This window comes from Azorhizobium sp. AG788 (genome assembly GCF_004364705.1).
GTDB classification, from domain to species: domain Bacteria; phylum Pseudomonadota; class Alphaproteobacteria; order Rhizobiales; family Xanthobacteraceae; genus Azorhizobium; species Azorhizobium caulinodans.
This window is the reverse complement of the sequence record NZ_SOBM01000005.1, coordinates 227,374-458,059: the sequence shown is the minus strand read 5'-3', so window position 1 is coordinate 458,059 and position 230,686 is coordinate 227,374. Positions and strand designations below refer to the sequence as shown.

Sequence of the window (230,686 nt, the reverse complement as noted above, 5' to 3'; positions counted from 1 at the left end):
CGAGCAGGAGCGCGCCAATATCGAGTTTCACGTGCAGCCGCTATCGCTCGACAAGTTCGGCGAGCCGCTGCACCGCTATCCGGCCTTCACCATGAGCGTGTGCAACCTGCGTCCCACCTCGCGCGGCACGATCCGCCTCAAGGGGCCGAACCCGTTGGCGCCGCCGGAAATCCGGCCGAACTATCTGGATACGGAAGAGGATCGCAAGGTGGCCGCGGATTCCATCCGTGTGGCGCGCCGGATCGTCGGGCAGCCGGCGCTCAGGCCCTATCACCCGGAGGAGATGCTGCCGGGGCCTCAGGTCTCCGATACCGATGAGGCGGCGCTCGCCAAGGCGGCGGGCGACGTGGGCACCACCATCTTCCATCCTGTCGGCACGGCGAAGATGGGCCTGCCCTCGGACCCGCTTGCGGTGGTGGACGAGCGCCTGCGGGTGTTCGGCATCGCGGGCCTGCGCGTGGTGGATGCGTCCATCATGCCTGCCATTGTCTCAGGAAACACCAATTCCCCCACGATCATGATCGCCGAAAAGGGCGCGCGCATGATCGTGGAGGATGCCAAAGCATGATGAGCCAACGCTTCAAGCGCACGTCGGGTACTGCTGCCGCCGGACTTGCTCTGGCGTTTCTTGCCGCCGCCCCGGCTGAAGCCTCGAGCCCCGATGCCTGGGCCGAGCTGCATGCCAAGGCCCGCGCCGCCTGCATCAAGGCGAGCGGGCTGAAGGAGGCTCGTACGCTGGGCCAGCCGGTGGACTTCGAGGCCTCCGTGCTGATCCTTGTCGGCGGACGCTGGCCGCAGGCGCACATGAACAATGCCAAGGGCACGTTCGCCTGCCTCTATGCGAAGGCGGGCGGGACGGCCGAGGCGCAGGAAATCACGCTGCCCCGGCCGTGATCGCTACGCGTCCTGCTCGGTGCAGGCGGCGGCGCGCGCATGGCCGCCGAAGGCATCGAGCATGCGCTCGCGCCAGCCGTAAACCGGATCGTCCTTCTCCAGCAGGCGCAGCGGGCTGACGCAGCGGGCCCACATGAGGGCGCCAAAGGCGCAATAGTCCGCATAAGCGGGCGCGGCGCCGGAGAGGAACGGCTGTTCGGCCACGACCGTCCGGACGGGCGTCAGGGCTGCACGGAAGGCCGGGATGTGAACGGCGGGATCGCCGGCATGGGTTTCCAGAGGCTGGCCGAAGCGCTTCTCCCGCGAGGCGCGGAAATAGTCGCGGTCCTTCTCATGCACACGGGCCAGGATGTCGAGCGTCAGCAGATGGCGCAGCGGCGCGACGAGAACGGTGTCCGCATAGCTGTTGACGAAGCGGGCATAGGAACGCCCCGTCTCTGACCCGAAGAGGGACGGGCGATCCGCATGATGCTCTTCCAGATGGAGCGCGATGCGCCAGGAATCCGTGACCGTCTTGTCGCCATCGACGAGCACCGGCACGGTGGCGCCGCCTGAGAAGGCGATCGCGTCCTTCTCCGTGAAACGCCAGGGACGGCGATCCGCCTCGAGGCCCTTGTGCAGGAGCGCCATGCGGATCTTCCAGCAGTGGGGGCTGAAGCGCAGATCGTCGTCCGCGCCGGTCAGTTCATAGAGCGTGAGGGAAGGGGGCATCACAACGTCCACTTGAAAGGCGCGTCGTCCGCGCAAGGTCTGCTTTCCTATCAGACCTTCAGGATCGGAGTGAAACAGCGGTTCGCCATGGAAAACAAAAAAGCCGGCGCCCGAAGGCGCCGGCTGGTCTTCAAACAGGCGTCGCGATCAGCGGCCGCGACGACGGGGCGCAGGCGCCGCCGCGCGGCGACGGTCCAGCGCGGGCGCTTCCGTCGGAGCCTTCTCGGTGGCCTTCGCCTTGGCGCCTACCTTGGTGATCGGCTTCGCGGCCTTGGTGGCAGCGGCCTTCGCCGGAGCAGCCTTGGCAGAAGCACTCTTGGCGGAGGCAGCCTTGGCCGCAGCCGGCTTGGCCGGTTCAGCCTGCACCTCGGGCGCCTTGGGAGCAGCCACGGGCTTGGGAGCCGCCGCAGCCTTGGCGCGACCACGCGAAGCGGGGGCGGCCGAAGCGGCAGCGGGCTGGGCCGCACGGGCCTTGCCCTTGGCCGCAGGAGCGGCTGGCTTGGGGGCCTCGGCAGCCGGCGCTTCCGCAGGCTTGGCAACCTTGGCGGCCTTCTCCGCGGCCTTTTCGGCTTCCAGCGCGGCGGCGGTGCCGGCAGCGGCACCCGCGAGCACCGTGCGGACGACGAGGGCGACAAGCGCGCCCCGATCCTCAGCGACCGGCTGAGCATTCACATGCTTGCGCACCAGGGCGTAGAGGATGGTCGAATGCAGCATCCAACTGAGTTCCTGGTCCAGCGCGTCCGGGCCTGTGCGATCCGGCAGGCCACGATGGGCATGGATTTCCTTCTGGATGATCTTGAGCAGGCGGTTGCCGTGGTTCTCAAGATAGCGCGCGAACGCCTCTGAGCCAGCAAGGCCAGCATAGAGCGAAATGCGGATCCAGTGGCTGGCATCCACCGCTTCGAGATAAGCGCCGTAGAAGTCCTGCAGGCGCTTCTCCAGCGGGATGTCGCGATCCTTCAGCCGGGCTTCCCAATCCTTCGACCAGCGCTGGACGAAGACCTCCTCATAGACCGCATTCACCAGCGCCTGCTTGGTGCTGAAGTAGCGGAAGATGAGGCCCTGAGAGATGCCGAGACGCGAAGCGAGGTCGCGGGTCTGGGCCTCGAAGCCCTTCTCCGCGAAGAAGGCGACGGCCGCATCCAGGATCATCTGGCGGCGGACCTTCGGGTCGAGGCGGCTGCGGAGAGCTTCCTGAACGGCCTTGGCGGTAGCCGCCACCTTCGCGCGGGCCGGTGCGCTCGCGGTGGGGGCTTTCACCGGGACGGCGGTCTTTGTGGCCACCTTCTTCGTGGCCACCTTTGCGGGAGCCGGCTTCGTGGAGGCCGGCTTGGCAGCGGCGGTCTTCGCCTCGGTCTTGGCGGGCACGGGAGCCGGCGCCTTGGCCTTCACGCTCGCCGCGGGCTTCGCGGCAGCGGCCTTTGGAGCCGCCTTCGCCGTAGTCTTGGCGGCCGGCTTCGAGGTGGGCTCGGCGGCCTTGGCAGCAGGCTTGGCCGCGGCGACCTTCGCGGAAGGTGCCTTGGCGGCCGGCGCAGCGGCCTTGGCTGCCTTGCTGGTCGCGGGCTTCGCGGCTGGTTGGGCCGACGCCGTCTTCGCCGCAGCGGGCTTCGCGGCGGCTTTGGCGGCCGGTGCCTTTGCGGGTGCCGCAGGCTTGGCGGGGGCGGCGGGCTTGCCTGCGGCAGCCTTGGCGCCGCGGGTTCCGGCGGCCTTCGGCGCCGGGGCGGGCACAGCGGCCTCGACCGGCGTTGAGCGCTTGGTTTCGCGGGCAGCGCGCGCCGGGGTGGCGCGGGACGAGGTTACTTTACGCGGTGCCAAGGTGAATTCCTCTTCAGGGAAGTGGTGCCGCCCAGCGCCTTCACGAGGCAGCCCAAAACGACAGTTGATCCTATTTTACCGCCATTCAATCGTAATGACAACACGTTCAGCTCGTATTGAGTTCGGAATTACTGTTCAACCTCGGGTCGAGGGGCTGAAATATGGCTCAAACGCGATCAGGACTGGCCGGTGGGCGGTCGTGATAAACGAGATGCTGTGTGATCATATGCTTTGCAGACATTCAAGTTCGACAATTCGTATGCCACAATCTCGCCTCGCTTTCGCTTGGCTGCGGTCTTCTTTGGAGTCCGGGAGGGGCCGCCCCGGCGGCAAACGGTGACGGGGTGATCATTACGACCCAGCCGATACCGGTCTTCGGGCTGGGTGGTGACGTTGCGTGAATTTGCCGGCCGGGTGATTGTCCGGCCGGGGGCGTGCGGTCGGCGTGCGGCGCTGCAGCCTCTGGGGATGACTCCCGCTTCGGAAGGCGGCCCAAACCTCCTCTTAACGCACCCGCGCTAAGCCTTGGGGAACCAGCCGTTCCAGCGAACGGCCTGCTGGACCCTGGATGAACATGCCTTCTTCGAATCCTCCTCCGAAGTCGAACTTTCCCCGCTTCTCGGCAGGCCCGGCGACTGGCGATTCCCGCGGCCTGGCCTATCCGGATTCCACGGCCATGCGCATGCAGTCCACGACGGCGCATGTGTCGGTCACCCCTTGGATCGCCAACGAACTGGTGCCGAGCTGGCTGAAGCCCTTCACGCTCGATGCCAACACGCGCTTCACGCGCACACCGGAATATCTCTTGCGCCCGCGCGCGAAGGCGGCCGAGAAGCCCGCAGCGCCCCGCGGCGAGATGCCGGCCGTGCCGCCGCCCGCCGCCCCATCCGCGCCGCAGGCCCGGCGGGCGGAGCCCAAACGCATGGACGAGGCCGCATCGGGCTTTGCCTTCGCCGAGCGCAACTGGTCGTTCATCGCCGTCGAAGATGACGTGGACGAAGTGCCCGCTCCTCAGCAGGCACTCGTTAACCATGAATCGGCGCCGGTTGCAGCTTCGGAGCCCGTGGCCGATCCGGTCCCGGTCGCCGACGGGGCGGCTGAGCGCGCGGTCGAAGACGGGATGACGGCGCCGGAGGGGCTGGTCGAGGAGGGGGAAGCGCAGGCGCTTTCCGTCGTAGAGGTTGAGGACGAAGACGCGCTGATGGACCACGAGGACGCGATCCTGGAAGACGATCTGTTGGATGCCGACGAACTGGAAACGCTTGCGGAAGACGAGGACGAGGCATTCGAGGAGATGGACGACGCCGAGGCTGATGCCTCCTGCGCGCTTCACGATGTGCCTCAGACCTTGCTGGCGCTGAGCAGTCTCATTGTCGTTGGTGACCTCGCCCTGCCGGAACGGGCGCAGGATCAGGACATTTCGCCCCTCGGCCATGAGGACATGCTTGAGGACGACGAAGACTTCGCCGAGGACGATCTCCTTGAGGATGAGGAGGGCGAACTCGAGGCCGATACGGACGCCGACGAGACCGTCGACGAATATGATGAGGACGACACCGAGGCTGAAGCCGAAGTCCTTGAGGATGATGAGGTAGACGAGGGGGCCGAGGCGGATTTCGACGACGAAGACGCCGAGGAGGTGGACGACGAGGATGAGGATGAAGATCTGAGCGAGGAAGAGGACGAGGACTTCGAGGAGGAAGCCGAGTCCGATTTCGACGCCGAGGACGACGACGCCGGCGATGATGAGGACCTCGATGACGAGGGCCTCGCCGACGAAGGTTATGAGGACGAGGAACTGGAAGCGGACGAAGCCGACCTCGAAGACGAGGCCTTCGACGAAGTCGCCGAGGACGATGCGGCGGGTGAACTGCCGCACGCGCCGCTGCCCCTCGCCGCCACTCCGGCGCCGGTGGTCGGGTTTGCGGGCCTCGGCTGGTCCTTCTATCAGCAGAGCGTCCAGGCCGGTTTCGGTGCGGTGACCGCGCCGGCGCCCTCTGCGCCGGTGGCGGCCCCGAAGGCTGTTCCGCAGCCCGTGCCTGTTCCGGCCGCGCGGCGCCCCGAGGCCGCTCCCATGCCGGCGGTCGCCGAGACGCTGGCGGATTCCGATCCGTCGGACGTGGATGGCTACCAACTGCCCTCCCTCGACCTTTTGGCCGAGCCGCCGCAGGTGGAGCCGCCCTATGACCTTTCCGAGGAATATCTGGAGCAGAGCTCGCAGCACCTGCAGCAGATCCTTCGTGACTTCGGCGTGCGCGGCGAGATCATCGACGCCAATCCCGGTCCTGTGGTCACGCTCTATGAACTGGAGCCGGCCCCCGGCACGAAGTCATCCCGCGTCATCGGTCTTTCCGCCGATATCGCCCGCTCCATGAGCGCCATCTCCGCCCGCGTGGCTGTGGTGGAGGGGCGCAACGTTATCGGTATCGAGTTGCCCAACCGGGTGCGCGAAACCGTGTGGCTGCGCGAGATGCTGGCCGGCCCGGCGTTCGCCGAAGCGCGCGCCAAGCTCGGCCTGTGCCTCGGCAAGACCATCGGTGGCGAGGCGGTGATCGCCGACCTTGCCAAGATGCCGCACCTTCTGGTGGCGGGCACGACCGGCTCGGGCAAGTCGGTCGCCATCAACACCATGATCCTGTCACTGCTCTACCGGCACGCGCCGGAAGCCTGCCGCCTGATCATGATCGATCCGAAGATGCTGGAGCTCTCCGTTTACGAGGGCATCCCGCACCTCCTCACGCCCGTCGTGACCGACCCCAAGAAGGCGATCATCGCCCTCAAGTGGGCCGTGCGTGAGATGGAGGAGCGCTATCGCAAGATGAGCCGCCTCGGTGTGCGCAACATCGATGGCTTCAACGCCCGCGTGGCCGAGGCGCGCGAGAACGGTGAGGTCATCACCCGCATCGTGGAGCGCGGTTTCGACAAGGAAACCGGCGAGATGGTGAGCGAGGAGGAGGTGATGGACCTCACCTCCCTGCCGTACATCGTTATCATCGTGGACGAGATGGCCGACCTCATGATGATGGCCGGCAAGGAGATCGAGGGGGCCATCCAGCGTCTCGCCCAGATGGCCCGCGCCGCCGGCATCCATCTGGTGATGGCGACCCAACGCCCCTCCGTGGATGTCATCACCGGCACCATCAAGGCCAACTTCCCCACCCGCATCTCCTTCCAGGTGACCTCGAAGATCGACAGCCGGACCATTCTGGGCGAGATGGGCGCCGAGCAACTGCTGGGACAGGGCGACATGCTCTACATGGCCGGCGGCGGACGCATCATGCGCGTGCACGGCCCCTTCGTCTCCGACCATGAGGTGGAGAAGGTGGTGGCCCATCTGAAGACGCAGGGGCGGCCGGAATATCTCGATGCCGTCACCTCGGAGGAGGATGAGGAGGTTCCGGCGGAGGACGATGTCGCCGTGTTCGACAAGTCGTCCATGGGCGACGAGGGCGACCATTACGAGCAGGCGGTTGCGGTGGTGCTGCGCGATCGCAAGGCGTCCACCTCCTACATCCAGCGCCGGCTCCAGATCGGCTACAACAAGGCCGCGAGCCTCATGGAGCGGATGGAGCAGGAGGGCATTGTCGGCCCCGCCAACCATGCCGGAAAACGCGAGATCCTCGCGTCTCGCGCTCCGGCCCCCCGCTGAAGGCGGCTCACCCTGCCCCCGGCGCGGGGCAGGGCGTTGCCCCGGCAAACGGCCGGGGCTGTGGAAAGCGTTAGGCGGCGCGCCAGCCGGTTGCCGCCCGGCCCGACTTGCCGTATGAACGGCCTGCATCGCCCGTGCGGCGGTGCCCGCGGCACCCGTAGCTCAGCTGGATATCGCGTTGCCCTCCGAAGGCACGTGTCAAGCCGGCTGGAGCGAAAAGTGTGAAGAAAAGCGTTTTTGAATTCAACGACTTGCGAGGGTTGGGCCGAGGGCTTCACTTTCGCAGGAAATCCGAGTAAGCACTGCGTAAGCAGTAGGCACCCGTAGCTCAGCTGGATAGAGCGCCGCCCTCCGAAGGCGGAGGCCACACGTTCGAATCGTGTCGGGTGCGCCACTGCAACTTTTGATTGTGCCGGCTCTGCAGGAGCAATGGCCGTCAAAACGAGCGGTATTCAGCCTGTCAAATAGCGCCCAAACGCCACGATAGGCGGCGCATTCGAAAATCCCCATATCGAGCATCTCTCGCGTGGTCACGACCGCGATGCCGCCAGCTATGCGACTCTCGACCCTTACTGCAACTTCCGGTACGAATATCGAGGTTTTATTCAACACGCCGGAGCCAGAATGGCTGCGCCGTTTTCAACATCGATCGAATTGCGCCACCTACGTTATTTCGTCTCTGCCGCCGAGCACGGAAGCTTCCGCAAGGCCGGGGTGGCCCTTGAGGTCAAGGAAACGTCCATCAGCCGGAGCGTCCGCGATCTTGAAGACGAGATCGGTGTCTCGCTGTTCATCCGGCACTCAAGCGGGGTGAACCTCACTCTGGCGGGGCAGCGCTTTTTGAACCGCACGCGTCCGGCCCTTGATCAAATCCGAGAGGCAACCGTGTAAGCGGCTGCGCTCGCGGTGCGAGGTCAGGCCATATTGGAGATTGATGCCGGCCAGCGCGGCGGGAAGCTGACGCAGATACGCGGCCGGCGCGACGATCTGCGCCGCGAGCTGGCCGAAGCACCAATGGTTCGGCTCGACGGGTGCATCCGCACCGGGCAGCACCAGCGCCAGCCGCTCGGCATTGGAGCGGCTCGCCTCCACATGGATGCGGGACGTCTCCACAAGGCGCGACCGGCTATGATCGGCACGGCCCCGCACCATCGCGGCCAGTTCGCCGAGCGAGAGAAACCGTCCGTCATCCGGCCGGGAGAACCATTCCGACGACACGCGGCCGACCCGTTCGCCGCGCGTGACATCCGCCTTGTAGCCGCCACTGACGTCGCGACCGGCATCCAGAACCTGCATGTTCATGGGGATCACCCTCCATGACGGGCGCCAGAAGCCTCTCTCCCAGTCCTCAACCCGTCACGGGAATCCCAGCCGACCCCTCACTCTTTGGTCTGCAATCGCTGACCCATGTCGCCTTCATATCAGGTGCATGCTGGGATAGTTTCAGCGTCGCGCTTCGCGGCAGGTCTGCTGATGCGTTGCGCTGCTAAAAAAGGAAAGGCCATTGGCCGGTCAAAGCCCGAATTCTACGAAATTTTCCAGAACTGAGCGATTTCTCGTGTGGAGGATACTCCTACGGCAAGCATATAAGGGCCAGCCGATCCCAGATCATCCCCCACAGGCGCGCCGTGGCCCATGTCCTGCAAAGTGTTCACTTCTACAAGTGTATTGCCCTTCTCGTCGCACCAGCTCTGACGTACGCGGATGCCGAGGGTTTCCGACCGGTCCGGCACCGCGCCGAGGTCGTGAATGCCGCGCCATTGGGCGGAGATGTGATCGGCATTGGAGGGTGCGACGGTGTGGTCGGCGGCACCCTGCCATATCGTGATGCTGGGCCAAGGGCCGCCATGGCTGGAGGCCGACTGCACAAGGCCGAGAAGGTCGGCGTCAGAGCTCGCCCGCGACCCGCGCATGCAGTCGAGGGCTTCAAACATCGTGTTGGCTCCACCATAGGCCAGGCCTGCAATGACGGCGCCGCTCGCAAACAGCTCGGGATAGGTTGCGAGCATGACCGCAGCCATGGCGCCACCTGCGGACAGGCCTGTGATGAAGATGCGATCACTGTCGAGATCGTGTCTCACGATCAGCGCCTCGATCATCTGGCGGATGGAATGCGCCTCACCGCCATCGCGGCGGATGTCGCCGGGCTGGAACCAATTGAAGCAGAGATTGGGGTTGTTGGCCTGTTGCTGCTCCGGATAGAGCACAGCAAAGCCGGCCTCATCCGCCAGCTGCGACCAGCCCGCATGGTGATCGTACGCGGCGGCGGACTGAGTACAGCCATGCAGAACCACCACGAGCGGAGCACGGGGCGGACACGAGGCAGGGATATGGTAATGCGCGCCTAATTCGCCGGGATTGGATCCGAAATCTTCCAGCGCGGCAAGGCGCCCGACAGGGGCGGCGGCGCTTTCTTCCGGGGACATCCAGTAGCGCAGCCCGGACAGATACACGAAATTTTCGGCGAGGCTTTTCATCGGGGCATCCTTGTCATGGCGACCTCTGACGGGTGGAGCGGGACCGCTTGACCGATGTCTTTGCGTCACGTGCGCAAATGGTGGTCCGGTTCGCCAGGAGGCATGACTACAGGGACAACGTCCCGCGACTTAAATGGTTGTTGCACTGCACAATGAAGCTGGTGCAGATGTGACCGGCCCTTGAAGGGGGCCGGCCAGTGCTGGCTTCAGCGATCAACGCTGGGGAAGATGCCCATTGTCGTCCCGCTGGCGCCCGCCGATCACGGCGGCGACACAGGCAATGAAGCCGCCCATCACCAGAGAGAGCGTGCCCAGAAGAGCGAAGGTGGCGCCGGCTTTGCGTGCCTTCTCCGCCGTCTCCTGAGCCTTCATCCGGGCGTCGTTGACGCGGGCGAGAACCCCGTCCACCCGAACGGTGGCGTCGGCGGGGGAGAGCCCCGTCCTGCTGGCGACCAATTGGGAGAGATAGGCCTTGTCGTCCGCGGTGACCGAGCCTGAGAGGGCGCCCTCGGCGAGGATGCGCGAAGCCTGGGCTGCGGCGCCGCCATCGGTGTCTGCGGCGGGGTTCGCCTGCGCCGCCGTGCCCTCGCGGAACAGGAGGTCCACGAAGTAAGATGCGGGATTGGCGCCTGTGCTTGAGGGAGCATTGGCGGCCCCTGCCGAAGCCCCCATGGCGGCTCCGGACGCGACGTTCGATGCCGCCCGCATGCCGGTGCCGAGAACGCCGGACATGGCGCCGCCGATCAGCATGACGATCAGCAGGGTCGAAAGGGCCCACGTGACTAGGCCATGGGCGCTGTCGCGGAAGAAGGTCTCATCGTGGGCATCTCCGCCGCGCCGGGGCCGTAGGCGCCCCGCCAGATAGCCGCCGGTGCCCGAGGAGAGCCATTGCACAAGCACCAGCCAGATGGCCGTGGAGACGGCGAAGGTGGAAAGGCTGGCGCTCTCACTGGCCCAGGGCGAGACGATGGTGAGGCCGAGGCCGGAGCCCAGAAGCATCAGAACGAACGTGAGCGCGGCCGCCGCGACAGCGCCCGCCACGACAGCCCCCCAATTCATCGAGGGGGACCGTGTGGCAAGAGGAGCAGTAGCGACGCTGGCCGCTGGGTAGGTGGATGTCATGTGGGAGCTCCTAGCGAAGAAACAGAACGAGGATAATGATGATCGGGATCGGAATGCCGATCAGCCAAAGAAGAATTCCACGACCCATGATGAGCTCCTTTTGTAGATTGCGCGTTTCGTGATTGATGCTGGCGCCAGCAGGTCAGATAATCCCGGCGCACGTGCGGGCTGAACACTCCGCCACGTGCATCGGCGCCGTTGGGTGCTGCCGGCAGATCGGCCCGGAACCGAGGGAACCCGCTACGGGTGAAGGGCGTGGCTTTTCCGGCGTCCTGGCCAACCGGTCTTCCAAGCGGTTGCTTTGCCATGGAAACAGTTCTGCAAGGCCTGCGCCGGGAGCGCAGAGTTTCACGACGTAAGGGTTTGCAGAAAGATCAATCCTCAAAGCGGATACGCAGTTCCATTTTATTTGAGATGGGTCGAAATATATTCCGATTTTGATTTTTGAAGGCCGATGGGAAATTAATAAAAATGAACAGATCTAATAAATTTATTGACTTTTTCGCGCTTTTATTTATGGTGTGCGATAGGGGTGCTTATGGCATGTGCCTGCCTCAGCGCGTCAGGTTGAGCCGGGAGTGTCCCCAGCGCCATAGCGAGGGCGCCGTCCCCAGAGGTCGCGAGCCGAGTGTCCACCGCTCTGGCGTGCGCGGACGTCCGGGATCTCATTGCCCTCGGGCAAGGCAAAGGGCGCGCCACCAAGTGGTACCGGTCCCTCGCAGCGAACACGGATCAGTCGGGGTGTCCTTCTACGCACCCTGGCTGCCCACGCTTCACGCGCCGCGGATTCTCAGTTCGCCTCGGCTCTCCAAGGAGGAGACACATCGTGACAACATTTTTCCCCGCCCGTGCTGGCGTCTCCACTTTTTCCGAACCCATGCGCCGCTTTTCCATCGGCCAGTCGGTTCGGCTCCTTAGCGGGTATGGCAACCCCACACGGAAACTTGACGAGGTCTACCGGATTACATCTTTGATTCCGGCGATGGACGCCTCTTTTCAATACGGCCCGCGCCAGGATGGCGAGGCGTTCGAGCGGGTGGCGACGGAAGAGAGCCTGGATCTGGTGCAGATCGAAGAGCCGGGCGAGGGCATGTCCCAGGCGCAGTCCGGGGGGCGGACCCGATTATCGGGTTGTGACGCATCATGCGGATCGTGATCACGTTTTTTCGCATCCGGCCCGAAGACGGGGCGCATGCCCAGGTAGGCCGCGAAGTCGGCGTGGTACGCAACCTTGATGAGGCGCTCACCTTGGCCAGTTCCCTCGCCCAGTCGCTCGCCATGCCGCAGCGACCCGATGCGGTGACCATTTTCGACGAAGCCGGGCGCGAACTCCATTCCTGCGCCTTCGCCCTTCTCCTGCCGCCCCATGAAAGGCGCACGCCATGACGCTGGCATTTCCCAACCACAGCCGCAGTTTCGACAAGGCCCGCAACGCGGTCCGCTTTGCCGGCCATGACGGCATGTTCGAAATCCCCTTCCTCGTCGAGATGAGCGCGCTCGGGGCCTCCTCCGCAGCGGCGCACCTGACGGACGTTGAGGAAGATGCCTGTCTCTGCGCCTTCGACCGGCGGCGCAGCGCCGTCCACGCCGCAGCCTCCAAGGCCTATGCGGGCGGCCGGCGCCGTCCCTATTACGTTCTCACGGCGGCGGATATCCGATGACCCCTCCTCGCGCCAGGATGTACCCGTGCTGATCCGCTATGGTTATGAAATCACGCTGACCTGCCCGCAGCCGACCGCGCTTGTCTGCCTGCTGTCCATCCACGATGAACGCGGGCCGGATATTCGATCGCCGGAAACCTTCTTCACCACCCCGCCCGTGCCAAGCACGGTCTATCGGGACCTATTCGGCAATCGGTGCCGCAGGCTGGTGGCGACGCCCGGCGACTTCATGATGTGGGGAGATGCCACGCTTGAGGATAGCGGCCTTCCCACTCCGGCGATGACTGCCGCTCGCGAGGTGCCCGTTCCCGAACTGCCGGATGACTGCCTCATCTATCTGCTGGGCAGCCGCTATTGCGAGACCGATCGCCTCAGCCAGATTGCGTGGGACAGGTTCGGCGCGATTCCGCCGGGATGGGGCCGTGTGCAGGCGATCTGTGACTTCGTGCACACCCATATCCGCTTCGACTACACGCAGGCGCGATCCACCCGGTCCGCCTTCGAGGCGTACCAGGAAGGCGTCGGCGTCTGCCGGGACTTCGCCCATCTCGCACTGACCTTCTGCCGCTGCCTCAACATTCCCGCGCGCTATGTGAACGGGCATCTGGGCGACATCGGCGTGCCGGTGGTGGATCCCATGGATTTCAGCGCCTGGATCGAGGTCTATCTCGATGGCCGCTGGCATGCCTTCGATCCCCGCAACAACGTGCCGCGCATCGGCCGGATCGTCGTCGCCCGGGGCCGCGATGCGGCGGACATCCCGCTGATCAATTCCTTTGGCCCCCATGTGCTGAAATCCTTCCGCGTCTGGACCTATGAGGTGCCCGACGTGGCGGTCGTTCCGACGCCATGGGCTGCCCTGCCGGACGAACGATACTCATGAGCGAGGCGATGGGGCGCCTGCCCTCTGAACCGGCCGACTGGATCACCCAGGCCTTCAAGCGATTTATGAGCATCGAGGCCATGGCCGGTGCCATCCTGCTTGGCTGCACGGTGGTCGCCCTTGTTCTCGCCAATACGGGCCTGTCCAAAGCCGTGACTGGCTTCTGGGAGATGAAGATCGGCCTGCACGCCGGCGACTTCGAAATGTCCCGCTCGCTCAAGCATTGGATCAACGACGGGTTGATGACCCTCTTCTTCTTCCTGATCGCCCTTGAGCTGAAGCGTGAACTGGTGCTTGGCGAACTGCGCCAGTTGCGGGCCGCGGCACTGCCGCTCGCCGCCGCGGTGGGCGGGATGGTGGTGCCCGTGGCCGTTTTCCTGCTGGTGATGCAGGGCGGGGCGGGGACCGTCGGCTGGGGCACCGTGATGTCCACCGACACGGCCTTCGTCATCGGATGCCTGGCGCTGCTCGGCTCCCGTGTGCCGGAAAGCCTGCGCCTCTTCATCCTGTCGCTGGCCATCTTTGATGACGTGGGCGCCATTCTCGTCGTGACCATCGGCTATAGCCATGGCCTCAATGTCATCGCCCTTGGTGCTGCGGGCCTCGGCCTTGCCGCGGTCTGGGGCATCGCGCGGCTCGGGGTACGCAGCCTGCTTGTCTATTTCGCGCTCGGCGGCTGCATTTGGCTGGCGTTCGACCTGTCGGGCGTCCATGCGACTCTCACCGGCGTGCTCCTTGGCCTCATGACGCCAGCGCGGAGCTGGGTCAGTGATCGCCGGCTGCACGCCATTCTGGACCGGGTGACGGCCTATCCCCCTGGCGAGCGCTGGGAGGCGGGGACCAAGGCGCGGGGCGATCTCCGGCGTGTGGGCGTTGCCGCACGGGAGGCGCTGTCGCCGATCGAACGCCTTGAAATCACGATGCACCCTTGGGTCGCTTTCATCATCATGCCCTTGTTTGCGCTCGCCAATGCCGGCACGTCCTTCGACACGGCCGGCTTTGACCCCACGCTGACCCTTGCCATCGTGGCCGCCTTCGTCATTGGGAAGCCAGCGGGGGTCCTTCTGTTCAGCTTCCTTGCGGTGCGCCTGCGGCTGGCCGTCTGCCCGTCGCAGCTCAGCTGGGGTCTGATCGCGTCCGGCAGCCTGCTCACGGGCATCGGCTTCGCCATGGCCCTCTTCATCGCCGAACTGGCCTTCGCGCCGGCCCTGCAGGACACGGTCAAGCTCGGCATCCTCATCGCATCCGGCGTCTCCGCAGCGATGGGCCTTCTTGCGCTGCTTGCGGTCACGATGCGCCGACGGGTACCGAAAGCGCTGGCGATCGGTCCAGAACCTCGACCTCGACGGACATGAAATCGAATGCGTCGCTCGTGCCGGCGAAATTGCCCGTCACTGGCATCACCTGGCGGTTCGTGCGCCCCACCGCGACGGGGATCAGGTTGGCGCCCCCCACGCTGCGGTTGGTGGGATCAAACGTGATCCAGCCGGCTCCGGGAATATAGACTTCCGCCCAGGCATGGGTGGAGCCTGCACCGGCGCTGCCTGTCCCCTTCAGGGTGGGGTTGTGCATGTATCCGGAGACGATGCGCGCGCCAAATCCGAGGATCCTGACGGCCTCGACGAACAGAACCGCCATGTCCCGGCAGGACCCCCAACTGCGGTTCAGTGTTTCGATGGGCGTCTGCGTGCCCTCGTCGTCGCGCTCCTGTTAGGAAATCCAGGCCGTCACGCCGGCATTCAGGTCCTTCAAAAGGGCCAAGGTATCTGTGGAAGCGCCGCGCACGAAGGCCTTGCTCCAGGCCCGCAGACGCCCGATGGGATCATCATGCTGGGGAATGGCCAGGGCGCCGAGGTCCGTCCACTCCTCAACACTATAGGCAAACGGGTAGGCGGTGGCCGAAGCCGCCACGTCGAAAACCGGCCATTCAGCCGCGTCGAGCTCGATCTCGGCGTGGCTGTCGATGCACAGGCGGTCCGTCATGCTCTGGAAAGTGGCGGTGGCCACCATGTTGCCGGCAACGTCGTGAGCCCATGTGACAGTGGCGCCGGGGTCGATGGCCAGGGTCATCGCCTTCAGCCGCAGTTCGCGAGTTTCCCTAGGGCGCAGCATCAAGCGATGCGGACCCAGGAGCACCGGGCGATGATAATGGTAGATCGTGCGGTGATGGATGCTCAGCTGCGTCACAGGCCTCTCCGTGGTCGGACAGATCGGCATCGCCCGCACCCCGGCGGAGCGTCCCGCCGAAAGCGCATAACGCCCTGAACCGGCACGGGCACTGCCCTCTTCCGGCTAAGTTGCCGCTTAAACTTTGCTTTTCGGGGAGAGTGATCGCGCATTTCCGGGGCGACATCATTTCCCTTGTAATAATATAATCCAGCCCTCATAATAACTCATGAAAATAAATATGGGATTTTGCTTGTTTTTTGATACGACTTCGAATTAATTGAGCTGTCGCACCCACTCTTACGGGATGCGTGATCTTGGCCGCTTGAAGATATTTCGCGCGCCATTTCTCAGGCAATGTTGATGTCTCCGGCATGGGCGGCTGGAGAAGTCGATTTTTGCTGTTTAGTGGTCGGTCCATCCCCGGCCGCCAACCCGATGCCTCGCCTTCGCGGCGCCGCGCATCGGTCGGCCTGCACAGTCGCTTTCCCGGTCTCGCAATCCGGTTCGTGAGTTCTCCAGCACCCCTAATGTTGAGGCAATGACCATGGCTAAAGGCCAACTGCGCGGCAACCGCGAAACCAAGAAACCGAAGAAAATCAAACCGCCGGTGGAGGTGTCCACGGCTCTGAAAGGCTCCGTGACGCCCATCACGCTGCCGAAGAAGAAAGGATGAAGGGCCGTCATGGCCACCCGGACCAAAGAAATGACGGTCTCATTCCCTTACCCCTTTTCCCTCAGTGCCCTCGATCAGGAGCAGCCTGCGGGCCGCTACCGTGTGGTGATCGACGAGGAGGACATTCCGAACATCAGCTTTCTCGCCTACCGCCGCGTGGCGACCATGCTGCACACGCCTGCTGTGGATGTGCAGGGAAAAAGCCAAGTGTTCATGGTGAATTACGACGAGCTGATGCAGGCCCTCGCAGCGGACGAAGGCAAGTAGTTTTCACGGTGAATGAGGTGGTGGAATGAGCATTGAACGCATTCGGGCCACGGTCACCCTTCTTCGGCCTGCGGGGGCGGCCCTGTCGCTCCAGGCTGGCCTTCGGGAATGACCGCGCGCGCCGAACGCTTTTCAAATCCGCTTCATTTCCTGTCCGCAGCCATCGGCCTGAACCCGAAACATCCGCTCTGGGCGGATCAGCGGCCGATCCGCGAGGAGTTGTTCGGCGCCGAGCGCCTGGAGCAGCATGCGCGCAGTCTGGCGGCCGCTCAGCCTGTCACATCCCGCCCGCCCAAGGTGCCGCACCTGAACGGGCGCCTGAAAGAAAATGTCGCCGTTCTCCTCTCCGCGTATCGCAAAACGGCGGGGGATGCGGAAGGCGGGCGCCCGATCGTGCCTGCTGCGGAATGGCTGCTGGACAATTATCATCTGGTGGAGGAGCAGGTCCGGGAAATCCGCGACGACCTGCCGATCGGCTACTACCGGCAATTGCCCAAGCTCGCGGGCGGCCCTCTGGCGGGCTATCCCCGTGTGATCGGCCTCGCCTGGGCCTATGTGGCGCATACGGACAGTTATTTCGACCCGGAGATGCTGCGACGCTTTCTTGTGGCCTATCAACAAGTTGAGCCCCTGACCATTGGCGAATTGTGGGCCGTGGCCATCAGCCTTCGCATCGTGCTGGTGGAGAACCTGCGGCGGCTTGCGGACCAGATCACCGCCGGCCGCCAATGGCGGCGCGAGGCTGATCTTCTGGCCAATCAGCTGCTTGCTGCCGGCGACGCCACCGTGGCGCTTGACGCGGATTTCCTCACGCGCTCATCGGAGCCGTTGGACGAGGTGTTCGCCGCGCAGCTCTCCAAGCGGCTGCGCGACCAGGATCCGCGCACCACCCCCGGCCTCGCCTGGCTGGAGTCCCGGCTGGCCGCACAAGGCGCCTCGATGGAGAGCGTCGTTCAGCACGCTCAGCAGCGGCTCGGCGCTTCCAATGTGAGCGTGCGCAACGTCATCACCAGCATGCGCCTGATCTCCGACATCGATTGGGCCGACCTGTTTGAGAGCGTGAGCCTCGTCGACAGCCGACTCAGCGCCCGCAGTCCCTATGCGGCGATGGATTTTCCCACGCGCGATCTCTACCGGGGGGCAATCGAGCAACTCGCCCGCAATTCACCCGTGTCAGAACTGGAAGTCGCCGGGCTGGCGCTGGACGCTGCCGCCGCCTCCCGTGGCGCAGAGGAGGGCGGGGGCGAGCCGGCCGGCGACCCCGGCTACTATCTGATCGGGCATGGCCGCACCGCATTTGAGCACACCATCGGCTTTCGACCGCCGGCCAAGGTTCGGCTCACGCGCCTGAGCATCCGCCTGGGCATCATCGGCTATGTGGAGACCATCCTGGCCGTGACGCTGGGTCTTCTGGCCCTGGTGCTCTGGGCGGTTTCCGCGGCTGGCCTCTCCGGTATCTGGCTCGCCGTCTTCGGGATTGTGGGCCTGCTTCCGGCCAGCGAGGTGGCGACGGCGTTGGTGAACCGGGGCGTGGCGTTGCTGTTCGGCTGCGCCAGCCTGCCGGGGCTTGAGCTGGCGGACGGTGTTCCAGCCTCCCAGCGCACGCTGGTGGCGGTGCCGACCCTGCTGACCCATGCGGCGGACCTGGAAGAGCAGATCGAGCAGCTTGAAGTCCACTATCTTTCAGGCGCCGCTGGCGACCTCACCTTTACCCTGCTGGCGGATTTCCCGGATGCCGACAAGGAGATCCTGCCATCCGATGCCCCGCTGCTGGACCAGGCGGCGCAGGCGATCGCGCGTCTGAACGAGCGCCATGGCCCCGGCCCGGCCGGCGACCGCTTTCTCCTGCTGCACAGGCATCGCCGCTTCAATCCGGGCGAAAGCAAATGGATGGGATGGGAGCGCAAGCGCGGCAAGCTGCATGAATTGAACCGCCTGCTGCGCGGCGCGCAGGATACCTCGTTCATGGCCATCGCCGGTCGTGCTCCCTGGGTGCCGGCGGATGTGCGCTACGTGATCACGCTCGACGCCGATACACGGCTGCCGCGGGATGCGGCGCTGCGGCTCATCGGCAAGATGGCGCATCCCCTCAACCGGCCGATCTTCGACCCGGCCGCGCAGCGGGTGACGGGGGGCTACGGCATTCTCCAGCCGCGCGTGACCCCCTCCTTGCCCATTGGCCGCGAGGGGTCTTTCTACCAGCGGGTCATCTCCGGTGGCGGTGGCATGGACCCTTATGCGGCGGCCGTCTCCGACGTCTATCAGGACCTCTTCGGCGAAGGCTCCTATACCGGCAAGGGCATCTATGAGGTGGACGCCTTCGAGGCGTCGCTGGCTGGGCGCATTCCGGACAACACGCTGCTCAGCCACGACCTGTTCGAGGGCATGTTCGCCCGAGCAGGATTGGCCTCGGACGTGGAGGTCGTGGAGGAATTCCCGTCCCGCTACGATGTGGTTGCCCGTCGGCAGCACCGTTGGATGCGCGGCGACTGGCAGCTTCTGCCCTGGCTGATCGGCGGGCGCACGGTGCCGAGCGTCGTGATGCCGGTCGGCCGCTGGAAGATGCTCGACAATCTGCGCCGCGCGCTGCTCGCTCCGTTCACGTTCCTTGCGCTTTGGCTGTGCTGGCTGTTTCCCCTGCCGGCCGCGCTCACCGGCACCGCGCTCCTGGTTTTCGCCCTTGCGGTGCCCGCCCTCCTGCCGGTTCTCTTCAACTTCATGCCGCGCCGCCCCGGCTTGCGCGTGCGCAGCCACTTTCTCCAGGTGCTGGACGACCTCAGGCTCGCCGCCTCCCAGACTCTTTTGTCCCTCGCCTTCCTGGCGGACCAGGCGTGGTCCGCAGGAGATGCAGCGGTTCGCACACTCGTGCGGCTGTTTGTGACGCGTCGTCATCTGCTGGAATGGACCACGGCGGCGACATCCTCGGCGGGGCCGCGCCTGACCCTTTCTGGCTTCGGGCGGCAAATGGCCGGGGGCATGGGGCTCGTGGCGTTCGCGGCGGCGGGCGCGCTGCTGCTGGCGCCGGGCACGTGGCCGCTGATCCTGCCTCTCGCGCTGCTCTGGCTCGCTGCGCCCGCCGTGGCCCTCGCGGTCAGTCGCTCGCCCAGCGTGCCCGTCCGCGTCGCCATCGACCCGTCCGATGCCATGGCCTTGCGGCTGATCGCCCGTCGCACCTGGCGCTATTTCGAGACGTTCGTCACGCCCGACGACAACATGCTGCCCCCTGACAATTTCCAGGAAGTGCCACGGCCCGTCCTCGCGCATCGGACCTCGCCCACCAATATCGGCCTCTATCTGCTTTCGGCGGTCGCTGCGCGGGATTTCGGATGGGCCGGGACAGTCGAGACCCTCGAACGGCTGGAAGCCACTTTCGCCACCTTGAAGAAGCTGCCCCGCTTCCGGGGACACTTCTTCAACTGGTACGGCACCCGGGATCTGGCGCCCCTGCCACCCGACTATGTGTCGTCGGTGGACAGCGGCAATCTTGCCGGACACCTCATCACGCTGGCCAATGCCTGCGAGGAATGGACCCAGACACCGCTGGCCCCCGATGCCTTGCAGGGCATTGCCGATGCCCACGCGCTTGCTTGCGCGGCATGCGCCGCGTTGCCGAGCGCGGGCAGCCCATCCGCCCGGGCCGTGGAGGAGGCGCTGTCCGAGATCCATGGGCAACTGACCGGCTTGCAGGCGGCCGAGGTGATGACACCGGTGCTGAAGCGCTTGGTGGACAAGGCGGCCCGGCTGGCGCTTCAGCTCGCGCCGGCGACGGGGGAGGACCCGGCGGCGGACGTGGCTTTCTGGATCGAGGCCATCGGCCGGGCCGTCAGCAGCCATGACCAGGACCGTCTTCGCCTGCGCACCCCGGACGGGAGCAGTGGCACATCTGCGCGGCTCACCGCGCTCGCTGCCGCCGCACGCGCCATGGCGCTGGAGATGGACTTCGCCTTCCTGCTGGATCCCGAGCGCAAGCTGCTGTCCATCGGCTATGCGCTGACCGAGAATGGCCTCGATCCGAGTTGCTATGACCTGCTGGCCTCCGAGGCCCGGCTCGCTAGCTTGTTCGCCATCGCCAAGGGGGATGCGCCGACACGCCATTGGTTCCGGCTCGGGCGCCTCGCCACGCCGCTGGGCAATGCGTCCGCCTTGATCTCCTGGTCGGGGTCGATGTTTGAATATCTCATGCCCTCGCTGGTGATGCGGGCCCCGAGCGGCAGCCTGCTCGAACAGACCAACCGCCTGGTGGTGGAGCGGCAGCAGGCCTATGGCCGGTTCCTTGGCGTTCCGTGGGGAATGTCCGAATCCGCCTACAATGCGCGGGACATTGAATTCACTTACCAATATGGCAATTTCGGCGTCCCTGGGCTCGGCCTCAAGCGCGGCCTGTCCGAGAACATTGTCGTGGCGCCCTATGCCACGGGCCTGGCCGCCATGGTGTCGCCCGGGCTTGCCGTGCGAAACTTTGACCACCTCGCCCGGATGGGGGCGTGCGGGCGCCATGGCTTCTATGAAGCCCTCGATTTCACGCGCGCACGGGTGCCGGATGGCGAGGAAGTGGCGATCGTCCGCAGCTTCATGGCCCACCACCAGGGCATGACCATTGTCGCCGCCGCCAACACGCTGCGGGATGGCGAGATGCGCAACCGTTTTCACCGCGAGCCCATGATCCGCGCCAGCGAACTGCTCCTCCAGGAACGTTCACCGCGCGACGTCTTCATAGCCCGCCCGCGCGCAGAGGAGGTCCGTGCCGCCGCGGTGGTGGCCCGGGACGACTCAACCACCGTGCGCCACCTGACATTGCCCTTGTCAGGTCCGCCGGTAACGCATCTGCTGTCGAACGGAAGCTATACCGTCATGCTGACAGCAGCCGGCGGCGGCTACAGTCACTGGCGCGACATTGCGGTGACACGCTGGCAAGAGGACACCACCCGCGATGACAGGGGATCCTTCATCTTCCTGCGGGACCTGAGGCGCGGCACCTTATGGTCCCCCACCAGCCAACCGCAGGGTGGCGATGACGCGCATGGAGATGTCCTGTTCGGCGAGGACCATGCCGAGTTTATCCGCCAGGATGCCGGCCTCACCACCACCATGGATGTGATCGTCTCCGGTGAGCACAATGGCGAGGTGCGGCGGGTTTGCCTAACCAATACCGGTCGGCGCGCGCGGGAGATCGAGCTGACCTCCTATGCCGAGCTGGTCCTCACGACGCCCGCCATCGACACGGCCCACCCCGCCTTCGCCAAGATGTTCGTTCAGACCGAGCACCTGCCGGAATTCAGCGCCCTCGTCGCGACACGGCGTCCTCGCGCTCCGGGAGAACCGCGCATCTGGGCGGCGCACTTCATGGTGGTGGAAGGCGAGAGCGCTGGCGCCCCGCAGTACGAGACCGACCGCGCCCGCTTCATTGGCCGTGGTCGCACCGTTGCGACGGCCCGCGCCATCACGGATGGTACGCCGCTCTCCGAGACGGTCGGCACGGTGCTCGATCCCATCTTCTCGCTGCGCCAGAGCGTGCGCATCGCACCGGGCCGGAGCGCACGCATCGCCTTCTGGACTGTAGTGGCATCTACGCGCGATGAACTGATGGATCTCATCGACACCCATCACGACCGCAATGCCTTCGACCGCGCCCGCACGCTGGCCTGGACGCAGGCACAGGTACAGCTACGCCACATCGACGTGGAACTGGCGGAGGCTGCCGATTTCCAGCGCCTCGCCGCGCCGCTGCTTTGTATGGATCGCCGGTTCAGGCCCGCCTCCGATATCATCGTGCGCGGTGCCGGGCCACAATCCGGCCTCTGGCAGCACGCCATCTCCGGCGACCTGCCGATCGTGCTCATGCGCATTGATGAAATTGAGGATATCGCCCAGGTCCGGCAATTGCTGCGCGCCCGCGAATACTGGCGGATGAAGCGCCTGGCCGTCGACGTCGTGATCATCAACGAGCGCGCGGCCTCCTATGTGCAGGATCTGCAGATTGCCATCGAGACGGCGGTACGGACCCAGGAGTCGCGCTCGCAGTTGGGCGAAGCGCAGGTCGTCGGGGGCGTCTATGTGCTGCGCGCCGATCTCATGAGCACGGAGTCACGTCACCTTCTTCAATCAGCCGCACGCGTGGTGATGCTGGCCCGGGGCGGTCCGCTGGCCGGCCAGTTGGCCCGGATGGGCCACGCATCCGGAGCGCCGCTGCCGCACTGGCCGGCCCGCCCCGCGCCGGCGCAGTCGAAAGCGAAACGCCCGCCGCCGGCGCTTGAGTATTTCAACGGGCTGGGCGGCTTCGACAAGGACGGGCGGGAATATGTAACCGTCCTTTCCAAAGGCGACACAACCCCGGCACCCTGGATCAACGTGATCGCCAATGCGGGCTTCGGCTTCCAGGTTTCAGCCGAGGGCTGCGGCTTCTGCTGGGCGGGCAACAGCCGCGAGAACCAGTTGACCCAGTGGTCGAACGATGCGGTCATGGATCCGCCCGGCGAGGCCTTCTATGTCCGCGACGAGGCCACGGGCGAGCTATGGAGCCCCACGGCGCAGCCGCTGCGTGACGCGGGGACCTATGTGGCCCGGCACGGCTTCGGCTATAGCCGCTTTTCCCATGAGGTGAGCGGCATCGACCTCGACCTGCTCCAGTTCGTACCGCTGGACGATCCCATCAAGATTTCCCGCCTGACGCTCACAAACCTTTCCGGCCGGCCGCGGCGGCTCTCGGTCACCGCCTATGTGGATTGGGTCCTCGGCACGTCGCGCGGGGCGTCCGCCCCGTTCATCCTCACCGAGATCGATCCGCACAGCGGGGCGATGTTTGCGCGCAACCGATGGAGCACCGCCTTCGGCTCCCGTGTCGCCTTCGTCGATCTGTGCGGGCGGCAGACCGCCTGGACGGCCGATCGCACGGAGTTTCTGGGCCGTGGGGGCGATCTCGCCTCACCACTCGCTTTGGCGGGCAGCCGGCCCCTGTCCGGCATCACCGGCGCGGGCCTCGACCCGTGCGCGGCGCTTCAGACGGTCGTGGAACTCGGCATCGGGGAAAGCGTCGAGGTGGTGGTGTTGCTGGGGCAAGGCGCGTCCCTTGAGCAGACCCGCGCATTGATCGCAGCCTATCGTCAGGCCGACCTCGACGCGCCGCTCGCCGCTGTGACGGCGCATTGGACGCAGGTGCTCGGGGCCGTCAAGGTGAAGACGCCGGACCGGGCCATGGACATCATGCTGAATGGCTGGCTGCTGTATCAGACCCTCGCCTGCCGCATCACCGCGCGCTCCGGCTTCTATCAGGCCAGCGGCGCCTATGGCTTCCGCGACCAGTTGCAGGACGGCATGGCCCTGACGTTCGCCCAACCCAAGGAGACCCGCGCCCACATCGTGCGCGCTGCCGGGCGGCAGTTCGTGGAAGGCGACGTCCAGCATTGGTGGTTGCCCCAATCGGGGCAGGGCGTCCGCACCTCCATCTCCGACGACGTCGTGTGGCTGGCGTTCGCCACCGCGACCTATATCGAGTCCACAGCGGACGCCTCGATTCTGGACGAGGTTATTCCTTTTCTCGAGGGGCCGGCATTGCAACCGGGCCAGCACGACGCCTTCTTCCTGCCCATGCCCTCCGAGGAGCGGGGAACCCTGTTCGAGCACTGCGCGCGGGCCCTCGATCGCGCGGTGGCGCGCACAGGCGCGCTGGGGATGCCGCTCATGGGGACCGGCGACTGGAATGACGGCATGAACCGTGTCGGCGAGGGTGGAAATGGCGAGAGCGTATGGCTCGGCTGGCTGCTCATCCGAACCATCGAGTTGTTCGCGCCTTTGGCTGAGGCGCGCGATCCCGAGCGCGCAAGCCGCTGGCGGGCCCATGCGCAGTCGGTTTGCAGGTCCATCGAGAGCTCGGCCTGGGATGGCGAATGGTATCGCCGCGCCACCTTCGACGACGGCACATGGCTGGGCTCGAAACTCAACGCGGAATGCCGCATCGATTCCATCGCGCAATCCTGGGCCGTTCTCTCCGGCGCAGCGGATGGGTCGCGGGCCGAGGTCGCCATGGCCTCCCTCCAGCGCCACCTGGTCCGTGTGGAGGACGGGATCGCCCCCCTGTTCACGCCGCCCTTCGACCGGACGCCGCTCGATCCCGGCTATATCAAGGGCTACCCGCCGGGCCTGCGCGAGAATGGCGGGCAATATACCCACGCCGCCATGTGGGCGGTTCTGGCCTTCGCAAAGCTGGGGGCGGGCGACCGGGCGCACGGGCTGTTCTCGCTGCTCAATCCGATCACTCACGCCCGCACCCCTGAGGAGGCGCGGCGCTACAAGGTCGAGCCCTATGTGGTCGCTGCCGACGTCTATTCGGTGGCGCCCCATGTGGGCCGAGGCGGCTGGTCCTGGTACACCGGTTCGGCCGGCTGGATGCAGCGGGCCGGGATCGAGGGCCTGCTCGGCTTGAGGCGGCAGGGTGAGTGGCTTTTGGTGGAGCCGTGTATTCCCGCCACTTGGCCGGGCTTTTCCGCCACGGTGCGCCTGGACGGGACTGTGTGCCGCATCGAGGTGCGATCGGGACCGGCGGAGCGGGACGGGGCACCGGCCCAGGTGCTGGACGGACAGCACGGGGCCTTGCCGGAAGGGCCGGTGCGCATTGCCCTCGATGGCCGGTTGCACGAGCTTCTCATATGGCAGGGGACGCGATGACCAGATCCGATGCTCACGCCCGGCAGCCTGTGCACCAACCCAAGCAATGCGCGTACGTTGCGCTGTCTCCAAATAACCGGAGGCATATCTGCCGATGTGCTAAGGTTCAGACCAGCGTCACCCCGAGCTGTGAACGGGGCCGGCGCCGCCGAGCGATGACACGCCCCGCGCGTTTTCGGCGCATGAAAGCATAGGCTGTGACACAGGAACCGACCGCCCATTTCGAGGCCGCGAGCACCATTGCGGTTGTGGTCTCGTCAAACGAGCCGCTCTTGTTCCTGAACGCAGACCAGACGCTCATTGCCGCCAGCACGTCCTTCTGCCGCACCTTCCAGATCGAGCCGGGGACGGTCCCGGGTCGCCGGCTGAGCCAGCTGGGGCAAGGGGAGTGGGGCCTGCCCACGCTGGCTTCGCTTCTCAAGGTTGTGGCGGCAGGAGGCTCCGGCATTGATGCCTATGAAATGGACCTTGTGCGGCCGGGACAGAGCTCACGGCGCCTCGTGATCAATGCACGCCGGCTGGAAGATGGGGACATGGAACGAACCCGTCTGCTCATGGCTGTGAGCGACGTGACCGACGCACGCGCCGAGACGCGGCAGCGCGAAGACCTCGTGCGGGAGAAAGCGATCCTGCTGCAGGAAATCCAGCATCGGGTGGCAAACAGCCTCCAGATCATTGCGAGCGTACTCATGCAGAGCGCCCGGCAGGTTCAGTCGGAGGAAGCGCGCGGGCACCTCCAGAACGCCCATTCCCGCGTCATGTCCATCGCGGCGGTTCAGAGGCACCTCGCCGCCTCGGACACAGGGCAAGTTGAGCTTCGGCACTATTTTACCCAGCTGTGCGAGAGCCTCGGCGCCTCAATGATTGCCGATCCGGATCGGTTGTCGATCGTCGTGTCGGCGGATGACAGTGTCGTCGAGGCGGCCAGTTCCGTCAGCTTGGGGCTGATCGTCACGGAGCTCGTCATCAATGCGCTGAAGCATGCCTTTCCCGATCAGGCAAAGGGCCGGATCGGGATCGACTACCGTTCGTCGGGCAAGAATTGGACCCTGTCGGTGTCCGATGACGGCATCGGCCTGCCGATCGGGACGGATGCACCCAAGGCGGGTCTTGGCTCCCGGATCGTGGAGGCGCTGACCCGAAATCTGAACGCGACTCTCACCGTGAGTGATGCTCATCCTGGTGCCGTGATCACGATCCGCCACGCAGACGACGCCTGAATGATTTAGCGGATGTCGAACTGCACGATGGCCTTGCAGCGTAGGTTCTTCGTCTTGAGCGTGGCTCGGGTTGTGCCGGCCACGATGTCTTTGAGGGCTTTGTTCATGTCCGCGTTAGTCAGGTCCTTCACACGCCGCGTGGTGTCGACGCGCGGATTGTAGGTTCCCATCGACCTGTCGAGCGCGCTCGTCGCCTTCCAGCGCGTATCGCCGGGGCCGTTGCCGGCGATACGCTGCACCGCCTCGACCAACTCGTGATTATAGATCCGGCCATACTTCCGAAGCATCGCCACACGATACGACCGCAACGCCGTCAACTTCCTCGTGGCCGTCCGTGTCGCCGCGACCGTCAGCTGTTGGTTATGTGTCTGGACCCTATCGAATCGTGCCGGGTGCGCCAAATTCCGCCAATTCCCCTCCACAGTACGCCATGGCCACGAACTTGCGACTTTATGTCTAAGGTTCGGACTCGTTTAGAGCCAGAAGGTCACAACGGCGGCGAGACTTACGGCCGCCAGGAAGTTGCGGGCGAGCTTGTGGTATCGGGTGGCGATGCGGGCGGAAATCCTTGATGCGGCAAAACTGGCTTCGACCGGCCAGCGGTCCTTGTAGCGGCGCTCGTCATATTGGATCAGGCGCTTGCGGTGGCGGCGGCCAGGGTGACAGGGATAGTGCCCTGCTCGCGCAGGTTAGCCCTAATGCGGTTTGCGTGGTGTCCAAGATCAGCGATGACCCCCTTCATGCCGATGGTTTCGCCGATCATCAGGTCCACACCCTTGACGTCGGACGTGTTGTCGGGCGTCAGGACGAGGCGGGGGGCCGCGCGAGGTTGTCGACCAGGGCGTTGATCTTGGTCGTCCGGCCGCCACGCGAGGATGCCAATGGCATTGGCTTGCGCCCCTTTTGCCCCCCTCTCATGGTCATATCTCGGGTCGGGCCGCCCCGGCCCCCGTTGAGATAAGACGCCACGTGGTACATGCCGAACCATTGTCAGAATTCATGCTGTAGAGATGGGGAAGTGGACCGGCTCCGTCCACACTTCTGCGGACAATAGCGCAACGTCCACCACCGGTGGGCTCCTGGAGCCAGATCTGCCACTTGCTCGCGTCTAACTCAGCACCATCGAACCGTACCCCTAGACCCCTCTCCACCGGGAACGTCACTTCGACCCGGTTCATGCCGCCTGCCAGTCCTGATCCGTGAGCTTTCAGAAGAGCTTCCTTTATTGTCCAATAATCCAGGAAGCGCGAAGGACGAGAACACCGGCGATCCCGTTGCAGATTCGCTCGTTCCCGCTGGGTGAATGCGTCCTCGCAGTCGCCTTCGGCCCCTTCTGGCGCCGCCGTTTCAACGTCGATCCCCAGTTCACCGCCCCAAGCCAGCGCGCAAACGGCTAGGTCTGCGCTGTGCGAAAGACTGAACCTCAAGAGATGTCTCTCCGCGGGCAGGTTCAGGGCCAAGGGCCGTCCGGCAGGCTCGGCTCCGAAAAGCCAATGAACGGGCTGCCCCCCTGCATAGGCGGAGAGTGCGCGGCGCAGCAGCATTCGCGAGCCGACATATTGTGCCTGCACATGGGGCAGCAAGAAACGTTCGGCACGCATGCGTTCATGCTCGGGCAGAAAAGCACGCGCAGCAAGGCTTGCGTGCGGCGACAGGTCTGTCGTCCAGACGTGCACTTCACCCTGCTGAAGGCCGTTCAGCAATTCCGGCACCCTCATGGCGCGTCGGGACCGAAGGCGAAACGGATGGCCCGGTTGACCGCCACCGGCAGGACGGACATATGCGTCTCACCTTCGAACAGGACGAACTCGGGCTCGATTTGCGGCCGCTGTCCGAGGCGGTCGGCCATCTCGCGGGCATTGTCCACCACGCGGTTGGCGGCATAGCGCGCCCGCCGCTGCTCCCTGTCGTCAAGGCGCTCGTGGAACGGAGCCAGCGCCTGCTCATACTCCGCCGCGGCCAGCAGCACGCGCGTGCCCGTGCCGCCACTGAAGTGCGTCTCCGATCTCAGCACAACGGCATCCTCCCACCAGATGGCTGGGCTGATGGCGATCCAGCAGGCAAAGGCGTCGGGTCTCGTGAACAGAGCGTGCAGCACGAACAGGCCGCCGAAGGAATGGCCGAACAGGGCCTGCCGTGCGCGATCGAGGGGAGTGCGCCGGGAGATCTCGGGCTTCAGCTCTTCCTCGATGAAAGTAAGGAAATCATCGGCGCCGCCTGTGCGCACGTCCGGGCCGCCAGGTGTATGCGGTGGATAGGTCTTGCCCGGTGGCGGGCCCATGTCCCAGGAGCGGCGCACGCTGTCATAGGCGGCGTCTGTCGGGTAGCCGATGGCGACGATGGCTGCCTGCCGGATGCCGGTGCCGGTGGGGTAGTCGGCCTGCACGCGGATAGCCTCGACGGCGGTGCCGATCACCGCATTGCCGTCCAGCAGATAGAGCGCGGGCCAGCCCGCCTCCGGCGCCGCGCCGGGCGGAACGCGCAGGAAAATGCGATAGGGCGGTCCTCCGGCCTTGGGCGCGAGGTCGAAGACGATGGTTTCAGGAATGGAAGGGGCGTTTTCGGTCATGGTCATTTGCGTGCGAGCAGCCAAATCAGGGCCGGACCGCCGATCAGCGTGGCGATGAGCCCGGCCGGCATCTGCCAGGGGAAGGCGATCATGCGGCCGAGCCAGTCGGCCACGAGCATGAGGAGGGCACCCACGAGCGCTGCACCCCCAAGCTGGGGCAGGGCGCGGCGCAGTCCGATGCGGGTGGCGAGATGGGGTGCCATGAGGCCCACGAAGGTGAGCGGCCCCACCACCAGCGTGGCGATGGCGGTGAGCCCGGCCGCCAATGCCAGCAGTGTCAGGCGCACGCGTCCGAGATCGAGGCCGAGCGCCTGACCCGGAGCGTCGCCGAGCGGCATCATGTCGAGCCAACGCCCGCACAAGGGCGCCATTGCCAGCAGGATCACGGCCCCGGCCACGCACCAGGCGGCCTGGAGCTCATCCACCTGATAGGTAGAGCCGGTCATCCAGTTCAGCAGCAGCAGCCCGCGCGGATCCCCGCTGGCGGTGAGCGCCCCCACCAGCGCGTCGAATAGCGCGCCGATGGCGATGCCCGCCAGCAGGACGCGCTCCGGCGTGAAGCCGGAGCGACGGCCCACCACAAGAATGAGGAACAGCACCGAGAAAGCGCCCGTGCAGGCGGCCGCGACCTGCACACCGCGTCCGGCCGAGGTGAGGGTGAAGAGCACGACGATGAGGCCGAGGGCGGCGCCCGCACCCACGCCCAGCACTTCGGGGCTGGCCATGGGATTGCGCGTCATACGCTGGAGAATGGCCCCGGCGACCGCGAGCATGGCCCCTGCTATGAGGGCCGCCACCGCGCGCGGCGCACGCCATGGCATCAGGGCGGAAAGCTCGTCGCCGCGCGCCAGTGCCCATTCGCCGTCCGGTGTACGTCCGAGCAGCAGCGACAACACGAGGGCGCCCGCAAGCGCGAGGCCGAGTGCCAGCAGGCGTAGCATCTGGGACCGGCTGCGTGCCACCGCGTGGATGGGCTCGTGACGTGTCGGCGGCGTCGGGTTGCGCAGGCGCGGCAGCAGCCAGAGCAGCAGAGGCGAACCGAACAGGGCCGTGACGGCGCCGGTGGGGATGAGGCCGCCGGTTAGGCCGCCTGTACGCAGCACCAGTTGATCGGTGGTCCACAGCAGGCCGGCCCCGATGGCCGGCGCCCAGGCAAACTGGTCGCGCAGCCGCCGCGCGCCCGACAGGCGGGCGAGCGCGGGGGAGATGAGGCCGATGAAGCCGATGACGCCGATGCCGCTGACCACGAAGCCGGTCAGCGCGACGGCGAGACCCAGAGCCATCAGCCGCGTGCCTTGAAGCGAGACGCCGAGGCTTGCTGCACCAGCCTCCTCCAGCGACAGCAGCGTAAGCGGCCGGATCATCAGGGCGATGAGCGCGGCCGTGACCGCACATTGGAGGGCGAGGGCGGAAACGACGTCCCAGCCCTGCTGGCTCAGCGAGCCGCTGCCCCAGATGAACAGGCCGGTGAGGTAATGTTCCCTGAACAGGATCAGGGCGGCGGAAACCGAGCCGCAATAGAGCCCGAGCACCAGACCGGCGAGGACCACCGCGAGCGGCGACAGACCCTTGTGCCAGCTCAGGGCAAACACCAGGGAAACGGCGAAGGCGCCGCCGGCCAGGGCCACCCATTCCCGCCCGAAGGTGAAAAGACCGGGCGCCCATAATGTGGCGAGCGCCAGAGCGAGTTTCGCCCCGGCGGAGACGCCCAGCGTGGTGGGGGAGGCCAGCGGGTTGCGCAGGACCTGCTGGAAGACCGCCCCGGCCAATGCAAGCGCGGCCCCTGCCAGAATGGCGGCCAAAATGCGCGGCAGCAGACTGTAATGAATGACCAGTTGCTGCCCGTCGCTCGCGTCAGGGGCGAAAAAGGCCCGCGCCCAAAGTCCTGGCGGTAGCGCAGCGCTGATCTTTTGCAGCGAAAGTACGGTGGCAACAAGCAGGAGGCCGCCAGCCACCATCCAGGGGCGCACCTCGATGCCATGTGCGGGCCGGACCGTGGCGTTAGCCATGGGAGGGGGCCCCCGTCAGGGCGTCGGCGAGGAGGCGGGCGAACCGCGTTGCTGAGGGCAGTGCGCCGAACATCAGCACCGGCGGCAGCCGGCTCACGCGCCCGGCCTGCACATAGGGCAGGCGGGTCCAGAGCGGGTTCGCGGCGAGCGCCGCCAGCGTGCCGGGTGGAACCGGATCGAAAAAGATGAGGCGCGCATCCGCAAGCGGTGGCAGGCTCTCGATGCCGAGCGTGGTGAAGCCCCAGAAATTGGTTGGGCCGGCGTAGGCGTTGGCGACGTCGAGCCGCGTCAGCACCGCGCCGAACAGGCTGTTGGCGCCATAGATGCGCACATGGCGGCTGTCCATGAGGCTCACCATAAGCAGCGGGCGCCGGTCGGTGCCCGAAAGGCGGCTGCGGGCGGAGGCGAAATCCTGTTCCACCGCCGCGAGTGCCGCCATACCCTGGCTGACGCGGCCGGTCAGAGCGGCGAGCCGCGAAAGCGCCTCCGTCGCCAGCGCCAGCGGTTGGCCGTCCGGAACGTACATGGGAAAGGACAGTACCGGGGCAATGCGCTCCAGTCGGTGTGTGATCCCCGCGAGGTAGGGCGTGGACAGGATCGCGTCAGGAGCGAGCTGCTGAAGCAGTTCCAGATTGGGCTCGCGGCTGCTGCCCAGATTGACCACGCCGGCCGGCAGCGCTGGCTCGCCGACCCATCGGCGCCAGTCCTGAGCACCCACCAGCCCGACGGGCGGGAGACCGAGCAACAGCAGCGTCTCCGCCAGCCCATAGTCCAGCGCGACCAGCCGGCGCAGAGCCGGCGTGGCATCGGCAGGGGCCGGGACGGCTGAAACGCCGAACGGGGCGGCCAGAAGGCCACCCCGCATAAGCGTGAGAATGGTGCGGCGGCCGATGTTCCGTCGCGTTCCTGCGGAAGGCTGCTCAGGCATCGGCTGTGCGCGGAAGACCCGATGCCCGCTGCCGCGGCGCGCCGGTGCTGGTCCACGAAACCACCGGTTCCGGCAGGTCAAGGTCGAAATGCGGCCGCCCGGACAGCGCGTTCGCCACCACGGAACTGCGCCACGCCATGAGGCTGAGCTGGGGTTCGGCGATGCCGTGGCTGTGGCGACTGGCGTTCAGGGCGAAGATGCGATTCTGGCGCGGCCCATCCCAGGTGAGGGAGAAGTCCGGATTGACCTGGAACAACCCCTTGCGGTCGAAGGCGATCCGGTCGCGCAGCGGCGCAAGGAATTCGGGCACGCGGAAGCCATAGCCAGTCGCGAGCACCACTGCGTCCGCATGCACGATTTCGATGCCGCCATCGAAACCGTTGCGCATGACCAGGCGATATTCGCCACGCTGGCGCTCCATCTGGATCACTTCGCGGCCGGGCATCAGCGTGGGGTTGAGAGCACCCTCGCCCAGATGCCGCAGGGCATAGAGCCGCTGGTAGATGGCCTTCAGCGTCGAGGCCGATGCTCCGTCGCTCGCGAGCTTCTGCCGGGCCAGGCTGGCATTGCGCGCGTCCTCCCCGATGCCATGGAAGTCCGTCACATAGCCCGGCGTGAACAGCTCGTTGGTGAAGGGCGTGGCGTCCAGCGGCTCGAAATTGGGCCGCCGGCTGATCCACGACACCTCGCTCGCGGTTCCGACCTGCGAAAGCAGCGAAAGAAACACCTCCGCACCACTCTGGCCGCCGCCCACCACGGCGACACGGCCCGCGTTGAGCAGTGTGAGGCGCGCCGTCGCGGCAGAGGCGTGGAAGCAGGTGTCGCCGGCGAGCGGCATGGCGAACGCCGGTAGGTCCGGCACGAGTCCGATGCCCAGGCAGACGTTGCGCGCTGCCACCTCGCCATCATCGAAACCGAGCACGAACTGGCCCTGGCTGAAGTCCAGGGCCCGCACAGGCTTGCCGAAGCGCAGGCTCTCGATGCCGTTGGCGGCCCAGGCGAGATAGTTGGCGAATTCCTGCCGGGGCAGGGCGTCGAACTCGGCGTTCATGAAGTCATAGAAGCGCTTGTGCGCCACCAGATAGGCCATGAAAGACCAGGGGCTGGTCGGATTGGTGGCGGTGACGAGATCCTTCAGACAGGACGTCTGGAGTTCGGCACCGGGCAGCATCATGCCGGGATGCCAGGAGAAGGCTGGCCGCTGCTCGAAGAAGCGCGCGTTCATGTCCGGCAGGCCGTCCAGCTGCGCGGCAAGGCTGAGGTTGAACGGGCCGATGCCGATTCCGGCGAGGTCGAGAATAGGGTCTGTCATCGCTTCCAGGCTCCATGATGCCGCTGGCCCTCGGGTTCGCACGAGCTGCGGCGGGCTTCCTCAAGTCCGCGCCTCGGGATGCGCGGCGTCTGCGACGGTGATCGGCCGTTCATTCGGCCGCCTGTTCGAAGCCTGTCATGGCTTCGTCGAGCTTGCGGGCGAACCGGGCATGGAAGGCCGGCGCGCCGATGATGTGGAGGTGGGTCGTGCCCTCGATGATCTCCGCCGGGGCGGCGCGGCGTGAGAGCTGGCGCCAGTCGATGAGGTTGAGGCCGCGATTGAGCGAATCCGCCGCCGCCCAGGGCTGGATGGGGCAGTCATGGGGCAGCATCTTGTGGCGACGGAAGATCAGCGCGTTGTCGATCAGCACCCAGAACGTGTGCTCGCGGCTGCCGATGTCCGGCCCGTCCTCCGGCAGTCCTTCCGGACTGTTGCCGACGAAACGCAGGAACTGGTCGTAGGCGAGCGCATCCATGGCGCCGATCAGGTCGCGCCAGCGCGCAGCCATCGCTGTGCGCGCGAGCCAGGCCTCGACCCGTGCCGCGAGCGCCTCGCGTTCGCCGGGCGCGAAGCGGGGAATGGCGCCAATGGCAAAGTCCGTGTCCATGTCGCAGACGTCGATCATGCCGATCAGCTTCAGGTCGATGTCGCTGCCGAGCATCCGCGCCGCCTCGTAGGCGAGCAGGCCACCCCAGGACCAGCCAAGGAAAAAGCAGGGCTCGCCCTTCGAGTGGGTCCGCACCAGTTCCGCATAGCGGGCGGTGATCTCCGTGACGGAGGCTTCGCGGCCCTTGTCCTCGGCCAGCGAGTAACAGATGAAACCGGTGGCGGGCTGGTCCGGCCCGAGGTGGTCCACCAGCTTCACATATTCGCGGGTGCTCACCAGCAGTCCGGGGAAGCAATAGAGCATCGGCCGCCGGCCGGTGCTGCGCAGGTGGATGAGCTGTCCGCCACCCGGGCGCGGGCCGCGCTCGATGGCGGTTGCCAGGTCGCGGATGGTCTGGTGGTTGAAGAGGTCCGCGATGGCGACGTCCGCCTCCGGCTTGAGCTTCCGGATACGGCCGAGGATGCGCAGTGCGGCCATGGAGTTGCCGCCCATCTCGAAGAAATTCTGCGTGACCCCGACCTCAGGCAGCCCCAGCGTGTCGCACCACATGGCGCAGATGTCCGCCTCCAGTGGCGTGGAGGGCGGAACCACTTCCAGCAGCGCGAAGCCCGGCGCCGGCAGGGCGGCGCGATCGAGCTTGCTGTTGGCGTTGAGCGGCATCTTCTCCAGCACCACGACGGCGGAGGGCACCATATGCTCGGGCAGGAGCCCGGCGAGGGCGCGGCGCACCTCCGCTCCGTCGAGGCGGGCACCGCGGGCCGGGACCGCATAGGCCACGAGCGCCGGCTGGCCGGCGTCGTGGCGCAACACGACCGCGCATTCACTGACACCCGGCAGGGTGCGCAGGGCGGCCTCGATCTCGCCGGGTTCGATGCGGTATCCGCGCAGCTTGACCTGATGGTCCACGCGGCCGACGAATTCGACCGTTCCGTCCTCGCGCCAGCGGGCCAGATCGCCCGAGGCGTAAAGCCGCCCACCGTCCGCGCCGAAGGGATCGGGAATGAAGCGCTCTGCGGTGGCGCCGGGCCGGTTCACATAGCCGCGGGCAACGCCGTCGCCGCCGATATAGAGTTCCCCCGTAACCCCGATCGGCACCGGGTTGAGATCGGGATCGAGCACGTAGATGCGCCGGAGCCCGACCGCCCGACCGATGGGGGCGTACATGCCTTCGAAGGAGGTGCCGGACCGGACTTTCCACACCATCGGCGTCATGATGGTCTCTGTCGGACCATAGCCGTTGATCAGCGTCTGCGCCTTCAGGGCGCGGGAGAAGAGGTCGAAGGTGGCCTGCGCCATGCCTTCGCCGCCGAAGGAATAGAGCCGCACCGGCGGGGCCTCTCCGGTCGCTTCGGCCCATTCGGCCAACTGCTGGACATAGGTGGTGGGAAAGCTGGCATTGTTGACGCCATGGCGGCGCATGGCGGCGAAGGTTTCCTCGGGCGTCCAGAGCGGCTTGTCGGGCAGGACGATGCTGCCGCCGAGCATGAGCGGCACCATCCAGCGCTCGTGCCCGCCGTCGGACGAGAAGGGCAGGAAGGGCAGCTCCCGTGACGTCTCGTCCATCTCATAGACCCGCGCGGTCGCCTGCAGGTGCCGGGTCAGCGGTCCGTGTTCCACCGCCACGCCCTTGGGCTTGCCCGTGGAGCCGGAGGTGTAGATCACATAGGCCAGCTGCCGGTCGGAGATGGTCGCCAGCGGGTCGCTGTCGGGCACCTCGGCAAGATTCATGGCGTCGAGTTCTATGACCGTCGTGCCCTGCGCGGGGCGCAGCTTGGCGCGCAGCGCGCGCGTGGTCAGGATCACGGCCACACCGGCATCGGCGAGAATATGGTCGTTGCGCTGGGCGGGGTGGTCCGGCTCGACGGGAATGAAGGCTGCGCCCGCCTTGAGAACGCCGAGGATGGCGCCGATGGCTTCAGGCGACCGCCGCAGGGCGACCGCCACGCAGCTCTCGCGCCGGGCTCCGGCGGCGAGCAGCATATTGGCGATCCGGTTGGCGTAGTGATCAAGTGCCGCGCGGGTCCACACCGCGTCGCCGAAAAAGACGGCCGGTGTGTCCGGCGCCCGCGGGACGTGCCCGGCAATCAGCGCATGGACCGGCCGGGGATCATCCCGGGCACCATCGGGATAGGGCCGGGACAGCGCCTCAAGCTCGGCCGGCGAGACGAGTTGGATGTCCCTGAGGCTTTTTTCAGGGCCGGCAGATGCCGCACCGATGATCCGCGCCAGATGGGTCAGCGCGCGGCCGACGAGGCGCGGGTCGAACTGCCCCCGCGGATGATCCAGCACGAGTTCGATGCCGCCGTCCGGAAGATCGCGGGAGATGAAGAGGAAATCGGCATCCAGCGGCAAAGGAGGCTGGGCGATGGCGGTGATCCTCAGTCCGCCGGGCGTGGTGACGACGGCCGGCGGCAAGGGCCGGTGCATGTGCACGCTGGGCAGGAAGCCGCGCCCGTTATCCTCGTTGTTGACCCAGAAGGTCTGGGCCAGCGTCTCGAACGGCACGTAATGGCTGCGCGCCGCCTCCAACGCCTCCGCCACGCGACCGAGGGCGTCCTTGAACGAGAGGCCGGAGGAGAGGTCGAGCAGCAGCGGCAGCACGTCGGCCACGCGGCCGATCTCCCGCCGTTCGCCGCCGAGGGGGGCGTCTAGCGCGACGCCGTACTTCAGCCGGGCCTGTCCGCTGTAGCGGGTCAACAGGACGCCGAATGCGGCAGACAGAAACAGCGCAAGCGATGTGCCGCAGGCCGCGGCTGCCGCGCGGGCGGCGTCCGCCTCGGCCGTGCCCAGCGTCAGGAGCTGCGCGCTGCGCGCGCCATCCACCCGTGTCTCGCGTCGCCAAGCGAGGGGGAGCGTCGCGTCGGCGTGGTCGTCCGCAAGGCGGGTTTCCCACCGCGACAGAGCCTCCGCGCTGGCCTCGGGCCTCTCCAGCCAGGCCAGCGGCGCCCCGGCCAGCGACAAGCCGGCTGAACCTGCCTCCGCATCCGCGTAGAGCAGGGCGAAACTGTCGGCGAGAATGTCGAGCGAGGCGCTATCACAGATGATCGGGTGCAGCACGATCAACAGACGGGCCTCGTGCGCCGAAAGGCGAACCAGCGCCGCCCCCGCGGGCACCCCGCTCTCGATGTCTGGAACGGCAAGCTCGTTCCGTATCCGCTGATACGCGTGCGCCGTATCGCCGCCGGTCTGAGCGGAGAGGTCGCAGACGGACAGCGGCAGCGCTGCCGCATTGTCGGGCAACTGGAGTACGCGCCCTCCGGGATGTACGCGGAACCGCAGACGCAGGGCGGGATGGCGGAGTGCAAGCCGGTCGAGCGCGGTTCGAAGCGTCGTGACATCCAGCGGCCCGGAGAGGCCGAGCTCCAGCAGCGGACGCCCAGCGACGGCGCTGTTGCCGATCTGCTCCAGCGACCAGACGCGACGCTGGGACGGGGTCAGATCATAGCCGTTGAGTTCGTGATCCTGTGTCTCCACGGCGGCATCGGCGTGCGTCATCGCGCGGCCTCCCGGTCGGAGCTGGGGCGCAGATCCGCCCATGTGGCCTCCACGTAGGCGAGGCAATGTGCGGCGCTTCCGGTGACGGCGACGGCCTGCCATCCGGTGGGAACGGGCCGCCAGACCGGCCAGAGGGCATGGCGTCCCTCCCGGTCCCGCACGACCGCGTGCGTCTCGTCCTTGCCTGGCTTGTCGTGCCTCATCGTGCTCTCCCCGCTGCGGCCCTGTTGGCTAAGACGAACGGGGCCCCGCCGCATTTAGGCGCGGGATCCAAAAAAACGCCGGCTCGATCCGCGGGGGCTAAATCGTCGCGGGGCTCGTACGTCCTGTCCTAGAGGTCGCATCAGGCGCGGCCGTCGGGGACAGGTGATTGCATGACCATAGCGGAACTCGTCACATTGACCGGCCAGCGTCGGCCTTTCGTCGCCCTTGCGGCCTCGGGCCGTCCGGTGGAGGTGCATGTCGGAGCGCAGTCCGTGCGGATTGCGGCGGGCGATGCCTCGGTCTCCCTTGGATGGCAGCGGCAGGGTGGCGGCGCATTGCTCACGGGCGCGCTCCTGGATCCACGCGCCGACATGCTGCTGCTGGCCGCGTGTGAAGCCCTTTTCGGCAGCTTCCCCGAACTCACCCATGTGGCTCTGGCGCCGGACCTCGCGCCGGCGGCCGTGGCGGGCCTGATCACCCACGGTCCGGCGCAACTCGTGGATGGCCTGCCACGCATCGAGCCGGACCTGCTCTGGCAGATGTCTGCACTATGGCTGCCCGGATCGGGCGGCGTATTCCCCCAGCGTCTGGTGACGGAGAACGGCATCCGCCATCCGCGGCGCCCTCCCATGCGGGACGGGCTACTCTACGCCCGCTTCATCCCCTGGCTCGGTCAGTCGATCACCTTCGAAACCGCCGATCCGGAGCGGCATCTTCCAGCCTTCCATCGCTGGATGAATGATCCGCGGGTTGCGGAGATCTGGGAGGAAACCGGCGATCTCGCGCAGCACCGGGCTTATCTGGAGGAGCGCCGCGCCGATCCCCACGTCGTTCCGGTGATCGGCAGTTTCGGCGGCGTGCCGTTCGGCTATTTCGAGCTCTACTGGGCCAGGGAGAACCGCCTCGGGCCGCATTACGAGGCTCAGGACTACGACCGGGGCTGGCACGTTCTCGTGGGCGAGGAGGCGTTTCGCGGCAAGGCCTACATCAGCGCCTGGCTGCCCTCGCTGATGCATTTCATGTTCCTCGACGATCCGCGCACCCAGCGCATCGTCGGCGAGCCGCGGGCGACCCATGCGCAGCAGATCCGCAATCTCGACCGCTCCGGCTTCGCCAAGGTCAAGCACGTGGATTTTTCCCACAAGCGGGCCCTGCTCGTGATGCTGCTACGGGAGCGCTTCTTCGGCGACCGCCTCTGGCAGCCGGATTTCGATGCCACCGCCCAGCCGGTGCTGCCGGCGGCGGCCCAGGCCGTACCGGCATGAGCGGAACGGGCGAGGATGGCGTGCGCTTCGCCGCGCCCCTCGATCTTGCCGATCCGCGCCTTGAGCGTCTCATCGTCCGCCTCGCCGTTCCTTCGGTGGCGGGGCTGTCGATCACGGCCCTGCATCACGTCGCCAATGCGGCGTTCGTCGGCCTGCTGAGCGGGCAGGCGCTGGCGGCGGTCAGCATCGCTGTGCCGATCTTCGCCCTCGTGGCCGCCATCGGCCATGGGCTCGGCATCGGCGGTGCTGCCAGCATCGGGCGCCTGCTGGGAGCGGGGGACGCGCTCGACGCCGGCCGCGCCGCGAGCGCGACGCTCGCCCTGTGCGTGCTGTTGGGGGGCGCGGCCGGCATCGGACTGTTCTGGGGCGCCGGCGGCGTGCTGGCGCTCTTCAGTCCGGGGCCGGACCTCGCGCCCATCGCAGCAACCTATCTCCGGCTGCTGGCCGTCTCGTGCCCTCTGCTTCTGGCGCAGATCGCATGCGACTTCATCGCCATCGCGGAAGGCAACAGCCGGTTCAGCATGTGGACGCTGCTCGGCGCGTTCGCACTCAATATCGTGCTCGATCCGCTGCTCATCTTCGGCTTCGGCCTCGGCGTCGAAGGTGCGGCACTCGCCACCATTCTGTCCCAGCTGGCCGCTCTCGCGGCCTACGGTCTCTATTTCGGCCGCCGCTGGGGCCGGGTGCGCCTCGGCGTCGGCAGGTTGGGCTTCAGGACGCGGCTGCTGCGCCCGATCCTCGCGGTGGGCGTGCCTGCCGGGCTGAGCAGCGCGCTGTCCGCTCTGGCCTTCGCTGTGGTGTACGCCATGGCCGGGATCCATGGCGGCGATGAGGCGGTGGCGGGGGTCAGCATCGCCTTCCGTCTGCTCACGCTCGGCCTCTTGCCGGTGATCGGCTTCTGCCTCGGGGCACAGCCGGTGCTCAGCTTCGCTGCCGGAGCGGGCGATCGGATCCGCCTGCGGGCGGCCACGCTCTTCATGGCGCGGGTCGCGCTCGGCTTCACGCTTGTCTATGCCGTGTCCATGATGCTGTGGTCGGCCCCGCTCGTGAGCCTCTTCACCGCCGATGCGCGCGTGGCCGACGTCGCGAGACGCGGGCTCATTCTCTTCCACGTCGGGTTCGCGCTGACCGGTCTGCATCAGGTTCTGGTGATCCTCCTCCAGGCCATGGAGCGGGCGCGTCTTGCGGCCGTCATCTCGCTGGCCCCGCAGGGGTATCTGCTGCTGCCGCTGCTTTATGGCGGCGCGGCTTTGTGGGGCATGGACGGCGTGCTCGCGGCGCCGCCGCTGGCCATGGGCCTCACCGCCCTGGTGTCCGCCGCCCTTCTCCTGCGCGAAGTGCGGCGCCTCCCGCCCGCCCGGTCGCGAAAGTCATCCCCGTCACTGGCCGCTGAAGGCGCTGGAGGTTCCGCATGAACAAGCCGCTCGATCACGAGGCCCTGCCGGCTCAGGGGGGCTGGAGCCGCGAGGTCAATCTGCTGGCGGCGGCGGTGCCGCCGATCTTCCAGACCTCGCTGTTCACCTTCGACACCTATGCCGACATGGCTGCGGTCTATGCCGGGCGCTCGCATCAGCTGATCTATTCGCGGGGCGACAATCCGACGGTGATGGCGTTCGAGCGGGCGGTGGCCGAGCTTGAGGGCGCGGAAGCGGGACGGGCCTTCTCCAGCGGCATGGGGGCCATCAGCGCCACCGTGCTCGCGCTTGTTTCGGCCGGCGACCGCATCGTCACCGTGCGCAACGTCTACAGCGATGCCTATCGTCTGTTCGAGCTGATGCTCTCGCGCTTCGGCGTCGTGGTGGACTATGTGGACGGCACGGATGCGGAGGCGGTCGAGGCCGTGCTGCCCGGTGCCAAGCTGCTCTATCTCGAGAGCCCCACCTCGCTGGCGTTCGAGCTTCAGGACATCGCCCGCCTCGCGCGGGTGGCCCGAACGCACGGCGTCGTGAGCGTGATCGACAACAGCTGGGCGACACCGCTCTTCCAGCGCCCCATCGCCCATGGTGTCGATCTGGTGGTCCATGCGGCCTCCAAATATCTCGGAGGTCATAGCGACACGGTGGCCGGTGTGGTCGTGGGCTCGGCCGAACTGGTCGGCCGGATCAACGCATCGAGCTATGCCTATCTGGGAGCCAAGCTTTCGCCCTTCGAGGCATGGTTGCTGCTGCGCGGCCTGCACACCCTGCCCATGCGCATGGCGCGTCACATGTCGAGTGGCCTTGCCCTTGCCGAGCGTCTGCGGGCGCATCCCGACGTGGAACTGGTCCGGCATCCGGCGTTCAGCGATCACCCCGGCCGCGCGAGTCTCAGCGGTTTCGCAGGCGTGTTCTCGTTCGAGGTTGGCGAGGCCATCGATGTCCCGGCTTTTGTCGATGCCTTGCGGCTGGTGCGCATCGGCGTCAGCTGGGGCGGGCCGGAAAGCCTCGTCGTGCCGGCCCTCGCCCCGCTGCAATTGGCCAAGGCCAATTGCTTCGCGCGGTTCGGCATCAGCCCGCGCCTGATCCGGCTGAGTGCCGGCGTAGAGGACGAGACGCTGATCTGGGCCGATATCGAGCAGGCGCTCCATGGCGCGCGTCGCTGATCGCCCCACGGCTGGCGGCGCTCCTGCCCTCAGGCGGCCGTCCGCCGGTCGATCTTGAGAGAGAGACGGACCGGGGCTGGCTTTGCGGCGGGCCGCCCGTCCCGGATGCCGGCGGGGGCTGGCAGCCGGAAGGGCAGGGGCTCCACGGCGCCCGAAGCCAGGTAGGCCCGGCAATGGGCGGTGGCATCGCGGATCATGAAGTTCACGAGCGTCGTGGAAACGCCCAGCGCAGCCGCAATCTCTTTCTGCGGGACGTCGTGAAGCCGGTGCTGGAGAAAGGCATATCGAGTTCGCCGCGGCAGTTCGTCCAGCGCGCCCAGGACATGAGCGACGATCTGGCGGCACGCGACGGAACCGAATGGGTCATCCAGGGGAGACGTCACGCTCTCGGCTTCGGCCTCGGGCGCCAGGTGGCGGCGTTCGAGCTGGCCCCGCCGCAGCCGGTCTATGGCAAGGTTGCGAACCATGCAGCAGGACAGGCGCAACGGCGAACCCATCTCCGGGCTGGCCATGGCGCAGGCCCGCACGGCCGCGTCCTGCACGACGTCCTCGGCAAGCTCGCGGGAGGACAAGACCCGTGTCGCAATACCGAGCAGCAGGGCACGGTTGCAGATCATGGTGCGCACCAGTTCGTTCGCAGCCAAGTCCTTTGGCTTCGTCGACATCGAAGGCTCCACGGTTGAGTATGAAACGGTGTCCTGATGGTCTCCTGGCCGTCAGCGGGGAGCGGCTCTGGGGCCTGCACGAAGGGCTGCCGGCGGTGTTGATAAACGCCGTTCGGTTAAGGCCAGCGCCGCGGCCATCAGGGCTTCAAATGGTCCGCTCCTGAAACGGCCCAGCCAGAGGCGGGCGAGGAGCGCGAGAAGAACAAACAGGAGGAATGCGAGTCCAAGAACGGCCTGAAGGCTGAGGCTGGCGTAAAGACCGGCGCCGTAGCCGAAGAAAATGAAGCCACCCAGGATACCTTGAAGCATGTAGATGCTGAGCGACATGCGCCCGCTTGCGGCGAAGAAGTCCGTCAGGCGCGGCGTGCGCTCCAGCAGGCGGAACAGCAGGGCGAAGATGACAAAACTGAGCATGGGAGCAAAAACCGGCCTCAGCACGAGCGTGGCGAGGAAAACATGCCCGCCGGCCCAATCCGCGGGCGCGAGGCACAGGGCGCCGTAGGCGAGGTTGCCCAGCAGCGCGGGCAGAAGCAGCACGCGTGCGATCCGCTCCAGCGAACTGAACCCGTCTCCTGCGGAAGCTATCCGCAAGCGGAATGCCGCCATGCCGAGACAGAAGGCGCTCATGGTCATCGGCCAGATGGCGGGGATGCTCATCTGCGAAAAGACGAGCCAGTCGAGCGCCCGCTGATGCGCCATGGCAACGAAGCCGCCGGACGAAAACAGCTGGATGCGGGCCTCTTCCGAAAGACCGGGACCCGTCTCGGCCGTCGCCACATAGATGGCAAAGAGCGCGTGCCCCAGGATGGCGACGATCCAGAACAGGAGGGCGGCCGAAAGCAGGGTCCGGGTCCGCAGGCGATGCAGCGGCAGCATCAGCAAGCCCAGCACGGCGTAGGGAAGCAGGATGTCCGCCTCGAAGACCAGCACGGCATTCAGGACGCCAAGCAGCCCGAGCAGCAGCATTCGAAACACGAAGCGCCGCGCGCCGTTCGCGCTCACCTGGGCGGCGGCCCCCATGCCGAACAGAAAGGCGAATATGAGAATGAACTTGTTCTCGAACAGTGCCTGAATGAACCAGGCGCTGAACGATCCGAGGTAGAAGGTGTCCGCGTGATGCCAACTGGCGCCGGCAAAACCGTAAGGCATGGCGAGGAAGGGCAGGTTGACCACGAGGATGCCCATCAGGGCGATGCCCCGCACCGCGTCGATCCGGGGATCGCGGGTGCGGGAAGCTGGCCGTGCCGTCTGGTTCGCTGTCATGCGGAGCCTCCGCTGGAGCCTGTCACCACTTGTATTTGAGCGTGCCGACCACCGTGCGGCCCTGCCCCAGATAGCAGGTGCCGGAGTTGCAGATTTCGGGCATCACGTTGGCGATGTTCGTGGCGCTCACGGACAGGCTGTAGCCCGTCAGCTTCTGGTTCAGCTTGCCGAGGTCGTAGCGCAGTGAGGCATCGAACATGGTGTAGCTGTTGTTGATCACGGTATTGGTGTTGTTGCCGTAAGTCTGGCCGATGTACCGCAGGCCGGCGCCACCGCTGAGTCCGAACAAGGGGCCGTCCTGCACCGTGTAGTTCAGCCAGGCCGTTGCAACATTGCGTGGCGTAACCGCCGGTACGCGCCCGACCTCTGCCGCGGTTGCGGACTGGAGAATCTCGGAGTCGGCATATGTGTAGGAGGCAATCGCCTCGACGCCGTTCGCCAGGCGCAGCCGTCCCTCGAACTCGAAGCCACGCACCTGGATCTCGCCGATGGACTGGTAATAGAGGAGGCCGCTGGTCGGGTTGATGCCGGCGTATTTCGGAGCGTTCTGCTCTTTGAGGTTGTAGCCGGCCAGCGTCATCGAGATGCGGTCGTCTGGCGAGATGTACTTTAAGCCGGCCTCATACTGTTCGGCGGTCGCCGGGGCGAGAATCTGGCCCTCATAGCCGAGGTTGCTGGTGGGCTGGAACGAGGTCGCATAGCTCACATAGGGCGCCCAGCCATTGTCGAAGAGATAGAGGAGGCCGGTGCTCCAGGTAAAGGCGTTGTCCTCCCGATCGCCGGTCACGAGGCCGGTATAGCCGTTGACCTGCGTGCGGCTGGTCCAGTCCTGACGTCCGCTGATGTTGAAGCGCCAGTTGCCCCAGGCGATCTGGTCCTGGGCATAGATGCCGACCTGATCGAAGTCCGTGATCGTGCGGGTGTTGATCGCGGGAGTGGGCCCCGTGATGCCGTAATAGGGCGCGAGGATATTGATGGCATAGGCGGCGTTGGCTGCAGCGGTGCCGCTGCCGAAATTGCTATGCATCTCGCCATAATCGAGGCCGATCAGCAGCGTGTGTCCAAGCGGCCCGGTCGCGGCATTGATCTGAAGCTGGTTGTCCACCTGGAAGGAAGACAGATCCTCCTCCACCGCCGCCGAGCCGCGCCGGTAGATGGGGGAAGCGGCGCTGGCGAACCCGCCGCCCGTGACGCCGCCGGTCAGATAGCGTCCGGTCAGGTCCGCCTGGCCGTAGCGCAGGTTCTGCCGGAACTCGAACATGTCGTTGAACTGGTGCTCGAACTTGTAGCCGACCTGATACTGTGTCTGCTTCTGATAGTCGTAATCCGGATCGCTGGCACGGACCTTGGTGACGTGGCTGTTCTTGTTGATCATGGCCACGTTTGCATCGGTCTCGTCCTTCTGCGCGAGGGCGAGGACTGTGAGCGAGGTCGTGTCATTGCGCCATGTGAAGGAGGGCGCAAGATAGAGCTCGTCGTCGGCGATGTCGTAATTGGTGTCCCCGGTCCGGCCGACGCCGACGATGCGATAGAGGAAGTTCTTGTTATCGGGCGCGGTGCCCCCGAGGTCGAACGCCGCCTGCAGGTGTCCGAACGTCCCGACCTCGCCGAGGATCTCGTGGATGGGCTGCCCGGTCGGCGTCTTGGAGATGCGGTCGATCAGGCCGCCGGGCGTGCCCTGGCCATAGAGCACGGAAGCCGGTCCCTTGATCACGTCGACACGCTCAAGGCCGTAGGTCTCCGTGGAGAACGTTGCGTAGCTGCCGGCATACTGGCGCAGGCCGTCGCGATAATCGCCGAGCGTGGTCACGGCGAAGCCGCGGATGTAGATCTGGTCGAAGCGCGGATCATAGCCGAATGCGCCGGTGGTCACGCCAGCGGTGTAGCGCACCGCCTCGGGCAGGTTCTGGACGCCGCGGTCATCCATCTCCTGGCGGGTCACCACGGAGACCGAGCGCGGCGTCTCGATGAGCGGCGTGTTGGTCTTCGTGCCGGCATCGCTCCGGGTGGCGATATAGCCGAAGGTGCCGTCGCCCTGCACGTCGATGGTGTCGAGAACGATGGTGCCCTCGCTGGAGATATTGGTCGCGGGCAGGACGTCCACGTTGCGCCGGATGGCAACGGTCGTCGGCCCGGTGAAACTGTAGCCGAGGCCTGTTCCCGTCAGCAGCCGCCCGAGGGCAACGTCTGCGGTCATTGTGCCGTTGACACCCGAAGTCTTCAGGTCACGCGTGATCTCGCTGGAGAACAGCACGCGCATGCCGGACGTGGTCGCCCACTGCGTCAGCGCCGCTGACAGCGGACCTGCGGGAATGGAGAAGGCAATGGCTCCCGCTTGGGTGACGGCGGGCGCGCTCTGGGCAAGGGCGGTGGTCGGCGCGATCGCCACCAGCGCGGTCGACGCCAGCAGCAGGGTACCCACCCAGGAATGGCAGGCGGTCTGCGGCTTAATGAAACTCCGCTCTGTATGGGCCGTCCGCGTTTGCACTTAAAACCCCCAGACTGATCTGCCGCACATCGTGGCCGCAAAGGCCGTTCGTTTGGGAAGACGCCGGAGGCGCGGGATGCGACACCCGCTCAGCAAACAATGGAGTGTTTCTTATCTGCGCCGTGTGAAGGGCTCGAGCGGGCGGGACGCATCACGCCGTATCAGGGTAAGCCATGGCAGTTGGTCGATGGTGACGGGCAGGGCGGCGGATAGAGCATCCAGCAGGGCCGCGGTGTCCGCGCTTTCGAATAATCCCGATACGGGCAGGCGCGCCAGTTCCCCATCCACGATCACGATGCGGCCGTGACGATAGCGGGAGATCTGCGCCACCACTTCGGCCAGCGGCCGATCTTGGAAGGCGAGAAGGCCGTTGCGCCAGGACATGCGGCTGACGACGTCGGCGGCATGCGGCCTGGCGAGGCCTCCGGCCCTGCTGAATTCGACCTCGCTGCCGGCATCGACGTCCACGTGGGGGCCATCGGTCTCGCGCGGATAGCACACCCGCACGGTATGTTCGCTGACGACGACATTCACCATATCGCCGCTACGGCTGATTTCGAACGCCGTTCCAAGGGCCCGCGCTGCCCCACCCCCGGCGTCGACGATGAAGGGGCGGTTCGGATCGGCCGCGACGCTGACGAAGATCCGCCCCTCCAGAAGCTCGATCCGCCGGGTCTTCGCCGAATAATGCAGGTTCAGGCTGGTCGCGGCATCGAGTTCGATGCGTGTTCCGTCCGCGAGGGTGTGCGTGCGGCGCTCGCCGACCGCGGTGCGCACATCCGCGAATAGGTCCCGGCGCATGCCTAAGAAGGCCGCGAGCCCGGCCCCTCCGACGAGCGCGATGCCGGCGCCGGCGAGTACGGAGCGGCGCGCGAGACCCGCACGCGGCCGGCGCAGAGCTGGGCCGATGCCGGCCCATACCCTTTCCGCCTGTTCCGCCGCCTTGCGTTCCGCCACCCCGCTGGCCCGCCAATCCTCATAGGCCGCCCAGTCGGCGTCGGTTTCCTGGCCCGAATGCAGGAAGACAAGCCATTCCAGGGCTTTCTCGGCAAGCGGCGCCATGGGCGCATCAAGTTCGGCCCGTGTGGCCGAGGGACAGTCTGGGCGTGTCATGGTCGCGTGCGGATTAACTGTGTCCTTGCACGAGAAGACGATCGAGATCCGCACGTCCCTACCGTAGAGGTGCAAAAACAAGAGAATGTGATCACAGCGCAGCATCTGGCGCCGCAAGGGCGTTCATGCAACGGCGCAGCGCGGACATGATGTATTTCGAAACCATGCTCGGGGATACACCCAGCCGACCGGCGATCTGCGCGTGGGTCAGGCCTTCCACACGGTTCAGCAGCAACGCCTGTCGGCAATTGGGCGAGAGTGTTTCCAGCGCCTCTTTCACCAGCCGAAACTCCTCACGGGTCTCCAGCAGTCGGTCGGGGAGCGGAGCCGGGTCGACCACGTCCTCCGTGATCTCGTCCCATGTCGCATGTATGCCCTGCCGGCGCTTGCGCCGGATGGTGTCGATCATCAAGTTACCGACGATGCGCCACAGGAAGAAGCGAGGGCTGTCCAGACGTGACGCGTCCGCGCGCTGAGCGTCCGCCGACAGGTAGCGGACAAAGGCGTCCTGCACGACGTCGGCCGCGGCTTCTCGGTCGCCCAGCTTACGATAGGCGAAGCGGTTCAGCTCCCGGTGATAGAGCCGGAATATCGCATCAAGATCAGAGACCGCCGTCGACGGTTGGTCGGAGATCGTCATGCCGGCCTGCAAGGCTACAGCGAGCTTCATCGCCCACCGATTGACGCTCGCAACGAATGGACTGCGCATAAAGCGCAAAGGCGCATGAATTGGATAGCTCAATAGAGCGTTACATTCAAATGTAATGATTTATATTCATTCCAATCTTAGATGTCCTTTCCGTGCTGTGCCGAGGCCCGATTGCCCCCATGCAGAAAATAATGCGCCGGGGTGTTGGAATCTGCGCGCGCGACGTCTTGCTTCCGAGAGATCGTGAGCCTGAGGTATGACGTTGAAATTCTCTTCCGAGTTCGTCTCCGAGTGCATCTTGCCACCGGATGGCGATGACCCGCTGTTCCAACTGGAGAATGTCGGCTTTGCTGTAGCCGGGCGCGATCTCGTTCGCGGGGTTTCGATCAGGCTGGCGGCCCGGCGGGTGGTGGCTCTGATCGGCCATAACGGCTCCGGCAAGTCAACGCTGATCAAGATGCTTGCCGGCCAGTTGGTCCCAACGTCTGGCCGCGTGTGCCTGGCCGGTCGGCCGGTGCCTGAGTGGAGCGCCCGGGCCTTCGCGCGCAAGGTCGCCTATCTTCCGCAGCAGATTCCCGTGGCGGATGGCATGCTGGTGCGTGAGCTGGTGTCACTGGGCCGCTACCCCTGGCATGGCGCGCTGGGCCGGTTCGGGACAGAGGACCGGAGGAAGGTTGATGAGGCGCTCGTCCTCACGGGCATGGACGGGTTGTGTGAGCGGCAGATCGAGACGCTTTCTGGGGGAGAGCGGCAGAGGGCTTGGATCGCTATGTTGATCGCTCAGGATGCCGAATGCCTGCTCCTCGACGAACCCACATCCGCGCTCGATATCGCTCATCAGATTGAGGTGCTCGGCCTCGTGCGGACTCTGGCGCGCCAGCGCCAGCTCGGCGTGGTTGTTGTTCTACATGACGTGAACATGGCAAGCCGATTTTGTGATGAGATCGTCGCCATGAAGAGTGGTGAGATGATCGTTCGAGGCCGACCTGAAGACATCATGCAGCCGGACCTGTTGAAGATAATCTATGGCGTGGACATGACTGTGGTGCAGCATCCCGGGGCCGGGGCAAGCGTCTGCATCGTGGATTAGAAATACTTCGGTAAAATTCTGACGGCGGCATCGTTTTTAGGGTTCCCGCTGGGCGATTCTGCGAGCGGGCGCATCAGAAATTAAAAGAGGAACTCGGTCTCGATCATTTCGAGGGGCGATCGTGGACGGGGCCGCACCGTCACGCGCTCATGACCATGACCGCCTATGCCTTCCTTCCAATCTCGGCGCCTCAAGCAGGCACGGAACAGGATGCTGCCACCCGTCGAGTTCGAGCGGCAGCACAAGGCGAAAGCTGACGGCGTCTGGAAAACGAGGAGCGGTTCAAGGTGACATGGCGACCGACACCCAGAAACGCCACGGCGGCCGCACAGATCAAGCGCTTGTTTGGCCAGATATAAACGCCTTTGGATCTCGCGAAATGGCGAGGAGTTTAGGTGCCTGACCGCGTGCGGGTGGCGAGGGATGCGTGGTCCGCAACAGATCGTACGCCGATCGAACTCGCCGCTTCCCGCTGCCCCTGTCGCGAGGCCGAAAGGAAGGTCAGGAAAATGACAGTATAGAAGCGCATCAGAACCGGCATCAAAGCCGGCCCGGCCCGGTATCCGCCCCGGCCCGGTTCGCCGCATACGAGATTTTGCGCCTCCGCGAGTTGCAGGACATTGGCGATGTGCGCGCGGGATACCGAGAACTGGCGCGCGAGCTGGGAGATGGACATAGGCCCGCCACTGGCGACGAAGGACACCAGCGCGACGAGGCCGACATCCCGTTCCGCAATGGTTCGTAATTCCGGGGTCGCCTCGAAGACCCGCACGCCCTGCCTGAAGCACTCAGCCATGACGTGTGTGCACGGACCGAAGAGGACTTCGTCCGGCAGGACGCTGGCGGCAGCAGCGGCCGGCGCGTCAACATGAGCGATGGCGGAGAACATTCCGTTCCAGCGCTCTCGATGCGTCTGCAGCAGCGTCGCGCTTGGCATCAGGCGTCGTTCTTTGGCGGGAGAGTGAGGGGCAGCCATCAGCAGGTGCTTGAACCGCAGCGCGGCGAGGAAGGCTGTGGCGCGCCCCGGACTGCACACATCAAGGTCCACGACTTCGCGGCGCAGCCGCGCTCCCGTCACGCCCCTGCCGCCACTCTCATTGAAATGCAGATCGAGGATGAGCAGCACCGCCAGAAGGCGCCCGCGATCATTCAGCAGGCGGTTGCGAAGCCAGTTACCGTCATAAAGACGAACGGCGTTACCGGCTGCCGCGCGGACGGCCGCCGGCAAGCCCGGCGCCAGCATGAGATCGTCAATTGCCCTGGCGCCAAACACTCTGACGATCGCCTCGGGAAAGGACGCGGCAGGCGCCAATGCCGCGCTGTTGGTCGAACTCTCGTCCTGCATGTGCGATCTGACGATTCCAATCTGTGGCGTTGCGTATCACACGCGGGGGCACCAGACCTAACCCTGAGATATTTCATCACGTTGAGGAATGCGGAAGGATCCGGTGTTCCTTGGCTCTGACCGAGGCGCAGGGATGGTTCGTCCGACATTGTTCTCGCGGAAGACACGGAAGGTCCCCGGCCCTCTGGCGTTGTCGCTGCAGGTCCTCCTGTCGTCGGTCGCGCTCTGTGCCTTGACGGTCCCGGCGGCCGCCCAGACCAGCAATGCCACGATCGGTCCATCCTATGTCTATAACCCGAGCGTATCAGGCACCCCGGGCCAAGGCGGGTATGGCTGTCCGATCAACAATCTGGTGTCAAACGTCAGCGGAGGGGGCCAAGGCGGCACCGGAACCCCTGTCTCTGAGAGCTATGTTGATGACCTGGCTGCTCCTGCTAATGGCGGGGTGACGTACGTCATCGCGGGCAGCACCGGCGGTGCCGGCGGGGTTGGCGGTGGCAGCGCCAATTCTGTCATCTGCACCGGCGCAAACTCCAATGGCGCCTCGGGCGGCCAAGGTGGCAATGGGGGCATGGTCACCATTACGACCACGGGCGGGTCCGGCAGCAACACCTTCTCCAGCACCGGAATCTACGTCTATAGCGCCGGTGGCATCGGCGGCGCCGGGGGCAGTACGGACACCGACAACGGCCAAGGTGGCGGCGGTGGCATCGGGGGAGCCGGCGGCCAGGCACAATTGACCAATTGGACTCCCTTCTCCACGCAGGGATCTGGTTCCGTCGGCATCGCCGTCATCAGTCTGGGCGGCAATGGTGGTGTGGGTGGCGGCGGTGGTCCCGGCGGCAGGGGCGGCAATGGCGGCGCCGGTGGGGATGGTGGCAGCGTCATTCTCACGAATTATGCAGCCGTCGAGGCCCAGAAGGCCATCGTGATCTATGCCCAGAGCGTTGGCGGCTACGGCGCCGATGGCGGAGGTGGCGGAAACGGCTACTGGATCTTCACCGGTAGCGGCTCCGGCGGCGCCGGGGGATACGGTGCGGGAGCGGGAACGGTCAGCGTCACCAATTCCGGCGCCCTGACGTCCGGGGGGCTGGGATCGCGGGGCATTGAAGCCCAGTCCGTGGGCGGCGCCGGCGGCGATGCCGGCGTTTCGCAGGGGCTCAACGCGATCGGCGCCAATGGCGGTCCGGCGGGAAACGGCAGCACCGTCACGATCATCAATTCCGGCACCATCACGCTGACCAACGCGTCGGCCGTCGGCATTGCCGCCCAGTCCATCGGCGGCGGTGGTGGCTCTGGCGGATTGGCCTTCAGCAGCGGCGTGGCCGGGGTTCTGATCGGCGGCAGCGAAGCGGGGGGCAATGGCGGCGGCGGCGGCTATGCGAGCACCGTGTCGGTCGCCAACAGCGGCAACATCTGCACCGGAAATTCTTGCAACAGCGGCGTGGCGCCCACCAGTAGCGCCGGCGGCGCCTTCGGCATCCAGGCGCAATCCATCGGCGGCGGCGGCGGGAATGGCGGTTTCGGCGTCGCGACTTCCATTTCAGGCACCGACTTCGCCGTGGGTGGCGCGGGAGGCACCGGCGGTGCGGGCGGGAACGTGTTCGTCACCAATACCGGCAGCATCAGCACGCAGGAAATCAACTCCGCAGCCATTCTGGCCCAGTCCATCGGCGGCGGCGGCGGTTCGGCCGGCGGCGCAGTGTCGATGGACCTGACGACTGCCGCCTCGATTTCTCACGGCGGCTCGGGCGGCTCGGGCGGCAGCGCCAATGCGGTGACCGTGAACTGCACGAGCGGGGATTCGGGCGCGAACTACGGCGCTGCCTGCACCACCAACGGCGCCCTGATGCTGTCGTCGTTCAACCGCGGCACCATCACCACCAACGGCACCGGCTCGGCAGGCATTGTCGCCCAGTCCCTCGGCGGCGGCGGCGGGCATGGCGGCTATTCGGTCTCGCTGTCCACTGACGCATATGCAGGCGCGGCCTTCTCTCTGGCGGTGGGCGGCTCTGGCGGTACGGGCGGCGATGGCGGAAACGTCTTCGCGGGGACCGGCGGGGTGGGCATCACCACCTATGGCACGGATTCGCCCGGCGTCGTGGCGCAGTCGATCGGCGGCGGCGGCGGCAATGCCGGGGCCAGCATCGCCAGCAGTATCTCGGCGGCGGCCTCCGTCGCCCTGGCTCTTGGGACCACGGGCGGCTCCGGTGGCTTTGGCAGCACGGCCGCAGCGGTCAACCAGGGCAGCATCATCACCACATCGGGGGATCGCTCGCCGGGCCTGCTCGCCCAATCCATCGGTGGCGGGGGCGGCAATGGCGGCGCGGCCATTTCGGCAAGCGCCAGCACGGGGGTGGGCGTGAGCCTCGCGCTCGGTGGGACGGGCGGCGATGGAGGCACCGGCGGCTGGGCCTATGCCTATAACGGTACGAATTCCGGTCCCGCAGGCCCCACCGACATCACCACCTACGGCTACCAGTCCAGCGCCATTGCCGTCCAGTCCATTGGCGGCGGCGGCGGCAATGGCGGCTACACCACGTCGCTTACCCTCTCGCTGGGGCCGGGGCTTGGCGCCAGCATCGGCGGGCTGGGCGGAAGCGGCAACTATTCCAACACCGTCTTCATCGAAAATGCGGCAGGCACGCTCACCGCGTCGGGCGGTGGCGCGGCGATCATCCTCGGCCAGTCCATTGGGGGCGGCGGCGGCAATGGCGGCTTTGCCGCCAGCGGCAATGCCAGCCTCGGGGGCGCGGCCACACTGGCCGTGGGCGGCAGTGGCGGCGCGGGTTCATCCGCGAACACGGTCTCGATCACCAATTACGGTGCCATCGTTTCGCAGGCAACGGCGGTGGAAACCACGTTCCAGACAGTCCCGACCACCACCTATGTCAGCCAGACAACGACGACGTACGAACCAGGGTGGGTGTGTAACGAAGTCTGCGGTCCGGGACTGGTGCCGGTCACTACTACCACGCAGGTTCCGGTGACCACCTATTCCACCGTTCCCACGACGCAGACCGTGGTCAGTGGCGCGTCCATCTATGGCAATGCGCCCGGCATCCTCGGCCAGTCCATCGGCGGTGGCGGCGGTTCAGGCGGATTTGCGGTGGGTGGCTCGGTCTCCGGAGCGGGCACCGCCAGCCTGGAAGTCGGTGGCTCCGGCGGCAACGGCGGGACGGGCGCCGCGGTCACCATCGCCAACTACAACAACATCACGCTGATCGGCTCCCTGTCGGCCGGCATCGTTGCCCAGTCCCTCGGTGGCGCAGGCGGCACCGGCGGCTTCGTGGTGGCTGCCGGCCTGTCGTCCGGCGCCAGTGCCACGACCGCCATCGGTGGCGGCGGGGGCAGTGGCGGCACGAGCGGTGCGGTGACCATCAACCATGAGAACGGTGCCATCACCACCAATGGCGATCAGTCTGCCGCCATCATCGCCCAGTCCATTGGCGGTGCGGGTGGCAGCGGCGGCTGGGATATCGCCGGGTCGCTGGCCAGTGTCGGAGCGGCGAGCGTGGGCCTCGGCGGCAGCGGCGGCGGTGGCGGTACGAGCGGTGCGGTGACGGTCACCGCAGACGGGGCCTTGGCCACCAATGGCCTGATTTCGCCGGGTGTTCTGGCGCAGTCCATCGGCGGCTCCGGTGGCAATGGGGGATTCAGCGCCGGCGCGGCGGGGGCCATCGTCTTTGCATCCGATGTCATTCTTGGGGGCGGCGGCGGCACGAGCGGCAGCGCGGGCAACGTCACCGTGACCGCCACCGACGCCATCACCACGCTGTTCTCCCAGTCACCCGGCATTCTCGCGCAGTCCGTTGGCGGCTCGGGCGGCACTGGCGGCTTTGCCATTGCCGGGGCCGGTGCGACCGGCGGCGGCGATGCCAACGTGTCAGTGGGCGGTGCCGGTGCGACCGGTGGGGGCGGCGGCAGCGGCCAGAGGGCCGGCGGCGTCACCGTCGTCGCAGCCGACATCACCACCAATGGCTATCTCTCCGCCGGTATTCTCGCCCAGTCCATCGGCGGCGCCGGCGGCAATGGCGGGTCGAGCCGTGCCTTCAGCCTTTCAGGCGCCAGCGAAAGCACGGACGGCGCGGCGGCCAGCGTCGCCATCGGCGGTGGCGGATCCTCGGGCGGTGATGCCACCTTTGTGCAGGTGACGCAGAATGGCTTGATCCTCACAGGCTCATCCGGCGTCTTCAGCGACCAGTCGCCCGGTATCCTCGCGCAATCCATCGGCGGCTCGGGCGGCAATGGCGGTTCGGCGGATGCGAATGCCGCCTCGACCACCGCCTCGGTCGCCCTTGCCATTGGCGCGAGCGGCGCCAATGGCGGGAGCGGCGGCAATGTGAGCGTCAGCAGCAACCAGAATGGCGGGGGCGGCATCACCACGACAGGGCTGCATTCCTCGGCCATTTTCGCCCAGTCCGTCGGCGGGGGCGGCGGCAATGGCGGCTGGACGCAGGCGACCGCCTCCAGCAACAATTATGCAGCCGGTATTGCCATTGGCGGGTCCGGTCAGGGCGGGGGTGGTGGAGGCACGGTCAACGTAACCAGCGGCGGTGCGCTGGCGACCTCCGGCGCGCTGTCCTACGGCATCTTCGCCCAGTCCATCGGCGGAGGCGGCGGCAATGGCGGGGCGGCGTCCAGCACCACCGATGCAGGCCAGGGACAGGAACTGCAGGGCGGCGTCACCTCCGTCGCGGGGGCCGGCGCGGGCCAGACCGCGAGCAATGTCAGCTCCGCGTTGTCCGGCACCTCCGGCACCGGGCCGGATAACGGCAATGGCAATGCCGCCAACGGGATCGCGGTGGCCGTGACCCTTGCCGGCTTCGCCGGGGCGGGCGGCGCCGGGTCGACGGTGACCGTCACGAGCAGTTCCAACATTTCGACGGGCGGAGACCAGTCCACGGCGATCTTCGCGCAGTCGGTGGGCGGTGGCGGCGGCAGCGGCGGATCGAGCAGCGCCAATTCCAGCGGCAGCTCCTATGCGGCCTCCTTCACCCTCGGCGGAGGCGCCGGACCGGGGGGCGCCGGCGGCGATGTCACGGTGGGGTCCACCGGCTTCATTCTGACCACAGGCCTCCAGGCCGCAGGCATCTTCGCGCAGTCCGTGGGTGGCGGCGGCGGCCTGGGCGGGTCCTCCTCCAGCACCGCCTCCAGCGGCGGGCAGGCCGCGGTCAGCATGAGCCTCGGCGGCAGCGGCGGCAATGGCGGAGACGGCGGCATCATCACCGTCAATTCGGGGGGTACGTCAACTTACATCAACACGCTGGGGCCGAACGCGGCGGGGATCTTCGCGCAATCGGTGGGCGGCGGCGGCGGGTCCGGTGGATCCAGCAGCGCGGCCGCCAGCGCACCGGGCTCATCCGGTTCCGGCGGCAGCGCATCCAGCGCCACAGGCAGCCTGTCCGGTTCGGCAACCGGTTCAAGCACCGCTTCGGCGGCAGGAGAAAACGGCGGCAAGCCCGGCGCGCAATCCGGAAGCGACGGCGGGTATTCGCTGGCCATGAGCCTCGGCGGCAGCGGCGGGCAATCCGGCAATGGGAACACCGTTACCGTCACCAACACCTATGGGATTCTCACGGGATTCAGTCTCGCGAGCGGGACCAGGAGCCTCGTTCCCGCCGATAACTCGCCGGCCATCTTCGCCCAATCGGTGGGCGGCGGCGGGGGCAATGGCGGATCCTCCACCACCAACAGCTCGGCGGGCGAATACAGCGCCTCCCTGTCGCTCGGTGGCAATGGTATGGCCGGTGGCACGGGCGGCACTGTCACGGTCACCACCATCGGCACCCTCCAGACGACGGGTGCCAACTCCGCTGGTGTTTTTGCCCAGTCGGTGGGTAATGGTGGCGGCAATGGCGGATCCTCCACCACGACCTCGTCTTCAGGCGGTGCCCTTTCCCTGGCGCTGGGCCTCGGCGGCAGCTCGTCGGGCGGCGGGGGCGGCGGAGAGGTGACTGTCACCGTGAATGCGTCCGGCGCGTTCCAGAACGATCCGGGCATCAGCACGCAGGGCTTTAATTCCCATGGCATCTTCGCCCAGTCGGTGGGCGGCGGCGGCGGCTCGGGCGGCGTTCTTGTTTCGGCGGCGACAGGGCCGAGCAGCACTGGCGGGACCGGCAGCAGCAGCGCGGCTTCGAGCACCTCGACGTCCGCCTCCACCACTGACGGTGTCGCTCTGGCAGTGGGTCTGGGCGGATCGGGAAGCGCCGGGGGCAGCGGTGACACGGTGCAGGTCACGTCGAACGTGCAAATCAGCACACAAGGCGCCAATGCAGCCGGCATTTTTGCCCAGTCCGTCGGCGGAGGCGGCGGCGCGGGCGGCGCCAGCACGGTAAATGCCAGCAACAGCAGCTATGCGCTGGCCTTCGGTCTCGGCGGATCGGGCGGCGGAGGCGGCGCGGGCGGTGAGGTCACGGTGAACGCCAATGCGGCAATCACCACCGGAGGCATTCAGGCCTATGGCCTGCTGGCGCAGTCCGTGGGCGGCGGCGGTGGAACGGCGGGGGCCGCGACCAGCGGCGCCTCGGGCGGATCTGACGCCTCCTTCAGCATGGCGCTCGGCGGCAGTGCCGGCAGTGGCCAGACCGGCGCCGCCGTGACGGTGACAGCGGCAGAGACGATCACCACCACGGGCGCCGCAGCGGTGGCGATCATCGCCCAGTCCATCGGTGGCGGCGGGGGCCTCGGCGCCGCCAGTTCGTCCACCTTCAGCAGTGCCGGCGTCAGCGGAACGCTCACTTTGGCGGGGATAGGCGGCAGCGGCAATGATGGCGGGAGCGTCACGGTTACGGCAGCCGGCCTTTCGACCTCCGGTACCGCCGCCTTTGGCATTCTCGCCCAGTCGATCGGTGGCGGCGGCGGTGCCGCCAGCGTCAGCACAAGCTCGGTCGTGACGAGTGGGCTCTCCACGACGCTGGGCGGTTCGAGCGGCGGCGCGGGCGGCACGGTGAGCGTGTCCACCACCGGAGCCATCTCCACCACCGGCAATGCGGCGATCGGCATTCTCGCGCAAAGCATCGGCGGCGGCGGTGGCGTCGCGAATGGCGGCGGCAGCATCACCTTCGCCGGCTCCTCGACTGCCTCCAATGGCGGCAGCGTGACGGTGAACGTGAACGCTTCACTCACCACGTCGGGCACCAATGCGGTGGGGGTTCTGGCGCAGTCGATCGGCGGGGGCGGTGGTGTGGCGGTCTCGGACGGACAGTCGACCAACTGGAGCGGGCCCACGGCCGGGTCTGGGACGGGCGGGTCTGTGACGGTGAATGTGAGCGCGCCGATCAGCACGACGGGGGCTGGCGCCTATGGCGTGATCGCCCAGTCGGTGAGCGGGGGCGGCGGGCTTGTGATGAACGGCACCACCATGGAGCTGGTGAACGGCGCCAATGTGCTGGTGAACGGCAGCGCCCTCATCTCCGGCAAGGCGGCGGTCTATGTGCTGACCGGCGGCTCGGTCACCGCCAGCGGGGTAGGCGGCACGGGCATCTCGGCCCAGGGCAATGGCGACCCCATCATCACCCTCGCGCCCGGCACCCGCGTCACCGGCGGCCCCTCGGGCACCGCCATCGCCAGCGACGGCACCGAGACCTACATCACCTCCTACGGCACCCTCTCCACCCTGGACGGGGCCAACGGGCTCGCCATCCGCACCAGCACGGGCTTCGCGCAGATCGTCAATGGCGGCAGCCTGACCGGCAATCTGGCGCTCACGCCCGGCGCCGCCAACAGCGTGACCAACCTTGGCAGCGGAACGCTCTGGGCGGGCTCCTCGCTGGATCTCGGCGGGCCGGCGGGCGTGCTGACCAATGCCGGAATGGTGCGCAGCGCCTTCTCCGCGCTCGGCACCACCACGATCAACGGCGCGCTGGTGCAGACATCGAGCGGCGTGCTGGCGATCCGGGCGGACCAGCTCTCGGGCCAGTCCGACCGTTTCCTGGTGTCGGGTGATGCGCGCCTCTCGGGCAGCGTCCGCGCGATCTTGGACAATCCGGCCCGCGCCATGCCCGGCCATTTCGACACGCCCTTCCTGTCGGTGGCGGGCACGCTCAGCACCGACAGCCTGACGGTGTCGGGCGACACCGCGATCCTCGACTTCTCTGTGGCGAACATCGCAAGCGGTTTGAGCCTCGGCACGACCATCAACTTCACACCGTCCGGCCTGTCGGCGCGTGGGCTGACGACCGGCGCGTTGATCGGCGAGATCCAGACGAGGGGCTCCTCGCTCCTGTTCGAGAGCATTGTCCCCACCCTCCTGCAGGTGACCACGGTGCCGGGATTGGAGCAGTCCTATGAGTCGGTGGGCGGCGGTGCCGTGTCCCTGGTGCCCACCGCCACGATCAATGCCGCTTCCGCCGCCATGGCCGGCATCACCACCCAGATGGACCGCTGGCGGCAGGGCCTGCGGCCCGCCTCCACCGCCCTTGGCTATGCCGCCCCCGAGCGCGGCGATGACGTCGGGGGGACCGCCACGTCCGGAACGGGAGGGCACTATTTTTGGGGCTCGACAATCGCGAGCCTCACCACCGGCAGCGGCCTGTCCGGCTCCACCATCGGCGGCATTGCGGGCCTGGACGGCGAACTCTCCGGTCTGCCCGCGCTCGCGGGGGCCGCTGTGAGCTTTTCTTCCACCAACATTTCGGCGAACGCCTATGGCGCCGTGGTCTCCAACAGCTATGGCAGCTTCAGCCTGTACGGCCTTTACCAGGCCGGGCCGGCCTATATGTCGGCGGTTGCGAGTGTCGGCTACGCCAGCTCCAATTTCGATCGCAACCTCTACAATCTCGGCCTGAACCTCGCCACCGACAGCGGGCTGGACGGCTGGATCCTCGCGGGGCGTTTTGAAGCGGGCTACAGCTTCGGTCTCGGCGCCACAGGCGCGAGCCTCACCCCGTTCATCGCATTCCAGCCCGCGCAGCTCTGGCTGGGTTCGGGATCCGAGATGTTCTCCCTCGGGGCGGGCATCTCCTATCAAAATACCGCAATTGCCGCTTTGCCTCTCTATGTGGGCTTTCAGTTGGACGGCGTCTGGACGGCGCCCAATGGCCAGCAGATCGCGCCTTATCTGCGGGCCGCGTGGATGCACGACTTCAGCCCGGACCGGGACGTGCCACGGAGCTTCGCGGAACTGCCGACATTCTCCTTCTCCGGCACCTCAATCCCCACCGTGAGCAATGCGGCGGATCTGCATGCGGGCCTGCAATTCCTCGCCAGCCCGACCACCACATTGTCCGCGAGCTTCGACGCCCAGATTGCCGAGGGCTATTCCACGTTCGGCGCCACGGGCAGCTTCCGGGTGAGGTGGTGAGCTACACAGCGACCCATGCCCATGGGAGTTTCACAGGAGGGTCGGGAGCTCTCGCCGGTGATCGATCCGCGCTTCGGCTTTCGGGCCGAGCCCATGGTCCCGACGCCGGGGAAGGTCTGCGCGAAGGTGGGCTATCCAAGGACGATCGGGCCAGTGCAGTGAGTGCCTGAACACGTCCTGACGCTTGCCCACGCGGCGGGACAGATGGAGGCTTGGGTCACATAAGACGAGAGAATCGGCCGCACGGAGCCATCGGTCATCAGTCCACGATCTCGTGGCAGAAGACCGGCGGCGGAGCCAGCCTGGCGCCGTGAGGCAGACCGGAACCTCCAGCTTCCGGCGGTCCAGAAAATGGACCCGAATCACCGCTTATGACCAAAAATTGCCGTTGCAAGAATGGGGAGGGTTCGCGCAATCCCATAGGATACGAGGCCGTCGTTTTTAAGCCGGTCCAAGTCAGGGGCAACGGGCCGCATGCGCGAGCGTGCGGGGAGTTATATTTTGTTGATTGTGCATGCATTTTTTCGGTTGCAACCGATGCTGTTTCTGGTGTCTTGGTGCCGATGCCATGAGGCGTTAACGTTTTGCGTCGGTACGGTGTCGGGGGGGAGCACAGTGGCCAGAGCGGAGCAGCGCACCCGCCATGCGGGCGGGTGGAGAGTGCACTGCGATTCGTGCCGGAGCGTCCCGCTCGCTGACCGGCAGGTTCTGGCTTCAGTGTCCGCATGAGCGTGCCGTCCGCCCCCATTGCCGCCGCGCTTCGCGCCGCTCTCCCGCCTGACCGGCGCCACAGCCGGATGGCGCAGGTCCTCCTGAGCAGTTGCGCCACCGTGGCGCTGATGCTGGCGCCCGTGGTGGTGAGCCTGGGTGTGGCGCTGCCGCGTCCGGCGCAGGCGCAGACCCATACGCTGAACCCCACGAACACCGGTGTCGTCCTCGGCAATTATTCCGGCTCCACCGACTTTCTGATCACCGCCGCCACCACGGTCAGCGCGTCGACCGCGAGCGCGGTCTATGGCGGCAATACAAACGTCTGGACGCTGACCAACCAGGGCACCGTGAGCGCCCCGAGCTACACCGGCGTCACCTTCACCGCCGGCGGGCTGGTGACCAACAGCGGCACCGGCTCCCTGATTTCCGGTGGTTCCGGCGTGAGAATCACCGGCGGCGTGGGCACGGTGATCAACGAAGGCGCGATCACAGCTTCAAATCTCGGCGTCTATCTGAATTCCGGAGGCTCTGTCACCAATTCGGGCACCGCGTCGTCGATCACCGCAGATGTGTTCGGGGTCTACATCCGGGATGTCGCCGGCACCTTGACCAATGCGGGCACAATCCGCAGTACGTCCAGCAGCGCAGTCGCTATCTCTTATACGGCCGCCAGTGTGAACAATGCCGCAACCGGCGTGATTACTGGCGCAAGTCGGGGCGTGTATTTCTTCGCACTCGGCGCGAACGCCACCCTCACCAATGCCGGCCAGATCACCGGGCAAACCTCGTTCGGGGTGACGTTCGATCAGGGCTCTGTCAGCAACACTGCCGGCGGCACCATTACCGGTGCCGGTGGTCTGCAGATCACGGGCATTGCCACGGTGGTGAATGACGGCCTCATCACCGCTACCGGAACGTTCTCAGGCACGACGTCGACCGACAGCAACAGTGCGGGCGTCCGTAACAGTGCCTCCAGTACACTCATAACGAACAGTGCCGGCGGCACGATCTCCGGCGCCGCCATGGGCATCTATTTGGCAAGTGGCGGCCGGGTGACCAATGCCGGCACCATCATCACCACCGGCGGCTTCGCCATCTATTCGAGGGCCGGCTCGCCCACGATCACCAACTCCGGGCTAATCCAGGGCGGCACGACCACTCCTGCGGTTTATCTCGGCTTTGGCGGCACGGTAACCAACAGCGCGGGCGGGACGATCTCGGGCGGTAGCCGTGGCATCGCCGTGAAGGGCGCGGCAGGCGTTGTGACCAACAGCGGCACCGTGACGGCAACGGCCGGATCGGGAGTGGGTGTTGCTCTCACCAATGGCGGCCGGGTGACGAACACCAACGGCGGGATCATATCCGGCTCCGTCGGCGTGACCGGCGCCGGCGCCGCGACGACGGTGATCAATTACGGCACCATCATCGGCAATAGCGGCACCGCCATAAGCATGACCGGGTCGTTCAACGACACCGTGCAGTTGCGCCCCGGTGCCGTCGTGACCGGCATCATGAATGCCGGTGCGGGCACTGACGCGCTGCAGTTCGCCGGCACATCGGCCGGCACCATCTCCGGCGTGCGAGCCCTCAGCTTCGAGAACGTGTCGGTGCTGGCCAATGCCGATTGGACCCTCACCGGCACGAATAGCTTCGGCGCCGCCACCTTCGCCAACAACGGCAAGTTGACGGTCGCCGCCGCCGCCACAGCGTCATCGTCCGGCCCGATCCAGAATGCCACAACGGCGTCGGTGCTGACCGTGGCCGGGTCCCTGAACAGCTCCGGGGGGCTGACCAATGCCGCCGGTGCCTCCCTCGTCGTCCTGAGCACGGGGACCTTCTCGAACAGCGGAACCCTGAACAATTCCGGCACGTCTGCGTCCATTTCCATCGCCGGCTCGATGGCGAACGGCGGCGTGGTGAACAACTCCGGGGTCGGCGCGGGGATTACCATCGCCGCGGGTGGCGTACTGAATAATTCGGCGACATTGTCGAACTCGCGCACCCTCACCAACCGTGGCACGCTGCTTAATACCTACGGCACATTTATCAATACTGGGCTTCTGACCAATAGCGGAAGCATTGCCGGAACGGTAACACTGACCTCCACGGGAACGCTGGACAACCAGCTCGGCGGCATCATTTCCGCCACGTCTGTCGCCGCGGTGACCAATGCGTCCGGTGTCACCCCGACCCTGACCAATGCCGGCACCATTGCCGGCACGAATGGACCCGGCGTCTCGCTGACCGCCGGCGGCAAGGTGACCAACAGCGGCACCGCCTCCCTCATCTCGGGCTCGTTCGGCGTCAACATTACCGGAGCCGCCGGCACCGTCATCAATGACGGCACCATCAGCGCACCGAGCTCCTATCCACGGACCGGCATCAATCTCAGCGGCGGCGGCAGCATCAATAATACGGGCACCGCCAGTGTGATCGCCGGGGGCAATTACGGCGTCGTGGTCAGCGGCGGCACGGCCACGCTGGTCAACAGCGGCACGATCACAGGCGGCGCCGGAAATGCGGTGTTCTTCACCGCCGGCGGCGCGGTCGCCACCATCACCAACTATGGCACCATCGCCAGCACGAGCCGGCAGGCGCTCTATCTTCAGAGCGGCGGCGTGGTGACCAATGCCGCCGGCGCGACAATTTCCGGCACAGCCGCAGGGGCCTACCTGCTGAACGCCTATGGGGCAGGCTCCACCGTTACAAATGCCGGCACCATCATCGGCACGAATACGACCTCCGGTGTCGGCGTTCTGGTGAACGTGACCGGCTTCGTTAATACGGTGGTCAACAGCGGCACGATCATTGGCAATGGCGGCACCGCGGTGCGCTTCGCCGGCACCAGCAACGATGTGGTGCGCCTGCTGCCGGGGGGCGTGTTCACCGGAGTTGTGGACGCGGGCGCAGGCACCGATACGCTGGAATTCGGTGGCACGACCTCCGCCACCTTCACCGGGCTGGGCGGTTCGGGCTTCATCAATTTCGAGCAGTTCGATGTTCTGAGCGGGGCCAACTGGACCTTCACGGGCACGAATACCGTCGCCTCGGCCCTGGCGATGACCAATAGCGGCACCATGACGGTGGCCTCCGGCGGCACCTTCACCAATGCCGGCACCTTTACCAATGCGGGTGCGCTGACACTGGACGGCACACTGCTCAACAGCGGCTCCATGACCAATTCCGGCAGCATCGCCGGCGCCGTCACGCTGACCGGCACCGGCGTGCTGACGAATGCAGCCACGGGCACCATCACCGGCGCCACGACCAGCGTTGGCGTGTTTGCCTATGCGGGTGCTTCGGGCGGCGTGCAGAATGCTGGCACGATCACCGGCCTCGAGGCCGTCTGGATGAATGGCAGCGGCTTCGTCAACAATGTGGGCACCGGGTCGCAGATCATTGGCACGTACATCGGTGTGGTCGGCTTTGGCGTGCCGATCAATGTGACCAATGAAGGTACCATTCGGGCGACCACGCTCACCAACGGCCATGCCTACGGCCTTTATCTGCAAAATGGCGGCACGATCACCAATTCCGGCAGCGCCTCACTGATTTCCTCGGTGGACCGCGCCATCCAGTTTATATCCGACGCTGGTGTGGTGACCAATGCCGGCACCATCACGGGCGCGACCTATGGCGTGCTGTTCGCCAGCGGCACTTTCAATAATGCGCTCACCAACAGCGGCACCATCTCCGGTGGCACCAAGGCGGTGGCCTTCGGCGCCGGCAACGACCTGCTGACCCTTCAGGCGGGAGCCACCTTCATCGGCGTGGTGGACGGCGGAGCCGGCACCAATACCTTGGCCTTCGACGGAACCGGCGGCAGCTTCACCGGGCTGGGCGGCGCCAGCTTCGTCAATTTCGGGCTCGTGCAGGTCAGCAGCGGCGCCAGTTGGACCTTCACCGGCTCCAACACCATTTCGTCCGGCGTCACGCTCACCAATTCCGGCACCCTGGCCAATTCCGGCACCCTCATCAATGCCGGCGTGCTGACCGCCACCACCGGTGTGCTGACCAGCAGCGGCCTCCTGAGCAATAGCGGCACCATCACCGGCACCGTGACGCTGACCTCCGGCGGTGTGCTGGATAACCAGCTCGGCGCGCTGGTCACCACCACCGGCACCGGCGTTGTCGGCATCAGCGGCACGCCCACCGTGACCAATGCCGGCACCATCAGTGCCGGCGGCACCAGTATTTTCCTGAATACGGGTGGCGTCGTCGCCAATAACGGCACCGCCTCGCTGATCTCGGGCGGCTCCGGGATCAATGTAACAAGCGGCAATCTCACCCTCACCAATGCCGGCACCATCATCGCCAGCAGCGGCCAGGGCGTGGTGGTGCAGGCCGGCGCCGGCAGCGTCACCAATGCCGCCACCGGAACCATTTCCGGCGCCATGAGCGGCGTCAGCTTCGCCAACACCTCCAGCGTCGTCGCCTCAATCGTCAATGACGGGCTGATCAGCAGCAGCGGCGGCTTCGGCGCGAACATGGACTGGGGCGTGGTGACCAACCACGCTGGCGGCACCATTTCCGGCGCCATGGGCGCCCAGCTCGGCACGGGCACGCTGATCAACAGCGGCACGATCACGGGCGCGACGGGCCCGGGGGTGGTCTCCAACGGTGGCGGCAACATCATCGGCAACGACGCCAACGGGCGGATCACCGGCGCCACCTACGGCGTCAAGATGTTCGGCGGCACGCTGACCAATTCCGGCACCATCCTGGCCACCGGCACCAGCGGGGTCGGCGTCTACAGCTTCAACACCGATACCGTGACCAACGTGGGCACGGCCGCGCGCATCGCAGGCACGCTGACCGGCGTGCAATTGCGCAACGCCGGCTCGCTCCTGCGCAACGAAGGCACCATCCTCGGCACCACCGGCTACGGCGCCGACCAGACCACCAACGGCATCATCGTCAATTTTGGCACCAGCGCGCTCATCAGCGGCGGCCTCGGCGGCATCCTGATTTCCAACGGCACCACCGGCAATGTCATGTCGGTCTCGATAGCCAATGCCGGCACCATCGCTGGCACCGGCACGGCCGGCTTCGGCATCAAGACCATGGACGGCCTGGGTACGATCGCCAACACCGGCAGCATCACCGGCGGCACAGCGGGCGTCGGCGTGTTCCTGGATGCGGGCGGCACGGTCCACAATGCGGCAACGGGCCTGATCTCCGGCGGTAATGACGGCATCTATGCCCGCGGGGCCGCCGGCACCATCACCAATGATGGCACCATCCTCGGCACCGCGGGCGATGGCATCGAGTTGCAGGCCGGCGGCGCGGTGGCGAATGTGGGCTCCGCTTCGCTCATCAGTGGCGACCGCAGCGGCGTATATGCGCAGAATGTGGGCGCCACCGTCACCAATGACGGCACGATCACCAGCGCCGGGGGCACTGGCGTACTGCTGCTGTTCGGCGGCACTGTCACCAACAACCTCACCGGGACCATATCGGGCGATTGCACGGGCGTGCAGGGGTTCAATGCGCGGGTGGCGGTGACCAATGCCGGGGCCATCCGCGGCGGGTGCGCCAGCGGCGTCGGCGTCTATCTGCTGGCGGGCGGGTCGCTCACCAACAGCGGCACGCTGTCCAGCATTTCCGCCGGCGTGGCCGGCGTGGTGATTTCCGGCGCCGCCGGAACGGTGACCAACGAGGGCACCATCTCCGGCACGGGCACCGTCGGCATCGGCGTGGCGTTCGATACGGGGACCTTCAGCAACACCTTGACCAATGCCGGCACCATCATCGGCAATGGCGGCACCGCTGTGCAGTTCGGCTCCGGGAATGATCTTCTGGTGCTGCGCCCCACCTCGGTGATCATCGGGGCGATATCCACCGGCGGCGGCACCGATACTTTGGAGCTGACCGGCGATACGCTGGGCAATGTAGGCACCCTCTCCGACACACCGGCCGGCTTCTCGGTGGTGAATGTGGATGCCGGCGCGCAGTGGATCCTCACGAGCGCCAACACCATCAGCTCCGGTGTGGTGCTGACCAATGCGGGCACCTTGACCAACCAAGGCTCCATCGCCAGCGCGGTCACGCTGGCGGGGGCCGGCATGCTCACCAATGCGAGCGGCGCGCAGATCAGCAGCGCCAACACAGGCGTGCTTTTGGCCTCCGGCAGCACGGGCGCGCTCGACAATTCCGGCGTCATCATCGCCACGGCCATCGGTGTGCAGGCGCTGGGCTCCGGGATGGTGTCCAACACCGCGACCGGTCGCATCTCCGGCGGCACTATCGGCCTGCAATTGGTGAATGGAACCATCACCAATGCCGGCACCATCGCCGGCACGGGCACGGCTGGCGTGGGCATCGCCTTCAGCGGTACCCTCGCCAATATGCTGATCAACAGCGGCGCCATCATCGGCAACGGCGGCACTGCGGTGCAGTTCGGCGCGGGCGACGACCTGCTCCAAGTGCTCTCGGGCGCTGCCTTCACCGGCATCGTGGATGGCGGCGCCGGCAGCAACACGCTGGAATTCGTCTCCGGCACCGGCAGCATCTCGGGCATCACCAATTTCGCCACCGTTCTGGTGGACGCCGGCGCCTCCTGGACCTTGACCTCGATTGCTTCCGCCACCACGCTGAGCAATGCGGGCAGCCTCTCGAATACCGGCACGCTCACCGTCACCGGCCTTTTCAGCAACAGCGGCACGCTGGTGAACAGCGGCACGGTGCTGGTCGGTTCGGGTACGCTGTCCAATGCCGGTCAACTGACCAATAGCGGCAGCATCGTCGGCACCGTGAGCGTGACGGCCACGGGCATCGTCACCAACCAGGCCGGCGGCAGCATCACGGGCGTGCAGGCAGGCGTCGCCGGGGCCGGCGCGACGCTGGCCAATGCCGGCACCATCGGTGCCACCTCCACGGCGGGCACGGCGTTGGTGCTGAGCGGCGCAGCGCAGGTGAGCAACAGCGGCTCGGCGGCGGTGATCTCGGGCGGCCTCACCGGCGTTTCGCTGAGCGGGCTGGGCACGCTCACCAACAGCGGCAGCATCACGGGCGGCACTGGCATGGGCGCGTCCCTCGCCGCCGGCGGCAGCATCGCCAACAGCGATACGGCCGCGGTGATCTCGGGCGGGCTCACCGGCATCGCGCTGGGCGGGCTGGGCACGGTCAGCAATGCCGGCACCATCATCGGCGCATTGGGCTATGGCGTCGGTCTGGCGCTCGGCGGCAGCATCTCCAACACCGGCCTTATCAGCGGCGGCATCGCCGGCGTGCAGGTGGCGAGCGGCACGGGGACGCTGACCAATACCGGCACCCTCGGCAGCGCCACCGGCATTGGCGTCTCCTTCGCCGCCCGCGGCACCATCTTCAATAGCGGCTCGGCTGCCGTGATCTCGGGCGGCATGACCGGCATTGCGCTGGGCGGTCTGGGCGCGGTCGTCAACGCCGGCACCATCGCCGGCACGCTGGGCTATGGCGTGGCGCTGGCGCTCGGTGGCACCGTCACCAACAGCGGCACCATCAGCGGTGGCACGGCAGGCGTGCAGATCAGCGGCGGGACGGCGCTGATCACCAATACCGGCACCATCGCCGGCACCGGCACGGCGGGCGTCGGTGTGCTGTTCAGCGGTAGCGCCGGCGGCACCATCGACAATTATGGCGTGATCTCCGGTGCGGGCGGCACGGCGGTAAAGTTCGCGGGCGGCACCAACCGGCTGATCCTGGAAGGCGGCAGCACGCTCATCGGCACCGCCGATGGCAGCCTCGGCTCGAACACGCTCGTGGTGCGCGACAACGCCACGCTGTCCGGCGTGAACGCCATCGGCTTCCAATATGTCGGCTTCATCAACGCCACCAATGCCATCGGCGCCGGCTCCACCGTCACCAATGCCACGGTGATCTCCGGCACCCTGACCAACCAGGGCATGCTCAACGGCCGGGTGACCGTGGATGTGGGCGCGGTGCTGAACACCAGCGGCGTGGTCTTGGTGAGTGCCTCCTCCACCAACAGTGGCGTCATCGCCAATAGCGGCACGTTCACGCTGTCGAGCACGCTGGTGAATAACGGAACGTTGGCCAATACCGGCACGTTCATTACCACTGCCGGCCTGTTCCAGAATTCCGGACTGTTGACCAATAGCGGCAGCATCTTCGGCACGCTCGGGGTGGGTGGCACAGGCGTTGTGAGGAATGAAGTCGGGGGCAGCATTGTCGGCGACCTTCACGCGATGTTCATCAGCGGCGGCACCATGGCCAATGCTGGCACCCTCATCGCCACCGGCACGGCAGGCAGGGGCGTCGAGATTTCGACCGGCACGATCTCAAACATCGGCACCGCATCGTTGATCCGGGGCGGCCAGATCGGCGTGGCCAGCACCTCCAATGGAACCGTGCGCAATGAAGGCACCATCATTGGATCGTCCGAATTTGGCGTCTGGATGGTCAATATCGGCGCGGTGACAAATACAGGCAGCGCTTCACTGATCCAGGGCGCAATATCCGGCATCAAGATGGTCGGCGGCGGCCCGGTGATGAACCAAGGCACGATCATCGGCCTCGCCAACTCCGGCATCGACATGACCGTCGGCGGCGACATCACCAATGCCGGGGTCAGGTCGCGCATCCAGGGGGCTGTCAACGGCATCGCCATCGGCATCGGGGCGGTGAGGAATGAGGGCAGCATTGTCGGCACGACCGGCACCGGCGTCTCGTTCGGCGGCAGCAGCCTGACCAATGCAGGCACGGCCTCCTTCATTCAGGGCGGCCAAACCGGCGTGGACTTCGGTTCCGCCGGGAGGATCACCAATGAAGGTACCATCATCGGTGCATCGGGCTCCGGCATCGCTTTGAGATTGGGCGGCAATGTCACCAACAGCGGCCTCGTGTCCGGCGCCACGGCGGGGGTCAGCGTCGCATTCGGCACCACAATGCTTACCAACACCGGCACCATCGCCGGTACGGGCACCGCGGGCGTCGGCGTGCTGTTTATGGGGTTCGCCAGCGGCACCATCGATAATTTCGGCGTGATCTCGGGGGCGGGCGGCACGGCGGTGAAGTTCGCCGGCGGCACCAACCGGCTGATCCTGGAAGGCGGCAGCACGCTCATCGGGGCCGCCGACGGCAGCCTGGGCGTGAACACATTGGTGGTGCGCGACAGCGCCACGCTCTCCGGTGTGAGCGCCATCGGCTTCCAATATGTCGGCTTCATGGATGCCACCAACGCCATCGACGCCGGCTCCACCATCACGAATCCGGTGGTGATCGCCGGCACGCTGACCAACCAGGGCACGCTCAACGGCAAGGTGAGTGTGGATGCGGGCGCGGTGCTGAACACCAGCGGCTTCGTCGCCGCCGGCGCCAGCTCGGCCAATGCCGGCACCATCGCCAACAGCGGGTCGTTCGCGGTTCTGGCCAGCCTGCTGAATACCGGAACGCTGATCAATACCGCCACGCTGGATGTCGCGGGCACCCTCGCCACCTCCGGCAGCCTGAGCAATGTCGGCATGCTGGCGCTGGCAGGTACCCTCGCCAACAGCGGCGTGTTCAGCAATTCCGGCACGCTGCTTAATTCCGGCGTGCTGAGCAACGCCACCACAATGAGCAACAGCGGCGTCATCAGCGGCGCGGGCCTGTTCACCAATGCCGGCAGCTTCAGCAACAGCGGCGGCGTGCTGGCCGCCATCGCTTTGGTCGGCGCCGGCAGCGTGAACAACCAGGCGGGTGGCCGCATCAGCGGTACGCAGGCCGCCGTCGTTGGCGGCAGCGGCGGCAATGTGGTGGCCAATGCGGGCACCATCACCACCAGCAGCGCCGGCAGCACCGCCGTCGCGCTCGCTGGCGGCACCATCGCCAATTCCGGCAGCACGGCGCTGATCCAGGGCGCGGCGACGGGCGTGTCGGCCTCGGGCATCGCGACGGTGGCGAATTCCGGCACCATCGCCGGCATCAGCGGCACCGGCGTTGCTCTCGCCGCCGGCGGGCTTGTGACCAATAGCGGCCTCATTACCGGCGCCAGCGCCGGCGTGACCATTTCCAGCGGCACGGCGACGATCACCAATACCGGCACCATCTCCGGCACCGGCAACGCCGGCATCGGCGTGCTGTTCACCGGCGGCGCCAGCGGCACCATCGACAATTTCGGCACCATTTCCGGGGCTGGCGGCACGGCGGTGCAGTTCGCCGGCGGCACCAACCGGCTGATCCTGGAAAGCGGCAGCGCGCTCATCGGCCTCGCCGACGGCTCGCTGGGCGTGAACACGCTGGTGGTGGAAGGCAGCGCCGTCCTGGACACCGTCCAGGTCCTGGGCTTCCGCTACGTGGCCTTCCTCAATGCCACCCAGGCGGTCGATGCCGGCAGCACCATCAGCAATGCCGTGGTGCTCTCCGGCACGCTCACCAACCGGGGCACGCTGGGTGGCAATCTCCAGGTCTCAGCCGGTGCCACGCTGGACAATAGCGGCGTGGTGGCCGCGACCGGCACCGCCACCATCAACGGCCAAGTGGTCTCCGGCGGAACCTTCGCCAACAGCGGCACGCTCACCAGCACCGGCACCATCGCCAGCAGTGGCACGCTGAGCAATTCCGGTTCGCTGGTCAATGACGGCACGCTGGCCAATTCCGGCAGCATGGCCAACAGCGGCACCATCAGCGGATCCGGCACCTTCGCCAACACCGGCAGCTTCGCCAATACCGGTGCCGTGCTCGGCACCGTAAATGGCGTCACCGGCACCGGCACCATCACCAACAGCGGCACCATCATCGGCACCGCCGACACCGGCGTGAACCTCGGGTCCGGCGGCGTGCTGACCAACACCGCCGGCGGCTTCATTCAGGGCGGCGTGTTCGGCGTGCAGGTGGCCACCGGCGGCACTGTGGTCAATGCCGGCACCATCCTCGACGACGCCATCGCGGGCCTTGCGCTGGGCAGCAATGCCTCGCTCACCAACAGCGGCACCATCGGCGGCGTCATCGGCCTCCAGTTCACCGGCACCGGCGCCAGCGCCACCAACAGCGGCACCATCACCGGCACCGGCGGGACCGCCATCCAGTTCGATGCCGGCGTCAACAGCCTGACCCTGACCACCGGCTCGGTGCTGGAGGGCGGCATCGACGGTGGCGGCGGCGCGGGGCGGATCACTTTGGCCGGCAGCGGCACTCTTTCCAGCACCATCGCCAATTTCGGCAGCGGCAGCGCGCTCACCATCGCCGGCGGGGCGAACTGGATCGCCAGCGGCAGCTGGACCATCGGCGCGGTGACGAACAGCGGCACACTGCAGCCCGGCGCGGTCGGCAGCAGCCTCAAGCTAACCGGCAATTTCGTCCAGACCTCCGGCGGCACCTTGCAGGTGGCTGTGAACCCGCAGGGCCAGAGCTCGCAATTGCTGGTGTCCGGCACCGCCACCCTCAGCGGCACCCTGGCGGTGCTGGCCGGCAGCGGCAGCTATGGCGCCTTGACCACCTACTCGATCCTCACCAGCACGGCGCTGAGCGGGCAGTTCGACACCGTGACCACGGATCTGGCATTCCTCACGCCGTCGCTGAGCTATGGGGCCAATACGGTGTCGCTGACGCTGTCCACCGGCAGCACGCCGGTGCGCTTCTCCAGCGTGGCCCTGACGCCCAACCAGTATGCCACCGCCAATGCGGTGCAGGCCGGCGGCGCCGGCTCGGCGCTTTATCAGGCGGTGGTGGGCCAGAACGCGGCCGGCGCCCGCACGGCCTTCACCATGCTGTCCGGCGAGGCCTATGCCAGCGTCACAACGGCGCTGCTGGATGACAGCCGCGTGGTGCCGCAGACCCTGATGAACCGGCTGCGGCAGCAGGCCTATGGCGAAGCCGGCGGCGCGGTGGTCGCGCTGGGCACCGGCGGGCCGGTGACGCTGTCGTCCTCGGCGCTGGCTTCGGCCGGGCAGGGGAGCACTGGCACGGTGCAGCCCAGCGGCGTGGCCATCGCCCGGCCCAATGGCGGCATGGCCGATGGTGGCACCTCCCGCCTGGTGGCGTGGGGCGAGGCGTTCGGCGGCTGGGGCCAGATCAGCGGTACCAGCAATGCCGCTGCGGTGAGCCATGATCGCTCCGGCTTCATGACCGGCCTCGATGCCTTGATCGGCGAGAATTGGCGGGTGGGCCTCGCCGGCGGCTACACCTCCACGGATCTCACCATCTCCGGTCGCGCCAGCTCGGCTGATATCGGCACCTACAGCCTCGGCCTGTATGCCGGCCGTGCCTTCGGGCCGGTGAATGTGCGCCTGGGCGCCGCTTACAGCTGGAGCGACGTGGACATGGCGCGCACGGTCGCCTTCCCCGGCTTCCAGCAAGGGGTGAGCAGCAGCTACGGCGTCGACACCGCGCAGGTGTTCGGCGAAGTGGGCTATGGCTTCTCCTGGAATGGCCTGGCGCTGGAGCCGTTCGCGGGCCTCGCCTATGTGCACATGAACACCGGCGCGGGGCAGGAAGTCGGTGGGTCGGCGGCGCTGACCCTGCACAGTTCGGCGACGGACCTCACTTATTCCACCCTCGGCCTGCGGCTGGGCACCAGCTGGACGCTGGGCAACGGCACCACTCTGATGCCGCGCCTGATGGTGGGCTGGCAGCACGCCTTCGGCGATCTGGATCCGGCGGCCTATCTGGCCTTCGGCACCGGTGTGAACTTCAGCGTCACCGGGGCTCCGCTGGCGCGGGATGCGGCCTTGCTGGACCTGGGCGCCGACTGGAAACTCAACGACAGCATGAAGCTCGGTGTCTCGTATCGCGGCACCCTGTCCAATGCGGTGCAGGATCATGCGGTGACCGGGTCCTTCACCTGGTCCTTCTGACCGGGTCGGGGCCTACGAGTTGACACGCCATAAAGGCATGAGAGCCTGATCCCCCGTGATCGCGGCCCGGTGGATCAGGCTCTTCCAGGTTTCAGGACAGTAACCCCATGAATGCTTTGCATCCCTCCCTGTGCGCCTGCGGCAGCGGTCTGCGCGCGCTGCGCTGCTGCCAGCTGGAGGCCGCCGCTCTCGGCCCGGCCGCCGCCAGCCGCCACCTGCTGCCGCTGGTGGACGAGGCCATCGCCTGCCACGCCAAGGGCGCCTATGGGGAGGCCGAGCGGCTGTGCCTGGAGGTGCTGGAGCTGGCGCCGGGGCAGGGCGGCGCGCTGGCGGTGCTCTATCAGATCCGCAAGATGCAGGGCGCCGGCGCCGCCGCCGAGGCGCTGTTGCGCCGGCTGGTGATGCTGGACCCCAACAATGTGTGGGCGACCCAGGAGTTGGCGCTGCTGCTGTTCGGCAAGGGCGATCTGGCGGAAGGCGAAATCCATGCCCGCAATGCGGTGCGCATCGCCCCGACCGACCCGCAGTCGCACAATCTGATGGGCATGATCATGACCGAGATGAACCGGCCGCAGGTCGGTGAGTTTCACTATCGTCGTGCCCTGGAGCTGCTGGGGCAGCGCCAGCCCATCCTTCTGGCGAACCTGGCCTGGAACCTGAAGAACCAGGGCAAGATGGCCGAATCCCGCGCGCTCTACGAGGAGAGCTTCGCGCTGGCGCCTACCATTCTCCAGACTGTGCTGGGCTGGGCGCGGATGGAGGAGACGGACCGCAACTTCGCGCGCGCCGACGAACTGCTGGACCAAGCACAGGCGCTGGCGCCTGGCCATCCCAGCATCCTGCTGCACCGCGCCGTGGTGCGCGGGCGCACCAAGCAATATGACGCCGCTCTGGCGATCCTGGACCGCATGGCGCAGCAGAATCCCGGCGGGGGCCTCGGCACCAACGACCTGTTGGAGAAGGGCCGCCTGCTGGACAAGATGGGTCGCCATGACGAGGCCTTCGCCGCCTTCGCTGCCGGCAAGCGGCTGAATGTGGAGCAGAGCGGCGTCACCTATATGGCCGAGCACGCGGCCAATCTGGCGGCGCGGTTGAAGGCCTATTTCACCAGCAACCGGCTGCGCATCGTGCCCCGCGCCAAACCCGTGGAAAGCGGGCCACGGCCGCTGTTCATCCTCGGCTTTCCGCGCTCCGGCACCACCATGGTGGAGCAGACGCTCTCCGCCCACCCTAAGGTCTCCGCCGGCGACGAACTCTCCTTCGTGCACGACATCGCCAATCTGATGCCGCGCATGCTCAACAGTCCTCTGGCCTATCCCGAGGCGCTGGCGGATCTATGGATGGGCGACCAGTGCGAGGGGCTGGACAATCTGCGCGACTATTATCTGCAGCGCGTCAAGCAATTGGGCATCATGGAGCCGGGCGCCACGCGCTTCACCGACAAGATGCCGCTCAACGAGACCCATATGGGGCTCATCGCCCTGATGTTCCCCGATGCGCCGCTGATCCATGTGCTGCGCCATCCGCTGGACATCGTGCTCTCGGTCTATTCCAACCACCTCACTCATGGCTTCTATTGCGCCAATGCGCTGGAGACCATTGCCCAGCACTATGTCCTGGTGATGGATCTGGTGGAGCATTATCGCCGCGAGATGACGCTGAAGTATCTGGCGGTGCGCTATGAGGACATCGTGGACGATCAGGAAACCCATGTGCGCCGCATGCTGGCCTTCGCCGATCTGCCGTTCGACAAGCGCTGCCTGAAGTTCCACGAGAACAAGCGCTATGCCCGCACCGCCAGCTATGCCCAGGTGACGGAGAAGCTCTATGACGATTCCCGCTTCCGTTATCGCCATTATCTCAAGCATCTGGCGCCGGTGATCCCGGTGCTGGAGCCGGTGATCGCGCGTCTGGGATATTCGATCGATGGCTAGCGCGGGGCAGGGCATGTCCGCGCCGCAGCCGGCGGAATCGCAGGGCGCTGGTGCCGCCATATCGCGCACCGTCGACGAATGGCTCGCGGAGGCGAGCGCCCATGAGCAGGAAGGCCGTCTGGACGCGGCCGAGCAGATCGTGGCGCAGGTGCTTGAGGCCAAGCCGGATTATGTTCCGGCGCTGCACCAGAGCGCGATCCTGGCGCACAAGGCCAAGCGGCCCCGCGAGGCGCTCGCCCGGCTGGAGCGTGCCATCGCCTTGCTGCCGACCGAACCGATCTTCCATCGCAACATCTGCGAGTTGTATCGCAGCCAGGGCCGGCTGGACGAGGCACTCGTGCATGGCCGCCGCGCGGTGGAACTGGCGCCGGACGATGCGGGCGCCCATTACAATCTGGGCGTGATCCATTACGACCGCATGGAGATTGACGCCGCCATCACCTCTGCCCGGCGCGCTCTGGCGCTGGACCGGACCATGGCGGCGGCGCATTTCGAGCTCTCCGAGGCGCTGCTGCTGAGCGGCCAGTTCACCGAGGGCTGGGCGGAATATGAGTGGCGGTTCGATCTGCCCAATTCGCCACGCCTGCTGCCGCACGCCGACAAGCCGCAATGGGACGGCACGCCCATGCCTGAGGGCACGCTGGTGCTGATCGGCGACCAGGGCTTCGGCGATACCATCCAGTTCTGCCGCTACATTCCCGAAGTGGCCAAGCTGTGCCCCAATCTGGTGATGGCGTGCAGTTCCGAGATGCAGCCCATCGTCATGCAGCAGGCGGGCATCAACCGCTACGCCGATCGCTGGGAGCATATACCGCACTTCGATGCCTACTGCCCGCTCTCCGGCCTGCCGCGGCTGTTCGGCACCGACCTGGAGACCATCCCCGCGCCTGTGCCCTATGTGCGGGCCGATCCGGCCAAGGTGGCGCGGTGGCGGGCACGGCTGGCGCAATTGATCCCCGCTGGCTTCCAGGCCATCGGCATCGTCTGGGCCGGGCGGCCCACCCATGGCAATGACTACAACCGCTCCATGACGCTGAAGGCCCTGGCCCCGCTCGCGGCGCTGGAGCGCACGGCGCTGGTGTCGTTGCAGATCGGCCCGGCGGCGGGGCAGGTGGCGGACTATTACGGCGCCGCGCCGCTGATCCATCTGGGTGCCGAGATCGCCGACTTCGCCGACACCATGGCCATATTGGAGGTGCTCGACCGGGTGGTGGCGGTGGACACGTCCATCGTGCATCTGGCCGGCGCCATGGGACGTCCCGTCTCGGTGCTGCTGCCGTTCGCGCCCGATTGGCGCTGGCTGCGCGAGCGCAGCGACAGCCCCTGGTATCCCACCGTGGAGCTGTTCCGCCAGCCCGCACCCAATGCCTGGGCCGAGCCGGTGGCGGCGGTGGCGGCGCGGTTGCGCCGCGTTGAATCTTGAGCCCCGGTTGGTGCCGGTCCGCAAAACGTCCGTGACACTGGCCGACGGTATCTCCGTCTGACCTGAGACTCTTTTCCACCTGCGCCAAAGCGGATTGGCGGTCTTGGCAGGAGTGCCACCCCGGCTCAGATCTGCGTCCGCTAGCTCCGTTTCACGCCTTGCCTGTGAGCCTCTATTCCGAGGGGCGAAGCGAGGCGATCCAACGCCCCTCGCCCGGGGAGGCAGCAGCCAGGGCAGGTTCGAAGCGGGCGCGCTTCCTGGCCTCGCTGGGTTTCATGTCGAACTCGCTGCGGAACGCGCGGCTGAAATGGGCCTCGCTGCTGAAACCGCACCGGAAGGCGATCTCGCCGATGCGCATGCCGGCATGCGCCGGATGTGTCAGCAAGTACAAGGCGGTGGTCAGCCGGCGCGTCCGGATATATTTCGCGATCCCGCCTTCAGCCTCGAACAGACGGTACAGACTTGAGCGCGACATGCGCAGTTCCCGCGCGACGCGGACGGGCACCAGCTCGGCCTTCGACAGATTGGCATCGATGTAGCGTCTCGCCCGTTCAGAGGCTGCAAGAAGCAGCCCCTCCTGTGCTGCGGCGACGCCTGTCTCCGACTGGAAGCACGTTGTGATCAGGTCGGCGGCCGCACGGGTGAGGAGACCGGCGTCGCGTGGGGTGGCGGCGTCCAGTCTCCGTGCCAAGGAAAGCAGGAAGTCCCCCAGAATGCCGCCCATCAGACTGTCGCCGCTCAGCACGGCACCGTGCGGCGTCTTGCGCCGTTGCGCCAGATCCGGGAGCTGGGAACGCGGCAGGATGACGTCGATCGTCTGCGAGGTCTTGGCATGCCCATCCATGGGGCGGCCGAGATCGATCAGGGAGATGTCACCCGCGCGCACACGCACGACATTGCCCTCGGCGTCGGCGTCAAGCCCACCGGTCTTGTGCAGTTGCACCAGCAGGTGATCCATGTCCGTCCGGGCGATCTTGCGCTTGCTTCGTCCGATCGCGTGATCGGAAAAGCCTGAAGCGCCGACCAGCATGCCGCCCAGATGATATGCGGTCATATCGGCGGCAAAGCCGGCCTTGCCATTTTCCTCCGCCGCTACGTCGTAGATGGGCGCCATATGGTCGTGGTAGCGGCCGAACTGTTCCGCCTTATCGGACCCCAGCGTCCGGAACCTTCTGGACGGAATGCCTCCCGACATGCGCTTTCTCCCACCCGCGTGGTTCCGGTCATCGCGTGCAATGCATTATCTCAGGCTCTCTTCCCAAAGGGAATGTTCTTTCCTCTTTCGGGTTCCGGAAACCTGTTGACCCTCCGACCACCGACGACGGGCGGCCCTGCCCTTGGCGGTATGGATTGGGACGGTGGCACAAGTCATCCGGGACAGGCAGGCAAATGCACAGGCCCCATCCACTGTAGAATCCTGCCATCGGCGCGGACTTCAGCGCCTATGCGAATGGGGGCAGCATGACCAACGAGAAAGACGCTTCTGCCACGCCCACGCCCACGCCCACGCCCGAACCCGGCATCGAGCCGGACGGCGGCACCGCTCCGCTCGGAGAGCAGGAACTGGATCAGGTCGTGGGCGGTGTGCTGCCTCCGCTGCCGCCGCGCCCCAACAGGACGGGCTTTACACGGATCATCCGGGATTGAAGTTCCGAAGGACGCCCGAAACTGGAAGAGAGCTGCAGCATGGCAATAAATCCTCCGTCTCTTGAGGCCTTCATGATCAGCACGGGCGGGTGTCTGTCCGATGTTGGAGGCATGCGGGAGGTCTTCTCCAGCGCCGAAGCGCTGACCGCTTACGCTGCTTCCAAGGGGCAAGACCTTCCGAAGGAAGCGGCCGAGGCGCTGGTCCTTCAGGCGCGTGAGCAGATGCGCCCCGGCGGACTGCAGGCCCTCTCCGATGACAGCCTCGACCATGTCAGTGGTGCGGGGTGGAAGCAGATCCACTGGTCCTGAGGGCCGTCTTTGGACGAAGGTGCCGGCGAAACCGGGTTTGACCCGGCACGCGGGGGCGCGGCTGTGCCCGTTGGGCGGGAACCGCCTGTCGGCGGACCGGGCTAGCATTGGCCAACGGTGCGGCCCGGACTCGTCAGGCGCCCGATCGCGAGATGCTTCGGGCCGGTGGCGAATGCGACGCTCGGTCAAGATTTTCGAGACGCAACGGCAAGCAGGCCGGTTTTCGCTGGGGTAGGTGTCTGCGGGCTTTCGTTGTGGGGAATTTTTTCATGCCGTCTCACCGACCGTCGCCGGCACGCCGCGGGTTCCTGCTCGCCTCCACGGCCGTCTGCCTGGCCGCACCGGCGCAGGCCCAGACCGCCAACCCCTGGGCCACGTCGGAATATTATGCCTCGCAAGCCCTGCGCCAGATCAATGCCGCAGCCGCATATGCGCAGGGCTACACCGGTGCGGGTGTCACCGTCGGCGTGATGGACGCAGCCGTTGACGGGCGGCATCCGGAATTCAGCGGCCGGATGGTGCCGGGCTGGGACTTTTTGAACAACCGGCCCACCGGCCAGTTCGACAATATGCCGGACGATTCCCATGGCACGCATGTCGCCGGCATCATCGCGGCCGCGCGCAACGGCGAGGTGATGCAGGGCGTGGCATTCAACGCCAGGATCATGTCGGTCGCCTACAACTGGCGCGTCACCTCGGAGGATGAGATCTTCGCCTCCAGCTGGAATTATCTCGCAGCGAGCGGTGTGCCGATCGTGAACAACAGCGTCGGCATGAACGATTGCGATCGTGCGCCCGCCGGCCCCTGCAACGTGACATCCTATACCCGCGCCAAGGTTGAGGCGGAACTGCCGCAGACGCTGGCGGCGATGCGTGCCACCGCCAGGGCCGGCGTCCTCATGGTCTTCGCAACCGGGAACGAGACCCAGCCGCATCCGGATGTGCTGGCGGGCATGCCCTATCTTGTTCCGGAACTCAAAGACACATGGCTGGCCGTCAATCTCGTCAGTTCCGTGGATCTGGCGGTGAGCTGGGGCAATCGCTGCGGCGTTGCGAAGGACTGGTGCCTCGTAGCGCCGGGATACAACATCCTCTCCACCGTTCCGCTGGGCGAGGGGTTCGGCCTTTATCGTGGCTATGACACCATGTCCGGCACGTCCATGGCGGCACCGAGCGTGTCCGGCGCTGCGGCGCTGGTGAAGGAGGCCTTCCCCTGGTTTACGGCCCACGACATCCAGCAGGCCATTCTCACGACCGCCACTGATCTTGGCGAGCCCGGCGTCGACAATGTCTATGGATGGGGGATGCTCAATGTCGGCAAGGCCGTTCTCGGCTACGCCATGTTCACAGGCACGACCACGCTCGACACTCAGGGGATGACATCCACCTTCTCGCAGGACATCTCCGGCGCGGGGACGCTCATCAAGACCGGAGCCGGGGAACTGATCCTGACCGGTGCCAACACCTATTCCGGTGGAAGCTGGGTGGACGGCGGCACGTTGTTCATCAATGGCTCCGTGGCGTCAAACGTCTATGTGGGGCAGGAGGGGCTGTTGCGTGGCACGGGGCAGATCTTCGCCCAGCTCGCTGTGGCCGGCCGCCTTGCGCCAGGCAACTCGCCGGGCACGCTGACCGTGGCGGGTCCGGTTCTGATGAGCCCCACAGCCACCTTCCAGGTCGACATCGACGGCACGGGCACGGGAACGGGCGCCGGCAATTACAGCCGCCTCGTCACCACCGGGCCCATGGGGACGGTGGTGGTGGCCGGCACGCTTGCTCCGCAACTGCGCGGCATCACGGGGAGCGCCACCAACAGCTACACCCCGACCCTTGGCACCACCCTCCGGGTCATCGAGGCCAGCGCCGGCGTGTCCGGCTCGTTTTCAGGGCTCGCGCAGCCCGTCGGCCTTGCCGCGGGCACGCGGTTCGATGCCCTCTATGGCGCGAACGACCTCAGCCTCATCGTAACCCCGTCGGCCTATGGCACTCTGTCCGTGCTCGGACTGGCCACAAGCCGCAACGGCACCGCGGTTGGCGGGGCGCTGGACAGCGTACGTCCAGCGGCGGGCGTGGCGCTCACGGGCTCCCTCGGCGCCTTCTATCAATCCCTCTACACCCTGAACGCGGCAGCCCTGTCGGCGACATTGGCGCAGCTTTCGGGTGAGGCCCATGCGTCGGCTGAAGCCATGGCCTTCGATGATGCGAGACACATCCGCAGCGCCGTTCTGGAGCGGCTCGATGGCAGCGGCGTCGCGGCGGCGCCGCTCGCGCCCGGCCTCACGGCCAGTGTGTGGCTTTCCGGTTATGGTGGATGGACCCATGCCTCCGGTGGAGATGCAGCCGCGCTGTCCTGGGACGCCAGCGGCTTTGTCGCTGGCATCGATGCTCCCGTGACCGAGATGGTGCGCTTCGGGCTCGCAGCGGGCTTCGGCCAGTCCTCGGGCACGGTCGGCGACCTGACGTCGGACGTCGATAACACGCACATCGATCTCGCTGCATATGCGGTTGCCGAAGGGGCCGGATGGCGCGCAAAGGCCGGCGTTGCTTACGGCTGGAACGACCTCTCCATGACCCGTGCCATCGGCTTCGGAAACGTGGCCGAGGGGCTTGCGACCAAGCAGGACGGCCGGACCGTTCAGGCGTTCGGTGAAATCTCGCGCGATCTTGTCCTGGGGCATGCCCAGGTGTCGCCTTACGCGAGCCTCGCCTACGTGAATCAACGTCTCGATGCGTTCGCCGAGACCGGAGGTGTTGCAGCCCTGTCCGGCAGTGCCCAAACGCTCTCGACCACGCTTGCCACGCTGGGCGCACGCCTCGCAATCGGCCTCCCCATGGGCAATGCCACGGTCACGCCCAACGTGAACCTGGGCTGGCAGCACGCGTTTGGGGACGTGGCCACGGAAGCGGTCATGACCCTGGCCGGTTCGAGCCCGTTCCGCGTGTATGGCGTGCCGCTCGCCCGCGATGCCCTGGTCCTCGGCGGGGGACTGACTTACGGCTTCGGGAATTCCGTCGCCGCCAGCGTCGCCTATGACGGGCTGATCGGATCCGATGTGACCGAGAGCAGCATAAAGGCCGACCTGCGCTTCAAATTCTGAGCGGGTCCCACAGCCGTCAACCGCGTTCCGGCGCAGCTTATTCGTCTCGCGCCAGCCTGCGCTGGCTCACGGCAATGTACCGCCATCTGGAACGCCCGTCCTGCCGGCATGGGACGTGGTCCAAGAAATGGTCCTGGACCACCGTTCTGGCTGGCAGGAATCTTCGCGCGCGTCAGCGACTGGGGCTGAGAAGCAGGGCCTCGAATTCCTGCGCCGGCATGGGCCTTCCGAACAGATATCCCTGTCCTTCCGGGCAGGCGCGATCGGCGAGGTAGGAGCGTTCTTCCTCGGTCTCAATGCCCTCGGCTATGACGTCTATTTCCAGCGCCCGCCCCATCTGAAGGATCGAAGAGACGACAGCCGCTTCGCGAGGTGAGCGAAGCATGGCTTGGACGAAGCTGCGATCGATCTTGATGCAGTTCACCGGATAACGCGTCAGCAGGCTGAGAGAGGCGAAGCCGGTGCCGAAATCGTCAAACGCAATGCCAACGCCCATCGCCCGGAGCTCCGTCAGGGCGTCCAGCGCGATGGCATCGTTCGATAGTACGATGTTCTCGGTGATTTCCAGTTCCAGCGCTTCCGGTGGGAGGCTGTGGCGGTCCAGGGCGTCTTCGACCTGCTTCGGCAGGTCACCGCTGCGAACCTGCGAAGCGAAAAGGTTGACGGCCATGCGGAAGCCCCCCGCACCAGACCGCCGCCACCGCGCGGCCTGGGCACAACCTTCCTCGATCACCCAGCGCCCCACCACGGATGCCAGGGGGCCAGCGTCCAGCGAGGGCAGAAACACCGCAGGCGGGAGGAGACCTCGGCTGGGGTGAAGCCAGCGGATCAGCGCCTCCGCGCCGACCAGGGCCCCGTCGTCAAGACGCACCTGAGGTTGGTAGAACAGCCGAAGCTCTCCGTTGGACACGGCTCGATGCAGGTCCAGGCTGGACAACCGCCGATCCAGGGCTTCATTCCGCAGCGCGGGCGAGTAGAGCGCGATGCTTGCGTTGCGACTGATCTTGGCAGCATGGAGCGCGAGGTCCGCATCACCGATCAACTCCGCCGCTGCCTTCGTGTCGTGGGGTGAGAAGGCAATTCCGCAGCTGGCACTGATCGTGACATCCTCACCGACAAGAGGATGAAGGCTCGTGATCTTGGAGAGGAGCACGCGAGCGAACGACTCCGCCATGGCTTCGGAAAGACCTTCAAGGACCACGGCAAATTCGTCGCCACCAACGCGTGCAACGGTAGCGCCAGCCGTGGTCTCTGCGGACAGCAGTCCGGCGATCGCTTTCAGGACGTCGTCCGCCGCCTCCGGCCCCAGGATATTGTTGATGTCCTTGAAACCGTCGATGTCGAGCATCAGGACAGCACAGGGATGCCCGCAGAGCAGGGTCGCCTCTACCGCCCGATAGAATTGGCGGCGATTTGCCAGACCTGTGAGCGCATCGGTGCTGGCGAGGAGGGAAAGCTGCTCAGGATCAACGGCACGGACGTGGATCTCATTTCCGCGCCTTGAAGCAAGGTCGCCAATGCGGCGGATCTCCAGCCTGTCCATGACGACATGCGCCAGTTGGCTCAGACGTTCACGCTCTTCGGAAGCAAATCCAACGCGCGGAAACGTGTCCAGAATGCAAAGAGCGCCAATGGCATGACCATCCCCCGACAAAAGGGGCGCCCCCGCATAAAAGCGAATTCCGGCTGCGCCGGTAACAAGCGGGTTGTCGTGGAAACGCTCGTCCTGCTCTGCATCCGGCACAACCATCACCTTGCCCTGAAGGATGGTGTGGGCACAAAAGGAAACCTCCCTGCGCTTATCCACTGCACCGAAACCCGCACTGGCAGCGAAGAAGACGTGATCGGAACCGATCATGTTCACCGCTGCCATGGGGACCTTGAAGACGTGCAGAGCCATCTCGACGAGCGGGGAGAGGTCCGCAACAGGCATTTCACCAGAGAGGCGGTAGCTGTCCAGAGCGGCGAGCCGCTCCTTCTCGTGGGGAGGCACCGGAGGGCACTTCATGACTTAAATCCCCCCCATAACAATCGAAAATGACAACTGAAATTGGGCTTATTCCCTTCAAAGTAGCATAAACGTCAATTGAACGCGAAGGCGTGATGGATTCTCGCATAAGGTGTATTTTTACCGTCAAACGGCTGCGGTGCCGCCCATAACGTTCAACCGCGCTGTTCTCGCTGGAGCCGTTTCATCTGGATCATGCCGCCATTTGTGCTGGTCAAGCATGCTGCTGTGTCCTCGCGTGACGATACCCTCTCTCAGCCTCCGCGAGGCGCGTGAGCGCTATGGCTACGGAGCCTGCAGATGCTGTTGTGACGGGACGGCTGGTTGGTCGATCAGAAAAGACCCTGCAGGATCTCCCACGAGCTAGGCTTCCACCGCGCAATGAGCCCCAAAGCGTCGCGGGAAGGCTCGGAATGCGTCTTCCGCGGCCGTCTTTGGGCCCATGGGAAGAGTAATGCTCGCTTCTCCGCGGCGAGCCGGCCGACAGGGCCTCGATTGAGGCGTTTAACGGCCGCGTCGGAGTGAATGCCTGACCATCCACTGGTGCTGGCCGATGTGGTCGAAGACGTGGGGAGCGTGGGCTCGATCCAGCCACCCGCAGCCACCGGCAATAAGCGTCCAATCTTCTTGCTGAGCAGGCAACGGCTTAGCCAGTGCGCCGCCGTAAGAGAGGCCGCTCGGATGGCTCAGAGTTGAGCTCTGCTCAGGCGGCGCCGCCAACACCCGCGCCCGGTGGGAAGCCGTAGAGGCGCTGCGCGTTGGCGGTAAACACCCGATCGCGGGCAACAGGATCGGGCACCCAATCGGCCATCAGGTCGAGCAGTTCGCCGATGTTCATCATCGGCCCCCAGTTGGCGACATTGGGCCAGTCGGAGCCCCAGACGCAGCGGTCGGGGGCGGCCTCGTGAATGCGCCGGGCGAAGGGGATGGTGTCCGCATAAGGCGGGCCGGAGACACTGTTGCGATAGGCACCGGACAGCTTCACCCAGCCGCCGTCGCGCAGCAGCGCCAGCATGGTCTGGAAGCCGGGATCCTCGAGCCCGCGCGACACCGGGAAATGCCCCCAGTGGTCGATCACATAGGGCACCGGCAACTGGCCGAGTTGCGGAGCGATCGGCGTCAGGTCAGCGGCATCGACCAGAAACTGGAGGTGCCAGCCCATTTCCCTGGCAAGGGCGGCATAGGAGCCCAGCGCGTCAAAGCCGATGCCGCCGCCATACAGCACGTTGAGCCGCAGGCCGCACACGCCGGCCTCCTTCATTGCCGCCAATTCGCGATCCGCCAGGCCAAGCGGAATGACGGCAATGCCGCGGAGGCGCTGCCGGTTCGCGCGCAGCGTGTTCAGCATCAGGCGATTGTCCACCCCATGGACGCTCACCTGCACCAGAACGCCATAGGTCATGCCGGTGCCATCGAGCATGGCCAGATACTGCTCGGCGGTGGCTTCAGGCGGCGTGTAGCTGCGCTGGGGCACGAATGGATAGGCCGGCGGCAGGCCGATGACATGGGCGTGGCAATCAACGGCCCCCGGCGGCACCGCGTATCGGGTGGGGCCGTGGGGATCGGGCGCCGGCCCCGGACAGACCGGGGCGGCGCTGGTTTCCGGCGTCATGTCATGCATCGGCGTGCAACACCTTGCCGCGCGTCTCGGGCAGGCCATAGGCGGCCAGGAAGAACACCACATAGGCCACCATCGCGAAGATGCAAATGGCGTTGGCCAGCGAGGTGGTCTGCGAGAGATAGCCGACGAGGAACGGGAACAGCGCTCCGATGCCGCGGCCGAAGTTGTAGCAGAAGCCCTGGCCCGAGCCGCGCAGCCGGGTGGGATAGAGCTCCGTCAGGAATGCGCCCATGCCGGAAAAATAGCCGGAGGCGAAGAAGCCCAGCGGGAAGCCCAGCACCCAGAGGATTTCGTTCGACAGCGGCAGCTGGGTATAGGCGAGCACCACGGCCATGGCGCCGAGCGAGAACACGAGGAACAGGCTGCGGCGGCCGAAGCGGTCCGAGAACCAGGCGCCGACCAGATAGCCCGCGAACGAGCCGACGATCAGGGCCGCCAGATAACCGGTGGAGCTGACGATGGACAGATGCCGTTCGGTGGTGAGGAAGCGAGGCACCCAGAAGGTGATGGCGTAATAGCCGCCCTGGCAGCCGGTGGCCACCAGCGAGGCGAGGACGGTCACCTTCAGGATCGGACCCCGGAAGATCTCGAGGATGGAGGGCCGGTCGCCGGAGGTTTGCCCGCGCTTGATGGTCTGGGCCGAGACCTCGGGCTCCTTCACGTAGCTGCGCAGGTAGAGGACCAGCAGCGCCGGCAGCGCACCGATGCCGAACATCCAGCGCCACGCTTCCTCTGCCGGCAGCAGCGAGAACAGGGCCGCCTGCGCCAGCACGGCGGCGCCCCAGCCGATGGCCCAGCCGGACTGCACCGATCCCACGGCACGGCCGCGATACTGCGCCCGGATGGTCTCGCCCATCAGCACCGCTCCAGCCGCCCATTCGCCGCCAAAGCCGATGCCGAGCAGGGCGCGACAGATCAGGAGCTGCTCAAAATTCTGCGCGAAGGCGCAAAGCAGGGAGAAGAAAGAGAACCAGAGGATGGTGAACTGAAGCGTGCGCACACGGCCGATGCGGTCCGCCAGATAGCCGGCGCCCCAGCCACCGAGCGCAGAGGCCAGCAGGGTCACGGTGCCGGCGAGGCCGGCGGCGCCCGCATCCACGTTCCACAGCTTGATGATTGTGCCAATCACCAGCGGATAGATCATGAAGTCCATGCCATCGAGCGCCCAGCCGGTGGCGCAGGCCCAGAAGGTGCGGCGTTCCGGCAGGGTCATGTCCCGGTAGAAGCCGGTCAGGCTGGTATCCGCGGCCGTTGCCGCCGCATTGGTGGTCGATGACATCTGTGCCTCCCTTGATCGCCGTTCAGCGCGGCGTTTGGCGGGAGAGTGGGATGATCTCGGCGGCGGCGTCTTCCGGAAAACAGGCCGCATGGGCCCTGCTTGGGGCCGCCTTTGTCAGAAAAGTGACCGCTGCCGCAGCTGCCGCCAGCGGCCCGGGCTCTCTCCCGCAAGCGTGCGGAAGGTGGCCCCGAGATGGGACTGAGACGAGAAGCCAGCGGCCAGCGCGACCTCTGCAATGGGAAGCGCGGTATCCGCGAGCAGTTCCTGTGCGATGCGGACCCGTTCCTCCAGGATGAAGCGGTGCGGCGTGAGGCCGGTGGCGCGGCGGAAGGCGCGGATGAAGCCCGACGGCGTCAGGCCCGCCTCCTGCGCCAGCATGGCGAGCGTGATGTCGGCACCGGGATCGCTGCGCACGCGGTCAATCACCCGCTGGCCGAAGCGGGAATCAAGCTCCGGCACCTCGGGCGCGCGTCTGGCCGCGAGCGGCACGGCATACCGGTCCGAAACATGGAGGGCGAGCGTATAAGCCAGCTGTTCCGCCAGTAGGGATCGACCGGAGGCGGCCTCGGCGCATGCCTCAACGATGCGCTGCGAGGCCAGCATCAGCAGGGGATCGTCCACGTCCCAGGCACGGTCCATCAGCTCGACCCGGCGGCCACAGCGTGCGGCACCGATCTCGTCCAGCAGGGTATCGCCCAGATAGAGGATCAGCAGCTTGCCGCTGTTGACCGCGGGCACGGCATCAACAAGGACATCGCGTCCCGGTACGCCGATGCGGAAGCGGCCCGCCTGCACGCTGCCATCGCGGCGCACGCTGCCGTTCTCCATCAGCACATGCCGGCGCACGTCGTAGAGCGTGATGGCGACGGTCGGGCAGGGCAGGTCGCCATAGGCATAGACGTGGGGGCCGTTCACCTCGCTCAGGGCCGCTGCAAAGCCGCCGCTGGACCAGAGGTCGATCAAGGCGGACTGGCGGCGGCCGGTGACGCGCTCGGCATGCTTGATGGGATCGAGCCGGATGTCCATGGCGGTGACAGGGGCACGGAACGTCGCGAGGCGACACAAGCATTCATCAGAGCCGATCGGCCGCGACAATTCAAGGCGGTTGACGCCGTCCCGACGCGCCCAGGCATGCCCCTTTGGGTGGTCCGTGCGGACTCTCGCCCATATTCGGCCTGTGGGATGTATGCGCCAAGATCTGCTCTCGCCTTGGCTATCAAAGCGTGGGCTGGGAGCGTAATGATACCTTTCTGACGAACCTCAGCCTCGAGTCCAGCTCAATCGCAGGCGTGGCCGGTCACGGACACCACCTACACCCAATAATGTCGTCCCATCGAAATCATCGGGTGACTCAGTAAGACACCACCGCTCCGGCGAACAGGCCTTCGCCACGGTCGTCGCCGGCGAGTTTGAAACGGTATTGGAACGTCAGATCGAAGTAGGACATGGGGGCGTGATACACGTCCTCCCGGAACCAGTACCTGATGTTGAGGCCGGGGCCGGCGCCGAGGGTGAATGGCGTGGCATAGGCCGTGTCATAGCCCCCGCCTATGGCGAGGAAGGGCGTGACCATGAGGTTGCGGCTGATGGCGTCCGCGCGATAGGCGCGGCCCCAGCGTGCCTCGAAGAGGCCGATGCGCTCGGGCTGGGAAACGTAATAGTCGCCCTCCACATAGGCCTGCCAGTAGTTCCATTCGGAGACGTCCACCCGCAGGTCGGTGCCCTCGCCCAGCGAATAGGCCGCGCGAAGCAGCCAATCCTCGCGGGCGAGCGCCCCGATGGGAAAGAGATAGGCGGATTCCAGGACGAGGTTCTGCGTTGCGAAGGGCTTCCAGCGCACGCCCACGCTGCCTTGCGTCGTGTCCCAGCCGGTGCTGGAGCCGTTTTCCGCGTACCAGGTCTGGAAGCCACGGGCAAAGACCTCGAAGATGGCGCCGTTCTGATAGCCGATGCCCGGTGGGCGCCAGTAGATTTCCGCGCCGCCCTGGATCGTGTGTCCTCCGTTCGGGGGGGGAGCCAGGGGGGAGGAGGGGGCAACACCAACCGCACCGTAGCTGGCGGAGACATAGGCGCCCCAGGTTCGGTCGAGTTCGGACACTTCCCGGCGCAGGCCGTAGACGGTCTGGGAGGAGGTCTTGAACTCGCCGCTGTTCGCCGAGTCGATGGCTCGCATGAACAGACGCTTGGCGTCTTCATTCTGGAAGCTGGCCTTTGCCGCATAGGCCGCGTCCATGAGGCCGGGACCGCGGCGCAATCCGCCCTGTTCCTCGGCCTCGTGAAAATACCGCCACGCGAGTTGACGGTCCCCGGCCTGGCTCGCCAGATAGGCCATGTCGAGGGTCGACAGGCCCTTCAACTCGCCGCTGGCGTAGGCGGCCTCGAAGCGCGCCTTGGCTTCGGCACTTCGCCCAAGATCGACCAGTTCTGCGATTCCGCCGCGGAGCATGGCCAGCCGGTCGGCGGGCGAACGGGCGCGGAGATAGGTCGCATCGAAGGCGGCGAGTGCTTCCTCGTGGCGCCCCAGCGCCTGCAGGGCGAAGGCGCGGCGTGCGGCGACGTCGTAGCTGGCATCGCTCCCGAAGGCCGCGAGCTGCTCGAGCGCCCGCTCCGGCTGCTTGGCACCGAGGAGCGCATCCACATAGGCGAGGCGGGCGTTGCGGACCTCCGTGCCTTTGAGGCGGCCGGAGGCGAGGGCGGCGGCGAAGTCCGCCATCGCGCCCGGATAGTTCTGCATCCGCGACCGGAGATAGCCGCGCTGGAGCAGTACGGCCCCGTCGCGCGGATCACGGGCGAGAATGGCGGTGGCGGTTGCCTCCGCCTCGGCGAGCTTGCCCTGGCCTGCGAGCGCGCTCAGCAGCAGCATGCGGTAGTTGGCGTTGCCGGGATCGGACGCCAGCGCCCGCCGCGCGGCCGCGGCGGCTGCAGCATAGTCCTTGACGCCCATGGCCCGGAAGCCGGCGGTTGCGTCCTCGTAACCCGGCATTCCGGGGCCGCCGAGGCCGCCTCCCGTGCCGCCGTAATAGACCGAGCAGATGATCCCGTAATTGGTGGACTGGCACAGGGTCGAAGGCGTGATCAGTGCGGGTCTGGCACGGCGCGGATTGGCCTGCATCTGCTCAGCCAGCTTGCGCTGGTCGGCAACGTCGGCGTTCTTCTCGCCTTCGATCGGCTTGAGCAACGCCAGCGCCTGATCGGGCTGGCCCGCCGCCAGCGCGGCGTTGCCGGCGATGAGGCGATAGTTCAGGATTTCGGTGTCGGTCAGAACGTTGGACTGGAGCGCCCGCTCGAAGTCTGCGGCGGCTTCCGTCCGGTTGCCATTCTGTTGCAGCAGGAAACCGCGCAGCATGCGGGCCAGCGCGTCGGTCTCGTCCTGCTTCACCGCATCATTGGCCGCCGCGAGCGCCGCTTTGCTCTGGCCCGAAGCCATGAGGGCGGAGATCAGCAGCAGGCGGTAGTTCATCGTGTTGGGCGCGCGCGAGACCGCCTTCTGCGCGAGATCCGCAGCCGCCTTCGCGTTGCGACGCGACAGTTCCTTGATCGCCTGGTCGGCAAGCGGCTCGCCGAGCTCCGTCTGCGCCGAGGCGCGACGGCCGAGCAGCGAGGAATCCGTATCGCCGGCAGCCACGGCCTGCGCAATGGCCGCATCCAGCGCCTCATACTGCTTCGAGCGTTCCAGCACGTCGATCAGCAGGCGCCGCCAGGCGGTGTTGTTGGGAAACGCCTGTAGCGCCTCCCGGATCTTGGCCTCTGCGAGCTTGTCGTCGCCTTTGCCATAGGCCTCGTAGGCGTCCTCCGCGGCCTTGTAGGCAGGGCTCGTCACGCCGCTCAGCCCGGGCGGCGTGGTTGCCGGCACCAGCTGACAGACGGGTCCGTAAGGCGTGTCGCGGCAGCTCTGGTAGGGCACCGGCATCGTCCGGTTGGCATCACGCGGCACGACGCTGGGATTGGCGATCTGGGCGTTGGCGACATCGCGGCGCGCCGTGACGGCGCCATCCTGCGTGTTGCCGAGCGGCTCGAGCACGGAAAGCGCACGCCGGGGCCGTCCTGCGGCGATGGCTGCATCGGCGATGACGATGCGGGCGTCGCGGGCGGCCGTACCCGTCAACACCTCGTCCTTCAATGCACGATCGAAATCCTGCTCGGCCTCCGAGATGCGCCCCAGGCGCTCGCGGATATAGCCCCGCAGGATCTGCGGCAGGAAGGCCTGCGGATCCACCTTGATGGCGGCGGTCGCCGCCTGTTCGGCGGCATCGAGCTGATCGTCGGCGAGGAGCGCATAGACCAGCAGCACGCGATAGGATAGGTCGTCCGGCACCAGCTCAATGGCCTTGCGGATCTCCGCCTGCGCCCGTTTGGGGTCGCGTGCTTCGAGCGCCTTGTTGGCGGCGAGCGAGGGCGCCTGCGCGAGCACGCGGCTCATGCTTCGCGCGCGCGCGGTGAGGCTTTCATCCTTGATGCCCGCGGCCGATGCCGCCCTAGCGGCGGCCATGGCGTCGGCCACCTTGTCCTGAGCCTCCAGCGCATCCATCAGCAACAGCCAGAGCCGGGCCACGTCGGGCCGGAATTTCAGCGCCTCGCGGGCCTGATCCGCGGCAGTCGTGTAGTCCTTCGCCCGGTATGCGGCATAAGCCTTGTCCGCAGCTTCCCATGCGGGGCCCGTCAACGGGGCTTCCTGCGCCAATGCGGGTGTGTGAATGCTCAACGCGGTCACGCTGACCGTTGCGATCAGCATAGCCGCGAGGGACAGGCGCCGCATCGTTCTCATCGTCCCGGCAGCGGGAACATGCGGCTTGGGAAACTCGGTAGCGCTCGTCATGGCGCTACCGTCGCCCAGTCAGGTTAAACGGCAGTTAAGGTTAACTCGGGCCTTGGCTTTTTACTTTTCCATCACCTGCGCAGGACAGATGACACGCCCGGATATTTACGGATCCGAAAGACTTTGGGCGCCCTCACTTGCCGATGGCGGCCGCCATGCGGTCACGCCAGACCTGAGGCTGCATCAGGGATGTGGCATCCCACTGTGCGCCGGCGGCCGGGCCGCTATGGAACGCCCCCTCGTTGAACTGCCAGACGACGACCTGCGGCGGCTGCTTGGCGAAATCCGGCGAAGTCACATATTGCAGGAAGGTGAACCAGGGCCCCACGTTGCCGGGATTCCAGGTGAGCGACACGGGCCTGTCGAGATCGTTCGAGAGGCGCTGCGGGAAGCCGAGGTAGGGCTGCACGAAACTGTTGCCCACCACATGGACGGGGGCGGGCGCGGCGTCCAGCAGGGTCTTCTTGGCCTCCGGAGGCGTCCGTACCGTGTAGAGGTCGGGACCGACCTGCTTCTGCTGCTCCGGCGAAAGGAAGCGCTGGGCGAGATCTCCCATGTTGCGCTGGGTGACCCACTCGCCGAGCTTGTCTCCCGTGCCGGCGCTGCCGGACAGTCTGACGCCGGCCTTGATGACCTTGGCGACCTCGTCCGCCGCCGCCTCGGCAGACCAGGCGGTCCAATGGTAATCGGCGCGGTAGAAGGCCGTCTGCCGGCCCGTCTCCACGCTCTTGAGCACCGGACGCAGATCAACGGTATCGACACCTGCGGCCTTAAGCTGGGAGAGGACGAAGTCGTAGCGCGCGCCGACGTCAGGCGTCAGGCGCGTGCCGTCGGGCAGACGGTCCTGATAGAAGCTGGCCTTCAGCGGCACTACCATGGTGATGAGCTTGATGTTTCGGGCATTGAGCCGGTCGCGTGCATCCTTGATGAGCCCGATCACTCCCTCGATACCCGGCTTGTCCGCATCCGTCAGGCTCTCCCAGCCGGGAAACAGCCAGCCATTCTTGCCCATGATGATCACGTTTTCCTGCGCCCTGGCGGCCGGTGCCAGCAGGCTCGCGCCGGCGAATGCGGCGGCGAGGCTGAGGACAGTGCGGCGGTTCAACGTGTCAGTCATGGGCATGGATCTCCATGTAGCGGCGCTCCGCCGCAGTGAGCGGAAGCGTGAGGGAGCGGGCGGGCCATTCCCATATCACCAGCTTCACCGGCTTCAGGGCCTCCGGCCCCTTGTCGAGCAGGGCCAGCAGCGCGCCGGAAAAGCCGCCCCCAGCCTCGCTGCGCTGGACCACTTCCCTTTGCAGCGCGTGTTGAAGCGATTCAAGGAAACCGGAATTGAGGGAATAGGACGAGCCCGCAAGCACGGTGTCAGGTGCGGGGGTATCGTCCAGCAGGCCGCCGGAACGGGCAATATCCGCACTGACGTCCCGCACGGTGTCCGGCGCGGGGCCGAACCAGGAGGCGGTCCGCGTCAGGTTGGCGAGGCGCATCAGGTCTCCGGGCCGCAGATGGTCCGGCCCTTCGGTGAGCGTCACCTGGGTCTTTCCGTCACTGTCGAGGCGACGCACGACAGCAGCCACGCGCGCGGCCGCAAACGCGGCCCCGGAAACATCCCAGTGGGTGTCGGTGCGCAGGAAGCCGGGCGTCGGCCAGCCGGCCGTCAGGTCGATTTCATTGAGCGCGAGACTTGCCGTGCGCGCGTGCCATGCCGCGAGCCGGTCACGGGCCTGCGACGAAACAGAGAGGGCGCAGGATGTCTCCGGCGTCATGGCCACCTTGTCCGGCACCGGCAGGACCACGAGCGTGATCCCGCGCCGGGCAAGATCCGCCGCGATCATCCCCGCCATCCGGGCCCGCGCAGCAAGGTTGGCCGCTCCGCCTTTCACCTCCAGGGTCTCTTCGGCGAGAAACAGCCAGCCGGGGCAGCCGGCGCGCACCTGCGCGCCCGCATCCTTCAGGAGGGCGTATGTGGCTCCATCCACAAAGCCGTTCAGCGCGGCGCTCTCCGGCGCTCCGGCGGCAACGTCGCGGTCGAAGGCGGCAGCAAAGCTGCCGGTGAGGATGCCCTGCCAGCTGAAGCGATCCACCACGGCGCGCCCCGCCGGCCCTGAAAGGTGGGCGGCCACCGAGACCAGCCCGCCGACGCAGCAGGCGAGGAAGAGGAAGGCGGCGACGATGCGATGGTCCCTCATCCGCGCCTCCTCAGAACTGGAAATACAGGAAGGGAACGACCGTGCGGCCCTGGAGCACCCAGACGGCGGCCAGCCACAGCGGCAGGGCCGTCCAGGACGTCAGCCAACGTCCCTTAGCAGCCAATTGCGGCGAAGCCCGACCGGCGAGCGGTACGTAAACGAGCGCGATCCCCAGCGCGATGGTGAGCAGGTGCGTCGGTCGCAGCGCGGCGCCGAGCGCGTCGGAGAGCCCCCAGCCGTTGGCTCCGGACAGACCGTGAAGCATCACGCCGAACTCGGCCCAGGTCTGGGCGCGGAACAGCAGCCAGCCGAACAGCACGAACAGCAAGGTGGCGACGTGGCCGACGAGTACCGGCGGGACGGGAAGGCCCACGGCACGCCACAGGCGCACCCACACGAGGCCGATACCGTGCCACAGCCCCCACACGAGAAAGGTCCAGCTCGCGCCATGCCAGAGGCCGCCGAGGCCCATGGTGATCATGACGTTCACGCAGGAGCGCGCCAGCCCGGCGCGGCTGCCGCCGAGGGGGATGTAGAGATAGTCGCGCAGCCACGTGGACAGGCTGATGTGCCAGCGCCGCCAGAATTCGGTGATGGAGAAGGACAGGTAGGGATTGTCGAAATTTTCGTGGAATTTCAGGCCCACCATGAGCCCGAGGCCGATGGCCATGGAGCTGTAGCCGGCGAAATCGAAATACAGCTGGAGTGCATAGGCGAGGACCGAGAGGCCGACGTCCGCAGCGGACGGGTTCGACAGCGAGAAGCCTGCATCCACCAGCGGCGCCAGCGTGTCCGCCAGCAGCACTTTCTGGGCGAACCCGAGCATGAAGCGCTCGACGCCCAGTGCGAACTCGTGCCGGTCGAAGGCGCGCGCCTTCAGCCGCTCGGCCACCCATTCATAGCGCACCACCGGACCGGCAACGAGGTGGCCGAACATGGACTGGTAGGTGGCGTAATTGATGAAGGAGGGTTCGGCCTTCACCGTCCCGCGGGCTACGTCCACCGAATAGGAGATGGCACCGAAGACGAAGAAGGACAGACCGATGGGCAGCACGATGGCCTGCCAGCCGGTGAGGGGGGCGCCGAGGGAGAGCGCCGTCTCCGCGAACAGGTTGGCGTACTTGAACCACACCAGCGCCAGCAGCGGCCACAGGATGGCGACGATCAGCGGCAGGCGCCGCCGCTCCGGCGGACGCGCGGCGATCCACAGGCCGGTGAGCCAGGACCAGACCGCGATGGAGACGATGAGCGGCAGGAAGTCGAGCCGCCACCAGGCGTAGAAGGTCCAGGAAAAGGCGAGGATGACGAGATTGCGCCAGGCGGCGGGCGCCAGCGCATAGGTCGCGAGGAAGACCGGCAGGAAGAGGAAGATGAAACTGTCACTGGCAAAGACCATGCGGCGGCGCCTCCCGATGCGCCGTCAGTTGGCCGTGCCGCGATAGGGCTCGGTTTCATCCACCTGTCCCTGCAGGACCGGCGCGGTGGCGCTGCCGCCGAGGAACACGCTGTAATGATCCCCCGCCTTCAGCTTCGGAAGGCGCACGGGGGCGGAGGCGAGAGGACCGCACCTCCCCACGAGGCTGGCGTCCACGGGGTTGATTGCGCGCTGACGGCTCTCGCTCTGCGGCACCCCATCGAACACGGTCGGGCCGTCGGCGACGGCGAGGGCGGCCGTGCATCCCTCGGCCAGATTGTAGAAGCGCAGCATGACCTTGAGGTCGTCTCGGCCTTCCGTGGCATCCGGCAGCGGCTTTGCGCTCCATCCCCCCGGACCACCCGACAAGGCGATGGTGAGGAAGCCGTCCGCCACGGGCACGATCTCGCCGGCGACCGGCTTGCCGTCCACGGTGAGCGTCACGGGCTTGCCGCCGGGTGCCACTCGATAGGCAAGCGCGCGTTCGGTGGCGGGACCGAGGGTGACCGGCGTGCCGCCCGAAAGGGAAACGGCCGCCGCGGCAGCGGTGGGGTTCACCACGCGCACGTAGGCTGCCCCCTGGGGCGGCTTCGGCGCGTAGAGCCGTGTCAGCGGCGCCGTCTGGGCGCCGGCGAGACCGGGAAACATCACCGCCGCGGCCAGAAGCATGGCGAGGCCCGCCTCAAGATGTCGCTGGCCCATCACGCCTCCACCTGCTCGCGCGCCTGGCGCCGTTGCTCTTCGAATGCCGCCTCGACCGCTTCGCGTGTCACGACGCCGCGCGCGACGAGGAAGTCACCGATGCGGCCGTCACGCTCGGGGCGGTAATCCGCGATGGCATGCTCGAAATCGGCTCGCTTGACCAGCCCATGGTCCATGAGCACGTCGCCCAGCAACGGCACGTTTCCGTGTTCGGCCGTCGTGAACTGGTCGGGTGCCTCCGACAGCAGCCGCAGGCCGGATGCGATCTCGCTTTCGCGGGCCACGAACTGCCGTGGTACGCCGCCCAGCGCATTGCCGACCTCCAACAGCGCTTCGGCGGGCAGAGGACCGCCCACTGCGATGCGGGGCGTGCCATCCGGCGCGGGGCCGATGGAGATGGTCCGGAAGCGCACGCTCAGGGCCCGTGGCATGTCGTCCGCATGCAGCTTCACATCCTCCGCGCTGAGGTGGCAGCGGGGCAGGTCGGCCTGCACGGCGATCGCCTCCGCCAGCGTTTCGTCATCCAGCCAGCCTTGCGCCATGAGCACGCGGCCCAGCGGGATGTCCCGCTTCTTCTGCTCCGCGAGGGCCTCCTCGAGCCGCCCGTGGTCGAGCACCTGCCAGGTCAGCAGCAAGTCGCCGAGACGGCGGCGGCGGGCCAGCAACTGGTCGGCGGTCGGAAAGAAGTGGGCGGTCTTGTCCCACGTTACCGGTGCGCCGAAGATCGCATTCTGAAGGAAGACACGCCACGCGCGGGCGGCGGCCATGAAATTCACCGCGGTGCAGACCACCATGCGCGGCAGGGAAAGCAGGCCCTGCTCGTAACCATAGATGCGCGAGACGAAATAGGCGCGCTGGATGGCGCGCAGGAAAAGCGCTGCCAGATTGAAGCCCAGAACCCAGCTCAGCCAGGGATTGTCGGCAAAGACCGGCGGGAAGCGGACGGTCCAGATGCCGGCGAGCGCCGCCAGATAGAACAGCATGAAGTGGATGACGAGCACGTAGGCGAGGATGCCCACGAGCGAGGTCACCAGCGATTTCCGGTCACGGAACAGCAGGTATTTGGTCGCGAGCGAGCCGGGCCATCCGATCTGACGCCAGCTCTGCAGGGCGATCCCCAACGTCCAGCGAGCCTTCTGCCGATAGGCGGCGCGAAAATTGTCCGGGAAGAACTCACGCACGCACAGCGGCATCTCCAGCGTGGTCACGCGCTCGTTGCCGAACATGGACCGGCGGCGAACCTCGTACTGCACCGGGAAGCGCACGAAGATCGACTTCATGCCGAGACGGGACAGTCGCAGGCCGATGTCATAGTCCTCGGTCAGGCTGTCCACGTTGAAGGGACGGCCGCCATTCTCGGCACAGAGTGCGAGGAGAGCGTGGCGCGAAAATCCCGTGCCGACGCCCGCCGACGGCACCATGCCGGAGATGCTTTCGCGGACCGGCAGGTCCTTGCCGTGCCATTCCGCGAATTCGTCCATGTAGGTGGCTGCGACCAGCTCGTACCAGTTGCGTTCGAGCGAGACCACGGGCAGCTGGACGAGGTCCTTGCGGGGCAGGAGGTAGTTGAAAAGATAAAGCTCCAGCGGATGCAGGACGTCCTCGCTGTCGTGCAGCACCACGCCGGCGAACTCCGTCTGATGGAGTTCCTCGTAATGAAAGATGGCCTGGATCACCCAGTTGAGGCAGTCGGCCTTGCTGGTCGGGCCGTTGTGCGGCAGCTCCACGCGCTGGAGTTGCTTGTAGCGCCGGCGCATGCGCTCGACCTCTGTGATCGTCTCCGGGTCGTTGGGATAGGTGCCGACGAAGATCACATAGTCGCGGTAGTTGAGGCTCGCGACCATGGTCTCGAGCATGACCGCGATCACCTCCGACTCCCGCCAGGCCGGAATCATGATGGCGAAGGGCTGCTGGTCCTTCTCCACCAGTTGTTCCGGCGTCAGCGGCTGGAACAGCCGCTTGACCGTGAGCCGGCGATAGCCTTCGCGGATCCAGAAATAGGCGTCGATGAACAGGTCATCGAGACTGGAGATGGCGATGACGATCGCCGTCGCGGCAGCGACCCATTCCAGGACGACGTAATATTCGGCGCCCCCGTAGGTCAGGAAATACTGCATGCTGCCGCCCTTCCGGATCGCGTCTCACTGCCGCCTGGACGCCGCACGGCGTGCCAGTGTGGCAAGCAGCACGAAGAGAAGGAAGACGATGATGCCGGCGCCGATCACGATGGCGCCGAAGGAACGGCCGACCTGGGTGAAGATGCTGAAGGGATCGCGCTCCGTCGCGGCGGCGACGCCGTCGGAGGATTGCGTGTCGATCGCGACCAGCGTTCCGTCGGCCGAGAGCGCGGCGACATCGCCGCGTCCGAGCAGGAAGTTCGGATTGAGAACCGGGGCCTCCTGGCCGATGGTGCGGTAGACGACGCCGTAGCGGTCACCGGACTTCACCGCTTCGGCAACCCCGAGCCGGGAGAGGCCGGAAACGTCCAGCATGGGCCGGTTGCCCGAGCCGTTGAGGACGAGGCGGCCACCTTCCACATGCACCTTGCCCTCCACGCCGGCGACCCGCGCGTCCACCGCGAGGAAGGCGTTCTCCGGCCGCGCCTCGGCGCCGTCGGCAACAACCGTGAAGTCGGAGCGCTCCGGCGGGACGCCGGCGGCATAGGCGAGAGAGATCACACGGCCGAGGGTCGCGGGATCGGCGAGATAAGCGCGCGGGATCACAAGCGTCGCCTTGTCCGACAGGCGGGGCATGACGCCGATGAAGCTGACCGCCGACGGCGCCTGGGCAAGCATCACGCGGCTGGACGGCAGGACGGCCACAGGGAAGGCTTGCGGCACTTCGCGGCAGCGGTCGCTCACCGGCTGACGCTGGACCACCACGCGCAGGGTGTTGCGGGCGAGCAGCGCATAGTTGGGTACGCTCACCGCGATGCGCTCGGGCCTTCCGTCGGCGGTTAGGCTGCGGGCGCCGAGCAGGAAGTCGTTGAAGAACACCGAGGCGATTGCAGGCGACGTTCCGGCGCCCGGGGCGGCGGAGACGTCAAGCTGGAAGCCTTCGGGAATCCGCCCGCCGGTGAAGGTGGAGGACAGGTCGAACGTGGCGCTCCACTCGCCGCGGGCCAAAACGTCGAAGCTGCCGGCGCGGCCGCCGAGCAGGGAGAGCGGGAGGGACGGGGCATTGGCGAAGTCGGGTCCGTTCGCCGCTGCGACGCGGACGGCCGGCACCAGGCCGAGCGGGCGCCAGAGCTCGGACAGAAAGCCCGCCGCATTGCCGCCGCCCTGTGCGGTGATGGCAATGACCGGGTGGCCGGCGCCGGGAAGCAGGCGGATGGTGTCGTTGACTTCGACGACGGCCGTACGGCTTTCGGCACGCCACTTGGCGATGTTGGCGGCGGCATCGGTGGACAGCCCGGCAATCTGGCCTTCCAGAGCCTGAAGGGCGGCCTCCGTCTGGGCGCGGTAGCTGTCGCTGCCGATCACGATGTCGGCCTCGAGGCCGGCCTGACGCTGCAACAGGAGAAGGGCGCCCACTTCCGCATCGCTGGCGATCCGCACCCGACCGCCGCGGGCGAGTGACTGGAAGGGACCGACCGCCTGGAGCGCGGCCGGGACGGTCAGGCCCGTGGTGTCCACTTCGTCGCCGATCCGCGGAAGGGTGCGGATCTGGGCCGTCTTGCCGCCTCGGGCGAGCACCACGCCGATCCGCCACGCCGCATCATAGACTTCCTGGGGAAGCGTGCCGTTCGGCACGAGGATGACGGGCTTCGTGGGAAGCGCCGACCAGGCTGTCGCGATGTCCCGGATGGCGGCCGTGTCGTAGCTATAGGTGAAGCGGGTCGCCGGATCGATCTCGAGCACGTTGCCGATGGAGCGCTCGTCGTCGCACAGATCCCGCCCGACCACCGATGACCAGGCGATGTTGAGATTGACGAAGCCGCTGGGGCGGGGCTCGCCGGTCACCGGCAGCGTGGCGGAAACGGCCCCCTGGTCCTCGGTCACGGCGCGGGAGAGCACTGGCACGCTGTCCACCGCGGCCACGTAGGTGGTGCGGCCGCCTTCCCCCCGCAGATAGCGGCCTTCGAGGTCCACGCGGGCATCGCGGATCGGAACGCCGGCCGGAACGGGAAGGAACAGGTCGCGGCGCGCATCCATGCCGTTCAGCACGATGGACCGGCGGATGCCCAGTTCCGAGAGCGCAACGGTGCGTGCGCCTCGCCCGCGCGCCGTGAGGCGCTCGATGGCCGCTGCAGCGGTCTCGCCAGGATCCGTGGCGGACTGCGCGCGGGCCATGTCAAAAGAGGAGACCACCAGCGCGGCGAGCGCCACGCAGCCGAGGGCCGCGCTCTTGAAACGGTTGTAGTGGACAGACATTACGACCCTCGAACGCGTGACGGACCGGCCTTTCGAGGCCTGAAGAGCTCTATGACCGATCATTTATTAAATTACCTCCGCATGCGTGCGGGCCGCTGCGCCGCACGGTCATGGAAAGGGAGCGGAATGCGTCCGCACAACACGTCCACGATGCGGCGGCTGGCGCCGCCGTCGCCATAGGGGTTGATGCGCGCGGCCGAAGCCGACGGACTGTCGGCACGATCGAGAATGCGGGTGACATGCGCGACGATGCGGGCGGCGTCGGTGCCCACAAGTTCCACCGTGCCCGCCGCGACGGCCTCGGGGCGCTCGGTCACGTCCCGCATCACGAGGACGGGCTTGCCGAGGGACGGGGCCTCCTCCTGCACGCCGCCGGAATCGGTGAGGATGACGTTCGCCCGACGCATCAGGGCAACGAACGGGACGTAGTCGAGCGGCGCGATGAGGTGCAGGTTCGGCTTTCCCGAAAGGCGTTCGTGCACTGGCCCGCGGACATTGGGATTGAGGTGGACAGGGTAGACGATCTCAATGTCCTGCCTCTGCGCGAGCGCGGCCAGCGCCTCGCAGATCTGGGCAAAACCTTCGCCGAAATTCTCCCGCCGGTGTCCCGTCACCAGCACGAGGCGTCGACCGGGGTCCAGGAAGGAGAACTGCCGGTCGAGGGTGGCTTTCAGTTCCGCATCCGCATCGATGCGGCCGAGCGTCATCAGCAGCGCGTCGATGACCGTATTGCCGGTAACGAAAATCCGCCCTGGGGCCCGTTCGTCGCGCAGATGCGCGGCGGACTGCTCGGTGGGGCTGAACAGGTCGCGGGCCATGCGGTCCACCACCTGACGGTTCATTTCCTCCGGCCAGGGCTGGGTGAGGTCGTAGGTGCGCAGGCCGGCTTCCACATGGCCCACGGGAATCCCCCGATGAAAGGCAGCAAGCGTGGCTGCGAGCGCGGTCGTGGTATCGCCATGAACCAGCACGTAATCGGGGCGGTGCGTGGCCAGGGCCTCGTCAAGGCGTGCCAGCACACGGGACATAAGCCCATTGAGGGTCTGGTTGGGGACCATCACGTCGAGATCGATGTCCGGCACGATGCCGAAAAAGCGCAGCACCTGATCCAGCATCGCGCGATGCTGTCCCGTCACGCACACCAGTCCCGACAGATCCGCAGACGCCTCGATGGCTCGGACGAGCGGCGCCATCTTGATGGCTTCAGGCCGCGTCCCGAATATGCTCATCACCTTCATGAGGTACCGGTTATCACCTGTTGATCGGCCCCGGTTGCGAGACCCGACACGCTCCCTGCAGGCGATGGCCTAGCACGGAACGACGATATATGAATGACTGTTAATTTGGTATGCTGATTCCATCATTTAATCCGGGCCTGAGTTCTCCCACCCGCCGCGGGCTGATGTTGGCGGTAGCGGGGTGTGGCGCGCTCGCCCTGACTTCGTCGGGCCCTTTCCAGCGCTGGCTGCCGCGCCGGCTGGACGGCACGTTTCTCCAGGCATGGAAGAGTGACCTCGACCTTCCGCGCAGCGCGTGGGCAGAGCGCATGCACCTGTTCGCGACCCTGGATTGCCGCCACCTCATCCTGCAGTGGGTCTCCTTCGGCCAGGAATACGGCCTGTCCGCCCCGCTGCTGCTGGATATTCTCGACTTCGCCCTGGCGGCCGGGGTGCGGGTGACGTTCGGCCTGCCTTATGATGGGGGATACTGGCAGATGCTGGCCTCCGGCGATCGGGCAAAGCGCGCGGCCTTTCTCGATAGCGTCGGAACGGAGGGCGTGGCGTTCCTTGAGGCCGCGCGCCATTCCAACCATCCCGCTTTCGCCGGCTACTACATTCCCTACGAAATCGACCAGTACAGCTGGGCCGATCCTGCGGACCGCGATCTCCTCGCTGGCTATCTGCGCCGGATCAGCACCGCCGCGCGGGGGCCGGGCGTGCTGTCCATCTCCACATTTCGCAGTGGCATTCCAACGACGGCGACGCTTGAGGGGCTTTGGGAGCGCATTCTCACGTCCGTGCCCCTTAAGGTGATGGTGCAGGATGGGGTGGGTGTATTCGGCATGGCGAATTATGACCGCCTCGCCCCGCTGTTTGCGACGTTGCGCCGTCGAAACGCTGATTTCGATGTGATCGTGGAGCTGTTCACGGAGAAGCCTTCCGGCCGCACGGACGGCACGACCTTCGCGGCAGATCCGGCCACGATCGGACGGCTGCAGGCGCAGCTCGCGGTTGCCGCCGGAACCGGTGCGCGGCGTCTCATCGGCTTCGCCGTCCATCCCTATATGACCGACGGTATGCCTGGAGCGGCCGACCTGCGGCGCAGCTATCTGCGGGCGCTGTCCGCGGGCGCATGAAGTACGGCCGTGCCGGTTCTCAGGCTACCTGCGAGCTGCAGGCGCTGTCCCCTCACCCGGCGCTGCTCACTCCAAGGCCGTGGCGCTGCATCTTGGCGTAGAGATTGGAGCGGGAAATTCCCAGTGCGCGGGCAGCCGCCTGCCTGTTGCCGCATCGGCGCAGCGCATCCGTAATCATGCGGCGTTCAAGGTCGTCGACCGCATCGGAGAGGCGCGTGGAGGGCGGCGTCTGGGCTGCCGATGGCTCGGCCTCCATCCCGAGCGCTGCGGCGATATCGGCGGCGTCGATCCGGTCACTCTCGCTCCTCACATAGGCCTGCTCGATGACGTTCGCGAGTTCACGGACATTTCCGGGCCAGGTGTGGGCCTCGAGGAGATCGAGCGCGCCACGGGAGAGGGGGCGGACGGCCACGGCGAAGCTCTGGGCGATCCGTTCGCTGAACTTGCCGGCCAGCAGCTCGATGTCGCCCGCGCGTTCGCGCAGGGGCGGGAGCCGGATGGAGAGGACGTTCAGCCGGTAATAGAGGTCCTGCCGGAAGGTGCCGGCCCGCACCATGTCCGCGAGCGGACGGCTGGTCGCGGCGATCACGCGCACGTCGACACGGGCAAGCTGGTTCGAGCCGACGGGTTCGACCTCGCCGTCCTGAAGGGCGCGGAGCAGCTTGGCTTGCAGGGCAAGCTGCATGTCGCCGATCTCGTCGAGGAACAGCGTTCCCTCATGGGCGATCTGGAACTTGCCGGGCCGCGGCTGCCGGGCCGCCCCCGTAAAGGCGCCCGGCGCGACGCCGAAGAATTCGGCCTCGAGCAGGTTTTCCGGGACGGCCGCAACATTGATGGCGACGAAAGGCCGGTTCACCCGGCCGGATGCCGCATGGATCGCATGGGCGATCATCTCCTTGCCGGTGCCCGTTTCTCCCAGCAGCAGCACCGGGGAGCGCACGTCCGCGGCCCGGCGCATCAGGCGCCCCACCTCCCGCATGGCGGCGCTGGCTCCGAGAATCTGCTCGCTGGTGTAGCGGTGGGAGCGTGTGGTGGAGAGCGCCTGCTCCATGCGGGCGAGGCGGGACTGCAACTGGTGAACACGCTCAGCAATCGGACGCAGGTGCGGGATGCTGTTCTTCAGCGCAAAGGCGAAGGCGCCGATGATCATGCCGGTCTCGTCCCGCAGCGGCAGGCGCGTCACCAACAGCGACGTGTCGCCATACTGGATGATGTCCAGCGGCTGCGGTTGCCCCGTCTCCACCACTTCCCGAAGGCGGCTGTGGGGGATGACGCGCTCGATGTCCTGCCCGACGACGTCGCTCAGGCGGACGCCGCCGAGAAGGGCGAGCTGGCCCGCGCTGAACCAGACCACCCTTGAGCGATGGTCGACGATGGTGGCGCCGTCGATCATCTCCTCCACCATCTGGAGGAGCGAGCGCGCGGCGGAAAGCCTCTCTTCGGCCGAGGGGGACATCGGCGCCTCCTTCGGGAGTGTCCGGAATATGGACGGAGCTGTCAGAAGCTAGAACGTCTCGTGTTCAACGGGAAGGCATTGGAAATGCACGCGCGGCGACGTCGGCTTTGGCTTGGCCGTCCCAAATGCCGGACGAGAACAGTCCGCGACGGGCATTGATATTGCCGGTCCAGCCTTTGAAAACGCTGCAAAATCGCGCTGATGCGGCCGTGGCACGCGGATTGCTGAACATCGTCACAACGGGCGTCCCGCCCGGCAGCGCCACCCGGCGTCGCCGGGCGATGAGAACGCCTCGACCTGGGGTGGACATGCAGCCGACGAGGATCGCCGTCATCGGTGCCGGCCTGATGGGCCATGGCATCGCGCAAGCCTTCGCAATGGCCGGCCACGCGGTCGGCATCTATGAGCCAGACCCGGAACGGCGTGGCGCAATCCGCGATCAGGTCCGGGCCAATCTGCGCCTTGTTGGAGCGGATGAGTGCGTCGCGGATCGCATCGCGGTCCATGGGGGGCTGGCCGACGCCGTCGCCCGCGCTTCGGTGGTGATCGAAGCGGTGCCGGAAGACCTCGACCTCAAGCGCCGGCTGTTCGTCGAGATCGAAGCGTCGGCGTCCACTTCCGCCTTGCTGGCCAGCAATACGTCCGCCATCCCCATCACCAGCATCATGTCGGTGCTGAAGGACCGTCGCCGGGCCATGGGCACCCACTGGTGGAACCCGCCTCACCTCGTTCCTCTGGTCGAGGTCGTGCAGGGGGAGGAGACGGGGGCAGAAGAAATCGCGGCCATGATGGCCCTGCTGTCCGGCATCGGAAAGACGCCGGTTCACGTGCGCAAGGATGTGCCCGGCTTCATCGGAAACCGCCTTCAGCACGCCATGTGGCGTGAAGCCATTGCGTTGGTGCAGAGCGGTGTCTGCGACGCCGAGACCGTGGACACGGTGGTGAAGGCGAGCTTCGGCCGGCGTCTGGCGGTCCTCGGTCCGTTGGAGAATGCAGACCTCGTGGGAACGGATCTCACGCTCCAGGTCCACCGGACCATCCTGCCCGACCTCGACGGCACGCCCGGTCCTTTGCCTCTGCTGGAGGACCTCGTCCGCGCCGGGCACCTCGGCATGAAGAGCGGCCGCGGCTTTCGCGAATGGAATGCCGAGAGCGCCCGGACGGTGCGCGAGGCCCTCGCGCGGCATCTCGCGCAGACGTTCTGACCATCCATACAGGGAAGACACGCATGAAGGGACGCAACGCCGTCGTCACCGGGTCCACCTCCGGCATCGGACTCGCGATTGCAAGGTCACTCGCCGCCGAAGGCTGCAACGTGATGCTCAACGGCTTCGGAGAACCCGCCCAGATCGAAATGGTCCGCCGCGAGATGGCCGAAACCACGGGATGCACCATCGGCTACTCCGGCGCGGACATGGGACGTCCGGAGGAGGTCCGCGCCCTCATTGCGGCGGCGCAGAACACGCTCGGGACCGTCGATATCCTGATCAACAATGCCGGCGTGCAGCATGTGGCGCCCCTCGTCGCGTTTCCGGAGGACAAATGGGACCTGCTGCTGGCCGTCAACCTCTCGGCCGCCTTCCACGCCACCAAGGCGGTAATGCCGGCCATGCTTGCGCGCGGCTTCGGCAGGGTCGTGAACATCGCCTCCGCTCTGGGGCTGGTGGGCGCGCCGCATAAGCCCGCCTATGTGGCCACGAAGCACGGCCTCATCGGGCTCACCCGGTCCGTCGCGCTCGAGGTGGCGCAAGGCGGGGTGACCTGCAACGTCGTGTGCCCCGGCATGGTCATGACCCCCATCATCGAAATGCAGGTGGCGGATCAGGCGCGCGTCACCGGATTGCCGCCCGAGGAAGTGGTGCGGGAGGTGTTCCTTGAAAACCAGCCCATCCGGCGTCCGGTCAAGGCGGAGGAGATCGCGGCGGCGGTTGTCTTCCTCTGCTCGGAGGCGGCGGCCGGGATCACCGGAACCGTGCTCTCCGTGGACGGAGGCTATACCGCGCGGTGACGGGCACATGTCGTGGATAGACGATCCAACAAAAAGACACTCAGGGAGAAGCCACATGAAGGGTATCGTTCTCGCGGCGGCGCTCGGCGTCGTCATGGGCGCCATGGCAGGGCCGGCAAGCGCCCAGATGTCGGATGGAAAGATCAAGATCGGCGTCTTGTCCGATCTCACCGGCGTCTATTCGGACATCAATGGCGAGGGTTCGGCCACGGCGGCGCGCCTCGCCGCCGAAGAATTCGGGAACGCCATCAATGGCACGCCCGTGGAGATCGTCGTCGCAGATCACCAGAACAAGGCCGATGTCGCCGCGAGCATCGCACGCAAGTGGATCGATGCCGAGCAGGTGGATGTCATTGCCGATGTGCCCAATTCCGCCGCGGCGCTGGCGGTGCAGGACATCACACGGGAGCGCAAGCGCATCTTCCTGATGTCCGGGCCCGGTGCCGTCGATCTCACCGGAAAGGCGTGCAGCCCTTACGGCTTCATGTGGACCTGGGACACCCACTCCGTCTCCGCCACCACCGCGCGGGCGCTGGTCGCCAAGGGCGACAAGAGCTGGTTCTTCGTCACCGCCGATTACGCCTTCGGCCATTCCCTGGAGGATGAGGCGAGCAAGACGGTCAAGGCGCTGGGCGGCACGGTGAAAGGTGGCGTCCGGGTGCCGCTCGCGACCTCCGATTTCTCCTCCTTCCTCGTGCAGGCGCAGGGGTCGGGGGCCAAGGTGGTGGCGCTGGCGAATGCCGGTGGCGATACCATCAATTCGGTGAAGCAGGCGAACGAATTCGGCCTTCCGCAAGGCGGGCAGACGCTCGCCGGCCTGCTGCTGAACATCAACGACATCCATGCCCTCACGCTGCCTGTCGCGCAGGGGCTGATCATGTCCAACTCCTTCTATTGGGACATGAATGACGAGACCCGCGCCTGGTCCCGCAAGTTCGAAGCCAAGACGGGGCGCAAGCCCTCCATGAACCAGGCGGGCGTGTATTCCGCCGTCCGGCATTATCTCCAGGCCGTGAAGGACGTCGGCACGGATGATGCGGACAAGGTGGCGGAGAAGATGCGCGCCACCCCGGTGAACGACATGATGATGAAGAACGCCGCCATCGGCCGGAACGGCCGGGTGTTCGGCAACATGTATCTGTTCGAGGTCAAGAAGCCGGCGGAGTCCAAGGGCGCCTGGGACTATCTCAGGCTCGTCGAGACCGTGCCGGGCAAGGACGCCTATATCCCCGAAGCCCAGAGCGGCTGTCCGCTCGTGAGGTGAGGGCCGGACCGGCGCTTCGTCCGATCCACCCGAAAAAGGTCAAGGCACCGCCACGCGCAAAACGGCGGAGTGGCGGGCTTTTCCGCACCTTCGGCCTCGGAGCGGCCGGTTGCGGCGCGATTGATCGTGGGATGTGACGCATGTACGGTCCTGCGGAAACAATCGGGGGAAGCCATGTCCGCGAGCGACCAGGAAATCGAAAAGCTGAAGGCGCTCATCGCGTCGGACTCCGAGATCATGAAGGGGATCGCCGGTTCGGGTGACGTGAAGGTTGCGGCCAAGGCGCTTTCCGAATTCGCCGCCACGCGTGGCATCACCCTCTCCGCGGAAGAGGTGGAGGCGGTCTTTTCCGCCCGTGAAGGCAGCGCGCCAGCCAAGCTGGAGCCCCTGGACGAGGCGGCCCTCGACCATGTGTCCGGCGGCGGCTCGCCCTACTGCATCTTCACCAAGGGCTGCTACTGCATCTTCACGAAGTGAGGCGGTGACCCCGCCGCTCGCGCTCACGAGCGGCGGGGAGCCACAGATCGGGCCGCCAGAACGGCCATCGGTCGGTCTCCGGCAGCCGGAACGCTGAGCCGACGCGGACCGTCCTGCCCATGCCCTTCTCCGACATCCTCGCGCCCCTCGCCGTGGCGCGCGCCACGGGCCTTGAGGCGGCCCTGTCCGCAGCCGGAGCGCCGCTGTCAGCAGGCGCCCGTCGTGGTGCGATCGAGGCGCTGCTGGAACGGCTGAATGCCGTGGCCATGCCCGTTCTGGCGGAAGCGTTCACGGGCGACACGCCGCCTCCCGCCGTCGCCCGCCTGTTCGATGATCCACCCGCCTTCGTGCCGCGCGAGCGCTATGCGGCCTTCCGTGCCGAACTGATGGGCGCGGACGGCTTGCCGTGCCTCGATCGCTGGCCCGTCCTGCGCGATCGCCTCGCGAAGGTCTGCGCGGACTGGGAGTACAACATCGTCGCCTTTGCCGCCCATCTGGCGCAGGATGCGGATGCGCTCCGCGCGCGCGTTCCTGCCTGGCGCGAACGCATTCCCGACGTGGCGGATCTCAAGGGCGGGCTTTCCGACCCCCATGCGGGCGGCCGCAGCGTATGGCGCGTGGATTTCGCGGACGGAACGCGCCTCGCCTACAAGCCCCGGTCGCTGGCAGCGGAATGCGCCTTCAGCCGTCTCCTGGGCGAACTGGCCGGCGATGAGACCGTTCCCGCCCAGCGCATCCCGCGCGTGCTCGATGCCGGCGATCACGGCTGGATGGAATGGATCGAGCAGGCCCCGCTCGTGGACGCAGACGACGCCCGATCCTATATGGAACGCTGCGGCGGGCTTCTGGCGCTCGTCGATCTCCTGCGCGGCGGCGACATCCATCCCGACAATCTGATCCCGGCGGGCCCCTTTCCGGTGATCGTGGATCTGGAGTGCCTCTTCCAGCCAGGTCCGGCCGATCTCGGCCAGCCAGATCCGCTGGACGATCCGCATCTCTTCAGCAACGGCATCCTGCCGGTCTTCACGAGCTTCGACGGCGGCGCAAGCACGGTCGCCATCGCGGCGGCGGGGGCGGGGCCGGTCCCGCTGCGGCCCGAAACGGTGGTGCGGCACCCGGGCACGGACTGGCTCTTTCTCGGCAACCGGCAGGTTCCAAGTTTCGCTGATGGTCCGACGCTTGAGGGCAGGGCGCTCGACATCCGCGACCATGCGGCCGACGTGGCGCAAGGCTACGCCGCCACATTGCGCGCGATGGTCCGGCGCCGGGAGGCGCTGCTGGCGCCGGGCGGGGCGCTCGATGCGTTCCGAAAGGTGCCCTGCCGCCTGCTCTGCGCGGCGACGAACATCTATGCGCTGGTGCTCGCGCCGGCGCTGCTGGGCGATGGCGCTACGTCCGAAGCTGTCTTCACCGCCCGCCTCGCCCGTGCCGCCGGCCGCGAGCCTCTTATGGCCGATGCATCGCATTGGGGGCATGTGCTTGAAGCGGAGGCGGCAGCCCTGTCCCGCCTCGACATCCCGGCCTTTCTCTTCCGGCCGGATGGGCGCGAGGCCTGGTCGGTGGAGGGCCGCCCGCTGGGGCCTGTCTTCGCGGCTCCGATGTTCGCGCGGGTGGAAGCGCGTCTGTGGGCGCTCGACGAGGCCGCCGTCGCGGACCGGGCGCGGCTGATCGCGGCCGCGGTCACGCCCGCCCCTTCGGCACGAGTGGTGACGGGACCTGCCGATGCTGCGGCCCTCCTGCGACACTGTACCGATCAGGTGACCGCGCTGGCCGTGCCGCAGGGCGCGGACGCCGTTGTCTGGATGCGACTGTGGGAGCAGATCCCGGCCCTCGTCGCGCCGGCGGGATTGGGCCTCTATTACGGCTCGGCTGGCATCGCGGTGTTCCTGGCCGAAGCCGGACGCGTGTTGGACGATCCGCGACTGCTGGACCTCGCGCGCCGCGCGCTGCGCCCCACCAGCGCACGGGTCCGCGCTGGCGCTGCGGGCGCCATCGCCACCGGGTGTGGCGCGGGCTATGCGCAGGGGCTCGGCGGCCTCATCGCGGCCCTGTGCTGGTGCGCAGACCTGCTCGACGATCCCGGCCTCATGGACGATGCGGTTGCGTTGGCGCGTGAGACGCCGCAGGCGCTCGCCGCTTCCACGGGCGTTCTGGACCTCATGCAGGGCGCCGGGGGCCTCGCGCTCGGGCTGGGGCTTCTTCACCAAAGCGCCGGGGGCGCCGTGGACCTGAGCCCATTCCTCATGGCCGGCGGTCACGCCATCCTTGGAGGCTCGCGGCTGGAGGCCAATGACACGCGGCACTGGCCGGACGGCCAGCGGGCGGGATTGCCCGGCCTGTCCCATGGAACGGCGGGCATGGCGGCGGCGCTGGCGCACATCCATCGCATCACGGGCGATGCCACATACCGTGATGCCGCCCTCGAGGCGCTGGCCTATGAGGACACGATGTTCAACGCCGAGGCCGGCACTTGGACGGGAGAGGGGCGGGCCTCTCGTCTTCATCACCAGATGTCGTCCTGGTGCCATGGGGCGCCCGGCATCGCGCTCGCGCGCGCGGTGGTGATGGCGACGCTCGGCCCGGCCGCGGCCCCGCTCGCCCCGACACTGGAAACCGCGTTGGAGCTCACCCGTGTCACGCCCGTTCCGGCAGCGGATGATCTGTGCTGCGGCGAGGCGGGGCGGCTGGAAATCCTCTCCGTCCTGAGCGCGCGGCTCGGGCGGAGCGATCTGATGGCGGATGTGGATCAGGCGCTGGCTTCGCGCCTGCCCGGCTGGGCGCGGGGCGAGGCACTGCTGCTGGCGGCCGCGGCGCCTCGTGCGCCGGGCGATGCCGCCTTGTTCCGGGGATGGGCGGGCATCGGGCACCTCATGGTGCGCCGTCTGGCCCCTCACATCGCGCGCGATGTTCTCCTGCCCTGGGCCGGGTGAGCGCCGTCAGTCCGTAAGCTGGCGCTGGGCGAAGGCGGTGAAGAAGCCGTTGCGCGCCATCAGGGCGTCGTAGCTGCCTTCTTCTTCCACCCGCCCGTTGTTGAGCACGATGATGCGGTCGGCGCGCGCGATGGTGCTGAGCCGGTGGGCGATCACTAGGCGCGTGCCGGCGATGCGGTTGAAGCTCTCTGTCACCGCCGCCTGCGTGCGGTTGTCGAGCGCGCTCGTGGCTTCGTCGAGCATCATGATGCGCGGCTTGCTGACGATGGCGCGGGCCAGCAGCACGCGCTGGATCTGGCCGCCGGAGAGCCCGGTCCCGCCATCGGTGATGACGGTGTGCAATCCCATGGGCATGCGCCGGATGTCGTCATCAAGCGCGACGTGCCGCGCTGCCTCCCAGGCGGCATCGGGGCCGAGATGGCTGGCCGAACCGAGGATGTTGTCCATCAGCGTGCCCGGCATGAGCTTGCCGCCCTGGAGCACCACGCCGCACTGGCGGCGCACGGCCTGAATGTCGAGGCCGGCGAGGTCCACCCCGTCATAGAGCACGACGCCGGAGGCGGGCTGCTCGAACCCCAGCAGAAGCCGGAACAGCGTCGATTTGCCGGTGCCCGACGGGCCGACGAAGGCCACGAACTCGCCCGGCCGGATGGTGATGGACAGGTCGTCGAAGATGCGCGGCGCGTCGGGCTGATACTGGAAGGTGAGGCGCGAAATCTCGATGGCACCGGACAGTTCGCCGGGATCCATCTTCTCCCCATTCACTTCCGGCGTGGCATGCAGGATGGGCGCGGCATGCGCGACGATGGGCGACAGCGCCACCACCTCCACCGCCGCCTGGGCGAGCCCCCTCAGGCCTTCCAGCGCCGACGAGAAGGCGATCGCAAAGCCCACCAGCAGGCCGAGGCCGATGCTGTCCACGAGGCCGCCATAGATGCAGGCGGCGAACAGCACCGCCATGGCGAAGGCGGGATAGCCCTCGCTCAGCGTGTTGAGCAGGCTGGCGGCCCGGTCCGCGTCGAGCTGGGATCGGCTGGCCGCCGCATAAAGCCGGGCCCAGCGGTAGAAGGCCCGGTCCTCCGCCGCCGCCAGCCGCAGCTTGGTGATGCCGGCGGCCAGTTCGAGCGTCAGGCCGGACATGCGTGCATCTTCCCGGATGGCCTGCGCCTCGTAGCGGATGCGGATGAGGCCGAGAACCAGCGTGCCGGCGGCGAGCAGCAGCGTGAGCAGGATGGCGACGACGGCCAGCCGCCAAGAATAGGCGAGCATGACGCCATAGGAGATGATCGCCATCATGCCGGTCATCACCGAGCCGACGAGGGAGGCGGTGAGGGCTTTTTCCAGCCGTGCCACGGCCATCACCCGCGTGCCCATGTCACCGGCGGTGAAGCTGCGGAAGAAGCCGGTGGGCAGGCGCAGCATGCGGTCCATCACGCCGGCCTGGAGGCGGCTGCCCTCCAGCCCCTCGATGCGCAGCACCACCAGTTGCGAGGCGAGCCGGAGCACGAAGCTCATGACGGCGAGGACGCTCAAGGCCGCCGCCACCTGCGCGATCTTGCCGGCATTGTTGTCGGGGATGACGGAGGAGACGAGATAGCTGATGGCCAGTGGCACGGCCATGGCGAGCACGCCAGCGAGCAGGGTCGCTCCGGCAAGCGCCGCAAGATCGCGCACCCGTGCGGAGACGATGCGTGCCGCCACCTGACGCAGGCTGACGGGGCGGTCCGGCAGAGCCGGATAGAGCATGTAGGCGTCGCCCGACAAAGCAGCGGCCTCCGCCGTCGGCAGTCGCCGGACGGTGCGCGTCGCCGGATCAAAGACTTCGTAGCCGCCACCGGCCGGCACAACGGCCAGCGGCGGCAGGGGGGCGGCCCGCATCAGCAGGAAGGCTCCGGAATCGTGCCGCCACCAGCCGGCCTCCAGCCGCACATGTCGCAGCCGCAGCCGGCTCGCCCGCGCCAGCGCGTCGAGTTCGAACGGGCGGGGCTCATGGTCGCGCCGTGCCGGCAGGCGCACCTCGAAGCCGGCCACGCTGCCGAGGTGCGCGAGCGCAAGCACAAGCGGCTGGTCCGATGGGGGCGGCTCGCTGCGCCGGCGCCCCTGCCCGAGGACGCTTCCAAGCACTTCAAGCGCGCCGCCGGCTGATCGCCGGTCCTGCGCCGCCCGCTCCCGCAGGCGGTTCAGCTCGTCCACCGAGGCGAGGCGCAGCGCCATCGGCAGCACGTCCACCGCGAGGGCGTGGAAGCGGTCGAGGGCGGGCAGCAGGTCGCCCGCCGCCATCAGGTCCACCGTTTCCTGAGCCGCGATCGTTCCGTCCGGATCGAGCGAAATCCAGCTGTCCGGCGTGACCGGAACGGGCGCGTGCGCCTCCGTGAGCTCCATGTCCACATAGAGCCCGCCGGAGGCTCGGCACCACGCGACCCCCTGAGCGGACGTGATCTTGCCGCCGCGCGGAAGGGTCGTGGTCTCGCCGGAGCCGAGCGGCAGATCGAAGCGTGGGCGGGGCACGATCTGCCGGGAAATGGCGCGCGACAGCCGGATGATCCAGGTGTCGATGCCCGATGCCATCTGCGTGTCTGCGGCGACCGTCGCCCGCGACAGGGCGACCACTTCCGTGCCGGGCGAGCCGATGGCGAGGAACTTCACGGGCGGCAGGCTGAGGGCGGTGTCCAGCCCGAACAGCAGGTCGCCCCGCGCCGCGTCAAAGAGATGCTGCCGCGTGCCGGGGCGGCCGTCCTCCAGCACTTCCACGAGGAAGATCTGCGCTTCTCCGGCCGTGACCCGATAGCAGGCGCAAGGGTCATCGAGCAGCAGCGGCGCGTTCCCGACCACCGGAAAGGCGATTTCGGCGGCTGCGCCCGGGCCGTGCAGGGCGCCGCTCATGATTCCACCAGTCGGCGATAGGGTCCGGGGCTCGCCATCAGTTCCTCGTGCCGCCCCCGCTCCATGACGCGCCCCTCCTGCATGACGATGATCTCGTCGCAGTCGCGGATGGTGCTGAGGCGGTGGGCGATGATGAGGCAGGTGCAGCCGCGGCGGCGGATGTTGTCCATCAGCGCCTTCTCCACCGCCGGGTCGAGCGCGCTCGTCGCCTCGTCGAGAATGAGAAGGCTGGGCTCGGCGACGAGGGCGCGGGCGATCTCCAGCCGCTGGCGCTGGCCGCCGCTCCAGTTGCGCCCGCCTTCCTCCACCCGGCTGGCATAGCCGCCGACGCGGGCGACGATGTCGTCATGGATCATGGCGTCCTTGCAGGCGCGCACGATCCGGCTCTCCGGCATGGAGTCGTCCCAGAGGGTGATGTTGTCCCGCACCGTGCCCTCGAACAGGAGGATGTCCTGGTCCACCACGGCAAGGGAGTTGCGCAGGACATCCCGCTGCAGGCTCCGCAGCGGGCGTCCGTCGAGGGTGATCTCCCCGCCCAGAGGGTCGAACAGGCCGGCCACGAGGCGGCCGATGGTGGACTTGCCGCTGCCCGAGGCGCCGACCAGCGCCACGCGCGCGCCCGGCGGCAGGTCGAGATCGAAGCCCTGCACCACGTGCTGGCCCTGGGGATTGTAGCCGAACTCCAGCCCCGCAATCTGCGTGCGGCCGCTGAGCTTGCGCACCCGCCCGGTGGCGCTGGCGACGGCCTGCACTTCGGCCTCGCCCTGCTGCGCCTCGAACTCCCAGCTGAGGGGAGCGGTCGCGACATCCGACAACTGGTCGAGCGTGCCGCGCACCTGCCGAAGGGCGAGCAGTTCGAGCATCAGGGTGGACAAGGGGGTCGAGAAGGCGCTCATCAGGGTCTGGAAGGCGGCCAGCGCGCCCACCGTCATGCGGCCTTCCATCACCAGCCAGGCGGAGAGTGCGAGCACGAGGCCCCGGTTCAGCAGCATGACGCTGTCCGGCAGCGCGCCGATCAGCGCCTCGATGCGGCCGGAGGCCTGACGCTCGCGCACCAGCAGGGCCAGATAGCCGGCCCACTGTCCAAAGAAGGCGTCATCCGTGCCGCTGGCCTTGAGCGTCTCGATCATGGAGATGCCCTGGATGGCGCGGCCATGCACCTTGATGGCGGTCATGTTGACCTTGCGGGCCAGTTCCTCCAGACGCCGCTGCACCAGCACGAACACGCCCATCACGCCGGCCGTCATGACGAGCGTCACGGCGGCGAGGAGCGGGCTGTAGATCAACATCACCAGCGCGAAGAAGAGGCAGGTCACCGCCGCCAGTGCCGCCTTCACCGTCTGTTCGGCCGCATGGGCGCCGAGCTGGCGGGCGAGATCGATCCGCCCCGCCATGGTGCCGGCGTGGCGCTGGCCGAAGAAGCGCACCGGCAGACGGAGCATGCGCCAGATCATCCGGCCGGCGGCGAGGATGGAGATGCGGGCCTGGAGCCGCACCAGCAGCGTGTTCTGGAGGCCGGACAGGCCCCACTGGATCACCGCGGTGGCCACCAGCACGCCGAGCAGCGGCAGCATCCAGTCCGCCTGTGCCTCGACGATGTAATAATCGACGAAGACCTGTGTCGCGGCCGGGACCACGAGGCCGGGCAGGATGAGCCCGAGGCCGGCGAACAGCACCAGAGCGAACGGGCCACGCGCGCCGTCCACCAGCGCCGCAAGATCGCGCCGCGTGCTCGGCGGCTCGCCGCCTGTGCGGAAATCCGGACCGGGGGAGAAGGTCAGGATGATGCCGGAGAATTGCGCGTCGAATTCGGCGAGCGTCAGCACGCGCCGCCCGGCCGCCGGGTCGTTGAGATAGACGCGGCCGCCGGACATGCCCTCCAGCACGGCATAATGGTTCATGTTGACGAAGACGATGCACGGCATCGGCATGTCGGCGAGATGCTGCGGCTCGCCCCGGAAGCCCTGCGCCTCAAGGCCATAGGCGCGGGCGGCGCGCACGAGATTGGAGGCCCGGCTGCCGTCGCGCGAGACGCCGCAGGCTTCCCGCAGTTCCGGCAGGGGCACCCACCGGCCATAGTGCGCCAGCACCATGGCGAGCGACGCCGCGCCGCATTCCACCGCTTCCATCTGGAAGATGGACGGCACGCGCCTGAGCTTCGCCGTGGGCCGTCCGGCGCGCCGGGGCTCGCTCACCGGCCGCCCCCGAGGGCGTGGAACAGGCGCTCGAAGGCCGGGAAGACGAGGGTGATGATGCGCACGCGCTCCACCACCACGCTGCCGGAGACCACCGTGCCCGCTTCCACCGGCCGCGTGGCGCCAAGCTCGGAGGACCAGGCAAAGCCGCTGACGCTCGAGGGATCCCGCTTCAAGGCCACCTGCACTTCGAAGGGCGGGCCATTGGCGAGCAGGCGGGCGACGAAGGCCTCGTTCTTCAGGGTCTGCTGCACCGCCTCGCGGGTCGCCGGCGTCTCGGACACGCGGATGACCTCGCCCCGGATGAAGCCGTCGCGCTCCATGTTCACGGTGGAGGGCACCACCTGCACCGGCATGCCGGGCCGCACCTTCTTGCCCTCGCTGGAGGGCACATAAAGGATGCCTACGAGGCCCTCGCCCGCTGCGCCCCGCACTTCGGGGACGAGGCGCATGAGGCTGCTGCCGGCGCTCACCCGGTCGCCCAGCGCCACCGACAGTTCGATGATGCGGCCATCGCCCGGCGCGCGCACCAGGGTGCGTGCCGCCCGTTCGGCCTCGACCTCCGCCAGTTCCTGCCGGCTCTGGCTGAGGCGGGCGGACAGATCGAGCATATCGCGCTCGGCGCGGATGCCGCGCTCGTCCGCCTCGACCCCCAGGGCATTGATGGCGTTGGCCGCATCCGCAGCATCCCGGCGGGCCTGCTCGCGGTCGTTCTCGGTGATCAGCACGCGGTCGCGGGTGGCGAGGCCCCTACTCAACAGATCCCGCTGGTTGGCGAGCACCTGGGTGAGGGCGGCCTCGCGCTCGCGGGCCTGGCGGATGGTGTTTTCAAGCGCTTCCTTGCGCTGGGCATCGGCGCGGGCGCGCACCTCCTTCTCGCGCGCCTGAAACGCTGCGAGCTTGCGCTGTTCCTCCTGCAACTGGGCAAGGCGCGCGGTGATGGTCTGGGCGCGGGCGTCCAGCACGGGATCGGACAGCACGGCGACGATCTCACCGGCATGCACCTGCGCGCCCACGGCCACCTTGAGGTCCGAGACAGGCCCGTTGCCCGGCGCCGACACGAGCAGGACGCCGCCTGTGCCCTGAAGCACGCCTGTGCCCGCCACCTTGATCGGCGCCGTGCCGAGGATCGACCAGGCAAGTCCGCCGAGCACCACGCAGATGAACACCGCCAGCACCAGCCAGCCCATGGGCGAAGACACGCGGACCATGAGGTCGAGCTGATCCGGGCTCGTGTTGCGGAAGGCCGGGGCCGGAGCGCTCATCGGGGCCAGTCTTGGATGTTCCAGATTCCCGGCATTGGTGCGCGAGGCGCGCGCAAAAGGCAAGCCGACGAAACGGCGAGGCGCTGCGTCCCCTTCGCCTCCGGCCGGGTCTTATGCCGACGAGCGGGGAACCTCTCCGAAAGCGGCAGCCAGCGCCAGAAGCCGGGCATCCGAACCGTGCGGGCCGACGATCTGTGCGCCGATGGGCAGGCCGGTGGCCGAGGGCCGGACGGGAATGCTGAGGCCGGGCAGACCCAGCACATTGGCAAAGGGCGTGAAGACCGCATGCCCGCGCGGCCCCACCGGTCGGCCGGCGATCTGCGTGGGATAGAGCTCGTGCGCGGGCCAGGGCAGGGCCGCCGCCGCCGGCGTCAGCAGGATGTCATGGCGGGCGAAGAGCGCGTCGAACTCGCGGCCCATGGCGGTGATCCGGTTCAGGGCGCCGAGGTACTCCGTGGCCGATCGCGCTGCGCCCTGCCGCACCATTTCCGCCAGTGCCGGCGCGATGAGGTGGTCCTGTCCCGGATGCTCTTCCATCACCGCTGCGGCGGCGGTCTGGCTGACCACCGGCCAGATGTCGAGCATGGGCTCTGCGAGAAGGAAAGGCTCCGCCCGTTCGACACTGTGGCCCATGGCTTCGAACTGCCGGGCGGCCTCTTCGAGGCTGGCGGCGATCTCCGGATCCACCGGTGCCGCACCGAAGGTGGGCGCGAAGAGAATACGCAGGGGAGCCGTGACAGCGGCGGGTGCAAAGCCGTCCGCAATGACGGAGAGGGTGAGCTGGATGTCGGCCACCGTGCGCGCGAGCGGGCCGGCCACCTCGAAATCATGGAGGATGGTGGGAAAGCCGTGGGCGCGCGGCACCAGACCGCGCGAGGGCTTGAGGCCGAACAGTCCAGCATAGCCCGCCGGCCGGCGGATGGAGCCGCCGCCGTCGGTGCCGAGCGCGATGGGGCCGATGCCGGCTGCGACCGCCGCGACGGCACCGCCACTGGAGCCGCCAGGGGTTAGAGTGGGGTCGAAGGGATTGCCGGTCACGCCGAAGAGCAGGTTGTCCGTATAGCCCTGAAGGGTGAATTCCGGCACGTTGGTCTTGCCGAACAGCAGGGCGCCCGTTGCCCTCAGGCGGGCCACCGGCGTCTCGTCGCGCTGCGGCACGAAATCCCGGTAGAGTCGGCTGCCCCATGTGGCGGGCAGGCCCTGCTGGAGGATGTTGTCCTTCACGCTCACCGGCACGCCATCGAGCGGCGAGAGCGGTGTGCCGGCCCGCCAGCGCTCCGTGCTCGCCCTGGCCGCGGCGAGGGCGCCCGCGCGATCGAGGGCGATCACGGCATTGAGCGCTGGGTTCACCGCCTCCAGCCGCTCCAGCACGGACGAGAGGGCGTCCTCGGGCGTGGCCTGACCGGCGGCGTAGAGCGCGTTCAGTTCACTGGCAGACCGCGCCCACAGCGCAGGTTCGGCGGCGGGCGAGAAGGTGGGAGTGCTCATGCGCGCACGATCGCCGCGATGGGTGCGGCGCCGGGCGCGCACTGATGCTCGGTGCCGCCCGAGACGAAGATGGCGGGATCACCCGTCACCGACGCGATCACCGCGCCCACTGCGGCGCGCGCATGGCGTTCGTAATGGATGTCGGCGTCCGAGAGCATGGTGGTGCGCCGGCCGCGCAGGCGTCCGTTGAGCGGCGCTTCCGCCTTGGCAAAGACGGCGACGATCTCGCCTGCCTGCTCCTCGCTCGGCGTGCCGTGGAAGGACAGGCCGGCGGAGCGCAGGGCGTCCTTCACGCCCGCTACGTCGATGGCGTCCTTGAGCACGCCATGGCCGATGCGGAAGGCGCTGGTGGCGCCCGGCGCGTTGCCGAACAGCAGTACCTCGCATTTCGTCAGTTCGCCGCCCGCCGAGGTGGAGGCGACCGAGGAGAACACCTCCATGTCGCGGGCGATCATGTCGGGCGTGATCCGCTCCGCCGCGACCTCTCCCAGCCCAAGGGCGACGCCCAGGGCCATGGCCCCGCGGGCATAGGGTTTCGACCCGTTCGGATCGCGGGTGACGAGGCGGGCGCCCCGCCGGTCGGCGTCCGCGATGGTGGCGGGCGTCAGGAGCGGCCCTTTCACCTGCACATAATGCACATCGGCCGGCTCGGTGATGCCGGCCTCCGCGAGCGCCGTGCGGACGGCGCCCGCCACCGCTTCCACCATGGCCGTGGTGCCGACCTCCTCCGGGGCGATGTCGCGGGTGATGCCGATGCCGAGCGCGAGGCGCGGCTCGGCCGGCACGGGACCATCATCGGGCGCACGGGTGAAGAGGGTGGCGTGGGGTGAGAGGACGCCTTCGGTGCCGCCGGACCAGACGAAGGCGATCCTCTGTCCGACCTCCTCCGGGCTGAGGCCGAGATGGCGGGCCAGCAGCAACTGGTAGGAGAGCGTCGCGAGGCCGCGGGTGAAATCATTGGCGCCGCCATTGCCTTCGGTCTTGCCGATGAGGGCGACGATCTCGCGCGGGTTGACGGCGCCGGTCTCGAGGAGGGCGGCCAGTTCGCTCACGTCGCCAGGGGCGGACATGGCGAGCTTGTGAACTCCGACTTTCATGGATGTCTCGCTTTGCACGGAAAACGGGTCAGTGGCGCACGAAGGGCACGCCGATGGCACCGGGCATGCGGGCGGAGCGGCCGATGCCGGCCAGCAGGGCGAGGGCCACGAGATAGGGTACCATCTGCACCACATAGGACGAGACTGGCAGGCCCCAGCCCTGGATGCGGGACTCCAGCGCCGCCACGGCACCGAAGAGCAGGCAGCCGGCCATGGCGCCGAAGGGATTCCAACGGCCGACGATGATGGCGGCAAGGGCGATGAAGCCGCGCCCGTTGGTCATGCCGTCCGTGAAGGTGCCCACCTCCTGCAGCGACAGCACGGCACCGCCGAGCCCGGCGAAGGCGCCCCCGGCAAGGATGGCGAGGATGCGGACGGTCTGGGGATTGGTGCCGACCGCGAAAGCGGCCTCCGGGTTCTCGCCCACCGCGCGCAGCATGAGGCCGGTGCGGGTCTTGCCGAGGAAGACGGCCACCGGGATCACCAGCAGGAAACCGGCATAGACCAGCAGCGGCTGCCGGAACAGCACTGGGCCGAGGAGCGGAATTTCGGAGAGGAGCGGCACCGGCCAGGCGGGCAGGGTGGGCAGGCGGATGACCGGCGTGCGCCCGCCGAACAGCCCGCGCAGCAGGAAGCTGGTGAGGCCGAGGCTCAGGATGTTCACCGCAAGTCCCGTGACCATCTGGTCGGCCCGGAAGCGTGTGGTGGCGATCGCCACAATGAGCGCCAGCGCCATTCCGGCGAGAAGGCTGACGAGCAGCCCCATCGCCGTGCTGCCGGTGGCGAGCGCCGCCAGCGCGCCGCCGAAAGCCCCCGCCAGCATCATGCCCTCTATGCCGACGGCGAAGGTGCCGGCGCGCTCGGACAAAAGTCCGCCCAGCGCCGCGAACATGAGCGGTGTCGCGATGCGCAGCGTGGCGGAGAGAAGCTCGGTGAGGGCCGCGAGATCCATGGGCTCAGACCCTCCGGTTGCGGGCATTGAGGCCCACCGCGCAGAGCACGAAGACCATCATCAGCCCCTCGATCACATAGACCAGCGAGGACGGCACGCCGACCTCCCGCTGCATGGCCAGCGCACCGGCTTCCAGGAAGCCGAGGAACAGCCCGGCGGGCAGGATGGCCAGCGGATTGAGCCCGGCGATGAGGGCGACCGCCACCGCATTGAAGCCGAAGCCGTGGGAGAAGCCTTCGATCAGCCGGTTGTGCACGCCGCTGACCTCGATGCCGCCCGCAAGGCCGGCCAGCGCCCCGGCGATGGCCATCACCGCGGAGGTGCTGCGCGCGGTGGACAGGCCCACATAGGCCGCCGCCGGGCGGCTCGCGCCCATGACGCGCAGCCGGAAGCCGAATGTGGTGCGCCAGAGCAGCACATGGCCAAGGACGACCGCCGCCACCGCCAGCAGGATGCCCATGTGCAGGTCCGTGCCGGGGATGAGCTTGGGCAGCCAGCCGGCACGCGGGAAAAGCGGGGACTGCGGAAAGCCCGCGCCCTCCTCGCCCAGCGGGGCGCGCAGCACCTCGCTCACCAGAAGCACGCCGACGAAATTGAGCAGCAGCGTGCACAGCACCTCATGCACGTTGCGCTTGATGAACACCCATGCGGCCAGAATGGCCCAGAGCGCGCCGAAGGCGGCACCCGCCAGCATGGCGAAGGGGAGCAGGAGGACCGGCGGCAGGGCGGCGGGGGCGAACAGGAGCACGAGGCTCGCGCCGATGCCGCCCACCGCAATCTGGCCTTCGCCGCCAATGTTGATGACCTTGGCGCGGAAGCACAGGGCAACCCCCACGCCCGCGAGGATGTAGGGCGTGCTCTTGTTGAGGGCGAAGGCGAAGCGGTCCACGGAGCCGAACGCGCCGCGCAGCAGCGCGCCATAGGCGACGATGGGGTTCTTGCCCGCGAGCGCGATCAGCCCGGCGGTGACGAGCAGGGCGAGCGCGATGGCACCGAGCGTCAGCGCGACGGTGCGCACGCCATCACCGGCGAGGAGCGCGCGCAGACTGAAGGCGGGCACGGGGCGGATAGGGGCTTCGGTCGTCAATGGCGTGCGGTCCAGCATGTCAGGCGGCCCGGCTGCCGGTGGCGGGATCGATGCCGGCCATGAGGAGGCCGATCTCCGTCACGTTCACCTCCGCGCGGGGCTTGGGCTCCGAGAGGTGGCCGCCGTGCATCACGGCGATGCGGTCCCCCAGCATCAGCACCTCATCGAGCGCTGCGGAGAGATAGAGGATGGCGCCCCCCGCCGCGCGCAGGGCCAGGATCTGGTCGATGACGAAACGGGTGGCGCCGGGATCGAGCCCCCAGGTGGGCTGGAAGGCGATCAGCACCTTCGGCGCGCGGCCGATCTCACGGGCCAGCACGATCTTCTGCTGGTTGCCGCCGGAGAGCGTGCGGGCCGGGCTTTGTGGCCCGGCGGCGCGGATGTCGAAGCCGCGCATCCGCTCCAGCGCGCGGGCGCGGAAGCCCCGTGTGTCGAGGAAGCCGGCGCGGGAGAAGGGCGGAGCATCGAATTCCCGCAAGGCGAGATTGTCCGCGACCGTCATGGCGGGCACGAGCGAGGTGGTGGCCCGGTCCACCGGGATATAGGCCAGCCCCGCCGCGAGCCGCGCCTTTACCGGGGCAAAGGTGATGTCCTCGCCATCGAGGTCGATGCCGCCGCCGGTCGGGGCCTTCAGGCCCGCCAGCACCTCGGCGAGGTCCGTCTGGCCGTTGCCATCCACCCCTGCCACCGCCAGCACTTCGCCGGACCGGAGCGAGAAGGAGACATCCGAAAGGCGCGCTATGCCCGCCTCATCCCGGCGCGAGAGCGCCGAGACGCGCAGGACCGTGGGGCCGGGGGCAATGTCGGCGCGTTCCACATGGGCCGTGACGTCGCGGCCGACCATCATGTGCGCGAGCGAGGCCTTGGTCGCGCCTTTCGTCGGGCTGCGGCCGGTGACGGCGCCGTCGCGCAGCACCACCACCTCGTCGCAGATCTCCAGCACCTCGTCGAGCTTGTGGGAGATGAAGATGATGGCGTGGCCCTTGGCCTTCAGCTTGCGCATCACCTCCATCAGTCCCACCACCTCGGGCGGCGAGAGATTGGAGGTGGGCTCGTCAAGGATCAGGAGTTCGGCGCCCGCGAGGATGGCCTTCATGATCTCCACCCGCTGGCGCTGGCCATGGGGCATGTCGCCGACGCGGGCGTCCGGATCGATGTCGAGGCCGAAGGCGGCGCTGGCGCGGCGGATCTCGCCGGCGATGTCCTTCGGTTTCAGCCACCAGCCGGCCCGGTCCCACGCGAGCATGATGTTCTCGGTCACGCTCATGGCGTCCACCAAGGTGAAGTGCTGGTGGATCATGCCGAGTCCGGCGGCGATGGCTTCGCGCGGGCCGTGATGCTTCAGCTCTCGGCCCTTGAAGGTGATGGTGCCCGCATCCGCCGAGACGATGCCGAACAGCACCTTCATGAGCGTGCTCTTGCCCGAGCCGTTCTCACCCAGCAGGCCGAGAATGCGGCCCTCGCCCACGGCAAGATCGATGCCCCGGTTGGCCAGCACCGCACCGTAGCGTTTCTCGATGCCACGCATCTCCAGCATGAACGCCGCCTCGATCCGTCTTGTCCCAGAAGGAAGAGCCCCGTCCCGGCGGTGGGGGGAGGTGCCGGGACGGGGCTCCCGGTCAGATGCCGCCGCGGGCATCTTCCTTAGTGACGGTGATCTTCAGCTCACCGGAGGCAAACTTCTTCTTAAGCCCGTCGAGTTCGTCCACCACGGCCTGGGGCACCGCCTTGCTGTAGGGCTGTCCCTCGCCATAGCTCAGTTCGGCACCGGTGGAGCCCGGCGTGTTGAAGCCATAGAGGATGTACTTGCCGCCCATGTCCGTCGTCTTGCTGGATTCGGCGGCCGCCGTGTACATGTCGGCCCACTTCTCGACGATGTTGGTGAGCACATTGTCGGGCGCAATGGCGGTGTGGCCGTAGGAGCGGCCGTTGGCGAAGACATTCTTCTCCTTGGCTGCCTGGATGATGCCGGACTGGCCGGCGTTCAGCTTGCCGCTGATGAAGTCGGCGCCGCCGGCGATGAGGGAGAGGGCGGCCTCCTTGGCCTCGGCGCCATCCTCCATGCTCTTGATGTAGATGACCTTCACCTCGATGTCGGGTTTCACCGACTTGGCGCCGAGACGGAAGGCGCCGACCTGCGCCATCACGTTCGGAATGCCTTCGAGGCTGTTTACCGAGCCGATCTTGCCGGTCTTGCTCATGCGCGCCGCCAGAACGCCCATGAGATAGCCGAACTGGGTGTTGTCATAGTCGATGGAGGTCACGTTCGGCGCCGCACCCTTGGCGCCGGAGCCGACGAGGAACAGGGTCTTGGGGAAATCCGGCCCCACGCGCTCGGCGGCGGAGACGAAGCGGCCCGTGTGGCCGACCACCACGTTGTTGCCTTGCCGGGCATAGTCGCGCAGCGCGTCCACCATGTCGGCCGCACCCACATTCTCCGAATAGGAGATCTGCCAGCCGAGCGACTTCAGCTTCTCCGCACCGAGAAAACCCTGCGCGTTCCAGCTCTGGTCGTTGATGGAGCCGGGGAACAGGAAGGCCGCCTTCTGGGCCAGCGCGGCGCCGCCGAATGCCAGCGTCGCCAGTGCCGCCGCGCAGAAGGTGGTGGCAAGGCGGCGGGCCTTGTTCGGCCGGAGGGCATCGAACATATGGGTGCTCCCGAGTCTCAGGCCTGCCCGGCAGCGCGCCGGCGGCAGGAGGGTGGTGACTGCAGGCATCCTTGCAAGATGGGGCGCAACTCGCGCCGGCCGGCGAGCCCATTCCATCTGGCGGGATGGAAAGCGGAAAATTCGCCTCAGAACAAGGGGTTGGTGTCTTTTTGGGAAGGCGGTTCAGGCGCCGTCAGAGGCGCGCGCCGGACCAGGCCTGCGTGAGTTCACGGGCGGCGGCGGCGACCTTGCGTCCGCATTCGGCAACCTGCCCAAGTTCTAGGCGCTCCACAGGCGCGGCGAGGGAAACCGCCGCCACGGGGCGGTGATAGGCGTCGAACACCGGGGCCGCGATACAGCGCAGGCCGGGCGTGTTCTCCTCATCATCGAGGGCGAAGCCCGCCCTCCGCGTCTCTTCCAACGCGCTCATGAAGACGTCGCGCGAGCACATCGTCTTGGCCGTGACGGGCACCAGACGGTCGGCGGACACGGCCTCCCGCACTTCGGCGAAGGGCAGCACGGAGAGCAGGGCCTTGCCGATGCTGGAGCAATGGGCGGGTAGGGAGGTGCCGGACGGCACGAAGGCCCGCCGCGTGCGCGCCTCGAAGCGATGCAGGAAGACGACCTTACCCTCGTCCAGCATGCCGAGATTGACCGTCTCGCCGCAGGCTTGTCCGAGGCGCTTCAGGATCGGCTGGGCGCAGGCCACCATATCCCGCGAGCCGGCATAGCCTGCGCCGACCGCGAGCGCCGTGCGGCCGATGAACCACCGGCCGCTGGCGCGCTCGAAGCGAACGAAGCCGCGATCCTCGAGGGTGGACAGCAGCCGATGGGCGGTGGAGGCGGCAAGATCCGCTTCGGCGGCGAGCTGCGCGAGCGCGATGCCGCGCGGGGCATCGCTGACCCGTTCAAGAAGGCCGAGCGCCCGATCCACGGCGCGCACCAGCCCCTCGCTCTTGTCCTCGCCCGCAGGACGGGCGCCCGCAATCCTGCGGCCCATGCTCTGGCCTATCCCGTCATGCCCCGGCCGCTCCGATGCGAAGCGCCGTCCGGGTACGATGCGACAGGCCGGGTGGGGCTGGAAGCGCAAAAAGCAGGCAGCGTGCGTCGGCTTCAGGACGCGGTTCAGGCCCCCGTGGCCGCCTGTCGGGCGAGCTTCGGGTAGGTGTCCGGGTCGAAGAAGCTCCGGCCGGCGCGATAGACCCGAGCTTCCGAGACATCCGGCAGCTCCGCCCCTTCGATGCTGGCCTCGAAGGTCAGTTCCAGTTGCACCCCCGAGGGGTCATAGACAAAGAGCTGCCAGAGGCTGGTGCCGGGAACGATGAACTCCCGCCAGTCGAGCCCGGCCGCCTCGAAGCGGGCGATATAGGCCCGGTAGCCGGAGCAGGAGAGGGAGATGTGGTCGATGGCGCCGGTCCCGTATGGTGCCATGCCCGAGGGGCCGAGGGCGGGGCCGCCCGCATAGACATGGATGATGCCGAGACCGCCGGGCTGCGGGCAGCCCAGCCAGGCGCCGGGATAACCGAAATCGGGGCGGTGAATTTCCTTCAGTCCGATGATGTCGCGCCAGAAGATGCGCGTGGCCTCAAGATCGGCGGTCTTGATGGCCACATGGAAGAGCCCGTGGACGCCCGCGCCCGGCAGCGGCGCGCTCATCGTCTATCCTCCACCGGCAGGCGTGGCACGGCGCATATTGGGGCTCTCGTCATGGCTGGCTCTCTGAAGGCTGGCGGAGAGCGAGCATCATGCCCAAGCACCCGCCCCGGAGCCAGAGGCGAAAGCCGCAGCCGGTGAGCGCGCTTCGCACCTCAGTTAGGGCGGCTATCCTTCCCGGCTTTGCCTCTTCCGGACTCGCGGCAGCGGTCCGAGCAATAGAGCACCTTGTCCCAATCCCGCGCCCACTTGCGACGCCACGCGAAGGGCCGGCCACAGGTCTGACACGTCCGTGTCGGCAGATCCGCTTTCTTGCGCATGCGTGGCATGGTCCGATCCATCCAGCTTCTGGGGCGTCGCTCGTCACCTGCGGCGAATGTCAGCTCGCGGGATGCGGAAGTGCCGTCACGCCGGACCTCGGTGCGGTCAGGCCGCCATGCTGATCCAGAGGCACGCGCCGATCACCACCGTGCTGATGGTGACCCGCAACGTCCAGAACCAGTCGGGCCAGAGGCCGGACTGCCGCAACTGGCGATCGACCAGCAGGAGGCCCGCGAAAACCGCGGCAAGGAGGAGGAAGCCGGGTCTCGGCGACAGCAGAGCCGCCCCCCACGCCAGAAGGGCGGCCACATTGCTCGCCACGAACAGCCGCAGCGCCATGCCGCCCGGTGAAAATAGCGCCGCACCCCAATGGATGCCGCAGACGAAGGAGGCGATGACGGCGGCATAGATGTGGACCGCGCCGAGCCATGTCCGGCCGAGGACGCTCGCATCCACGATGCCCGCGAAGAACGGCAGGGTGCCCGCGGCGGCGAGGGCCCAGGCGGCTGCACGTGCGGGGCCGGAATCAGGGAGAGGAGCGGGCGCGACTGTCATCGTGCCGAACTACGGGCATCGCCTGAGGTTGGATCAGGCAAGCCCGCTGGCCCACGCCATCGCTTCCGTTCGCTCTCTCGCGCAGGGAAAGCGTGGCGCCCGCACCACCTTCCGGGATGAACCCGCTCTAGATTTCGAGATGCCGCGTCACGCTCGCCCGGTTGGCCGCCAGTTCGGCATTCGTCCCGGCCCAGACCACGCGCCCACCCTCGATGACAACGTGCCGGTCGGCGATCCGCATCAGGGCGTCGATATTCTTGTCGACCACGAGGATGGCGAGGCCATCCGCGCGCAGCACCTCGATGGCGCTCCAGATCTCGCCCCGCACCACGGGGGCAAGGCCTTCCGTTGCCTCGTCGAGCACCAGGAGGTCCGGATTGGTCATCAAGGCCCGGCCGATCGCCAGCATCTGCTGCTCGCCGCCGGAGAGCTGGGTACCGAGATTGTCCCGCCGCTCCTTGAGACGCGGGAAAAGCCCATAGACGCGATCCAGCGTCCAGCCGGCCCGGACCGCGCCGCCTTTGCGCTGCCGCGCGGTGGCGACGAGATTCTCCTCGACGCTCAGGCGCGGGAAGATCTGTCGTCCCTCCGGCACATAGCCGAGGCCGCGGGCGGCAATTTTGTGCGGCGGGGCCTGCGTCATCTCCTGGCCGTCGATCACCCGCTTGCCACGGGTTGGCGGCAGCAGACCGAACAGGGTGCGGATCGTGGTCGTCTTGCCCATGCCGTTGCGGCCGAGCAGCGTCACCACCTCGCCGGCGTTCACGGTCAGGTCGATGCCGAACAGGACCTGCGCGCCGCCATATCCGGCTTCGATGCCTTCGAGTGCGATCAGCGCCGGGGCCATCAGACCGCCTCCTCCTCGCCGAGATAGGCCTGCCGCACCAGCGGATCGGTGCGCACCGTGGCCGGGTCGCCCGTGACCGCGATGGCACCGTAGATCAGGACGGAGATGCGGTCCGCCAGACGGAACACCGTCGCCATGTCGTGTTCCACCAGCAGGATGGGAATGCGTCCCTTCAGGGACAGAAGCAGTTCGGTCAGCCGCTCGCCTTCCGCGCGGCCCGTGCCGGCCATGGGCTCGTCGAGCAGCAGGAGCTTGGGCTCCTGCACGAGGCTCATGGCAAGTTCGAGCGCCCGCCGTTCGCCATGGGACATGTCGCGCGCAAGGGTGAGGCGACGGTCGCCGAGCCCGACCCGCTCCAAAGCGGATTCGGCACGGGCCGTCAGCTTCCGGTCGGCCAGCGCCCGCCGCCAGAAGCGGAAGGGCCCGTCGCCCGCCGCGATGGCCGCGACCGCGACGTTTTCCTGAGCGGTGAACGAGCCGACCACATTGGAGATCTGGAACACCCGCCCCAGCCCGCGCCGCGCGCGGGCGGCGATGCCGATGTCCGTGACATCGGCGCCGTCGAAGCGGATGCGTCCCGCATTCGGTGTGATGGAACCGGCGATCTGCGCGATCAGCGTGGTCTTGCCGGCGCCGTTCGGGCCGATCAGCGCGTGCACCTCGCCGGGGCGGACGTCGAGGGAGACATCCCGCGTCACCTGCATGGCGCCGTAGGATTTCATGAGGCCTTCGAGCGCGAGGATGGGCGTGCTCATCGGGACCCTCCGCGCAACAGGGACTTCAGATCGGCATCGCGCAGAAGCGCCACGAGGATGATGACGAGGCCGAGGCCCAGCCGCCAGTGCTCCGTGAGGTGGCCGAGGCTTTCGTCCAGCAGCGTCACCACCACCGCGCCGATGACGGCGCCCACCGGATGCCCGATGCCGCCCAGCACCACCATCACGATCAGCTCGCCCGAGACGTGCCAGCCCATAAGGGCGGGGGAGACATATTCCACCTGGTTGGCGATCAGTGCGCCGGCCAGCCCCGCCACCGCGCCGGCGAGCGCGAGGGCGATCAGCCGGTGGCGGTAGGGCGCAAGGCCAAGGGCCTCCACCTTGCTCTCGTTCGCCCGGGCGGCACGGAGCATGAGGCCGAAGCGCGAGGCCGCAAGCCGCTGGAACACGAAGAGGGCGAGGCCGACGAGCGCAATGGCGAGGAGCGCCAACGATGTATCGGCCTTCAGAAAGCGGATGCCGAAGAAGGTCGAGCGCCCGGCGATGGCCATGCCGTCGTCGCCGCCGTAAGCGGACAGGCTCGCCGCGACATAGAAGGCCATCTGCGCGAAGGCGAGCGTGATCATGATGAAATAGACGCCGCGCGTGCGCAGCGCGATGGCGCCGGTGACCGCCGAGAACAGCGCCGCCGCCGCGGCGGCAAGGGGCAGCACCACGAGGACCTCGCGGACGCCCGCCTCACCGGCGATGAGCACGGCATAGGCCCCGATCCCGAACGGGGCGGCATGGCCGAAGCTCACGAGGCCGCACTGGCCGATCAGAAAGGACAGGGAGACGGCCGCGAGGGCATAGGCCAGCGTCCGGGTGATCAGCGTCGCGCCATGGGAGAAGCCGAGCCCATGGGCGAGAGCAAGGAGCAGAAGGAAGGCCGCGATGGTCGCCAGTGCCGGGTTTTTCACGAAAGGCGGGACCGTCATCACGATCTCCCGCCGAACAGGCCGGTCGGACGGAAGCTCAGGACCGCGGCCATCAGCAGGTAGATCGCCATGGAGGAGAGGGCCGGGCCGGCCGCCGCCGCGGCCGAGCGCCCGATGAGCAGTTTCAGCAGCTCCGGCGCAAAGGCGCGCCCGAGCGTATCCACCAGCCCCACGATGATCGCCGCGACGAAGGCCCCCTTGATGGAGCCGATGCCGCCGATGACGATGACCACGAAGGCGACGATGAGGATGCGGTCGCCCATGGTCGGCTCCACCGAGACGAGGGGGCCTGCCATGGCGCCGGCGAGACCCGCGAGCACGGCGCCGAAGGCGAAGACGGCCCTGAACAGGCGGTCCACATCCACGCCCAGTGCGGCGACGGTCTGCGGATGGGTCGATCCCGCCCGCACCAGCATGCCGAGACGGGTGCGCGTGACGAGATACCAGAGCAGCACGGCGACGCCCACGCCGGCCGCGAGGATCACAAGGCGCCAGACCGGGTAGACGAGCCCCGGCATCAGCGTCACCGCGCCGCTGAGCACGGCCGGAATGGGGAAGGCGATGGGCGCCGCGCCGAACACGATCCGCGCCAGTTCCGTGACCACCAGGATGACGCCGAAGGTGGCGAGCACCTGATCCAGGTGATCCTTCCGCGTGAGATGCCGGAACACCAGCGTCTCCAGCACGACGCCCAGCACCAGAGCGCCGAAGAGGCCGGTGATCAGGCCGATGGCGAAGTTGCCCGTGGAGGCGGTGGCGACGGCCACCAGATAGGCGCCGATCATGTACTGGACACCGTGGGCGAGGTTGATGAAGTCCATCACCCCGAACACGAGCGTCAGACCGGCGGCGACGAGGAACAGGATCACGCCGAACTGTAGCCCGTTCAGCAACTGGGAGACGAACAGTGCCGTGGTCATGGCCCCTCTCGGCGTCGGAACTTGCGATCTGGCAGCGCCGGCCGGAGGAGGGCGCTCCTGCCATCCCCCCGGCCGGCGGGGCGGATCACTTCAGGGGGCACTCGCCGGCGTAGCTGTCGCGCGCGGCTGTGAATACCTTGGCGACCGTCTCGGTGGCAAACTTGCCGTCGTCGCGCTTCACCGCCTTGACCACATAGAAGTCCTGGATGGGGAAGCCGTTGGTGTTGAACGCGAAGCTGCCGCGCACGGACTGGAAGGGGGCCGAGGCCAGCGCCTTGCGGAAGGCGGTCTTGTCCGTGACCTTGCCTCCGGTCGCCTTGAGTGCGCCGTCGATCAGCTTGGCCGCATCATAGCCCTGTGCCGCATAGAGCGAGGGCACGACGCCATATTCCTTCTCGTACGCCGCCACGAAGGCCTTGTTCTGGGGCGTGTCGAGGTTCGGTGCCCACTCCGCGCCGGAGAGCAGCCCGGCAGCGGCGTCCTGCGTCGCCGGCAGGGTGGTCTCGTCCACGGTGAAGGCGGAGAGGAAGGGCACCTTGCCGTCCAGCCCCGCCTGCTTGAACTGCTTGACGAGATTGACGCCCATGCCGCCGGGCATGAAAGTGAAGAGGGCGTCGGGATTGGCCGCGGAAATCTTGGCGAGCTCGGCGGAGAAATCGAGCTGGCCCAGCGGCACGAAGATCTCCTCCACCACCTCGCCCTTGAAATAGCGCTTGAAGCCGGCCATGGAATCCTTGCCGGCCTGGTAGTTGGGCGTCATCAGCACGACGCGCTTGTAACCCTGGTCCTGAGCATACTTGCCCATGACCTCGTGGTTCTGGTCGTTCTGATACGAGGCCGCGAAGAAATAGGGCGAGCAGCCCTTGCCGGCCAGCGGGGAGGGGCCCGCATTGCCGGAGACGATGAAGGTCTCGTTCTCAAGCACGGGCTTGGACACGGCCATCATCACGTTCGAGAAGACGACGCCGGCAATCACGTCCACCTTGTCCCGGTCGAGGAGCGCCTTGACCTTCGTGACGGCCACATCAGGCTTCAGCTCGTCATCCACCACGATCACTTCGGTCGGCTGGCCACCGAGCTTGCCGCCCAGCTCCTTCACCGCAAGCTGGAAGCCGTCGCGCATGTGCACACCCAGCGCCGCGGACGGGCCGGACAGGGTGGAGACGAGGCCGATCTTGATGGGATCGGCCGCCGCAAGGGTCGGGGCCAGCATGGTCGCGGCGGCGAGGGCCATGAGCCTCGCGGGGCGGAGCGATTTCCGGATCAACGGCATGACAATTTCCCTCCTGGTCACTGACGCGTCTGCGAACGGACCGGCCGGAGATCCGGGGCCTTCGTGGCCACCTGCCTCCTGAAATCCGCGACACCGCAGATCCATCTGCTTCCCGGCAATTCAGACATATAAAATTTAAGTGTCAAGCAAATCGAATGGGCTCGTGCTGCCCAATAGCTGAGCGTCGGGGCGTAGGGTTTTCTGGCGGGAATGCATGGAAATACGCCATGTGATGACTGAGCTTCGCGCTGCCTCCGGGCGGGGCTGCGCGGCGGGCGACGGGCCAGCCTGATCCGGTTGACAGGCGCGCGAAAGCTCTATTACTTTAACTTTAAAGCAATTCGCGCGGCACGTCGCGTGTCCGTCGAGGGGGAAGAACTCCATGCGCATCGTCTGCATTGGTGGCGGCCCTGCGGGCCTCTATTTCGGCCTCCTCATGAAGAAGCTGCACCCCGCGCACCAGATCACGGTGGTGGAGCGCAACAAGCCCTATGACACGTTCGGCTGGGGCGTCGTCTTCTCCGACGCGACCATGGCGGCCATGCGGGTCTGGGACCCGGAGACCGCAGCCGAGATCGAGGATGCGTTCAACCACTGGGACGACATCGAGGTCTGGTTCAAGGGCACCCGCCAGCGCACCTCCGGCCATGGCTTCGTCGGTATCGGCCGCAAGGCGCTGCTCAACATCCTCCAGCGCCGGTGCGAGGCGCTCGGCGTCGAACTGGTGTTCGAGCGCGACGTCGAGAGCGACCTCGATTTTCCCGATGCCGACCTCATCATTGCCTCGGACGGCATCAATTCCAGGATCCGCAACCGTTATGCGGAGGCCTTCCAGCCCGATCTCATCGTGCGCCCGAACCGCTACATCTGGCTCGGCACGAAAAAGCTCTACGACGCCTTCACCTTCGACTTCCGCAAGACCGAGCACGGCTGGTTCCAGGCTCACATCTACAAGTTCGATGCGCACACCTCGACCTTCATCATCGAGACGACGGAAGAGGCCTATCAGGCCCATGGGCTCGGGGAGTTGGATCAGGACGGCTCCATCGCCTTCTGCGAGAAGCTGTTTTCCGAGGTGCTCGACGGCGCCTCGCTGATGACCAATGCACGCCACCTGCGCGGCTCGGCCTGGCTGAACTTCAACCGGCTGATCTGCGGCAAGTGGAGCCACTTCAACGGTCGCTCCCATGTGGTGCTCATGGGGGATGCCGCGCACACCGCCCACTTCGCCATCGGCTCCGGCACCAAGCTCGCCATCGATGACGCCATCGAGCTTGCCAAGCAGTTCAACGAGATCGGCCACGGCGTGGAGGCGATCCCGTCCGTGCTTTCGGTCTATGAGGAGATCCGTCGCGTCGATGTGGCCCGCATCCAGAATGCGGCCCGCAACGCCATGGAATGGTTCGAGGTGGTCGGCCGCCGCTATGCCGACAGCCTGGAGCCCGAGCAGTTCATGTATTCCATGCTGACGCGCTCCCAGCGCATCAGCCACGAGAACTTGCGCCTGCGCGATCGCGCATGGCTCGAAGGCTATGAGCGCTGGTTCGCGCGCCGCTCCGGCCTGCCGGTCGAAACCAACGGCCGCGTGACGCCGCCCATGTTCACGCCCTACCGCCTGCGGGACGTGACGCTGCCCAACCGTATCGTCGTCTCTCCCATGGCGATGTATTCCGCAGCGGACGGCGTGCTCGGCGACTTCCATCTCGTCCATCTCGGCGCCCGCGCCATGGGCGGTGCGGGGCTCGTGTTCGCCGAAATGACCTGCGTGTCGCCAGATGCACGGATCACCCCCGGCTGTCTCGGCCTGTGGGACGATGGGCAGATCGAGGGCTGGAAGCGGTTCGTCGATTTCGTCCATGCCAACACGGGCGCCAAGGTGGCCTGCCAACTCGGCCACGCCGGGCGCAAAGGCGCCACCAAGCGCGCGTGGGAGGGCATCGACCAGCCGCTGGAAGAGGACGGCTGGCCGCTGATTTCCGCCTCGGCCCTGCCGTACCTCAAGCACAGCCAGGTGCCGAAGGAGATGGACCGCGCCGACATGGATCGCGTCGTCGCCGATTTCGTGGCCGCCACCCGGCGCGCGGCGGCGGCGGGCGTGGACTGGCTGGAGCTCCATGCCGCGCACGGCTATCTGCTGTCGAGCTTCCTTTCGCCGCTCACCAACCGGCGCACGGACGACTATGGCGGCTCGCACGAAGCCCGAGCCCGCTTCCCGCTCGAAGTGTTCCGGGTCATCCGCGCCGTGTGGCCGGCGGAGCGGCCGATCTCTGTGCGCCTGTCCTGTCATGACTGGACCGAGGGCGGCAACACGCCGGAGGATGCCGCCATCTTCGCCGCCATGTTCAAGGAGGCGGGCGCCGATCTCATCGACTGTTCGTCCGGTCAGGTATGGAAGGAGGAGCGACCGGTCTATGGCCGGCTGTTCCAGACCCCATTCTCCGACAAGATCCGAAACGAGGTGGGCATTCCCACCATTGCCGTCGGCGCCATCTCGGAAGCCGATCACGCCAATTCCATCATCGCGGCGGGGCGCGCGGACCTCTGCGCCATTGCCCGACCGCATCTGGCCGACCCCGCCTGGTCGCTGCACGAGGCCGCGAAGATCGGCCTGAAGACGGTGCCCTGGCCCAGGCAGTATGCCTCCGCCAAGGGCCAGTATGAGGCCAATCTCGAACGCGCATCGGCGCAGTGAGGGACGCAATGGGCGATCTCGACGCCATCGCGGGCCGCCACGTCCTCGTCACCGGCGCGGGCTCGGGCATCGGCGCTTCCATCGCGCGCCGTCTCGGCCGTGCCGGCGCGCGGGTGACGCTCGCCGGGCGGCGGGAGGCGCCGCTTCGGGCGGTGGCGTCCGATCTGCCGGGCGGGGCCGCGCATGTGGTGGCCGGCTTCGACGTGACCGATCCGCAAGCCATTGCGGATGGTCTCGCTGCGGCGCGGGGCGCGTTCGGACCCATCACCATCCTCGTCAACAATGCGGGGGCTGCGGAAAGCGCCCCCTTCGGCCGCACCTCCCTCGGGCAGTGGCAGAACGTCCTCGCGGTCGATCTCACCTCTGTCTTTCTGGTGACGCAGGCGGTGCTGCCGGATCTGGAGGCGGGCGGAGCCGGGGGGCGCATCGTCAACATCGCCTCCACGGCCGGCCTCGTGGGCTATCGCTATGTCTCGGCCTATTGCGCCGCCAAGCATGGGGTGATCGGCCTTACGCGATCGCTCGCCCTCGAGCTGGCGCGGACCGGCATCACGGTCAACGCCATCTGCCCCGGCTACACCGATACGCCGCTCGTGCGCGAGGCCATCGCGGCCATCATCGCGAAGACCGGGCGGACGGAGGCCGAAGTGCTGGCGGAGATGACCGCCGGCAACCCGCAGCGCCGGCTGGTGGACCCGGACGAGGTGGCGGAAACGGTGGCCTGGGTGGTGTCGCCCGGAGCCGCGTCGATCAACGGACAGGCGATCGCGGTCGCCGGTGGCGAGGTGATGGTGGGATGAGCGAGACCCGATCCACGATGGCGGCCATGAAGCGTCCGTTCAAGGACCACCGCGCCACCCATTTCAGCTTCGAGACGAGCGCCGATGGCCGTGTCGCGACCGTCCGCCTCAACCGGCCGGAGCGCAAGAATCCGCTGACCTTCGAGAGCTATGCCGAGCTGCGCGACCTGTTCCGCGATCTCGTCTATGCCTCGGATGTGCGCGCCATCGTGCTCGCCGGCGCCGGGGGCAATTTCTCCTCGGGCGGCGATGTGTTCGAGATCATCGAGCCGCTCACCCGCATGGCCATGCCCGATCTCCTCGCCTTCACGCGGATGACCGGCGATCTCGTGAAGGCTATGCGGCGCTGCCCGCAGCCCATCGTTGCCGCGGTGGATGGTGTCTGCGCCGGCGCAGGGGCGATCCTCGCCATGGCGTCCGACCTGCGGCTCGCGACGCCCGAGGCCAAGACGGCCTTCCTGTTTGCCCGCGTGGGTCTCGCCGGGGCCGACATGGGCGCATGCGGAATCCTGCCGCGCATCATCGGGCAGGGGCGGGCGGCTGAGCTGCTGTTCACCGGCCGCGCCATGACCGCCGCCGAGGGGGCGGCGTGGGGCTTCTACAACGCCCTCCATCCGGCCGCGGACATGGAGGCGAAGGCGCAGGAACTCGCCCGCTCGCTGGCGGACGGCCCATGGTTCGCCCATGGCATGACCAAGACCATGCTCAATCAGGAATGGGCCATGGGCCTTGAAGAACTGATCGAGGCGGAAGCGCAGGCGCAGGCCATCTGCATGGCGACGCAGGACTTCCGCCGCGCCTTCGAGGCTTTTGCCGCCAAGGCGAAACCCGCTTTCGAGGGGAACTGAGCCCGATGAGCACCCCCGCTGCCGCAGGCCCGACCCGTGAACCGCTCGACTGGCCCTTCTTCGGCCCGGAGCATCGCGCCTATGCCGCGCGCCTCGACGGGTTCGTCGCCGGGGGCGGGCTGGACGGGCTCGATCATGCGGACGTGGACGGCACCTGCCGCACTCTGGTGGCGCGCCTCGGTGCCGCCGGTCTGCTGGAAGCGGCGGTGCCAGTGCCCGAGGCGGATGGCACCTCCATCCGCTCGCTGGAACTCTGTCTCGCCCGCGAGACGCTGGCCTGGCACGACGGGCTGGCGGATTTTGCCTTCGCCATGCAGGGGCTTGGCACGGGCGCCATCGCGCTCGCCGGCGCGGATGCCTTGAAGCGGGAAGTGCTGCCGAAGGTGCGCCGGGGCGAATGGCTCGCCGCCTTCGCGCTCTCCGAGGCGGATGCCGGCTCCGACGTGGCCGCCATGAGCTGCGCCGCCCGCGCCGATGGCGACCACTACGTGCTGGACGGCGAGAAGACCTGGATCTCCAACGGCGGCATCGCCGATGTCTATACGGTCTTCGTGCGCACGGGAGAGGCGCCGGGCACGCGCGGCATCTCGGCCTTCGTCGTCTTTGCGGATGATCCCGGCTTTTCCATCACGGAACGGATCGACGTCATCGCGCCGCACCCGCTTGCGACGATCCGCTTCGACGCCTGCCGGATTCCTGCCTCCCGCCGTCTCGGCGCGGCCGGAGAGGGGTTCAAGATCGCCATGCGGACGCTCGATATCTTCCGCGCCTCCGTGGCGGCGGCGGCGCTCGGCTTCGCGCGGCGGGCGCTCGACGAGGCGCTCCACCACGTCCGCAACAGGCGGATGCTGGGCGGCACCCTCGCCGACCTGCAACTCACGCAGGCCGCCCTCGGCGAAATGGCGGCGGAGCTGGATGGGGCGGCGCTGCTGACATGGCGTGCCGCCTGGCGCCGGGATGTGCAGGGCCTGCCGACCACCCGCGAGGCCGCGATGGCCAAGATGACCGCCACCGAAATGGCCCAGCGGGTGATCGACCGCGCCGTCCAGCTTCATGGCGGCCGGGGCGTGCGGTCCGGCGAAACGGTCGAGGCGCTCTATCGCGAGATTCGCGCGCTGCGGATCTATGAGGGCGCGACGGAGGTGCAGAAGCTCATCATCGCCCGCGAACTCCTGAAGGCGGGTTGAGGCGGCGACATGGCTTTCGAGACCTCCCGCCTTCTGGGCTTCGGCGATTGTGACCCGGCCGGCATCGCCTTCTTTCCCGGCTACATGCGTCTGCTCGTGAGCGTGACGGAAGAGATGTTCGCGGCCTCCGGCATGCCGTGGCCGGCGATGATCCGCGAACGCCGCATCGGCGTGCCCACGGTGAAGCTGGACGTGGATTTCGTGGCGCCCGCCTTCCACGGCGATGAGCTGGATTTCCGGGTGTCCATCGCCAGGCTCGGCGGCAGCTCGGCCGACCTGCGGCACCGCGTTGCGGTGGGAGAGCGGACGGTGTGGACCGCCCGGCAGGTGCTGGTTGCAACTTCCCTTGAGAGCCATCGGGCGATCCGCTGGCCTGATGACGTGCGCGCCGGTCTCGCGGCGCATCTGGAGACGAATGATGCACGAGATCCTGCAGCCTGAGGGGTGGGCGAAGCCGATCGGCTACGCCAATGGCGTTCTCGCCCACGGCCGCCAGATCTGGGTGGGCGGCCAGATCGGCTGGTCCGCGCACCAAGCCTTCGAAAGCGACGACCTCGTGGATCAGGTCCGCCAGACGCTGCTCAATATCGTGGCCGTGCTCGCCGAGGGTGGCGCGGAGCCGCAGCATATCGTCTCGATGACCTGGTACTTCGTGGACAAGCAGGAGTATCTGGCCCGGCTCAAGGAGATTGGTGCGGTCTACCGCGAGGTGCTAGGGCGGCATTATCCTGCCATGGCCGCCGTACAGGTGGTGGCGCTGATGGAAGATCGCGCCAAGGTCGAGATTCAGGCCACCGCCGTCGTCCCTGAGTGAGGGCTGGCGGCCCTGAGATTTCATGGAGTTGTGCGACGTGCCGCGCCTCGGCCCCCGAGGCGCGGCATTATTCGTAGGGATCGGACGGTTGCGGCCGAGTGGCCCGCTGAACAGGCCATGCCCCGGTAGCTGCCTAAACAGGCAGGGCGCCCTGAAATAATCGCAGGCTTATCGGTCTGATGTTCCGGGGCGAACGTTTGGCCCTTCAGGCATCCCACATCGCACTTGCATGCGCCAAGGTTGCCCTTTGCGCCCCGGCTTTCGACGGGCACCCCGACCGAGCATGTGGCCGCTTGGCCTTGCCGCCTCAAGCCGACTGATAGGTCCGTAACGCGAAGCGCTGGATCTTGCCGGTTGCGGTCTTCGGCAGCGCGTCGACGAAACGGATGGCGCGCGGATATTTGTAGGGCGCGATGGTCGCCTTCACATGGTTCTGCAAGGCGCGCACGAGGCTTTCGTCTTCCTTGAGGCCTGGGGCCAGTACCACGAAGGCCTGAACGATCTGGCCGCGCTCCTCATCCGGCGCGCCAATGACCGCGCATTCGGAAACCGCATCGTGCGAGAGCAGCGCCGCCTCGACCTCCGGCCCGGCGATGTTGTAGCCGGCGGAGACGATCATATCGTCGTTGCGGGCGGCGAAGTGGAAGTAGCCGTCCTCGTCCTGCACGAAGGCATCGCCGGTGACGTTCCAGCCGTCCTTGACGTATTCGGCCTGTCGCGGATCGTCCAGATAGCGGCAGCCGGTGGGGCCGCGCACCGCAAGGCGCCCCACCGTGCCGCGCGGCGCCTCGTTCATCGCTTCGTCCACCACCTTCGCCTCGAACCCCGGCACAGGGCGCCCCGTGCGTCCGGGGCCGTGGTCCTCCAGCGTGTTCGAGATGAAGACGTGTAGCATCTCCGTGGAGCCGATGCCGTCGAGGATCGGCTTGCCGGTCTTGCGCGTCCAGGCCTCATAGACGGGGGCGGGCAACGTCTCGCCCGCGGAAACCGCGATGCGCAGGGAGGAGAGATCAGCACCCTCCGCCATGGCCGCCAGCATGGCGCGATAGGCGGTTGGGGCGGTGAAGCAGATGGTGGCGCGCAATTCCTCGATGAGGCTGATGAGGTTCGGCGGTGTCGCCGTCTCCAGCAGCGCCGCCGTGGCGCCGAAGCGCAGCGGAAACACCGCGAGGCCGCCGAGGCCGAAGGTGAAAGCGAGCGGCGGAGTCCCGACGAAGATGTCGTCCGGCGTCACCCGCAGCACGTTCCTGGCGTAGGTGTCGGCGATGGCGAGGATATCGCGGTGAAAGTGCATCGTCGCCTTCGGCACGCCCGTCGTACCGGACGTGAAGCCGAGCAGGGCGACGTCGTCGCGGCCCGTCTTCACGGCCTCGAAATGCACCGGCTTGCACAGCGAGGCCCGGTCGAGTTCCGCATCGTGGTTCGCGGTGCCGTCGAAGCCCACGACGGTCTTCAGAAAGCGGCTCTCCTTCGCGCAGGTGACAAGCTCTTCCAGAAGCCGCGTATCGCAGAGCGCGAGGGAGATCTCGGCCTTGTCGACGGTCTTCGCGAGTTCGCCGGCGCGGAGCATGGGCATGGTGTTGACGACGACGGCGCCCGCCTTGGTGGCCGCCAGCCAGCAGGCGACCATGGCGGGCGTATTCGCAGAGCGGATCAGCACACGGTTGCCCGGCTGAAGGCCGTAATTCTCCACCAGCGTCCGCGCGATGCGGTTGGTCCAGTCGGAGAGCTCCTTGTAGGTGCGCCGGCGGCCATTTCCGATGAGGGCCGTATGGTCCCCGAAGCCGCGCTCGACCATGCGGTCCGTGAGTTCGACCGCCGCATTCAACTGCTCGGGATAATCGAGGTCCGCGGCATTCATGACCGGCCAGGTGTCGGCCGGCGGGAGCCGATCCCGCGTGAACGTATCGACGTGAACCGACCGACCCAACATCCCATGCTCCCTTGCGAGGCATCGCCGCTGCCATGTGCGCGGAAGACGGCCCGGAGAAGGGCCGGCATCGTCTGCGCGGGGCCGCTGTTGATCATCACGTTTGCATGGAGCTCGATATGCTTCAAGCCTAAAATATATCCGCCTAAAGCATCAAAATTGGGCGCTGCAGAGCATCAAGCTTCATGTTGCGCTGCGGTCCTCGTCTGGTGCATCTTGGGTTTGCGCGAGTACAGTCACGCAGCGGTGCTCCGCAGCGGCGTCCGCGGACGGGTCTGCGGGGGCGCTTGCCCATAATTTCAGGTATGAAAAGTTAGCAGCAGTGGTATCGAGCCGTCATGACTGAGCCCATGCCCGAGGACTTTGAGGCGCTGGTGCGCGACGAGCCGGCCGGCTCGAAGATGGAGCTGCGCCTCTGGCTGCGGCTGCTCTCGGTGTCGAACCTCGTCAGCGCCGAGATCCGCCGCCGGCTGCGAGCGGAGTTCGACGTGACATTGCCCCGCTTCGACGTCCTTGCGCAGTTGAACCGCGAGCCGGACGGGCTTCGCCTGGGCGACCTGTCCCGGCGGATGATGGTCTCCAACGGCAACATCACCGGCCTCATCGACCGTCTCGTGGAAGAGGGGCTGGTGGTGCGCAAGGTGGACCCCAACGACCGCCGCGCCGCGACCGTCCGGCTGAGCCGCGCCGGTGCAACCATGTTCCGCATCATGGCGAGCGCCCACGAGGCCTGGATTCATGAACTGTTCGGCGATTTGTCCAAGCGGCAGGTTGCGGGGCTGCTGGACGAACTCGAGACCCTGAAGCGCTCGGTCGCTGGGGTCGTCCACGCCACGGAGGCGGACCGCTCCTGAGGACAGGGCAGAACAGCGGCTCGCAGCGGATCGTCAAGGGGCGCGCCTTCGGCTAAGGTGCCCCATGTTTTCCAGCCTGATGTTCGCTCCGTGACCCCAGCCGCCCGCCTGCAAGCCATCCTCGATCTGATGCACGAGGTCGACAGCGTCGACCGACCCGCCGATGCCGTCATCTCCGCCTGGTTCCGCGGGCGGCGCGACGTGGGCGCCGAAGACCGGGGTCCGATTTCCGAAACCTATTATGCCCTGCTGCGCGCCCATGCGCGGCTGGGCTGGTGGCTCGCCCGGCATGGGCGGGAGGACACGCCGCGCAACCGGCTGCTGGCCTTCCTCGTGCTCGACGGCAAGAAGACCCGCGATGAGGTCGCGCGCCTGTTCTCGGGCGGGATGTCCGCCCCCGCGCCGCTCACCGACAATGAACGGGCGCTGCTGGTGAAACTGCAGGGCGGCCGCATGGATAGTCCCTCCATGCCGGAGGAGGTGCGCCTCGAATGTCCCGCCTGGGCGCTGGAGCCCTTCCGGAACCGGTTCGGCGCGGAGTTCGAGCGGGAGATGGCGGCGCTGCTGACGCCCGCGCCCCTCGACCTGCGCGTCAATCCCATCAAGGCCAAGCGCGAGGACATGGTGCAGGCCCTGCGGGAACTGGGCCTGCCGGCCGAGCCGTCGGTGAGCGCGCCCTTTGGCATCCGCGTGCGTGAGCGGCCGTCGCTGTCGCGCCTCACCATGCTGAAAAGCGGCGAGGTGGAAATCCAGGACGAGGGCTCGCAGCTCGTCGCCTTGCTGATGGATGCCCGGCCCGGTGAGCGGGTGGTGGACTTCTGCGCCGGAGCCGGGGGCAAGACGCTGGCGATCGCGGCGCAGATGGCCAACAAGGGCCATGTGATCGCCTGCGATGTCATGGAAGGGCGCCTGAAGCGCGGCGCTGAACGCTTCCGACGGGCCGGCCTGCACAATATCGAGACGCGGCTGCTGGCGAGCGAGACCGACCGCTGGGTGAAGCGCCACAAGGGCACCTTCGACCGTGTGCTGGTGGATGCGCCGTGCAGCGGCACGGGCACGTGGCGGCGCAATCCCGATGCCCGCTGGCGCACATTGGGGGCGGGGCTGGAGACGCTGCTGCCGCAGCAGGTTCGCATTCTGGCGAGCGCGGCGCGGCTGGTGAAGCCCGGCGGCCGGCTCGTCTATGCCACCTGCTCCATGCTGCCGGACGAGAATGAGGGGCAGGTGGCAAGCTTCCTTGCCGCGCATCCCGACTTCCGCGTCCTGCCGCTCACCGAGGTGGCGCCGGAGCTGCCGCCCTCGGCCCATCCCGACTATCTCTCGCTCACGCCCGCGCGGCACGACATGGACGGCTTCTTCGCCGCCGTCCTCCAGCGTGCGCCGCTGCCGCCGGCCGCCTGATCGGGCGCCGGCCTAGCGGCGGGGCAGGGGCACGCCCTTGGTGGTGAAGCGCTGCGTGCCGCCACCGGGGCGCACGGGGCGCTTGGTGCCGGCGGCCTTGCCGGTGCCCGGCGGCTGATAGGCGGGCACGAGCTGATCCGGGCGCGAGCCGATGAGGTCGGCGCGGCCCATCTCTTTCAGCGCCTCGCGCAGCAGCGGCCAGTTGTCCGGGTCGTGATAGCGCAGGAACGCCTTGTGCAGCCGACGCTGCCGCCCGCCCTTGATGGTTTCGACCTGCTCCGTGGCCCCGCGCCGCACGCCGCGCAGGGTGTTGACGCCGGTGTGGTACATGGCGGTTGCTGTCGCCATGGGAGAGGGCAGGAAGGTCTGCACCTGATCGGCCCGGTAGCGGTTTTTCTTGAGCCAGAGCGCGAGGTGCATCATGTCCTCGTCGGTCGTGCCGGGATGCGCGGCGATGAAATAGGGGATCAGATAGTATTTCTTCCCCGCCTCCTTGGCCGCCGCCTCGAACATCTCCTTGAAGCGGTCATAGGTGCCGATGCCCGGCTTCATCATCTTGTCGAGCGGGCCGCGCTCGGTGTGCTCGGGGGCGATCTTCAGGTAGCCGCCCACATGGTGGGTGACGAGTTCCTTCACATATTCCGGGCTCTTGACCGCGAGGTCGTAGCGCACGCCAGACGCCACCATCACCTTCTTCACGCCCTCCACCTCGCGCACCTTGCGATAGAGGCGGATCAGGTCGTCATGGGAGGTGTTGAGGTTCGGGCAGATGTCCGGGAAGACGCAGGACGGCAGCCGGCAGGCGGCCTCGATCTTCGGGTCCTTGCAGGCCATCCGGTACATGTTGGCAGTGGGCCCGCCGATGTCCGAGATGACGCCGGTGAAGCCGGGCGTCTGGTCGCGGATCTTTTCGATCTCGCGCAGGATGGAGCCTTCCGAGCGGTTCTGGATGACGCGCCCCTCATGCTCCGTGATGGAGCAGAAAGTGCAGCCGCCGAAGCAGCCGCGCATGATCGTCACCGAGAATTTGATCATGTCCCAGGCGGGGATCTTCGCATCGCCATAGGCGGGATGCGGCGCCCGCGCATAGGGCAGGTCATAGACCTGATCCATCTCTTCCGTGGTGAGCGGAATGGGCGGCGGATTGAGCCACAGGTCGCGGTCGCCGTGCCGCTGCACCAGCGGGCGGGCGTTGCCGGGATTGGCTTCCCGGTGCAGCACGCGGGAGGCGCGGGCATAGGCCTCGCGGTCATTCTCCACCTGCTCGAAGGAGGGCAGGCGGATCACCGTATCGCCGGGATGGCGGGTGGCGGCCTCGTCGGCGGAATCGAGATCATCCGCATGCAGTTCCGTGAAGTGCTCCGGCACCTTGCGGAACAAGGCCACGCCGCGCACGGACGTGAGGTCGCGGGGCGCCTCGCCGGCGGCGATGCGGTTCGCCACGTCGATCACGGCGCGCTCGGCATTGCCATAGATCAGCAGGTCGGCCTTGGCGTCCGCGAGGATGGAGCGGCGCACCTTGTCGGACCAATAGTCGTAATGGGCGATGCGGCGGAGCGAAGCCTCGATGCCGCCGAGTATGACCGGCACGTCCTTGTAGGCTTCGCGGCAGCGCTGGGTATAGACGATGGTGCAGCGGTCCGGCCGCTTGCCGCCCTCGCCGCCGGGCGTATAGGCATCGTCACTGCGCAGGCGGCGGTCCGACGTGTAGCGGTTGACCATCGAGTCCAGATTGCCGCCGGTCACGCCGAAGAAGAGGCGCGGCTTGCCGAGCGCCTTGAACGGTTCGGCTGAATGCCAGTCCGGCTGGGCGATGATGCCGACGCGGTAGCCCTGCGACTCCAGCAGGCGTCCGATGATGGCCATGCCGAAGCTCGGATGGTCCACATAAGCGTCGCCCGTCACCAGCACGATATCGCACGCATCCCAGCCGAGCCGGTCCATCTCGGCGCGGCTCATGGGCAGGAACGGCGCGCCCCTGCCGGTGCGGGTCCGCAGGCAGGGCGCGGAAATCGAGGCTTTTTCGGCGGTCGAGAGGGTCTGCATGGCAATGACGCATAAGACCGCAGGGGCCTGATTTCAACTCACGGTGTTGCGGCCCGCGTCCGCGCGTGACGCTGGGCAAAGAGGCCGCCGAAGCCAGTGCAGGCGCTGATCCAATATTTGATTAAATATATTGACTAAATTAATCATCTTTCTATCGTGGACGAGCTGGAGGTCGGCGGAAGCTTGCCGCGTCGGTGCATGCCACCCCGCGGCGGCAGACCCCGTCTCCCGCATGCGGGTCGTTCGCCTTTGCCCGACGCCGCCGTTCAACCGCCCGTCGTGTCCTGTCCCCCAGGAGCCGTCCCATGGCTGCCAATTCAGAGTCCGCCGCCGCGCGCCGCCAGCTGGTGCTCAATCTCTTCATCTATCCGGGTGGACATCACGAGGCGGGGTGGCGCTATCCCGGCGCGAGCGCCGAGCGCCTGCTCGACATCACTTTCTATCAGGACCTCGCCCGCTCGGCGGAGGCGGCCAAGCTCGATGCGGTCTTCTTCGCCGATGGACCGGCGCTGGTGGACAACATCCGCTATGCCTCGCGCTTCCGGCTGGAGCCGCTGACCTGGCTCTCGGCCATCGCCGCGGCCACGCATCATATCGGCCTCATCGGCACCGCCTCGACCACCTATTACGAGCCCTACAATCTTGCCCGGCTCTTCGCTTCGCTGGATCATCTGAGCGGCGGGCGCGCGGGCTGGAACATCGTCACCACCGCCGTGCCGCAGGCGAGCGGCAATTTCGGCCTCTCGGAGACGCCCTCCCATGCCGAGCGCTATGCCCGCGCCTCGGAATTCGTGGATGTGGTGACGAAGCTCTGGGACAGCTGGGAGGACGAGGCGCTGGTGGTCGATACGGCCTCCGGCCTGTTCGCTGACGATACGAAGATCCATCCCATCGAGCATGTGGGCCGGCATTACCGCGTGAAGGGGGCGCTCAACACGCCGCGCACGCCGCAGGGCCGCCCGGTCTATGTGCAGGCGGGCTCCTCCGATGACGGTCGTTCCTTCGCCGCCCGCTATGCGGAAGCCATCTTCACCGCGCACCAGACATTGCCGAGCGCTCAGGCCTTTTATGCCGACATCAAGCGGCAGGCCGCGTCTCTCGGCCGCCGGCCAGAGCATGTGAAGATCCTGCCCGGCATCAGCCCCTATATCGGCTCGACGGAGGTGGAGGCGCAGCGGCTTTATGAGGCCTTCAACGACCTCATCCAGCCGGAATATTCCCTCACCCAGTTGCGCCAGATCACTGGCACCGACTTCACCGGCCACGATCTCGATGCCCGGGTGACGCCGGACGCCTTCCAGAATGCCGGACCGCGGGCGGTGGCGAGCCGGTATCAGCTCGTGCTCGACATCGTTACCCGCGAGAAGCCCACCCTGCGCCAGCTCATCCATCGCCTTGCCGGGGCGCGGGGGCATTATGTCTCGGCGGGCACGCCGGAGAAGATCGCGGACGAGATCCAGACCTGGTTCGAGGGTGGCGCCGCAGATGGCTTCAACGTGATGCCGCCCTGGTATCGCGGCGGCTTCGACCTGTTCGCGTCCGAAGTGGTGCCGATCCTGCGCAAGCGGGGTCTGTTCCGCAGCGATTACACCGGAAAGACGCTGCGCGAGCATTTCGGACTGCCGAGGCCGGAGAGCCTCTATGCGCAGACGGCCCGGGCGTCGGCCTGAACCCATTCATCGTCCGTTCCATGGCCTGTCCGGCATTCGGCCGGGTGGGCCATGGTCCATTCGCGCCGAAGGGAAGCCCATATCATGACCGTCGCCGTCCCGCCCCGCCAGCCCGACCATCCTGTCGAACCGCTCTTCGTGGAGCGCTGGTCGCCCCGTGCCTTCACGGGAGAGGAGATTTCCGAGGCCGAACTCGCCACCATCTTCGAGGCGGCGCGATGGGCGCCCTCCAGCTACAATTCGCAGCCGTGGCGGTTTCTCTATGCGCGCCGGGGCACGCCCCTGTTCGACACCTTCTTCGGTCTCTTATCCACCTACAACCAGCAATGGGCGGCCAATGCCGCGGTCCTCATTGTGGCCGTCTCGGCAAGGACCTTCCTGAAGCCGGGCACCAGCGAAGTGCTGGTCTCCCGCAGCCATTCCTTCGACACGGGAGCCGCCTGGGCCAATCTTGCCCTTCAGGCGACGCGCCTCGGCTGGCATGCGCACGGCATCGGCGGCTTCGATGCGGAACAGGCGCGTGCCGTGCTCGGCGTTCCGGCGGATCATGATGTGGAAGCGGCCATCGCCATCGGCCGGCGCGGCGACAAGGCGCTGCTGCCGGAGAGCTTCCACAAGGGCGAGAGCCCCAACGGCCGCAGGCCGCTGAGCGAAACCGTGTTCGAAGGCGGCTTTCCTGCCGCCTGAGGCCCGGTCCGGGTCGGCTCAGATATAGTCCACGAAGGCGCTGAGCCGGTCCTGCCGCAGGTCGCGCATCTGGGCGAGGGTGTAGGTGTCGAGCACGGTGCCCATGGCATCGCGCACCTTCACCATCAGCCGGCGCACCTCGCAATGCTCCACGTCGCAGTCGTCGCAGGGCACGAAGGCGTTGCGGCTGGCGCAGGGAATGGGCGCGAGCGGACCGTCGAGCGCGCGGATGAGATCCCCGACGATGATGTCCTCGGGCAGCTTGGCGAGCTTGTAGCCGCCCGTCTTGCCCTTCTTGGAGCTGAGGAAGCCGGCGTTGCGCAGCTCGCCCAGGATCACGTCCAGAAACTTCTTCGGGATCTGGTTGGCCTCGGCGATCTCGGCCACCTGATTGGATTCGCCCGGCCCGAGCCGCGCCAGATGCACGGCGGCCTTCAGACCGTACTTGCCTTTTTTCGTCAGCATTTCACGCCCTCTCGCTGGGGATATGGGCGATGAGAGGCCCGTGGTCAACTGGTGGCGCGCACGCGCTTTCCCGCTCGAGGAAAAAGACCTGTCTCTTCCGCGCGTTGAGGAGAGGCGTGCGGTCGCTCGATGGATTTCATTCAAATGATGTGGAACCGGGATTGTCCGCCCGCGCGTCCGCTCGAATCAGACTGGCCCCGTGCCGACCGCTCCGTCAGGGCGCGCTCCGGTGCCGGTAGGCGGCGCCCGGATGGCTGTCGGGCAGGCGCGCCGTGCCGCCGAGCTTTTCCCGCAGCGTCCCCTCGCGATAGGCGGTCTTGAAAGCCCCCCGGTTCTGCAATTCCGGAATCAGCAGATCGACGATGGCTTCCAGCGATTCCGGCATGACGGTGCGCACGAGATTGAAGCCGTCCACGTCCGCTTCATCCGCCCAAGCCAGCATCTGGTCCGCCACCTCCACCGGAGAGCCGACGAAGATGGGCGCGCGGGCGCCGGCGGGGGTGAAGTCCAGCAGGTCGCGCACGCGGGTCGGCGCCTTGGCCTTGAGGGTGAGGTTTTCCAGCGTGGACTGGATGGCGTTGCTCTTGGAAAAGCTCAGCGCATCGTCCAGCGAAAGCTGGGAGAGGTCGACCCCGGTCCAGCCGGAAACCAGCGCCAGCTGTCCGGCGGCGTTGATGTGGCGCCGGTACTCCTCCTTCAGCTCATGGGCCTCGGCGGAAGTCTTCGCCACAATGACCGTGCCCCCGAGGAAGGTGAGCACGTCGCGCGGGCCGCGCCCGGCGGCCACCGCAGCCTCGCGCACGCCCCGCACCGCCTGGCCGGCAATGGACGGCGTCTGGCCATTCAAGAAGGTCGCCTCCGCATGGCGGCCGCAGAACACCCGTCCCCGCGCGGAGGTGCCCGCCTGATAGAGCACGGGCGTGCGCTGGGGGGAGGGTTCGGCCAGCGCCCGGCCGTCCACCTTGTAATAGGCCCCGTCATGGAGAATGCGGTGGACCTTGGCCGGGTCGGTGAAGAGGCCCCGCGCCTTGTCGCGAATGGCGGCGCCATCCTCCCACGAGCCTTCCCAGAGCTTGTAGATGGCGGCCATGAAGTCCTCGGCCGCCTCGTAGCGCTCGTCATGGTCGCGGTTCAGGCTCTCGCCCATCCCGCGCGCGCCGCTGTCGAGATAGCCGGTGACGATGTTCCAGCCGAGCCGCCCGCCTGTGAGGTGGTCGAGGGTGGTGAAGCGGCGGGCGAACTGGAAGGGATGCTCATAGGTGAGATTGGCGGTGACGCCGAAGCCGATGTGCTGCGTCACCAGCGCCATGGCGGAGATGGCGAGCGTCGGGTCGGCATTGGGCGCCTGCGCGCCGGCGGCGATCGCGGCGTCTCCGGAGCCGCCATAGACGTCATAGAGGCCGAACACGTCGGCGATGAAGATGCCGTCCAAGAGCCCGCGCTCGGCGATCTTCGCCATCTCGGTCCAATAAGCGAGGGTATTGTACTGCGTCTGGTTGTCCCGCGGATGGCTCCAGAGCCCCGCCCAATTGTGCGAGGGCGCGGCCATCTGGAAGGTGTTGAGTCGCAGTTCACGGCGGGGTGACATGGGATGGGCAGTCCTTGGAGCAGGGCAGGGCAGGAGTGGGACGCGGCAGACGATGGGCGATGATGCCCCAAAACGTGAGACGCCCTCCACCGCTTAAGGGTGAAGGGCGCCGGCTGACCGCGGGAGAGAAGCGCGGCCTGCGTGGGAGGGATGTCAGCTCCCGAGCGGCTTGCCGTCGGCGCCGTAGGGTGTCCAGTAGCCTTCGAGCTTCAGCTCGTTGAGCGCCGTGTTCAGATAGCTTGTGTCGAACCAGCCGGTGAGGTCCACGTCCCGGCGTAGCAGGCCGAAGGCTTTCGATTGGGCGGCCGCCTGCTTGTACTGGTCGATGAACAGGTCATCGATCAGCGGCGTGTTGCGGTATTTCAGCGTCTCGCCGGAGAAGAACTCCGCCAGCACCGAGGTGGAGGTGCCGGACTTGCCCCACAGGGCGATGAGCGCCTCGCGGTTCGGCTCCTCGGAGGACCAGTGGGCCGCCTTCACGAAGGCAGTCGTGACCTTCTGCGTGAGGTCGGGATGGGCCTTCTCGAAGGCCTCCGTCACCAGCACATGGGCGTAGCGGCCGAGGCGCGGATCATCACCCTTGGTGGTGTAAACGATCTTGGCGATCTTTTTCTCCGCGAGCGTGATGAGGGTCGTGTCGCCCACCGCCGCATCGATATCGCCGCTGGCCAGCGCCGCATTGGCGGAAGCCGAATCCATGTTCACGATCTGAAGGTCACGCTCGGACACGCCATAGGCCTTGAGGATCTTGGCGAAGGCGAGATGGTTGTTGGTGCCGAGCTGCACCGCCACTTTGCGACCCTTGAGGTCCTTGATGCCGGTGAGGGTGGAATTGAGCGGGGCGGCGATATAGGTGGGCTTGTGGGCGCCGCTCGCCAGCAGCAGCTTGGTCTTGAGGCCATTGGCCCGGCCGATGATGGAGGGCAGGTCGCCCTGATAGGCGAAATCAAGCTGGCCGTTGGCAATGGCCTCGTTCACGGCCGGGCCGGCGCCCTTGAAGAAATACCACTCTACCTTGATGTCGGGATTTCCCGCAAAGGCGTCCTCGACATAATTGCCCGCGCGCGCGGTGGCGGCGGAGGTGCCTTCCGCATAGGGCCGGTTGTCGACGCCGATGGCGGCATAGCCGATGCGGATGGTGACGGGCTCGGCCGCGGCCGGCGCGAACGCCGCAAGCAGCAGGCCACCAGCGGCGGCAAGGCGGGCGAGAAGGGAAGCGGGACGGCTCATGATGGCTCTCTGGGACAGGCGCGGCGCCATGCCTGATCGGGCGGCGGCGACCTTCGGGAAGGGCAGTGAAGCGCGATAAAAATATTCAGTCAATAAATTTAGTGTATATATCCTCGGCAACGACGGGAGCGTTGCGTGGCGCCGCCGGCGCAACCGGCGACAGCTTGGCAATCGCCGCCCCGTCTCCCACCTTCTGTCGGATCGAACCCCTTCGCGCGGCACCTGCCGGAGACCCTTGATGAGCGAAACTCTGATTGCCGAAAAGCCCGTCGTGAGCGCGGCTGAAGCCGCGCTGGAGCGACGTTACCGCGAGCCGCTGGCCGGCGCCGACCACCCCTGGAACGCTGTCATCCAGAGCCTCGTGGACCATCGCACCGTGCGGGCCTTCCTGCCGAAGGCGGTGAGCGAGGAGACGCTGCAGGTGCTGGTGGCCGCCGCCCAATCGGCGCCCAGTTCGTCCAACGTGCAGGCGTGGAGCGTGGTGGCGGTGCGCGATCCTGCCCGCAAGGCGCGCCTCGCCCACCTCGCCGGCGATCAGAAGCACATTCTGGAGGCGCCGCTGCTGCTCGTGTGGATCGCCGATCTGTCCCGCGCCGCCGGCATCGGGGAACGCGCGGGCCTAACGCTGGAAGGGCTCGATTTCACGGAGAGCTTCCTCATCGCCGGCTTCGATGCGGCGCTGGCGGCCCAGAATGCGCTGGTAGCGGCGGAATCCCTGGGGCTCGGAACCTGCTATATCGGCGCCCTGCGCAACCGCCCCATCGAGGTCGCGGAAACGCTGGGCCTGCCGCCGAAGACCTTCGCCGTATTCGGCCTCGTGGTGGGTCATCCCGATCCGGCGCGCCCCGCGGACGTGAAACCGCGCCTGCCGCAGGCGGCGGTACTGCATCACGAGACCTACGATCTTGCCGGGCAGGCGGAGGCGGTGGCGCGCCATGATGCCCACAGCCTCGCCTTCCGCGCTGAGCAGAAGCTCGACGCCACGCCCTGGAGCCAGCAACTGATCGGCCGCCTGCATACGGTGGCAGCCCTCAAGGGGCGTCATCTCCTCAAGCAGGCGTTGGAGAAACTCGGCTTTGCGCTGAAATGAAAGACGGGCGCCCCGCTTCAGTGCGGGGCGCCCGTGGTTCCCGGCCCAGCCTCAGCTGTAGAGCGGCGTCGCCGTGATGGTGCCGTTGAGCGCGTAATTGCCCACCTCCCGCGCCTTGTAGAAAACCGGGTCGTGCAGGGTGTGGGTGCGGATGTTCCGCCAGAAGCGGTCGAAGCCGTAGGAGGTGGCGGTGGCCCGCGCGCCCATCAGCTCGAAGATGCGGGACGTCACGTCGAGCGCCATGCGGCTGGAATTCACCTTGGCCGCATAGATGGCGGCGGCCGCCTTGTGGCGCTCGGCGGGGGTGAGGTCATCCCCTCGCGCGATGGCTGCCCCCAGCTCTGCCCCGGCCACATCCGCCAGCGCGACGGCGGCGCGGACAGCGACATCCAGCTCGCCGAAATGCTCCAGAATGTAGGGGTCCTGCCGCGCCTCGGAGACGCCGGAGGCCTGCCAGGGCCGGGCCGTTGAGCGGATATAGGCATTGGCCTCGCCGAGCGCGCCCTCGGCGGTGCCCACATAGAAATTCACGATCAGCAACTGATGCAGCGGCACCACTAGCGAGACGCGCGGCGAGAGCGGCGCGCCGATGCCCAGCACCTCGTCCCGGCTCACCCACACATTGTCGAAGCGGATGGTGCCGCTTTCGGTGAGACGCTGGCCGAAGGCGTCCCAGTCATTGCCATGGGTGACGCCCGCCCGGTCGCCGGCGATGGTGAGCACCTGAAAGCCGCCGTCAATCTCCGCCCGGAGGGTGATGCGGTCGGCAAGCGAGGCGTTGGAGGCGAAGGTCTTGCGCCCGTTGAGGCGGAAGTCGCTGCCGTCCGCCGTGAGCTGCGATTCCGGGTCACGCGGGTTCGAGGCCCCGCCCCAGAACCAGCGCCCGGCGACGGAGGCGCGGGACAGCCGCTCGGCCTGCGCCGGCGAGCCTCGCCAGAGGGCATTGACGAGATGCAGATAGTGATAGCTCAACAGCTGCGCGATGGAGGCATCCGCGCGGGCAATGAGGCGCACCACGCGCAGGGCATCGCCGAAGCTGCCGCCGGCTCCGCCATGCTCCGCGGGATTGAGCAAGGCAAGGAGGCCGGCGGCACGCAGCAGTTCCAGTTCCCGCCGGGGCACTTGGCCGGCCCGGTCGCGCGCGGCCGCGTCCGCACGCAGGGTCTCGCCCACCCGGAGCGCGCTGGTCTCCCAGTCGATGACGGGAGGATGGTCGGAGACGAGGGAAAGATTGGTCATGGGAGCTTCCTCCGGGCCGTGCGCACCGCCGGGGCTTACCAGGCGGGCTGGATGGTGCCGTTGAACTTCTCGACGATGAAATCCTTCACCGGCTGCGAGCGGTAGGCGGCGATGAAGGCCTTGATGCGCGGGTCGTCCTTGCGGTCCTCGCGGGCGGCGAAGATGAGGGTGAAATAGGGCTTGGATTCCGCCACTTCCGTTTCCGCCAGCAGTGCCTTGCGCAGGCTGAGGCCCGCCAGATAGGCGTAATTGCTGGACACGAACGCGACCGCCACATCATCCAGCGAGCGCGGCAGCTGCGCGGCGTCGATCTCCAGGATCTGCAGCTTCTTCGGATTGCTCTCCACGTCGAGCACGGTGGCGTTGAGTCCGGTGGTGGGCTTGAGCTTCAGCAGTCCGGCCTTCTGGAACAGCAGCAGGGCCCGCGCGGCGTTCGTCGGGTCGTTGGGAATGGCGATCTTCGCGCCATCGGGAATGTCGGCGATCTTGCTGTAGCTCTTCGAATAGAGGCCGGCCGGCACGAGGATGGATTCGTCCAGCGCCACCAGTTGATAGCCCCGCGCCTTGATCTGGTTGGCCAGATAGAAGCGGTGCTGGAAATTGTTGAGGTCGATGTCGCCGGCCTGGAGCGCCGCATTGGGCTGGTTCCAGTCGGTGAACTCGATGATCTCCGCTTTCAGCCCGTCCTTCGAGGCCACCTTCGCCGCCTCGCGCAGGATATCGCCATAGGGGCCGGCCGAGACGCCCACCTTGAGCGGCTTGTCAGCTGTCTGGGCCACGGCCCCCTCGCTCGCAACGAGTGCGAGAATGCAGGACAGCGCCAGAACCGATTTCCGCAGACCGTGGAGAAGCGACATGACCTTGCCTTTCGCGCGAGAGGAATCTGAATGCTGACTTAATCTGTCGACAAATGGGCGCGTGGGCAATGCGGCCTCGCTCGAAAGGAAGCGCTATCGCGGTCATACCATTGTAAAATATAAAAAAAATAATTTATACTGTTTTAATTGACATAGTGGCAAAATGTCATAGCCTACCTGTCATGAGGCATCGCGAGGCCGGTTCATCCCCTCGTTCCGGCCGGGTCCGCAGGCCCGTTGCTGCCACCGCCAAAGGCCCATGACAGGACGAACGATGACCAGCGGTCAGATCGATATTCAGAGTGTCTCCAAGACGTTTCAGGTGGACGGCCGGCCGCTGGTCGCGCTGGAGCACGTCGATCTCGACATTGCGGCCGGCGAGTTCATCACCATCGTCGGCGCCAGCGGCTGCGGGAAGTCGACGCTCCTGCGGATGATCGCGGGCCTGGAGCGCAACCATCGCGGTGAGATCCGCCATGGCGGGCGCCTGATCACCGGGCCGAGCCTCGAGCGCGGTCTCGTCTTTCAGGAGCCCCGCCTGTTCCCGTGGCTCACCATCGCGGAGAACGTGGCGCTGGGCCTTGAGAATGCGAAGGTGGATGGCGCCGAGAGGAAGCGTCTCGTCGCCGAGCATCTCGCGCTCGTGGGCCTCACCGGCTTCGAGAAGGCCTATCCCCGCCAGCTCTCGGGCGGCATGGCGCAGCGCGCGGCCATCGCCCGCGCCCTCGTCAACCGGCCCGGCGTACTGCTGCTGGACGAGCCGTTCGGCGCGCTGGACGCCATGACCCGCGCCCATCTCCAGACCGAGCTCCAGCGCATCTGGGCGCATGAGAAGATCACAGCTGTGCTCGTCACCCATGACGTGGATGAGGCGGTGCTGCTGGGCGACCGGGTGGTGGTGATGGCCCCGCGCCCGGGGCGCATCGCGCAGATCTTCACCATCGATGCCCCGCGCCCGCGTGACCGCAAGGACGAGAGCCTCATCCGCCTGCGCAACGACGTGCTGGAGGCCCTCGACGCCATCAAGGACGAGGGTGCACACCCTGGCCTCGCTCACTGATTTTCGTTCCGGAGACCCTGCCCATGACCGCGAAACGCCAGATCAAGCTCGGCGCCTTCCTTATGACCGATGGCCACCATATCGCGGCCTGGCGCCATCCCCGCGCGCCGGCCAATGCGAATGTGCGGATCGACCATTATCTGCGCCTCGCCCGCATCGCGGAGGCCGCGAAGTTCGATGCCCTCTTCCTCGCTGACAGCGTGGGCGTGCGGAATGAGGATCTTGCCTCTCTCAGCCACACCTCTCGGGCCGTGGCCTTCGAGCCGCTGACCTTGCTCTCGGCTTTGTCGGTGGTGACGCAGAACATCGGCCTCATCGGCACGGCCAGCACCACCTTCAACGAGCCCTATCACATCGCCCGCAAGTTCGCGTCGCTGGACCTGCTGAGCGGTGGCCGGGCGGGCTGGAACGTCGTCACCTCCTCCAGTGAGGCGGAGGCCTACAACTTCAACCTCGACAAGCATGTCGCCCATGCGGACCGCTATGACCGAGCGCGGGAATTCGTCTCCGTCGTCAAGGGCTTGTGGAACACGTGGGAGGATGACGCCTTCCTCCGCGACAAGCTCGGCGGCACCTATTTCGACACCGAGAAGTTCCATCTGCTGGATCATCGCGGCAAGCATTTCCGGGTAAAGGGGCCGCTCAATGTCGCCCGGTCCCCGCAGGGCCACCCCGTGGTGGTGCAGGCGGGCGCCTCGGAAGACGGCCGCGACCTCGCCGGCGCCACGGCGGAAGCCATCTTCGCGGCCCAGCGCACGCTGGCGGAAGCGCAGGCCTTCTACGCCGACATCAAGGGGCGTGCGGAGAATTACGGCCGCAATCCGGACCATGTGAAGATCATGCCCGGCGTCTTCCCCGTGGTCGGCGCCAGCGAGGCGGAGGCGCGGGAGAAATTCGAGGAATTGCAGTCCGGCATCGAGCCGGTGGTGGGTCTCCAGCTCCTCTCGCAGGTGCTGGGCGGCTTCGACCTCTCCGGCTATCCAGTGGATGGGCCCTTGCCGGAACTGCCCGAGACCAATGGCCCCAAGAGCCGCCAGAAGCTGCTCATCGACGCGGCCCGCCGCGACAATCTCACCATCCGCCAGCTGTATCTGGAGATCGCCGGTGCGCGCGGCCACTGGCAGGTGGTGGGCACGCCCAAGCAGATCGCCGACCAGCTGGAGGAGCGCTTCAACAAGGGCGCAGCGGACGGCTTCAACGTGATGGCGCCCCACCTGCCCGGTGGTCTGGAGGACTTCATCGAGTTCGTGGTGCCGGAACTGCGCCGGCGCGGCCTCTTCCGCACCGAATATGAGGGCACGACCCTGCGCGAGAACCTTGGGCTGCCGTTCCCGCAGCATCAGGCGCCCCGCGCCCGGCCGCAGGTGGTGGCGGCGGAGTGACAGTGATGCTCTCCCGCTTCCTGCGCGCGGCTTTTGCCGCGCTTCTCCTCATCGGAGCGGCCCTCGCGGCGGTGCCGGCGGGGGCCGCGCCGCTGGTGATTCGCGTCGGCTATGCCGGCATCGGGCCCGGCGGCAGCAAATTCGTGCCAGGGCTGGCCGGTGTCATCAGCGGCGGGCGCTATCTGGAACAGGCCTTTGCCGACACGCCGGACGTGACGGTGGAGTGGTTCTTTTTCAAGGGCGCCGGTCCGGCGGTGAACGAGGCCCTGGCCAGCGGCCAGCTCGATTTCGCCTTCATCGGCGACCTGCCGTCGCTCACTGCGCGGGCGGGCGGCCTGAAGACCAAGATCCTCATGGCCACCAATGCCCGCGACAATCTCTATCTGGTGGCCCCGGCCGCCTCGTCCATCTCCCGGCTTGAGGATGTGAAGAGCAAGAGGGTGGCGCAGTTTCGCGGCACCAGCACCCATCTCACCACGGAGCGGGTGATCACCGAAGCCGGCATCCCCCGCGCGGACATCCAGTTCTTCAACATGGATGACGCGACTGCGCTGGCGGCCATTGCCTCTGGCGATGTGGATGCGGCCTTCGGCAAGGCGATCTTCCTCACGCTGGTGGAGCAGAAGCTGGCCAAGGTGGTCTACACCACCAAAGGCGACCCGAGCACCGTGACCAGCAGCCATCTGCTGGTGCGTGAGGATTTCGAGACCGCCCATCCCGACCTCGTGGGCCGCGTGGTGACGGCGAGCGTCAAGGCGGCCGCCTGGGCCTCGGACGAAGCCAATCGCGAGACGCTGTTCGAACTCTGGGCCAAGAGCGGCACGCCCATCGGCGTCTTCCGCGCCGATTATGAGGGCCAGCGGCTCGACTATCGCCTCTCGCCGCTGCTGGATGCCCTCCTGCTCGAGACCTATCGCTACAAGGCCGCGCAGGTGAAGCAGCTCGGCCTCGTGCGCCGCGATGTGGATCTCGAGGGCTGGTTCGCGCCGAAATATCTCGATGCCGCGCTGAAGGAGCTCGGCCTTCAGAACCGCTGGGTCCGCTATGGCGCGGACGGCAAGCCGCTCGGCTCCTGATCCATTCATTCTCGCGCTGGAGGTCATTATGGCGACCCGCTTCCGCATCCCGTTCCTGCCCCGATGGACCGCACTGGTGGCGCTCGGCTGCGCCCTGCTCGGGATGGGTGCCGTGGCGCAGGCGGAGCCGCTGGTGGTGCGCATCGGCTTTGCGTCCGTGGGCGTCGACAACCGGCAGTTCGCCGGTGGCAGCTCGGTCGCCATTGCCCATGCGGAGGGCTATCTGGAGAAGGCCTTCAAGGACAATCCCGATGTCCGCTTTGAATGGTATTTCTTCAAGGGCGCCGGCCCGGCGGTGAACGAGGCTATCGCCAATGGCCAGCTTGATTTCGCCATCCAGGGCGACCTGCCGTCGGTCATCGGCCGCGCCAATGGCCTCAAGACCAAGATCCTCATGGCTTCCGGCGCCCATGCGCCCACCTATCTGGCGGTGCCCGAGGGCTCGACGCTCTCGACCGTCAAGGAGCTGAAGGGGAAAAAGGTCGCCATCTTCCGCGGCACCAACAACCATCTGGCGGTGGTGAAGGTGCTGGCCGCCAACGGCCTATCCGAGCGCGACCTGCAAGTGCTCAACATGGACAATGCCACCACCAATTCGGCCCTCGCCAGCAAGGACATCGACGGCGCCTTCGGCAACTGGCCGCTGATCTCGCTCCATCTCGCGAACCGGGCGAAGATCATCTATTCCACCAAGGGCGATGATCCCGCCTTCGAGCGCCATTCCATGGTCCTGGTGACGGAGGCGTTCGAGAGCGCGCATCCCGAGACGGTGCAGAAGATCATCACGGAATTCGTCCGTGCCGCCCGCTGGTCGTCGGAGCCGGCCAATTTCGATCAGGTGGTGGCCATCTGGGCCCGTTCCGGCACGCCGGAAGCCGTGTTCCGTTACGACTTCGCCGATACGGACGTGCGCTACCGCAATTCGCCCATCGTCGATCCCTTTCTTGTGGAACAGTACCGCTTCCAGGCCCGACAGGCGAAGGAGTTCGCTCTCGTGCGGCGGGACGTGGACGTGCGCGGCTGGTTCGAGCCGAAATACGTGGACTCCGCGATCAAGTCCCTGGGTCTTGAGGGCTACTGGACCCGCTACGACTCCAACGGCAAGCCGCTCGGTTCCTGACGCTTGCCGCATGCCGGGCCGCCCCCGGCCTGCCTCCAGAAGATCGCCCCCAGAGGATCACCATGGCCGTTCTTGATCTCCCCCGTCAGGCCGCTCCCCATCCGGTATCGTGGCGGCTGCGCCCGGTTCTCGCCGGCCTGCGCGATTTCGCTATCGCGCTGGCGCTGCCGGCCATGATCCTCATCCTCTGGGCGATCGGCTCCGCCTACCAGTTGGTGCCGCAGCAGATCCTGCCGCCGCCGGTCTACGTCTGGGAGAATTTCCGCGACATGCTGGCGAGCGGGGAACTGCTCCAGCATGCCAGCATCAGCGCCGCCCGCGTCGCCGGCGGCTTCGTGCTGGGTGCCAGCCTCGGCCTGCTGCTCGGCATCGCCATGGGCCTGTCGGAGAAGGTGGACGATTATGTGCGCCCGCTGTTCACCGCCATCGCGCAGGTGCCGACGCTGGGCTGGATTCCGTTGCTGATGCTGTTCCTCGGCATTGGCGAGGCGCTCAAGATCGTCATCATCGCCAAGGCGGCGCTGGTGCCCATGGTGCTCAACACCTCCGCCGGCATTCGCGGCGTGCCGAAAGCCTATATCGAAGTGGCGGACGTGTTCGCCTTCACACGCTGGCAGAAGCTGCGCCGCCTCATTCTGCCCGCCGCCGTGCCGCCCATCTTCACCGGCATCCGCTACAGCCTCACCAAGGCCTGGACGGCGCTGGTGGCGGTGGAACTGCTCGCCTCCGCCGAGGGGCTCGGCTACCTGCTGGTGTGGGGCCGGCAGATGTTCTGGCTGGATACGATGATCGTCGCCATGGTCATCATCGGCCTCGTGGGCTTTGCCATGGACAAGCTCCTCGCGCTCGTGGAAGCCCGGCTGCAAAGCTGGCGCATCGACGCCTGAGGCCCGCCATGACCGCGCCCCTCGTCGAAGCCGCCCCCGTGGCCTCCGCTCCCTGGCTCTCGCCGCGCCTGCGCCGGGGTCTCGTCCTGCCTCTGCTGTTGCTCATCGCCTGGGAGGCGTCCAGCCACCTGCGGCTGGTGGACCCGCGTTTCCTGCCGCCGCTGGAGGCCATCGCCGTCACCGGCTGGGAGGAGGTCTGGAGCGGCGATCTTTTCCTTCATCTGGGCGCCAGCCTTGTCCGCAATCTCACCGGCTTTGCCATCGGCTCGGTGCTGGGCATCGCCTTCGGCCTGCTGCTCGGCCTCTCGCCGCTCGCTGCGCGCATCGCCGGGCCGAGCTTCCATGCGGCCAAGCAGATCGCGGTGCTGGCCTGGATCCCCATCATCTCGGTCTGGTTCGGCTTTGCCGAGACGGCGAAGGTGGTGTTCGTGGCGGTTGCCGCCTTCGTGCCGGTGGCGCTCAACACCATCGAGGGCGTGGCGAGCGCGCCCAAGGCGCTGGTGGAAGTGAGTGACGTGCTCACCTTCTCCCGCTGGCAACGCATCCGGCGCGTTTATCTGCCCTCCGCGCTGCCCTCCATCCTCACCGGCATTCATCTCGGCCTCATCTACGCCTGGCTCGCCACCGTGGCGGCGGAATATTTCATGACCGTCGGCCCCGGCATCGGCGGGCTCATCATCGCCGGCCGCGAGCGCTTCCAGATGGAGCTGGTGATGCTGGGCGTCGTCATCCTCGGCGCGGTCGGCTTCCTCCTCAACCACATTGCGACCCTCATCGAGGCGCGCCTGCTGCGCTGGCGGGCCTGAACGGAGTTTCCATGTCTGTTGCGTCTTCCGGCGGCCGGCTCGGCCGCCGCCAGTTTCTGGGCGGCGCGGCTGCCGGCCTCGTGGCGGGTGCCGCCGGCCCCGCCGCCGCCCAGCAGGGCGCGGGGCCGCTGCAGGTGCCCGTCTGGACCCGCGAGCAGGGCGAGGGAGTCGCCTCGCCCGCCTATGGCGTGCCTTCGGCCTTCGAGAAGAGCGTGATCCGCAAGCCGCGCACGCCGCCCAAATTCCCGACCGCCGCCTCCACCGGCACGCCGTTGCAGCATCTGCACGGCATCATCACGCCGGCCGGCCTGCATTACGAGCGCCACCACGCGGGCGTGCCGGCCATAGACCCGGAGCAGCATCGCCTTGTCATCCATGGCCTTGTGGAGCGTCCGCTCATCCTGACCATGAACGACATCGCGCGCTTCCCGTCGGTCTCGCGTCTGTGGTTTCTGGAGTGCTCCGGAAATACGCCGCAATGGACCGGCGGCAGCGCCAAATGGACGGTGCAGGAAACGCATGGCCTGATCTCGTGCAGCGAGTGGACCGGCGTCCGGCTCTCCACCCTTCTTGATGAAGTGGGGCTGAAGCCAGAGGCCCGTTGGGTGCTGGCGGAAGGCGCGGACGGGGCTGCCATGACGCGCTCCATCCCCCTCGACGTGGTGCTGGATGAGGCGCTCGTCGCCTATGCCCAGAATGGCGAGCACCTGCGTCCCGAGCAGGGTTATCCGCTGCGCCTCGTGCTGCCCGGCATCGAGGGCAACATGAGCATCAAGTGGCTGCGCCGCCTCAAGGTGGGCGACCAGCCGTTCCAGTCCCGCGAGGAAACCTCCAAATACACGGACCTGATGCCGGACGGCACGGCGCGGCAGTTCACCTTCGTGATGGAGACGAAGTCGGTCATCACCTCGCCTTCCGGCGGCCACCAGTTGCGGGAGAAGGGTTTCTATGAAATCCGGGGCCTCGCCTGGTCCGGGCGCGGGCGCATCCGCAGCGTCGATGTCAGCAGCGACGGCGGCGCCACATGGCGGCCGGCTGAATTGCAGGAGCCGGTGCTCTCCCGCTGCCTCACCCGCTTCCGCGTGCCCTGGACCTGGGATGGCGGGCCTGCCCTCCTGCAAAGCCGGGCGGTGGACGAGACCGGCTATGTGCAGCCGAGCCGCCAGCAGCTCGTGGACGTGCGCGGCGTCAATTCCCAATACCATTTCAACGGCATCCAGACCTGGAAGGTGGCGCCGTCCGGCGAGGTGACCAATGCGGCCTGAGACCCAACGCCCCCTTCTTCTCGCCGCCGCGCTCGCTTTTGCCACCATCGGCGTGTCACACGCAGCGCCGCTCGGCATCGGCCAGCCAGCGACGCAGGCGGAAATCGCCCTTTGGGACATCGACGTGCGCGCCGATGGCACCGGCCTGCCGCCGGGGCGCGGGAGCGTCGCGCAGGGGCGGGAGATCTTCGCCCAGACCTGTTCCGCCTGCCATGGCGACAAGGGGCAGGGCACGGAGGCGGACGCGCTGGCGGGCGGCAAGGGCACGCTGGCCACCGCCAAGCCGCTGAAGACGGTGGGCAGCTTCTGGCCCTACGCGACCACGCTGTTTGATTATGTGAACCGCGCCATGCCCTTCACCGCGCCGCAGTCGCTCTCGCCGGACGAGGTCTATGCGGTCTCGGCCTATGTGCTCTTCCTCAACGGCCTCGTGCCGGAGGATGCGACCCTCGACGCGAAAAGCCTGCCCAAGGTCGCCATGCCCAATCGCAACGGCTTCACCAGCGATCCGCGCCCCGACATTCCGCCGGTGGCGCGCAACTGATTTCGATCCGGTGAGCGTGAATGAAAAAGCCCCGGGACGGTCCACCGTCCCGGGGCTTTTCGATGCGGGTGGGCCTCAGAAGAAGCCCTTCTCCGGCAGCCACGTGCCGTGCAGCTCATAGTCGCCGATCGCCCGCGCCTTCAGGGCGGCGGGGTTGTGGGAGGCGAGGGTACGGGCGTTGCGCCAGTGGCGGTCGAGATTCTTCGCACGCCGGGTGGCGGAGGCGCCGGCCACATCGAACAACTGGCTGCCGCCGCGAATGGTGAGGTCGTCCACGATCAGCTTCGCCTTGGAGGCGGCAAGCGAGGCCTGATGGGCGAGTTCCGCGTCCGGCTCGCCCCGCTCGCGGGCCTGGAACACCAGATCATGGGCGTCGGCGGCGGCGAGGATCAGTACCTCGGTCGCATAGGCATTGGCCGAGAGCTGGCCGATGATCTGCTGGAGCAGCGGGTCGTCCGCCACCCGCTCGGTCTGGGCGAAATAGAAGTGACGATCCTTGCGGCTGTTCAAGAGCGCCACGGAGTCCGTGAGGATGTTGCGCAGGATGCCGGCGATGGTCGCGGTGACGAGGAGCTGCGCCACGCTGTTGCTGTGGGGCACGCCATAGCCGGTCGTGAGGCTGTCCGGCTCGATCTCATCGGCCTCCACCCGCACATTGTGGAAATGGGTGGTGCCGGAGCCGGTGAGGCGCTGGCCGGCGCCGTCCCAGTCGTCGATCCGCTCGATGCCCTCGCGCGTGGTGGGGATGATGGCGGTGAGCACCGCGTCATCGGGGCCGGCGGCGCGCACCTGCACATAGTCCGCGTAAAGCGTGCCGGTGCTGTAATATTTCGTGCCCGTCAGGCGGAAGCCGTCGCCCTCCGGCACCAGCTTGGTCTCGAAGGGGCTGGCACCGACGCGCGGGCTGGTCAGCTCCGTGCTGGCGAGGCCGACGATGGCGCCGCTGGCGATCACATCGGCCCACTTCTTGCGATGGGACGAACGCCGGGAGAGGGGATAGCGCTCCACGAAGGCATAATGATTGCGCAGGGAATGGGCGATGTTGGGGTCGGCGGCGGCGAGCGCGATCACCACCTCGAACAGCTCCCGCAGGCTGGCGCCCGGCCCGCCGTCCTCCTTGCGCAGGCGCAGCGCGCCGAGGCGGGCGCTGCGGATGAGATCGAACACCTCATAGGGGTGGATGCGCTCGCGGTCGCGCTCCGCTGCGCCTGCGGCGATGAAGGCGAGGAGGTCCTTCAGCTCCGGCGAGTGATGGCTCAGCGGGCCGGAGAAGGTGGGGCGCGGCGGCGAGGCGATCTGGTTCACGGGTCACATCCTTGGAGCAGGCAGGAGAGACGCCTGAGGCGGTCCTCAGGCGTCGAGGTCGTAGCCCTTCAGCAGAGGGCGGGTGAGGGTGAGGAGGAGCGTGTCGGTGGTCTTGCCGAGCACGGCGAACACGAGAATGGCCGCGACGATCTGGTCCGGCTTGCCCAGTTGCTGGCCATCCAGCAGCAGATAGCCGAGCCCTTCGGAGGCACCCATGAATTCGGCGGCCACCACAAACATCCAGCCAAGCCCAAGGCCGGCCCGCAGCGCGGTGACATAATGGGGCAGGATGGCCGGCAGCAGGATGCGGCGGACCATGGTGGGGCCGGAGAAGAGGAAGACCTGCCCCACCTCGATGATCTTGCGGTCCACGGCCATCACCGCGCCGAGCGTGCCGAGATAGACCGGGAAGAACACGCCCACCGCGATGAGCGTGACCTTGGAGGCCTCGAAGATGCCGAGCCACAGGATGAACAGCGGCACCCATGCAATGGAGGGGATGGCCCGCAGGCCCTGGAGCGTGGGATCGACGATGGCGCGGGCAAGACCCGAGGCGCCGGAGAGGGCCCCCAGCGCCGTGCCCGCCACGACGCCCAGCGCAAAGCCGGCGGCGATGCGCTGGAGCGTGGCGGCGATATGCGGCGCCAGCTCGCCGGAGCGCGCGAGGGCATAGAGCGTCTCGGCGATCCGGCTCGGCGGCGGCAGCAGGCGACCCTGCGCGAGGCCGCCGCGCACGGCGAGTTCCCACACCACAGCGAGGCCCACCGGCAGCAGCAGGCCGAGCGCGAACCGCCAGCGCCGCCAGCCGGTTGTCCTGCGCGGGGTGGCGGCCGTGCGCCCGGCCGCTCCGGAGAAGGTCTCGGCCTGCGACAGGGTCACGGCGTCACTGCCCCACGATGAGATACTGGCCGTCGATGAGCGCATCCACCTGCGCCGGCACGTTGACGTCGGCGGCGACGACGCCCGCCTTCTGGAGCGCTTCGCCGGCGGCGAGGATGGTGTCCTTCTGCGCCTTGCCGATGGGGCCGAAGGAGAGGTCCGTGCGCTCAAGCTGCCGGGCGATGACCGGCTCGGGCAGCTTGGTGGCCGAGACGAGGGCGGCGGACAGCTCCTTGGGATGCTGCACTGACCAGAGCCGCGCCTTCTCATAGGTGGCGAGCACGCGCTTCACGATGTCCGGGTTCGCCTTGGCGAAATCCTCGCGCACGTTCAGCACGCCCCAGGTGTTGTCTTCCGGCTTGCGGAAGAAGAGCACCGCGCCATCTTCCACCTCGGCGGAGGCCATGATGGGATCGAGGCCCGCCCAGGCGTCCACGTCCTTGCGCTGGAGGGCGAGGCGCCCGTCCGCGTGCTGGAGCAGCACCAGCTTCACGTCCTTTTCCGTTAGGCCGTTGGCGGCGAGCGCCCGCACGAGGAAGATGTGCGGATCGGTGCCGCGGGTCACCGCGACCGTCTTGCCCTTGAGGTCGGCGACGGTCTTGATGCCGGTGTCTGGCCGGGTCACCAGCGCCGTCCATTCCGGACGGGAATAGACATAGACGGACTTGATGGGGTTGCCGTTGATCTTGCCGATCAGCGCCGCCGCGCCAGCGGTCGAGCCGAAGTCCAGCGAGCCGGCATTGAGGAATTCCAGCGCCTTGTTGGAGCCGGCGGACTGCACCCAGCGGATGGTGATGCCGTCCTTGGCGAATTCCTGCTCCAGCAGCTTCTGGTCCTTGAGCACGAGGGAGACCGGATTATAGGTCGCCCAGTCGATGCGGATCTCCTTGGGCGCCTCGGCGCGGGCGGGCAGGCTGGCGGCCATGAGGCCGAGGGCGGCGGCCGTTACGGCACGGCGGGTAGGCAGGAAGCCGGTCATCGGTGTCTCCTCAGAGTTGGGTCGCCGCCGCGCCGCCAGAGCGCGAGGCGGATGGCCGTCAGACAGCGGCGAGAATGCGCGCCTGAAGGCTGGAGGCGGCGGCATCGCCGGCCTCGCGGCGGGGGCGCGGCAGGTCGATGGTCTGGTCGAGGGCGATCTCGCCCGCCCGCAGCACGACGACCCGATCCGCCAGGGCGACGGCCTCGGCGACGTCATGGGTAATGAGCACCACGGTGAAGCCGCGCTCGCGCCAGATGCGCTCCAGCAGGCGGTGCATCTCCACCCGCGTCAGGGCATCGAGGGCGCCGAAGGGCTCATCCAGCAGCAGGACGGACGGGTTGCTCACCAGCGCGCGGGCGAGGGCCACGCGCTGCTTCTGGCCGCCGGAGAGCACGAAGGGCCATTCCCGGCGCCGGTCGCCGAGGCCCACATCCTTGAGCGCGAGGCTGGCCACATGGCGCCAGTCCGGCCCGCGGGCGATGCCCACATTTCCGAGCACCCGCTGCCAGGGCACCAGCCGGGCATCCTGAAACAGGAGGCGTACGTCGCGCTGGAGGCCGGAGACGGCCGCGCCATTGATGCGCACCGTGCCGGAGGTCGCCGCATCAAGCCCCGCGATGAGGCGCATCAGCGTGGTCTTGCCGCCGCCGGAACGGCCGACCACGGCGAGGAACTGACCGGCCGGAACGTCGAGATCGAGCCGCCGCAGCACCGGTCGCTCGCCGAATGCCTTCACGACGCCGGAGAGGGAGACGGGCGCGCCGCCGAAGCGCGCGGGCGCCGCCTCGGCGGGCGCGCGCGGGGCAGTGAGCAGGCCGTCGCCGAAGGCCACGAGGGGCGTGCTCATGCGGTGAGCCCCTTGCCTTGATAGGCGGGATGCCAGGCCAGCGCCCGGTGCTCGATGGCGCGTGTCAGGCTGTCTGCCAGCTTGCCCAGCAGGGCATAGGCAAGCACGCCCAGCACGACCACGTCGGTCTGGAGGAACTCGCGGGCATTCATGGTCATGTAGCCGATGCCCGAGGTCGAGGAGATGGTCTCCGCCACGATGAGCGTCAGCCACATGATGCCGAGCGCATAGCGCAGGCCCACGAGAATGGAGGGTAGGGCGCCCGGCAGAACGATGCGCCAGAACAGGGCCGCCGGCGAGAGGCCATAAACCCGTGCCATCTCCACAAGCCCGCGATCCACCGTGCGAATACCGTGGAAGGTGTTGAGATAGATGGGAAAGGCAACGCCGATGGCGACGAGGAAGACCTTTGCCTCCTCATCAATGCCGAACCACAGGATGACCAGCGGGATGATGGCGAGATGCGGCACGTTGCGCAGCATCTGGAGGGTGGAATCGAGCGCCGTCTCGGCGGGCCGCCAGATGCCGTTGAGCACGCCGAGCGCAAAGCCGATGCCGCCGCCAATGAACAGGCCGGTGAGGGCCCGCTTCGTGCTGACGGCGATGTTGGCGAGCAGGGAGCCATCCTTCAGCGTGCGCCAGAAGGCGAGCGCCACGTCGGTCGGCGCCGGCAGGACGCGGGAGGAGAGGAAGCCGAAGCTCGCAGCCGCCTGCCACAGAACCAGCACCGCGAGCGGCAGCGCCCAGGGCAGCAGGCCGCCGGCGAGCGCCTTCAGCACGCTGCCCCGCTGCCGGGAGACGGCGGGGGCCGAGGCCAGCGTCGCGCTCTCGATGGCGGCGTCGCTCATGATTTGAGGGCCCGCACCGCCTCGGAGATCCGGATCTCCTTGGGGATGAGGCCCAGCTTGAAGAAGGCGTCCGCCACCTGCTGCTGCTGAGCCACCACCGCGGGGGTGATGGGCTTCACGTCATACTGCTGGCGGGCGAGCGCAATCTCGAGGATCGGTGCAGGAATGCCGATGAGCGGCGAGAATTCCGCTGCCGCGGCCTTCGGATTGGCCTTCACCCAGGCGCCGATTTCCGCGACGCCCGCGAGCACCGCATCGACCACATCGGGGGCCTTCTCCACGAAGCTCTGGGTGGAGAAATAGAACTGGTAATTGGAGACGATGCCGGTGCCGTTGGTGAGCTGGCGAGCCTCGATGGTCGTTTCCGCAGCGGCCTGGAAGGGGTCCCAGATGGCCCAGGCGTCCACCGCGCCGCGTTCGAAGGCGGCGCGGGCATCGGCGGGGGTGAGGAAGGCGGTCTTGATGTCCGTATAGGAGACGTTCGCTGTCTCCAGCGCCTTCACCAGCAGGTAATGGACGTTCGAGCCCTTGTTGAGGGCCACCGTCTTGCCCTTGAGATCGGCGACCGTCTTAAGCGGGCTGTTCTTGGGCACGAGGATGGCTTCGCCCTCGGGCGCGGCGGGCTCATAGCCCACATAGACGAGTGGTGCCCCGGCGGCCTGCGCGAAGATGGGCGGGGCCTCGCCGGTGTTGCCGAAATCGATGGCCCCCGCGTTCAAGGCCTCGAGCAGCTGCGGCCCGGCGGCAAATTCCGCCCAGCGGACGGTGTAACCGAGCGGCTTCAGCTTGGCTTCCAGCAGGCCCTTGTTCTTGAGCAGGATCAGCGTGCCGTATTTCTGATAGCCGATCCGCACCACCTTTTCCTGCGCATGGGCGCCGGCGCTCCAGCCGGCGACCAGCGTGCCGGCGGCGAGCGCCCCAAAGCGCCGGCGCGTCACGGAAAGCGGGTTGTTCGTGTGCGACATGACATGACCCCTGAGGCGGTGACGCGGACCGGATGGATTTCAGACGTTGGCTGGCGACGCTTCGAGACCGCGATAGGCGCCGGCCCAATAGAGCAGGGGCTCGGCGTTCTCGGTGATGCGGGCGGCGGCGACGCGGCCGATGACGATGATGTGGGAGTGCCGCTCGATGGCCTCTTCCAGATAGCAGTCGAAGGCCGCCAGAGCGTCGTTGAGCACCGGGGCTCCGGTTTCGAGCCGTGTCCAGTCGGCGCCCTTGTAGCGCTCCGGCCCCTTCTCGCCGTTGCGTCCGGCGAACTGGTCGGCGAGCGCCTGATGATGCGGGCGCAGCACGTTGATGGCGAAGCGGCCCTCCTCGATCAGCGTCGCCCGGGCGGAGGATGAACGGTTGACGCAGATGATCAGCGTCGGCGGATCGACGGACAGCGAGGTAACGGAGGTGGCGGTGAGGCCGGTGCGGCGCTCACCTTCGCCCACGGTGAGAATGCTCACGGCGCCCGCGAGCTTGCGCATCCCGGCGCGAAAGGCGAGGGCGGTGGCGGCAAGTTCCGGCTGGGCGGGCGCGACGGCCGTGATGGCGGAATGGGCGTTCATGGCAACCTCGTGTAAGCGCCGGGCGGGCGGCGGGTCTGGTCACGACGGGCAGAAGGGGTGCCGGGCCCATGCCCGAATGTGCCGCCTTCTAATCACGTGAACTGATTGTGATTAAAATCATAGATCGCATTTCTCATGTTAGTCAATTAAATCAATCGAAAAATAAATCCGCCTCCGTCGTCCGGCAGGCGAAGGCCTGGCGGGTCGCCGATGCGGTTTGACGCACCGCAAGGAATGGACAAAAATAAAATCCATCATATGAATGAGTTTAATGTTTTTCACAGCGCGGGGTGGGGGATCTGATGCCCCAGAGATCGCTGCCGCCGGTCGGGATGAGATAGCCATGGCGCGGGACATTCTCTTCAACGCCTTCGCCATGAACTGCGTCGGCCACCAGTCCCCCGGACTATGGCGCCATCCGAAGGATCGGACGACCGACTACAACCGGCTGCCCTATTGGCTCGATCTTGCCCGCGTGCTGGAGCGGGGGCTGTTCGACGGCCTGTTCCTCGCCGACGTGCTGGGCGTCTATGACGTCTTCGGAGGCTCGCCGGACGCGGCCCTGCGCAACGCCACGCAAGTTCCGGTGAATGACCCCATGCTCATCGTCCCCGCCATGGCGGCGGTGACGCAGCATCTGGGCTTCGGCGTCACCTCCACGCTCACCTACGAGCCGCCCTATCCCTTCGCCCGGCGCATGAGCACGCTCGATCACCTCACCGAAGGGCGCATCGGCTGGAACATCGTCACCGGCTATCTCGACAGCGCCGCTCGGGGCATGGGCCTTGCCCACCAGCGCGCCCATGACGACCGCTATGCGGTGGCGGACGATTATATGGAGGTGGTCTACAAGCTCTGGGAGGGCTCGTGGGAGGAGGGGGCCGCGGTGCGCGACCGGGCGCAGGGCGTCTTCACCGATCCCGCCAAGGTCCATCGCGTGCACCATCAGGGGCCGCATTATGCGCTCGATGCCATCCATCTGTGCGAGCCCTCGCCCCAGCGCACGCCCGTGCTCTATCAGGCCGGCACCTCGCCGCGTGGGCGCGCCTTCGCCGGGCGCCATGCGGAAGCGGTGTTCGTCTCCGGCCCCTCCGTCGCAGTGATCGCGCCGCGCGTCGCCGCCCTGCGACAGGCGGCACAGGAGAATGGCCGTGCGGCCGATGACATCCGCATCTTCGCAATGGCCACCATCGTCGTCGGGGAAACCGAGGCGGCGGCGCGGGCGAAGCTGGACGACTACCGCGCCTACATCAGCCGCGAGGGTGCGCTGACGCTCTATTCCGGCTGGACGGGCGTCGATTTCTCCACTTATGCCCATGACCAGCAGGTCCGCCACATCGAGAACGAAGCCGGCCGCAGCGCCATGGACAACATGACCCGCGCCGATCCGAACCGGGTCTGGACCGTGGGCGAGGTGGCCGAGCATGTGGGCATTGGTGGCGTCGGCCCCGTCTTTGTAGGCGATCCGGCGCAGGTGGCCGACGCGCTGGAGGGCTTCATCGAAGCCACCGGCATCGATGGCTTCAATCTCGCCTTCGCCATCAGCCCGGGCAGCTATGAGGACATTGCCGATCTGGTGGTGCCCGAGTTGCAGCGGCGCGGCCGCTACAAGCGCGCCTATGCGCCCGGCACCTTGCGCGAGAAGCTGTTCGGTGCCGCGCCACACCTTTCCGCCCCGCATCCGGCGGCCTCCTACCGCCGGCTTCCCCCGCACGCCTCCGGCCTTGCGGCCGAATGATCTCACCTTTCGAGAAAAAACCCATGACCGATACCAGCGATCTCGTGCCCGCCCCCGAAGCCAATGTGCTGTGGTTCCTGCCGACCCATGGCGACGGGCATTATCTCGGCACCTCGCATGGCGCGCGTGCCGTCTCGCTCGGCTATCTGCGCCAGATCGCGCAGGCGGCTGACCAGCTCGGCTATTACGGCGTTCTCATCCCCACGGGCCGCTCGTGCGAGGACAGCTGGATCGTCGCGTCCGCGCTCGCGCCCGCTACGGAAAAGCTGCGCTATCTCATCGCCGTGCGCCCCGGCCTGCTGGAGCCGGCCGTGGCCGCGCGCATGACCGCCACGCTCGACCGCATCTCCGATGGGCGCGTGCTCATCAATGTGGTGACCGGCGGCGATCCGGTAGAGAACAGGGGCGACGGCTTCTTCCTCGACCATGCCGAGCGCTATGAGGTGACGGACGAGTTCCTCTCCATCTACACGCGCCTGCTCAAGGGCGAGGATGTCACCTTCACCGGCAAGCACCTGAAGGTGGAGGATGGCAAGCTGCTCTATCCGCCGGTGCAGGAGCCGCATCCGCCGCTGTTCTTCGGCGGCTCGTCGCCTGCCGCGCACACCGTCGCCGCCAAGCACATCCAGAAGTATCTCACCTGGGGCGAGCCGCCCGCGGCGGTGGCGGGCAAGATCCGCGACATCAAGGCCCGCGCGGCGGCGGAAGGGCGGGAGGTGTCCTTCGGCATTCGCCTGCATGTCATCGTGCGCGACACCAATGAGAAGGCGTGGGAGGCGGCCGAGGACCTCATCCGCCACGTGGACGAGAACACCATCGTGGAGGCGCAGAAGGTCTTCCAGCGCATGGATTCGGAAGGCCAGCGCCGGATGAGCGCGCTGCACGGCGGCGACCGCACGAAGCTGGAGGTGGCGCCGAACCTGTGGGCCGGTGTCGGCCTCGTGCGCGGCGGTGCGGGCACGGCGCTGGTGGGCGATCCGCAGACGGTGGCCGAACGCATGAAGGAATACATGTCGCTCGGCATCGACACCTTCGTGCTCTCCGGCTACCCGCATCTTGAGGAGGCCTATCGCTTCGCCGAGAGCGTCTTCCCGCTGCTGCCGCTCGCTGCTACCACAGGCCGCGCCAAGGGCAAGATCCTGCATCGCGGCCCCTTCGGCGAGATGATCGGCAACACCATCGTGCCCGAGCCGAAGGTCTCCGCCTCCTGAGCTGTGGCCCATGAAGAACGCCGCCGGTGATGAGCCGGCGGCGCAATTGTCCTGGGCATAGGAGAACAGGGCCGCGCGCTGCGTGGCCTGCACGTCCTAGCGGATGGCGGGCAGGTCCTGCTGCTCGATGCGGGCGATGGCGCGGGCGAGGCAGAGATATTCCACCACCCGGTCGCGGGCGAGGTCGATCTCGCGCTTCTGTCCGGCGGACAGCTCCGGAATGGCCGCGAGGCGGCGATAGTCGGAGAGGGCGTCCACCGCCTGCGCATAGATCTGATCGCTCGGGCTGGTGGGGATCGGCGCGGACGCCGCCTGCGGCGCCTCCGGAGGGGCTGGCAAATGGACGACGTTGCCGATCGTCTTGATGGTCATGGGGCTGTTTCCGTCAAAGCGCAGGGCGAAGGGCGAAGAGAATGTAAAGAGGGGCGCCGGGCGGCGCCCCTCTCCGGATCAGGATCACGCGGCGTTGAGGTCGCGGACGAAGCCTTCCACGACGCTGCGCAGGTCGGTCGCCTGGGACGAGAGGCCCTGCGACAGGGCGAGCAGTTGGGAGGAGGCCGCGCCGGTCGTCTGGGCGGCCTGGCCGACGCCGCTGATGTTGTTCGTGACATCCTGCGTGCCGGTGGCGGCCTGCTGGCAGTTCTGCGCGATCTCGCCAGTGGCGGCGCCCTGCTGCTCCACCGCGCCTGCGATGGAGGAGGAGATCTGCTTCACCTCGGTGATGACGCGGATGATCTCCGACATGGAGGCCACCGTGCCCTGGGTCGCGGTCTGGATCTCCGTCACCTTGGTGTAGATGTCGGCGGTCGCCTTGGAGGTCTGGGACGCCAGTTCCTTCACCTCCGTGGCCACCACCGCGAAGCCCTTGCCGGCCTCACCGGCGCGGGCCGCCTCGATGGTGGCATTGAGCGCCAGCAGGTTGGTCTGGTCGGCAATGCCCTTGATGAGGTTGATCACGTCGCCGATGTCTGCCGCCGCCTTGGCGAGATCCGCGATGCGCTGGTTGGAGGATTCCGCCTCCTTGTAGGCGCGCTCCGCGACGACGGCCGAATGGGAAACCTGACCGTTGATCTCGCGCACGGAGGCGGCGAGTTCCTCGGAGGAGGCGGCCACCGTCTGCACATTGGTGGCGGCTTCCTCCGCCGCCGCGGCGACGGACTGGGCCTGTTGCGAGGTCTGGTCGGCGGCAGCCGAGAGGTTGCGGGCGGATTCCGCCACTTCCTGAGAGGAATTGGCAAAGCCAGAGGCAAGATCTTTCATGCGGGCGACGAAGCCCTGGGCGAGGTGCTCGCGGCGCTCCAGCGTCTTGCGCTCGACTTCCTGCCGCCGGGCCTGCTCCTGCCGGGCGACTTCCGCCTCGCTGAGCTGCACGCGCATCAGTTCGAGGGTGCGGCCCATGGCGCCGATCTCGTCCTTGCGCTCCTTGCCTTCCACCTCGCCGGCGAGCTTGCCTTCGCCCATGGCCACCATCTTCTCCATGAGGCGGCGCAGCGGGGCCACGATGCCGCCACGCACCACGAAGATGGCGAGGGCGATGATAAGCAGCGTCGCGCCTAGGATGCAGCCGAGCGTGGTCCAGATGGTGGAGGTTGTGCGCTGCGCCGTCTCTGCCTTGATCGCTGTGGCTTCCCGGATGAGGCCATCGTTGAAGCTGGCGGTGGCGTTCACAACTCCGTCGATAGCGGGGTCGCAGGAGCCCGCCATGATCTGCGAGGCCCGCTCGATGCTTTCAGCTGTGACCTGCTCCGCACCGGTCTTGATGGCCGCGCCGCAGGGGCCGGCGACGACCGCGGGTAGGGTGCTCCGCATCTTCTCAATTTCCGCGGCCTTGGCGGGTACAGCTTGAGCCGCTTCCGTCATGAGCATGTCGTAACGCTTGGTGGCGTCTTCAAGTGCAGTCTTGGCCTTCCGGTCCTCGACTTCGCTGGTCGCGACGATCCCTCGGTAGATCTCGGACCGCGCGGTTTGAGCCGCGCGCGCCGCCCGCGCCACCTTAAGCATCGCGGTCTGATGGCCGTTGATCAGGTCCACGTACGTCGTCTGAATGCCCGACATGCCCGAGGCCGCATAGAGCCCGCCAGCGAGGCTTGTCACGCCGAGCGCCGCGAGAAGGGTCACGACCTTCGCGGTCATCGGCAGATTGGAGTATTTGACCATCGCTTTCGTCCACCTTGGGTTGCGTTATTGACCTGCCGCCCCGAATTGACTTGATCTGCCGTGTTTAAGTATTCAAAGCGGATGTATTCGTTTTGTTCCGGAAAATTGTGCACTGTGGCTTGCGTGGGGCTTGTGCATCGTGATCTATATTTGAAGCGTGCATGTATTGCTTGGCGGAAGACGTTAAGTGAGGCTTAGGGTGAGTTCTGGATCATCACGTTGGGTCGCTGCAGGCTTAGACGGCACGGGCGGGCCTCGGAGGCGGCCCTTTCCGCTCGGCGGTGCAGGGGCCGACGCTCACACAACGCTGGTTTCGTCGGCTTTCGAGCGGGTGGAGCGCCATCGGCGCCGCGACATGTGGGGATGAATAATTTTGGCCCCAATGGCCGCTCACGGGCCGAGGCGGCGTACAAATACAGATGATGAGGTGAGGGCATAATCCGGAACGCCGCGCCGTCCGTAACGTTGCGGGACCATGGGGCATTCAGCCCCGGATGAGGCCGGGGCAACATGAGCGCTGACGGCCGGCTGGGATCCTCCCCGGCCCGGCGCTGCAAGGAGTGTGGTGGGAGCGCCATCGCGGCCGTCCGCATGGCGCCTGCCGAATGAGGGAAGCCGCTGGAGACGTCACATGGCCTCGCTGCGTTCCGCTCTGTGTTCGATGCCGCTGGCCGCACTGGCGCTGCTGGCGACGGTGGGCGCCGCCAAGGACAGCGCGCTGCGGGCGCAGGATCTGCCCCGGAAGGGCATCCATGTGGACGTGACCATCGCCGCCGTCTGTCAGGCGGTGCTGCCGGAAGTGATCGCGGGGCTGGCGCGCTTCGGCGTGTCCCGGCCCGCCGTCTGCCCGAGCCGCTCGGCCGTCATCATCCACCAGCCGGAAAAGAACCGCTTTGTGCTGCGCGATTCCGTGAAGGCGCAGCCCGGCGGCGCGGACCGCGTGCTCTCCTATCAGGTGGAGGCGCAGTATCAGGTGGACGACAATGGCCATCCCATCTGGACGGCCGTCCACTTCCAGAGCGAAGGGGGCGGCTAGCCGCGCTGGCCCTTCGCGGGCGCCTGCCTCATCCGGCACGCGCCAGATGGGGCGCGCACCTTTTGGCTGCGCGCTTTCGATGCACGGACGGCGCTGCCGGGCAGGGCCGCCTCAGGCGATGGACGCCGCCGCCTGCCGGACCTGACGGGTCGCCTGTTCCACCTGGTTGGTCGAGCCGGCGATGGCATTCATGTTGGCCTTCACCATCTCGACGCCCTGGGCGGCCCCCTGCATGTTGGAGGAGACCTCGCGCGTCACCGCCGTCTGCTCCTCCACCGCCGAGGCGATGACCGAGGCCACGTCGTTGAGGTCGGAGATGGTGCCGGTGATGGAGCCGAGGGCCTGCACCGCCTGCTGCGTGACCTGCTGCACCGCCTCGATCTGCGAGGCGATCTCGCTGGTGGCCTTGGAGGTCTGGCCGGCGAGGCTCTTCACCTCCTGCGCGACCACGGAGAAGCCCTTGCCGGCATCGCCCGCACGCGCGGCCTCGATGGTGGCGTTGAGCGCCAGCAGGTTGGTCTGCTCGGCGATGGAATCGATGAGGCTCACCACGTCGCCGATCTTCTGCGCGGCGCCGGTGAGGCTCGTGACGATGGTGTTGGTGCGCGCGCCCTCGTTCGCCGCCGTTCTCGCAAGCGTGCTCGACTGGTGGATCTGCCGGCGGATTTCCTCGACGGAGGCAGCCAGTTCCTCGGCGGCAGCCGCCACCGACTGCACGTTGCCCGCCGTCTGCTCGGCGGCGGCGGAGGCGGAGGCCGCCTGCGTGTTGGCCTGCGTGAGTTCCTGGCTGATGCGCTCGAGATCGGCGGCGATCTCCTTCTGCACGCCGGCACGATGCAGGCGCTGCTTCACGGCCTCGGTGATGTCGGTGGCGAACTTCACCACCTTGAAGGGCTTGCCGGTCGCATCGAAAATGGGCGTGTAGGTGGCCTGGATCCAGACTTCCTTCCCGCCCTTGCCCAGCCGCTTGTATTCCGCCTGCTGGTATTCGCCCCGGCGCAGCGCGTCCCAGAAGGCGCGATAGGCGGGGCTGTTCTTGTCGTCGGCCGTCACGAACATGGAGTGGTGGCGACCCTGGATCTCTTCGAGGCGATAGCCGAGGGCATCGAGGAAGTTCTGGTTCGCTTCCGTGATGGTGCCGTCCAGGGTGAAGTGGATCACCGCCTGCGACTTGGAGATGGCGGCCACCTGTCCCTCGAACTCGGCGGTGCGGCGCTTGCGCTCGGTGATGTCGGAGGCGAACTTCACCACCTTGATGACGCGCCCGGAGCCGTCCATGACAGGATTGTAGGTGGCCTCCAGCCAAACTTCATGGCCGCCCTTCCCGATACGCCGGAACTCGCCGGCGTGGAACTGCCCCTTGGCGAGGGTGCTCCAGAAGGCCCGATACTCCGGGCTCTCCACCTCCGCCGGATCCATGAAGGTCCGGTGATGGCGGCCACGGATCTCCTCCAGTGAATAGCCCACGACCTTCAGGAAGTTCGCGTTGGCGGTGATCACCTCGCCCGAGGAGGTGAACTCGATGATCGCCAGGGATCTGTCGAGCGCCTTGATCGTCTGGGCATCAATCTTAGCGTTGAACCATGGAAACATGGGGCGCCCCCTAGCAGTGGTATCGTTACCTTAGTCGCGGCAGACAATGACGCTTCTGCCGGTCGCCGTCCTGCTGCGTTGGAGCCGGAATTTGCCTTTATATGGCAAGCATACCAGTTGGACTTCGGCGTAGGGCGGACCGGGCGAGACAAAGCCAAGCCGGGGCTTGATCTTCGCCCCGATCAGACCGTTCCGATTTGAACCTAAAACGTCTGCCGCAACGTGATCCAGCGCGCGAGGGGAGGCTGTTCGCGGCGCCGCCGATGTTCGATTCTTGAAGAAGAGTGGTGCCGCTTGAGGGATTCGAACCCCCGACCCCCTCATTACGAATGAGGTGCTCTACCAGCTGAGCTAAAGCGGCACGGCGATCATGGATCGCTCTGTTCGATGGACTTCGGCACGGTTAAGGCAAGCGCAACACCGTTCCGACGCGTCGTCATCGAACGCGCCTCTCATACGGAAGAGCGGCCGCACTTTCAAGGCCAGGGTGCATTCGGCGCGACGAAGAGTGGGGACACTGCCCGGAAAACGCTGCGCCGGAAGGGTTTCATCCACCATGCCGGGAGGTTCCGGCGCCGCGCGCTGCGTGTGCGCTTGCGCGCGAACGGCCCGCCCGCTAGCCAAGGCGGATGACCAATACGGATGACAAGGCCGCGCGGCTCGCGGCGGCGCTCCGGGCGAATCTGGCACGCCGCAAAGCCCAGAAGCGGGCGCGGGCCGAGGCGGAAACGGGCGAAACCAAGGCGGAGCCGGATGCCCCGAAGCTTGGCCGTCCGACACCGGATGACGGGGAATAACGTTTCCTGTCAACGGATTGCGGGGCGTGTCCCCAGCGGCCCGAGGGCGCGTGCGGATGCCGTTGTGCGCACCGGAAGACCGGGCTAGACCTCAAGGCTTGAACGTTGTGCGGCGGGGGCGCCGGATTTTCGGGTTTGCGGCCATCGCCGGCCTTCGGATCTGCGGTCTGCGGAAGGTGCGAAGAGCGGGCGAGAGGCCATGCGGCGGCGCGTGGCGCCTGGGACGGCCGTGAGCCGTCCGAGCGGGGCGACAAGAGGAGCAGTCGTTACATGGACAAGATTCGCATCATCGGCGGCGGCAGCCTCAACGGCACCATTCCGATCTCCGGTGCCAAGAATGCCGCCCTGCCGCTGATGATCGCGGCGCTGCTCTCGGAAGAGAAGCTGGTGCTGGAGAATGTGCCGCGGCTCGCGGACGTGGCGCTGCTCCAGCGCATTCTCGGCAACCACGGCGTGGACATCACGGTCAACGGCAAGCGCAACGGGGACGATCCCCACGCCGGCCAGACCATGGAGATCGACGCCCGCGTGATCGTCGATACCACCGCGCCCTATGATCTCGTGTCCCGGATGCGGGCGAGCTTCTGGGTGGTCGGGCCGCTGCTGGCGCGCATGGGCGAGGCCCGCGTCTCGCTTCCCGGCGGCTGCGCCATCGGCACCCGGCCCGTGGACTTCCATCTCGATGCCCTGCGGGCGCTGGGCGCCGATATCGACATCGATGCCGGCTATGTGGTCGCCCGCGCGCCGCACGGCCTCACCGGCGCCCGCATCGTGTTCCCGAAAGTGTCGGTGGGCGCGACCCACACCGCCATCATGGCGGCGGCCCTCGCCAAGGGCGATACGGTGATCGAGAACGCCGCCCGCGAGCCCGAGATCGTCGATCTCGCCGACTGCCTCATCAAGATGGGCGCACGGATCGAGGGCGCGGGCACGTCCACCATCGAGATTTCCGGTGTGCCGCGCCTGCGCGGCGCGCGCCATTCGGTCCTGCCCGACCGCATCGAGACCGGCACCTATGCCATGGCCACGGCCATGACCGGCGGCGACGTGACGCTCGCCGGCGCGCGGGCGGACCTGCTCGAGAGTGCGCTCGATGTGCTGCGCAAGGCGGGCGCGCAGATCGATGTGAACAACGAGGGCATCCGCGTCCGCCGCAACGGCGCGGGCATCTTTCCCGTGGAGGTCTCCACGGCGCCGCATCCGGGCTTCCCGACCGACCTTCAGGCCCAGCTCATGGCCCTGATGACGCGGGCCCAGGGCCGTTCGCGCATCACCGAGACCATCTTCGAGAACCGCTTCATGCATGTGCAGGAACTGGCCCGTCTCGGCGCCAATATCCATCTTGAGGGCGATACCGCCATCGTGGAGGGATCCGACCGCCTCAAGGGCGCCCCGGTGATGGCGACCGACCTGCGTGCCTCCGTGTCCCTCGTCATTGCCGGCCTTGCCGCCGAGGGCGAGACCATGATCCAGCGCGTCTATCACCTCGACCGCGGCTTCGAGCGGCTGGAGGAGAAGCTCTCCCGCTGCGGCGCGCAGATCGAGCGCATCAGCGGCTGAGCCGTGACCCGGTGGCCCGCGCCCTTGCGGCGCGGGGGCTGGCTCTCTATTTGCAGGGCACGTCGAAGGAGGGGCAATCCCATGGACGCGCTCAAGCTTTTCGCGCTGGACGACGAGGACCTCGCGATCCTCTCCACCCATCTGCAGGATGCGGTGGTGAAGGTGGCCGACATCGGCTTCGTGCCCAAGGCGCAGCGCTTCGCCCTCCTGCTCAATCGCTTCGACTGGGACCAGAAGGAATGCGCGGGCGAGCATGTGCGCCGGCGCACCGGCCTGCATTTCGAGCGGGTGACGGCGGTGAAGACGCGCGGCTTCGAGCCGACGGACAAGGAGGAGGTGCTGAACCTCCTCGCCATCACCTTCACCCCCGAGGAAACCCCGTCCGGCTATGTGATCCTGACCTTTTCCGGCGGCGCGGAAATCCGCCTCGATGTGGAATGCATCGAGGCCGGCATGTCCGATCTCGGCCCCGCCTGGGGCTGCACCAAGGCCCCCGCCCACAAGGACACTGCCGCCTGATCGGGCCCGCCCGACGGACTTAAGGCCGCGCTCGCGCGTCCAGGTGTTGCAATCTCCCGCATTCGGCTTCAAGGAAACCCCACACGGCGTGTTGCGCCGGCCGGGATGTCCCGGCCCGCGGGAAACGCCAAGCTTGAGATGCGTGAAGCGCCGCCGGGCCGCTCCGGGGGCGTTTCGAGCGCCGGCGGATCCGGACGGAGCAATAGCTCCGGCCCGGGTCTCCGGCCCCGGGAACCAGAGATGCCGATCCGCCTCGACGCCAAGTCCACCGCTTTCCCCGACGCCTTCGCCACCTTCCTCGCCAGCAAGCGGGAAGCGTCAACCGATGTTGCGGTTGCTGTCGCCGACATCATCGCCGGCGTGCGGGCGCGCGGGGATGCGGCCCTCATCGATTATTCGCGCACCTTCGACCGGGTGGAGCTGGAAGGCCGCATCCGCGTGAGCGAGGCGGAGATCGAGGCGGCGCTCGCCGAGGTGCCGCACGACACCTTCGAGGCGCTGAAGTTCGCGAAGGCCCGCATCGAGGCGCACCACGCCCGCCAGCTTCCGGCGGACGAGCGCTATACGGATGCGGTCGGGGTCGAGCTCGGCCAGCGCTGGACGCCGGTGGATGCGGTGGGTCTTTATGTGCCCGGCGGCACGGCGGCCTATCCCTCGTCCGTGCTCATGAATGCGGTGCCGGCGAAGGTCGCGGGCGTGCCGCGCGTTGCCATGGTGGTGCCTTCGCCCGATGGCGTCATCGCGCCGCTGGTGCTCGCCGCTGCCCGCCTTGCGGGCGTGGACGAGGTCTATCGCGTGGGCGGGGCACAGGCGGTGGCCGCGCTCGCCTATGGCACCGAGACGATCGCTCCGGTGGACAAGATTGTCGGCCCGGGCAACGCCTATGTGGCGGCGGCCAAGCGGCAGGTGTTCGGCAAGGTGGGCATCGACATGATCGCCGGCCCCTCCGAGGTGCTGATCCTCGCCGACGGCAACGCCAATGCCGCCTGGATCGCTGCGGACCTGCTGGCGCAGGCCGAGCATGATGCGGCGGCCCAGTCCATCCTCGTCACCGATTCCCCCGCGCTCGCCGATGCCGTCACCCGCGCGGTCGAGGCGCAACTCACCACGCTGCCCCGCCGCGAGATCGCGGAAGCCTCCTGGCGCGACCACGGGGCCATCATCCTCGTCGGCAGCATGGACGAGGCGCTGCCGCTGGTGGACCGCGTTGCCCCCGAGCATCTGGAAATCCATGCGGACGATGCCGATGCGCTGGCCGACCGCATCCGTCATGCGGGTGCGATCTTCGTGGGCGCCTATACGCCGGAGGCCATCGGCGACTATGTGGGCGGCACCAATCATGTGCTGCCCACCGCCCGTTCGGCCCGCTTCTCTTCCGGGCTCGGCGTCTATGACTTCCTCAAGCGCACCTCCATCCTGAAGTGCAGCCCGGCTTCGCTGAACGTGATCGGGCCGGCCGCGGTGCGCCTTGCCGAAGTGGAACGGCTCGATGCCCACGGCCGCTCCATCCTCATCCGCACCAATGCCGGCTGAGGCCCGTTGAGTTCCGACCAGGTGACAGAGGGCCGCCGCGTCCACCCGGGCGCGCGCTGATCGAACCGGATGCGTGAGACGCCATGAGCCAGACCCCGCCGCCGAACCGTCTTTGTGCCGTCACCCTCGACGATGCCTCCATCGGACGGTCCGGGGCGGACGTGGAGCATGAGCGCGCCATCGCCATCTACGACCTTCTGGAAGACAACCGCTTCACCCCCGTGGGCGATCCGGGGGAGGGGCCCTATACGCTGCACATCGGCCTGATGGACAACCGGCTGGTGCTCGATATCCGGCGCGAAAAGGGCAGCGAACCGGTGGTCCAGCACCATCTCTCGCTGAGCCCCCTGCGCAAGGTGGTGAAGGACTATTTCCTCATCTGCGAGAGCTATTACGCCGCCATCCGCACCGCTTCCCCCACCCAGATCGAGGCCATCGACATGGGCCGCCGGGGGCTCCACAACGAGGGATCGACGCTGCTTCAGGAGCGGCTGAAGGACAAGGTGGAGGTGGACTTCGACACCGCCCGCCGCCTCTTTACCCTCATCTGCGCGCTGCACTGGAAGGGCTGACGCGCATGGAGCCGTCCGTACCGGCGGATCGGTCGGCGCGGCCGCAGTCCGTTCTGTTCCTCTGCGGGCAGAATGTGGTGCGCTCCGTCATGGCCGCGGCGCTTGCCCGTCATCTGTTCGGCAAGTCCATCTATATCGCCTCGGCGGGCGTGATCGCCGGGGAAGCGGACCCGTTCGTGGCGGCGGCCATGGACGAGATCGGGCTGGACGTCTCCCGCCACCGCCCGCGCAGCCTCGAGGAACTTGAGGAATATGAGGGGCTGAGCTTCGACCTCGCCATCTCGCTGTCGCCCGATGCGCACCATCTGGCACTGGAGGCGACGCGCACCAATGCGCTGACGGTCGAATACTGGCCGACGCCCGATCCGACGCTGGAGACCGGAAACCGCGAGCAGCGCCTCGCCGCCTATCGTCAGGTGCGCGAGGACCTGGAGCAGCGCATCCGCGCCCGGTTCAAGCCCGGGCGCTGATCGGCAGACCTCACTTCAGGTCCGCGAGGCCCTTCATCAGCGCCGCGTGGAAGCGATCCGGCGCCTGCATCTGCGGCGCGTGGCCGAGATCGGGGAACATGACCAGCTTCGAGTCCGGAATGGCGGCGGCTGCGGCGGGGCCGAGCTTGGCGTAATTGCCGACCTTCTTCTGCACCTCCGGCGGGGCGGCATCCTTGCCGATGGCGGTGAGGTCCTTCTCGCCGATGAGCATCAGGGTGGGGGCGCGGATCTTACCCAACTCGTAGACGACCGGCTGGCCATAGACCATGTCGGAGGCGAGCGCCTGATCCCATGCCACGGCGGCCTTGCCGTCGCCCTGGTACATGCCGGCCAGCATGGCGACCCAGCGGTCATAGTCCGGCGACCAGCTGCCCGCATAATAGGTCTTCTGCTGGTAGGCCTTGATGCTGTCGAAGGTGGTCCGCAGCTCGCCCGCGAACCACTGGTCCACGGTGCGCGCCGGAATGCCGGCCGCGCGCCAGTCCTCAAGCCCGATGGGGTTCACGAGGACGAGGCCGGAGAGCGCATCGGGAAAGCTGATGGCATAGCGCATGGCGAGCATGCCGCCCATGGAGTGGCCCATGATGATGGGCTTCTCGACACCGATCTGCTCCAGCAGCGCCTTGGTGTTGGCGGCGAGCTGATAGAGCGAGAACTGGTAGCCCATGGGCTTGGACGACTTGCAGAAGCCGATCTGGTCCGGCGCGACCACGCGATAGCCGGCCTTCAGCAGCACGGCCATCGTGGCTTCCCACGTGGCGCCGCAGAAGTTCTTGCCATGAAGCAGGACGACGGTGCGCCCGTTCGGCTGCTCCGGCTTCACGTCCATATAGGTCATCTGCAGCGGCTTGCGCTGGGAGACGAACTCGAACCGCTTCACTTCATAGGGATAGGGGAAGTCCTGCAACTCCGCCCCGTACGCCCGCACGACGGGCGCGCCATCGGGCCGGGGCGCCTCGGTCTCGGACGGCGCGGCGTGCTTCGGGGTGTCCTTGACGGTCTGATCCTTGACCATCGGGTCTTTGACCGTGGTGTCCTTGACCGTTTCCTGGGCGGCGGCTGGGGCAGCCAGCAGGGCCAAAGCGAGGGCAAGTCGCGCGGCGCGCATGGAATCCTTTCCCGGTGCGTCGAACACGCCAGTGATGCGGCGGCGTTCTGAAAAGGGGCAACCGGTCGTCGCCACAAGGGCGTCCCGGCACGCCCGAACGATGGCCTCCGGAAAGCCCGGCCGCAAGCGACCTTTGGCCGTTTCTTCTCTCACATGTTTCGGATAGCGTGCCGGCGCGCGGCGCAACGCGTTGCGCGCTTTGGTTTTGGTCGAGGTGAGGTTACGCAGACGTGAACGACCGGGTCCAGCTCGTGCTCGCTTCGGGGTCGCCCCGCAGGCTCGCTCTGCTCAATCAGGCCGGCATCCAGCCGGACCGGCTCATGCCCGCGGACGTGGACGAGACGCCCGAGCGCGGCGAACTCCCGCGCCGGCTCGCCCTGCGCCTCGCGCAGCAGAAGGGCGAACTGGTGGCCTCCCGCTGCCGCGAGGCGGACATTCCGGCCCTCGTGATTGCCGCCGATACGGTGGTGGCGGCGGGACGGCGCATCCTGCCCAAGCCCGAGTTGCAGGAAGAGGCGGAGGCCTGCCTGCGCCTGCTCTCCGGCCGTGCCCACCGGGTGTTCACCGGCCTGTGCCTCGTGACCCCCAAGGGGCGCGTGCGCACCCGTCTCGTCGAAAGCCGCCTGCGCTTCAAGCGCCTGACGTCGGAGGACATCGCGGCCTATCTCGCCTGCGGTGAATGGCGCGGCAAGGCGGGTGGCTATGCCATACAGGGCATCGCCGGCAGCTTCGTCGTGAAGCTCACCGGCTCCTACACCAGCGTGGTCGGCCTCCCGCTCGCCGAGACGGTGGCGCTCCTGAACGGCGAGGGCTACCCCGTCCGAACCGGCTGGGTGGAGAGCGCCGCATGAGCGACGAGACCGCCAAGCCGTTCGAACCCAAGCCGTGTCCGATCTGCGGCAAGCCGTCCATCGAGCGCTACAAGCCGTTCTGTTCCAAGCGCTGCGCCGATGTGGACCTCAACCGCTGGCTGACTGGCGCCTATGCCATTCCCGTCGTCGAGGAAGAGGACGAGGACGGCGAACCGCTGTCGCCGCCCCTTCGCCCCGAGTAAGGCGCTGGGTCAACCGCACGCCCAGTCGAACTTCATCTCCTTGAAGTCGAGCTGGGCGTTGCCGCCGCCGAAATTGTAGCCCCCGAAGTCCTCCTCGAACTCGATGTAATAGGGGCTGAATTGGGGAATGGCCTGCACGGGCCGCATGGTGCCGCCGATGTGCATCGGTGCATGGCCGGCCGCCCAGTCGTGCTCGCGCCAGTTCTCCACCTCCACCTTGCCGTCCAGCCAGTAAAAATAGGACTGGTAGCCACCATCCGGCGGCGTGCCGTCCCAGCTTTCGCGTGGCGGCTTGCCGGCATTGGGGTCGCTGGCGCGGGGCTGCCAGCGGATGGGGCGGTGGATGAGAAAGGGATCATCCGCCGCGACCGGCGGCGCGAGGCGGGCATTGAAGGCCTCATAGGCCACTGCCGAGCCGCGCGAGAGCCAGTCGAGCGCGGGCGCTCCCGCCGCGAGCGGGCTGTCCACCGGCGCGGGTGGGCGGCACGGCGGGCCGGCGAATTCCTCTGCCGTCAGGAGAATGGCCGCAAAGGCGCAGCCGAGGATATCCTCCATGCGCGTCAGCCGGGGATGGGACCGTTGCGCGCGCTCCCAGTAGGGCCGCAGCGCCGGATCGGAGGGCGGCGCCTCGGCGGTGACGGCCTCCGCCATGCCCTCCGGCCCGTCCATGGGGCTGCCGTCGAAACCGTCGGGGGCGGTGGCGAAGAAGGAGACGGCCACCAGGTCCGGTCCATGTACCCGGTAATCCTCGGGCAGCAGCAGCGTGAAGCCGTGCATCATCGGCACGCCGGTGTGCGGATCGAGCGGCCATTGCTCGGGTCTGAGGCCCGGCGGCAAACCGAAGCACCAACCCTGACCCTCCGGAGCCGGCACGCCCGCGCGCCAGTCCTCCAGCAGCACGTCGTAAGCCTGCATGGATGCTCCTCTTTTCGGCTGTGCCGGCCGGCACGCCTCCCGGGTCAATGCCGGGGCACGCTTGCGGTTCCGCTGAAGCTGGCCGGCGGGGGAGGCGCGCGGCTTGCCTTGAACGCGGCCGCACGGCAGGAATGATCGGGCAGGCCCAAGCCGTTCGAGGAGTGCCGCCCGTGTCCGTCTTCGCCAATTCCACCGCCCACTGGCGGCATCTCGACGCCGCCCACCATCTCCATCCCTTCAGCGACACCAAGAGCCTGAATGCGGAAGGGGTGCGCGTCATCACGCGGGCGGAGGGCGTCTATATCTTCGACAGCGAGGGCAAACGCATTCTCGACGGCATGTCGGGCCTGTGGTGCTCGGCGGTCGGCCACGGGCGCCACGCCATCGTGGACGCCATCGCGGACCAATTGCGGCAGCTCGACTATTACAACACCTTCTTCAAGACCACCCATCCGGGCGCGGCGGAACTCGCCGCCGCCATCGCGCAGGTGGCGCCCGAGGGGTTCGAGCGCGTCTTCTTCACCTCCGGCGGGTCTGAGGCGGTGGACACCGTCATCCGCATGGTGCGGCACTATTGGGCGGCCGCGGGCAAGCCCGGCAAGCACATCTTCATCGCGCGGAAGAATGCCTATCACGGCTCCACCATCGGCGGCGCGTCGCTCGGCGGCATGGCGCCGATGCATGCGCAGGGCGGCCTGCCCATTCCCGGCATCGTCCATGTGCAGCAGCCCTACTGGTGGGGCGAGGGCGGGACCATGTCGCCCGAGGAATTCGGCCTTTTTGCCGCGCAGGAGGTGGCCCGCGCCATCGATGAGGCGGGGCCGGAGAATGTCGCGGCCTTCATCGGCGAGCCCATCCAGGGCGCCGGCGGCGTCATCATCCCGCCCTCCACCTATTGGCCGGAAGTGCAGAAGATTTGCCGCGAGCGCGACGTGCTGCTGGTCTCCGACGAGGTGATCTGCGGCTTCGGTCGCACGGGCGAATGGTTCGGCTGCCAGCACATGGGCGTGCAACCGGACCTCATCACCTTCGCCAAGGGCGTCACCTCCGGCTATTTCCCGCTGGGCGGCGTCATCGTGGGCGAACGGGTGGCCGAAGGGCTCATCGAGCAGGGCGGTGAATTCCACCACGGCTACACCTATTCCGGCCACCCCGGCGGCTGCGCGGCGGCGCTCGCGACGCTCAGGATCATGCAGGAGGAAGACCTCGTCGCCCGCGTGAAGTGCGAGATCGGTCCCTATCTCCAGGAGCGCTGGCTGCCTCTGGCCAACCATCCGCTGGTGGGCGAGGCGCGCATGGTCGGGCTCATCGGGGCGCTGGAACTGACGCCTCACAAGGAGACGCGTGCGAAGTTCCCCGGAGAAGTCGGCACCGTCGGCCTCATCGCCCGCGACATCTCCTTCCGCGAGGGGCTGGTGATGCGCGCGGTGCGCGACAGCCTGATCCTCGCCCCGCCCTTCACCCTCAGCGAGGAGGAAGCGGACGACCTGATCGCGACCGTCGGTCGTGTGCTCGACCAGACGCTCGCGGTGGTGCGCGACCGCGGTCTCATGGGGCCGCCCCTTTGAGCGGATGCTTCCGGTCAACCTGACCCAGATGAGGCGCCACCGGCCCGCTACCGCGCAGAGAGTTCGCGTCGCGGCGGGCCGCTCTCTTCTTGCTGGAGAAGCTGCGGGCTTGGTCTCCGTGGCCGCGCTCCAGCTCAGGGATTGTTGCGAAAATAAGAAAGTTGCAGGCGGACATAATAATTCTTCGCAAGATCTGTTGAGGTCAATCGGGAACGAAGCAGTCAACGCGACGTTGGAAAGCGTGGTTCGGTCATCAGAGGAGATGAACCATGCGAAATGGAATTCTTGCTTCGACTGTAGCCCTGTCTCTGCTGGCGCCCGTGGCGGCGTTCGCGCAGGCTTCGACTGCGACGGGCGCTGTGGGTGGCGCGGCCGTCGGTGCGGCGGTGGGCGGTCCCGTGGGTGCCGTTGTCGGCGGCGTTGCGGGCGCGTCCATCGGCGCGGCGGCTGAGCCGCCGGCGGAGGTGCGCTCCTATGTGATCCAGGAGCGCCGCCCGTCGGTGCGCGTGGAGCGCGAGGTGGTCGTGGGCGAGCCCCTGCCGTCTAACGTGCAGCTCTACACGATCCCCAATAACAATGCCTATGAGTACACCGTGGTGAACGACCGGCGCGTCATCGTCGAGCCGCGCACCCGCAAGGTGATCCAAGTCATCGAGTGACCCTGAACCTGTGTGCGGCCGGCCTCGTGCCGGCCGCAGCAGTCCTTCATGTCAGACGACAGTCGTTTCGGCGAAAGCCGGGACCTTCGCCTTAAAAGCCTCCAGCCACGCGACGAGCTTCGGGTGGCCGGAGCGCCATTCCCCCTTGAAGCGCAGGTCGAGATAGCCGAGCGCACTGGCCAGCGCGATGGCGCCGTTCGTCAGGGCCTCCGACGGCGGATTGGCCTCCAGCGACTCCAGCGCGCGGGACACCTTGGCCGCCTGCTTGTCCAGCCAGCTCTGCACCTGCATGCCCTCGGGGCGATAGCGGTGTTCGTAGATCTGTAGGAGTGCGGCATCGGCCATCCCGTCCGCCAGCGCTTCCAGCTTCAGAGCCGCGAAGCGCGCCTTGGGCTCGGCTGGGATGAGCTTGTTTCCGCCCAGATGGTCGAGATAGGCGACGATCACCGGCGAATCGAACAGCACCTCTCCATCCTCCAGCAGCAGCGCCGGAATCTTGCCCAGCGGGTTCTGGGTGGAGATGCTGTCGGTCGGGTCCGTCGTATCGCAGGGCTCGAGTTCGAGCGGAATGCCCAGCACGGCTGCCGCGAGGCGGCACTTGCGGACGAAGGGCGAAGCGGGAGAGTAACGCAGACGCAAGGGCATGGCGGCTCCGGAAGGATGCGCGTTGCGGGGGGCTTTGGGCGGCCGCATTGGTCGCCGGTTCCATCTAAAGCCGGATCGGCGGGGTGAGAAGCAGTCGCCGGGGCAAAATCCGCCTGGCGGACGCGCCGGTCACGCGCCTTGCGTGAGCCAGGACACCCGCACGCGTCCCTTGCCGTCCCGAGCCATCAGCGGATTGATGGCGGTGAGGATGGTCCGCATCTCCTCCGCGAGCGTGAACGGCGGATTGAGGATGATGAGCCCCGAGCCGGAGAGCTGGCTCTGCGAGCGCACTTCCGCGAAATCGATCTCCACCCGCAGCGTCTTGGGCAGGCCGAGGCGGGCGACGTCGCGCCGGAAGGCATCCACCGTCATCAGGTCCTTGATCGGGTACCAGAGCATCACCACGCCCGTGGCGAAGCGCTGGGCGGCGGTCTCCAGCGCGGCGGTGAGGCGGCCGAATTCGCCGGCCTCCTCGAAGGGCGGGTCGATCAGCAGCACGCCGCGCCGCTCGCGGGGCGGCAGGTGGGCGGCGACCGCCTTCCATCCATCCTGCGACAGCACCTTGGCGCGGGCGTCATGGCCCACCGCCTTCTCCAGCTTTTGGCGCTCCTCGCCATGCAGTTCGCAGAAGAGGAAGCGGTCCTGAGGGCGGCCGAGCGCCAGAGCGAGGGCGGGGGAGCCCGGATAGCGCCGGGGACCGGCCGTCTCGCGCAGGGTGCGCACCGCGCCAAGATAGGGCTCCAGAAGCTGCGCCACCGGTTCGGGCAGGTCCGCTGCCAGCACGCGCTCGATACCCGCCTCCGCCTCGCCCGTCTTCATGGCCGACGTGCCCGCCAGATCATAGAGGCCGGCGCCCGCATGGGTGTCGATCACCCGATAGGCGTTGTCCTTCTTGGCGAGATAGGTGAGCACGCGGGCGAGGGCCGCATGCTTCATGACATCCGCCGGGTTTCCGGCGTGGAAGGCGTGGCGATAGTTCATGCCGCGTCTTCGCCGGAAGACGGCCTCAGCGCAAGGGGGGAACGGCGAGGCGCCGGCCGGCTGGGCAGCTCTTGGCGTCCACTTCGGGGCAGGGGCGGAAGGTGAGCGACTTGGAGAGGCAGATGCGCACTTCGCGCAGCCGCGTCTTGTCGCAGTCCACCGACAGCATGTTGGCCTCGAGTCCCGGATTGGCGGCGATGAAGGCGGTCTCCACCTCGGCCGGCGAGACCATGCGGTAGTCCGTCGGGTTTACATAGGACGGCGGGATCTCAACCTTGGCGCGGGCGCTGCGCACGAGGTCGAAATAGGCGGTCGCCGAAAGGCCCGAGCAGGTGCCGTGCTTGCGCCACTCATGGATGACGAGGCCGGGGCTCGGCATCAGGTCGAGCATGCCGTCGATCTGGCGCTGGGGCAGGCGTGGCGACGAGCGATCGCAATCCTGCGGATAGCCCTTCTCATACTGCGGCCACAGGCCGTGCACGACGAAGGCGAAGGGGCGGGGGCCGCCGCATTGCAGGCCGTCCGGCCTGTCGCGCGTGGCGCAATAGCTGGGCGACCAGGAAAGGGAGAGAACGTAGAAATCAAACGCGCCAGGTTTATCCTCGGCGGCGAACGCGACGGTTGCCGTCGCCAGAAGCAGCAGCAAGCCGGCGAGAAGCCTCACGGACGGGCCATGGTGCACTTGGGCGCGTAGGCGAATTCCCGGTCATACTCCGGAATGCACCACTCGACGCCCCAGGTCATGTTCTGCCAGCCGCCATCCTCGATGATCGAGTAATAGATGGTGTGCTGCTTGGTGTCGTTGGTGACGATGGTCGCCTGGCAGTAGCGGCGCGGCACGAAGCCCTCGCCCCACGGCTTGTCGGCGATTTCCTTGACGTTGGAATAGCTGACGATGTTGGCGCCGTTGTGCCAGTACATCCGCTCCGTCTCGGCGAAGTGGTTGGAGATGGTGCCGAGCGCGAGGGGCTCGCTGCACGCGGGCACATTGCCGGTGAACTTGCTGTTCGGAAGCCAGAAATTCTTCTCGAGCAGGCTCTGGGCATGCGCGGGCGCGACGACACTCGCGAGCACCAGCGCGGCAGCCATACCGGCCTGAGCCAATGCCTTGCGCACCGTTCGAGCCATCGTCTTCTCCTGCATCACCATGTTGCGCGGACGATGGCCCCGGGCACGCCAACGGTCAAGCGCTGGCGTGCAACACATTTTTAAATTTCGCGCGGCACAGCGCGGGATTACCGCTCACATGAAAAGCTTCTCGCCCTTCAGCGCCGGATCGCCATAGAGGCCGGCGACGAATTCGCCATAACCGTTGTAGAGGAGGGTCGGCCGGCGCTCGCCGGTGGCGATGTCCTTCTCCGTGGCCTGGCTCCAGCGGGGGTGCGACACCTGCGGGTTCACGTTCGCCCAGAAGCCGTATTCCGCGCCCTGCACAACTTCCCAGAAGCTCTTGGGCCGCTGGTCGGTGAAGGTGAACTTCACGATCGCCTTGATGGACTTGAAGCCGTATTTCCAGGGCGTTGCCAGCCGCAGCGGTGCGCCGAACTGGTTCTGGGCGGGCTTGCCGTAGATGCCGGTGACAAGGAAGGCGAGTTCGTTGGTCGCCTCGGCCATTGTCAGACCCTCCACATAGGGCCAGGGATAGAAGCGGCCGGATTGGCCGGGCGCCACGTCGCGATCGAGAAAGGTCTCCATGCGCACGTATTTCGCGCCCGAGAGCGGACGGGCGTAATCGACGAAGGCCTTCATGGGAAAACCGGTCCAGGGAACGGCCATGGACCAGGCCTCGACGCAGCGGTGGCGATAGAGGCGTTCTTCCAGCGTCATCGCCTTCAGGAGATCGTCGATGCCCACCTGCCGGGGCTGTTCCACCATGCCGTCGATGGTCACGGTCCAGGGCCGCACCTTCAGCTTCGCGGCGGCGCGGCCGACGTCATAGTTGGTGCCGAACTCATAGTAATTGTTGACCGAGCTGGCGTCCTTCTCCGGCGTCATGGGGCGGTCGAGCGTGTAACGCTCGTTGCGCTTTGCCGGATAGAGGCTGGCGGACGGATCGGTTTCGGCGGCTTGGGCAACGCCCGGCAGCAGGCTGGCGCCGATCAGTCCGGCGCCCGCCCCAAGCAGGCGCCGCCGCGACAGGAAGATGTCTTCCGGTGTCGCAAGATGTTCGGGAATTTCCCAGCCGCGCTTCGACTTGATGAGCATGCAATCCTCCGTTGGGCGGAGGATCATGCGCGCGGCGGCCGCGCGCAATTCAAACGGCCGTGTTTCGTAAAGGCACGGTCAGTGCTTGGGTGGGCCGGAGGGCTGGAGGGTCAGGCTTGCGGCAGCCACCGAGATGCTGAGGCCGTTCTCGGCCGAAACGCTGAGCGGCTGGAGGGCGATGCCGGTGTTCGCGTCCTTGGCCACCAGAACGTTGGCGGAGAAGCCGGAACCGAGCGCGGCGCCGCTGGTGAAGCCCACATATTCGCCGGCGAGGGCACCGGGGCCGAGGCGGCCGGAGGTGGCGAGCACCATCCAGAGCATGCTTGGCTGGTCGGAGACGCCGAAATCGAGGCCGGCCCGGTTGAGGGTGCCGGTGTAATACTGATTCTGTCCCGAGGCCGGCCGGTATTCGCAGCTCACGGTGCGAGTCGAGCCAAGGCCATAGGCGGTCGCGCTTTCACCGCGGCACTCCAGGAGGCCGCTCTGGACGCGCGTCGGACCCTTGTCGGCCGTCGCAGGGACCGGAGCCGGTTCTGCCGGGGCTACCGGCGGCACTGCGGCAGGGTCCGTCGCCGTGAGCGCCGGGGAGGCGGTGCGCGGCACGGGCTGGAATGTCATGGACTTGCGGCCGGAGCCCTGGTCCTGCGCGACGGCCGTCGGAACGGCGAGGCCGGTCAGCAGAAGGGCGAGCGCGCCTGAGAGGAAGCGCGGCGGCATGCGCCGCGCCTCCCCCGAGCGATCCGGCAGGCCGGACAGGCTCACTTGACGTACTTGGCGCGCTTGGCCGGCTTGGCAGCCGGGACGGGCGTGAGGGTCAGGTCGCCGATGCCAGCCGCGACGGTGAGGCCGGTCATGCCTTCCACGGAGACGGGCTGAAGGGCGATGGTCTGGTTGGAGCCGCCGAGGAGCACGTTGGCGCCGCCGCCGAAGCCCACGGCCACATTCGCGGTCGCGCCGACATACTTGCCGGTCAGGTCGACAGCCTTGGGCGAGGTGGACGGCGCGAACACGCCCCACTGCAGCGTGCCGGCGCCGGTGGCGCCGAGGTCGACGCCGTAGCGGTTCACGGTGCCGGTGTACTGGGCGGAGACGACCGGGGCGGTCGGGGTGCCGGTCAGGAAGTCGCAGGAGATCTGGCGGCTGGAGGCGAACACCAGGCCGACGCCCGGAGCCACCTTGCACGACAGGACGCCGACCTGGACCTTCGGCGCGGTCTGCGCGGAAGCCGGGGCAGCAGCGAACGCCGCACCGACCACGGCGGCGGCGGAGAGAACAGACATGAGACGCATGGGAATCCCCCAATGAAGCGGCCGGTCGGACCGGCCGGAAGTGACGCCCCCTGTCCACGCTGGACAGGGGGCGGAAGTTCGATCAGCGCGCGGTGAGCGTGAGGTCGGAGACGGTCAGGCCGACATTGAGGCCCGTGCCGCCTTCAACCGAGACCGGCTGCAGGGTGAAGGAGTTGCGCGAGCCCCCCACAAGCGCATTGGCTCCCACACCGAGGCCGACGGCGGCGTTCGCGGTGGCGCCCACATAGGTGCCGGCGAGGTCGCCCGGAGAGACGCGGCGGGTCGGGGCGAGCACGCCCCACACCAGCGTCTGCTGGCCGGAGATGCCCACGTCGAGGCCGAAGCGGCGGACCGTGCCCGCATACTTGCCGGCCTTGGCGCCGCGCACGCTCGGACGGAAGTTGCAGTCGAGCTGTCGGACCGAGCCGATCACGAAGCTGATGTTGGGCGCGACGGTGCACACGAGGGTGCCCACCTGGATGTTCGCGGCCGAAGCGGGGGCAGCGAACGCGATGCCAGCGCAAGCGAGCGCGGCGGCAATGCCAGCCTTAAAGACAGTCTTCATAGTGCCTTCCTCCAAACGGGCCCAGAGGGTTACCCACCCGTTGCGGGTGGGCAAGCCTTAGCTCGGTCTCAACCGTTCGCCAACGCGCCCGAGGGCCCCAGGTTCCTTTTTTCTGGAACTCAGACCAATGCGCCACAGAAGCGCTGGATGCGGCGGCAGGCTTCCTCGAGATCGGAGGTCGCCGTCGCATAGGAGATACGGAAGGCCGGGCCGAGGCCGAAGGCCGAGCCATGGACCACCGCAACGCCTTCTGCGCTCAGGAGCTCGGTCGCGAAATCCTCGTCCGTGGCGATGACCTTGCCCTCGGGGGTCTTCTTGCCGATGGTCCCGGCGCAGGACGGGAACACGTAGAAGGCGCCTTCCGGCTTCGGGCAATGCAGACCCTTGGCCTGGTTCAGCATGGACACCACGAGATCGCGGCGCTCCTTGAACACCTTGTTGTTCTCGGCGATGAAGTCCTGCGGACCGTCCAGCGCCTCGAGCGCCGCCCACTGGGCGATGGAGGAGGGGTTGGAGGTGGACTGCGACTGCAGCGTGCCGATGGCCTTGATGAGGGCCTCGGGGCCGGCCGCATAGCCGATGCGCCAGCCGGTCATGCAATAGGCCTTGGACACGCCGTTCATGGTCAGCGTGCGGTCGTAGAGCTGCGGCTCCACCTGCGCCGGGGTGACGAACTTGAAGTCGTCATAGACGAGGTGCTCGTACATGTCGTCCGTGAGGATCATCACGTGCGGGTGGCGCAGCAGCACGTCGGTGAGGGCCTTCAGCTCATCGAAGCTGTAGGCGGCGCCCGACGGATTGGACGGGGAGTTGAAGATCAGCCACTTGGTCTTCGGCGTGATGTGGGCTTCCAGCACGTCCGGACGCAGCTTGAAATTGTCCTCGATCGTGGTCGGCACGGAGACGGGCTTGCCGCCGCAGAATTCCACGATGTCCGGATAGCTCACCCAGAAGGGGGCGGGAATCAGCACCTCGTCGCCGGCGTCCACCGTCGCGACCAGGGCATTGAACAGCACCTGCTTGCCGCCGGTGCCGACCGTGACCTGCGAGGGCTTGTAGTCGAGACCGTTCTCGCGCTTGAACTTGCGGCAGATGGCCGCCTTCAGCTCGGGCATGCCATCCACGGCGGTATACTTGGTCTCGCCCCGGCGGATGGCCGCGATGGCCGCTTCCTTGATGTTGTCCGGCGTGTCGAAATCGGGCTCGCCGGCGCTGAGGGCGATGATGTCACGTCCGGTGGCCTTCAGCTCACGCGCCTTGTTGGAAATGGCGATGGTGGGCGAGGGCTTGATACGCTTGAGGGCGGACGAGAGAAGGCTCATGGCCGTAAGGCTCCGGGCACATCGCTCCAGCCGCGTTCTCTGCGCTGGGGCGACGCGAAGGTGACACGAAAATCCCGGCGCGCCATATAGCCTTGCCGGGCGCGCGGGACACTAATGGAGCCGTCCGCCCGGAACAAGCAATGTTGCGGAATGAATTGCGCAGCGCTTTTGATGAGTCCGCGGGTTGCGCCGGATGCCGCTTCCGCCCATCTAGCAGCCGACCACCCGGGACCCTGCCGTGCTGACGCTCTATTCCACCCGCTCGTCGGGAAATGCCTACAAGGTGCGGCTGCTGCTGGCGAAGCTCCGCCTGCCGTTCCGTCTGGTGGAGGTGGACATCTTCGCGGGCGAGAATCGCACGCCCGAATTCCTCCAGCTCAATCCGGAGGGGCGGGTGCCCCTGCTGGAGCTTGAGGACGGACACATCCTCGCCGAGTCGAACGCTATTCTCTTCTATCTCGCCGAGGGCACGCCCTTCCTGCCGCCCGATCCGGTGGCGCGGGCGGACACGCTGCGCTGGATGTTCTTCGAGCAGAACAATCACGAGCCGGGAATCGCCCAGGCCCGTTTCTGGCTGCGGCAGGTGCGGGGCGGCCGCGACCTGCGGGCCCATGACATCGACCGCTGGATGGAAGAGGGGTACGGCGCGCTCCGCGTCATGGAGCGGCACTTGGTCGCGCGATCCTTCTTCGTGGGCGAGAGCCTGACCATTGCGGACATCGCCCTCTATGCCCACACGCATGTGGCCCATGAAGGCGACTTCGATCTCGCCGGTTTCCCCAACGTGCGTGGCTGGATCGACCGGATGGAGGCTGCGCCCTGCCATGTGGGCATGGACTGGAGTCCCGAGATGCCGGCGCGGCTGTTTACTGGGGATGAGTGCGGGGAACTCTCGCTGGCGTGATTGAAATCATGAAAACGCCACGACTTTACCGCTGCCAGCCACCTGTTCGCCACACTCTCTGCGCGCCCCAGCGTCAGCCTTGACGCCAAGTGGGGAACCGATTCGCTGGTTTCGTGCGTTGCAGTGTCGATCCGTCGCCAGACTGCGCCATCGTGTCAGCGGGGCGACCCTCCGTTCGAGGGACAATGATGATGTCACAGCGTCATGCGTTCGAATTGCAGGAACTGGGGCCGTCCGCCGCGGACCCGCAGGTGCTCGCGCGCGCCGTCAAGAAGCACCAAATTGGAGGCGTTGTGGCACAGATCGCCCTCACCATTGTCTTGATGTTGGCGATCTGCGCTGTCACCTTGGTGTTGAGCTTGGACCGCGCGGCCGCGGCGAGCCTTGAAACCACGGAGGGTACGGCCGTGTCGATGTCCATGACTGCCGTCTTCACTGTCTTCGGTCTTGCGGCGGCTTTCCTGCTGCTTCCGCGGCGCGAGCCCAAGCCCGTTCCCGTGCGGATCAAGGCGCGGCGGACTCTCCGCCGCGACTGAACGGGTTCGATCTTCAGAATTTGTGGAAGATGAAGAAGGCGCCGCCCACGATGAGGGCGAAGCCGACTGCATGGTTCCAGCCCAGCGGCTCCTTGAGATAGAGCACCGAGAAACCGGCGAACACGACCAGGGTGATGACCTCCTGGATCGTCTTGAGTTGCGCCGTCGTGTAGATGCCTGAGCCGATGCGATTGGCCGGCACCGCCAGACAATATTCGAAGAATGCGATGCCCCAGCTCGCCACGATGGCGATCAGGATGGGCGAAGCCTTGTATTTCAGATGGCCGTACCAGGCGAACGTCATGAAGATGTTCGAAGCCAGCAGCATCAGGATGGGCAAGGCGGCGGGGGCGAGATTGGGCATGGGCGTCCTGTCGGTCTCGGGCGGAAGGGGCTGTCCTTACGGCAAGGGTCACGTTTGCCGAAAAGGCTGGAAATAACGCCTGTTTCGCGGTTTTGATCCAGCCCTTCCGGCGCATTTATCCGGCGCGGGAAGTGATGGAGACTGTCCCGTGAAGATGACCGGCATTCCCTTCGGCACCACCGACTGGGCCGAGGTTCCCGCCACTGAGCACAAAGGCGAGCAGGGCCTCGCCTTGTGGCGCACCCGCCAGTTCGGCGACATCCGCGTCCGCATGGTCGAGTACTCGCCGGGCTATGTCTCCGACCACTGGTGCGTGAAGGGGCACATCCTGCTCTGCCTCGAAGGCGAACTGCACACCACCCTCGAGGACGGTCGCACCTTCACCCTGACGCCGGGCACCAGCTATCAGGTGGCCGACAATGCCGAGCCGCACCGCTCCCGGACGGCGACCGGCGCGAAGCTGTTCATCGTGGATTGACACGCATCGCGCGGCCGCCCGGACATCCTCCGGGCGGTCCCGTTTTGTTCCGCGTGCCATCTTCCCACTGCGCGCCGTCGCCCCCATATTGGCGCCATGGCCAAAGCATCCCGTCCCGGCAAGCTCGGTGAGCGCTCACAGCGTCATTTCGAGCCCGCGCCCCCCCAGCCGCTCGATCCCGCGCTCGCGCAGTCTCTGGGGCTCAACCCCGGCGATCTCTCCGTCGATTTCGAATCGAGCGGCGCCTCCGCTACGGTGCAGGCGCTCTCGCAACTGATCGAGAACGGGCGGCCGGAGGTGAACGGCCAGACCTGGGTGCCCCATCGCCCGCCGCGCCCGGAGAAGAGCGAAGGCGGCATCCGCTTCGTGATGAAGAGCGACTTCCAGCCTTCGGGCGACCAGCCGCAGGCCATCAAGGAACTGACGGAGGCCGCCCGGCAGGGCGAGCGCGATCAGGTGCTGCTGGGCGTCACCGGTTCGGGCAAGACCTTCACCATGGCCAAGGTGATCGAGACGCTGCAGCGCCCGGCCATCGTGCTGGCGCCCAACAAGACGCTGGCGGCGCAGCTCTATGGCGAGTTCAAGAGCTTCTTCCCGGACAATGCCGTCGAGTACTTCGTCTCCTACTACGATTATTACCAGCCGGAAGCCTACGTTCCGCGCACGGACACCTATATCGAGAAGGAATCCTCCATCAACGAGCAGATCGACCGCATGCGCCATGCGGCGACCCGCTCGCTGCTGGAGCGTGACGACGTCATCATCGTCGCCTCGGTGTCCTGCATATACGGTATCGGCTCGGTGGAGACCTACGCCTCCATGACCTTCAAGCTGGAGGTGGGCGAGCGCATCGACCAGCGCCAGCTTCTGGCCGATCTCGTGGCCCTCCAGTACAAGCGCATCCAGTCGGATTTCGCACGCGGCACCTTCCGGGTGCGCGGCGACGTGGTGGAAATCTTCCCCGCCCACTATGAGGATCGCGCCTGGCGCATCTCACTCTTCGGTGACGAGGTGGAGAGCATCGTCGAGTTCGACCCGCTCACCGGCCACAAGACTGGCGACATGAAGAGCGTGAAGGTCTACGCCTCCTCGCATTATGTGACGCCGCGCCCGACCCTCATCCAGGCCATCACTGGCATCAAGGCCGAGCTGAAGCACCGGCTGGACGAGCTCTACAAGATGGGGCGCCTGCTGGAAGCGCAGCGGCTGGAGCAGCGCACCCGCTACGACATCGAGATGATGGAGGCGACGGGCAGTTGCGCCGGCATCGAGAACTATTCGCGCTGGCTCACCGGCCGCAAGCCGGGCGAACCGCCGCCGACCCTGTTCGAATACGTGCCCGACGACGCCATGGTCTTCATCGACGAGAGCCATGTGACCGTGCCGCAGATCGGCGCCATGTATCGCGGCGACTTCCGCCGCAAGGCGACGCTGGCGGAATACGGCTTCCGCCTGCCGTCCTGCATGGACAACCGCCCGCTGCGCTTCGAGGAATGGGACGCCATGCGGCCGCAGACGGTGCATGTCTCGGCGACCCCCGGCCCCTGGGAGATGGACCGCACGGGCGGTGTCTTTGTTGAGCAGGTGATCCGCCCCACCGGCCTCATCGACCCGCCGGTGGACATCCGACCCGCGCGCACGCAGGTCGACGACCTCTTGGGCGAGGTGCGGGCGACCGCCGCGAAGGGCTATCGCAGCCTCGTCACCGTGCTCACCAAGCGCATGGCGGAAGACCTCACGGAATATCTGCACGAGAACGGCATCCGCGTGCGCTACATGCACTCGGACATCGACACCATCGAGCGCATCGAGATCATCCGCGACCTGCGCCTCGGCGCCTTCGACGTGCTGATCGGCATCAACCTGCTGCGCGAGGGCCTCGATATTCCCGAGTGCGGGCTGGTGGCCATTCTGGATGCGGACAAGGAAGGCTTCCTGCGCTCGGAGACATCGCTCATCCAGACTATCGGCCGCGCGGCGCGAAACGTGGACGGCCGGGTGATCCTCTATGCGGATCACGAGACCGGCTCCATGAAGCGGGCCATGGCCGAGACCGCCCGCCGCCGTGAGAAGCAGATCGCCTATAACACCGAGCACGGCATCACGCCCGAGAGCGTGAAGAAGGCCATCGGCGACATCCTGAACTCCGTCTATGAGCGCGACCACGTGGCAGTGGATTCCGGCCTCGCGGAGGAGGGGGCGGCCTTCGGGCACAATCTCAAGGCCATCATGGCGGATCTTGAGAAGCGCATGCGCGCCGCTGCCGCCGACCTCGACTTCGAGGAGGCCGCGCGCCTGCGCGACGAGATCAAGCGCCTCCAGGCCACCGAGCTTGCCGTCTCTGATGATCCCATGGCGCGGCAGGAGGCGGTGGACGACCGGACCGGCGGCTTCCGTGGTCCGCGCAAATATGGCAAGGCCGCGAACCTTCCGGCTGCGGCCGCCAAGGGCAAGGGGCGGGCCCGGGCCCCGGCCAAGCCAGCCGACGATGCGGGCATGGGCGAGGAACAGTCCCGATACGCGCCCGACACCGGAAGCCGCGCCGGCCCCCCCGAAATGCCGCTCTATGCGCCGCGACCCGCGACGCGTGCGGCCAAGCCTTCGCTTGACGACATGGGACCGGGGACGGATCGGGCCGAACCGCTCGGTGCCGCCGATTTCCGTCCGGGACCCCGCCCGGATCCCGGCACGAAGGGGTACCGCAAGGGTGGGCGTCGCAAGGGCTGAACGGCGCACCTGCTCCCGGTGGACTCCCATGGGTCCGCCGGCCACTCCGGCGCGGATTGGACGGTTGCAGTGAGCATCCGCTTCTTGTGACCCGTTGCGCCGCATCCTGTGCGTGCAGGCGGGTGGCGGATTGCAACTTCTCATCCGCTCATTCGGCCGGTTGATGCGCCGGCAAGCCACGCCAACTGAAGATTGTGGTGGGCGCTACGGGAAAACCTCCCGCTTTTGCCGTTCACCCCGGAGAAAGTGTCTTCTATCCTTCACACAGAGGTTCTAGGTGTCGGCCTCCCGCCGGACCGGAGTCCCGGCTGAGTGCCGCTGAGGGATTTCCTTGAGCATTACGGACGAGAAGGCAGGGCGGCAGGGGGCGTCTCGCTTCGTCTGGATCAACGCCCCCGTTTTCGTCTGTCTTCTGGCATGCGCGCTCGTTCTGTTTACGCTGCGGCAGTATTCGATCTTCTATTACGATGCCGCCAAAGACGAGGCCATCGCCGAGGCGCAGGATACGATCCGCCGGGTCGTTCTGGACATCTCCCAGACCTTCTATTCCTACGACAGCATCCTGAAATCGGCGATCGCCGTCCTTGAGGACGAGGCCATCGCCACGCTCGCTCCGGACGTGCAGGACCGTCTGCTGGCCCGCATGGTGGTCCAGTTCCCCTATGTGCGCTCCATCGTCATGCTCGCCCCGAGCGGGACCGTCCGCAACTCCTCCATCAGCGGCACGCCTGCGCAGGATGATTACGGCGGATCGGACTTTTTCCGGGAGCAGGTGAGCGGCGCGCTGGTGGGGCCCTACATGGCCCTGTTTAGCCGGGAGGGTCTCAAGGGCCTCGAATATCAGGTGGCCATCAGCCGCCGCATCACCTATGCGGGCCAGTTCCGCGGGGTGGCCGTGGTGTTCGTGCGGTTGCGGGACTTCCGCGACCAGTTCACCAACATCAACATCGGCGGCGGCAATACGCTCGTTCTCGTCCATGACAGCGGGCAGATCCTGACGCGCAAGCCCTCGCGCGACGGGCTCGGCGACTTCGGCACCACCGTCTCGCCGTCCAAGCTGGCGCGACTTCAGCGCACCAGCGAGGGCTCCTATTTCGACGTCTCGCGGCTCGATGGCCGCCAGCGGCTGTTCGTGTTCCAGCGGGTGCCGGAATGGCCGCTCATGCTGGTGGTGGGGACGCCGGTGGATGCCATCGATGCCGAATGGCGCCAGCGCATCGCCATCGCCGGATCTGCGAGCGCCCTCAGTTGCTTCGCGCTGGCCGTGCTCGGCTTCAGGCTGCGGCGCGAGCGCATCAAGCGCGCGGAGGCGGAGGCCGCGCTCGAACAGCTCTCCGTCACCGACTTCCTGACCGGCCTTGCCAACCGGCGGCGGTTCGACGAGGTGGTGCAGCGGGAGTTCCGTCGCGCCGTGCGCACCGACGGCTGGCTCTCGGTGGTCATCATCGATGCGGACCACTTCAAGGCGCTCAACGACCGCTTCGGGCATTCGGCTGGCGACGAGACGCTGAAGATGATCGCCGCCGCCATCTCCTCCTGCGCCCGCCGCGCCAGCGACCTCGGCGCGCGCCTCGGTGGCGAGGAGTTCGCGATCGTGCTGCCGGACACGTCCGCCGCCGCCGCCTATGAGCTGACCGAACGCATCCGCCGGACCATGGAGGCCCACGCCTTCAATCCGGACGGCCCCCCGGCCACCACGCTGAGCGCGGGCATCGCCTCCACCAAGGACCGCCCGGCGCCGGAGAGTGTGCGTGCCCTGATCGAGGCGGCCGATCAGGCGCTCTACCGGGCGAAGAACGCCGGGCGGAACCGCACGGAACTTGCCGCATCCCTGACGGTGAGTGCGGCCTGACGCCTCTGGCCTGCGGCCCTGTTCTTGCTTGCGGTGGAGGAGGGACGGGGCAATTGTCGCGAAGGCGACAGGAGGCCGGAATGGGGCAGGCGGCGGAACGGGACGTGGCGCTCGCGGAGCCGGACGCACGCATCCTTGCGCTCGCCGGCGCGGACCGCGCGCGCATTCAGGGGCTGCTGTGCGCGGCGGCGGAGCACTTCACGGCCACGGGCTGGCGCGTCATGGGGGTGATCGAGGAGATCGCGGCCGATGGCGAGGAGGTCTGGCTGCGGGATCTCGTGACCGGCGCCCGTCACAAGCTGACGCAGAATCTCGGTCCCGGCGCGGCGGGCTGCACGCTCGATCCAGCGGGGCTCGCGGCGGCCTGTGCGCTGGTCCAGGCGGCCGTGGACGCCTGGGCGCGTGAGCCACAGACGCAGCCGGCCGTGGTCATTCTGAGCAAATTCGGCCGCCAGGAAGCGGAGGGGAGGGGCCTGACCCACGCGTTTCACGCGGCGGTGGCGGCGGACCTGCCCGTGCTCACTTCGGTTTCCCCCACCGTCGCCGGGCAGTGGGAGGCCTTCGCCGGTCCCCTCGCGCGGATCGCGCCGGTGGAGATGGCGGCAGTGGCCGGCTGGCAGGAGCGCCTCGCCCCGGCCTGACCAGGCCGTTGGGCTCAGGGGACCAGGAAGTGTTCGGCCCATTCGGCGCGCGGAATCACCGTGCCGAGGGCGTAGTCGAAGGCCTTCACCTCGGTGCCGCTTTCAGCGGTCTGGCACGCATAGGAGAGGTGATACCACTTGCCGCCGCTGCGCACGGCGGCGCCCGGCGCGCGGATGGTGCCGCCGTTGATGACCGTATCCGCATAGGCATAGGCGACCAGTTCGTCGGGACGCAGGCCCTTGTGCTCGCGGCCGATGACGCCCATCGCGCGGGCGTTGCAGCGCTGCTCCATGCGGGCGTTGGGGGCGAGCTTGAGGATCTGTTCGTCGCTGTGGGAGGAGGCTTGAGCGGCGCTTCCGGTGGCCGCGAGGGTCGCGGCGAAGACGATCTGGGCGATCCGGGACGGTGTGAGGATCATGGCCTCATGTGCCCTTTCGTAAAGAAGGCTTGGCGGCCCGCGCCCTCAGGGGCGGCGGAGCCGTCAAGCCTTGGCCTGCGCCGTGTGGCGAGGATGTGGCGATGCCGCGCGGCGGTCAGCCGTGCGGGCGCACCTTTCCGCGAGCGCCATGGGAAGCCTTCTGGCCGCCCGGACCGTTGCCCCAGCTGCGCACGCCGGCCTGGTTGCCGTAGCCCTTGCCCTTACCGCCGGCGGCGCCGCGACCGGCCGCGGGACCGTGGCCGCGCGGCGGACCGCGCCGCTCGGGCGCGCTGCCGTCATGGGGCTCGATGGGATAGTCGCCCGCCGCGCTGGCGCGGGCGGAGTGGATGAACGAGTCGGCCAGCGGCTCGGCGATCTCGAACAGGGTCTCGTTCTCGAAGATGCGGATGGCGCCGATGTCGCCCTTGGTCACGCCGCCCCGGCGGCAGATGAGCGGCAGCAGCCACTTGGGATCGGCATTCTTGCGCCGGCCGACCGCGAGGCGGAACCAGGCGCCGCCCGTGCCGGTGGCACCAAGGCCCGCGCGGCCGTCGCGCTTCTGCCGGCCCTCGCCGGGATCGGTGACTTCCTCCGGCGCCGGCAGGCGGGCGCGATAGAGGCGCACGAGGGCGGTGGCGAGTTCCTGCGCGGAGTACTGGGCCAGCAGCGCCTCGGCGAGATTGGCATCCTCGGCGGCGGGCAGTTCGGAGAGCTGCGGATCGGAGAGCATGCGCTCCTGATCGAGGGCGCGCACTTCCTCGGCGGTGGGCGGTCCGCTCCAGGCGGGCACCACGCGGGCCTCGGCGAGCAACTGGTCCGCCTTGCGGCGGCGGCCCGGCGGAACGAGCAGGACGCTCACGCCCTTGCGGCCCGCGCGGCCGGTGCGGCCGGAGCGGTGCTGGAGGCTTTCTGCGTCATGCGGCAGTTCCGCATGGATCACGAGGCCGAGGCCGGGCAGATCGATGCCGCGCGCGGCGACGTCGGTGGCGACGCAGACGCGGGCGCGGCCGTCGCGCAGGGCCTGAAGGGCAAGGTTGCGCTCGTTCTGGCCGAGCTCACCGGAGAGGGCGACGGCGGAGAAGCCGCGCTCCTGAAGGGTGGCCGTCAGATGGCGCACCGCCTCACGTGTGTTGCAAAAGACGATGGCGCCGGGCGCCTCGAAGAAGCGCAGCAGGTTCACCACCGCATGCTCGATCTCGCGGGGCGAGACGCGCACGGCGCGATATTCGATGTCGGCATGGCCGACCTTCTGGCCCGCCACCTCGATGCGCAGGGCATCGTGCTGGTACTGGCGGGCGAGGGCGGCGATGTCGCGCGGCATGGTCGCCGAGAACAGCAGGGTCTGGCGCTTGCCGGGCGTGGAATCGAGGATGAATTCCAGATCCTCGCGGAAGCCGAGGTCGAGCATCTCGTCGGCTTCGTCCAGCACCACGGCGGCGAGCTGGCTCATGTCGAGCCGGCCGCGCTCCAGATGGTCGCGCAGGCGGCCCGGGGTGCCGACCACCACATGGGCGCCGTCCTGAAGCTGGCGCTTCTCGCGCAGCGGGTCCATGCCGCCGACGCAGGCGACGATGCGGCCGCCGGCTTCCGCATAGAGCCAGGCCAGTTCCTTGTGGACCTGAAGCGCGAGCTCGCGGGTCGGGGCGATGACGAGGGCGAGGGGCGCGCTAGGCGCCGGCAGGCGCTCATCGCTGCCGAGCAGCGTCTGGCCGACGGCGAGGCCATAGGCCACGGTCTTGCCGGAGCCGGTCTGGGCGGAGACCAGCATGTCGCGGCCGGTCGCCTCGGGGGCGGTCACGGCGCTCTGGACCGGTGTCGGGTCCGTATAGGAGCGGGCCGCCAGCGCGCGGGCGAGGGCGGGGGAAGACGTCTCGAAGGGCACGGGTCGAAAACCTTTCCGGTCCCCGAACCTGCCGAGGACGCATGCAGCGAAGGGGCACCCGGCGGAAGACCCGCTGCCCACACATCTGCGAATGGAAGAAACCATGGTCGCGCCAAACAGGGCCGACCGTTCAGATCGAAGCGGCGCGCATATTGCACCGCAGTGATGACGCTGTCTCTAACGGCAAGAAGATGGCGGCGCCATGGCGGACTGCGCATGGCTCCTGTGCATTGCTATCCGATTGGCGCGCAACCCGCTCGCAAAGCACGTCAATGGAGCGAGAGGTGCGGCACGCCATGGATGGGCAGGCGCACCACCACTGTCGTCCCCGCGCCTTCCGTGGAGCGGATGCGCATGGAACCGCCGTGCAGTTCCGCCAGCGACTTGGCAATGGCAAGGCCGAGGCCCGATCCCTTGTGGGTCTTGGTGAACTGGCTCTCCACCTGCTCGAACGGCCGGCCGATCTTGTTGAGGGCGTGACGCGGAATGCCGATGCCGGTGTCCTCGATGGCGATGACGGCCGCCCCGCCGTTGACCTTGGCCCGCACCGCCACATGCCCGCCCTCGGGCGTGAACTTCACGGCGTTGGAGAGCAGGTTCAGCAGGATCTGCTTGAGGGCGCGGCGGTCGCCACGCATCACCTGACCGGCGCCCACCTGCGCGGTCATGTCGAGCTGCTTCTCGTCTCCCTTCACGGCCGTCACGCGCATCGCATCCGCGATGATCTCGTCGAGCCGGATGTCCTCCAGCTCCAGTTGCATGCGGCCCGCCTCGATCTTCGACATGTCGAGGATGTCGTTGATGACGTCGAGGAGATAGGTGCCAGAGCCTTTGATGTCCGAGCAGTATTCCCGGTACTTGTCGGAGCCGAGCGGGCCAAACATGCCGCTCTCCATGATCTCCGAGAAGCCGATGATGGCATTGAGCGGCGTGCGCAGCTCGTGGGACATGTTGGCGAGGAATTCGCTCTTGGCGCGGTTGGCGTCCTCGGCCCGGGTCTTTTCTTCCGAATATTTCTCGGCCAGCTCGGCGAGCTGCTGGGCCTGATGCTCCAGGGTCTGCTGGGACTTCCTGAGATCGGCCACCAGCGCCATGAGGCGCTTCTCATTGTCCATGAGGCGTTCCTCATGGCGCTTGAGCGGGGTGATGTCGGTACCCACCGAGACGTAGCCGCCGTCCTTGGTGCGACGCTCGGCGATCTTCAGCCAGCGGCCGTTGGAGAGCTGCGCCTCGAAGGCGCGCGAGCCTTCCTCCGGCTTGTCTTCCGGCTTCAGCGGGGTGCGCGTGACCGGGTGGCGGCCGACGGTGGCGATGGTCTCGAAGGGCGTGCCGGCGACGATGGCATCGTCCGGCAGTTCATGCAGGGTCTGGAACTTGGAATTGCAGAGCACGAGGCGGTTCTGGCTGTCCCAGAGCACGAAGGCTTCCGAAATGCTCTCGATGGCGTCGCGCAGGCGCATGTCGGCGGTCACGGTGCGTTCGGCGAGGCGCTGGGCCTCGGTCACGTCCATGGCGATGCCGATGAGGTGGGGGCCGTCCTCGCCCGCCTGCTGCACCACTTCGGCGCGCATGCGCAGCCACACGAAGTCGCCGCGCGCCGTGCGCATGCGGAAGACGCGGTCCACGGAGGCGCCGGGGCGCTCGGCGAGTTCCTGCGCCAGTTCGTAGAGATTGCCATCGTCAGGATGCACGAGCTTGGCGATCTCGCCGAAAGACAGGAGTTCGTCCCGCCGCTCCAGCCCGAGGATCTCGAACATGGTGTCGGACCAATACATGCGCCCCCGCGCCATGTCCCAGTCCCACATGCCGCAGCGGCCGCGGTTGAGCGCGGTGTCGATGCGCATGCGCACGGTGTCGTAGATGTGGTCCGCCTCGCGCGCCCGGCTCGCCTGCCAGTGGAAGGAGAAGCCGAGGATGAGCAGCACCGCGCCGGTGGTGGCGAATAGGGTGATGGTGAGCGTGGTGGAATCCGACCAGACCGCGAGCGCGCGGTTCATGGGCTGGAGATAGACGATCTGGCCGAGCGGCGGATTGAGGTTCCGCACCGTGGCAAGCATCTGCGTGTCGCCGACCGCGATTTCCAGCACGCCGGCGCGCTCGGCGAACACGGTGAGCGGCTGGGAGGGGTCCATGAGGTCGGCAAGGCTGGTGACGCGCGGCGCGCTCTCGGGCGCGGCAGCGATCACCCGGCCGGACGGATCGGTGACATAGATGCGGCGGCCGCCGGAGGTGGCGCGCGGCGGCAGCGCCGCGAGCAGGGCGGAGCCGGTATTGGCGAGCGAGCCGTTGAGGCGGTGGTTCAGCCCCTCTGCGGTAGCGAGGGCCTGGAGGGCAAGGTCGTCCTTGGCATTGTCGAGCACCGATTGCCGGTGCGTATGCACCTGCACCAGCGCGCCGATGCCGAGCACGACGAGAAAGGTGATGATGAGCGCGGGCACGATGCGGCGCAGGAAGGGTTCAGCTTCCAAGAGCCGCTGATAGGCGGGACGCGCGACGGATCTCGCCAAACCACCAATGGCGTCACCGCGCGCACCCACGCTTGCAGCGTTGGCGCGTGCCATCACCTGCCCCCTTCGGATATCCCGCTTCGCAGGCGCGGCCACGCACCCGCAAAGTCTATCGCCCTCGATTGATTGGAGGGACGTGCCGCATCTCTCCGAATCGGGTCGATTGGAATCGAATCGGGGGGTTCTTGTCTAGAGTCTGCGGAGTCAAGGGGCCCTAAAATCGGGTTTAGGTGCGGTAGCCGGCGGAGGGGCATCCCCTGAAACCGAGTCGGCACCGTCCTCTGCGCGAGGACGGTGCCGCATGTGAATTATGGGGAGGGCGCCGGGTGGGTGCGCGTCAGGCCCCCGTCTTGGCCTTCGCGGGGGTAGCGGGCAGGCGCGCGCAGTCGGCATCGCGTGTCGGACCTTCGCCCTGCCAGCGGTTGTAGGCGTCCACGAGGAAGTCGACGAACACCCGCACCTTCAGGTCCAGCGTCGCGCGGGCGGGGAAGATCGCTACCTGCTCCACGGGATCACGGCGCTGCCAGCCGGGCAGGACCACTTCGAGTTCACCCGACTCGACGCGCCGCCGCGACATGCAGCGCGAGAGCATGGTGATACCGCAGGCGCCGGAGGCCTGGCGCACGGCCATGATGGCGTCGTTGGTATCGAGGGCGGGGCTGACACGCATCTCGAAGCTGTCGTTCGGCCCGTCGAGCTGCCAGACGAGGGGGCCGGGGGACGTGCGCACGGCGATGATGTCGTGGTCCGCCAATTCGCGCGGATGGCTCGGCCGACCGAACTCGTCGAGATAGTCGGGACTCGCGAGGAAGATGAGCTGCTGCGATCCGAGGTTGCGGACGTGGTAGCTGGAATCCCGCACCGGTCCGAGGCGCACCGCCACGTCGAAGCCGTGCTCGATGAGATCGAGCGGATGGTTGTCGAGCGTGATGTGCAACTGGACCTTTGGGTAGCGGCGGCGGAAATTCGCCAGCTCCGGCTCCACGATGAGGATGCCGGTGGAATGGGGAAGCAGGACCTTCAGATGCCCCTCGGGCTCCTGCGTCAGCGCGCGGATGGAGGCATCCGCATGGTCGAGGGCGGCGATGGCATCGACGCACTTCTGATAATAGGCTTGCCCCGCCTCGCTCGGCCAGACGCGCCGGGTGGTGCGATGGAGGAGCTGGACGCCCAGCCGGTCTTCCAGCGCCTTCACCTTGCGGCTGACCGAGGTGGGCGGCAGGCCGAGCTGCTCGGCGGCGCCATTGAAGCTGCCGCGATCCACGACCCGCAGAAACACCTCGACATCGTCCAGTCGCGACATGGGGCAGGCCCTTTCCGGTAGGTGCCGGGAACAGCAGTTCCGCGGATGGTTCGCTGGCTGCGTCTTATCTTGGAAATATAGGTTCGCCCGCTGGTGGTGCCAGCGGGCGAGGGAGACGACGCGGCGACTGGGGGGGAGGAAGACCGCCGCGCCGGCATCCGGACCGTCAGGCTCAGTTGTTGCCGAGGCCGCGGTCGCCCAGCTTCAGGTCGAGCTGGTCGGCGCTGCGGGACGGCGCGGCGAAGATGGTGTTGATCTGCTGGGCCCGATCGGAACTCGCGGCGTAGCCGAGCGAGGCGGTGGCGGGCTTGGCAGCCTCGGCGGCGGACTGGGCGGCCACCGCGTAGAATTCCTTGTTGGAGGCGGACAGATATTCATCCGCATGGGCGAGGCCCGAGAAGCTCAGGGAAGCGGCAAGGGCGAAAGCCAAGGTGCTGAGGTTACGCATGGGAGTGTTTCCTTGTTCGTTTGTTGAAGGGGCGCTGCGGCCCCGTTCGATGGACAAGGAGATAGACCCGTGCGGCTCTGCCGATAATGCGCTATTTCCGGCAGTCATTATCCCGGAAGTGGCAGTAATCGGTCTCCGCCCCCCTCAACTGAGGGAGCGGGTGGCGATGTCGGTGACGTCCGCCGAAAGGCCGGGAGTAGCCGCCACGCGCCGCAGGGCGCGTTCGGCGCTCGCTCGGCGCAGCGGCTCGAGTTGCCGGAAGGTCTTGAAAGCCGAGAGCATCCGGGCGGCGACCTGCGGGTTCTTGGCGTCGAGCCCGAGCACCACATCCACCAGGAAGTCGTGGCCCGCTCCGTCCGGTCGATGGAACTGGGTGGGATTGGCGGTGGCGAAGGCACCGATGAGGGCGCGGACGCGGTTCGGATTGCCCATGGAGAAGACCGGCAGAAGGGTGAGATCCTTCACCCGCTCCAGCGTCCCGGCTTCCGGTATCTGCGCCTGCAGGCTCAGCCACTTGTCGATGACCAGCGGGTCGGTGACGAAACGGCGGTAGAAGTCGTCGAGCGCTTCCGCCCGCTCCGGCGTGTCGTGCTGCACCAGCACGGCGAGGGCCGCGAAGCGATCCGTCATGTTGTCCGCGGCCATGAACTGAGCCTTGGCGCGGGCAATGGCCTCGGGTGCGCCACCGGAGGTGAGATAATCGAGGGCGAGATTGCGCAGCGCCCGCCGGCCCGCCGCCGCCGCACCGGGGGAATAGGGGGGCGGGGCGGCGAGGGCCGCATAGGCCTCTTCCAGCGCGCCGTGAAGGGCGGTGGCCAACTGGCGCTTCAATGCCCGGCGGGCGGTGAAGACGGCATCGGGATCGACATTGCTGCCGATCTCGCGGGCGATCTCGTTCTCGCCGGGGATGGCGAGCGCCTGCGCCTTGAAGGCGGGATCGAGCGTCGGGTCCGCGAGCAGCAGGCGGGCGGCTTCGATCAGCGGCGCCGCATCCGGCAGCGTGCCGCTGGCGGCGCCCGCCTTCAGGATGCGGAAGGCAAGGCCCTGAAGGGCGTCGAACCGGTTGAACGGATCTCGATCATGGGCGGCGAGGAAGACGAGGTCGGCGTCCGCGAGGTTCGTCGAAAGGTTGATGGGCGCCGAGAAGCCGCGGTTGAGCGACAGCACCGGGCGCGCATCGATGCCGGTGAAGACGAAGCTCTGCTCGGCCTGCGTCACCTCGATCACGTGGCGGGGCAGGTTGCGGCCGTCGTCCAGAGTCAGCGGCAGGTCCTGCCCGTCCGGCCCGATAAGGCCGATGGCGAGGGGGAGCACGACCGGCTTCTTTTCCGGCTGGGCCGGAGTAGGTGGCGTTTCCTGCCGGATGTCGAGGCGATAGGTGCGCGCGGCGGGATCGAACTGCCCCTGAGCGCTCAGGCGGGGCGTTCCCGCCTGTGAATACCAGAGGGCAAACTGCGAGAGATCGCGTCCGCTTGCCTCCGCAAAGGCCGCAAGGAAATCCTCGATGGTCGCCGCGTCCCCATCGTGGCGGGCGTAATAGAGATCCATGCCGGCGCGGAAGTCCTCGTCCCCCAGCAGGGTCTTGAGCATCCGCACCACCTCGGCGCCCTTCTCATAGACGGTCGCCGTGTAGAAGTTGTTGATCTCGTGGTAGCTTTCGGGGCGCACGGGGTGTGAAAGCGGGCCGGCGTCCTCCGTAAACTGGGCAGCCTTGAGCGTGCGCACATCAGAGATACGCTTCACCGGCCGCGAGCGTTCGTCGGAAGAGAATTCCTGGTCGCGGAAGACGGTGAGGCCTTCCTTGAGGCACAGCTGGAACCAGTCCCGGCAGGTGACGCGGTTGCCGCTCCAGTTGTGGAAATATTCGTGGGCGATCACGCTCTCGATGCCGGCATAATCCGTGTCGGTGGCCGTCTCGGGGCTCGCCAGCACGTATTTGTCGTTGAAGATGTTGAGGCCCTTGTTCTCCATCGCGCCCATGTTGAAGTCGGACACGGCGACGATGTTGAAGACGTCGAGATCGTATTCGCGGCCGAACACCTTCTCGTCCCAGCGCATGGAGCGCTTCAGCGCATCCATGGCATAGGTGGCCCGCGCCTCCTTGCCTGGCTCCACATAGATGCCGAGGTCCACCGGCCGGCCGGAGGCGGTGACGAAGTGGTCCGGCACCTTGGAGAGATTGCCGCCGACAAGGGCGAACAGATAGGAGGGCTTCGGCCAGGGATCGTGCCAGATGGCATAGTGCCGGTCGGTATCGGGAATGGGGCCGCTGCGCTCCAGATTGCCGTTGCTCAGCAGCACCGGGGCTTCCGCGCGGCTCGCCTCCACGCGCACCGTATAGACGGCGAGCACATCCGAGCGGTCCGGGAAATAGGTGATGCGGCGGAAGCCTTCCGGCTCGCACTGCGTGCAGTAATTGTCGCGCGAGCGATAGAGGCCCATGAGCTGGGTGTTTGCGGTGGGGTCCACCAGCGTCTCCACCTCCAGCGTGAAGCGGTCGGAGGGCGGATGCCGCAGGATGAGCGCCTGCGGGCTCGCCTCATAGGCGCCGCCGGCGAGCGGCGTGCCGTCGACCGCCAGGCGCACCAGCGTCAGGCCGTCGCCATCAAGCAGCACGGGGGCCGTCGCATCCCCCTTGGGATTGCGGCGGAGTGCGAGGCGCGAGATCACACGCGTCGCGGTGGGGTGGAGCGAGATGTCGAGATGCACCGTGTCGACGAGCCACGCGGGCGGCCGGTAATCGGCAAGGCGCACGGGATGAGGCTCGGCATCACGCATGGACGGCTCCACTTGTCAGAGTCTGATCCCTTCAGGTTGGAACCACCCGAGAGTGAATCAGTCTCTCATCTCCACCGCAGAGACCGTTGGAAGGATAACGGGCTCTCGCGCCCCTTTGTCGCGGGGCGCGCCGAAGACTAGAAGGTCCCCAGACAGGGGGAAAGGGCGAAACCCGGCGCGCCGGTTGAAAAGTCGGCTGTCGCCACCGCTGCATCAGTGATCCCTGTAAATCTGCCGTTCATCTGCCCGCCACAAAGTATCCGCTTTGTCGCCTCTGCCTCCACGCATGGGAACCTTACAGCATCCGGCTCGTTCAGAGAGCCGGAGGTGCGAAGAATGGTCCGATTTGAAGCTCTCGATGCGTGGCGCGGGATCTGCGCATTGCTCGTTGTATTGTTTCATTTCTGTTTCATTTTCGCGTCTCCGCTCATGGATGCGCGGCTGGTGGCCAATGCCTATCTGTTCGTGGACTTCTTCTTCGTCCTGAGCGGTTTCGTGGTGTCCCACGCCTATCGCGACAGGCTCCATGATGCGGAGAGCTGGGTCGGCTTCGTCATCCGCCGCTTCGGCCGTCTGTGGCCTCTGCATGCGGCGCTGCTGGCTGCCTTCGTGGCTTTCATCGGCCTTGCCAACCTGCTGCCGCATCCCGATCGCCTCGCCCTCTCCTGGGGGCCGGGCGAATATTCGGCGGTGGCGATCCCGCTCCACCTCATGCTGCTCAATGCGGTGAACCTGCACGGCATGGCGTGGAACGCGCCGAGCTGGAGCATCGGCGCGGAATTCTACACCTATCTCTTCTTCGGCGCGGTCTGCCTTCTGGCGCGGGGGCGCCTCGCACTGGTCGCCGGGGTCATTGCGCTCGCCTGCGTCGTGCTGCTGGCCTGCGTCTCGCCCACCTACATGAATTCGACCGCCGATTTCGGCCTCTTCCGCTGCATGGCGGGCTTCTTTACCGGCGTTGTCGCCTATCACGTCCATGAGCGGCTCGCGCAGGCGCCCATGCGGCCTTCGGTGATGGGGACGCTGGTGGAGGGCGTCACCGTCGCCCTCGTGGTCCTGTTCGTGGTGAAGGCCGGGCGCGGACCGGACGCCGTGGCGGCCATCAGCCTTGGCGCGCCCGTGGTGTTCGCCGCAGTGGTGCTGATCTTTGCGCGCGAAGCGGGGCAGGTGTCCCGACTGCTGCGGGGGGCGCCCTTCGCGGCACTCGGCCGCTGGTCCTATTCGATCTACATGGGCCACCAGATCGTGCTGATGGTCGCCGTCTATGGCGTCTGGCTCGCCAACCGCCGGTTCGGCTTAGGGCGCGAGATCGAGGTCATGATCGAGGGCCACGCCAAGACGCTCTACGACCTTGGCGGCGTCGTGCCGAGCTTTGCGCTGCTGGCCGTCATCCTCGGTGTCGTGATTGCGCTTGCGGCCTTCACGTACAGCCGCATCGAGGAGCCGGCCCGGCGGGCGTTCAATGGCTACGCCCGCCGCCGCGAAGACCGGATCGGTCGCGCTCAGGCCCCGGCGAGCCGGGCCTGAAGCGCCTCATAGAGCGGGTTTTCGGCCGCGAACACATATTCGATCGGGCCCACCGTCACCATGCTCGCTCCCCGCTCGCGCAGGAACAGGGAGAGGGCATGGAGCGTATCGGGCGGGCAGTGGAGGGTGAGCATGCCCGAGGAGGTCGGCCCGCCGAAGGGCGCCACGCAGCGGAAGCGGCTCACCGCCTCGTCCACGAGGTTCGCATCGCACTGGACGAAGCGTGTGCGCACCTCGCGCATGGTGCGGGCGCGCTTTTCGGCCGCCATGCGGTCGAACATGGCGCGGGCCGCGGCATGCTGCGCCTCGCCCCATGGGGCGGTCAGCGAGGCGACGAGATTGGCCTCCGAGCGCAGCATCACACCGTCATCCACCACCTTCAGGGCGTTTGCGGCCAGTGTCGCGCCGGTGGTGGTGATGTCCACGATGAGTTCGGCGCTGCCGGCGGCCGGCGTGCCTTCGGTCGCGCCCGCGCTTTCCACGATCCGGTAGTCCACGATGCCGTGACGGGCGAAGAAGCTGCGAGTGAGGTTCACATATTTGGTGGCCACCCGGATGCGCCGGCCGGTGCGGGCGTGGAAGTGACCGGCGACATCGTCGAGGTCTTCCATGGTCCGCACGTCGATCCAGGCCTGCGGCACCGCCACCACCACATTGGCGTGGCCGAAGCCGAGCTTCTCAAGCAGCATCACGCGCTTGTCGGCGTCCGGGATGTTCTCGCGCACGAGATCTTCGCCGGTGACGCCCACATGGACGGCGCCGGAGGCGAGTGCCGCCGCGATCTCGGAGGCCGAGAGATAGGCGACCTCCACATTGTCCACCCCGCCCAGCGCGCCGCGATACTCGCGGGCGCCGCGCGCCTGCACCAGCGGCATCCCCGCCCGGGCGAAGAAGGCGTGGACGTTTTCCTGAAGGCGGCCCTTGGAGGGAACGGCAAGGATCAGCGTGTCGCTCATGACTGGCTCTCCAGCAGGGCGAGACGTTCCACCCACGCGGCAAATCCAACGGCCGGCACCACGGTTTCGGCGCCGAGGCGGCTCATCAGGCGGTCATAGCGCCCGCCGGCCACCAGCGGGGCGGCGACGCGCCCTTCCGGATCGCTGAGTTCGAACACCATGCCGCTGTAATAATCGAGCGGCCGACCGAAGGCGGCGGAGAATTCCACTTCCGACAGGTTCACCCCATGCGCAGCCAGATGGCTCGCCCGCTCCTCGAAGGCGGCGAGCGCGCCGGAAATGTCGATCCGGGCTTCGTTCGCCAGCGCCCGCACCTGTTCCAGCGCCGGGCCGGGGGCGCCGGTGATGGCCAGATAGCGCGAGAGGATGGCGGCCGTCTCGGCCGAGAGGCCGTTTCCTTCCAGCGCCGCCTGCTCCAGGAAGCGGGCGGCGATCTCGGAAACCGTGCGCCCGCCCACGGTGGTGATGCCGGCGATGGACAGAAGATCGGTGATGAGAGCGCGGGCGGCGTCCGGATCGGAGCCGGCCAGAGCCGAGAGCACGCCCGCATGGACGGCAGCGGTGCCCTTGGCCTCGCTCTCGCTCAGGTTGGCGATGTCCTCGTCCAGCCGGCCCTGGCCGAAGTCCTTCATCAGGCGACGGCGCCATGCCGGGGCGAGCGGCAGGGCTTCCAGCACCGCCGAGAACAGCCCCACGTCGCCGATCAGGATTTCGGGATCCGGCACGCCATAGATGGCGCAGGTCTCAAGACCGAGGGCGAGAATGTCCGCATCCGCCGCCGCCGTGTCGGCGCGGCCGAAGGATTCCACGCCCGCCTGCCGGAATTCGCCGGCGCCCCCGGAATGGGAGCGGAACACCGGGCCGAGGTAGGAGACGGCCGCCGGCATGGGCAGTTGCAGGCGCTGCACCTCGCGGGCCACCGGGATGGTGAGGTCCGGACGCAGGCAGAGTTCCTGCCCGTCCTCGCTGCTGGTGAGGAACATGCTGCGGCGGATGGTTTCGCCCGACAGGTCGAGGAAGGCGTCCGCCGGCTGCAGGATGGGCGGGTCCAGCCGCAGGAAGCCGGCGGAGGCGAAGCGCGCCATCAGCGCTTCATCGAGCGCGCTGCTGTCGCGGAGGAGGGGAGGGCTTTGTGCCTCGATCGGCATTGCGGCTCTTGATCGTTGTGGGCGGCCGGGGCCGCAGGTGCGGGACGGTCGCCCGCTTGAGGTTTCGTGCGGGCTTCTAGCAAAGCTCGGCGTCCGCGACCACCCTGTGACAGCCGATGGCGCCTTAAGGGCGGCGCAGTGCTCCGATATAAGGAGCGCAAGCATTGAGATTCGGAAGGACAGCCCATGGCCGAGACCAGCAAGACGGACGCCAAGACCAAGGCCGCAGCCGGTCCCGCCGTGTCCACCCTCTCCTTCGAGGCGGCGCTTGCCGAGCTTGAGAGCATCGTCCAGCGCCTGGAGGCCGGAAACGTGCCGCTGGAAGAGAGCATCGCCATCTATGAGCGCGGCGAGGCGCTGAAGAAGCGCTGCGAGGCGCTGCTGGGCGAAGCCGAGGCCCGGGTCGCCACCATCACCCGCGATGCGGACGGCCGGCCCACCGGCACGGCGCCTCTCGATCCGGCCTGAGCTGTCCCGGAACGGCACAACCCTGCCTCGCCGAAAGGAACGCGGCTGGAACGCAGCGTGTCCGAATCGGGTGGCGCGGTCCGGACGCGGTTCGTTCCGCCCCGCCCTCAGTAGATGCCGGGGATGATGCGCTTGGTGCGCTGCATGTAGGCGTCATATTGCGGGCCGAAGGTCTCCCGCATCATCTGCTCCTCGCGCCCCACCCGGAAGGCGAACAGGATGCCGAAGCCGATGAGGCCCGAGAGGCCCGCGACGAGGTTCGGCAGCAGCAGCGCCTGTGCCACCGCCCACAGGAAGAAGGCCGAATACATAGGGTGCCGCACGGCGCGATAGACGCCGTGGGTGATGAGCTGGTGGGTTTCCTTGATCTCCAGCGTCACCGACCAGTTGCGCCCGAGGTCGCGATGGGTGCGCCAGAACAGCCAGAGCGCAGCGAGGAACACGAGCGCGCCCGCCGTCACCTGAAGCGGCGAGGTGGCATAGGTGAGGCCGCGCGGCCAGCTTGTGAGACAGAACACTGCTGGCACGATGCCGAGACCAAGCGTCGAGATGGTCAGCAGCGTGTATTCGCGCAGCGTGCGGTGGGTGGCGTCGGCCACGCGGGTGCGGCGCACCTTCAGTTCGAAGGGCAGACGCAGCAGATACCAGGACACCACGCCCAGCGCCCAGATGCATTTGGCGAGGGTGACGAGGGAAACCGGGTGAGCGAGCAGGGGAAGCGAAATCATGCGCCCTTTTGCTGCGTCACCGGCGGCGGCGCAAGCAGGCTACCATCCTCCGCGAACACGGAAAGCGGCCCTTCAGGCGATCCGACGAGCGTGTCGTAGGGCACCGGGGCACACACGAACGCATAGAAATCATAAGGCGCCCGCCGGTCGTTCGCGAGGAAGAACTGGCAGTGCAGCCGCATGACATCGGTGCGGAAGCGGGCATAGGTCTTCGGTGTCAGCATGGAGCGGATGGCCACGCGCCGCACCAGCGGCCGGCGGTTGGGGTCGCCGTCCGAGATGCGCCCGAGCGTCACCGGGTCCACCTTGTAGAAGGATACGATGTCGTCGCGGGCCTGATATTCCGTCCAGCCGACGGCGGTGGCCTTGGAGACCGTGCGCGTCGCGCCGCGAAGCCGGTCGGCCGCCGGATGGAGGGCGAACTTCGCGATGGTGGAGCCCAGCGTCAGGATGCGGATGGGGATCTTGGTGCCGAAGTTCGGATCGTCCCGCAGCGCCCGCGCCACGAGGCTGATGGCATGCATGGCGCCGAGGCTGTGACCGGCGATGATGATCTCGTCCACGCCGCCGAAGGCCATCACCGCATGCACGCGGTCCGCAAAGGCGGTGATGCGCTCCTTGATCTCGGGGTGCCGGTCATGGGCGAAATCCACCGAAAATTCCGCAAGATCGAGGGATTGCCGGAGCCGAAACCGCTTGTTGAGAAGCTTCATCAGGCCGAACCCGCCGATGAGCGTCGTCGCCACTCCCGCTGCCACGGCCACCCATTTCCCGGTCTGGCCGTTAAAGGCGTAGAAGGAGCCGATCAGCGCATCGCTCACCACCGGCCGGGCATAGGCCGTGGCGGCAAAGCCCAGGCCCACGGCCACCGCCCAGATGGCGGCCAGCGTCAGATAGGTGAGGCAGAAGAAGATGCCGTAGCGGTGGCTGGTGCCGAAATAGCGGAACAGCGTCCCCGAGCCGATCATGTCGGCGAGGGCGCGGATCGTGCCGCCCAGATGCGACCAGCGGCTGCGGTTCATGTCGCGCCGCACCAGATCGTCCCAGGCGAGAATTTCGAAGTTCGTTTCGGTGGACCAGCCGGGTCCCTCGCTACGCGCCGTCCAGGTGGCACCGGTGCGCTTCGCGCGGGGCACGCTGTCCACCCGCGCCTTGATCCCCCACACGTCCGCAAAGCGCGCAAGCTCGCGCGTGAAGATGCCGTGGTGGGCATCCGCGGTCATGGGATCGTAGCCGGCCACAAAGAAAAGGTGGCGGCGGATTGTGGTGCCTTGGTGGGGTGGCGACATGGCGGCGCAATCTAAAGCAGGCTTGCCGCGGCGCAAAGCGGCTTCCCGGCTTCTCGGCTTGATCTGCGGCGCTGCGGTGCTACCTATGCCGCCGAAGGGCGCGGCCTGGGGATGTGTGGGGCTTGCAAAAGCCCCCGTCAGCCGGTTCGGCGTCCGTTTTTGAACTCGCGCCAGTGCGGCAGGAGCAGGGTGTGACAACGCCGCAAAGGTTGCTGTTCGTGAAGGTGAAGAAGCCGCCTTCGGTCAGCGTGGTCTTCGTCTCCTACAATAGCGGGCGCGTGCTGCCGCGCGCCATCGCCTCGGTGCCCGCCGCCTATCAGGTGGTGGTAGTGGACAATGCCAGCCCCGAGGGACTCGATTGGCAGAGCGAGGTGGCGCGCCCCTTCGATCTGGTGCCCATGTCCGCCAATCTCGGCTTCGGCACCGCCTGCAATGCCGGCGCCCGCGCCGCGCGGGGCGATTATGTGCTCTTCCTCAATCCCGATGCGGTGATGGAGGAGTGCACCGTCCCCGCGCTCCTCGATGCAGTGAAGCGTTATGGCGACCCAGGCATCTTCATGCCGGCGATCCTGGGAGAGAACGGTCGGCCCATGCGCAAGGAAGGCTCGATCCTGGAGCCGGTCCCCCGCAAGCGGCGGCTCAAGGCGGAGGAGATCGCCGGGGATTACTGCACGCGCTTCGTCCATGGCGCTGCCTTCCTCATGGAGCGGCGCGCCTTCCTCGCCATGGGCGGCTTCGATGAGAGCATCTTCCTCTATCACGAGGATGACGATCTTGCGCTGCGGGCCATCCGCTCCGGCATCCCGATCGTCGTCGTGGCGGAAGCCCGCGTGATCCATGCGGGCGGCAAGTCCTCGGCGCCCGGCTGGCGGCAGACTTTCCGCATCAGCCGTTTCAAGAAGCATTCGGAACGCTACGTCCTCGCCAAATATGGTGCAGCCCGCGGCAAGGTTGGCGAGGTAACGTATCTGGCGGCAGGATGCCTGCTCGCTCTGCTCATGCTGGACATCCATCGTCTGATGATCCGTTCCGGCAAGATCGCCGGCCTGTGTGACAGGCTGGCCCTTCCCACCGTACAGGCGCGCACCGGGGGGGCGGACGCGTTTGAGAAAGGACGTCGATGAACCCGGCCAACCCCACCCGCGTCGCACGCTATCTGGCTTCGGCTGCGGTCAAGGTCTTCACCGGCTTCGACGCCACGGCGGACCTGCGCAAGGCACTCGGCCTCATGGTCGCGCCCGAGACGGTGGAGGAGATGCCCGAGGACAAGGCGCTTGAAGGCATGGGCCGCCGCGTGGTGCGGGCTCTGGCACCGGCCGACCAGCGGCCGGTGTGCCTGTTCGTGACCTATTCTCCCGATGGCCGGATCTGGCCGCACGTCATCAGCTATTGCAAGGATCTGAAGGCGGGGGGCTGCCGGCTGGTGATGATCGTCACCACCGACCGCACCGACCTCAAATGTTACGATCCGGGCCTGGCTGTCGCCGATTCGCTGATCGTGCTCGAGAATTTCGGCTACGACTTCTCGGCCTGGGCGCGCGTGCTCCGGCTGTGGCCGGAACTCTGGGCGGCGCCCGCCCTGTGGTTCGCCAACGACAGCGTCTACAATTCCCCGAGCGTGCTCGCCTTCATGCTGGAGCGCGTGAAGCGCAGCGTCGCCGACGTGGTGGCGCTGACCGAGAGCACCGCATTCCGCCGTCATTTCCAGAGCTATTTCTTCGTGCTGCGCCCGAACGCCCTGGCCAGCGAACCGGTGCGGGCCTTCTTCGGCGAGATGCGGGCCATCTTCGACAAGCAGAAGGTGATCGAGACCTGTGAGGTGCCGTTCCCGAGCATCCTCTCCAGCGCCGGACTGATGGTGGACGTGCTCTATCCGCTCGGCCTGACCGACGCGCGGGCGGCCAATCCCACGCTGATGGCGTGGAACGAATTGCTGAAGAACGGCTTCCCGTTCGTGAAGGTGCAGCTGCTGCGCGAGAATCCCATGCATGTGGACCTCTCCAAGTGGCGGGCCGATCTGAAGGCGTGCGGATTCCGTATGGATGAGGTGGAGATGCACGTGGGCAGCCATCGCATCCCCGCGGCGGCGCTCCTCCAGGCGCCGGTCCAGAAGCCGTCCGAGAAGACGCCCGCCGCAGCCTCCTGACGGGAACGCCCGGCGGCGGGTCACAAGGCGGTGCTTGCGCGTTGCGTTGCGGGGGCGGACTGTGTAACCCGTCCTTTCCCGGTGAGAGGCCGGAGCGGAGTGTGCGGTGACGGTAACCAAGACACCGCTTCTCGATACGGTGCGCGACGCCTCAGACGTCAGGCGCCTGCCGGAAGAGAAGCTTTCCCAGCTGGCGGATGAACTGCGTGCGGAGACGATCAGCGCGGTCTCCGTGACCGGCGGTCACCTCGGCGCGGGCCTCGGCGTGGTGGAGCTCACCGTCGCCCTGCACCACGTGTTCAATACGCCCCACGACCGCCTGATCTGGGACGTGGGCCACCAGTGCTATCCGCACAAGATCCTGACCGGCCGCCGCGACCGCATCCGCACCCTGCGCCAGGGCGGCGGGCTGTCCGGCTTCACGCGCCGGTCCGAGAGCGAATACGATCCTTTCGGCGCCGCCCATTCCTCGACATCCATCTCCGCCGGTCTCGGCATGGCGGTGGCGCGCGACCTCTCCGGCGGCGACCGCAATGTGATCGCGGTGATCGGCGACGGCGCCATGTCGGCGGGCATGGCCTATGAAGCCATGAACAACGCTGGCGCCATGGACAGCCGGCTGATCGTCATCCTCAACGACAATGACATGTCCATTGCCCCGCCGACCGGGGCCATGTCCGCCTATCTCGCCCGGCTCATTTCCGGGCGCACCTATCTCTCCCTGCGCGAGATCGGCAAGCAGCTCGCCGGACACCTGCCCAAGTTCGTGAAGGATGGCGCCGCCAAGGCGGAGGAGTTCGCGCGCGGCTTCTGGACCGGCGGCACGCTGTTCGAGGAGATGGGCTTCTATTATGTGGGCCCCATCGACGGCCACAATCTGGAGCACCTGCTGCCGGTGCTGAAGAATGTGCGCGATGCCAAGACCGGCCCCATCCTGGTCCATGTGGTGACGCAGAAGGGCAAGGGCTATCCGCCCGCCGAAGCCTCGGCGGACAAGTATCATGGCGTCGTGAAGTTCGACGTGGTGACGGGCGCGCAGGTGAAGGCCAAGTCCAACGCCCCCAGCTACACACGCGTCTTCGCCGAGACGCTGATCGATGAAGCCCGCCGCGACGACAAGGTGGTGGCCATCACTGCCGCCATGCCGTCCGGCACCGGGCTCGACCTGTTCGGCCAGGCCTTCCCGCAGCGGACCTTCGACGTGGGCATTGCCGAGCAGCATGCCGTGACCTTCGCCGCCGGCCTTGCGGCGGAAGGTTACCGGCCCTTCTGCGCGCTTTATTCCACCTTCCTTCAGCGCGGCTATGATCAGGTGGTGCACGACGTGGCCCTTCAGGGCCTGCCGGTGCGCTTCGCCATCGACCGCGCGGGTCTCGTGGGCGCGGACGGCGCGACCCATGCGGGTGCCTTCGATCTCGCCATGCTTACCTGCCTGCCGGGCTTCACGGTGATGGCCCCCGCCGACGAGGCGGAACTCACGCACATGATCGCCACGGCCGTGGGGCATGACGCCGGCCCCATCGCCTTCCGCTTCCCGCGCGGGGAAGGCGTGGGCGTGGAGCGGCCCGAGAAGGGCGAGCGCCTGCCCATCGGCAAGGGCCGGGTGGTGCGCGAGGGGCAGGATATCGCCTTCCTGTCGCTGGGCACCCGGCTTGCCGCCTGCCTCGATGTGGCCGAGCGCCTCTCCAGCCTTGGCATTTCGGCGACCGTCGCGGATGCCCGCTTCGCCAAGCCCATCGACCGGGAACTGATCGCGCAGCTTGCCCGCACCCATGCGGCGCTGGTGGTGGTGGAGGAGGGTTCCGTCGGCGGCTTCGGCAGCCAGGTCCTCCAGTTCCTCAGCGATGAGGGGCTCATGGACGGCGGCCTGAAGGTGCGCACGCTGACCCTGCCGGACACCTATATCGACCACGACACGCCTGCCGCCCAGCTGGCGGAGGCGGGGCTTGATGCCGATGGCATCTACAAGCGCGCGCTGGCGCTGGTTCAGCCTGCGGAGCGCCGGGGAGCGGTCGCAACAAAACGCGCCTGAAGCCGGAAGGCGACAGGCGCGCAAGGTGCTCCCACTTGAATGAACGCGGCCCGGAGGTCAGCCGGCCGCGTCGGGATTTCAGCCTTTGCAGGCGGTCTCGAAGCTGGCGAAGGCGGTGGGCGCCCCGGTCAGCGAAATCTGCTGCTTCACGCCCTTGACCTCGATGGTCATGAGCTTGCCGCCGGAGAGGACGGCCTTCACGTCGTCAAAGGTGGCGCCGGCTTCCACGTCCACTGCGGCGCTTTCCTCGCTGGTCACGGCCTTGCCGGTGAAGGTCTTCTTCACCTTGCCGGCGCTGAGGATGATGCGCGCGGGCTCGTCGGCCTTGAGGCCCTTGGAGCCGATGTAGCTGCCGACCAGCACCGTCGGATTGCCCTTGTTGCAGACGAAGCCGATCATGCCGTGATCGCTTTCCGGCGCGCTGAACGACAGCGTGGCACCGTTGTCCATGGAGGCAGCGTTCCAGACGAGCTTTTCCTGCGCCGCAGCGGGCAGGCAGGTGGCTGCGAGCAGGCCGGTGGCGAGAAGGGTGCGGAACATGAAGTCTTCCTCAAGATCGGACGGCGCGATCATATCGAAGACAGAACGCACGCAAAGCGTGTCCTTAATTCTAGGTTAAGAACACCACGGTGGGCGAGATCATATCTACTTTGTTACCTCTTTCCCTGGCAGGCGCGCTCAAAGTCCGCAAGGCGTGTACGGGCACCAGCGAGGGGATAGGTCTGGCTGGAGCCCGGCATGCGGACGGCCAGCGTGTCGCCTTCACGGAAGATGTCCAGCACGCGCGGTGTCAGCGTCACCGCCGCCTCCACCACCAGCCGGCCGTCGGTGGTGCCGAGGAAGGCGCTGGCCGCCAGTTCCAGCCGCCGCTTGCCGCTGGAGAGCGACAGGGGCACGCCGTCGCCCGAGCGGATCTTGTTGTCCTGCGGGACTTCGACGGCGATCTGAAGCAACTGGGCGCTGGGCAGGCATGTGGCGGAAAACACCGGGTCCGCCGCCTTCGGCTGGCCGAAGCGCAGGGCATAGGCATCATCCGCCCGCGCGATGCTCCAGACGCGGGTATCCACGGGCTCGGCTTTCGCTGGCTTGCTGGCCTTGGACGGCTTCGTGGCTGCGGCGGCACCACCTGGGCCGGCACACATCAGCGCCGCACACGCGGCCGCAGCAAGGAACTGTCGCATACGCACTCCACCGGCAGGGCTCAAAGCACAACCTGAGTTTGGTTGCAGTGCAAGCCAAACTTGAGCTGGGTCTTTGATCCTGGTTGAAACGTCTCCGCAGCCTAAAAGGCTCCGCCGTGCGGTTCCGTTTGCCTTGCCCCCGGCCGATCGCATATCACGGGCCCGGCCTCGGGTGTGAAGATCCTTTGGCATCAATCCCGTGCGACCGCGCCTCCGTGGCGTCCGCGGGAGCTTTTCGGCAGGGCTTTTGGAAAAGAAGGGGCCGGTATGGCCGCGCGGGCGCGCATCGACAAGCTGCTGGTGGAGCGCGGGCTGTTCGACAGCCGGGCGCGGGCGCAGGCGGCTGTCCTTGCGGGGCAGGTGAGCGTCAATGGCGCGGTTGCGAAGAAGCCGGGACAGGAAGTGGACGAGGATGCGCAGATCGAGGCGCGCGATCTCCATCCTTATGTGTCGCGCGGCGGACTGAAGCTCGAAGCCGGGCTCGATGCGTTCGGCTTCGAGGTGAAAGGCAAGCGGGCACTGGATGTTGGCTCCTCCACCGGAGGCTTTACCGACGTGCTGCTCACGCGCGGCGCCGCCAGCGTCGTGGCCGTGGACGTGGGGCATGACCAGTTCCACCCGCGCCTGCGCGAACGCCCGGAGGTGCGCCTGTTCGAGGGCACCGACATCCGCCGGCTGGAGATGGCGCAAGTCGGCAACCCGGTGGACGTGGTCGTCTCCGACGTCAGCTTCATCTCGCTGGCACTCGTGCTGCCGCCAGCGCTCGCCTTCGCGGCGGAGCAGGCCGCCCTCGTGGCGCTGGTGAAGCCGCAGTTCGAAGCCGGCCCCGCGCATGTGAAGAAGGGCGTGGTGAAGGACGCCGCCATTCATGAGGCGGTCTGTGCCCGTGTGCGAGGCGAGGTCGAAGCCCTCGGCTGGCGGGTGCTGGGCCTCGTGCCGTCGCCCATCGAGGGCGGGGACGGCAATCGGGAATTTCTTTTGGGTGCGGTGCGACCGTGAGCAAGATGGAAGTGGAAGTCCTGCGCGTCGGCGCGCAGGGAGATGGGCTCGCGGCCGGCGGCCTGTTCGTGCCGTATGGCCTGCCGGGGGAGATCATCGCCGGCCGGCGCGACAAGGACCGGCTGGTGGAGCCCCGCGTCCTCAAGGCGAGCCCGGAGCGGGTGGCCCCCGCCTGCACGCATTTCGGCCTCTGCGGCGGCTGCCTGCTCCAGCATTGGGAGGCAGCGGCCTATCAGGCGTGGAAGCGCGGCCTGGTGGTGGACGCGCTTTCCCGCGAGCGGGTCGAGGTGGAGGTGGCGCCGCTGGTGGACGCCCATGGAGAGGGTCGCCGCCGCGCCATCTTCCATGCCCGGCAACTGGGCAGGCGCACCGTGGTCGGCTTTGCCGAGCGCAAGTCGCACGCCATGGTGCCGGTCACGGAATGCCCGGTGCTCTCCCCCGCCCTCGATCAGGCCCTTCCCGTGGCGCGGGCGGTGGCCGAAGCATTGGCGGAGATGAAGAAGCCCCTCGACCTGCATGTGACCGCCACCGAGAGCGGGCTTGATCTGGACGTGCGTGGCTCGGGACCTCTTTCGCCCATGATCCTCATGGACCTCGCCGCCCTTGCGGATCGCTTCGATCTTGCCCGTCTCACCCGCCACGGCGAGATGGTGGTGCAGCGCCGCCTGCCGTTCCTGCCCATGGGCCTTGCGCGCGTGGAACTGCCGCCCGCCTCCTTCCTTCAGGCCACCGCCGCCGGCGAGGCGCTGCTGGCGCAGGCGGTGGGAGAAGGGGTGGAAGGCGCCAGAAGCGTCGCCGATCTCTTCTGCGGCGTCGGCACCTTCGCGCTGCGGCTCGCCAGCCACGCCCGCGTGCGCGGCTATGAGAGCAACGAGACCGCCATCACTGCCTTGCTCAAGGCCATCCGGGGCACGCAGGGCCTCAAGAGCGTGGAAGGGGAAGTGCGCGACCTCTTCCGCCGGCCGCTGATGGCGTATGAGTTGGAGAAGTTCGAGGCCGTGGTCATCGATCCGCCCCGCCAGGGGGCGGAAGCGCAGGCGCGCGAACTCGCCCGCTCCAAGGTGGAACGGCTCGTCTATGTGTCCTGCTCGGCCCAGACCTTCGCCCGCGACGCCCGCCTGCTGATCGACGGCGGCTTCCGCCTTGAGCGCGTGACGCCCTATGACCAGTTTCGCTATTCGCCCCATGTGGAACTCGTGGGCCACTTCCACCGCTAGGGGCCTCAGCCGAAGCGGCCGGTGATGTAGCGCTGGGTGCGGGCGTCCGCCGGTGCCGTGAACAGATGGCGTGTCGTGCCGAACTCCAGGATCTCGCCCAGATACATGAAGGCGGTGTAGTCCGAGATCCGGGCCGCCTGCTGGAGATTGTGCGTGACAATGGCGATGGTGTGATCGCGCTTCAGCTCGTCGATGGTCTGCTCGATCTTGGCCGTCGCGATCGGATCGAGCGCCGAGCATGGCTCGTCGAAGAGGATCACCTCCGGGCCCACCGCCAGCGTGCGGGCGATGCACAGGCGCTGCTGCTGTCCGCCCGACAGGCTGAGCGCGCTCGTGGGCAGGATGTCCTTCACCTCGTCCCACAGGGCCGCGCGCCGGAGCGCCTCTTCGACGCGGTTCCTCAGCTCCGCCGGCGCGGGATCGAGGGAGAGGCGCACGCCGAGGGCCACATTGTCGAAGATGGAGAGGGGAAAGGGCGTCGGCTTCTGGAACACCATGCCGATGCGCGTGCGCAGTGCCAGAAGGTCCACGTTGGGGCCCAGGATGTTCTCCCCGTCCATCCAGACCTCGCCATCGACCGTCTGGTCGAAATAAAGGTCATACATGCGGTTGAAGACCCGCAGCAGGGTGGACTTGCCGCAGCCGGACGGGCCGATGAAGGCGGTGACGCGATCGCGATGCACCGGCACGCTCACGTCATTGAGCGCGAGGGTGCGGCCGTAATGATAGGTGATGTGTCGCGCCTCCATCTTCACCGAAGCGGGAGCCTCGGGCGCGAGGCCCGAAAGGGCGAGGGGCGGCAGGCTGACTTCCGGTCCCAGCGGCGGATGGATCGACATGGGCCGCGCTCCGTAATTGGAACTGCGGCCATGATGCCGGAGGGCACCATACCCGTCCTTGCGCGGGATCAGTCACGGAACCGTCATGGTCCCGCCGCTCAATTGTTGTTCCAGCGCTCGCCCCAGATGCGCTCGCCGATGGTGCAGGAGATGCGCGGCGGCTGGACCACCGGGATGACCAGCGGCACGCGCGGCGGTTTCACGCCGGCCACTTCCAGGACCATCTTGGTCTTGATGGCCTGGATGAACTCTGCCCGCTCGCGCACCGCGATCACGAAGGCGCCGGGGCCGCCGATGACGCAATCCTCGTAATATTGGTCCAGACCCTCGATATCGAGGGAGTTGGAATTGGGCCGCTTCAGCATCAGGGGCAGGCCATTGATTGTGATGCCCTGCGCCACCAAAGCGTCGCGGGTCTGGTCCACGCGGGCGCCCTGGTTGTTCACACCGTCGCCCGAGACATCGATGACCTTCCGCAGGGCGCGATACTCCATGCCCTCGAACAGATGCGCGGAGAAGATGAGCCCGCCGGAGATCGAGGTGCGATAGACCCGGCGGAGGGGCGCGGCGGCGATCTCGGCGGCAACGGCACGGGCCGTCTCCGGCCCATCGACAAGCCGCCAGGGCAGCACCAGCTTCTGTTCGTGCTCCCCCGCCCATTCCACATAGGCCACCAGCACCCGGCCGTTGGGCCCGAGCTTCAGGGCATTGAGGAATTCCGGCGAGACGAGGGCCTGCGCATAGCCGTCCCGCTGGAGGGCCTGTTCTTCCGTATCCATGGAATAGGAGACGTCCACGGCGAGGACGAGAGCCACGTCCACCGTAGGCACGCTTGAGCGCAGCGTCGTCGCCGCCGCGGCAGGGTCGGCGCCGGGCGGGCCGAGGCAGAGGCTTCCGGCAAGGCCGAAAGCCAAGGCGAGAGCGGCGATCCAGCTCCCCACAACGCGTCCCATTGGCAGCCTCCACAGCGGGCTTTCCACGAGCGGTCAGGATCGAATGGTGACACCGATCGGTGCGCGGCAAAAGAGCGCCGCGCGCGGGAGGTCCAAATACCGAATATGACGTAGGGGAATGTTCGGTGACTTCGGGCGGGTCGCCTCACATCAGCACGTAATTGACAGGCTCGGGGAAGGGCGGCAGGTCTGTCTCGCCCAGCGCCTCGCGCAGGTTGATGGCGATGGTCTCGGCGAGCGCCGCGATGGGCAGGTCGTTGGGCAGTTCGCCGAACGGCTCTTCGAGTTCGTCGCCCAGCATGTCGAGGCCGAAGAAGGTATAGGCCACCATGCCCGCCGCGATGGGCTCAAGCCAGCCGATGAGATCGGCAAAGCCGAAGGGCAGCAGGAAGCAGAAGGCATAGGCCGTGCGGTGGAGCAGCAGCGTGTAAGCGAACGGCACCGGGGTCGAGCGGATGCGCTCGCAGGAACCGAGAACCGTCTCCATCTGGCCCACCGTGCCTTCGATGAGCGAGAATTCGATATCGCTCAGCAGGCCGCGCGTGCGGGCGCCCACCAGCAGGCTGGTGATCTGGCGCAGCAGATAATCGGGCGGGTTGCGGCTGGTGAGGAACCGCTCGCTCATGCTGGTGGCAAGGCCGCTCGGGACAGACGGCTGGCTTTTGGATGGCCGCAAATGCTGGACGAGGGCGTAGGTGAAGGCGATGACCAGCCGGACCATTTCGATGCGCAAATGTGCGCCCTCGCTGCCGCCGCGCTCTTCCAGCAGCAGCGTCTGGCGGCCGAAGTTCCGGCAGGCGATGACCAGCGTGCCCCACTGCCGGCGGGCCTCCCACCAGCGGTCGTAACAGGCGTTGTTGCGGAAGCCGAGAAAGATGGATAGGGCGATGCCGATGAGCGCGAAGGGCGCGCTGCTCACGACCGGCACCCAGTCGGGAGCGTGGCGATGGCCATAGACCACCACGGACGACAGCGTCATCACCAGCAGCATCTGCGGCAGGATGCGCGGCAGGATCGAGCCACTCCCGCGCCGCACAATAAAGAAGATGGAAAAGAGGTTGGGTTTCTCTCGAACGATCATGGCGGGCGGAACCGGGCGGCAGACGCAGGGCCGGCCGCAGGCGGCGGGACAGCGCGTCGGGTTCAGGAAGTCCTTCGGGTATAAGCTGGAAGACGCCCGGAACAAGGCAAAGCTCACGTCCGTTTGCGAACTGGCCCGATGGCAGGAGGGTCGGATCCAGTGTCCCGGAAAGTCATCCCGCAATGCAATATTTCCGGACGGCCGGCAGGGCGCCCGACGGCAAGATGCCGCGTTCAATTTTGCAACGCAGCATGGTGGCGCAACGGTTAATACCGAATAGTGGGGGCGTGCTTTTTGTGCTCAGGACGCAGAGGTGCCGCGCGGGCTCTCGCGCGAACCGTATCAACTGATGCGGCGTCTTTGGCTCAGTGTGGCACACACGGAAGAAGGCGATGCGCCCATGGTCGCTCTCACGTTCCGAGAGCTTCTGCGTCAATTCGCCTCGTGCCGTATGGGAATGAAGCGCAATCGGGCGGCTGGGTAGGGCGGCCCCGGCCCGCTCGCGGGCCGGGGCCGAGGATCACGCGGCGGCGTTGAGGTCCTCGACGAAGCGTTCGACCACCTGCTTCAGATCGGCGGCCTGCCCCGAGAGACCCTCGGAGAGCGCCAGCAGTTCGGTGGACGCCGAGCCGGTGAGTTCGGCCGCCTGGCCGACGCCGGTGATGTTCTGCGTCACCTGCTGCGTGCCGTTGGCCGCCCGCTGGCAGTTCTGGGCGATCTCGCCGGTGGCAGCGCCCTGCTCCTCGACCGCGCCAGCGATGGAGGAAGAGATCTGCTTCATGTTGGCGATCACCCGCATGATCTCCGCCATCGAGGTCACGGTGCCTTGGGTGGACTGCTGGATCTCCGAGATCTTGGCGGAAATCTCGTCGGTCGCGCGGGCCGTCTGTGAGGCGAGCTGCTTCACCTCGGAAGCCACCACCGCGAAGCCCTTACCGGCTTCTCCGGCACGGGCGGATTCGATGGTGGCGTTGAGCGCCAGCAGGTTGGTCTGGTCGGCGATGCCCTTGATGAGCGAGATCACATCGCCGATGGCGGTGGCGGCGGTCGCCAGTTCAGAGATGCGGGCGTTGGAGGTCTCCGCTTCGGTGTAGGCGACATCCGCCACCTTGGCCGAGTGGCTGACCTGACCGGTGATCTCCCGCACCGAGGCCGCGAGTTCTTCCGACGAAGCGGCGACCGTCTGCACATTGACGGCGGCTTCTTCGGCGGCTTCCGCGACCGCCTGGGCCTGGCGGGAGGTCTGCTCGGCCGTGGCGGAGAGATTGCGGGCGGACCCGGCCACCTGATCGGAGGAGGCGGCAAAGGCCGAGGAGAGTTCGGTCATGCGGGCCACGAAATTCTCCGCCAGTGTGTTGCGGCGATTGAGAATTTCGCGCTCGCGGGCTTCGCGTTCGGCCTGCGCCCGCCGCAGCGTCTCGGCTTCGGAAAGCTGGCCACGCAGCACTTCGAGCGAGCCGGCCATGGCGCCGATCTCATCTTTCCGCTCGGTGCCGGCCACGGCCTGATCGAGCTTGCCCTGGCCGAGCCCCTTCGTGACAGCCATCATGACGCGGATGGGGGCGACGATGCCGCGGCGCACCAGCAGGACCGCCAGCGCCAGCACCACCAGCGTGGCAACGGCGATGGTGACGAGGGTGACCGTAGCCGTGCGGGTCGAGGTGAGCGTGGCGTCATCCGACAGCGTGTCCACGGACTTGCCCATGGTGGCGTTGAGTGTGGTCACCGTTTCGCCAAGTGCGCGCAGCGCCGGCCGGCAGGAGGCCGACATGGCCTTGCCGGCCCGCAGGTTGGCATCTTCGTCGCCCACGATCTTGGACAGCGCGATCGCTTCTGCGCAGGCGCCGCTCAGGATGGTGGCATAGTCGGTGCCGATGGCGCGAACGCGGTCAGCATACTCCGGAGCGGCCTTGTCCGTAGCGACGCTGATGCGTTCCTGAAACTGGCGTGAACTGGTGCTCAGCAGGGTCTGGGCCCGCTGTCCTTCCTCAGCGGTGGTGGCTGCGATGCCCTGATACACGCCGGCCATCGTCTCGGTGATCATCCGGTTGGCGCGCGAGAGTTCGAGCACGGCCCGCTGGGGTCCGTCGATCAGGTCGCTATAGAGCTGGTCCGTCGCCATGAGGCGGGACGAGGCATAGTATCCGCCTGCGAGGCTGACGAGCCCCAACGCCAGCAACAGGCTGACAACTTTCCAGGTCATCGAGAGATTATTGTACATATCGGTTTCCCCGAGAAAATCGCGTCGCGAGTTATGGTGATCGGTATGATGATAACCGTGAAGCTTGGCGGCAGGTTCCGCGTGGAACCGGTTGGAAAAGCTCCGTATGGGAGCGAAAAACATCCATTCCTGATGAAATCTGGCCAGTTCCGCCATGGCCCAGATCTCTGCCGAGAAGGGATTGGGGTGAGATGATAAAAATGTACAGATAATCAAATAACGGTCGGGGCTGGTGTGAAGCTGTGTTTTGGACGTCGATCCGAAATTGGAAATAGTCGCAATCTGATTTGCTTTTTATCAAATGCAACTGGTGGTAAGTGGGTTGTATTTACTTGAGCTTGGCCTTGGGGTACGCGCTCGGCGCCAAAAGAAAACGCCGGATGCGGGGCATCCGGCGTTGCGACTCCAACGGTTCTGAAGAAGGCTGGATCAGCCCTCGAGGGGCTCGGTTTCCTTGATCTCGATGCCGAAGCCCGAGAGGCCCACATAGGTGCGGGTCTTGGACGCGAGCAGGCGGATGGAGGTGACGCCGAGATCGCGCAGGATCTGTGCGCCGAGGCCGACTTCCCGCCAGTGCTGGTCTCGCTCCATCTCGCTCGAGGTCTTCTCCGAGCCCATCGCAGTCGGCGGCACGCCGACCGTGCCGTCGCGCAGATAGACCAGAATGCCCCGGCCTTCCTGCCTGATGCGCTCCAGCGCCTTCTGCAGGCCCTTGGCGCCGGTGAAGGCATCGGCCACCGGATCAGCGCGATGCAGACGCACCAGCACGTTCTCGCCGTCGCCGATGCGGCCGTGGACGAGCGCCAGATGGTTCACCTGATCAAAGGGGGTGATGTAGGAATAGCCCTGCATCTCGCCGACCAGCGTCGGCACCGGGAATTCGGCGGTGCGCGTCACCAACTTCTCGCGGGCCTGGCGATAGGCGATGAGGTCGGCCACGGAGATGCGCAGCAGGCCGTGCTCGTCGGCAAAGGCATTGACCTGCGGCCCGCGCTTCACGGTGCCGTCGTCATTCACCAGTTCGGCGATCACGCCCACCGGCGGCACGCCGGCGAGGCGGCACAGGTCCACCGCCGCCTCGGTGTGGCCGGAGCGCATGAGCACGCCGCCTTCCTTGGCGATGAGCGGGAAGATGTGGCCGGGCCGAACGAAATCCGCCGCGCCCATGTTGGGATTGGCGAGCGCGCGCACGGTGTTGGTGCGCTCCTCGGCCGAGATGCCCGTGGTGGTGCCGTGCTTCACGTCGATGGAGACGGTGAAGGCGGTGCCGAGCGGTGCATCGTTGTTGGACACCATCGGGTCGAGGCGCAGACGCTTGGCCTCGGAGGGCGGCAGCGGCGTGCAGACGATGCCGGAGGTGTGGCGGATGAGGAAGGCCAGCTTCTGCGGGGTCGCGAGCGAGGCGGCGAGGATGAGGTCGCCTTCGTTCTCGCGGTCGTCATCGTCGGTCACGACGACGATGTCGCCGCGGGCGATGGCTTCGATGGCGAGCTGGACGCGGGACTGCACGGTATCGATCACGGGTAAACCTCGGATGCGTGGGGCCGGCAGCCCCAGGAAGTCATTGGGCGTCACCTGATGGCCGGTGGCCTCGGCGATGCGCTGGGCACTCTCGCGGGAGAGCCAGGCGCCGTCGTCGTTGCACAAGGCGGTGACGCTGGCGGGCGACAGGCGCACCTGCTTGGCAAATGCGCTGCGCGTCACGCCAGCGGTCTGGAGCCATTCGGCGAGCTTCATGGGGGATGTTTAGCAGACCCGAATTTCGGCCGCAATGAAAGCGTGGGAAGTTTCAGTGATACTAAAATGCGCGAATTTTCCCTGCATTTATAGCGCCTTTCGCGCCGCCTACTTGCGCTTGGCCCCCGAACTATGGGGAGGGATTGGGTGCTCACATTGTCTTGAACTTGGCCATGCGTGCCATGGGCATCCCGTTCAAAAGGCCAGCAGACCCGACAAGACCGGATGGACGGGCAGGGGCAGTTTGGCGCCGCATTCCAATCTTGCGGCAGGACCCATCATGACCCCCCAGGCCACTCCCACGCCCTCTCCGCTGCTCATCACCCCCACCGATCATGCGCTGATCATGATCGACTTCCAGTCGCAGATGTCGTTTGCGACGAAGTCCATCGACGCTGTGCTCCTGCGCAACAATGCGGCGCTTGTCGCCCGCGCCGCCGCCAGCTTCGGCGTGCCCTCCATCCTCACCACGGTGGCCGAGCGCAGCTTCTCCGGCCCCATGTATGAAGAGATCACCAGCGCCTTCCCGGGGCAGGCCCTGATCGACCGCACGTCCATGAACACCTGGGAAGACGCCAACGTCATCAAGGTGGTCAACCAAATCGGCAAGCCGCGCCTTGTCATGTGCGGCCTGTGGACCTCGGTCTGCATCGTCGGCCCGTCCCTGTCGGCCATCGCCCAGGGCTTCGAGGTCTATGTGATCGCCGATGCCTGCGGCGACGTCACCGACGAGGCCCACGAGCGCGCCATGGAGCGCATGGTGCAGGCCGGCGTGCGCCCCATGACCTCGCTGCAGTATCTGCTCGAACTCCAGCGCGACTGGGCTCGCACCGAGACTTACGAGTCCACCACCGGCATCGCCAAGCAGTTTGGCGGCTCCTATGGCCTCGGCATCATCTACGCCAAGACCATGTTCGGCGCCCACGAGGGTTGACGCGGCCACGGCGCGGAGGGAGCGCGATGAAGATCTATGTTGTGTCTCTCGCCGCGGGCCTGCTGGTCGGCGTCATCTACGGCCTGCTGAACGTGCGTTCGCCGGCGCCGCCCGTGGTGGCGCTGGTGGGTCTGCTCGGCATCCTTCTGGGCGAGCAGGTGCCGCCG

The 230,686-nt window shown here is 67.2% G+C and carries 172 protein-coding genes, 2 tRNA genes and 5 pseudogenes (2 of these 179 running past the window's edge); 80 read left to right on the top strand and 99 right to left on the bottom strand.

The genetic code is table 11. From position 1 onward, the window contains the following. Both DFO45_RS15460 and DFO45_RS15455 read left to right on the top strand, forming a co-directional pair. Positions 1-568: the final stretch of a GMC family oxidoreductase N-terminal domain-containing protein gene (locus DFO45_RS15460; protein ID WP_133865567.1), read on the top strand. 1,064 nt of this gene lie to the left of the window's left edge; the window shows 568 of its 1,632 coding nt (coding positions 1,065-1,632); the start codon falls outside the window, past its left edge; the stop codon is at positions 566-568. Continuing rightward, the gene (locus tag DFO45_RS15455) at positions 565-894 is read left to right on the top strand and encodes a hypothetical protein (protein WP_133865566.1); all 330 of its coding nucleotides are present in this window, start codon (positions 565-567) and stop codon (positions 892-894) included. Before DFO45_RS15460 ends, DFO45_RS15455 begins: the two co-directional genes overlap by 4 nt. Positions 895-897: 3 nt before the next feature. Here the strand turns inward: DFO45_RS15455 and DFO45_RS15450 are convergent, their stop codons facing one another. After that, positions 898-1,605, bottom strand: coding sequence for a glutathione S-transferase family protein (locus tag DFO45_RS15450; protein ID WP_043879510.1), 708 nt, complete (start codon positions 1,603-1,605; stop codon positions 898-900). 147 nt (positions 1,606-1,752) lie between these two features. Beyond that, positions 1,753-3,420, bottom strand: coding sequence for a TetR/AcrR family transcriptional regulator (locus DFO45_RS15445; protein ID WP_133865565.1), 1,668 nt, complete (start codon positions 3,418-3,420; stop codon positions 1,753-1,755). Positions 3,421-4,096: 676 nt separating this feature from the next. Here DFO45_RS15445 and DFO45_RS25260 point away from each other — a divergent pair. The 3 genes from DFO45_RS25260 (at position 4,097) to DFO45_RS15430 (ending at position 7,960) form a co-directional block, all read left to right on the top strand. Next, positions 4,097-7,069, top strand: coding sequence for a DNA translocase FtsK (locus tag DFO45_RS25260; RefSeq protein ID WP_245518114.1), 2,973 nt, complete (start codon positions 4,097-4,099; stop codon positions 7,067-7,069). 317 nt (positions 7,070-7,386) lie between these two features. Then, positions 7,387-7,463: transfer RNA gene (locus DFO45_RS15435), tRNA-Arg, on the top strand. Between the two features lie 230 nt (positions 7,464-7,693). After that, positions 7,694-7,960, top strand: a complete 267-nt coding sequence (locus DFO45_RS15430) for a LysR family transcriptional regulator (protein ID WP_133865564.1) — start codon at positions 7,694-7,696, stop codon at positions 7,958-7,960. Positions 7,961-7,972: 12 nt separating this feature from the next. Here the strand turns inward: DFO45_RS15430 and DFO45_RS15425 are convergent. The 3 genes and pseudogenes from DFO45_RS15425 to DFO45_RS15415 all read right to left on the bottom strand — a co-directional run. Further along, a pseudogene (locus tag DFO45_RS15425) lies at positions 7,973-8,371 on the bottom strand (DUF932 domain-containing protein); the annotation flags it as partial. A 224-nt stretch (positions 8,372-8,595) separates the two neighbouring features. Beyond that, entirely contained in the window at positions 8,596-9,546 is a 951-nt protein-coding gene (locus DFO45_RS15420) for a PHB depolymerase family esterase (protein WP_208299804.1), read from the bottom strand. A 213-nt stretch (positions 9,547-9,759) separates the two neighbouring features. Then, positions 9,760-10,668 carry a hypothetical protein gene (locus DFO45_RS15415; protein WP_133865563.1) on the bottom strand — a complete coding sequence of 303 codons (909 nt, stop codon included), beginning with the start codon at positions 10,666-10,668 and terminating at the stop codon, positions 9,760-9,762. A gap of 826 nt (positions 10,669-11,494) precedes the next feature. Between DFO45_RS15415 and DFO45_RS15410 the strand changes: the two genes are divergently transcribed. The 5 genes from DFO45_RS15410 to nhaA are packed head-to-tail and all read left to right on the top strand — an operon-like array spanning position 11,495 to position 14,567. Further along, positions 11,495-11,824 (top strand): hypothetical protein, encoded by a 330-nt coding sequence (locus DFO45_RS15410; protein ID WP_133865562.1) that lies wholly within the window; start codon positions 11,495-11,497, stop codon positions 11,822-11,824. Next, positions 11,812-12,054 carry a hypothetical protein gene (locus DFO45_RS15405; protein WP_133865561.1) on the top strand — a complete coding sequence of 81 codons (243 nt, stop codon included), beginning with the start codon at positions 11,812-11,814 and terminating at the stop codon, positions 12,052-12,054. The genes DFO45_RS15410 and DFO45_RS15405 overlap by 13 nt, the downstream gene beginning before the upstream one ends. Then, complete coding sequence (locus DFO45_RS15400; protein WP_133865560.1) at positions 12,051-12,329, top strand: DUF1488 family protein; 279 nt, start codon at positions 12,051-12,053, stop codon at positions 12,327-12,329. The genes DFO45_RS15405 and DFO45_RS15400 overlap by 4 nt, the downstream gene beginning before the upstream one ends. Positions 12,330-12,354: 25 nt before the next feature. Next, positions 12,355-13,212: a transglutaminase family protein gene (locus DFO45_RS15395; protein ID WP_133865559.1), complete on the top strand. Its 858-nt coding sequence runs from the start codon at positions 12,355-12,357 to the stop codon at positions 13,210-13,212. After that, positions 13,209-14,567: a Na+/H+ antiporter NhaA gene (gene nhaA / locus DFO45_RS15390; protein ID WP_133865558.1), complete on the top strand. Its 1,359-nt coding sequence runs from the start codon at positions 13,209-13,211 to the stop codon at positions 14,565-14,567. Before DFO45_RS15395 ends, nhaA begins: the two co-directional genes overlap by 4 nt. Here nhaA and DFO45_RS15385 read toward each other — a convergent pair. Further along, positions 14,500-15,399 (bottom strand): annotated as a pseudogene (locus DFO45_RS15385) (transglutaminase family protein). The gene nhaA and the pseudogene DFO45_RS15385 sit on opposite strands and share 68 nt — an antisense overlap. Before the next feature lie 526 nt (positions 15,400-15,925). On the opposite strand from DFO45_RS15385, the gene DFO45_RS25425 reads away from it, so the two are divergent. From DFO45_RS25425 to DFO45_RS15370, 4 genes are all read left to right on the top strand, one after another. Further along, positions 15,926-16,054 carry a hypothetical protein gene (locus tag DFO45_RS25425; RefSeq protein WP_280960287.1) on the top strand — a complete coding sequence of 43 codons (129 nt, stop codon included), beginning with the start codon at positions 15,926-15,928 and terminating at the stop codon, positions 16,052-16,054. Between the two features lie 9 nt (positions 16,055-16,063). Then, entirely contained in the window at positions 16,064-16,321 is a 258-nt protein-coding gene (locus DFO45_RS15380; RefSeq protein WP_133865557.1) for a hypothetical protein, read from the top strand. A 108-nt stretch (positions 16,322-16,429) separates the two neighbouring features. After that, positions 16,430-24,982, top strand: a complete 8,553-nt coding sequence (locus DFO45_RS15375) for a glucoamylase family protein (protein ID WP_133865556.1) — start codon at positions 16,430-16,432, stop codon at positions 24,980-24,982. A gap of 197 nt (positions 24,983-25,179) precedes the next feature. Next, positions 25,180-26,202, top strand: a complete 1,023-nt coding sequence (locus DFO45_RS15370) for a histidine kinase dimerization/phosphoacceptor domain -containing protein (RefSeq protein WP_133865555.1) — start codon at positions 25,180-25,182, stop codon at positions 26,200-26,202. A gap of 134 nt (positions 26,203-26,336) precedes the next feature. Here DFO45_RS15370 and DFO45_RS15365 read toward each other — a convergent pair. After that, positions 26,337-26,477: pseudogene (locus DFO45_RS15365) on the bottom strand (DUF932 domain-containing protein); the annotation flags it as partial. Position 26,478: 1 nt separating this feature from the next. Here DFO45_RS15365 and DFO45_RS15360 point away from each other — a divergent pair. Further along, positions 26,479-26,565, top strand: a pseudogene (locus DFO45_RS15360) (IS5/IS1182 family transposase); the annotation flags it as partial. Positions 26,566-26,833: 268 nt separating this feature from the next. On the opposite strand, the gene DFO45_RS25420 reads toward DFO45_RS15360, so the two are convergent. The 7 genes from DFO45_RS25420 to DFO45_RS15320 all read right to left on the bottom strand — a co-directional run bounded on the left by DFO45_RS25420 (position 26,834) and on the right by DFO45_RS15320 (position 37,325). Further along, positions 26,834-26,965: a hypothetical protein gene (locus DFO45_RS25420; protein ID WP_280960286.1), complete on the bottom strand. Its 132-nt coding sequence runs from the start codon at positions 26,963-26,965 to the stop codon at positions 26,834-26,836. 951 nt (positions 26,966-27,916) lie between these two features. Beyond that, positions 27,917-28,771 (bottom strand): alpha/beta hydrolase-fold protein, encoded by an 855-nt coding sequence (locus tag DFO45_RS15345; protein ID WP_133865553.1) that lies wholly within the window; start codon positions 28,769-28,771, stop codon positions 27,917-27,919. A 2-nt stretch (positions 28,772-28,773) separates the two neighbouring features. Further along, positions 28,774-30,780 carry a Fe(3+)-hydroxamate ABC transporter permease FhuB gene (fhuB, locus tag DFO45_RS15340; RefSeq protein WP_133865552.1) on the bottom strand — a complete coding sequence of 669 codons (2,007 nt, stop codon included), beginning with the start codon at positions 30,778-30,780 and terminating at the stop codon, positions 28,774-28,776. After that, positions 30,773-31,708 carry an ABC transporter substrate-binding protein gene (locus DFO45_RS15335; protein WP_245518113.1) on the bottom strand — a complete coding sequence of 312 codons (936 nt, stop codon included), beginning with the start codon at positions 31,706-31,708 and terminating at the stop codon, positions 30,773-30,775. The genes fhuB and DFO45_RS15335 overlap by 8 nt, the downstream gene beginning before the upstream one ends. Then, complete coding sequence (locus DFO45_RS15330) at positions 31,701-33,020, bottom strand: SidA/IucD/PvdA family monooxygenase (protein WP_133865551.1); 1,320 nt, start codon at positions 33,018-33,020, stop codon at positions 31,701-31,703. The genes DFO45_RS15335 and DFO45_RS15330 overlap by 8 nt, the downstream gene beginning before the upstream one ends. Positions 33,021-33,129: 109 nt before the next feature. Continuing rightward, positions 33,130-37,122 carry a non-ribosomal peptide synthetase gene (locus DFO45_RS15325; RefSeq protein ID WP_133865550.1) on the bottom strand — a complete coding sequence of 1,331 codons (3,993 nt, stop codon included), beginning with the start codon at positions 37,120-37,122 and terminating at the stop codon, positions 33,130-33,132. Beyond that, positions 37,119-37,325, bottom strand: a complete 207-nt coding sequence (locus tag DFO45_RS15320) for an MbtH family NRPS accessory protein (RefSeq protein WP_133865549.1) — start codon at positions 37,323-37,325, stop codon at positions 37,119-37,121. The genes DFO45_RS15325 and DFO45_RS15320 overlap by 4 nt, the downstream gene beginning before the upstream one ends. 171 nt (positions 37,326-37,496) lie before the next feature. Between DFO45_RS15320 and DFO45_RS15315 the strand changes: the two genes are divergently transcribed. The 3 genes from DFO45_RS15315 to DFO45_RS15305 are packed head-to-tail and all read left to right on the top strand — an operon-like array spanning position 37,497 to position 41,172. Then, positions 37,497-38,591: a GNAT family N-acetyltransferase gene (locus DFO45_RS15315; RefSeq protein ID WP_133865548.1), complete on the top strand. Its 1,095-nt coding sequence runs from the start codon at positions 37,497-37,499 to the stop codon at positions 38,589-38,591. Further along, the gene (locus DFO45_RS15310; protein WP_133865547.1) at positions 38,588-40,006 is read left to right on the top strand and encodes an MATE family efflux transporter; all 1,419 of its coding nucleotides are present in this window, start codon (positions 38,588-38,590) and stop codon (positions 40,004-40,006) included. The genes DFO45_RS15315 and DFO45_RS15310 overlap by 4 nt, the downstream gene beginning before the upstream one ends. Continuing rightward, on the top strand, positions 40,003-41,172 hold the full coding sequence (locus DFO45_RS15305; RefSeq protein WP_133865546.1) for a PLP-dependent transferase: 1,170 nt from the start codon (positions 40,003-40,005) through the stop codon (positions 41,170-41,172). Before DFO45_RS15310 ends, DFO45_RS15305 begins: the two co-directional genes overlap by 4 nt. A gap of 29 nt (positions 41,173-41,201) precedes the next feature. Here the strand turns inward: DFO45_RS15305 and DFO45_RS15300 are convergent, their stop codons facing one another. The 5 genes from DFO45_RS15300 to DFO45_RS15280 form a co-directional block, all read right to left on the bottom strand. Beyond that, positions 41,202-41,837, bottom strand: coding sequence for a sigma-70 family RNA polymerase sigma factor (locus DFO45_RS15300; protein WP_133865545.1), 636 nt, complete (start codon positions 41,835-41,837; stop codon positions 41,202-41,204). A 51-nt stretch (positions 41,838-41,888) separates the two neighbouring features. After that, positions 41,889-43,022 (bottom strand): DUF418 domain-containing protein, encoded by a 1,134-nt coding sequence (locus DFO45_RS15295; RefSeq protein WP_166657152.1) that lies wholly within the window; start codon positions 43,020-43,022, stop codon positions 41,889-41,891. A 100-nt stretch (positions 43,023-43,122) separates the two neighbouring features. Beyond that, positions 43,123-45,522 (bottom strand): TonB-dependent siderophore receptor, encoded by a 2,400-nt coding sequence (locus DFO45_RS15290; protein ID WP_133865543.1) that lies wholly within the window; start codon positions 45,520-45,522, stop codon positions 43,123-43,125. A 177-nt stretch (positions 45,523-45,699) separates the two neighbouring features. Continuing rightward, positions 45,700-46,650: a FecR domain-containing protein gene (locus DFO45_RS15285; RefSeq protein ID WP_166657151.1), complete on the bottom strand. Its 951-nt coding sequence runs from the start codon at positions 46,648-46,650 to the stop codon at positions 45,700-45,702. A 142-nt stretch (positions 46,651-46,792) separates the two neighbouring features. Beyond that, a complete protein-coding gene (locus DFO45_RS15280) occupies positions 46,793-47,341 on the bottom strand; it encodes a sigma-70 family RNA polymerase sigma factor (RefSeq protein ID WP_133865541.1) in 549 nt (182 codons plus the stop codon). Positions 47,342-47,606: 265 nt separating this feature from the next. Between DFO45_RS15280 and DFO45_RS15275 the strand changes: the two genes are divergently transcribed. Together DFO45_RS15275 and DFO45_RS25255 are read left to right on the top strand one after the other, a co-directional pair. Then, positions 47,607-48,440 carry an ATP-binding cassette domain-containing protein gene (locus DFO45_RS15275; RefSeq protein ID WP_133865540.1) on the top strand — a complete coding sequence of 278 codons (834 nt, stop codon included), beginning with the start codon at positions 47,607-47,609 and terminating at the stop codon, positions 48,438-48,440. A 59-nt stretch (positions 48,441-48,499) separates the two neighbouring features. Beyond that, positions 48,500-48,697 (top strand): annotated as a pseudogene (locus tag DFO45_RS25255) (IS701 family transposase); the annotation flags it as partial. 134 nt (positions 48,698-48,831) lie between these two features. Here DFO45_RS25255 and DFO45_RS15270 read toward each other — a convergent pair. After that, positions 48,832-49,785, bottom strand: a complete 954-nt coding sequence (locus DFO45_RS15270; protein WP_245518111.1) for a hypothetical protein — start codon at positions 49,783-49,785, stop codon at positions 48,832-48,834. A gap of 571 nt (positions 49,786-50,356) precedes the next feature. Here DFO45_RS15270 and DFO45_RS15260 point away from each other — a divergent pair. The 4 genes from DFO45_RS15260 to DFO45_RS15245 all read left to right on the top strand — a co-directional run bounded on the left by DFO45_RS15260 (position 50,357) and on the right by DFO45_RS15245 (position 75,930). After that, complete coding sequence (locus DFO45_RS15260; RefSeq protein WP_166657150.1) at positions 50,357-59,089, top strand: autotransporter outer membrane beta-barrel domain-containing protein; 8,733 nt, start codon at positions 50,357-50,359, stop codon at positions 59,087-59,089. Positions 59,090-59,886: 797 nt separating this feature from the next. Continuing rightward, positions 59,887-72,573, top strand: coding sequence for a hypothetical protein (locus DFO45_RS24950; RefSeq protein WP_166657149.1), 12,687 nt, complete (start codon positions 59,887-59,889; stop codon positions 72,571-72,573). A gap of 107 nt (positions 72,574-72,680) precedes the next feature. After that, positions 72,681-74,507, top strand: coding sequence for a tetratricopeptide repeat-containing sulfotransferase family protein (locus DFO45_RS15250; RefSeq protein ID WP_208299803.1), 1,827 nt, complete (start codon positions 72,681-72,683; stop codon positions 74,505-74,507). 13 nt (positions 74,508-74,520) lie between these two features. After that, positions 74,521-75,930: a tetratricopeptide repeat-containing glycosyltransferase family protein gene (locus DFO45_RS15245; protein ID WP_133865538.1), complete on the top strand. Its 1,410-nt coding sequence runs from the start codon at positions 74,521-74,523 to the stop codon at positions 75,928-75,930. Between the two features lie 172 nt (positions 75,931-76,102). Here the strand turns inward: DFO45_RS15245 and DFO45_RS15240 are convergent, their stop codons facing one another. Next, entirely contained in the window at positions 76,103-77,125 is a 1,023-nt protein-coding gene (locus DFO45_RS15240; protein WP_133865537.1) for a helix-turn-helix domain-containing protein, read from the bottom strand. 266 nt (positions 77,126-77,391) lie between these two features. Between DFO45_RS15240 and DFO45_RS15235 the strand changes: the two genes are divergently transcribed. From DFO45_RS15235 to DFO45_RS15225, 3 genes are all read left to right on the top strand, one after another. Further along, positions 77,392-77,577: a hypothetical protein gene (locus tag DFO45_RS15235; protein ID WP_133865536.1), complete on the top strand. Its 186-nt coding sequence runs from the start codon at positions 77,392-77,394 to the stop codon at positions 77,575-77,577. A gap of 111 nt (positions 77,578-77,688) precedes the next feature. Beyond that, the gene (locus DFO45_RS15230; RefSeq protein ID WP_133865535.1) at positions 77,689-77,886 is read left to right on the top strand and encodes a hypothetical protein; all 198 of its coding nucleotides are present in this window, start codon (positions 77,689-77,691) and stop codon (positions 77,884-77,886) included. 269 nt (positions 77,887-78,155) lie between these two features. Continuing rightward, positions 78,156-80,984: a S8 family serine peptidase gene (locus DFO45_RS15225; RefSeq protein WP_166657148.1), complete on the top strand. Its 2,829-nt coding sequence runs from the start codon at positions 78,156-78,158 to the stop codon at positions 80,982-80,984. A gap of 172 nt (positions 80,985-81,156) precedes the next feature. On the opposite strand, the gene DFO45_RS15220 is transcribed toward DFO45_RS15225, so the two are convergent. The 12 genes from DFO45_RS15220 to wecB form a co-directional block, all read right to left on the bottom strand. Beyond that, positions 81,157-82,992 (bottom strand): sensor domain-containing phosphodiesterase, encoded by a 1,836-nt coding sequence (locus DFO45_RS15220; protein ID WP_133865533.1) that lies wholly within the window; start codon positions 82,990-82,992, stop codon positions 81,157-81,159. 703 nt (positions 82,993-83,695) lie between these two features. Beyond that, positions 83,696-84,613, bottom strand: a complete 918-nt coding sequence (locus tag DFO45_RS15215) for an amidohydrolase family protein (protein ID WP_133865532.1) — start codon at positions 84,611-84,613, stop codon at positions 83,696-83,698. Next, entirely contained in the window at positions 84,606-85,892 is a 1,287-nt protein-coding gene (locus DFO45_RS15210) for an MFS transporter (RefSeq protein ID WP_133865531.1), read from the bottom strand. The genes DFO45_RS15215 and DFO45_RS15210 overlap by 8 nt, the downstream gene beginning before the upstream one ends. 114 nt (positions 85,893-86,006) lie before the next feature. Then, positions 86,007-86,918, bottom strand: coding sequence for an AraC family transcriptional regulator (locus DFO45_RS15205; RefSeq protein WP_244421729.1), 912 nt, complete (start codon positions 86,916-86,918; stop codon positions 86,007-86,009). Between the two features lie 325 nt (positions 86,919-87,243). Next, the gene (locus tag DFO45_RS15200; RefSeq protein WP_166657147.1) at positions 87,244-90,555 is read right to left on the bottom strand and encodes a bacteriophage N4 adsorption protein A; all 3,312 of its coding nucleotides are present in this window, start codon (positions 90,553-90,555) and stop codon (positions 87,244-87,246) included. Positions 90,556-90,841: 286 nt separating this feature from the next. Then, positions 90,842-91,825: a twin-arginine translocation pathway signal gene (locus tag DFO45_RS15195; RefSeq protein WP_133865529.1), complete on the bottom strand. Its 984-nt coding sequence runs from the start codon at positions 91,823-91,825 to the stop codon at positions 90,842-90,844. After that, complete coding sequence (locus DFO45_RS15190) at positions 91,818-92,897, bottom strand: hypothetical protein (protein WP_133865528.1); 1,080 nt, start codon at positions 92,895-92,897, stop codon at positions 91,818-91,820. Before DFO45_RS15190 ends, DFO45_RS15195 begins: the two co-directional genes overlap by 8 nt. Before the next feature lie 10 nt (positions 92,898-92,907). Then, the gene (locus DFO45_RS15185; protein ID WP_133865527.1) at positions 92,908-94,293 is read right to left on the bottom strand and encodes an MBOAT family O-acyltransferase; all 1,386 of its coding nucleotides are present in this window, start codon (positions 94,291-94,293) and stop codon (positions 92,908-92,910) included. A gap of 24 nt (positions 94,294-94,317) precedes the next feature. Continuing rightward, entirely contained in the window at positions 94,318-95,013 is a 696-nt protein-coding gene (locus DFO45_RS15180) for an alginate O-acetyltransferase AlgF (protein WP_133865526.1), read from the bottom strand. Beyond that, the gene (locus DFO45_RS15175) at positions 95,013-97,130 is read right to left on the bottom strand and encodes a glycosyl transferase family protein (protein ID WP_012171741.1); all 2,118 of its coding nucleotides are present in this window, start codon (positions 97,128-97,130) and stop codon (positions 95,013-95,015) included. Before DFO45_RS15175 ends, DFO45_RS15180 begins: the two co-directional genes overlap by 1 nt. A 24-nt stretch (positions 97,131-97,154) precedes the next feature. Continuing rightward, on the bottom strand, positions 97,155-99,386 hold the full coding sequence (locus DFO45_RS15170) for a hypothetical protein (RefSeq protein ID WP_133865525.1): 2,232 nt from the start codon (positions 99,384-99,386) through the stop codon (positions 97,155-97,157). Positions 99,387-99,457: 71 nt separating this feature from the next. After that, on the bottom strand, positions 99,458-100,615 hold the full coding sequence (wecB, locus tag DFO45_RS15165; protein ID WP_348633843.1) for a UDP-N-acetylglucosamine 2-epimerase (non-hydrolyzing): 1,158 nt from the start codon (positions 100,613-100,615) through the stop codon (positions 99,458-99,460). A 119-nt stretch (positions 100,616-100,734) separates the two neighbouring features. On the opposite strand from wecB, the gene DFO45_RS15160 reads away from it, so the two are divergent. Continuing rightward, entirely contained in the window at positions 100,735-101,742 is a 1,008-nt protein-coding gene (locus DFO45_RS15160; protein ID WP_133865523.1) for a DUF4434 domain-containing protein, read from the top strand. Positions 101,743-101,794: 52 nt separating this feature from the next. Here DFO45_RS15160 and DFO45_RS15155 read toward each other — a convergent pair whose 3' ends face one another. After that, positions 101,795-103,198 (bottom strand): sigma 54-interacting transcriptional regulator, encoded by a 1,404-nt coding sequence (locus DFO45_RS15155; RefSeq protein ID WP_133865522.1) that lies wholly within the window; start codon positions 103,196-103,198, stop codon positions 101,795-101,797. A 125-nt stretch (positions 103,199-103,323) separates the two neighbouring features. On the opposite strand from DFO45_RS15155, the gene DFO45_RS15150 reads away from it, so the two are divergent. The 5 genes from DFO45_RS15150 to DFO45_RS15130 all read left to right on the top strand — a co-directional run bounded on the left by DFO45_RS15150 (position 103,324) and on the right by DFO45_RS15130 (position 109,877). Beyond that, entirely contained in the window at positions 103,324-104,403 is a 1,080-nt protein-coding gene (locus DFO45_RS15150) for a 3-hydroxyacyl-CoA dehydrogenase family protein (protein WP_245518110.1), read from the top strand. A 23-nt stretch (positions 104,404-104,426) separates the two neighbouring features. Further along, entirely contained in the window at positions 104,427-105,206 is a 780-nt protein-coding gene (locus DFO45_RS15145) for a 3-hydroxybutyrate dehydrogenase (RefSeq protein ID WP_012171735.1), read from the top strand. A 55-nt stretch (positions 105,207-105,261) separates the two neighbouring features. Then, positions 105,262-106,470, top strand: a complete 1,209-nt coding sequence (locus tag DFO45_RS15140) for an ABC transporter substrate-binding protein (protein ID WP_133865521.1) — start codon at positions 105,262-105,264, stop codon at positions 106,468-106,470. Positions 106,471-106,644: 174 nt separating this feature from the next. Next, positions 106,645-106,947: a Nif11-like leader peptide family natural product precursor gene (locus DFO45_RS15135; protein ID WP_133865520.1), complete on the top strand. Its 303-nt coding sequence runs from the start codon at positions 106,645-106,647 to the stop codon at positions 106,945-106,947. A gap of 119 nt (positions 106,948-107,066) precedes the next feature. Next, the gene (locus DFO45_RS15130) at positions 107,067-109,877 is read left to right on the top strand and encodes a type 2 lanthipeptide synthetase LanM family protein (protein WP_133865519.1); all 2,811 of its coding nucleotides are present in this window, start codon (positions 107,067-107,069) and stop codon (positions 109,875-109,877) included. Between the two features lie 6 nt (positions 109,878-109,883). Here DFO45_RS15130 and DFO45_RS15125 read toward each other — a convergent pair whose 3' ends face one another. The 18 genes from DFO45_RS15125 to DFO45_RS15040 all read right to left on the bottom strand — a co-directional run bounded on the left by DFO45_RS15125 (position 109,884) and on the right by DFO45_RS15040 (position 130,715). Then, complete coding sequence (locus DFO45_RS15125; protein ID WP_133865518.1) at positions 109,884-112,760, bottom strand: NHLP bacteriocin export ABC transporter permease/ATPase subunit; 2,877 nt, start codon at positions 112,758-112,760, stop codon at positions 109,884-109,886. Then, positions 112,757-114,955, bottom strand: coding sequence for an NHLP family bacteriocin export ABC transporter peptidase/permease/ATPase subunit (locus tag DFO45_RS15120; RefSeq protein WP_208299802.1), 2,199 nt, complete (start codon positions 114,953-114,955; stop codon positions 112,757-112,759). Before DFO45_RS15120 ends, DFO45_RS15125 begins: the two co-directional genes overlap by 4 nt. Next, positions 114,952-116,220: an NHLP bacteriocin system secretion protein gene (locus DFO45_RS15115; protein ID WP_133865517.1), complete on the bottom strand. Its 1,269-nt coding sequence runs from the start codon at positions 116,218-116,220 to the stop codon at positions 114,952-114,954. Before DFO45_RS15115 ends, DFO45_RS15120 begins: the two co-directional genes overlap by 4 nt. A gap of 111 nt (positions 116,221-116,331) precedes the next feature. After that, on the bottom strand, positions 116,332-117,708 hold the full coding sequence (locus tag DFO45_RS15110; RefSeq protein ID WP_133865516.1) for an amidase: 1,377 nt from the start codon (positions 117,706-117,708) through the stop codon (positions 116,332-116,334). Then, positions 117,705-118,805, bottom strand: a complete 1,101-nt coding sequence (locus tag DFO45_RS15105) for a ring-opening amidohydrolase (RefSeq protein ID WP_133865515.1) — start codon at positions 118,803-118,805, stop codon at positions 117,705-117,707. The genes DFO45_RS15110 and DFO45_RS15105 overlap by 4 nt, the downstream gene beginning before the upstream one ends. A gap of 28 nt (positions 118,806-118,833) precedes the next feature. Next, positions 118,834-119,757: an ABC transporter permease gene (locus DFO45_RS15100; protein WP_166657146.1), complete on the bottom strand. Its 924-nt coding sequence runs from the start codon at positions 119,755-119,757 to the stop codon at positions 118,834-118,836. A 4-nt stretch (positions 119,758-119,761) separates the two neighbouring features. Next, complete coding sequence (locus tag DFO45_RS15095) at positions 119,762-120,844, bottom strand: ABC transporter permease (RefSeq protein WP_166657145.1); 1,083 nt, start codon at positions 120,842-120,844, stop codon at positions 119,762-119,764. Positions 120,845-120,863: 19 nt separating this feature from the next. Further along, a complete protein-coding gene (locus DFO45_RS15090; protein WP_166657144.1) occupies positions 120,864-122,381 on the bottom strand; it encodes an ABC transporter ATP-binding protein in 1,518 nt (505 codons plus the stop codon). A gap of 82 nt (positions 122,382-122,463) precedes the next feature. Further along, positions 122,464-123,492, bottom strand: coding sequence for a BMP family protein (locus tag DFO45_RS15085; protein ID WP_166657143.1), 1,029 nt, complete (start codon positions 123,490-123,492; stop codon positions 122,464-122,466). A 193-nt stretch (positions 123,493-123,685) separates the two neighbouring features. Then, positions 123,686-124,492, bottom strand: a complete 807-nt coding sequence (locus tag DFO45_RS15080) for an IclR family transcriptional regulator (protein WP_043879493.1) — start codon at positions 124,490-124,492, stop codon at positions 123,686-123,688. 125 nt (positions 124,493-124,617) lie between these two features. Further along, complete coding sequence (locus tag DFO45_RS15075; RefSeq protein WP_208299801.1) at positions 124,618-125,148, bottom strand: VOC family protein; 531 nt, start codon at positions 125,146-125,148, stop codon at positions 124,618-124,620. A gap of 152 nt (positions 125,149-125,300) precedes the next feature. Then, positions 125,301-125,474: a DUF2256 domain-containing protein gene (locus DFO45_RS15070; RefSeq protein ID WP_133865510.1), complete on the bottom strand. Its 174-nt coding sequence runs from the start codon at positions 125,472-125,474 to the stop codon at positions 125,301-125,303. Positions 125,475-125,571: 97 nt separating this feature from the next. Then, positions 125,572-126,021 (bottom strand): DUF3429 domain-containing protein, encoded by a 450-nt coding sequence (locus tag DFO45_RS15065; RefSeq protein ID WP_133865509.1) that lies wholly within the window; start codon positions 126,019-126,021, stop codon positions 125,572-125,574. A 127-nt stretch (positions 126,022-126,148) separates the two neighbouring features. Next, on the bottom strand, positions 126,149-126,856 hold the full coding sequence (locus DFO45_RS15060) for an ABC transporter ATP-binding protein (protein ID WP_043880409.1): 708 nt from the start codon (positions 126,854-126,856) through the stop codon (positions 126,149-126,151). Between the two features lie 11 nt (positions 126,857-126,867). Beyond that, on the bottom strand, positions 126,868-127,623 hold the full coding sequence (locus DFO45_RS15055; RefSeq protein WP_133865508.1) for an ABC transporter ATP-binding protein: 756 nt from the start codon (positions 127,621-127,623) through the stop codon (positions 126,868-126,870). Beyond that, positions 127,620-128,561, bottom strand: coding sequence for a branched-chain amino acid ABC transporter permease (locus DFO45_RS15050; RefSeq protein ID WP_133865507.1), 942 nt, complete (start codon positions 128,559-128,561; stop codon positions 127,620-127,622). The genes DFO45_RS15055 and DFO45_RS15050 overlap by 4 nt, the downstream gene beginning before the upstream one ends. Further along, positions 128,561-129,481: a branched-chain amino acid ABC transporter permease gene (locus DFO45_RS15045; RefSeq protein WP_133865506.1), complete on the bottom strand. Its 921-nt coding sequence runs from the start codon at positions 129,479-129,481 to the stop codon at positions 128,561-128,563. Before DFO45_RS15045 ends, DFO45_RS15050 begins: the two co-directional genes overlap by 1 nt. A gap of 85 nt (positions 129,482-129,566) precedes the next feature. Next, on the bottom strand, positions 129,567-130,715 hold the full coding sequence (locus DFO45_RS15040; RefSeq protein WP_133865505.1) for an ABC transporter substrate-binding protein: 1,149 nt from the start codon (positions 130,713-130,715) through the stop codon (positions 129,567-129,569). A 421-nt stretch (positions 130,716-131,136) separates the two neighbouring features. On the opposite strand from DFO45_RS15040, the gene DFO45_RS15035 reads away from it, so the two are divergent. From DFO45_RS15035 to DFO45_RS15010, 6 genes are read left to right on the top strand one after another with little or no spacing between them, the layout of a single operon-like run. Then, entirely contained in the window at positions 131,137-133,446 is a 2,310-nt protein-coding gene (locus tag DFO45_RS15035) for a bifunctional salicylyl-CoA 5-hydroxylase/oxidoreductase (protein ID WP_133865504.1), read from the top strand. Positions 133,447-133,454: 8 nt separating this feature from the next. Further along, complete coding sequence (locus DFO45_RS15030) at positions 133,455-134,246, top strand: SDR family NAD(P)-dependent oxidoreductase (protein ID WP_133865503.1); 792 nt, start codon at positions 133,455-133,457, stop codon at positions 134,244-134,246. Beyond that, positions 134,243-135,094: an enoyl-CoA hydratase family protein gene (locus DFO45_RS15025; RefSeq protein ID WP_133865502.1), complete on the top strand. Its 852-nt coding sequence runs from the start codon at positions 134,243-134,245 to the stop codon at positions 135,092-135,094. The genes DFO45_RS15030 and DFO45_RS15025 overlap by 4 nt, the downstream gene beginning before the upstream one ends. Before the next feature lie 5 nt (positions 135,095-135,099). After that, positions 135,100-136,281 (top strand): acyl-CoA dehydrogenase family protein, encoded by a 1,182-nt coding sequence (locus DFO45_RS15020; protein ID WP_133865501.1) that lies wholly within the window; start codon positions 135,100-135,102, stop codon positions 136,279-136,281. A gap of 9 nt (positions 136,282-136,290) precedes the next feature. Then, complete coding sequence (locus tag DFO45_RS15015) at positions 136,291-136,722, top strand: thioesterase family protein (RefSeq protein WP_133865500.1); 432 nt, start codon at positions 136,291-136,293, stop codon at positions 136,720-136,722. Beyond that, entirely contained in the window at positions 136,700-137,095 is a 396-nt protein-coding gene (locus DFO45_RS15010; RefSeq protein WP_133865499.1) for a RidA family protein, read from the top strand. The genes DFO45_RS15015 and DFO45_RS15010 overlap by 23 nt, the downstream gene beginning before the upstream one ends. Before the next feature lie 307 nt (positions 137,096-137,402). Here DFO45_RS15010 and DFO45_RS15005 read toward each other — a convergent pair whose 3' ends face one another. Next, positions 137,403-139,028, bottom strand: coding sequence for an AMP-binding protein (locus DFO45_RS15005; protein WP_012171708.1), 1,626 nt, complete (start codon positions 139,026-139,028; stop codon positions 137,403-137,405). A 335-nt stretch (positions 139,029-139,363) separates the two neighbouring features. Between DFO45_RS15005 and DFO45_RS15000 the strand changes: the two genes are divergently transcribed. Both DFO45_RS15000 and DFO45_RS14995 read left to right on the top strand, forming a co-directional pair. Beyond that, the gene (locus DFO45_RS15000) at positions 139,364-139,879 is read left to right on the top strand and encodes a MarR family transcriptional regulator (protein WP_012171707.1); all 516 of its coding nucleotides are present in this window, start codon (positions 139,364-139,366) and stop codon (positions 139,877-139,879) included. A gap of 90 nt (positions 139,880-139,969) precedes the next feature. Next, entirely contained in the window at positions 139,970-141,280 is a 1,311-nt protein-coding gene (locus DFO45_RS14995) for an RsmB/NOP family class I SAM-dependent RNA methyltransferase (RefSeq protein ID WP_133865498.1), read from the top strand. 12 nt (positions 141,281-141,292) lie between these two features. Here the strand turns inward: DFO45_RS14995 and DFO45_RS14990 are convergent, their stop codons facing one another. Next, complete coding sequence (locus DFO45_RS14990; RefSeq protein ID WP_133865497.1) at positions 141,293-143,326, bottom strand: YgiQ family radical SAM protein; 2,034 nt, start codon at positions 143,324-143,326, stop codon at positions 141,293-141,295. Between the two features lie 305 nt (positions 143,327-143,631). Between DFO45_RS14990 and DFO45_RS14985 the strand changes: the two genes are divergently transcribed. Further along, entirely contained in the window at positions 143,632-144,996 is a 1,365-nt protein-coding gene (locus DFO45_RS14985) for an LLM class flavin-dependent oxidoreductase (RefSeq protein WP_133865496.1), read from the top strand. An 84-nt stretch (positions 144,997-145,080) separates the two neighbouring features. Next, the gene (locus tag DFO45_RS14980) at positions 145,081-145,683 is read left to right on the top strand and encodes a nitroreductase family protein (RefSeq protein WP_133865495.1); all 603 of its coding nucleotides are present in this window, start codon (positions 145,081-145,083) and stop codon (positions 145,681-145,683) included. 18 nt (positions 145,684-145,701) lie between these two features. Here the strand turns inward: DFO45_RS14980 and DFO45_RS14975 are convergent, their stop codons facing one another. From DFO45_RS14975 to DFO45_RS14965, 3 genes are all read right to left on the bottom strand, one after another. Beyond that, positions 145,702-146,148 carry an Rrf2 family transcriptional regulator gene (locus tag DFO45_RS14975; protein ID WP_012171703.1) on the bottom strand — a complete coding sequence of 149 codons (447 nt, stop codon included), beginning with the start codon at positions 146,146-146,148 and terminating at the stop codon, positions 145,702-145,704. A gap of 214 nt (positions 146,149-146,362) precedes the next feature. Beyond that, complete coding sequence (locus tag DFO45_RS14970; RefSeq protein WP_133865494.1) at positions 146,363-147,736, bottom strand: LLM class flavin-dependent oxidoreductase; 1,374 nt, start codon at positions 147,734-147,736, stop codon at positions 146,363-146,365. 153 nt (positions 147,737-147,889) lie between these two features. After that, positions 147,890-148,966: an aliphatic sulfonate ABC transporter substrate-binding protein gene (locus tag DFO45_RS14965; RefSeq protein WP_133865493.1), complete on the bottom strand. Its 1,077-nt coding sequence runs from the start codon at positions 148,964-148,966 to the stop codon at positions 147,890-147,892. A gap of 238 nt (positions 148,967-149,204) precedes the next feature. On the opposite strand from DFO45_RS14965, the gene DFO45_RS14960 reads away from it, so the two are divergent. Further along, positions 149,205-150,056: an NADPH-dependent oxidoreductase gene (locus DFO45_RS14960; protein ID WP_133865492.1), complete on the top strand. Its 852-nt coding sequence runs from the start codon at positions 149,205-149,207 to the stop codon at positions 150,054-150,056. A gap of 51 nt (positions 150,057-150,107) precedes the next feature. On the opposite strand, the gene DFO45_RS14955 is transcribed toward DFO45_RS14960, so the two are convergent. Together DFO45_RS14955 and DFO45_RS14950 are read right to left on the bottom strand one after the other, a co-directional pair. Next, on the bottom strand, positions 150,108-151,295 hold the full coding sequence (locus DFO45_RS14955; RefSeq protein WP_133865491.1) for an acyl-CoA dehydrogenase family protein: 1,188 nt from the start codon (positions 151,293-151,295) through the stop codon (positions 150,108-150,110). 35 nt (positions 151,296-151,330) lie between these two features. Further along, positions 151,331-152,074: a MetQ/NlpA family ABC transporter substrate-binding protein gene (locus DFO45_RS14950; protein ID WP_245518109.1), complete on the bottom strand. Its 744-nt coding sequence runs from the start codon at positions 152,072-152,074 to the stop codon at positions 151,331-151,333. 352 nt (positions 152,075-152,426) lie between these two features. Between DFO45_RS14950 and DFO45_RS14945 the strand changes: the two genes are divergently transcribed. The 8 genes from DFO45_RS14945 (at position 152,427) to DFO45_RS14910 (ending at position 160,292) form a co-directional block, all read left to right on the top strand. After that, on the top strand, positions 152,427-153,212 hold the full coding sequence (locus DFO45_RS14945; RefSeq protein ID WP_208299800.1) for an ABC transporter ATP-binding protein: 786 nt from the start codon (positions 152,427-152,429) through the stop codon (positions 153,210-153,212). A gap of 23 nt (positions 153,213-153,235) precedes the next feature. Then, entirely contained in the window at positions 153,236-154,594 is a 1,359-nt protein-coding gene (locus tag DFO45_RS14940; RefSeq protein ID WP_133865488.1) for an LLM class flavin-dependent oxidoreductase, read from the top strand. A gap of 5 nt (positions 154,595-154,599) precedes the next feature. Continuing rightward, positions 154,600-155,670, top strand: coding sequence for an ABC transporter substrate-binding protein (locus DFO45_RS14935; protein ID WP_245518107.1), 1,071 nt, complete (start codon positions 154,600-154,602; stop codon positions 155,668-155,670). 28 nt (positions 155,671-155,698) lie between these two features. Then, complete coding sequence (locus DFO45_RS14930) at positions 155,699-156,790, top strand: ABC transporter substrate-binding protein (RefSeq protein ID WP_133865486.1); 1,092 nt, start codon at positions 155,699-155,701, stop codon at positions 156,788-156,790. A gap of 62 nt (positions 156,791-156,852) precedes the next feature. Beyond that, positions 156,853-157,677 carry an ABC transporter permease gene (locus DFO45_RS14925; protein WP_133865485.1) on the top strand — a complete coding sequence of 275 codons (825 nt, stop codon included), beginning with the start codon at positions 156,853-156,855 and terminating at the stop codon, positions 157,675-157,677. Between the two features lie 8 nt (positions 157,678-157,685). Continuing rightward, complete coding sequence (locus tag DFO45_RS14920; RefSeq protein WP_133865484.1) at positions 157,686-158,483, top strand: ABC transporter permease; 798 nt, start codon at positions 157,686-157,688, stop codon at positions 158,481-158,483. Positions 158,484-158,494: 11 nt separating this feature from the next. Next, on the top strand, positions 158,495-159,748 hold the full coding sequence (gene soxC, locus DFO45_RS14915) for a sulfite dehydrogenase (protein ID WP_133865483.1): 1,254 nt from the start codon (positions 158,495-158,497) through the stop codon (positions 159,746-159,748). After that, positions 159,738-160,292, top strand: coding sequence for a cytochrome c (locus DFO45_RS14910; RefSeq protein ID WP_133865482.1), 555 nt, complete (start codon positions 159,738-159,740; stop codon positions 160,290-160,292). The genes soxC and DFO45_RS14910 overlap by 11 nt, the downstream gene beginning before the upstream one ends. A 75-nt stretch (positions 160,293-160,367) precedes the next feature. Here DFO45_RS14910 and DFO45_RS14905 read toward each other — a convergent pair whose 3' ends face one another. Genes DFO45_RS14905 through DFO45_RS14875 form a run of 7 tightly spaced genes read right to left on the bottom strand, consistent with a single transcriptional unit; the run spans position 160,368 to position 166,706 of the window. Next, positions 160,368-161,597, bottom strand: coding sequence for an acyl-CoA dehydrogenase family protein (locus tag DFO45_RS14905; protein ID WP_133865481.1), 1,230 nt, complete (start codon positions 161,595-161,597; stop codon positions 160,368-160,370). Positions 161,598-161,642: 45 nt separating this feature from the next. Next, positions 161,643-162,476: an ABC transporter permease gene (locus DFO45_RS14900; RefSeq protein ID WP_245518106.1), complete on the bottom strand. Its 834-nt coding sequence runs from the start codon at positions 162,474-162,476 to the stop codon at positions 161,643-161,645. A 4-nt stretch (positions 162,477-162,480) separates the two neighbouring features. Further along, positions 162,481-163,455 carry an aliphatic sulfonate ABC transporter substrate-binding protein gene (locus tag DFO45_RS14895; RefSeq protein ID WP_133865479.1) on the bottom strand — a complete coding sequence of 325 codons (975 nt, stop codon included), beginning with the start codon at positions 163,453-163,455 and terminating at the stop codon, positions 162,481-162,483. Between the two features lie 58 nt (positions 163,456-163,513). Beyond that, complete coding sequence (locus DFO45_RS14890) at positions 163,514-164,302, bottom strand: ATP-binding cassette domain-containing protein (protein ID WP_133865478.1); 789 nt, start codon at positions 164,300-164,302, stop codon at positions 163,514-163,516. Beyond that, positions 164,299-165,150, bottom strand: coding sequence for an aliphatic sulfonate ABC transporter permease SsuC (gene ssuC / locus DFO45_RS14885; protein ID WP_133865477.1), 852 nt, complete (start codon positions 165,148-165,150; stop codon positions 164,299-164,301). Before ssuC ends, DFO45_RS14890 begins: the two co-directional genes overlap by 4 nt. Next, positions 165,147-166,115, bottom strand: a complete 969-nt coding sequence (locus tag DFO45_RS14880) for a sulfonate ABC transporter substrate-binding protein (protein ID WP_133865476.1) — start codon at positions 166,113-166,115, stop codon at positions 165,147-165,149. Before DFO45_RS14880 ends, ssuC begins: the two co-directional genes overlap by 4 nt. Positions 166,116-166,154: 39 nt before the next feature. Further along, entirely contained in the window at positions 166,155-166,706 is a 552-nt protein-coding gene (locus tag DFO45_RS14875; RefSeq protein WP_012171683.1) for a flavin reductase family protein, read from the bottom strand. 343 nt (positions 166,707-167,049) lie between these two features. Between DFO45_RS14875 and DFO45_RS14870 the strand changes: the two genes are divergently transcribed. Next, complete coding sequence (locus DFO45_RS14870; RefSeq protein WP_133865475.1) at positions 167,050-168,444, top strand: LLM class flavin-dependent oxidoreductase; 1,395 nt, start codon at positions 167,050-167,052, stop codon at positions 168,442-168,444. 23 nt (positions 168,445-168,467) lie between these two features. Continuing rightward, positions 168,468-169,655: an FMNH2-dependent alkanesulfonate monooxygenase gene (gene ssuD, locus DFO45_RS14865; RefSeq protein WP_133865474.1), complete on the top strand. Its 1,188-nt coding sequence runs from the start codon at positions 168,468-168,470 to the stop codon at positions 169,653-169,655. A 96-nt stretch (positions 169,656-169,751) separates the two neighbouring features. Here the strand turns inward: ssuD and DFO45_RS14860 are convergent, their stop codons facing one another. Then, entirely contained in the window at positions 169,752-170,027 is a 276-nt protein-coding gene (locus DFO45_RS14860) for a hypothetical protein (protein ID WP_012171680.1), read from the bottom strand. A gap of 84 nt (positions 170,028-170,111) precedes the next feature. After that, complete coding sequence (locus tag DFO45_RS14855; protein ID WP_133865473.1) at positions 170,112-171,812, bottom strand: HAMP domain-containing methyl-accepting chemotaxis protein; 1,701 nt, start codon at positions 171,810-171,812, stop codon at positions 170,112-170,114. A 631-nt stretch (positions 171,813-172,443) separates the two neighbouring features. On the opposite strand from DFO45_RS14855, the gene DFO45_RS14850 reads away from it, so the two are divergent. Then, entirely contained in the window at positions 172,444-172,848 is a 405-nt protein-coding gene (locus tag DFO45_RS14850; protein WP_133865472.1) for a hypothetical protein, read from the top strand. Between the two features lie 111 nt (positions 172,849-172,959). Here the strand turns inward: DFO45_RS14850 and DFO45_RS14845 are convergent, their stop codons facing one another. Next, positions 172,960-174,441 (bottom strand): PAS domain-containing methyl-accepting chemotaxis protein, encoded by a 1,482-nt coding sequence (locus DFO45_RS14845; protein WP_133865471.1) that lies wholly within the window; start codon positions 174,439-174,441, stop codon positions 172,960-172,962. A 285-nt stretch (positions 174,442-174,726) separates the two neighbouring features. Beyond that, positions 174,727-174,802 (bottom strand) — tRNA-Thr (locus DFO45_RS14840). 268 nt (positions 174,803-175,070) lie between these two features. Between DFO45_RS14840 and DFO45_RS24945 the strand changes: the two genes are divergently transcribed. The 6 genes from DFO45_RS24945 to DFO45_RS14815 all read left to right on the top strand — a co-directional run bounded on the left by DFO45_RS24945 (position 175,071) and on the right by DFO45_RS14815 (position 179,892). Beyond that, a complete protein-coding gene (locus DFO45_RS24945) occupies positions 175,071-175,238 on the top strand; it encodes a hypothetical protein (protein WP_166657142.1) in 168 nt (55 codons plus the stop codon). A gap of 270 nt (positions 175,239-175,508) precedes the next feature. After that, positions 175,509-176,798 (top strand): UDP-N-acetylglucosamine 1-carboxyvinyltransferase, encoded by a 1,290-nt coding sequence (murA, locus tag DFO45_RS14835; RefSeq protein WP_012171675.1) that lies wholly within the window; start codon positions 175,509-175,511, stop codon positions 176,796-176,798. An 81-nt stretch (positions 176,799-176,879) separates the two neighbouring features. Beyond that, a complete protein-coding gene (locus DFO45_RS14830) occupies positions 176,880-177,317 on the top strand; it encodes a DUF2948 family protein (protein WP_043879479.1) in 438 nt (145 codons plus the stop codon). 240 nt (positions 177,318-177,557) lie between these two features. After that, positions 177,558-178,850 (top strand): histidinol dehydrogenase, encoded by a 1,293-nt coding sequence (gene hisD / locus DFO45_RS14825; RefSeq protein WP_133865470.1) that lies wholly within the window; start codon positions 177,558-177,560, stop codon positions 178,848-178,850. A gap of 83 nt (positions 178,851-178,933) precedes the next feature. Then, positions 178,934-179,422, top strand: coding sequence for a UPF0262 family protein (locus DFO45_RS14820; RefSeq protein WP_012171672.1), 489 nt, complete (start codon positions 178,934-178,936; stop codon positions 179,420-179,422). A 5-nt stretch (positions 179,423-179,427) separates the two neighbouring features. Then, the gene (locus tag DFO45_RS14815; RefSeq protein WP_012171671.1) at positions 179,428-179,892 is read left to right on the top strand and encodes a low molecular weight phosphatase family protein; all 465 of its coding nucleotides are present in this window, start codon (positions 179,428-179,430) and stop codon (positions 179,890-179,892) included. Positions 179,893-179,902: 10 nt separating this feature from the next. Here DFO45_RS14815 and DFO45_RS14810 read toward each other — a convergent pair whose 3' ends face one another. Continuing rightward, on the bottom strand, positions 179,903-181,021 hold the full coding sequence (locus tag DFO45_RS14810; RefSeq protein ID WP_245518105.1) for an alpha/beta hydrolase: 1,119 nt from the start codon (positions 181,019-181,021) through the stop codon (positions 179,903-179,905). Positions 181,022-181,251: 230 nt separating this feature from the next. On the opposite strand from DFO45_RS14810, the gene DFO45_RS14805 reads away from it, so the two are divergent. Both DFO45_RS14805 and yacG read left to right on the top strand, forming a co-directional pair. Next, the gene (locus DFO45_RS14805; RefSeq protein WP_012171669.1) at positions 181,252-181,872 is read left to right on the top strand and encodes a Maf-like protein; all 621 of its coding nucleotides are present in this window, start codon (positions 181,252-181,254) and stop codon (positions 181,870-181,872) included. Further along, positions 181,869-182,075: a DNA gyrase inhibitor YacG gene (yacG, locus tag DFO45_RS14800; RefSeq protein WP_012171668.1), complete on the top strand. Its 207-nt coding sequence runs from the start codon at positions 181,869-181,871 to the stop codon at positions 182,073-182,075. The genes DFO45_RS14805 and yacG overlap by 4 nt, the downstream gene beginning before the upstream one ends. 9 nt (positions 182,076-182,084) lie before the next feature. Here the strand turns inward: yacG and DFO45_RS14795 are convergent, their stop codons facing one another. Further along, positions 182,085-182,990 carry a hypothetical protein gene (locus tag DFO45_RS14795; protein WP_133865469.1) on the bottom strand — a complete coding sequence of 302 codons (906 nt, stop codon included), beginning with the start codon at positions 182,988-182,990 and terminating at the stop codon, positions 182,085-182,087. 170 nt (positions 182,991-183,160) lie between these two features. Here DFO45_RS14795 and DFO45_RS14790 point away from each other — a divergent pair, with 170 nt between their 5' ends. Beyond that, positions 183,161-184,558: an aspartate aminotransferase family protein gene (locus DFO45_RS14790; RefSeq protein ID WP_245518103.1), complete on the top strand. Its 1,398-nt coding sequence runs from the start codon at positions 183,161-183,163 to the stop codon at positions 184,556-184,558. A gap of 269 nt (positions 184,559-184,827) precedes the next feature. Then, positions 184,828-185,217 carry a DUF1236 domain-containing protein gene (locus tag DFO45_RS14785; RefSeq protein WP_133865467.1) on the top strand — a complete coding sequence of 130 codons (390 nt, stop codon included), beginning with the start codon at positions 184,828-184,830 and terminating at the stop codon, positions 185,215-185,217. Positions 185,218-185,268: 51 nt separating this feature from the next. Here DFO45_RS14785 and DFO45_RS14780 read toward each other — a convergent pair whose 3' ends face one another. The 9 genes from DFO45_RS14780 to DFO45_RS14740 form a co-directional block, all read right to left on the bottom strand. Next, entirely contained in the window at positions 185,269-185,862 is a 594-nt protein-coding gene (locus tag DFO45_RS14780) for a glutathione S-transferase N-terminal domain-containing protein (protein WP_208299799.1), read from the bottom strand. A 129-nt stretch (positions 185,863-185,991) separates the two neighbouring features. Further along, positions 185,992-186,843 (bottom strand): 23S rRNA (adenine(2030)-N(6))-methyltransferase RlmJ, encoded by an 852-nt coding sequence (rlmJ, locus tag DFO45_RS14775; protein ID WP_133865466.1) that lies wholly within the window; start codon positions 186,841-186,843, stop codon positions 185,992-185,994. Positions 186,844-186,868: 25 nt separating this feature from the next. Beyond that, positions 186,869-187,507 carry a ribonuclease T2 gene (locus tag DFO45_RS14770; RefSeq protein ID WP_133865465.1) on the bottom strand — a complete coding sequence of 213 codons (639 nt, stop codon included), beginning with the start codon at positions 187,505-187,507 and terminating at the stop codon, positions 186,869-186,871. Further along, a complete protein-coding gene (locus DFO45_RS14765) occupies positions 187,504-187,971 on the bottom strand; it encodes a hypothetical protein (RefSeq protein WP_043879476.1) in 468 nt (155 codons plus the stop codon). Before DFO45_RS14765 ends, DFO45_RS14770 begins: the two co-directional genes overlap by 4 nt. Positions 187,972-188,085: 114 nt before the next feature. Next, a complete protein-coding gene (gene msrP, locus DFO45_RS14760) occupies positions 188,086-189,048 on the bottom strand; it encodes a protein-methionine-sulfoxide reductase catalytic subunit MsrP (protein ID WP_133865464.1) in 963 nt (320 codons plus the stop codon). A 78-nt stretch (positions 189,049-189,126) separates the two neighbouring features. After that, positions 189,127-189,765: a DUF992 domain-containing protein gene (locus tag DFO45_RS14755; protein WP_133865463.1), complete on the bottom strand. Its 639-nt coding sequence runs from the start codon at positions 189,763-189,765 to the stop codon at positions 189,127-189,129. A 41-nt stretch (positions 189,766-189,806) separates the two neighbouring features. Further along, entirely contained in the window at positions 189,807-190,337 is a 531-nt protein-coding gene (locus tag DFO45_RS14750; RefSeq protein ID WP_012171658.1) for a DUF992 domain-containing protein, read from the bottom strand. An 82-nt stretch (positions 190,338-190,419) separates the two neighbouring features. Further along, the gene (locus tag DFO45_RS14745) at positions 190,420-190,902 is read right to left on the bottom strand and encodes a DUF992 domain-containing protein (protein ID WP_133865462.1); all 483 of its coding nucleotides are present in this window, start codon (positions 190,900-190,902) and stop codon (positions 190,420-190,422) included. A 119-nt stretch (positions 190,903-191,021) separates the two neighbouring features. Further along, positions 191,022-192,224, bottom strand: coding sequence for a pyridoxal phosphate-dependent aminotransferase (locus DFO45_RS14740; RefSeq protein WP_012171656.1), 1,203 nt, complete (start codon positions 192,222-192,224; stop codon positions 191,022-191,024). Between the two features lie 238 nt (positions 192,225-192,462). Between DFO45_RS14740 and DFO45_RS14735 the strand changes: the two genes are divergently transcribed. Both DFO45_RS14735 and DFO45_RS14730 read left to right on the top strand, forming a co-directional pair. Beyond that, positions 192,463-193,128 (top strand): glutathione S-transferase family protein, encoded by a 666-nt coding sequence (locus tag DFO45_RS14735; RefSeq protein ID WP_133865461.1) that lies wholly within the window; start codon positions 192,463-192,465, stop codon positions 193,126-193,128. A gap of 185 nt (positions 193,129-193,313) precedes the next feature. After that, a complete protein-coding gene (locus DFO45_RS14730) occupies positions 193,314-193,664 on the top strand; it encodes a hypothetical protein (protein WP_133865460.1) in 351 nt (116 codons plus the stop codon). Positions 193,665-193,677: 13 nt separating this feature from the next. On the opposite strand, the gene DFO45_RS14725 is transcribed toward DFO45_RS14730, so the two are convergent. Further along, positions 193,678-194,028 carry a DMT family protein gene (locus DFO45_RS14725; protein WP_012171653.1) on the bottom strand — a complete coding sequence of 117 codons (351 nt, stop codon included), beginning with the start codon at positions 194,026-194,028 and terminating at the stop codon, positions 193,678-193,680. Positions 194,029-194,176: 148 nt separating this feature from the next. Between DFO45_RS14725 and DFO45_RS14720 the strand changes: the two genes are divergently transcribed. The 4 genes from DFO45_RS14720 (at position 194,177) to DFO45_RS14705 (ending at position 199,726) form a co-directional block, all read left to right on the top strand. After that, a complete protein-coding gene (locus DFO45_RS14720; protein WP_133865459.1) occupies positions 194,177-194,506 on the top strand; it encodes a DHCW motif cupin fold protein in 330 nt (109 codons plus the stop codon). Positions 194,507-194,602: 96 nt separating this feature from the next. After that, positions 194,603-197,233, top strand: coding sequence for an excinuclease ABC subunit UvrB (uvrB, locus tag DFO45_RS14715; RefSeq protein ID WP_133865458.1), 2,631 nt, complete (start codon positions 194,603-194,605; stop codon positions 197,231-197,233). Between the two features lie 331 nt (positions 197,234-197,564). Further along, positions 197,565-199,085, top strand: coding sequence for a diguanylate cyclase (locus tag DFO45_RS14710; RefSeq protein ID WP_133865457.1), 1,521 nt, complete (start codon positions 197,565-197,567; stop codon positions 199,083-199,085). An 80-nt stretch (positions 199,086-199,165) separates the two neighbouring features. Beyond that, a complete protein-coding gene (locus DFO45_RS14705; protein ID WP_133865456.1) occupies positions 199,166-199,726 on the top strand; it encodes a DUF2478 domain-containing protein in 561 nt (186 codons plus the stop codon). Positions 199,727-199,740: 14 nt separating this feature from the next. Here the strand turns inward: DFO45_RS14705 and DFO45_RS14700 are convergent, their stop codons facing one another. The 6 genes from DFO45_RS14700 to pepN form a co-directional block, all read right to left on the bottom strand. Further along, a complete protein-coding gene (locus DFO45_RS14700) occupies positions 199,741-200,145 on the bottom strand; it encodes a DUF930 domain-containing protein (protein WP_133865455.1) in 405 nt (134 codons plus the stop codon). A 115-nt stretch (positions 200,146-200,260) separates the two neighbouring features. After that, on the bottom strand, positions 200,261-202,027 hold the full coding sequence (locus tag DFO45_RS14695) for a DEAD/DEAH box helicase (RefSeq protein WP_245518101.1): 1,767 nt from the start codon (positions 202,025-202,027) through the stop codon (positions 200,261-200,263). Between the two features lie 269 nt (positions 202,028-202,296). Beyond that, positions 202,297-204,588 carry a PAS domain-containing sensor histidine kinase gene (locus tag DFO45_RS14690; protein ID WP_012171646.1) on the bottom strand — a complete coding sequence of 764 codons (2,292 nt, stop codon included), beginning with the start codon at positions 204,586-204,588 and terminating at the stop codon, positions 202,297-202,299. 283 nt (positions 204,589-204,871) lie between these two features. Next, positions 204,872-205,837, bottom strand: a complete 966-nt coding sequence (locus DFO45_RS14685; RefSeq protein ID WP_133865453.1) for a LysR family transcriptional regulator — start codon at positions 205,835-205,837, stop codon at positions 204,872-204,874. Between the two features lie 172 nt (positions 205,838-206,009). After that, complete coding sequence (locus DFO45_RS14680) at positions 206,010-206,285, bottom strand: hypothetical protein (RefSeq protein WP_133865452.1); 276 nt, start codon at positions 206,283-206,285, stop codon at positions 206,010-206,012. A 144-nt stretch (positions 206,286-206,429) separates the two neighbouring features. Next, the gene (gene pepN / locus DFO45_RS14675; protein WP_133865451.1) at positions 206,430-209,063 is read right to left on the bottom strand and encodes an aminopeptidase N; all 2,634 of its coding nucleotides are present in this window, start codon (positions 209,061-209,063) and stop codon (positions 206,430-206,432) included. 336 nt (positions 209,064-209,399) lie between these two features. Between pepN and DFO45_RS14670 the strand changes: the two genes are divergently transcribed. Continuing rightward, on the top strand, positions 209,400-210,590 hold the full coding sequence (locus DFO45_RS14670) for an acyltransferase (protein WP_133865450.1): 1,191 nt from the start codon (positions 209,400-209,402) through the stop codon (positions 210,588-210,590). On the opposite strand, the gene hisG is transcribed toward DFO45_RS14670, so the two are convergent. Next, on the bottom strand, positions 210,566-211,546 hold the full coding sequence (gene hisG, locus DFO45_RS14665; RefSeq protein ID WP_133865449.1) for an ATP phosphoribosyltransferase: 981 nt from the start codon (positions 211,544-211,546) through the stop codon (positions 210,566-210,568). The two genes, DFO45_RS14670 and hisG, sit on opposite strands and share 25 nt — an antisense overlap. Next, positions 211,543-212,694, bottom strand: coding sequence for an ATP phosphoribosyltransferase regulatory subunit (locus tag DFO45_RS14660; protein ID WP_133865448.1), 1,152 nt, complete (start codon positions 212,692-212,694; stop codon positions 211,543-211,545). Before DFO45_RS14660 ends, hisG begins: the two co-directional genes overlap by 4 nt. Positions 212,695-212,880: 186 nt before the next feature. Here DFO45_RS14660 and DFO45_RS14655 point away from each other — a divergent pair, with 186 nt between their 5' ends. Then, positions 212,881-213,162 carry an exodeoxyribonuclease VII small subunit gene (locus tag DFO45_RS14655; RefSeq protein ID WP_012171640.1) on the top strand — a complete coding sequence of 94 codons (282 nt, stop codon included), beginning with the start codon at positions 212,881-212,883 and terminating at the stop codon, positions 213,160-213,162. 107 nt (positions 213,163-213,269) lie between these two features. Here the strand turns inward: DFO45_RS14655 and DFO45_RS14650 are convergent, their stop codons facing one another. Then, positions 213,270-213,890, bottom strand: a complete 621-nt coding sequence (locus DFO45_RS14650) for a protein-S-isoprenylcysteine O-methyltransferase (RefSeq protein ID WP_133865447.1) — start codon at positions 213,888-213,890, stop codon at positions 213,270-213,272. After that, positions 213,887-215,113 (bottom strand): alpha/beta hydrolase, encoded by a 1,227-nt coding sequence (locus DFO45_RS14645; RefSeq protein WP_133865446.1) that lies wholly within the window; start codon positions 215,111-215,113, stop codon positions 213,887-213,889. The genes DFO45_RS14650 and DFO45_RS14645 overlap by 4 nt, the downstream gene beginning before the upstream one ends. A 257-nt stretch (positions 215,114-215,370) precedes the next feature. Between DFO45_RS14645 and DFO45_RS14640 the strand changes: the two genes are divergently transcribed. From DFO45_RS14640 to dxs, 3 genes are all read left to right on the top strand, one after another. Continuing rightward, on the top strand, positions 215,371-216,303 hold the full coding sequence (locus DFO45_RS14640; RefSeq protein ID WP_166657140.1) for a glycosyltransferase family 2 protein: 933 nt from the start codon (positions 215,371-215,373) through the stop codon (positions 216,301-216,303). Continuing rightward, positions 216,300-217,325, top strand: coding sequence for a rhamnan synthesis F family protein (locus tag DFO45_RS14635; protein ID WP_133865444.1), 1,026 nt, complete (start codon positions 216,300-216,302; stop codon positions 217,323-217,325). The genes DFO45_RS14640 and DFO45_RS14635 overlap by 4 nt, the downstream gene beginning before the upstream one ends. Before the next feature lie 106 nt (positions 217,326-217,431). Beyond that, the gene (gene dxs, locus DFO45_RS14630; RefSeq protein WP_133865443.1) at positions 217,432-219,357 is read left to right on the top strand and encodes a 1-deoxy-D-xylulose-5-phosphate synthase; all 1,926 of its coding nucleotides are present in this window, start codon (positions 217,432-217,434) and stop codon (positions 219,355-219,357) included. A gap of 78 nt (positions 219,358-219,435) precedes the next feature. On the opposite strand, the gene DFO45_RS14625 is transcribed toward dxs, so the two are convergent. Both DFO45_RS14625 and DFO45_RS14620 read right to left on the bottom strand, forming a co-directional pair. Next, on the bottom strand, positions 219,436-219,897 hold the full coding sequence (locus tag DFO45_RS14625) for a hypothetical protein (protein WP_133865442.1): 462 nt from the start codon (positions 219,895-219,897) through the stop codon (positions 219,436-219,438). 113 nt (positions 219,898-220,010) lie between these two features. Continuing rightward, entirely contained in the window at positions 220,011-220,424 is a 414-nt protein-coding gene (locus tag DFO45_RS14620; protein WP_133865441.1) for a hypothetical protein, read from the bottom strand. A 381-nt stretch (positions 220,425-220,805) separates the two neighbouring features. Here DFO45_RS14620 and DFO45_RS14615 point away from each other — a divergent pair, with 381 nt between their 5' ends. Next, positions 220,806-221,537 (top strand): TlyA family RNA methyltransferase, encoded by a 732-nt coding sequence (locus DFO45_RS14615; RefSeq protein WP_133865440.1) that lies wholly within the window; start codon positions 220,806-220,808, stop codon positions 221,535-221,537. A gap of 5 nt (positions 221,538-221,542) precedes the next feature. Further along, complete coding sequence (locus DFO45_RS14610) at positions 221,543-222,754, top strand: class I SAM-dependent RNA methyltransferase (protein ID WP_208299810.1); 1,212 nt, start codon at positions 221,543-221,545, stop codon at positions 222,752-222,754. 5 nt (positions 222,755-222,759) lie between these two features. On the opposite strand, the gene pstB is transcribed toward DFO45_RS14610, so the two are convergent. From pstB to ribB, 5 genes are all read right to left on the bottom strand, one after another. Then, on the bottom strand, positions 222,760-223,503 hold the full coding sequence (gene pstB, locus DFO45_RS14605; RefSeq protein ID WP_245518126.1) for a phosphate ABC transporter ATP-binding protein PstB: 744 nt from the start codon (positions 223,501-223,503) through the stop codon (positions 222,760-222,762). A 188-nt stretch (positions 223,504-223,691) separates the two neighbouring features. After that, positions 223,692-224,546 carry a DUF1194 domain-containing protein gene (locus tag DFO45_RS14600; protein WP_133865437.1) on the bottom strand — a complete coding sequence of 285 codons (855 nt, stop codon included), beginning with the start codon at positions 224,544-224,546 and terminating at the stop codon, positions 223,692-223,694. Between the two features lie 145 nt (positions 224,547-224,691). Beyond that, on the bottom strand, positions 224,692-225,627 hold the full coding sequence (locus DFO45_RS14595; protein ID WP_012171628.1) for a bestrophin family protein: 936 nt from the start codon (positions 225,625-225,627) through the stop codon (positions 224,692-224,694). Between the two features lie 520 nt (positions 225,628-226,147). After that, on the bottom strand, positions 226,148-227,830 hold the full coding sequence (locus tag DFO45_RS14590; protein WP_166657139.1) for a HAMP domain-containing methyl-accepting chemotaxis protein: 1,683 nt from the start codon (positions 227,828-227,830) through the stop codon (positions 226,148-226,150). A gap of 447 nt (positions 227,831-228,277) precedes the next feature. Next, positions 228,278-229,585 (bottom strand): 3,4-dihydroxy-2-butanone-4-phosphate synthase, encoded by a 1,308-nt coding sequence (gene ribB / locus DFO45_RS14585; RefSeq protein ID WP_133865435.1) that lies wholly within the window; start codon positions 229,583-229,585, stop codon positions 228,278-228,280. A 280-nt stretch (positions 229,586-229,865) separates the two neighbouring features. Here ribB and DFO45_RS14580 point away from each other — a divergent pair, with 280 nt between their 5' ends. Together DFO45_RS14580 and DFO45_RS14575 are read left to right on the top strand one after the other, a co-directional pair. Continuing rightward, a complete protein-coding gene (locus DFO45_RS14580; RefSeq protein ID WP_012171625.1) occupies positions 229,866-230,519 on the top strand; it encodes a hydrolase in 654 nt (217 codons plus the stop codon). A 26-nt stretch (positions 230,520-230,545) separates the two neighbouring features. Then, a protein-coding gene (locus tag DFO45_RS14575; protein WP_012171624.1) for a DUF1427 family protein crosses the window boundary here: on the top strand, positions 230,546-230,686 show its 5' portion. 117 nt of this gene lie beyond the right edge of the window; the window shows 141 of its 258 coding nt (coding positions 1-141); the start codon lies at positions 230,546-230,548; its stop codon lies off the right edge, out of view.

Coding starts and splice junctions, on each gene's coding strand:
- DFO45_RS14875 (WP_012171683.1), bottom strand. CDS start 166,706: ATGAACGCCCATTCCGCCATCACGGCCGTCGCGCCCGCCCAGCCGGAA.
- DFO45_RS15070 (WP_133865510.1), bottom strand. CDS start 125,474: ATGCCACGCATGCGCAAGAAAGCGGATCTGCCGACACGGACGTGTCAG.
- DFO45_RS14820 (WP_012171672.1), top strand. CDS start 178,934: ATGAGCCAGACCCCGCCGCCGAACCGTCTTTGTGCCGTCACCCTCGAC.
- DFO45_RS15300 (WP_133865545.1), bottom strand. CDS start 41,837: ATGTCGACGAAGCCAAAGGACTTGGCTGCGAACGAACTGGTGCGCACC.
- DFO45_RS14970 (WP_133865494.1), bottom strand. CDS start 147,736: ATGTCACCCCGCCGTGAACTGCGACTCAACACCTTCCAGATGGCCGCG.
- DFO45_RS15190 (WP_133865528.1), bottom strand. CDS start 92,897: ATGAGGGACCATCGCATCGTCGCCGCCTTCCTCTTCCTCGCCTGCTGC.
- DFO45_RS14930 (WP_133865486.1), top strand. CDS start 155,699: ATGGCGACCCGCTTCCGCATCCCGTTCCTGCCCCGATGGACCGCACTG.
- DFO45_RS15295 (WP_166657152.1), bottom strand. CDS start 43,022: ATGGGCATCCTCGTGGTCAACCTGCCCTTCCTCGCCATGCCTTACGGT.
- DFO45_RS15405 (WP_133865561.1), top strand. CDS start 11,812: ATGCGGATCGTGATCACGTTTTTTCGCATCCGGCCCGAAGACGGGGCG.
- DFO45_RS14975 (WP_012171703.1), bottom strand. CDS start 146,148: ATGCTGACGAAAAAAGGCAAGTACGGTCTGAAGGCCGCCGTGCATCTG.
- DFO45_RS14880 (WP_133865476.1), bottom strand. CDS start 166,115: ATGTCGCACACGAACAACCCGCTTTCCGTGACGCGCCGGCGCTTTGGG.
- DFO45_RS14870 (WP_133865475.1), top strand. CDS start 167,050: ATGGCGCGGGACATTCTCTTCAACGCCTTCGCCATGAACTGCGTCGGC.
- DFO45_RS14740 (WP_012171656.1), bottom strand. CDS start 192,224: ATGAGCCTTCTCTCGTCCGCCCTCAAGCGTATCAAGCCCTCGCCCACC.
- DFO45_RS24950 (WP_166657149.1), top strand. CDS start 59,887: ATGGCGCAGGTCCTCCTGAGCAGTTGCGCCACCGTGGCGCTGATGCTG.
- DFO45_RS14940 (WP_133865488.1), top strand. CDS start 153,236: ATGACCGCGAAACGCCAGATCAAGCTCGGCGCCTTCCTTATGACCGAT.
- DFO45_RS14745 (WP_133865462.1), bottom strand. CDS start 190,902: ATGAAGACTGTCTTTAAGGCTGGCATTGCCGCCGCGCTCGCTTGCGCT.
- DFO45_RS15315 (WP_133865548.1), top strand. CDS start 37,497: ATGACCATAGCGGAACTCGTCACATTGACCGGCCAGCGTCGGCCTTTC.
- DFO45_RS14945 (WP_208299800.1), top strand. CDS start 152,427: ATGACCAGCGGTCAGATCGATATTCAGAGTGTCTCCAAGACGTTTCAG.
- DFO45_RS15025 (WP_133865502.1), top strand. CDS start 134,243: ATGAGCGAGACCCGATCCACGATGGCGGCCATGAAGCGTCCGTTCAAG.
- DFO45_RS15310 (WP_133865547.1), top strand. CDS start 38,588: ATGAGCGGAACGGGCGAGGATGGCGTGCGCTTCGCCGCGCCCCTCGAT.
- DFO45_RS15065 (WP_133865509.1), bottom strand. CDS start 126,021: ATGACAGTCGCGCCCGCTCCTCTCCCTGATTCCGGCCCCGCACGTGCA.
- DFO45_RS15185 (WP_133865527.1), bottom strand. CDS start 94,293: ATGGTCTTTGCCAGTGACAGTTTCATCTTCCTCTTCCTGCCGGTCTTC.
- DFO45_RS14980 (WP_133865495.1), top strand. CDS start 145,081: ATGACCGTCGCCGTCCCGCCCCGCCAGCCCGACCATCCTGTCGAACCG.
- DFO45_RS15330 (WP_133865551.1), bottom strand. CDS start 33,020: ATGACAGACCCTATTCTCGACCTCGCCGGAATCGGCATCGGCCCGTTC.
- DFO45_RS15075 (WP_208299801.1), bottom strand. CDS start 125,148: ATGAGCGCGCCGCTGCCGGGCGCGGGCGTCCACGGGCTCTTCCATGTG.
- pstB (WP_245518126.1), bottom strand. CDS start 223,503: ATGGAGGCGCGACACATCACCTATCATTACGGCCGCACCCTCGCGCTC.
- DFO45_RS15110 (WP_133865516.1), bottom strand. CDS start 117,708: ATGAGCACTCCCACCTTCTCGCCCGCCGCCGAACCTGCGCTGTGGGCG.
- DFO45_RS14645 (WP_133865446.1), bottom strand. CDS start 215,113: ATGACCGCGGATGCCCACCACGGCATCTTCACGCGCGAGCTTGCGCGC.
- fhuB (WP_133865552.1), bottom strand. CDS start 30,780: ATGGCTAACGCCACGGTCCGGCCCGCACATGGCATCGAGGTGCGCCCC.
- DFO45_RS14755 (WP_133865463.1), bottom strand. CDS start 189,765: ATGCCGCCGCGCTTCCTCTCAGGCGCGCTCGCCCTTCTGCTGACCGGC.
- DFO45_RS14830 (WP_043879479.1), top strand. CDS start 176,880: ATGGACGCGCTCAAGCTTTTCGCGCTGGACGACGAGGACCTCGCGATC.
- DFO45_RS15205 (WP_244421729.1), bottom strand. CDS start 86,918: ATGGACATCCGGCTCGATCCCATCAAGCATGCCGAGCGCGTCACCGGC.
- yacG (WP_012171668.1), top strand. CDS start 181,869: ATGAGCGACGAGACCGCCAAGCCGTTCGAACCCAAGCCGTGTCCGATC.
- DFO45_RS14625 (WP_133865442.1), bottom strand. CDS start 219,897: ATGTTCCGCACCCTTCTCGCCACCGGCCTGCTCGCAGCCACCTGCCTG.
- DFO45_RS15450 (WP_043879510.1), bottom strand. CDS start 1,605: ATGCCCCCTTCCCTCACGCTCTATGAACTGACCGGCGCGGACGACGAT.
- DFO45_RS15220 (WP_133865533.1), bottom strand. CDS start 82,992: ATGAAGTGCCCTCCGGTGCCTCCCCACGAGAAGGAGCGGCTCGCCGCT.
- DFO45_RS15275 (WP_133865540.1), top strand. CDS start 47,607: ATGACGTTGAAATTCTCTTCCGAGTTCGTCTCCGAGTGCATCTTGCCA.
- DFO45_RS14670 (WP_133865450.1), top strand. CDS start 209,400: ATGGTCCGATTTGAAGCTCTCGATGCGTGGCGCGGGATCTGCGCATTG.
- DFO45_RS24945 (WP_166657142.1), top strand. CDS start 175,071: ATGACCAATACGGATGACAAGGCCGCGCGGCTCGCGGCGGCGCTCCGG.
- DFO45_RS15040 (WP_133865505.1), bottom strand. CDS start 130,715: ATGGCCCTCGCCGCCGCGACCATGCTGGCCCCGACCCTTGCGGCGGCC.
- hisD (WP_133865470.1), top strand. CDS start 177,558: ATGCCGATCCGCCTCGACGCCAAGTCCACCGCTTTCCCCGACGCCTTC.
- DFO45_RS25260 (WP_245518114.1), top strand. CDS start 4,097: ATGCGCATGCAGTCCACGACGGCGCATGTGTCGGTCACCCCTTGGATC.
- DFO45_RS14920 (WP_133865484.1), top strand. CDS start 157,686: ATGACCGCGCCCCTCGTCGAAGCCGCCCCCGTGGCCTCCGCTCCCTGG.
- DFO45_RS14785 (WP_133865467.1), top strand. CDS start 184,828: ATGCGAAATGGAATTCTTGCTTCGACTGTAGCCCTGTCTCTGCTGGCG.
- DFO45_RS15160 (WP_133865523.1), top strand. CDS start 100,735: ATGCTGATTCCATCATTTAATCCGGGCCTGAGTTCTCCCACCCGCCGC.
- DFO45_RS15210 (WP_133865531.1), bottom strand. CDS start 85,892: ATGTCATCGACCACCAATGCGGCGGCAACGGCCGCGGATACCAGCCTG.
- DFO45_RS14815 (WP_012171671.1), top strand. CDS start 179,428: ATGGAGCCGTCCGTACCGGCGGATCGGTCGGCGCGGCCGCAGTCCGTT.
- DFO45_RS14860 (WP_012171680.1), bottom strand. CDS start 170,027: ATGACCATCAAGACGATCGGCAACGTCGTCCATTTGCCAGCCCCTCCG.
- DFO45_RS14615 (WP_133865440.1), top strand. CDS start 220,806: ATGGCCGCGCGGGCGCGCATCGACAAGCTGCTGGTGGAGCGCGGGCTG.
- DFO45_RS15195 (WP_133865529.1), bottom strand. CDS start 91,825: ATGACTGACACGTTGAACCGCCGCACTGTCCTCAGCCTCGCCGCCGCA.
- ssuD (WP_133865474.1), top strand. CDS start 168,468: ATGACCGATACCAGCGATCTCGTGCCCGCCCCCGAAGCCAATGTGCTG.
- DFO45_RS14650 (WP_133865447.1), bottom strand. CDS start 213,890: ATGATTTCGCTTCCCCTGCTCGCTCACCCGGTTTCCCTCGTCACCCTC.
- DFO45_RS14935 (WP_245518107.1), top strand. CDS start 154,600: ATGCTCTCCCGCTTCCTGCGCGCGGCTTTTGCCGCGCTTCTCCTCATC.
- DFO45_RS15180 (WP_133865526.1), bottom strand. CDS start 95,013: ATGGGCCAGCGACATCTTGAGGCGGGCCTCGCCATGCTTCTGGCCGCG.
- DFO45_RS15005 (WP_012171708.1), bottom strand. CDS start 139,028: ATGTTGGGTCGGTCGGTTCACGTCGATACGTTCACGCGGGATCGGCTC.
- DFO45_RS15010 (WP_133865499.1), top strand. CDS start 136,700: ATGCACGAGATCCTGCAGCCTGAGGGGTGGGCGAAGCCGATCGGCTAC.
- DFO45_RS14690 (WP_012171646.1), bottom strand. CDS start 204,588: ATGGCACGCGCCAACGCTGCAAGCGTGGGTGCGCGCGGTGACGCCATT.
- DFO45_RS14590 (WP_166657139.1), bottom strand. CDS start 227,830: ATGACCTGGAAAGTTGTCAGCCTGTTGCTGGCGTTGGGGCTCGTCAGC.
- DFO45_RS15375 (WP_133865556.1), top strand. CDS start 16,430: ATGACCGCGCGCGCCGAACGCTTTTCAAATCCGCTTCATTTCCTGTCC.
- DFO45_RS14925 (WP_133865485.1), top strand. CDS start 156,853: ATGGCCGTTCTTGATCTCCCCCGTCAGGCCGCTCCCCATCCGGTATCG.
- murA (WP_012171675.1), top strand. CDS start 175,509: ATGGACAAGATTCGCATCATCGGCGGCGGCAGCCTCAACGGCACCATT.
- DFO45_RS15015 (WP_133865500.1), top strand. CDS start 136,291: ATGGCTTTCGAGACCTCCCGCCTTCTGGGCTTCGGCGATTGTGACCCG.
- DFO45_RS15155 (WP_133865522.1), bottom strand. CDS start 103,198: ATGTCCCCCTCGGCCGAAGAGAGGCTTTCCGCCGCGCGCTCGCTCCTC.
- DFO45_RS15000 (WP_012171707.1), top strand. CDS start 139,364: ATGACTGAGCCCATGCCCGAGGACTTTGAGGCGCTGGTGCGCGACGAG.
- DFO45_RS15175 (WP_012171741.1), bottom strand. CDS start 97,130: ATGCAGTATTTCCTGACCTACGGGGGCGCCGAATATTACGTCGTCCTG.
- DFO45_RS15050 (WP_133865507.1), bottom strand. CDS start 128,561: ATGACGGTCCCGCCTTTCGTGAAAAACCCGGCACTGGCGACCATCGCG.
- ssuC (WP_133865477.1), bottom strand. CDS start 165,150: ATGAGCGACGCCGCCATCGAGAGCGCGACGCTGGCCTCGGCCCCCGCC.
- DFO45_RS15320 (WP_133865549.1), bottom strand. CDS start 37,325: ATGAGGCACGACAAGCCAGGCAAGGACGAGACGCACGCGGTCGTGCGG.
- nhaA (WP_133865558.1), top strand. CDS start 13,209: ATGAGCGAGGCGATGGGGCGCCTGCCCTCTGAACCGGCCGACTGGATC.
- DFO45_RS14890 (WP_133865478.1), bottom strand. CDS start 164,302: ATGAGCACGCCCCTCGTGGCCTTCGGCGACGGCCTGCTCACTGCCCCG.
- soxC (WP_133865483.1), top strand. CDS start 158,495: ATGTCTGTTGCGTCTTCCGGCGGCCGGCTCGGCCGCCGCCAGTTTCTG.
- msrP (WP_133865464.1), bottom strand. CDS start 189,048: ATGCTCATCAAGTCGAAGCGCGGCTGGGAAATTCCCGAACATCTTGCG.
- DFO45_RS15270 (WP_245518111.1), bottom strand. CDS start 49,785: ATGCAGGACGAGAGTTCGACCAACAGCGCGGCATTGGCGCCTGCCGCG.
- DFO45_RS15125 (WP_133865518.1), bottom strand. CDS start 112,760: ATGAGCGGCGCCCTGCACGGCCCGGGCGCAGCCGCCGAAATCGCCTTT.
- DFO45_RS15230 (WP_133865535.1), top strand. CDS start 77,689: ATGCGGGAGGTCTTCTCCAGCGCCGAAGCGCTGACCGCTTACGCTGCT.
- rlmJ (WP_133865466.1), bottom strand. CDS start 186,843: ATGAACTATCGCCACGCCTTCCACGCCGGAAACCCGGCGGATGTCATG.
- uvrB (WP_133865458.1), top strand. CDS start 194,603: ATGGCCAAAGCATCCCGTCCCGGCAAGCTCGGTGAGCGCTCACAGCGT.
- DFO45_RS14730 (WP_133865460.1), top strand. CDS start 193,314: ATGATGATGTCACAGCGTCATGCGTTCGAATTGCAGGAACTGGGGCCG.
- DFO45_RS14895 (WP_133865479.1), bottom strand. CDS start 163,455: ATGACCGGCTTCCTGCCTACCCGCCGTGCCGTAACGGCCGCCGCCCTC.
- DFO45_RS14765 (WP_043879476.1), bottom strand. CDS start 187,971: ATGGCTCGAACGGTGCGCAAGGCATTGGCTCAGGCCGGTATGGCTGCC.
- DFO45_RS14685 (WP_133865453.1), bottom strand. CDS start 205,837: ATGTCGCGACTGGACGATGTCGAGGTGTTTCTGCGGGTCGTGGATCGC.
- DFO45_RS14990 (WP_133865497.1), bottom strand. CDS start 143,326: ATGCAGACCCTCTCGACCGCCGAAAAAGCCTCGATTTCCGCGCCCTGC.
- DFO45_RS14725 (WP_012171653.1), bottom strand. CDS start 194,028: ATGCCCAATCTCGCCCCCGCCGCCTTGCCCATCCTGATGCTGCTGGCT.
- DFO45_RS14780 (WP_208299799.1), bottom strand. CDS start 185,862: ATGCCCTTGCGTCTGCGTTACTCTCCCGCTTCGCCCTTCGTCCGCAAG.
- DFO45_RS15130 (WP_133865519.1), top strand. CDS start 107,067: ATGCCCTTCTCCGACATCCTCGCGCCCCTCGCCGTGGCGCGCGCCACG.
- DFO45_RS15325 (WP_133865550.1), bottom strand. CDS start 37,122: ATGACGCACGCCGATGCCGCCGTGGAGACACAGGATCACGAACTCAAC.
- hisG (WP_133865449.1), bottom strand. CDS start 211,546: ATGAGCGACACGCTGATCCTTGCCGTTCCCTCCAAGGGCCGCCTTCAG.
- ribB (WP_133865435.1), bottom strand. CDS start 229,585: ATGAAGCTCGCCGAATGGCTCCAGACCGCTGGCGTGACGCGCAGCGCA.
- pepN (WP_133865451.1), bottom strand. CDS start 209,063: ATGCGTGATGCCGAGCCTCATCCCGTGCGCCTTGCCGATTACCGGCCG.
- DFO45_RS15115 (WP_133865517.1), bottom strand. CDS start 116,220: ATGAGCGCTCCGGCCCCGGCCTTCCGCAACACGAGCCCGGATCAGCTC.
- DFO45_RS15250 (WP_208299803.1), top strand. CDS start 72,681: ATGAATGCTTTGCATCCCTCCCTGTGCGCCTGCGGCAGCGGTCTGCGC.
- DFO45_RS14595 (WP_012171628.1), bottom strand. CDS start 225,627: ATGATCGTTCGAGAGAAACCCAACCTCTTTTCCATCTTCTTTATTGTG.
- DFO45_RS14795 (WP_133865469.1), bottom strand. CDS start 182,990: ATGCAGGCTTACGACGTGCTGCTGGAGGACTGGCGCGCGGGCGTGCCG.
- DFO45_RS25425 (WP_280960287.1), top strand. CDS start 15,926: ATGGCTAAAGGCCAACTGCGCGGCAACCGCGAAACCAAGAAACCGAAG.
- DFO45_RS15045 (WP_133865506.1), bottom strand. CDS start 129,481: ATGACCACGGCACTGTTCGTCTCCCAGTTGCTGAACGGGCTACAGTTC.
- DFO45_RS15030 (WP_133865503.1), top strand. CDS start 133,455: ATGGGCGATCTCGACGCCATCGCGGGCCGCCACGTCCTCGTCACCGGC.
- DFO45_RS15335 (WP_245518113.1), bottom strand. CDS start 31,708: ATGCCTGAGCAGCCTTCCGCAGGAACGCGACGGAACATCGGCCGCCGC.
- DFO45_RS15055 (WP_133865508.1), bottom strand. CDS start 127,623: ATGAGCACGCCCATCCTCGCGCTCGAAGGCCTCATGAAATCCTACGGC.
- DFO45_RS15245 (WP_133865538.1), top strand. CDS start 74,521: ATGTCCGCGCCGCAGCCGGCGGAATCGCAGGGCGCTGGTGCCGCCATA.
- DFO45_RS15080 (WP_043879493.1), bottom strand. CDS start 124,492: ATGGGCCGCAGGATTGCGGGCGCCCGTCCTGCGGGCGAGGACAAGAGC.
- DFO45_RS15100 (WP_166657146.1), bottom strand. CDS start 119,757: ATGGATCTCGCGGCCCTCACCGAGCTTCTCTCCGCCACGCTGCGCATC.
- DFO45_RS14960 (WP_133865492.1), top strand. CDS start 149,205: ATGAGCGAAACTCTGATTGCCGAAAAGCCCGTCGTGAGCGCGGCTGAA.
- DFO45_RS15135 (WP_133865520.1), top strand. CDS start 106,645: ATGTCCGCGAGCGACCAGGAAATCGAAAAGCTGAAGGCGCTCATCGCG.
- wecB (WP_348633843.1), bottom strand. CDS start 100,615: ATGAGCATATTCGGGACGCGGCCTGAAGCCATCAAGATGGCGCCGCTC.
- DFO45_RS15140 (WP_133865521.1), top strand. CDS start 105,262: ATGAAGGGTATCGTTCTCGCGGCGGCGCTCGGCGTCGTCATGGGCGCC.
- DFO45_RS15150 (WP_245518110.1), top strand. CDS start 103,324: ATGCCGGACGAGAACAGTCCGCGACGGGCATTGATATTGCCGGTCCAG.
- DFO45_RS14750 (WP_012171658.1), bottom strand. CDS start 190,337: ATGCGTCTCATGTCTGTTCTCTCCGCCGCCGCCGTGGTCGGTGCGGCG.
- DFO45_RS14850 (WP_133865472.1), top strand. CDS start 172,444: ATGGCCTCGCTGCGTTCCGCTCTGTGTTCGATGCCGCTGGCCGCACTG.
- DFO45_RS15170 (WP_133865525.1), bottom strand. CDS start 99,386: ATGTCTGTCCACTACAACCGTTTCAAGAGCGCGGCCCTCGGCTGCGTG.
- DFO45_RS14655 (WP_012171640.1), top strand. CDS start 212,881: ATGGCCGAGACCAGCAAGACGGACGCCAAGACCAAGGCCGCAGCCGGT.
- DFO45_RS15380 (WP_133865557.1), top strand. CDS start 16,064: ATGGCCACCCGGACCAAAGAAATGACGGTCTCATTCCCTTACCCCTTT.
- DFO45_RS15305 (WP_133865546.1), top strand. CDS start 40,003: ATGAACAAGCCGCTCGATCACGAGGCCCTGCCGGCTCAGGGGGGCTGG.
- DFO45_RS15035 (WP_133865504.1), top strand. CDS start 131,137: ATGCGCATCGTCTGCATTGGTGGCGGCCCTGCGGGCCTCTATTTCGGC.
- DFO45_RS15020 (WP_133865501.1), top strand. CDS start 135,100: ATGAGCACCCCCGCTGCCGCAGGCCCGACCCGTGAACCGCTCGACTGG.
- DFO45_RS14635 (WP_133865444.1), top strand. CDS start 216,300: ATGAACCCGGCCAACCCCACCCGCGTCGCACGCTATCTGGCTTCGGCT.
- DFO45_RS15225 (WP_166657148.1), top strand. CDS start 78,156: ATGCCGTCTCACCGACCGTCGCCGGCACGCCGCGGGTTCCTGCTCGCC.
- DFO45_RS15085 (WP_166657143.1), bottom strand. CDS start 123,492: ATGTTCGATGCCCTCCGGCCGAACAAGGCCCGCCGCCTTGCCACCACC.
- DFO45_RS15260 (WP_166657150.1), top strand. CDS start 50,357: ATGGTCACCATTACGACCACGGGCGGGTCCGGCAGCAACACCTTCTCC.
- DFO45_RS15430 (WP_133865564.1), top strand. CDS start 7,694: ATGGCTGCGCCGTTTTCAACATCGATCGAATTGCGCCACCTACGTTAT.
- DFO45_RS14610 (WP_208299810.1), top strand. CDS start 221,543: ATGGAAGTGGAAGTCCTGCGCGTCGGCGCGCAGGGAGATGGGCTCGCG.
- DFO45_RS14855 (WP_133865473.1), bottom strand. CDS start 171,812: ATGGTCAAATACTCCAATCTGCCGATGACCGCGAAGGTCGTGACCCTT.
- DFO45_RS14845 (WP_133865471.1), bottom strand. CDS start 174,441: ATGTTTCCATGGTTCAACGCTAAGATTGATGCCCAGACGATCAAGGCG.
- DFO45_RS14810 (WP_245518105.1), bottom strand. CDS start 181,021: ATGCGCGCCGCGCGACTTGCCCTCGCTTTGGCCCTGCTGGCTGCCCCA.
- DFO45_RS15105 (WP_133865515.1), bottom strand. CDS start 118,805: ATGAAAGTCGGAGTTCACAAGCTCGCCATGTCCGCCCCTGGCGACGTG.
- DFO45_RS15235 (WP_133865536.1), top strand. CDS start 77,392: ATGACCAACGAGAAAGACGCTTCTGCCACGCCCACGCCCACGCCCACG.
- DFO45_RS15400 (WP_133865560.1), top strand. CDS start 12,051: ATGACGCTGGCATTTCCCAACCACAGCCGCAGTTTCGACAAGGCCCGC.
- DFO45_RS14910 (WP_133865482.1), top strand. CDS start 159,738: ATGCGGCCTGAGACCCAACGCCCCCTTCTTCTCGCCGCCGCGCTCGCT.
- DFO45_RS14660 (WP_133865448.1), bottom strand. CDS start 212,694: ATGCCGATCGAGGCACAAAGCCCTCCCCTCCTCCGCGACAGCAGCGCG.
- DFO45_RS15345 (WP_133865553.1), bottom strand. CDS start 28,771: ATGACCGAAAACGCCCCTTCCATTCCTGAAACCATCGTCTTCGACCTC.
- DFO45_RS15240 (WP_133865537.1), bottom strand. CDS start 77,125: ATGTCGGGAGGCATTCCGTCCAGAAGGTTCCGGACGCTGGGGTCCGAT.
- DFO45_RS15145 (WP_012171735.1), top strand. CDS start 104,427: ATGAAGGGACGCAACGCCGTCGTCACCGGGTCCACCTCCGGCATCGGA.
- DFO45_RS15415 (WP_133865563.1), bottom strand. CDS start 10,668: ATGACATCCACCTACCCAGCGGCCAGCGTCGCTACTGCTCCTCTTGCC.
- DFO45_RS15090 (WP_166657144.1), bottom strand. CDS start 122,381: ATGCTGGAGATGCGTGGCATCGAGAAACGCTACGGTGCGGTGCTGGCC.
- DFO45_RS15420 (WP_208299804.1), bottom strand. CDS start 9,546: ATGAAAAGCCTCGCCGAAAATTTCGTGTATCTGTCCGGGCTGCGCTAC.
- DFO45_RS14955 (WP_133865491.1), bottom strand. CDS start 151,295: ATGACCAATCTTTCCCTCGTCTCCGACCATCCTCCCGTCATCGACTGG.
- DFO45_RS14985 (WP_133865496.1), top strand. CDS start 143,632: ATGGCTGCCAATTCAGAGTCCGCCGCCGCGCGCCGCCAGCTGGTGCTC.
- DFO45_RS15280 (WP_133865541.1), bottom strand. CDS start 47,341: ATGACGATCTCCGACCAACCGTCGACGGCGGTCTCTGATCTTGATGCG.
- DFO45_RS25420 (WP_280960286.1), bottom strand. CDS start 26,965: ATGATCGGCGAAACCATCGGCATGAAGGGGGTCATCGCTGATCTTGGA.
- DFO45_RS14705 (WP_133865456.1), top strand. CDS start 199,166: ATGGGGCAGGCGGCGGAACGGGACGTGGCGCTCGCGGAGCCGGACGCA.
- DFO45_RS15215 (WP_133865532.1), bottom strand. CDS start 84,613: ATGCATGACATGACGCCGGAAACCAGCGCCGCCCCGGTCTGTCCGGGG.
- DFO45_RS15285 (WP_166657151.1), bottom strand. CDS start 46,650: ATGGCGCCGCTTGCCGAGAAAGCCCTGGAATGGCTTGTCTTCCTGCAT.
- DFO45_RS14600 (WP_133865437.1), bottom strand. CDS start 224,546: ATGGGACGCGTTGTGGGGAGCTGGATCGCCGCTCTCGCCTTGGCTTTC.
- DFO45_RS14680 (WP_133865452.1), bottom strand. CDS start 206,285: ATGCGTAACCTCAGCACCTTGGCTTTCGCCCTTGCCGCTTCCCTGAGC.
- DFO45_RS14965 (WP_133865493.1), bottom strand. CDS start 148,966: ATGAGCCGTCCCGCTTCCCTTCTCGCCCGCCTTGCCGCCGCTGGTGGC.
- DFO45_RS14700 (WP_133865455.1), bottom strand. CDS start 200,145: ATGATCCTCACACCGTCCCGGATCGCCCAGATCGTCTTCGCCGCGACC.
- DFO45_RS14580 (WP_012171625.1), top strand. CDS start 229,866: ATGACCCCCCAGGCCACTCCCACGCCCTCTCCGCTGCTCATCACCCCC.
- DFO45_RS15455 (WP_133865566.1), top strand. CDS start 565: ATGATGAGCCAACGCTTCAAGCGCACGTCGGGTACTGCTGCCGCCGGA.